General features: G+C 65.2%; 198 protein-coding genes, 1 tRNA gene, 1 pseudogene and 1 riboswitch (2 of these 201 running past the window's edge). Of the genes and pseudogenes, 92 read left to right on the forward strand and 108 right to left on the reverse strand.

Annotated elements, in window-relative coordinates:
* The 7 genes from IC762_RS33060 to IC762_RS33090 form a co-directional block, all read right to left on the reverse strand.
* Positions 1 to 1,134: the 5' portion of an acyl-CoA dehydrogenase gene (locus IC762_RS33060; protein ID WP_195786257.1), read on the reverse strand. The gene continues 111 nt to the left of window position 1, outside the view; the window shows 1,134 of its 1,245 coding nt (coding positions 1-1,134); the start codon lies at positions 1,132 to 1,134; its stop codon lies beyond the left edge, outside the window.
* Positions 1,135 to 1,162: 28 nt separating this feature from the next.
* Positions 1,163 to 2,410 (reverse strand): acyl-CoA dehydrogenase, encoded by a 1,248-nt coding sequence (locus tag IC762_RS33065; RefSeq protein WP_195786258.1) that lies wholly within the window; start codon positions 2,408 to 2,410, stop codon positions 1,163 to 1,165.
* 120 nt (positions 2,411 to 2,530) lie between these two features.
* Positions 2,531 to 3,658, reverse strand: coding sequence for an acyl-CoA dehydrogenase family protein (locus IC762_RS33070; RefSeq protein ID WP_195786259.1), 1,128 nt, complete (start codon positions 3,656 to 3,658; stop codon positions 2,531 to 2,533).
* A gap of 156 nt (positions 3,659 to 3,814) precedes the next feature.
* Positions 3,815 to 5,680, reverse strand: coding sequence for an AMP-binding protein (locus tag IC762_RS33075; RefSeq protein ID WP_195786260.1), 1,866 nt, complete (start codon positions 5,678 to 5,680; stop codon positions 3,815 to 3,817).
* 41 nt (positions 5,681 to 5,721) lie between these two features.
* Positions 5,722 to 6,528: an enoyl-CoA hydratase/isomerase family protein gene (locus IC762_RS33080; RefSeq protein WP_195786261.1), complete on the reverse strand. Its 807-nt coding sequence runs from the start codon at positions 6,526 to 6,528 to the stop codon at positions 5,722 to 5,724.
* A gap of 149 nt (positions 6,529 to 6,677) precedes the next feature.
* A complete protein-coding gene (locus IC762_RS33085) occupies positions 6,678 to 7,436 on the reverse strand; it encodes an SDR family NAD(P)-dependent oxidoreductase (RefSeq protein WP_195786262.1) in 759 nt (252 codons plus the stop codon).
* A 47-nt stretch (positions 7,437 to 7,483) separates the two neighbouring features.
* Complete coding sequence (locus tag IC762_RS33090; protein WP_195786263.1) at positions 7,484 to 8,173, reverse strand: TetR family transcriptional regulator; 690 nt, start codon at positions 8,171 to 8,173, stop codon at positions 7,484 to 7,486.
* 139 nt (positions 8,174 to 8,312) lie between these two features.
* Here IC762_RS33090 and IC762_RS33095 point away from each other — a divergent pair, with 139 nt between their 5' ends.
* Both IC762_RS33095 and IC762_RS33100 read left to right on the forward strand, forming a co-directional pair.
* Complete coding sequence (locus IC762_RS33095) at positions 8,313 to 9,485, forward strand: acetyl-CoA C-acetyltransferase (protein ID WP_195786264.1); 1,173 nt, start codon at positions 8,313 to 8,315, stop codon at positions 9,483 to 9,485.
* A gap of 170 nt (positions 9,486 to 9,655) precedes the next feature.
* On the forward strand, positions 9,656 to 11,200 hold the full coding sequence (locus IC762_RS33100; RefSeq protein WP_195786265.1) for an acyl-CoA synthetase: 1,545 nt from the start codon (positions 9,656 to 9,658) through the stop codon (positions 11,198 to 11,200).
* Between the two features lie 102 nt (positions 11,201 to 11,302).
* On the opposite strand, the gene IC762_RS33105 is transcribed toward IC762_RS33100, so the two are convergent.
* Together IC762_RS33105 and IC762_RS33110 are read right to left on the reverse strand one after the other, a co-directional pair.
* A complete protein-coding gene (locus tag IC762_RS33105) occupies positions 11,303 to 11,602 on the reverse strand; it encodes a hypothetical protein (protein ID WP_195786266.1) in 300 nt (99 codons plus the stop codon).
* 131 nt (positions 11,603 to 11,733) lie between these two features.
* A complete protein-coding gene (locus tag IC762_RS33110; RefSeq protein ID WP_246801351.1) occupies positions 11,734 to 12,243 on the reverse strand; it encodes a hypothetical protein in 510 nt (169 codons plus the stop codon).
* Between the two features lie 107 nt (positions 12,244 to 12,350).
* Between IC762_RS33110 and IC762_RS33115 the strand changes: the two genes are divergently transcribed.
* Positions 12,351 to 13,499 (forward strand): alpha/beta hydrolase, encoded by a 1,149-nt coding sequence (locus IC762_RS33115; protein ID WP_195786267.1) that lies wholly within the window; start codon positions 12,351 to 12,353, stop codon positions 13,497 to 13,499.
* Between the two features lie 94 nt (positions 13,500 to 13,593).
* A complete protein-coding gene (locus IC762_RS33120) occupies positions 13,594 to 13,956 on the forward strand; it encodes a hypothetical protein (RefSeq protein WP_195786268.1) in 363 nt (120 codons plus the stop codon).
* Positions 13,957 to 14,029: 73 nt separating this feature from the next.
* Here the strand turns inward: IC762_RS33120 and IC762_RS33125 are convergent, their stop codons facing one another.
* A complete protein-coding gene (locus tag IC762_RS33125) occupies positions 14,030 to 14,752 on the reverse strand; it encodes a hypothetical protein (protein WP_195786269.1) in 723 nt (240 codons plus the stop codon).
* Between the two features lie 155 nt (positions 14,753 to 14,907).
* Between IC762_RS33125 and mbfA the strand changes: the two genes are divergently transcribed.
* The 3 genes from mbfA (at position 14,908) to IC762_RS33140 (ending at position 18,005) form a co-directional block, all read left to right on the forward strand.
* On the forward strand, positions 14,908 to 15,879 hold the full coding sequence (gene mbfA / locus IC762_RS33130) for an iron exporter MbfA (RefSeq protein ID WP_195786270.1): 972 nt from the start codon (positions 14,908 to 14,910) through the stop codon (positions 15,877 to 15,879).
* Between the two features lie 173 nt (positions 15,880 to 16,052).
* Positions 16,053 to 17,525 carry an amidase gene (locus tag IC762_RS33135; RefSeq protein ID WP_195786271.1) on the forward strand — a complete coding sequence of 491 codons (1,473 nt, stop codon included), beginning with the start codon at positions 16,053 to 16,055 and terminating at the stop codon, positions 17,523 to 17,525.
* 126 nt (positions 17,526 to 17,651) lie between these two features.
* Positions 17,652 to 18,005, forward strand: a complete 354-nt coding sequence (locus IC762_RS33140; RefSeq protein ID WP_195786272.1) for a nuclear transport factor 2 family protein — start codon at positions 17,652 to 17,654, stop codon at positions 18,003 to 18,005.
* 130 nt (positions 18,006 to 18,135) lie between these two features.
* Here IC762_RS33140 and IC762_RS33145 read toward each other — a convergent pair whose 3' ends face one another.
* Entirely contained in the window at positions 18,136 to 19,224 is a 1,089-nt protein-coding gene (locus IC762_RS33145; RefSeq protein ID WP_195786273.1) for a Zn-dependent alcohol dehydrogenase, read from the reverse strand.
* An 88-nt stretch (positions 19,225 to 19,312) separates the two neighbouring features.
* The gene (locus IC762_RS33150; RefSeq protein WP_195786274.1) at positions 19,313 to 21,094 is read right to left on the reverse strand and encodes an acyl-CoA dehydrogenase family protein; all 1,782 of its coding nucleotides are present in this window, start codon (positions 21,092 to 21,094) and stop codon (positions 19,313 to 19,315) included.
* A 71-nt stretch (positions 21,095 to 21,165) separates the two neighbouring features.
* Here IC762_RS33150 and IC762_RS33155 point away from each other — a divergent pair, with 71 nt between their 5' ends.
* Positions 21,166 to 21,867, forward strand: coding sequence for an SDR family NAD(P)-dependent oxidoreductase (locus IC762_RS33155; protein ID WP_195786275.1), 702 nt, complete (start codon positions 21,166 to 21,168; stop codon positions 21,865 to 21,867).
* A 146-nt stretch (positions 21,868 to 22,013) separates the two neighbouring features.
* On the forward strand, positions 22,014 to 22,844 hold the full coding sequence (locus IC762_RS33160) for an enoyl-CoA hydratase (RefSeq protein ID WP_195786276.1): 831 nt from the start codon (positions 22,014 to 22,016) through the stop codon (positions 22,842 to 22,844).
* 194 nt (positions 22,845 to 23,038) lie between these two features.
* On the opposite strand, the pseudogene IC762_RS33165 reads toward IC762_RS33160, so the two are convergent.
* The 3 genes and pseudogenes from IC762_RS33165 to IC762_RS33175 form a co-directional block, all read right to left on the reverse strand.
* A pseudogene (locus tag IC762_RS33165) lies at positions 23,039 to 23,311 on the reverse strand (LysR substrate-binding domain-containing protein); the annotation flags it as partial.
* 244 nt (positions 23,312 to 23,555) lie between these two features.
* Entirely contained in the window at positions 23,556 to 24,179 is a 624-nt protein-coding gene (locus IC762_RS33170; protein ID WP_195786277.1) for a GNAT family N-acetyltransferase, read from the reverse strand.
* Between the two features lie 69 nt (positions 24,180 to 24,248).
* Complete coding sequence (locus IC762_RS33175) at positions 24,249 to 24,452, reverse strand: DUF1127 domain-containing protein (protein WP_195786278.1); 204 nt, start codon at positions 24,450 to 24,452, stop codon at positions 24,249 to 24,251.
* Positions 24,453 to 24,570: 118 nt separating this feature from the next.
* Here IC762_RS33175 and IC762_RS33180 point away from each other — a divergent pair, with 118 nt between their 5' ends.
* The 5 genes from IC762_RS33180 to tcuB all read left to right on the forward strand — a co-directional run bounded on the left by IC762_RS33180 (position 24,571) and on the right by tcuB (position 30,746).
* Positions 24,571 to 25,470: a transcriptional regulator GcvA gene (locus IC762_RS33180; protein ID WP_195786279.1), complete on the forward strand. Its 900-nt coding sequence runs from the start codon at positions 24,571 to 24,573 to the stop codon at positions 25,468 to 25,470.
* A gap of 177 nt (positions 25,471 to 25,647) precedes the next feature.
* Positions 25,648 to 26,958, forward strand: coding sequence for an MFS transporter (locus IC762_RS33185; RefSeq protein ID WP_195786280.1), 1,311 nt, complete (start codon positions 25,648 to 25,650; stop codon positions 26,956 to 26,958).
* 79 nt (positions 26,959 to 27,037) lie between these two features.
* Positions 27,038 to 28,438, forward strand: coding sequence for an FAD-dependent tricarballylate dehydrogenase TcuA (tcuA, locus tag IC762_RS33190; RefSeq protein WP_195786281.1), 1,401 nt, complete (start codon positions 27,038 to 27,040; stop codon positions 28,436 to 28,438).
* A gap of 201 nt (positions 28,439 to 28,639) precedes the next feature.
* Positions 28,640 to 29,635, forward strand: coding sequence for an esterase (locus IC762_RS33195; RefSeq protein WP_246801352.1), 996 nt, complete (start codon positions 28,640 to 28,642; stop codon positions 29,633 to 29,635).
* Positions 29,636 to 29,648: 13 nt separating this feature from the next.
* On the forward strand, positions 29,649 to 30,746 hold the full coding sequence (gene tcuB, locus IC762_RS33200; RefSeq protein ID WP_195786283.1) for a tricarballylate utilization 4Fe-4S protein TcuB: 1,098 nt from the start codon (positions 29,649 to 29,651) through the stop codon (positions 30,744 to 30,746).
* Positions 30,747 to 30,843: 97 nt separating this feature from the next.
* Here tcuB and IC762_RS33205 read toward each other — a convergent pair whose 3' ends face one another.
* From IC762_RS33205 to IC762_RS33215, 3 genes are read right to left on the reverse strand one after another with little or no spacing between them, the layout of a single operon-like run.
* The gene (locus tag IC762_RS33205) at positions 30,844 to 31,257 is read right to left on the reverse strand and encodes a Rieske (2Fe-2S) protein (protein WP_195786284.1); all 414 of its coding nucleotides are present in this window, start codon (positions 31,255 to 31,257) and stop codon (positions 30,844 to 30,846) included.
* On the reverse strand, positions 31,257 to 32,366 hold the full coding sequence (locus IC762_RS33210; RefSeq protein ID WP_195786285.1) for an amidohydrolase family protein: 1,110 nt from the start codon (positions 32,364 to 32,366) through the stop codon (positions 31,257 to 31,259). Before IC762_RS33210 ends, IC762_RS33205 begins: the two co-directional genes overlap by 1 nt.
* Positions 32,363 to 33,439, reverse strand: a complete 1,077-nt coding sequence (locus tag IC762_RS33215; protein WP_195786286.1) for an amidohydrolase family protein — start codon at positions 33,437 to 33,439, stop codon at positions 32,363 to 32,365. Before IC762_RS33215 ends, IC762_RS33210 begins: the two co-directional genes overlap by 4 nt.
* Before the next feature lie 174 nt (positions 33,440 to 33,613).
* On the opposite strand from IC762_RS33215, the gene IC762_RS33220 reads away from it, so the two are divergent.
* A complete protein-coding gene (locus IC762_RS33220; RefSeq protein WP_195786287.1) occupies positions 33,614 to 34,096 on the forward strand; it encodes a CinA family protein in 483 nt (160 codons plus the stop codon).
* A gap of 56 nt (positions 34,097 to 34,152) precedes the next feature.
* On the opposite strand, the gene IC762_RS33225 is transcribed toward IC762_RS33220, so the two are convergent.
* The 9 genes from IC762_RS33225 to IC762_RS33265 form a co-directional block, all read right to left on the reverse strand.
* Positions 34,153 to 35,463 (reverse strand): HlyD family type I secretion periplasmic adaptor subunit, encoded by a 1,311-nt coding sequence (locus tag IC762_RS33225; protein ID WP_195786288.1) that lies wholly within the window; start codon positions 35,461 to 35,463, stop codon positions 34,153 to 34,155.
* Positions 35,460 to 37,211: a type I secretion system permease/ATPase gene (locus IC762_RS33230; protein WP_195786289.1), complete on the reverse strand. Its 1,752-nt coding sequence runs from the start codon at positions 37,209 to 37,211 to the stop codon at positions 35,460 to 35,462. The genes IC762_RS33225 and IC762_RS33230 overlap by 4 nt, the downstream gene beginning before the upstream one ends.
* Before the next feature lie 320 nt (positions 37,212 to 37,531).
* Positions 37,532 to 38,509: an ABC transporter ATP-binding protein gene (locus IC762_RS33235; protein ID WP_195786290.1), complete on the reverse strand. Its 978-nt coding sequence runs from the start codon at positions 38,507 to 38,509 to the stop codon at positions 37,532 to 37,534.
* Positions 38,506 to 39,918, reverse strand: coding sequence for an amidase (locus IC762_RS33240; RefSeq protein WP_195786291.1), 1,413 nt, complete (start codon positions 39,916 to 39,918; stop codon positions 38,506 to 38,508). The genes IC762_RS33235 and IC762_RS33240 overlap by 4 nt, the downstream gene beginning before the upstream one ends.
* Positions 39,915 to 40,112, reverse strand: a complete 198-nt coding sequence (locus IC762_RS33245) for a hypothetical protein (RefSeq protein WP_195786292.1) — start codon at positions 40,110 to 40,112, stop codon at positions 39,915 to 39,917. Before IC762_RS33245 ends, IC762_RS33240 begins: the two co-directional genes overlap by 4 nt.
* Entirely contained in the window at positions 40,109 to 41,182 is a 1,074-nt protein-coding gene (locus IC762_RS33250) for an ABC transporter ATP-binding protein (protein WP_195786293.1), read from the reverse strand. The genes IC762_RS33245 and IC762_RS33250 overlap by 4 nt, the downstream gene beginning before the upstream one ends.
* A 4-nt stretch (positions 41,183 to 41,186) precedes the next feature.
* The gene (locus tag IC762_RS33255; RefSeq protein ID WP_195786294.1) at positions 41,187 to 42,074 is read right to left on the reverse strand and encodes an ABC transporter permease; all 888 of its coding nucleotides are present in this window, start codon (positions 42,072 to 42,074) and stop codon (positions 41,187 to 41,189) included.
* A gap of 2 nt (positions 42,075 to 42,076) precedes the next feature.
* Positions 42,077 to 43,030 carry an ABC transporter permease gene (locus IC762_RS33260; protein WP_195786295.1) on the reverse strand — a complete coding sequence of 318 codons (954 nt, stop codon included), beginning with the start codon at positions 43,028 to 43,030 and terminating at the stop codon, positions 42,077 to 42,079.
* Positions 43,031 to 43,258: 228 nt separating this feature from the next.
* Positions 43,259 to 44,911, reverse strand: coding sequence for an ABC transporter substrate-binding protein (locus tag IC762_RS33265; protein ID WP_195786296.1), 1,653 nt, complete (start codon positions 44,909 to 44,911; stop codon positions 43,259 to 43,261).
* Positions 44,912 to 45,132: 221 nt separating this feature from the next.
* On the opposite strand from IC762_RS33265, the gene IC762_RS33270 reads away from it, so the two are divergent.
* A complete protein-coding gene (locus IC762_RS33270) occupies positions 45,133 to 46,740 on the forward strand; it encodes an ABC transporter substrate-binding protein (protein ID WP_195786297.1) in 1,608 nt (535 codons plus the stop codon).
* 393 nt (positions 46,741 to 47,133) lie between these two features.
* Here the strand turns inward: IC762_RS33270 and IC762_RS33275 are convergent, their stop codons facing one another.
* Positions 47,134 to 49,368, reverse strand: coding sequence for a CHASE2 domain-containing protein (locus IC762_RS33275; RefSeq protein WP_195786298.1), 2,235 nt, complete (start codon positions 49,366 to 49,368; stop codon positions 47,134 to 47,136).
* A 232-nt stretch (positions 49,369 to 49,600) separates the two neighbouring features.
* On the opposite strand from IC762_RS33275, the gene IC762_RS33280 reads away from it, so the two are divergent.
* Positions 49,601 to 50,719 carry a tetratricopeptide repeat protein gene (locus tag IC762_RS33280; RefSeq protein ID WP_195786299.1) on the forward strand — a complete coding sequence of 373 codons (1,119 nt, stop codon included), beginning with the start codon at positions 49,601 to 49,603 and terminating at the stop codon, positions 50,717 to 50,719.
* Positions 50,720 to 50,827: 108 nt separating this feature from the next.
* On the opposite strand, the gene IC762_RS33285 is transcribed toward IC762_RS33280, so the two are convergent.
* On the reverse strand, positions 50,828 to 56,665 hold the full coding sequence (locus tag IC762_RS33285) for a VCBS domain-containing protein (RefSeq protein ID WP_195786300.1): 5,838 nt from the start codon (positions 56,663 to 56,665) through the stop codon (positions 50,828 to 50,830).
* 593 nt (positions 56,666 to 57,258) lie between these two features.
* On the opposite strand from IC762_RS33285, the gene IC762_RS33290 reads away from it, so the two are divergent.
* Positions 57,259 to 58,011 carry a transglutaminase-like cysteine peptidase gene (locus IC762_RS33290; RefSeq protein WP_195786301.1) on the forward strand — a complete coding sequence of 251 codons (753 nt, stop codon included), beginning with the start codon at positions 57,259 to 57,261 and terminating at the stop codon, positions 58,009 to 58,011.
* Positions 58,012 to 58,153: 142 nt separating this feature from the next.
* Here IC762_RS33290 and IC762_RS33295 read toward each other — a convergent pair whose 3' ends face one another.
* The 6 genes from IC762_RS33295 to IC762_RS33320 all read right to left on the reverse strand — a co-directional run bounded on the left by IC762_RS33295 (position 58,154) and on the right by IC762_RS33320 (position 64,959).
* Complete coding sequence (locus IC762_RS33295; RefSeq protein WP_195786302.1) at positions 58,154 to 59,353, reverse strand: ABC transporter substrate-binding protein; 1,200 nt, start codon at positions 59,351 to 59,353, stop codon at positions 58,154 to 58,156.
* A 92-nt stretch (positions 59,354 to 59,445) separates the two neighbouring features.
* Complete coding sequence (locus tag IC762_RS33300) at positions 59,446 to 61,284, reverse strand: AMP-dependent synthetase/ligase (RefSeq protein WP_195786303.1); 1,839 nt, start codon at positions 61,282 to 61,284, stop codon at positions 59,446 to 59,448.
* A 93-nt stretch (positions 61,285 to 61,377) separates the two neighbouring features.
* Complete coding sequence (locus IC762_RS33305; RefSeq protein WP_195786304.1) at positions 61,378 to 62,157, reverse strand: ABC transporter ATP-binding protein; 780 nt, start codon at positions 62,155 to 62,157, stop codon at positions 61,378 to 61,380.
* Between the two features lie 10 nt (positions 62,158 to 62,167).
* Entirely contained in the window at positions 62,168 to 62,926 is a 759-nt protein-coding gene (locus tag IC762_RS33310) for an ABC transporter ATP-binding protein (RefSeq protein WP_195786305.1), read from the reverse strand.
* Positions 62,923 to 64,074, reverse strand: a complete 1,152-nt coding sequence (locus IC762_RS33315; protein WP_195786306.1) for a branched-chain amino acid ABC transporter permease — start codon at positions 64,072 to 64,074, stop codon at positions 62,923 to 62,925. Before IC762_RS33315 ends, IC762_RS33310 begins: the two co-directional genes overlap by 4 nt.
* 9 nt (positions 64,075 to 64,083) lie before the next feature.
* On the reverse strand, positions 64,084 to 64,959 hold the full coding sequence (locus IC762_RS33320; protein WP_195786307.1) for a branched-chain amino acid ABC transporter permease: 876 nt from the start codon (positions 64,957 to 64,959) through the stop codon (positions 64,084 to 64,086).
* 311 nt (positions 64,960 to 65,270) lie between these two features.
* Here IC762_RS33320 and IC762_RS33325 point away from each other — a divergent pair, with 311 nt between their 5' ends.
* The 7 genes from IC762_RS33325 (at position 65,271) to IC762_RS33355 (ending at position 74,384) form a co-directional block, all read left to right on the forward strand.
* Positions 65,271 to 66,023 carry an ABC transporter ATP-binding protein gene (locus IC762_RS33325; protein ID WP_195786308.1) on the forward strand — a complete coding sequence of 251 codons (753 nt, stop codon included), beginning with the start codon at positions 65,271 to 65,273 and terminating at the stop codon, positions 66,021 to 66,023.
* Positions 66,020 to 67,540 carry a permease gene (locus IC762_RS33330; protein WP_195786309.1) on the forward strand — a complete coding sequence of 507 codons (1,521 nt, stop codon included), beginning with the start codon at positions 66,020 to 66,022 and terminating at the stop codon, positions 67,538 to 67,540. Before IC762_RS33325 ends, IC762_RS33330 begins: the two co-directional genes overlap by 4 nt.
* A gap of 174 nt (positions 67,541 to 67,714) precedes the next feature.
* Positions 67,715 to 68,770, forward strand: a complete 1,056-nt coding sequence (locus tag IC762_RS33335) for a toxic anion resistance protein (protein ID WP_195786310.1) — start codon at positions 67,715 to 67,717, stop codon at positions 68,768 to 68,770.
* Positions 68,767 to 70,356, forward strand: a complete 1,590-nt coding sequence (locus IC762_RS33340; RefSeq protein ID WP_195786311.1) for a vWA domain-containing protein — start codon at positions 68,767 to 68,769, stop codon at positions 70,354 to 70,356. The genes IC762_RS33335 and IC762_RS33340 overlap by 4 nt, the downstream gene beginning before the upstream one ends.
* On the forward strand, positions 70,357 to 71,016 hold the full coding sequence (locus tag IC762_RS33345) for a 5-bromo-4-chloroindolyl phosphate hydrolysis family protein (RefSeq protein ID WP_195786312.1): 660 nt from the start codon (positions 70,357 to 70,359) through the stop codon (positions 71,014 to 71,016).
* On the forward strand, positions 71,016 to 72,128 hold the full coding sequence (locus IC762_RS33350; protein ID WP_195786313.1) for a hypothetical protein: 1,113 nt from the start codon (positions 71,016 to 71,018) through the stop codon (positions 72,126 to 72,128). Before IC762_RS33345 ends, IC762_RS33350 begins: the two co-directional genes overlap by 1 nt.
* 144 nt (positions 72,129 to 72,272) lie before the next feature.
* A complete protein-coding gene (locus IC762_RS33355; RefSeq protein ID WP_195786314.1) occupies positions 72,273 to 74,384 on the forward strand; it encodes a phospholipase D-like domain-containing protein in 2,112 nt (703 codons plus the stop codon).
* A gap of 45 nt (positions 74,385 to 74,429) precedes the next feature.
* Here IC762_RS33355 and IC762_RS33360 read toward each other — a convergent pair whose 3' ends face one another.
* Positions 74,430 to 75,368, reverse strand: a complete 939-nt coding sequence (locus tag IC762_RS33360) for an alpha/beta fold hydrolase (protein WP_246801353.1) — start codon at positions 75,366 to 75,368, stop codon at positions 74,430 to 74,432.
* A 166-nt stretch (positions 75,369 to 75,534) separates the two neighbouring features.
* Here IC762_RS33360 and IC762_RS33365 point away from each other — a divergent pair, with 166 nt between their 5' ends.
* The 4 genes from IC762_RS33365 to IC762_RS33380 all read left to right on the forward strand — a co-directional run bounded on the left by IC762_RS33365 (position 75,535) and on the right by IC762_RS33380 (position 79,699).
* A complete protein-coding gene (locus IC762_RS33365) occupies positions 75,535 to 76,347 on the forward strand; it encodes an MBL fold metallo-hydrolase (protein WP_195786315.1) in 813 nt (270 codons plus the stop codon).
* Between the two features lie 260 nt (positions 76,348 to 76,607).
* Positions 76,608 to 77,600, forward strand: coding sequence for an aldo/keto reductase (locus tag IC762_RS33370; protein WP_195786316.1), 993 nt, complete (start codon positions 76,608 to 76,610; stop codon positions 77,598 to 77,600).
* A 105-nt stretch (positions 77,601 to 77,705) separates the two neighbouring features.
* Positions 77,706 to 78,755 (forward strand): amidohydrolase family protein, encoded by a 1,050-nt coding sequence (locus IC762_RS33375; RefSeq protein WP_195786317.1) that lies wholly within the window; start codon positions 77,706 to 77,708, stop codon positions 78,753 to 78,755.
* Between the two features lie 11 nt (positions 78,756 to 78,766).
* On the forward strand, positions 78,767 to 79,699 hold the full coding sequence (locus IC762_RS33380) for a GNAT family N-acetyltransferase (RefSeq protein WP_195786318.1): 933 nt from the start codon (positions 78,767 to 78,769) through the stop codon (positions 79,697 to 79,699).
* A 3-nt stretch (positions 79,700 to 79,702) separates the two neighbouring features.
* Here the strand turns inward: IC762_RS33380 and IC762_RS33385 are convergent, their stop codons facing one another.
* From IC762_RS33385 to IC762_RS33395, 3 genes are all read right to left on the reverse strand, one after another.
* Positions 79,703 to 80,959: an aminopeptidase gene (locus tag IC762_RS33385; protein WP_195786319.1), complete on the reverse strand. Its 1,257-nt coding sequence runs from the start codon at positions 80,957 to 80,959 to the stop codon at positions 79,703 to 79,705.
* Positions 80,960 to 81,074: 115 nt separating this feature from the next.
* Positions 81,075 to 82,436 (reverse strand): 3-carboxy-cis,cis-muconate cycloisomerase, encoded by a 1,362-nt coding sequence (gene pcaB / locus IC762_RS33390; RefSeq protein ID WP_195786320.1) that lies wholly within the window; start codon positions 82,434 to 82,436, stop codon positions 81,075 to 81,077.
* Between the two features lie 61 nt (positions 82,437 to 82,497).
* On the reverse strand, positions 82,498 to 82,887 hold the full coding sequence (locus tag IC762_RS33395; protein WP_195786321.1) for a carboxymuconolactone decarboxylase family protein: 390 nt from the start codon (positions 82,885 to 82,887) through the stop codon (positions 82,498 to 82,500).
* A gap of 136 nt (positions 82,888 to 83,023) precedes the next feature.
* On the opposite strand from IC762_RS33395, the gene IC762_RS33400 reads away from it, so the two are divergent.
* From IC762_RS33400 to IC762_RS33415, 4 genes are read left to right on the forward strand one after another with little or no spacing between them, the layout of a single operon-like run.
* On the forward strand, positions 83,024 to 83,986 hold the full coding sequence (locus IC762_RS33400; protein WP_195786322.1) for a Bug family tripartite tricarboxylate transporter substrate binding protein: 963 nt from the start codon (positions 83,024 to 83,026) through the stop codon (positions 83,984 to 83,986).
* A gap of 10 nt (positions 83,987 to 83,996) precedes the next feature.
* Positions 83,997 to 84,905 (forward strand): NAD(P)-dependent oxidoreductase, encoded by a 909-nt coding sequence (locus IC762_RS33405; RefSeq protein ID WP_195786323.1) that lies wholly within the window; start codon positions 83,997 to 83,999, stop codon positions 84,903 to 84,905.
* 2 nt (positions 84,906 to 84,907) lie between these two features.
* Entirely contained in the window at positions 84,908 to 85,888 is a 981-nt protein-coding gene (locus IC762_RS33410) for a Gfo/Idh/MocA family protein (RefSeq protein ID WP_195786324.1), read from the forward strand.
* 6 nt (positions 85,889 to 85,894) lie between these two features.
* Complete coding sequence (locus tag IC762_RS33415) at positions 85,895 to 86,650, forward strand: GntR family transcriptional regulator (RefSeq protein WP_195786325.1); 756 nt, start codon at positions 85,895 to 85,897, stop codon at positions 86,648 to 86,650.
* Between the two features lie 44 nt (positions 86,651 to 86,694).
* On the opposite strand, the gene IC762_RS35645 is transcribed toward IC762_RS33415, so the two are convergent.
* Entirely contained in the window at positions 86,695 to 86,823 is a 129-nt protein-coding gene (locus IC762_RS35645) for a hypothetical protein (protein WP_283812819.1), read from the reverse strand.
* Between the two features lie 886 nt (positions 86,824 to 87,709).
* On the opposite strand from IC762_RS35645, the gene IC762_RS33420 reads away from it, so the two are divergent.
* Together IC762_RS33420 and IC762_RS33425 are read left to right on the forward strand one after the other, a co-directional pair.
* Positions 87,710 to 88,684: a magnesium transporter CorA family protein gene (locus tag IC762_RS33420; RefSeq protein WP_195786326.1), complete on the forward strand. Its 975-nt coding sequence runs from the start codon at positions 87,710 to 87,712 to the stop codon at positions 88,682 to 88,684.
* Positions 88,685 to 89,056: 372 nt separating this feature from the next.
* Complete coding sequence (locus IC762_RS33425) at positions 89,057 to 89,773, forward strand: dihydrofolate reductase family protein (RefSeq protein WP_195786327.1); 717 nt, start codon at positions 89,057 to 89,059, stop codon at positions 89,771 to 89,773.
* A gap of 3 nt (positions 89,774 to 89,776) precedes the next feature.
* On the opposite strand, the gene IC762_RS33430 is transcribed toward IC762_RS33425, so the two are convergent.
* The gene (locus tag IC762_RS33430; RefSeq protein WP_195786328.1) at positions 89,777 to 90,496 is read right to left on the reverse strand and encodes a TetR/AcrR family transcriptional regulator; all 720 of its coding nucleotides are present in this window, start codon (positions 90,494 to 90,496) and stop codon (positions 89,777 to 89,779) included.
* A 211-nt stretch (positions 90,497 to 90,707) separates the two neighbouring features.
* Here IC762_RS33430 and IC762_RS33435 point away from each other — a divergent pair, with 211 nt between their 5' ends.
* Both IC762_RS33435 and IC762_RS33440 read left to right on the forward strand, forming a co-directional pair.
* Positions 90,708 to 92,000, forward strand: coding sequence for an HlyD family secretion protein (locus IC762_RS33435; protein WP_246801354.1), 1,293 nt, complete (start codon positions 90,708 to 90,710; stop codon positions 91,998 to 92,000).
* A complete protein-coding gene (locus IC762_RS33440) occupies positions 91,997 to 93,583 on the forward strand; it encodes a DHA2 family efflux MFS transporter permease subunit (protein WP_195786329.1) in 1,587 nt (528 codons plus the stop codon). Before IC762_RS33435 ends, IC762_RS33440 begins: the two co-directional genes overlap by 4 nt.
* Positions 93,584 to 93,644: 61 nt before the next feature.
* Here IC762_RS33440 and IC762_RS33445 read toward each other — a convergent pair whose 3' ends face one another.
* The 8 genes from IC762_RS33445 to coxB form a co-directional block, all read right to left on the reverse strand.
* Complete coding sequence (locus IC762_RS33445) at positions 93,645 to 94,406, reverse strand: SURF1 family protein (RefSeq protein ID WP_195786330.1); 762 nt, start codon at positions 94,404 to 94,406, stop codon at positions 93,645 to 93,647.
* Positions 94,403 to 94,789, reverse strand: a complete 387-nt coding sequence (locus IC762_RS33450) for a DUF983 domain-containing protein (protein WP_195786331.1) — start codon at positions 94,787 to 94,789, stop codon at positions 94,403 to 94,405. Before IC762_RS33450 ends, IC762_RS33445 begins: the two co-directional genes overlap by 4 nt.
* A gap of 65 nt (positions 94,790 to 94,854) precedes the next feature.
* Positions 94,855 to 95,751, reverse strand: coding sequence for a cytochrome c oxidase subunit 3 (locus IC762_RS33455; protein ID WP_195786332.1), 897 nt, complete (start codon positions 95,749 to 95,751; stop codon positions 94,855 to 94,857).
* Between the two features lie 94 nt (positions 95,752 to 95,845).
* Positions 95,846 to 96,505, reverse strand: coding sequence for a cytochrome c oxidase assembly protein (locus tag IC762_RS33460; protein ID WP_195786333.1), 660 nt, complete (start codon positions 96,503 to 96,505; stop codon positions 95,846 to 95,848).
* A gap of 5 nt (positions 96,506 to 96,510) precedes the next feature.
* Positions 96,511 to 96,675 (reverse strand): CoxF protein, encoded by a 165-nt coding sequence (locus IC762_RS33465; RefSeq protein WP_195786334.1) that lies wholly within the window; start codon positions 96,673 to 96,675, stop codon positions 96,511 to 96,513.
* A 29-nt stretch (positions 96,676 to 96,704) separates the two neighbouring features.
* Positions 96,705 to 97,643 carry a heme o synthase gene (locus IC762_RS33470; RefSeq protein ID WP_195786335.1) on the reverse strand — a complete coding sequence of 313 codons (939 nt, stop codon included), beginning with the start codon at positions 97,641 to 97,643 and terminating at the stop codon, positions 96,705 to 96,707.
* A gap of 66 nt (positions 97,644 to 97,709) precedes the next feature.
* Positions 97,710 to 99,329, reverse strand: a complete 1,620-nt coding sequence (ctaD, locus tag IC762_RS33475; protein ID WP_195786336.1) for a cytochrome c oxidase subunit I — start codon at positions 99,327 to 99,329, stop codon at positions 97,710 to 97,712.
* Between the two features lie 97 nt (positions 99,330 to 99,426).
* Complete coding sequence (gene coxB / locus IC762_RS33480; RefSeq protein WP_195786337.1) at positions 99,427 to 100,266, reverse strand: cytochrome c oxidase subunit II; 840 nt, start codon at positions 100,264 to 100,266, stop codon at positions 99,427 to 99,429.
* Positions 100,267 to 100,760: 494 nt separating this feature from the next.
* Between coxB and IC762_RS33485 the strand changes: the two genes are divergently transcribed.
* On the forward strand, positions 100,761 to 101,306 hold the full coding sequence (locus IC762_RS33485) for an invasion associated locus B family protein (protein ID WP_195786338.1): 546 nt from the start codon (positions 100,761 to 100,763) through the stop codon (positions 101,304 to 101,306).
* A gap of 27 nt (positions 101,307 to 101,333) precedes the next feature.
* Here the strand turns inward: IC762_RS33485 and IC762_RS33490 are convergent, their stop codons facing one another.
* Together IC762_RS33490 and IC762_RS33495 are read right to left on the reverse strand one after the other, a co-directional pair.
* Positions 101,334 to 101,597: a hypothetical protein gene (locus IC762_RS33490; protein ID WP_349629743.1), complete on the reverse strand. Its 264-nt coding sequence runs from the start codon at positions 101,595 to 101,597 to the stop codon at positions 101,334 to 101,336.
* 45 nt (positions 101,598 to 101,642) lie between these two features.
* Positions 101,643 to 102,158 (reverse strand): GNAT family N-acetyltransferase, encoded by a 516-nt coding sequence (locus tag IC762_RS33495; RefSeq protein WP_195786339.1) that lies wholly within the window; start codon positions 102,156 to 102,158, stop codon positions 101,643 to 101,645.
* Between the two features lie 87 nt (positions 102,159 to 102,245).
* Here IC762_RS33495 and tldD point away from each other — a divergent pair, with 87 nt between their 5' ends.
* Complete coding sequence (gene tldD / locus IC762_RS33500) at positions 102,246 to 103,670, forward strand: metalloprotease TldD (RefSeq protein ID WP_195786340.1); 1,425 nt, start codon at positions 102,246 to 102,248, stop codon at positions 103,668 to 103,670.
* Entirely contained in the window at positions 103,670 to 104,446 is a 777-nt protein-coding gene (lepB, locus tag IC762_RS33505) for a signal peptidase I (RefSeq protein ID WP_195786341.1), read from the forward strand. Before tldD ends, lepB begins: the two co-directional genes overlap by 1 nt.
* 20 nt (positions 104,447 to 104,466) lie before the next feature.
* On the opposite strand, the gene IC762_RS33510 is transcribed toward lepB, so the two are convergent.
* The gene (locus IC762_RS33510) at positions 104,467 to 105,237 is read right to left on the reverse strand and encodes a DUF6683 family protein (RefSeq protein ID WP_195786342.1); all 771 of its coding nucleotides are present in this window, start codon (positions 105,235 to 105,237) and stop codon (positions 104,467 to 104,469) included.
* A gap of 66 nt (positions 105,238 to 105,303) precedes the next feature.
* Here IC762_RS33510 and IC762_RS33515 point away from each other — a divergent pair, with 66 nt between their 5' ends.
* On the forward strand, positions 105,304 to 105,645 hold the full coding sequence (locus IC762_RS33515; protein ID WP_195786343.1) for an MmcQ/YjbR family DNA-binding protein: 342 nt from the start codon (positions 105,304 to 105,306) through the stop codon (positions 105,643 to 105,645).
* Between the two features lie 128 nt (positions 105,646 to 105,773).
* On the opposite strand, the gene IC762_RS33520 is transcribed toward IC762_RS33515, so the two are convergent.
* The 3 genes from IC762_RS33520 to IC762_RS33530 form a co-directional block, all read right to left on the reverse strand.
* The gene (locus tag IC762_RS33520) at positions 105,774 to 106,298 is read right to left on the reverse strand and encodes a PAN domain-containing protein (protein ID WP_433995930.1); all 525 of its coding nucleotides are present in this window, start codon (positions 106,296 to 106,298) and stop codon (positions 105,774 to 105,776) included.
* Positions 106,299 to 106,595: 297 nt separating this feature from the next.
* Positions 106,596 to 107,966: a glutamate--cysteine ligase gene (locus IC762_RS33525; protein WP_195786345.1), complete on the reverse strand. Its 1,371-nt coding sequence runs from the start codon at positions 107,964 to 107,966 to the stop codon at positions 106,596 to 106,598.
* A 93-nt stretch (positions 107,967 to 108,059) separates the two neighbouring features.
* Positions 108,060 to 108,584 (reverse strand): MarR family winged helix-turn-helix transcriptional regulator, encoded by a 525-nt coding sequence (locus IC762_RS33530; RefSeq protein ID WP_195786346.1) that lies wholly within the window; start codon positions 108,582 to 108,584, stop codon positions 108,060 to 108,062.
* 130 nt (positions 108,585 to 108,714) lie between these two features.
* Between IC762_RS33530 and gstA the strand changes: the two genes are divergently transcribed.
* The gene (gene gstA, locus IC762_RS33535; RefSeq protein ID WP_195786347.1) at positions 108,715 to 109,332 is read left to right on the forward strand and encodes a glutathione transferase GstA; all 618 of its coding nucleotides are present in this window, start codon (positions 108,715 to 108,717) and stop codon (positions 109,330 to 109,332) included.
* 203 nt (positions 109,333 to 109,535) lie between these two features.
* On the opposite strand, the gene IC762_RS33540 is transcribed toward gstA, so the two are convergent.
* The 4 genes from IC762_RS33540 to IC762_RS33555 all read right to left on the reverse strand — a co-directional run bounded on the left by IC762_RS33540 (position 109,536) and on the right by IC762_RS33555 (position 115,570).
* Entirely contained in the window at positions 109,536 to 111,758 is a 2,223-nt protein-coding gene (locus tag IC762_RS33540; protein ID WP_195790401.1) for a 3-hydroxyacyl-CoA dehydrogenase NAD-binding domain-containing protein, read from the reverse strand.
* 136 nt (positions 111,759 to 111,894) lie between these two features.
* Entirely contained in the window at positions 111,895 to 113,103 is a 1,209-nt protein-coding gene (locus IC762_RS33545; RefSeq protein ID WP_195786348.1) for an acetyl-CoA C-acetyltransferase, read from the reverse strand.
* Between the two features lie 156 nt (positions 113,104 to 113,259).
* Complete coding sequence (locus IC762_RS33550) at positions 113,260 to 115,050, reverse strand: acyl-CoA dehydrogenase C-terminal domain-containing protein (protein ID WP_195786349.1); 1,791 nt, start codon at positions 115,048 to 115,050, stop codon at positions 113,260 to 113,262.
* Between the two features lie 103 nt (positions 115,051 to 115,153).
* A complete protein-coding gene (locus IC762_RS33555) occupies positions 115,154 to 115,570 on the reverse strand; it encodes a nuclear transport factor 2 family protein (RefSeq protein WP_195786350.1) in 417 nt (138 codons plus the stop codon).
* 161 nt (positions 115,571 to 115,731) lie between these two features.
* On the opposite strand from IC762_RS33555, the gene IC762_RS33560 reads away from it, so the two are divergent.
* The 5 genes from IC762_RS33560 to IC762_RS33580 all read left to right on the forward strand — a co-directional run bounded on the left by IC762_RS33560 (position 115,732) and on the right by IC762_RS33580 (position 123,252).
* The gene (locus tag IC762_RS33560; protein WP_195786351.1) at positions 115,732 to 116,319 is read left to right on the forward strand and encodes a PadR family transcriptional regulator; all 588 of its coding nucleotides are present in this window, start codon (positions 115,732 to 115,734) and stop codon (positions 116,317 to 116,319) included.
* A 395-nt stretch (positions 116,320 to 116,714) separates the two neighbouring features.
* Complete coding sequence (locus tag IC762_RS33565; RefSeq protein ID WP_195786352.1) at positions 116,715 to 120,296, forward strand: tetratricopeptide repeat protein; 3,582 nt, start codon at positions 116,715 to 116,717, stop codon at positions 120,294 to 120,296.
* A gap of 144 nt (positions 120,297 to 120,440) precedes the next feature.
* Entirely contained in the window at positions 120,441 to 121,292 is an 852-nt protein-coding gene (locus IC762_RS33570; RefSeq protein ID WP_195786353.1) for a hypothetical protein, read from the forward strand.
* 251 nt (positions 121,293 to 121,543) lie between these two features.
* Entirely contained in the window at positions 121,544 to 122,473 is a 930-nt protein-coding gene (locus IC762_RS33575) for a sulfite exporter TauE/SafE family protein (protein WP_195786354.1), read from the forward strand.
* A gap of 41 nt (positions 122,474 to 122,514) precedes the next feature.
* Positions 122,515 to 123,252, forward strand: a complete 738-nt coding sequence (locus tag IC762_RS33580) for a TIGR02186 family protein (RefSeq protein ID WP_246801732.1) — start codon at positions 122,515 to 122,517, stop codon at positions 123,250 to 123,252.
* 96 nt (positions 123,253 to 123,348) lie between these two features.
* Here IC762_RS33580 and IC762_RS33585 read toward each other — a convergent pair whose 3' ends face one another.
* Entirely contained in the window at positions 123,349 to 124,650 is a 1,302-nt protein-coding gene (locus IC762_RS33585; protein ID WP_195786356.1) for an aspartate aminotransferase family protein, read from the reverse strand.
* A gap of 151 nt (positions 124,651 to 124,801) precedes the next feature.
* Here IC762_RS33585 and IC762_RS33590 point away from each other — a divergent pair, with 151 nt between their 5' ends.
* Positions 124,802 to 125,269 carry an Lrp/AsnC family transcriptional regulator gene (locus IC762_RS33590; protein WP_246801355.1) on the forward strand — a complete coding sequence of 156 codons (468 nt, stop codon included), beginning with the start codon at positions 124,802 to 124,804 and terminating at the stop codon, positions 125,267 to 125,269.
* Between the two features lie 101 nt (positions 125,270 to 125,370).
* Here IC762_RS33590 and IC762_RS33595 read toward each other — a convergent pair whose 3' ends face one another.
* From IC762_RS33595 to IC762_RS33605, 3 genes are all read right to left on the reverse strand, one after another.
* Entirely contained in the window at positions 125,371 to 126,708 is a 1,338-nt protein-coding gene (locus IC762_RS33595; RefSeq protein ID WP_433995867.1) for an NRAMP family divalent metal transporter, read from the reverse strand.
* Between the two features lie 79 nt (positions 126,709 to 126,787).
* Positions 126,788 to 127,549: an MBL fold metallo-hydrolase gene (locus tag IC762_RS33600; protein WP_195786358.1), complete on the reverse strand. Its 762-nt coding sequence runs from the start codon at positions 127,547 to 127,549 to the stop codon at positions 126,788 to 126,790.
* Positions 127,546 to 128,472, reverse strand: a complete 927-nt coding sequence (locus tag IC762_RS33605) for a DMT family transporter (RefSeq protein WP_195786359.1) — start codon at positions 128,470 to 128,472, stop codon at positions 127,546 to 127,548. The genes IC762_RS33600 and IC762_RS33605 overlap by 4 nt, the downstream gene beginning before the upstream one ends.
* Before the next feature lie 96 nt (positions 128,473 to 128,568).
* Between IC762_RS33605 and IC762_RS33610 the strand changes: the two genes are divergently transcribed.
* Positions 128,569 to 129,432, forward strand: a complete 864-nt coding sequence (locus IC762_RS33610) for a LysR family transcriptional regulator (protein WP_195786360.1) — start codon at positions 128,569 to 128,571, stop codon at positions 129,430 to 129,432.
* Between the two features lie 180 nt (positions 129,433 to 129,612).
* On the opposite strand, the gene pdeM is transcribed toward IC762_RS33610, so the two are convergent.
* The 4 genes from pdeM to IC762_RS33630 all read right to left on the reverse strand — a co-directional run bounded on the left by pdeM (position 129,613) and on the right by IC762_RS33630 (position 135,495).
* Positions 129,613 to 130,284: a ligase-associated DNA damage response endonuclease PdeM gene (gene pdeM / locus IC762_RS33615; protein ID WP_195786361.1), complete on the reverse strand. Its 672-nt coding sequence runs from the start codon at positions 130,282 to 130,284 to the stop codon at positions 129,613 to 129,615.
* A 51-nt stretch (positions 130,285 to 130,335) separates the two neighbouring features.
* Complete coding sequence (locus IC762_RS33620) at positions 130,336 to 132,945, reverse strand: ligase-associated DNA damage response DEXH box helicase (protein ID WP_195790402.1); 2,610 nt, start codon at positions 132,943 to 132,945, stop codon at positions 130,336 to 130,338.
* A gap of 244 nt (positions 132,946 to 133,189) precedes the next feature.
* Positions 133,190 to 134,416, reverse strand: coding sequence for an ABC transporter substrate-binding protein (locus tag IC762_RS33625; protein WP_195786362.1), 1,227 nt, complete (start codon positions 134,414 to 134,416; stop codon positions 133,190 to 133,192).
* A gap of 152 nt (positions 134,417 to 134,568) precedes the next feature.
* Positions 134,569 to 135,495 carry a class I SAM-dependent DNA methyltransferase gene (locus IC762_RS33630; protein ID WP_195786363.1) on the reverse strand — a complete coding sequence of 309 codons (927 nt, stop codon included), beginning with the start codon at positions 135,493 to 135,495 and terminating at the stop codon, positions 134,569 to 134,571.
* A 155-nt stretch (positions 135,496 to 135,650) separates the two neighbouring features.
* Between IC762_RS33630 and IC762_RS33635 the strand changes: the two genes are divergently transcribed.
* From IC762_RS33635 to IC762_RS33650, 4 genes are all read left to right on the forward strand, one after another.
* The gene (locus IC762_RS33635) at positions 135,651 to 136,706 is read left to right on the forward strand and encodes a ligase-associated DNA damage response exonuclease (RefSeq protein ID WP_195786364.1); all 1,056 of its coding nucleotides are present in this window, start codon (positions 135,651 to 135,653) and stop codon (positions 136,704 to 136,706) included.
* Positions 136,703 to 138,562: a cisplatin damage response ATP-dependent DNA ligase gene (locus IC762_RS33640; protein ID WP_195786365.1), complete on the forward strand. Its 1,860-nt coding sequence runs from the start codon at positions 136,703 to 136,705 to the stop codon at positions 138,560 to 138,562. The genes IC762_RS33635 and IC762_RS33640 overlap by 4 nt, the downstream gene beginning before the upstream one ends.
* Before the next feature lie 194 nt (positions 138,563 to 138,756).
* Positions 138,757 to 139,062: a DUF6460 domain-containing protein gene (locus IC762_RS33645; RefSeq protein ID WP_195786366.1), complete on the forward strand. Its 306-nt coding sequence runs from the start codon at positions 138,757 to 138,759 to the stop codon at positions 139,060 to 139,062.
* 109 nt (positions 139,063 to 139,171) lie between these two features.
* The gene (locus tag IC762_RS33650) at positions 139,172 to 140,494 is read left to right on the forward strand and encodes an MATE family efflux transporter (protein ID WP_195786367.1); all 1,323 of its coding nucleotides are present in this window, start codon (positions 139,172 to 139,174) and stop codon (positions 140,492 to 140,494) included.
* Positions 140,495 to 140,652: 158 nt separating this feature from the next.
* On the opposite strand, the gene IC762_RS33655 is transcribed toward IC762_RS33650, so the two are convergent.
* Together IC762_RS33655 and IC762_RS33660 are read right to left on the reverse strand one after the other, a co-directional pair.
* On the reverse strand, positions 140,653 to 141,750 hold the full coding sequence (locus IC762_RS33655; protein ID WP_195786368.1) for a quinone-dependent dihydroorotate dehydrogenase: 1,098 nt from the start codon (positions 141,748 to 141,750) through the stop codon (positions 140,653 to 140,655).
* Complete coding sequence (locus tag IC762_RS33660) at positions 141,747 to 142,091, reverse strand: DUF952 domain-containing protein (RefSeq protein ID WP_195786369.1); 345 nt, start codon at positions 142,089 to 142,091, stop codon at positions 141,747 to 141,749. The genes IC762_RS33655 and IC762_RS33660 overlap by 4 nt, the downstream gene beginning before the upstream one ends.
* A 209-nt stretch (positions 142,092 to 142,300) precedes the next feature.
* Between IC762_RS33660 and IC762_RS33665 the strand changes: the two genes are divergently transcribed.
* Positions 142,301 to 142,954 carry a S24 family peptidase gene (locus IC762_RS33665; protein ID WP_195786370.1) on the forward strand — a complete coding sequence of 218 codons (654 nt, stop codon included), beginning with the start codon at positions 142,301 to 142,303 and terminating at the stop codon, positions 142,952 to 142,954.
* Positions 142,955 to 143,118: 164 nt separating this feature from the next.
* On the opposite strand, the gene IC762_RS33670 is transcribed toward IC762_RS33665, so the two are convergent.
* From IC762_RS33670 to IC762_RS33695, 6 genes are all read right to left on the reverse strand, one after another.
* Positions 143,119 to 143,904, reverse strand: coding sequence for a class II aldolase/adducin family protein (locus IC762_RS33670; RefSeq protein ID WP_195786371.1), 786 nt, complete (start codon positions 143,902 to 143,904; stop codon positions 143,119 to 143,121).
* 201 nt (positions 143,905 to 144,105) lie between these two features.
* Entirely contained in the window at positions 144,106 to 145,749 is a 1,644-nt protein-coding gene (locus tag IC762_RS33675; RefSeq protein WP_195786372.1) for a lysine--tRNA ligase, read from the reverse strand.
* Positions 145,750 to 145,957: 208 nt separating this feature from the next.
* Positions 145,958 to 146,968: a transporter substrate-binding domain-containing protein gene (locus tag IC762_RS33680; protein ID WP_195786373.1), complete on the reverse strand. Its 1,011-nt coding sequence runs from the start codon at positions 146,966 to 146,968 to the stop codon at positions 145,958 to 145,960.
* A 150-nt stretch (positions 146,969 to 147,118) separates the two neighbouring features.
* Positions 147,119 to 147,709, reverse strand: a complete 591-nt coding sequence (locus tag IC762_RS33685; RefSeq protein WP_195786374.1) for an SCO family protein — start codon at positions 147,707 to 147,709, stop codon at positions 147,119 to 147,121.
* 18 nt (positions 147,710 to 147,727) lie between these two features.
* Positions 147,728 to 148,012 carry a hypothetical protein gene (locus tag IC762_RS33690; RefSeq protein ID WP_433995868.1) on the reverse strand — a complete coding sequence of 95 codons (285 nt, stop codon included), beginning with the start codon at positions 148,010 to 148,012 and terminating at the stop codon, positions 147,728 to 147,730.
* Between the two features lie 96 nt (positions 148,013 to 148,108).
* Positions 148,109 to 148,564 (reverse strand): hypothetical protein, encoded by a 456-nt coding sequence (locus tag IC762_RS33695; RefSeq protein ID WP_195790404.1) that lies wholly within the window; start codon positions 148,562 to 148,564, stop codon positions 148,109 to 148,111.
* Positions 148,565 to 148,850: 286 nt separating this feature from the next.
* Here IC762_RS33695 and IC762_RS33700 point away from each other — a divergent pair, with 286 nt between their 5' ends.
* Positions 148,851 to 150,509 carry an FAD-binding dehydrogenase gene (locus IC762_RS33700; protein WP_195786375.1) on the forward strand — a complete coding sequence of 553 codons (1,659 nt, stop codon included), beginning with the start codon at positions 148,851 to 148,853 and terminating at the stop codon, positions 150,507 to 150,509.
* A gap of 622 nt (positions 150,510 to 151,131) precedes the next feature.
* Complete coding sequence (locus IC762_RS33705; RefSeq protein ID WP_195786376.1) at positions 151,132 to 151,791, forward strand: hypothetical protein; 660 nt, start codon at positions 151,132 to 151,134, stop codon at positions 151,789 to 151,791.
* A gap of 237 nt (positions 151,792 to 152,028) precedes the next feature.
* On the opposite strand, the gene IC762_RS33710 is transcribed toward IC762_RS33705, so the two are convergent.
* Together IC762_RS33710 and IC762_RS33715 are read right to left on the reverse strand one after the other, a co-directional pair.
* A complete protein-coding gene (locus IC762_RS33710) occupies positions 152,029 to 152,640 on the reverse strand; it encodes a hypothetical protein (protein WP_195786377.1) in 612 nt (203 codons plus the stop codon).
* A 17-nt stretch (positions 152,641 to 152,657) separates the two neighbouring features.
* Complete coding sequence (locus IC762_RS33715) at positions 152,658 to 152,951, reverse strand: hypothetical protein (RefSeq protein ID WP_195786378.1); 294 nt, start codon at positions 152,949 to 152,951, stop codon at positions 152,658 to 152,660.
* Positions 152,952 to 153,686: 735 nt separating this feature from the next.
* On the opposite strand from IC762_RS33715, the gene IC762_RS33720 reads away from it, so the two are divergent.
* The gene (locus tag IC762_RS33720) at positions 153,687 to 153,932 is read left to right on the forward strand and encodes a hypothetical protein (RefSeq protein ID WP_195786379.1); all 246 of its coding nucleotides are present in this window, start codon (positions 153,687 to 153,689) and stop codon (positions 153,930 to 153,932) included.
* A gap of 284 nt (positions 153,933 to 154,216) precedes the next feature.
* Here the strand turns inward: IC762_RS33720 and dapD are convergent, their stop codons facing one another.
* Positions 154,217 to 155,203 (reverse strand): 2,3,4,5-tetrahydropyridine-2,6-dicarboxylate N-succinyltransferase, encoded by a 987-nt coding sequence (dapD, locus tag IC762_RS33725; protein WP_246801357.1) that lies wholly within the window; start codon positions 155,201 to 155,203, stop codon positions 154,217 to 154,219.
* 328 nt (positions 155,204 to 155,531) lie between these two features.
* Between dapD and IC762_RS33730 the strand changes: the two genes are divergently transcribed.
* The gene (locus tag IC762_RS33730; protein WP_195786381.1) at positions 155,532 to 156,449 is read left to right on the forward strand and encodes an NADP-dependent oxidoreductase; all 918 of its coding nucleotides are present in this window, start codon (positions 155,532 to 155,534) and stop codon (positions 156,447 to 156,449) included.
* 273 nt (positions 156,450 to 156,722) lie between these two features.
* Here the strand turns inward: IC762_RS33730 and IC762_RS33735 are convergent, their stop codons facing one another.
* On the reverse strand, positions 156,723 to 157,070 hold the full coding sequence (locus IC762_RS33735) for a winged helix-turn-helix transcriptional regulator (protein WP_195786382.1): 348 nt from the start codon (positions 157,068 to 157,070) through the stop codon (positions 156,723 to 156,725).
* Between the two features lie 104 nt (positions 157,071 to 157,174).
* Here IC762_RS33735 and IC762_RS33740 point away from each other — a divergent pair, with 104 nt between their 5' ends.
* On the forward strand, positions 157,175 to 158,599 hold the full coding sequence (locus tag IC762_RS33740) for a CDGSH iron-sulfur domain-containing protein (RefSeq protein ID WP_195786383.1): 1,425 nt from the start codon (positions 157,175 to 157,177) through the stop codon (positions 158,597 to 158,599).
* 129 nt (positions 158,600 to 158,728) lie between these two features.
* Positions 158,729 to 159,079 carry a RidA family protein gene (locus tag IC762_RS33745; RefSeq protein ID WP_195786384.1) on the forward strand — a complete coding sequence of 117 codons (351 nt, stop codon included), beginning with the start codon at positions 158,729 to 158,731 and terminating at the stop codon, positions 159,077 to 159,079.
* Between the two features lie 79 nt (positions 159,080 to 159,158).
* Here the strand turns inward: IC762_RS33745 and IC762_RS33750 are convergent, their stop codons facing one another.
* Complete coding sequence (locus IC762_RS33750; RefSeq protein WP_195786385.1) at positions 159,159 to 160,226, reverse strand: aromatic ring-hydroxylating dioxygenase subunit alpha; 1,068 nt, start codon at positions 160,224 to 160,226, stop codon at positions 159,159 to 159,161.
* 106 nt (positions 160,227 to 160,332) lie between these two features.
* Between IC762_RS33750 and IC762_RS33755 the strand changes: the two genes are divergently transcribed.
* The 9 genes from IC762_RS33755 (at position 160,333) to IC762_RS33795 (ending at position 169,406) form a co-directional block, all read left to right on the forward strand.
* On the forward strand, positions 160,333 to 161,241 hold the full coding sequence (locus IC762_RS33755; protein ID WP_195786386.1) for a LysR family transcriptional regulator: 909 nt from the start codon (positions 160,333 to 160,335) through the stop codon (positions 161,239 to 161,241).
* A 100-nt stretch (positions 161,242 to 161,341) separates the two neighbouring features.
* Positions 161,342 to 161,704, forward strand: coding sequence for a nuclear transport factor 2 family protein (locus tag IC762_RS33760; protein ID WP_195786387.1), 363 nt, complete (start codon positions 161,342 to 161,344; stop codon positions 161,702 to 161,704).
* A 63-nt stretch (positions 161,705 to 161,767) separates the two neighbouring features.
* Positions 161,768 to 162,565: a helix-turn-helix transcriptional regulator gene (locus tag IC762_RS33765; RefSeq protein ID WP_195786388.1), complete on the forward strand. Its 798-nt coding sequence runs from the start codon at positions 161,768 to 161,770 to the stop codon at positions 162,563 to 162,565.
* A gap of 82 nt (positions 162,566 to 162,647) precedes the next feature.
* Positions 162,648 to 163,823, forward strand: a complete 1,176-nt coding sequence (locus IC762_RS33770; protein WP_195786389.1) for a cytochrome P450 — start codon at positions 162,648 to 162,650, stop codon at positions 163,821 to 163,823.
* A 257-nt stretch (positions 163,824 to 164,080) separates the two neighbouring features.
* Positions 164,081 to 164,467: a DUF5132 domain-containing protein gene (locus IC762_RS33775; RefSeq protein ID WP_195786390.1), complete on the forward strand. Its 387-nt coding sequence runs from the start codon at positions 164,081 to 164,083 to the stop codon at positions 164,465 to 164,467.
* A gap of 148 nt (positions 164,468 to 164,615) precedes the next feature.
* Positions 164,616 to 165,176: an HMA2 domain-containing protein gene (locus IC762_RS33780; protein WP_195786391.1), complete on the forward strand. Its 561-nt coding sequence runs from the start codon at positions 164,616 to 164,618 to the stop codon at positions 165,174 to 165,176.
* 49 nt (positions 165,177 to 165,225) lie between these two features.
* Positions 165,226 to 167,313: a heavy metal translocating P-type ATPase gene (locus IC762_RS33785; RefSeq protein ID WP_246801358.1), complete on the forward strand. Its 2,088-nt coding sequence runs from the start codon at positions 165,226 to 165,228 to the stop codon at positions 167,311 to 167,313.
* Complete coding sequence (locus IC762_RS33790) at positions 167,310 to 168,158, forward strand: EcsC family protein (RefSeq protein ID WP_195786393.1); 849 nt, start codon at positions 167,310 to 167,312, stop codon at positions 168,156 to 168,158. Before IC762_RS33785 ends, IC762_RS33790 begins: the two co-directional genes overlap by 4 nt.
* Positions 168,159 to 168,215: 57 nt before the next feature.
* Positions 168,216 to 169,406: a DUF445 domain-containing protein gene (locus tag IC762_RS33795; RefSeq protein WP_195786394.1), complete on the forward strand. Its 1,191-nt coding sequence runs from the start codon at positions 168,216 to 168,218 to the stop codon at positions 169,404 to 169,406.
* A gap of 15 nt (positions 169,407 to 169,421) precedes the next feature.
* On the opposite strand, the gene IC762_RS33800 is transcribed toward IC762_RS33795, so the two are convergent.
* The 4 genes from IC762_RS33800 to IC762_RS33815 all read right to left on the reverse strand — a co-directional run bounded on the left by IC762_RS33800 (position 169,422) and on the right by IC762_RS33815 (position 172,613).
* Positions 169,422 to 169,616, reverse strand: coding sequence for a hypothetical protein (locus IC762_RS33800; RefSeq protein ID WP_195786395.1), 195 nt, complete (start codon positions 169,614 to 169,616; stop codon positions 169,422 to 169,424).
* Between the two features lie 6 nt (positions 169,617 to 169,622).
* Positions 169,623 to 170,720: a hypothetical protein gene (locus tag IC762_RS33805; RefSeq protein WP_195786396.1), complete on the reverse strand. Its 1,098-nt coding sequence runs from the start codon at positions 170,718 to 170,720 to the stop codon at positions 169,623 to 169,625.
* 112 nt (positions 170,721 to 170,832) lie between these two features.
* A tRNA-Gly gene (locus IC762_RS33810) sits at positions 170,833 to 170,906 on the reverse strand.
* Positions 170,907 to 171,050: 144 nt separating this feature from the next.
* Entirely contained in the window at positions 171,051 to 172,613 is a 1,563-nt protein-coding gene (locus tag IC762_RS33815; protein ID WP_246801359.1) for a 4-amino-4-deoxy-L-arabinose transferase, read from the reverse strand.
* Between the two features lie 143 nt (positions 172,614 to 172,756).
* Here IC762_RS33815 and IC762_RS33820 point away from each other — a divergent pair, with 143 nt between their 5' ends.
* The 5 genes from IC762_RS33820 to IC762_RS33840 all read left to right on the forward strand — a co-directional run bounded on the left by IC762_RS33820 (position 172,757) and on the right by IC762_RS33840 (position 175,823).
* Positions 172,757 to 173,332 (forward strand): methylated-DNA--[protein]-cysteine S-methyltransferase, encoded by a 576-nt coding sequence (locus IC762_RS33820; protein ID WP_195786397.1) that lies wholly within the window; start codon positions 172,757 to 172,759, stop codon positions 173,330 to 173,332.
* 9 nt (positions 173,333 to 173,341) lie between these two features.
* Positions 173,342 to 174,181 (forward strand): helix-turn-helix transcriptional regulator, encoded by an 840-nt coding sequence (locus IC762_RS33825; RefSeq protein WP_195786398.1) that lies wholly within the window; start codon positions 173,342 to 173,344, stop codon positions 174,179 to 174,181.
* A 57-nt stretch (positions 174,182 to 174,238) separates the two neighbouring features.
* Positions 174,239 to 174,598: a VOC family protein gene (locus IC762_RS33830; RefSeq protein ID WP_195786399.1), complete on the forward strand. Its 360-nt coding sequence runs from the start codon at positions 174,239 to 174,241 to the stop codon at positions 174,596 to 174,598.
* 147 nt (positions 174,599 to 174,745) lie between these two features.
* A complete protein-coding gene (locus IC762_RS33835; protein WP_195786400.1) occupies positions 174,746 to 175,162 on the forward strand; it encodes an SRPBCC family protein in 417 nt (138 codons plus the stop codon).
* Positions 175,163 to 175,280: 118 nt separating this feature from the next.
* Positions 175,281 to 175,823, forward strand: coding sequence for a hypothetical protein (locus tag IC762_RS33840; RefSeq protein WP_195786401.1), 543 nt, complete (start codon positions 175,281 to 175,283; stop codon positions 175,821 to 175,823).
* Between the two features lie 372 nt (positions 175,824 to 176,195).
* Here the strand turns inward: IC762_RS33840 and IC762_RS33845 are convergent, their stop codons facing one another.
* The 3 genes from IC762_RS33845 to IC762_RS33855 all read right to left on the reverse strand — a co-directional run bounded on the left by IC762_RS33845 (position 176,196) and on the right by IC762_RS33855 (position 180,059).
* A complete protein-coding gene (locus IC762_RS33845; RefSeq protein WP_195786402.1) occupies positions 176,196 to 177,638 on the reverse strand; it encodes an MATE family efflux transporter in 1,443 nt (480 codons plus the stop codon).
* A 121-nt stretch (positions 177,639 to 177,759) separates the two neighbouring features.
* Entirely contained in the window at positions 177,760 to 178,809 is a 1,050-nt protein-coding gene (locus IC762_RS33850; protein ID WP_195786403.1) for a hypothetical protein, read from the reverse strand.
* Positions 178,810 to 179,000: 191 nt separating this feature from the next.
* The gene (locus IC762_RS33855) at positions 179,001 to 180,059 is read right to left on the reverse strand and encodes a 2'-deoxycytidine 5'-triphosphate deaminase (protein WP_433995931.1); all 1,059 of its coding nucleotides are present in this window, start codon (positions 180,057 to 180,059) and stop codon (positions 179,001 to 179,003) included.
* Positions 180,060 to 180,228: 169 nt separating this feature from the next.
* Positions 180,229 to 180,308: riboswitch (SAM riboswitch) on the forward strand.
* A gap of 78 nt (positions 180,309 to 180,386) precedes the next feature.
* Between IC762_RS33855 and IC762_RS33860 the strand changes: the two genes are divergently transcribed.
* The gene (locus IC762_RS33860) at positions 180,387 to 181,577 is read left to right on the forward strand and encodes an O-succinylhomoserine sulfhydrylase (RefSeq protein ID WP_195786405.1); all 1,191 of its coding nucleotides are present in this window, start codon (positions 180,387 to 180,389) and stop codon (positions 181,575 to 181,577) included.
* A gap of 117 nt (positions 181,578 to 181,694) precedes the next feature.
* On the opposite strand, the gene IC762_RS33865 is transcribed toward IC762_RS33860, so the two are convergent.
* From IC762_RS33865 to IC762_RS33885, 5 genes are all read right to left on the reverse strand, one after another.
* Positions 181,695 to 182,468 carry an SDR family NAD(P)-dependent oxidoreductase gene (locus IC762_RS33865; protein ID WP_195786406.1) on the reverse strand — a complete coding sequence of 258 codons (774 nt, stop codon included), beginning with the start codon at positions 182,466 to 182,468 and terminating at the stop codon, positions 181,695 to 181,697.
* Between the two features lie 131 nt (positions 182,469 to 182,599).
* The gene (gene pimD, locus IC762_RS33870) at positions 182,600 to 183,745 is read right to left on the reverse strand and encodes a pimeloyl-CoA dehydrogenase small subunit (RefSeq protein ID WP_195786407.1); all 1,146 of its coding nucleotides are present in this window, start codon (positions 183,743 to 183,745) and stop codon (positions 182,600 to 182,602) included.
* Positions 183,746 to 183,905: 160 nt separating this feature from the next.
* Complete coding sequence (gene pimC, locus IC762_RS33875; protein WP_195786408.1) at positions 183,906 to 185,096, reverse strand: pimeloyl-CoA dehydrogenase large subunit; 1,191 nt, start codon at positions 185,094 to 185,096, stop codon at positions 183,906 to 183,908.
* A gap of 182 nt (positions 185,097 to 185,278) precedes the next feature.
* Positions 185,279 to 186,955, reverse strand: coding sequence for a dicarboxylate--CoA ligase PimA (pimA, locus tag IC762_RS33880; RefSeq protein ID WP_195786409.1), 1,677 nt, complete (start codon positions 186,953 to 186,955; stop codon positions 185,279 to 185,281).
* A gap of 175 nt (positions 186,956 to 187,130) precedes the next feature.
* On the reverse strand, positions 187,131 to 189,227 hold the full coding sequence (locus IC762_RS33885; protein ID WP_195786410.1) for a 3-hydroxyacyl-CoA dehydrogenase NAD-binding domain-containing protein: 2,097 nt from the start codon (positions 189,225 to 189,227) through the stop codon (positions 187,131 to 187,133).
* A 183-nt stretch (positions 189,228 to 189,410) separates the two neighbouring features.
* On the opposite strand from IC762_RS33885, the gene IC762_RS33890 reads away from it, so the two are divergent.
* From IC762_RS33890 to IC762_RS33935, 10 genes are all read left to right on the forward strand, one after another.
* Positions 189,411 to 190,277 carry an IclR family transcriptional regulator gene (locus IC762_RS33890; RefSeq protein WP_195786411.1) on the forward strand — a complete coding sequence of 289 codons (867 nt, stop codon included), beginning with the start codon at positions 189,411 to 189,413 and terminating at the stop codon, positions 190,275 to 190,277.
* A gap of 69 nt (positions 190,278 to 190,346) precedes the next feature.
* Positions 190,347 to 191,144, forward strand: a complete 798-nt coding sequence (locus tag IC762_RS33895; RefSeq protein WP_195786412.1) for an ABC transporter ATP-binding protein — start codon at positions 190,347 to 190,349, stop codon at positions 191,142 to 191,144.
* Complete coding sequence (locus IC762_RS33900) at positions 191,141 to 191,854, forward strand: ABC transporter ATP-binding protein (protein WP_195786413.1); 714 nt, start codon at positions 191,141 to 191,143, stop codon at positions 191,852 to 191,854. The genes IC762_RS33895 and IC762_RS33900 overlap by 4 nt, the downstream gene beginning before the upstream one ends.
* Before the next feature lie 11 nt (positions 191,855 to 191,865).
* Entirely contained in the window at positions 191,866 to 192,744 is an 879-nt protein-coding gene (locus IC762_RS33905; RefSeq protein ID WP_195786414.1) for a branched-chain amino acid ABC transporter permease, read from the forward strand.
* 2 nt (positions 192,745 to 192,746) lie between these two features.
* Positions 192,747 to 193,790, forward strand: coding sequence for a branched-chain amino acid ABC transporter permease (locus tag IC762_RS33910; RefSeq protein ID WP_195786415.1), 1,044 nt, complete (start codon positions 192,747 to 192,749; stop codon positions 193,788 to 193,790).
* A 32-nt stretch (positions 193,791 to 193,822) separates the two neighbouring features.
* Positions 193,823 to 195,052 (forward strand): ABC transporter substrate-binding protein, encoded by a 1,230-nt coding sequence (locus IC762_RS33915; RefSeq protein WP_195786416.1) that lies wholly within the window; start codon positions 193,823 to 193,825, stop codon positions 195,050 to 195,052.
* Positions 195,053 to 195,170: 118 nt separating this feature from the next.
* Positions 195,171 to 196,391 carry an ABC transporter substrate-binding protein gene (locus IC762_RS33920; RefSeq protein ID WP_195786417.1) on the forward strand — a complete coding sequence of 407 codons (1,221 nt, stop codon included), beginning with the start codon at positions 195,171 to 195,173 and terminating at the stop codon, positions 196,389 to 196,391.
* Positions 196,392 to 196,556: 165 nt separating this feature from the next.
* Complete coding sequence (locus tag IC762_RS33925) at positions 196,557 to 197,783, forward strand: ABC transporter substrate-binding protein (protein ID WP_195786418.1); 1,227 nt, start codon at positions 196,557 to 196,559, stop codon at positions 197,781 to 197,783.
* A gap of 167 nt (positions 197,784 to 197,950) precedes the next feature.
* Positions 197,951 to 199,177, forward strand: coding sequence for an ABC transporter substrate-binding protein (locus IC762_RS33930; protein WP_195790406.1), 1,227 nt, complete (start codon positions 197,951 to 197,953; stop codon positions 199,175 to 199,177).
* A gap of 238 nt (positions 199,178 to 199,415) precedes the next feature.
* Positions 199,416 to 200,699 carry a glycerate kinase type-2 family protein gene (locus IC762_RS33935; protein WP_195786419.1) on the forward strand — a complete coding sequence of 428 codons (1,284 nt, stop codon included), beginning with the start codon at positions 199,416 to 199,418 and terminating at the stop codon, positions 200,697 to 200,699.
* 111 nt (positions 200,700 to 200,810) lie between these two features.
* On the opposite strand, the gene IC762_RS33940 is transcribed toward IC762_RS33935, so the two are convergent.
* Positions 200,811 to 201,329, reverse strand: a complete 519-nt coding sequence (locus IC762_RS33940; protein ID WP_195786420.1) for a MarR family winged helix-turn-helix transcriptional regulator — start codon at positions 201,327 to 201,329, stop codon at positions 200,811 to 200,813.
* A gap of 180 nt (positions 201,330 to 201,509) precedes the next feature.
* Between IC762_RS33940 and IC762_RS33945 the strand changes: the two genes are divergently transcribed.
* From IC762_RS33945 to IC762_RS33955, 3 genes are read left to right on the forward strand one after another with little or no spacing between them, the layout of a single operon-like run.
* Positions 201,510 to 202,550, forward strand: a complete 1,041-nt coding sequence (locus IC762_RS33945; RefSeq protein WP_195786421.1) for a branched-chain amino acid ABC transporter permease — start codon at positions 201,510 to 201,512, stop codon at positions 202,548 to 202,550.
* A 3-nt stretch (positions 202,551 to 202,553) separates the two neighbouring features.
* Entirely contained in the window at positions 202,554 to 204,323 is a 1,770-nt protein-coding gene (locus IC762_RS33950) for a branched-chain amino acid ABC transporter ATP-binding protein/permease (RefSeq protein WP_195786422.1), read from the forward strand.
* Positions 204,320 to 205,051, forward strand: a complete 732-nt coding sequence (locus tag IC762_RS33955; protein ID WP_195786423.1) for an ABC transporter ATP-binding protein — start codon at positions 204,320 to 204,322, stop codon at positions 205,049 to 205,051. The genes IC762_RS33950 and IC762_RS33955 overlap by 4 nt, the downstream gene beginning before the upstream one ends.
* A 133-nt stretch (positions 205,052 to 205,184) precedes the next feature.
* On the opposite strand, the gene IC762_RS33960 is transcribed toward IC762_RS33955, so the two are convergent.
* The 5 genes from IC762_RS33960 to IC762_RS33980 all read right to left on the reverse strand — a co-directional run bounded on the left by IC762_RS33960 (position 205,185) and on the right by IC762_RS33980 (position 210,310).
* Complete coding sequence (locus IC762_RS33960) at positions 205,185 to 206,336, reverse strand: ABC transporter substrate-binding protein (protein WP_195786424.1); 1,152 nt, start codon at positions 206,334 to 206,336, stop codon at positions 205,185 to 205,187.
* Between the two features lie 87 nt (positions 206,337 to 206,423).
* Positions 206,424 to 206,840, reverse strand: coding sequence for an acyl-CoA thioesterase (locus tag IC762_RS33965; protein ID WP_195786425.1), 417 nt, complete (start codon positions 206,838 to 206,840; stop codon positions 206,424 to 206,426).
* Between the two features lie 31 nt (positions 206,841 to 206,871).
* Positions 206,872 to 207,633, reverse strand: coding sequence for an SDR family NAD(P)-dependent oxidoreductase (locus IC762_RS33970; protein ID WP_195786426.1), 762 nt, complete (start codon positions 207,631 to 207,633; stop codon positions 206,872 to 206,874).
* Between the two features lie 20 nt (positions 207,634 to 207,653).
* Positions 207,654 to 209,519 carry a feruloyl-CoA synthase gene (locus IC762_RS33975; RefSeq protein ID WP_195786427.1) on the reverse strand — a complete coding sequence of 622 codons (1,866 nt, stop codon included), beginning with the start codon at positions 209,517 to 209,519 and terminating at the stop codon, positions 207,654 to 207,656.
* Complete coding sequence (locus IC762_RS33980; protein ID WP_195786428.1) at positions 209,516 to 210,310, reverse strand: crotonase/enoyl-CoA hydratase family protein; 795 nt, start codon at positions 210,308 to 210,310, stop codon at positions 209,516 to 209,518. The genes IC762_RS33975 and IC762_RS33980 overlap by 4 nt, the downstream gene beginning before the upstream one ends.
* A gap of 332 nt (positions 210,311 to 210,642) precedes the next feature.
* Between IC762_RS33980 and glgX the strand changes: the two genes are divergently transcribed.
* Positions 210,643 to 212,757, forward strand: a complete 2,115-nt coding sequence (glgX, locus tag IC762_RS33985; RefSeq protein WP_195786429.1) for a glycogen debranching protein GlgX — start codon at positions 210,643 to 210,645, stop codon at positions 212,755 to 212,757.
* Between the two features lie 49 nt (positions 212,758 to 212,806).
* On the opposite strand, the gene IC762_RS33990 is transcribed toward glgX, so the two are convergent.
* A complete protein-coding gene (locus IC762_RS33990; protein ID WP_195786430.1) occupies positions 212,807 to 213,694 on the reverse strand; it encodes a LysR family transcriptional regulator in 888 nt (295 codons plus the stop codon).
* Between the two features lie 106 nt (positions 213,695 to 213,800).
* Between IC762_RS33990 and IC762_RS33995 the strand changes: the two genes are divergently transcribed.
* Both IC762_RS33995 and IC762_RS34000 read left to right on the forward strand, forming a co-directional pair.
* Positions 213,801 to 214,829 (forward strand): DUF1254 domain-containing protein, encoded by a 1,029-nt coding sequence (locus IC762_RS33995; RefSeq protein WP_195786431.1) that lies wholly within the window; start codon positions 213,801 to 213,803, stop codon positions 214,827 to 214,829.
* Between the two features lie 177 nt (positions 214,830 to 215,006).
* The gene (locus tag IC762_RS34000) at positions 215,007 to 216,869 is read left to right on the forward strand and encodes a sigma-54-dependent Fis family transcriptional regulator (protein WP_195786432.1); all 1,863 of its coding nucleotides are present in this window, start codon (positions 215,007 to 215,009) and stop codon (positions 216,867 to 216,869) included.
* 249 nt (positions 216,870 to 217,118) lie between these two features.
* On the opposite strand, the gene IC762_RS34005 is transcribed toward IC762_RS34000, so the two are convergent.
* The 8 genes from IC762_RS34005 to IC762_RS34040 form a co-directional block, all read right to left on the reverse strand.
* Positions 217,119 to 219,068, reverse strand: a complete 1,950-nt coding sequence (locus IC762_RS34005; protein WP_195786433.1) for a DEAD/DEAH box helicase — start codon at positions 219,066 to 219,068, stop codon at positions 217,119 to 217,121.
* A 359-nt stretch (positions 219,069 to 219,427) separates the two neighbouring features.
* Positions 219,428 to 219,982, reverse strand: coding sequence for a flavin reductase family protein (locus IC762_RS34010; RefSeq protein WP_195786434.1), 555 nt, complete (start codon positions 219,980 to 219,982; stop codon positions 219,428 to 219,430).
* 81 nt (positions 219,983 to 220,063) lie between these two features.
* On the reverse strand, positions 220,064 to 221,164 hold the full coding sequence (locus IC762_RS34015; RefSeq protein ID WP_195786435.1) for an LLM class flavin-dependent oxidoreductase: 1,101 nt from the start codon (positions 221,162 to 221,164) through the stop codon (positions 220,064 to 220,066).
* Between the two features lie 169 nt (positions 221,165 to 221,333).
* Positions 221,334 to 221,585: a hypothetical protein gene (locus IC762_RS34020; RefSeq protein WP_195786436.1), complete on the reverse strand. Its 252-nt coding sequence runs from the start codon at positions 221,583 to 221,585 to the stop codon at positions 221,334 to 221,336.
* Positions 221,586 to 221,697: 112 nt separating this feature from the next.
* The gene (locus IC762_RS34025; RefSeq protein ID WP_195786437.1) at positions 221,698 to 222,837 is read right to left on the reverse strand and encodes a helix-turn-helix transcriptional regulator; all 1,140 of its coding nucleotides are present in this window, start codon (positions 222,835 to 222,837) and stop codon (positions 221,698 to 221,700) included.
* Positions 222,838 to 223,041: 204 nt separating this feature from the next.
* Complete coding sequence (locus IC762_RS34030; RefSeq protein ID WP_195786438.1) at positions 223,042 to 223,299, reverse strand: hypothetical protein; 258 nt, start codon at positions 223,297 to 223,299, stop codon at positions 223,042 to 223,044.
* Positions 223,300 to 223,717: 418 nt separating this feature from the next.
* Positions 223,718 to 224,893: a helix-turn-helix transcriptional regulator gene (locus tag IC762_RS34035; RefSeq protein WP_195786439.1), complete on the reverse strand. Its 1,176-nt coding sequence runs from the start codon at positions 224,891 to 224,893 to the stop codon at positions 223,718 to 223,720.
* A 203-nt stretch (positions 224,894 to 225,096) separates the two neighbouring features.
* The gene (locus IC762_RS34040; protein WP_195786440.1) at positions 225,097 to 227,433 is read right to left on the reverse strand and encodes a mechanosensitive ion channel family protein; all 2,337 of its coding nucleotides are present in this window, start codon (positions 227,431 to 227,433) and stop codon (positions 225,097 to 225,099) included.
* Positions 227,434 to 227,764: 331 nt separating this feature from the next.
* Here IC762_RS34040 and IC762_RS34045 point away from each other — a divergent pair, with 331 nt between their 5' ends.
* On the forward strand, positions 227,765 to 229,498 hold the full coding sequence (locus IC762_RS34045) for an ATP-binding protein (protein WP_195786441.1): 1,734 nt from the start codon (positions 227,765 to 227,767) through the stop codon (positions 229,496 to 229,498).
* Positions 229,499 to 229,552: 54 nt separating this feature from the next.
* Here the strand turns inward: IC762_RS34045 and IC762_RS34050 are convergent, their stop codons facing one another.
* Positions 229,553 to 230,686, reverse strand: partial view of a tetratricopeptide repeat protein gene (locus IC762_RS34050; RefSeq protein ID WP_195790407.1) — the 3' portion only. The gene runs 960 nt beyond the window's last position; 1,134 of the gene's 2,094 nt are visible here — the last part of the coding sequence; its start codon lies beyond the right edge, outside the window; its stop codon occupies positions 229,553 to 229,555.

Consider the following 230,686-nt stretch of genomic DNA (forward strand, 5'->3'; position numbering starts at 1 on the left):
GCCGCCAGCGATGCGCATCGAGGGTGACGACAGCAGCATCTGCTGGAACTGGCCATGCACCAGTTCCTCGCTGTCGCCGGTGAGCGCACCTGCGGCGCCTTCCAGGTCCATCGCGTAGGTCGCGATGTCCTGCAGCATCATGCCGGAAACGAGCTTGCCGATCGAGTTCTCCGGCCCCGGCCGCTCGCCCTTCGACAGCGCCGAGATGGCGCGGTAGCTGGTGTATTTCAGCCCACTCGCCTTCACCGCCCAGCTCGCAAGCCTGGAGCGCACGGCCGGATCGTCGATCGCAAGGCCATCCTCCAGCATCAAATTCGAGCAGAACTCGAACATCTCGGGCACGCCGGTCGCAAGCCGCGACCCGATCGACATCCGCTCGTTCATCAGCGTGGTCAGCGACACGCTCCAGCCCTCACCGACCGCGCCGAGCCGCTGGCTGTCCGGGATCACGACGTCGGTGAAATAGACCTCGTTGAACTCCTGCATGCCGTTGGCCTGCTTGATCGGCCTCACCTCCACACCCGGGCTCTTCATGTCCAGGAAGAACATGGTGAGGCCCTTGTGCTTGGGCACACCAGGATCGGTGCGCGCGATCAATAGGCCGTAGTCGGAATAATGCGCGCCCGAGGTCCAGATCTTCTGGCCGTTGACGACCCAATTGTCGCCCTTCTTCTCCGCACGCGTGCGTAAGCCCGCGACGTCGGAGCCGGCCGACGGTTCGGAGAACAGCTGACACCAGATCTCTTCGCCGGAGGCAAGCTTCGGCAGATAGCGGCGCTTGGCGTCTTCGCTGCCCCAGGCCATCACGGTCGGGCCGCACATGCCCTCGCCGATCTGGAACGGCTGGGTGAGCTTGCCGTAGACGCCCTCCTCCTGCTGCCAGATCACGCGCTCGATCGGCGTCGCGCCGCGGCCGCCATATTCCTTCGGCCAGTGCAGGCAGGCCCAGCCCCCCTCGGCCTTCTTCTTCTGCCAGGCCTTTCCGACTTCGACCATGTCGTGTTTCGCAAGCCTGATGCGGCCGAGCGAGGATTTTGACAGCTCCTCCTCGAACTGCTTCGGCGCATTGGCCGCGACCCACTTGCGGGCGGTGGCGCGGAATTCGGCTTCCTGCGGCGTGTCGTCGAAATTCATGGCGAACCTCTCTGTTATTCTTCCGCGCTCACGCGCGGCCCCTGGTCGGGATCTTGTTGAACGGCACGTCCTTATCGACCCTGATGTCACCCGGCAGGCCCAGCACGCGCTCGGCGATGATGTTGCGCATGATCTCGTCGGTGCCGCCCTCGACGCGGGTGCCCGGCGCGCGCAGCAGCATCGCCTGGAATTTGCCGGCGACTTCGGCATCCTGAACCCCGTTCAGCGCGCCCGCGGCGCCCTGCAGATCGAGCGCATAGGCCGCGACGTCCTGGATCATCGATCCCGCCACCAGTTTGCCGATCGAGTTCTCCGGCCCCGGACGCTCGCCCTTCGACAGCGCCGAGATCGCGCGCATGCTGGTGTATTTCAGCCCGCTCGCCTTCACCGCCCAGTTCGCCAGCTTCGAACGCACCGCGCGGTTCTCGATCGCCGGGCCGTCCTCCAGCATCAGGCTGCTGCAATAATCGAACAGCTCGGGGAAGCCTGTCGAAACGCCGGCGCCGATCGACATCCGCTCGTTCATCAGCGTCGTCAGCGACACGTTCCAGCCGTCGTCGACGTTGCCGAGCCGCTGCGAATCCGGAATGCGCACATCGGTGAAATAGACTTCGTTGAAGTCGGACGCGCCGCTCGCCTGCTTGATCGGCCGCACCTCCACGCCAGGGCTCTTCATGTCCAGGAAGAACATGGTGAGGCCCTTGTGCTTCGGCACGGTCGGATCGGTGCGGGTCAAGAGGATGCCGTAGTCCGAATAATGCGCGCCCGAGGTCCAGATCTTCTGGCCGTTGATCACCCATTCGTCGCCATGCTTCTCGGCGCGGGTGCGCAAGCCCGCAACGTCGGAGCCGCCGGCCGGCTCGGAGAACAGCTGGCACCAGACCTTCTCGCCGGAAGCGAGTGGCGGCAGATAGTTGCGCTTCTGCTCCTCGCCGGCGAACGCCATCATGGTCGGGCCGCACATGCCGTGGCCGATGATGAAGACAGCACTGAGACGGCCGAACGGCCCCTCTTCCTGCTGCCAGATCACGCGCTCGATCGGCGAGGCGCCACGGCCGCCATACTCCTTCGGCCAGTGCAGGCAGGCCCAGCCGGCCTCGGCCTTCTTCTTCTGCCAAGCTTTTGCCACTTCGAGGATGTTGGCGCCCGTGAGCTGCACGCGGCCGAGCGAGGCCTTGCGCAGCTCGTCCTCATATTGCTTCGGCGCGTTGGCGGCGATCCAGGCTTTTGCCTCGGCGCGAAACGCGGCCTCTTGCGGGGTGTCGTCGAAATTCATGGTCTTTCTCTTCTGTCATTCCGGGGCGATGCGGAGCATCGAACCCGGAATCTAGAGGTTACTGACTGAGCTCGAGATTCCGGGTTCGCGCTGCGCGCGCCCCGGAATGACGACAGGAATTTACGCCGCGTTCTTCTTGCGCATGCGGTCGATCAGCGCGTCTTCCCAATAGGACAGGCTGCCGAGGCCGAGCGCCGTCGCATTGGCGCGGCGGTAGTACATGTGGCAGTCGAACTCCCAGGTAAAACCCATGCCGCCATGGACCTGGATGTTGTTCTTGGCGCAGTGCTGGAATGCCTGCGTGGCGCTGATGCGCGCGGCAGCCGCCGCTTCCGGCAGCTCGCCGGCGTTGGTCGAGAGCGCCCAGGCGCCGTAATAGCAGTTGGAGCGCGCCAGGGTCGCCGAGACGTACATGTCGGCGAGCATGTGCTTGATTGCCTGGAACGAGCCGATCGGACGGCCGAAGGCGATACGATCCAGCGCGTAGTCGCGCCCCATCTCCAGCGCGCGGTCGGCGCCGCCGACTTGCTCGAAGGCCATCAACACCGCAGCGCGATCCAGCACCTGCGTAATGACGCCCCAGCCCTCGCCCGCTGCGCCGAGCGGCTCGGCCTTGGCGTCCTTGAAGGCGATCTCGGCCTGGCCGCGGGTCAGGTCGATATTGGTCAGCGGCTTGAGCTCGACGCCTGAGGCCTTGAGATCGACGATGAACAGCGAGATGTCGGACTCGCGTCCGCCAGAACCGGTGCGTGCCGCGACGACGGCGAAATCGGCGATCGCCCCGTCGGCGACCGGCTTCTTCACACCGTTGAGCACGCCGCCGTTCGCGGTGAACTTGATCGCCTTCGGCGACGGATTGCCGTGGCCTTCGAACAGCGCCAGCGTGCCAATCGCATCGCCCGATGCGATCTTCGGCAACCACTTCTGCTTCTGCGCATCAGAGCCCGCGATCAGGATCGCCTCGGCGGCAAGATAGACGGTGGAGGAGAACGGCACCGGCGCCAGCGCGCGGCCCATTTCCTCGGCGATCACGCAGAGCTCGAGATGGCCCGCGCCGGCGCCGCCGAATTGCTCCGGGATCGCGACGCCGAGGAAGCCCATCGCGGCGAGGGCCTTCCACAGCGCCTTGTCGTAGGGCGCCTTGCCGTCGAGCACCTCGCGCACGGCCTTCGGCGGGCACTGCTCGCTGAGGAATTTCCGCGCCTCGTCGCGCATCTGCTTCTGCTCGTCGGAGAAATCGAAGTTCATGGCGCTACCTTTTTGGTTCTTGTCGTTTCAATTGGCCGTCATTCCGGGGCGCCGCGGAGCGGCGAGCCCGGAATCCATAACCACGATCGAGAGTATGGATTCCGGGCTCGCGCTTCGCGCGCCCCGGAATGACGAGTGGAGAAAGTCGTTGCCTCATCACAGCACGATCACCTCGTCGCAGGGCGTCGCGGCGTAGAGCTTCTCCACCAGCTCCGCCCGGCGCTCCAAGCCGGCGCGCTGGTTGATGTGGCCCTTGTCGGTGAGCTCGTTGCCGTCGATCGAGGGCGGCTCGAGCATCAGGATGGCGCGCGCGACGCGCATGCTGCTGCCGGTGGTCGAGGCGTTGTGGGCTTGCAGGCCCTTTTTCAGGCAATCGATCACGTCGGGGTGCCGGATCACGTCCTGATAGGTTGCGTCGGCCTTGCCGACGAGCTGGCGGCAGGCGTGCAGGTTCGGCCAGCACAGCAATCCGATGAACTCGCGGTCCTGTCCCGCGACCAGCGCGTCGTGCACCACCGGCGTTGCCGCCGATATCGCATCGGTGCGCAGCGACCCAACATGAACGAAGGTGCCAGTGGTGAGCTTGAAGTCCTCGACCACGCGCCCGGCGAAAATGATGCCTTGCAGCGGATCCGAGGGGTCGACGAACCGGCCGGCGTCGCCGATGCAGTAGAAGCCCTCCTCGTCGAACATCTTCCGGGTGAGGTCCGGCTGGCCGAAATAACCCGGGGTCACGTTGACGCCGCGCAAGCGCAATTCGTATTTCGCGCCGCACGGCACCATCTTCAGCTCGACGCCGGGGAACGGCAGGCCGATCAGGCCGACGCGCTCGGTGTCCCAATAGGTGCCGGTCGAGGTCGGCGCGGTCTCGGTCGAGCCCCAGCCGGTGTAGAACACGATGCGTTCGCCAGTCGTCTTCACCGCTAGCGCCTGCATCCGGTCATAGAGATCGTCGGGCAGCCGCGCGCCGCCATAAGCCATGATCGAGAGGTTCTTGAAGAAGCTTTCGCAGAGCGCGTCGTCCTTCTCCATCGCCGCGGCGAGCGCGGCGTAGCCGGCCGGCACGTTGGCGTAATAGGTCGGCGACACCTCGCGCAAATTCCTGATCGTCTCTTCGAGTTGGCCCGGCATCGGCCGGCCGTCGTCGATATAGAGCGTGCCGCCGTCGACCAGCACCGGATTGAACGCGGCGTTGCCGCCCATGGTGTGATTCCACGGCATCCAGTCCAGCACGGTTGCGACCGGGCCGCCCGCTTCGCGCGGCCGCACCTGCATCATCATCGCCGCATTGGCGCACATCATCTCCTGGGTGTTGATGACGGCCTTGGGCATGCCGGTCGAGCCCGAAGTGAACAGCAGCTTGCCGGTGGTGTGAGGCGTGATCTTCGCGATCGACTCGTCGACCGCCTTGGTCACCGGCGTCGCCGCGAGATCGGCATAGGCTACGCTTGCGATGCCTTCGCAGGGCCGCAGCACATGCACGACAGTGATGCCGGTGAGATCGAGTGCCTTCAGCGCCTTCTCGAAGAGCGGGCCGTCCTGCACCATCACGACGGCGGGCTTGATCAGGTTGAACAAATATTTGAGCTTGAGATGATCCTGGCTCATCAGCGAATAGGCCGGCGACACCGGTGCGGCAGCGAGACGCGCCTGCATCGCGGCCTGCGTCATCAGCGCGTGCTCGATCGAATTGCCGGAGAGGATCGCGACCGGACGGCCTGCAGCGATCTGGAGATCAAGCAGGCCCTGCGTCAGCGCATCGACGGTGCGCTTGGCTTCGCCATAGGAGACCTTGCGCCATTGCCGGTCGGGACCGCCGCGCTGCGCCAGCCAGGTTCGCTCCGGCGCCTCCTTGGCCCATTTGGCGAGATAGGACGGAATATGCGTCGCATAGGCCTGCAACGGAATCCGCGACTTCAGCACCACCGTGCCGTCATCGCGCCTGCTAACCGCGATGTCGCGCGCCAGCCAATCCACCTTGCGGAAGGGCGGCTTCATCAGAACAGCTGCGTCCCCATCCATTTTGCGTCTCCCGGAATTCTTGTCCTTTGCAGGATCTGTTCTCAGCGCCTGATATAGACAGGCTTTCGCTTCTCGAGAAAGGCCTTGATGCCTTCCTGGAAATCTTCCGAGCGGCTGCACAGCACCTGATTGCGATCCTCCATCGCAATCACGGCCTCGATCGAGCCGGCATCGACGCTCATGTTGATGCACTCCTTCGACAAGCGGAGGCCAACCGGCGAGGCCGTCATCATCGCCTCGACATAAGGATTGGCCGCGGCATCGAGATCAGCGGCCTCCACCACCTCGGACACCAGACCGACGGCAAGCGCGCGGTCCGCGTTGATGAAGCGCCCGGTGAGGATCAGCTCGGACGCGACGGAGACGCCGACCAGACGCGGCAGGAAATAGCTGGTGCCGATGTCGCAGCCGCCGAGGCCGAGCTTGATGAAGGCGCAATTCATCCGCGCGCCCTTTGCCGCGATGCGGATGTCGGCGGCCAGCGCCAGCGCAAACCCGCCGCCCGCGGCCGCGCCCTGCACCAGCGCGATGATCGGCTGCGGACAGCGCCGCATCAGCATCACGATGTCGGCGATGCGACGTTGCGAGTCGAGGGACTCGGTGACGCCCGGCGGCTCGGCCTGCCCGCCGCGCCGCGCCATCGCGTGCTTGAGATCGAGCCCGGCGCAGAAATTCGCACCGGCGCCTTTCAGCACCACGACGCGAGTGTCGCGATTGCGCTGCAGGCCCTGGAAGTAGGCATTGAGCGCGTCGATCAGGGAAGGATCGAGTGCGTTGAGGTGTTCGGGACGATTGAGCGTAACCCAATCGACCCCGTCGTGATGTTCGATCAGCAGCGGTTGAGACACGCGCAACCTCCCACATCGTCGTCCCGGCGAAGGCCGGGACCCATAACCACAGGCTTTTGTTGTTTTGCGCGGCGTCTGCCAGCTTGCCTGTTACAAACGCCGCGGAGTATGGGTCCCGGCTTTCGCCGGGACGACAGCGGAATTTGCTGCTACCGCGGCGCCATGCGGATGGCGCCGTCGAGGCGGATGGTTTCGCCGTTGAGCATCGGGTTCTCGACGATGTGGACCGCTAGGTTGCCGTACTCGGAGGCATCGCCGAGGCGGGCCGGATGCGGCACCTGGGCCCCTAAGCTCTTGCGGGCTTCCTCGTTGAGGCCCATCAGCAGCGGCGTCAGGAACAGGCCGGGCGCGATGGTGTTGACGCGGATTTTCAGGCTGGCGAGATCGCGCGCGGCCGGCAGCGTGAGACCGACGACGCCGCCCTTCGAGGCAGAATAGGCGATCTGGCCGATCTGGCCTTCATAGGCGGCGACCGACGCGGTGTTGATCGCAACGCCGCGCTCCTCGCCGATCGGCGCCTCGGTCGCCAGGCGCTCGGCGAACAGGCGCAGCACGTTGAAGGTGCCGATCAGATTGACGTTGATGATACGGACGAACTTTTCCAGCGGATAGACGCCATCCTTGCCGACGATGCGCTGCGAGCCGCCGATGCCGGCGCAGTTCATCAGCACGCGCGCGATGCCGTGCGCCGCTTCAGCCTTGGCGATCGCCGCCTTGATCTGCTCCTCGCTGGTGACGTCGGCATGAAGGGCCACGCCCTTCACTTCGGCGGCGACCTTCTCGGCGTTTTCCTTGTTCTGATCGATCACGCCGATCCTGGCACCTTTGGCGGCCATGGCGCGGGCGGTCGCGGCGCCGAGGCCGGAGCCACCGCCGGTGATGAGAACGGCAACGTCTTTCAACTGCATGAGAGATACCTTTCCTTGGGCGTTTCTTCTCTGGACTTCGAAGTTTGTTATCCGGCGGCTGCGGCCGCCGTTTGCGTCTTGGGATTGAGCACGCCGCCGAAAATAAGCGCCTCCATGTGCTTGATGTAATCGCGGCAGACCTCGTCGGTGACCGGACCGACGCCGACCGCACGCGACATCGCGTGACGGCCGAAGAACAGGTGATCGCAGGCGCCGATCAGGCTGGTGTAGAACAACACCGGATCGATCTTGCGGAACTCGCCGGCCTTGATGCCTTCAGCCAAGAGGCGGCGATGAAACTCCAGCAGCGGCGCGACGAAGAATTTCGACACCTCGTCGGCGGCCTCCGGCGTGCTCTCATGCAGCAGGTAGTGGATTAACCGGTTCATGTAGGGGAACTGGTGATAGGCGCGGATGATGCCGCCGATATGCAGCCGCAGCTTCGCGCTCGGCGTGATCGGCTGCGCCAGCAGATACTCGAGCTGCGACATCTCGGTGGCGGCATCGCGCGCCAGCAGCGCCAGCAGCAGGCCGTCCTTGTTGCCGAAATGATATTTCACCAGCGCGGCGTTGACGCCGGACTTCTGCGCGATGTCGGACAGCGAGACCTCGATCGAGGCCCGTTCGATCATCAGCTCGCTGGCGGCCACCAGAAGCTTGTCGGCGGTGGCGTTCCTGCTCGCGGCAAGTCTGGTCGGTACGCTGGTATTCAACGGCGCTCTGATCCCTGAACTCATCGGAAAAGCGAGGCCGCACATAAGCCCATGGCGGGGCTGCACTCAAGAGTTAATTGATTGATTGACTAAATGCCGGACCGTCCCTTAAATCCGGCCCAATCTTTCAAAGCCCCATCCAGAAACATCAGGGAGATCAGACATGGCCGAGGCATACATCGTCGCCGCCGCTCGCACCGCCGGCGGCCGTAAGGGAGGACGTCTTGCCGGCTGGCATCCGGCCGATCTGGCCGCGACCGTGCTCGATGCGCTGGTCGAACGCTCCGGCGCCGATCCGGCGCAGATCGAGGACGTGATCATGGGCTGCGTGATGCAGGCCGGCGAGCAGTCCAACAACGTCGCGCGCAACGCGGTGATGGCCTCGAAGCTGCCGGAGAGCGTGCCGGCGACCTCGATCGACCGCCAGTGCGGCTCCTCGCAGCAGGCGCTGCATTTCGCCGCGCAGGCGGTGATGAGCGGCACCATGGACTGCGTGATCGCCGCCGGCGTGGAATCGATGACGCGCGTGCCGATGGGCCTCGCCTCGCAGCTCCCCGCCAAGAACGGCTTCGGCCACTACAAGAGCCCGGGCATCGAGGCGAAATATCCCAACATCATGTTCAGCCAGTTCACCGGCGCGGAGATGATGGCGGAGAAGTACGGCCTGTCGAAGGATGAGCTCGACGAATACTCCTACAACAGCCACCAGCGCGCGATCGCGGCGACGCAGGCCGGTTACTTCAAGGACGAGATCGTGCCTGTCGCGATCACCCGCGCCGACGGCTCGACCGACACCCATCACATCGACGAGGGCATCCGCTTCGATGTCAGCCTCGACGGCATCAAGGGCGTCAAGTTGATCGCCGAGAACGGCAAGCTCACGGCCGCGAGCGCCAGCCAGATCTGCGACGGCGCCTCCGGCGTGATGGTGGTCAACGAGAAGGGTCTGAAGGCGCTTGGCGTCAAGCCGATGGCGCGCATCCACCATCTCACCATGCTCGGGCATGACCCCGTGATCATGCTGGAAGCGCCGCTGCCCGCCACCGAGCGCGCGCTGAAGAAGGCCGGCATGTCGATCGACGACATCGACCTGTTCGAGGTCAACGAGGCCTTTGCCTCGGTACCGACCGCCTGGCTGAAGACGACTGGCGCCGATCCGGCGAAACTCAACGTCAATGGCGGCGCAATCGCGCTCGGCCATCCACTCGGCGGCAGCGGCACCAAGCTGATGACGACGCTGCTCAACGCGCTCAAGCAGCGCAACAAGCGCTGGGGCCTGCAGACCATGTGCGAAGGCGGCGGCATGGCGAACGTGACGATCGTCGAGCGGCTGTGAGAGGCAGCAGACCTCTGCATAAATCGTGTCGTCCCGGCGAAGGCCGGGACCCATAACCACAGCTCTCCGTGGTTAGGCCTGGCTGGGGCCACAACCCAGTCCAACAACAAAAATTGGCGGTTATGGGTCCCGGCCTTCGCCGGGACGACCGCTGTGTTGAGGAAACGCTTGTGACCCATCCCTCCATCCACGCGCGCAATCATCCCGACAAGATCGCCTACCGGATGGCGGGTACCGGCAAATCCATCACCTATCGCGAGCTCGACGAGCTCTCGAACCAGGGCGCGCATCTGTTTCGTTCGCTCGGCCTCAAAGCCGGCGACCACATCGCGCTGCTGATGGAAAACCGGCTCGCCTTCATGGAACTCTGCTGGGCGGCGCAGCGTTCGGGGCTCTATTACACCGCGATCAGCCGCTACCTGACCGCAGAGGAGATCGCCTACATCATCAAAGACTGCGGCGCCAAGGTGTTCATCACCACGCCGCACTGCGCCGAGAAGGTGAAGGGCCTGATCAAGGGTGAGCCGGGCGAGCCGTTGTTCTTCATGATGGACGAGCCTGAACCGGGCTTCCGCTCCTATGACAGGGAAGCTGCTGCGCAACCGGTGACACCTGTCGCCGACGAGGTCGCGGGCTACGACATGCTCTATTCATCCGGCACCACCGGCCGTCCGAAGGGCATCAAGAAGCAATTCGAGGGCAACGGGATTGACGTGCCGAACCCGTTCCTGCGCATCCTCACCGCCGACATGTGCGGCATGAACGCGGACAGCATCTATCTGTCGCCGGCGCCGCTCTATCATGCGGCGCCGTTGCGCTTCAACATGATGGCGATCGTGCTCGGCGGCACCTCCGTCATCATGGAGCATTTCGACGCCGAGGAGTTTCTGAAGCAGGTCGAAAAGCACAAGGTCACGCAGTCGCAGCTGGTGCCGACGATGTTCGTGCGCATGCTGAAGCTGCCCGACGCGGTGCGCAGCCGCTACGACGTCTCGTCGCTGAAGGGCGCGATCCATGCCGCGGCGCCCTGCCCGGTCGACGTCAAGGCGAAGATGATCGAATGGTGGGGACCGATCCTGATCGAATATTACGCCGGCTCGGAAGGCAACGGCGTCGCGGTCTCGACCTCGCAGCAGTGGCTCACCCATCGCGGCACCGTCGGCCGCGCCGTGGTCGGCAAGGTCAAGATTTTGAACGAGAACGACGAGGAGGCGCCGACCGGCCAGATCGGCCAGGTCTATTTCGCCGACGCGCCGGCATTCACCTATCACAACGATCCCGAGAAGACGAAGAAGGCCTACAACGCGAGGGGATGGTCGACGCTCGGCGACGTCGGCTATCTCGATGACGAAGGCTTTCTCTATCTCACCGACCGCAAGAGCTACATGATCATCTCAGGCGGCGTGAACATCTATCCGCAGGAGACCGAGGACGTGCTGATCACCCATCCCGCGGTCTCCGATGTCGCGGTGTTCGGCGTGCCGAACGAGGAGATGGGCGAAGAAGTCAAGGCCGTGGTGCAGCCGCATGACATGGCGAAGGCAGGCCAAGCGCTCGAGGCCGAGCTGATCGCGTTTTGCCGGAAACATCTGTCGCCGATCAAATGCCCGAAGAGCATCGACTTCGAGACAGAGCTGCCGCGCACGCCGACCGGCAAGCTGGTAAAGCGGCACCTGCGCGACCGGTATTGGCCGAAGGCGGAAGTGAAGGCGTAGCTTTTGTAGGGTGGGCAAAGCGCAGCGTGCCCCCCCCTTTCCGCCGTGCTCGCGATGGTGGGCACGCTTGCGCTTTGCCCACCCTACGAATTGCGGCGCGACTTAGTAGTACCGGTCCGGCCACAAGGCCCAGCCCGGGCTCCAATGCGTGCGCGCCGGTGAGGCCTGCGCCTTGAGCGCGGCGACTTCCTCGACCGGCTTGGGATAGGCGCCGTAGAGCGCCGGCGGATAGACGCTGTCCCAGAACACGTAGCCGGGCTGGTAGGCATACCGCGCATGATGCGCGTGGTGGTACGCATGGTGCCGGTAGGGCACGGCGAGCTCCGCAGCGGAGGCCATGTCGGCCGCGACCAGGCCGGACGTGACGAGGGCGACGCTCAGGGCAAGGGCTCGGAGGCGCATGAGGAAAATCCTTCTCGAATCGGGGGTGGCTGAGTCGTAACTTGGATTAGTCGCGCTCGGTTCCCTTTGGTTCGTAGCTTTCGTATGCAAAGGGCACATGACACCGTTCGGCGGGCGACCGGCGACCGTCGCTAGAGCGAGGCCGCCGGCTCGCAGGCGGCGGACGCGGCCGCGCGCAGATGCAATTGCCCGTGCTGCCCGGAGGCGGTCGTGGTCCATTGCGCATCGATGCGCTGGAGATCGTGAGACAGCGTGCCGCGGTGGCTGCCCTCGGTCTCGAACGAGCCATTCCCGTCCGGTGACAGCTCAAAGATCTCGACCTGCAGATCGGACAATTTGATGAACATCCGCACGCCGATCTTCGTCACCTGGCGGCCTGCCTCGTATGAGCCGCAGCCGAGCGCCTCGGCATTCTCGTCGTTCAGGGCATGCACCTTGTCGAAGGTGATGACGACATTCTGCACCGTGCTGTCATGATCCCACAGGAATTCACCGATATAGGCGCGCGGCAGCTTTTCGGTCAGTTCCTTGACGTCCGTCGCGCGCACGGATGACACAAACATCAGGCTCGCAGCCGCAATCGCCAGAGCGAGGCGAATCCGGCCGGACAGCTTTGCGATCCCGGCACAACGCATGCGCATGCATCCCTCGAGCAAAGTTGCTATCGTTCCACGGTCTCAGCTAGCACCCGATCGCCGCCAGCGTACAATCACATGCGCTGCAATGTCGATCCAGCCGGTTCCGCAACATGACAACACTTCCCGACGTTCCGCTCCCCTCCACCATCCGCTCGCGTTATGTCGATGGCATCAACGGGCTCACCATGCATGTGCTGGAGGCCGGCTTTGAGACACAGGGCCGGCCTCGCCTGTTGCTGCTGCACGGATTTCCGGAGCTCGCCTTTTCCTGGCGCAAGGTGATGCCTGACCTCGCCGCGGCCGGCTATCACGTGATCGCGCCGGACCAGCGCGGCTATGGCCGCACGACGGGATGGAATGCCGATTATGACGGCGATCTCACGCCGTTCCGCCTGCCGAACATGGTGCGCGACGCGCTCGGGCTGGTGGCCGCGTTCGGCTATGGGCATGTCGATGCGGTGATTGGGCATGATGCCGGGTCGTCGGTCGCGGCATGGTGCGCGCTGATCCGGCCCGACGTCTTTCGCGCGGTGGCGATGATGAGCGCGCCGTTTGCCGGACCGCCGGCGCTGCCGTTCAACACGGCCGGCGCGCCGGCGAAGCCCGCGGTGAAGGATCCGGTGCACCAGGACCTGGCGGCGCTGCCGCGGCCGCGCAAGCATTACCAATGGTACTATTCGACGCGCGAAGCCAATGGCGACATGCACCGCGCGCCGCAGGGCGTGCACGATTTCCTGCGCGGTTATTACCACCACAAGAGCGCGGATTGGGCCGACAACAAGCCGTATCGGCTGGAATCATGGTCGGCAGGCGAGCTCGCGAAAATGCCGACCTACTACATCATGGACCTCGCCGACGACATGGCGGCGACCGTCGCCAAGGAGATGCCGTCGCCTGCGGCAATCGCCGCCAACACATGGTTGCCGGACCGCGATCTCGGCTATTACAGCGCGGAATATCGGCGCACCGGATTCCAGGGCGGGCTGCAATGGTATCGCTGCGGCACGTCGGGCGCGTTCACGGGCGAGATGCAGACCTGGGGCGGACGCACAATCGACCAGCCCTCGGTCTTTATCTCCGGGAAGCAGGATTGGGGCACCTATCAACGGCCCGGCGTGTTCGAGGCAATGCAGACCAAGGCCTGCACCAGGATGCTCGGCTGCCATCTGGTCGATGGCGCCGGCCATTGGGTGCAGCAGGAGCAGCCCGCCGAGGTCAGCCGTCTGCTGCTCCAGTTCCTCGCACGCGCGGTGCAATAGGAGATTGTCCCGGATTTTTCGGGAACAACTACCCTGACCTCGCGTTGCGGTCTGCCGATGATTTGTCCGGCGACCCCAACGAGGAGGAATAACCATGGAAAGGAAGATTGCCGGACTGCTTGGCGCCGTCGTGTCGCTTGGCGCGCTCGGTAGTGCCCAAGCCGCATCGGCGCCCGCACCGACCGAGGTGCTACAGGCGAATTCTTACGCTGAATTGCTGGAGCCGATCTCCAACGCCTCCGCGAAGCTCCAAGCGCTCGACGAAGCCGCGCCGCCGGCGGCCCGTGAGAACCTGCAGATGGCCCAGTTCTACCATCACCATCATCACCACCATCATCATCACCACCACGGCTACCATCGCCGCTACGCCCCCCCTGTGATCGTGGTGCCGCGCTATCGGCGCCATCATCACCATCATCACCACCACCATCACAGCTTCTATCGGCGCGACTACTGAGCGCGACCGACGCACGATATGACAACGGGGCCTGCGGGCCCCGTTGCCACGCCGGCCATAATGTGGCGCGCAGTCAGTCGCCGCGCGCTTTCTCCTTGGCCGTGCGGTGCAGGTGGCGATAGGTGCCGTCGAACACGGTGTCGGTCGACGATGTCCATTCGGTGCCGGCGGCCAGTTTGGGCCGATTGCTGTAGATACGGCGCGCCTGCAATTCGCGCTCGGCTGCCTCTTCCTCGTCCATCGGCGCGAGCTGAAAATTCGCCTCTTCCGGGATCACGATGATCTGCGCGAACGGCTCGTTCGGCCGGAAGATATGGGTACGCCCTTCGGCCGGGGCCTTGAAGACGCAAAAGAACAGCATCGGCCACCAGTTGCGTATCAGCGCAGGCACGGCGATCGGCACCGTGTCGGTGCGGTCGGTGTAGAAGCGCGGATGCGGCTCGGTGCGGATCGCCATCCCCTTCTCGACCTTGAGATCGAGCAGTATCTGATAGGTATAGAACGTGTCGCCGAAATTCCGGAATGGCGGCCATTGCACCCCGCTATCCGGCGGAGCGCCCCAGTCGGCATCGAACCGCAAGCGGCCGCCCTGCGTGGTGACGTGCAGTTCGAAGTCGTAGGGGTAGAACAGCTCGATCCCGTACTGCGCGCCTTCCGAGAATGGCACACAATGCCAGACCTGTTCGCGAGAACCGTCGGTGCGTGGTTCGCGGTTGCCTGCCCAGCCGGGGATGTCGAGCTTGGTCCGTCGGGGCGCCAGCCGCGCGTCGTTCAGCCGGTATTTGACCGTGTCCATGGCATAGCCCCCGCTTACGAGCATCTGGAACTCGAACGAACCCGAACAGGCATGGTTCCATCGGCGTGATCGTTCGAAATCGCAATTGACCGTTCGCGCGCCGGATCATATTAGAATTATTCTAATTCTAAACTACGTGATGAACTGGTGTTCCCGTGAAGAAGTTTGCCGATCTGTCCGAGCGCGAGGTGCTCGCGGTTGCGATCGCCTCCGAGGAGGAGGATAGCCGCATCTATATGAGCTTCGCGGAGGACCTGGCCGAACGCTATCCTGATACCGCAAAGATCTACGAGGAAATGGCCGAGGAGGAGCGCGGCCACCGCCACCGGCTGCTCGAGCTCTATGAGCAGCGCTTCGGCCCGCATCTGCCGCCGATCCGGCGCGAGGACGTCAAGGGCTTCCTGCGCCGCCGTCCGGTCTGGCTCACCAAGAACCTGTCGCTCGACACCATCCGCAAGGAAGTCGAGACCATGGAGCTCGAGGCCGAGCGCTTCTACGCCCGCGCCGCCGAGAAGGCCGAGGATGTCGGCGTCCGCCGCCTGCTCGGCGATCTCGCCGACGAGGAGAAGCACCACGAGAAGCGCGCGGTGCAACTGACCGGCGAGATCCTCAAGCCCGATGTGCGTGCCGAGGAAGACCGCACGCGGCGGCGGATGTTCGTGCTGCAATATGTGCAGCCGGGGCTGGCCGGATTGATGGACGGCTCGGTCTCGACATTGGCGCCGCTGTTCGCGGCCGCCTTCGCTACGCATCACAACTGGCAGACCTTCCTGGTCGGGCTTGCCGCCTCGATCGGCGCCGGCATCAGCATGGGATTTGCGGAGGCTTTGTCCGACGACGGCTCGCTGACCGGCCGCGGCTCGCCCTGGCTGCGCGGGCTGACCTGCGGATTGATGACGACGCTCGGTGGATTGGGCCACACCATTCCCTATCTCGTGCCGGATGCGTGGCCGAACGCATTCTGGATCGCGACCGCGATCGCCGGTGTCGTCGTGTTCTTCGAACTGTGGGCGATCGCCTTCATCCGCGCACGCTACATGGACACGCCGTTCCTGCAGGCGGTATTCCAGATCGTGCTCGGCGGCGTCATCGTGCTCGGTGTGGGAATTCTGATCGGCGCGGCGTAGAGCTGCTTCTTCCCGCACGCGGAGCACGGTGAGGGCAACTCCGATCAAGCGCAGCAATTGCCGTGGCACTACAAGCCACGCGAGGCCGGCTTGCACGATACGTGATCGCGCAACGCTTGCGGGCTGTGTCCAAACCGCCCATCATCGACGCCAACCAGAACCGGGAGCAAACCGTGGCCAAATCGCAATGGAGTTTCAAGACCGCCGTCGAATTGTCGGAGGCGCTGCGCAGCAAGCAGGTCTCGGCCGTCGAACTCGCGGAGGATGCGATCGGCCGCATCGAGCGGCATGACGACAAGGTCAACGCGATCTGCGTGCGCGACTTCGAGCGCGGCCTGGCTGCCGCCCGCGCCGCCGACGCGGCGATCGCGCGCGGCGAGCACAAGCCGCTCACCGGCATCCCGATCACGGTGAAGGAATCCTACAACATCGCGGGACTGCCGACGACCTGGGGCTTTCCGCCGCAAAAGGATTTCGTCCCGCCGGAGGATTCGCTTCCCGTCACCCGTGTCAAGGACGCCGGCGCCGTCATCCTCGGCAAGACCAATGTGCCGGTCGCGCTCGCCGACTGGCAGAGCTACAACGAGATCTACGGCACCACCAACAATCCCTATGACCTCCGCCGCACGCCGGGCGGCTCCTCCGGCGGCTCGTCGGCGGCGCTGGCCGCAGGCTACGGCGCACTGTCGCTCGGCTCCGACATCGGGGGCTCCCTGCGCGTGCCGGCGTTCCATTGCGGCGTCTATGCGCACAAGCCGACCTTCGACCTGCTGGCCTCGCGCGGCCATGTCGCACCGCCGGCGCCGCCGCTGGCCTATGAACGCGACCTTGCGGTGATCGGTCCGATGGCCCGCGGCACGGCCGACCTCACGCTGCTGCTCGACGTGATGGCCGGCCCCGATCCGCTCGATGCCGGCAAGGCCTATAAACTCGAACTGCCGGCGGCGCGCCACGCGAACCTGAAGGATTTCCGTATCCTCGTGATCGACACCGATCCGGTGCTGCCGACCGACAAGGCCGTCCGCGGCACCATCGACAAGCTCGCCAGCAACCTCGACAAGGCCGGCGCCAAGGTGTCGCGGTCGAGCCCGTTGCTGCCGGACTTCGCAGCCTCATCGCGGCTCTATATGCGGATGCTGCTGTCGTTCCTCGCTGCGACCTTCCCGCCCGATGTCTATGCCGGCGCCTGCGCGATGGCGGCCGCACTGCCGGCCGACAACACCAGCCTGCAGGCCGAGCGGCTGCGCGGCATCGCGATGAGCCATCGCGACTGGGTGCATGCGAGCGTCGGCCGAAGCCGGCTGCGCGCGCAATGGCGGGAGCTCTTCAAGTCGTTCGACGCGGTGATCTGTCCGATCATGCCGACGCCGGCCTATCCGCACGATCATTCTCCCGACCAGGAGCAGCGCAAGATCCTGATCGACGGTGAGCCGCACGTCTATCCCGACCAGCTCGCCTGGCCCGGCATTGCGACGCTGCCCGGCCTTCCCTCCACCGCGATCCCGACCGGCTTTGCGCCGGACGGACTGCCGGTCGGTGTGCAGATCGTCGGCCCATGGCTGGAAGACCGCACGCCGCTCAAGCTCGCCGAGCTGATCGAGCGTGAGTTCGGTGGTTTCGTGCCGCCGAAGATGTTCGATGATTGAGTGAGGCTAACGCCCGTCATTGCGAGCGAAGCGAAGCAATCCATATATCCCCTTGCGCGGAGAGATGGATTGCTTCGTCGCTGTCGCTCCTCGCAATGACTGGGGAGAGGTCTGGGAGAACCATCAATGAACAACGACCTGGAAGAACTCACAAAACTCAACAAGGACTACGTCGATTCCGTTCAGAACTGCGATGTCAAACGCTTCGACGAGATCCTGGCGCAGGACTTCTACGCCACCAATCCCGACAAGAGCCTGGTCGATCGCGCCGGCTTCCTGAAGCAGACCGCGATCCCGGTGAAGATCAAGGGACTGACGGCCGAGGACGTCAAGATCCGCATCCTTGGTGATTTCGCGATCATCCACGCCCGTACCAGCTATCTTGATGCCGAGGGCAAGCAGGCCTATGGCCGATACACCGATTGCTGGGCGAAGCAGAACGGGACGTGGCTCGCGGTGTCAGCCCACGTGGCGCGGTAGCACAGCCGTCGTCCCGGCGAAGGCCGGGACCCATAACCACGGCTATCCGTGGTGAATAAAGAAAGCCGTCCACCTTGGTGCCCAAAGCGAGGCTGCGGCGTATGGGTCCCGGCCTTCGCCGGGACGACGACTAGCTATCGAACATGATCACGCTGCGCAGCGTCTTGCCGGCTTTCATATTGGCAAAACCTTCGTTGATCTCGCTCAGCTTCAGCTTGGCCGAGATCCAGTCCTCCAGGTGCAGCCGGCCGCGCATGTAGAAATCGACCAAACGCGGCATGTCGACGCGGAAATGGTTGGAGCCCATCGAGGAGCCCTGGATCCTGCGCTCGCGCAGGAAATCGAAGCCGTGCAGCTCGATCTTCTGGCCGAACGGAATCATGCCGACGATGGTCGCGGTGCCCCCCGCCGCCAGCATGCCGAACGCCTGCTCGGCGGTGTCCTTGCGGCCGAGCACTTCGAAGGAGTGCTGCACGCCGCCGCCGGTGAGCTCGCGCACCTGCTGCACGACGTCGCCCCGGGCGGGATCGACGATGTCGGTGGCACCTAATTTGGTCGCAAGCTGCAATTTGGCCGGGTTGGTGTCTACAGCGATGATGCGGCCAGCGCCGGCGATCTGCGCGCCGTTGATCGCGGCCATGCCGACCCCGCCGCAGCCGATCACCGCGACCGTCTCGCCGGCGGTGACCTTCGCGGTGTTGACGACGGCGCCATAGCCGGTGATGACGCCGCAGCCGATCAGTGCGGCGAGATCGAGCGGCATCTCCTTCTTGATCTTCACGATGGCGTTCTCATGCACCAGCATCTGCTCGGCGAACGAGGACAGATTGAGGAACTGGTTCAACTTCTCCTTCCTGCCCCAGGACAGCCGGTTGGAGGCGCCCGGCAGCATCTTCACCGTGGTGTCGGTGCACAGCACGGTGCGGCCGGTGGTGCAATTGTCGCAGGTGCCGCAGAACACCGACAGGCAGGTGACGACGTGATCGCCGGGCTTCACATAATTGACGTCGGAGCCGACCTTCTCGACCACGCCGGCCGATTCATGGCCGAGCACGGCCGGCAGCGGATGCGGATAAAGCCCTTCCATGAAGTGGAGGTCGGAATGGCAGAGGCCCGCGACCGCGGTGCGGATCAGGACTTCGCGTGGCCCCGGATTGGGCACGCTGACATCCTCGATCACCAGCGGCTTGTTGACTTCATGCAGGACGGCGGCCTTCATCGGGATTTCCTCTCGCGTTTATTGTTGAGCACGCGCTCCACCTCTCCCAAAGGGAGAGGTAAGATTGCGCAAGCGGCTAGAGATGACCCTACGCTGCGACGAGCAATTCGCCAACCTCGGCCATGCCGACGGCGCGATCGCCGAGCAGATGATCCGTCATCGTGCGCTGGGTGGTATTTTCCGCAAGCCGGAACGGATCGCCCGGCATCACGCGGTGGTCGATCACCATCCGCGACAGCAGCAGCCGGCGCGCATCGCCGCGCATCTCGTGGATGCGTTCGCCCTCCCAGGCCAGCGCCACCGCGCTCGCGACATGATAGAGCAGGCTGGTGGCGCGCCGCGCATCGCCCTCATTGTCGATGCGGCTTGCGACCTCGCGCGCGAATCCAATCGCGCGGTCGCCGAGGTCGCGCAGGCGGTTGCGCCAAGCTTGCGGCACATTCGGGCTGTCGTCGAGCCGCGCATGCAGATCGGCGGCGAGCGCATTATCCGCGCCGTGGCGGCCGACTGCGCGCTTCAGCGCGTCGATCGCGACGATGTTGCCGGTGCCCTCCCAGATCGAGCCGAGATGCGCGTCGCGCAGCAGCCGCGGCGTGACGAATTCCTCGATGTAGCCGATGCCGCCGCGCATCTCCATCGCATCGCCGCAGACTTTTCGGGCGTCGCGGGTGGCGCGGAATTTCAGGGTCGGCGTCAGGATACGCAGCAGCGCCGCGGCGTCCTGGCTGCCGGCTTCGGCGCGGTCGAGCGCGTCCGCGGTCAGAAAACTCATCGACAGCGCCTGCTCGGTCGGCAGCATGATCTTCATCAATTGCCGCCGCGCCAGCGGCAGATCGATGATGCGGCTTCCGAACACCACGCGGCCCCGTGCCACCGTGATCGCATCGTGCCAGGCGCGCCGCATCAGTGCGGTCGACTTCACGCCGTTGGAGAGCCGCGACGAGTTCACCATCTCGGCCATCTGGACAAAGCCGCGATCGAGCTTGCCGACGGCATAGGCGATCGCGCCGTCGAGCTTGATCTCGCCGGAGGCCATCGAGCGGGTGCCGAGCTTGTCCTTCAGCCGCACGATCCGATAGTGGTTCTGCGCGCCGTCCTCGAGGAACCGCGGCATCAGGAACAGGCCGACGCCGCGCGTGCCGGGTCCCGCACCTTCGGGGCGCGCCAACAGCATCACCACTTTGGCATCGGCGTTCGAGCAGAACCATTTTTCGCCATAGAGCCGCCAGTGGTCACCCTCCTGCACGGCGCGCGTGGTCAGCGTGCCGACGTCGGAGCCGCCTTCCTTCTCGGTCATGAACTGGCCGCCCTGGGTCAGTCTGCTCATGTCGGTCTGCGTCAGGCCGTCGAGATATTTCGCCTTTAGCGCTTCGCTGCCGAAATTTGCCAGCAGTTTGGCGCAGCCGTCGGTGACGTTGATCGGGCAGCCCATGCCGAATTCGGTCTGGTTGAACAGGAACGTGAAGGCGTGCTTGGCGACGACGGGGTATTTGTCGGGCCAGCCCATGATGCCTTTGCGGATCGACAGCGCGTGAATGCCGAACTCGCCGAAGGCGACCTTTTCGATCTCGCGATAGGCCGGATGGTATTCGATGTGCTGCACGTCGCGGCCGAACTTGTCGCGCTGGTGCAGCACCGGCGTATGCTGGTCGGCGAGGCGGGCGCATTCGTCGAGAAAGCCGCCGGCGAGGCCGCCGAGCCGGTCGAGATGCGGTTCGATGTGGCGGAATAAGGTGTCGGGGAGATGCAGTTTCAGAAGATCCGTCAGCGCCGGATCGGCCCGGTAGAAATTCATTCCGGTCGTGTCGGGGGCCAGCAGTCCGGGCTGGCTGGCGGATGACGGCGTCACATTCTGCTTGAGCGGCTGCATTGAAATCCCGGCTGCGTTCCTCATTTCTTTAAACAAGACTATCCTCCTCCGGCCGAGCAAAGGAAAGCCCAATGGATATTCCAAAATACAAGACCGCCCTGATCGTCGGCGCCGGCGAAGGCCTCAGCGCCTCGCTGGCCCGGATATTTTCGCAGGAGGGAATTCGCGTCGCGCTTGCCGCGCGCAGCATCGAAAAGCTCGGGGCGCTCTGCACCGAAACCAAGGCGCGCGCCTATGCCTGCGACGCCACCAAGCACGAGGACGTCGAGCGGCTGTTCGGCCTGGTCGAGCGCGAGATCGGGACGCCCGACGTCGTGGTCTATAATGCGAGCGGCCGCTCGCGCGGACCGTTCGTCGAGCTGGTTCCCTCGGAGGTCGAGCAGGCGATCGCGGTCAGTGCGTTCGGCGGTTTCCTGGTCGCGCAGGAAGCCACCAAGCGCATGCTGCCCAACAAGAAGGGCGCGATCCTGTTCACCGGCGCCTCCGCCAGCGTCAAGGGCTACGCGCAGTCGGCGCCGTTCGCGATGGGCAAATTCGCGCTGCGCGGGCTGGCGCAGAGCATGGCCCGCGAATTGTCGCCGCAGGGTATCCATGTCGCGCATTTCGTGATCGATGGCGGCATCCGCAGCGCCGCCCGCACCGAGCCGACCGACCGGCCGGATTCGATGCTCGATCCGGACGCGATCGCGCTGAGCTACTGGAACGTGCTGCAGCAGCCGCGCAGCGCCTGGAGCTGGGAGCTCGAACTGCGGCCCTGGGTCGAGAAGTTTTGAGATGACGTTTGTCATGCAAATACGTAAGGTGGGCAAAGCGTAAGCGTGCCCACCATCACGAGCACGCAAGACATGGTGGGCACGGCGCTTCGCGCCTTTGCCCACCCTACGAAGCAACAATGAAGCAACAAGATCAGGGGAGCGATATGACCAGCGACATCAAGATCGAGACCGGCACCGACGAACTGCTCTGCGTGATCCGCGACCGCGTCGCCATCATCACGCTGAACCGCCCCGACGCGCGTAATTCACTGTCGGATACTCTAACCCCGGCACTGCGCACCATGATCCGGACCTGCGGCGAGAATCCGGAGGTCGGCGTGCTCTTGATCACCGGCGCCGGCAAGGCGTTCTGCGCCGGCGGCAACGTCAAGGGCATGGGCGCCCATCGCGATCCGAAGAAGCTCGAAATGTCCTATGAGGACAAGGTCGCCGATTTGCAGGAGCGCCAGCGCCTGCTCACCGGCGCGCTGGCCTCGGTGCGCAAGCCGACCATCGCCGCCCTGCCCGGCCCCGCCGTCGGCGCCGGGCTGTCGATTGCGCTCGCCTGCGACATCCGCATCGCCGCGCAATCGGCGTTCATTTCGACCGGATATCTGCGCGTGGCACTGAGCGGCGACTACGGTATCGCCTGGCTCTTGACCCGCCTGGTCGGCACCTCGCGGGCCCGCGAATTGATGTTCACCGCGGAGAAGGTCGATGCCACGAGGTGCGAGCAGATCGGCCTCGTCAACCGCGTGGTGCCGGACGAGACGCTGCAGGACGAGGCGTTTGCGCTGGCGAAGTCGATGGCCGAAGGCCCGACCTTGGCGCTGCGCTACATGAAGGACAATCTCGACGAAGCCATGTTGTTCGACTTCGCCACCGCGCGCGATCACGAGGCCGAACGATTGATCCGGCTCACCACGACGGCCGATCACAAGGAAGCCGTGCAGGCGTTCATCGACAAGCGGAAACCGGTGTTCAAAGGCAACTGAGCGCGGAGCGCCTCAGAAGTCACCTCTCCCCCTGTGGGAGAGGTCGGATTGCATCGGAAGATGCAATCCGGGTGAGGGGTTCAGGTCTATCCTCAAGAGCGAGTTTGCCGAGAGGCTTCACCCCTCACCCGCACCGCATTCCGCTTCGCTGCATGCGCTGCGGCCTCTCCCACAGGGGGAGAGGCGAAGAAAGAGGAGCGCGCGAAATCGACGAACGCCCGCAGCGCCGCCGGCAATTGGCGGCGGCTTGGGTAATAGAGGAAGAATCCGGGATAGGCCGGGCACCAGTCGGCGAGCACGCGGATCAGCTTGCGCCTGGCAATCAAGTCGTCGACCTGTGCCTCGAACACGTAAGCGAGCCCAGCCCCGTCGAGCGCGGCATCGACCATCAGATCCTGGTCGTTCAGCGTCAGCGGCCCCGTGACGTCGATATCGACCTCGATGCCGCCGCGCTCGAACTCCCAGCGAAGCACGCATTCGTCGAAAAGGAGCTGGCGGAGTGGCGGAGCGTGGCGACGTCGACGGATTTTGCCGAAGATAAGTGAGTTATCGCCGCTCGTCATGCCGGGCTTGACCCGGCAATCCATCACATCAAAAGAACTTTCACTCGATGGATGCGCGAGTCAAGCCCGCGCACGACGAGTTGGGATTGCGGCACTGAAAAAGAAAATGGCCCGGTTCTGGAGGGGCCCAGAACCGGGCCAAGTTGCGTCAAGCCGCAAGCGAGGACATCGCGGCCAAGCGGGAAGTGGCGGCAAGCCGCCAGCTGGCACAGGGAATGTCTTGCGGTTCGACGTGGATCTGTTTCTCGAAGCGCACCAGCTTCCAGTCGCCGGGGCTCGCGGTGAAGGCGTATTCGGACTTGCGGGCCAGCGCGATCATGCTCGTATTGGAACGCAGCGTGTCGGCGAAAATGCTGGCGGCCCCGAAGGACGCCGCGCGGCATTCGAGATTCTTCAACAGCGCCTTGCCAATGCCGTGGCCCTGCCACCGGTCATCGATCGACAGGCCGAACTCGACGCTCGACGTATCGGCATGGAAGGCATAGCGGGCTTCGCCGACGATGGTCTCGAAACCATCGACCAGCATCGTCGCGACCACCGTGAACCGGTCAGCCTCGCCGACATGAATGAAGCGCTCGAGCTCCGTCTTCGGCAGCTCGCTCAGCGCGCCCAGGAAGCGGTTGTAGCGGGATTGCGTCGAGAGGGCGCGGATGAAGCTCTGCAGCTCCTCGCGGTCGCGCGGCTCGACGAAGCGCACCTTGATCTCCCGCCCATCCTTGGCACGCAGCACGTCGGAATATCGCTTGAGATCGTCGAGATGCAGCGCAGTCATGACACGCTCCTCGGGCGGATAGATTGGCTGGCGCCCCTCTATCGAGGCGGCGCCAGCGGAGGCGGCCTTTCAGGCCCGCCAGAACGGCTTCTCGGTCTCGAGCACGATATCGCTGCGGGACATTCCGATGTCGTGGAGGTCGCGCTCCGACCATTGCGACAGCTCACGCCGGCGCTCGTAGCGGTCCCACCACACGTGAAGCGTTTCGCCGACCTGACCCAGCAGGCCGGGCGTATGATGATTTGTCATCGATTCATGGGTGAAAATGGACATTTGCGGCTCCTCTCGGTAACCTGTTGGATAGAATATCGGAGCTATTCGGCCGGTTCACAAACGACACTTTGTACCGCTTCGCATGAATTAAAGTCATGTATTGGGAGATCATCCGGAGATGACGAATCGGCTGCCTTCGCTGAATGGCCTGCGCGCCTTCGAGGCGGCCGCGCGGCACATGAGCTTCACGCTCGCGGCGTCCGAGCTGAACGTGACGCAGACCGCGATCAGCCATCAGATCCGACGGCTCGAGGAAGAGCTCGGCGTGCGCCTGTTCGTCCGCCAGAATCGCTCGCTGAGCCTGACGCCGGAGGCTGCCGAATACCTTCCCGGCGTCCGCGCCGCCTTCAACGACCTGCGGCTGGCGACCGACCGCCTGCTGCGGCGCGACGATGACCACGTGCTGACCGTCTCGACCCTCGCATCGCTCGCCGCCAAATGGCTGCTGCCGCGGCTCTCCGCATTCCAGGAGGCGCATCCCGGCATCGACGTCCGCATCACCACCTCGACCAGCCTGGTCGACTTCCAGCGCGACAAGGTCGACGCGGCGATCCGCTACGGCCGCGGCCAATGGTCCGGCCTGCGCGCCGACTGGCTGATGGCGGACGAATTGTTCCCGGTGTGCAGCCCGTCGCTGCTGCAGGGAGGCAAGCCGCTCGCGTGCCCGGAGGATCTCAGGGATCGCACGCTGTTGCATACCAGCGGCGCCAACAGCGACGATTGGCGGCTGTGGCTGACCGCGGCGGGACTGCCGACCGATCTCTCCAAGCAGCCGGGCGTCACCTTCGATCTGCTGTTCGTGACCATCCAGGCTGCGATCGACGGCATCGGCGTCGCGATGGGCCGCACCTCCTATGTGAAGGACGACGTGGCCAAGGGCCGCCTCGTGGCTCCCTTCAAGATCGCACTCCCGGCCGACGCCGGCTTTTATCTGGTGTCGCCGCAGGGCCGCGCCGACACGCCAAAGCTCGCCGCGTTCCGGAGCTGGATCGGCGCCGCCGCACACGCGACCTCTTGATGCAGCGCACGCTGCGTCAAGACTTGTCCACCTACGGCTTTTTTCCCATGTGGCGCGGGCGATTTCGGGTTGGTGGCGTCGGACTGACGTGCCAAATTGCCGCGCATGGCAGGTTAACTGCCTTGGCTGGCGAGACAATTTTCGCCAGCCGTTATGCCACGGGGAGGAAAGGGCGTTATGTCGCAGTCGAGTTCATCGCAAGTCCCGCAAATCAAGTCGCGCCTCGGCGCCATTCTGCGCGCGACCAGCGGCAATTTCCTCGAGCAGTTCGATTTCTTCCTGTTCGGCTTCTATGCATCGGCGATCGCCAAGGCCTTCTTCCCTGCCTCCAATGAAACCGCGGCGCTGCTCAACGCGTTCGGCGTGTTCTGGCTCGGCGCGCTGATGCGCCCGGTCGGCGCGATCGTGCTCGGCGCCTATATCGACCGGATCGGCCGCCGCCAGGGCCTGATCGTGACGCTGGCGATCATGGCCGTCGGCACTGTCGTGATCGCAATCTGTCCGAGCTATGAGACGATCGGCATCGCCGCGCCGATCATCGTGCTGCTCGCCCGCCTGCTGCAGGGCTTCTCGGCCGGCGTCGAGCTCGGCGGTGTCTCGGTCTATCTCGCGGAGATCGCAACCCCCGGCAATCGCGGCTTCTACACCTCGTTCCAGTCGGCGAGCCAGCAGGTCGCGATCTTCGTCGCCTCGATCCTCGGCTTCATCCTGAGCGAGAGCATGCCGGCCGCGACCGTCGCGTCGTGGGGCTGGCGCATCCCGTTCTTCGTCGGCTGCATGATCATTCCGGTGATCTTCTTCCTGCGGCGGACGCTGGAGGAGACCCCGGCATTCCTGGCGATGAAGAAGCACCCGACCGCGAGCGAGGTGTTCGCCTCGGCGCTCGCCAACTGGCGCATCGTCATCCTCGGCATGATGATCGCGGTGCTGACCACCACGACCTTCTACTTCGTCACCGTCTATACACCGACCTTCGGCAAGACCGTGCTGAAGCTGTCGACGCAGGACGCGCTGCTGGTCACGCTGCTGGTCGCCGTGACCAATTTCATCTGGAATCCGGTCGGCGGCGCGGTGTCCGACCGGCTCGGCCGCAAGCCGGTGCTGCTTGCGATCGCAGGCCTCTCGCTGCTGACCGCCTATCCGGCGCTGCACTGGCTGGTGAGCGATCCAAGCTTCGGCAAGATGCTGGCCGTGGAAATGATGTTCTCGTTCTACTTCGGCGTCTACAGCGGCACCATGCTGGGCTGCCTGGTCGAGATCGTGCCGGCGCATGTCCGCACCACCTGCTTCTCGCTGGCCTTTGCGCTGGCGGCCGGGCTGTTCGGCACCTTCACGCCGTTTGCCTCGACCTGGCTGATCCAGCACACCGGCGACAAGGCCTCGCCCGGCTACTGGCTGATGTGCGCCGCCGCGCTCGGCATCGTCGCCGCGCTGATCGTCTATCGCGGCGGCCAGACCATCGAGCAGCGCGAGACCGTTGCGGCCTGATCGTCCGCATGCAATCGGGGCAGGCCGACCGCCTGCCCCGACATGTTGCTTTCCATGCCAACAACGATAACAAGAGCGCATGGTTGATCTGACGCGCAGGTTCGACGTGCTGGTGATCGGCGGCGGCAACGCCGCCCTCTGCGCCGCGATCAGCGCACGCCGCGCCGGCGCTTCGGTGCTGGTGCTCGAAGGCGCGCCAAAATTCTACCGCGGCGGCAATACCCGGCACACGCGCAACATGCGCTGCGCCCATGATGCGGCGACCGAGATCCTCACCGGTCCCTATACCGAGGAGGAATTCTGGGAAGACCTGCTGCGCGTGACCGGCGGCCAGACCGACGAAGAGCTGGCGCGCTTCATGATCCATGAATCCAAGGACATCCTGAACTGGATCGTCGAGCAGGGCGTGCGGTGGCAACCTTCGCTCGGCGGCACCTTGAGCCTTGGCCGCACCAACTCGTTCTTCCTCGGCGGTGGCCGTGCGATGCTGAACGCGCTGTACCGCACCGCCGAGGCGCTCGGCGTCGACGTCCTCTACGATGCCGAGGTGATCGATCTCAAGATCGAGGACGGCATGTTCCTGTCGGCCGCGCTGAAGCAGCCGGTCGGCGGCCGGACCGAAGTGCCTGCCTCGGCGCTGGTCGCAGCCGCCGGCGGCTTCGAGGCCAACATCGAGTGGCTGAAGCAATATTGGGGCGAGGCCGCCGACAATTTCCTGATCCGCGGCACGCCGTTCAATCGCGGCGCGATCCTGAAGATGCTGCTGGCCAAGGGCGTGCAGGAGATCGGCGATCCCACGCAATGCCATGCAGTCGCGATCGACGCCCGCGCGCCGAAATTCGACGGTGGCATCATCACGCGTCATGATTCGGTGGTGTTCGGCATCGTCGTCAACAAGCACGCCGCGCGGTTCTACGACGAGGGCGAGGACATCTGGCCGAAGCGCTACGCGATCTGGGGCCGCCTGGTCGCCGCCCAGCCCGACCAGATCGCCTACATCATCTTCGACTCGACCGTGGTGACGAGCTTCATGCCGACGCTGTTTCCGCCGATCGCGGGGCAGACGATCGCCGAACTTGCCGGCAAGCTCGAGCTCGATCCGGGCGCGCTGGAAAAGACCATCACCGAATTCAACGCCGCGGTGCAACCAGGCACATTCGACCACACCATCCTCGACGATTGCCGCACCGAAGGCATCACGCCGGCGAAGACGCATTGGGCGCGCAGGATCGAGACGCCGCCCTACCTCGCCTATCCGGTGCGACCGGGCATCACCTTCACCTATCTCGGCACCCGCGTGAACAGAGAGGCGCGGATGATGATGCAGGACGGCAGGCCCTCCGCCAACATGTTCGCCGCCGGCGAGATCATGGCCGGCAACGTGCTCGGCAAGGGCTATGCCGCCGGCATGGGCATGACCATCGGCAGCGTGTTCGGCCGCGTCGCCGGGCGGGAAGCGGCCAGAAATGCACGGAACTGATGCCGCGCTTTTCTCACCTCGCCCCGCTTGCGGGGAGAGGTCGTATCGCATCGAAGATGCGATACGGGTGAGGGGGAGTCTCCCCGAGCACGGTGCGTGGAGAGCCCCCCTCATCCCGACCTTCTCCCCGCACGCGGGGAGAAGGGGAAGATCGGAGGAAGCATGTCGCGTACTAAATTTGCTGCCGCAGCGGCGGCATTGATGGCTTCAACAGCCGCCTACGCCGCCGAGCCGATCGCGTTGCGCGACATGGGCTCGTTCCATGTCGGCGGCCGGCTGGTCGAGATCACGGGCAAGCCGGTGAAGGAAGTGACCTTCACCGCGGGCGGCGTGCCGGCGAAGGTCGATCCGAACGGCACCTACCAGGTCGAGCAAATGTACGTGCAGTACTTCCTGCCGCAGAACGAGAAGGGCGCCTATCCGCTGCTGCTCTGGCACGGCGGCGGATTGACCGGCGTCACCTATGAGACGACGCCCGATGGCCGCGAAGGCTGGCTGAACTATTTCCTGCGCAAGGGCTGGAGCGTCTACAATTCGGATGCGGTCGAGCGCGGGCGTGCCGGCTGGGCGCAATATCCCGATATCTTCAAGGGCGAGCCGGTGTTCCTGACCACTTCGAATCCGTTCGAGCGGTTTCGCATCGGCGATGGTCCGGGCTCGTATGATCCCGATCCGGCCAAGCGGAAGCTGATGCCGGGCAGCCAGTTCCCGAACGAAGGTTATGAGAACTTCGTCAAGCAGAACGTGCCGCGCTGGACCACGACCGATGACGCGACGATCGCGGCCTATATCGCCGAGATCGACAAGGTCGGCCCCTGCATCATCCTGTTCCACAGCCAGGCCGGCACTTTCGGCTTCAAGGTTGCGCAGGCGCGGCCCGACAAGGTGAAGGCGCTGATCGCAATCGAGCCCGCCGGCGTCGGCGATCCCGCCAAGGTCGACGCGCTGAAGAACATCCCGACCCTGATGGTGTACGGCGACTACATCGAGCGCGATTCGCGCTGGCCGAAGATCCGCGCCACCGGCACGGCCTTCGCCGATGCCATCAGGGCCGCCGGCGGCAGCGTCGATGTGGTCGACCTGCCCAAGGTCGGCATCAAGGGCAACTCGCACATGATGATGATGGACAAGAACAACGCCGAGGTCGCCGGCCTGATCCAGACATGGCTGGAAGGCAAAGGGCTGACCAAACAATAGGAAGCAGAACGCGATGCACGGGACCAGGACATTGCAGGAGGCCGACCGTCTGATGACGGTGTGCAATTCCTGCCGCTATTGCGAGGGCCTGTGCGCGGTGTTTCCCGCCATGGAGATGCGCCGCGCCTTCTCCGACGGCGACCTCAACTATCTCGCCAATCTCTGCCACGCCTGCGGTGCGTGCTACACCGACTGCCAGTTCTCGCCGCCGCATGAGTTCAACGTCAATGTGCCGAAGACGCTTGCGATCGCACGCGCCGAATCCTATGCCGCCTATGCCTGGCCACGCGCCTTTGCCGGCGCATTTGCACGCAACGGCCTCGTCATCAGCGTGATCGCGGCGCTCAGCATCGCGGCCTTCATCTTCGGCTTCGCCGCGGTGAGCGATCCCGGCGTGTTGACCGGCATCCACACCGGCCCCGGCGCATTCTACAGATTGATGCCGCACAACGCGATGGCGCTGTTGTTCGGCGCCGCCCTGCTTTACGCGATGCTGGCGCTGGTGATGGGCGTGCGCAGCTTCTGGCGCGCGATCGGCGAGCCCATCGGCATGAAAACGGATGCCAAGGCGCTGTTGCAGGCGCTCCGCGACGCCGGCGAGCTGCGCTATCTCGATGGCGGCGGGGTCGGCTGCTTCAACGAGGACGACCAGCCGACCGACCGCCGCAAGCTGTATCACCACTTCACGTTCTACGGCTTTGTGCTGTGCTTCGCCGCGACCTGCACCGGCACGCTGTACCACTATCTGCTGGCGCGCGAGGCGCCTTACGCGTGGTGGGACCTGCCGGTCGTGCTTGGTACGCTCGGCGGCATCGGGCTGGTGATCGGACCGATCGGCTTGCTCACGGAAAAATGGAAGCGCGACCGCGTGCTGGTCGACGAACAGCAAATGGGCATGGATGCCGCGTTCATCCTGATGCTGTTCCTGACCAGCATCACTGGGCTGGCATTGTTGCTGTGGCGCGAGACCGGTGCGATGGGCCCGCTGCTGGCGTTGCATCTCGGCGTCGTGTTCGCGCTGTTCATCACCATGCCATATGGCAAGTTCGTGCACGGCATCTATCGGTTTGTGGCGCTGGTGCGCTACGCGCGGGAACGGCAGCAGATGTAGGATGGGTGGAGCGCAGCGATACCCATCATCTCACCACACGACACGAAACTGATGGGCATCGCTGCGCTCGACCCATCCTACGGCATCCGTCCCGTAGCTATAGCTCCACCACCACGTAGTCGCTCTCCACCGCGACCTTGAGCGTCTCCGCGACATACGGACCCTTCACCACATTGCTGCCCGGCTCGACATTGACCGGATAGGCGCGAGCCCGAAAGCGACGGGGGTCGCAATAGGACTGGCCGGTACGGATATCGAACTCCCAGCCGTGCCACGGACAGCGCAGGATCTCTCCGAGCTTGGTGTATTCGATCTCGCCGGGGTCCGACGACGAGGCAAGCCCGATCAGCGGACCCTCGCACAAGGCCGCGCCCTGATGCGGGCAGCGATTCAGCAGACCGAAAAACTCGCCCTTGACGTTGAAGACCGCGATCGGCCGGCCGTCGATCTCGAGGAACTTTCGCGACCCCGGCGGCAATTCATCCACCGGGGCGATCACATGCCTCGCCATCAAGAAACGCCGTACAGCTGCTTCGCATTGCCGAGATAGAACGCCTGCCTGTTGGCATCGCTGACGCCGGCCGGCAGCACGCGCGACGGCTCGTCGTAATCCCAATGCGGATAGTCGGTGGCGAACAGCAGCTTGTCCCAGCCGATCCATTCGATCAACTGAAACAGATGATCGCGGCTCTCCGGGTCTTCCATCGGCTGCGTCGTCCACCAGATGTGGTCGCGGATATATTCCGACGGCTTGCGCTTGAGATGCGGCACCTCGGCATGCAACCGTGAAAATACCTTGTCGAGCCGCCAGGCCAGCGACGGCGCCCAGCCGAAGCCGGCCTCGACCATCACCATCTTCAGCTTCGGAAAGCGCGCGAACACGCCTTCGAGCACCAGGCTCGCGAGCGCCGTTTGCTGGCACTGCGAATGCCCAACCATCTCCTCGATGTAATAGCTCGGCCAGCCCGACGCGGTGATCGGGTTGCCGCCGAAGCCGAAAGCGTGCACGCCGATCGGAAGGCCCGCTTCCTGTGCGGCCTCGTAGATCGGCCAATAGCGGCGCTGGCCGAGCGGCTCGACATTGCGGCTGAGCAGCAGCACCTGGACGAAATTCTTGTCCCCTGCACGCTTGCGAATCTCGGCGGCAGCCGAGACGCCGTCTTCATTGGCGACGACGACCGAGCCCTTCAGCCGGGAATCCTTGCTGGTCCATTTCTCGATCTGCCAGTCGTTGATCGCGGCGCAGATCGCGGCGGCCAGATCCTGGTTGCGCAGGCCCTGCCCGGTGGCGAGCGGATTGAGGACGCCAAGCGCGACGTTGTTCGGATCGAGATGCTGCTGCTGCATGAAGGACAGCGACGAGCCCTGCGGCCCGCCTTCCGGCGGATAGGCATCGCGCCGCGAGGCATTGGGCTGCGCCTTCGGATAGGGTGGGCCTTCCATCATGCCCTGATAGGCGTGGACGCCGAAGGTCTCGAGATGGCTGTGCCAGCGCTTTGCGAGGAAGGGATAGAGCTCATCCTTGGTCGCCCGCGCCGGATGGATGTCGCAATCCGCAATCGCGGTCTTGATGCTGCTCGATGCGGCGACCTCGGGACGTTCACGAAGCTGGATGTTCATGGCGCCGTCTCCTTCACTCTCAGACGCATGTAAGTCGCATGCGGATTGTCGATCATGATCTTGCGGACCAGATCAGGCGACAGACCTTCCGGCAGCACCGCGTCGCCGTCGAACTGCCAATGCGGGTAGTCGGTCGAGAATAGGATCAATTCGTCCGACTGCATATGGTCGAACAACCGGTTCAGCGTGTCCGGTTCCGGCGGTGCGTCGACCGGTTGCAGCGAGAAGCGGATGTTGCTGCGCACAATCTCCAACGGGGCGCGGTCGACCCACGGCGTTTCCATGCGGATACCGCGCCAGAACTTGTGCAGCCGCCACAGGAACGGCGGCAGCCAGGTGAAACCCGACTCCAGCATCACCATTTTCAGCTTCGGATGGCGCGCGAACACGCCCTCGACGATCAGGCTGGTGAGCTGGGTCTGGAACGCCTGCGCCTGCGCGACATAGTCCTCGATGTGGTAGGAACCCCAACCGACCGAAGACGGCGGATTGTGATAGGCGCTGCCGGCATGGATGCCGATCGGCAGGCCGAGCCGCTCGGCCGCCGCATAGATCGGCCAATAGTGCCGCTTGCCGAGCGGCATGTCGCCCATCACCAGCATCAGCACCTGCACGAAGCGCCTGTCCTGCGCGCAGCGCTCGATCTCGGCGACCGCCTTCTCGATGCTCTGCACCGGGATCACGATCGAGCCGCGCAAGCGGTCGTCCTTGTCGAGCCACTCCTTGGCCAGCCAGTCGTTCAGCGCACGGCAGAAGGCGTTGGCCATGTCCTCGGAAAACACCATCTGCACGCCGTAGAGCGGATTGCAGATGCCATACGCCGTGCCGAATGGATCGAGCGCCTGGCGCTGCAGGTCGGCAAGGTTTGCGCCCGGCTTGCCCTGTGCGGGGCGCCAGTCGGGCCGCGACGCGATCGGCGAGTTGGCCGGATAGGACTGCGAGATCAAATCCGTCATGCCGCGCGTCGTGACCTGGTCGCGCCAGTAGTCGTTCATATAGGGCAGCAGGCTGGTGAGGTGAGGCACCGCGGGATGCAGATCGCAATCCACACCGCCGGCAATCGGCGACATCATGACGTTTCCTCCGCGGGACGGCGCTTCGTCGAGGCACTCCCCGCGTCGCTTGGCTCTTTCGCACATTCAAGCAGGCCCGCCGCCGGCTCGCAACTCGGCAGGGGTCGCTGTGCTGTGCTAGGAAGGCAGAACGCCCCACGGGAAATTCATGGCAAACAACAAGAAAGGCCGCCGATGAACGCGCTCACCTCCATTGCCGGACAGGTCGCGGCGAAACTGATCGCAAACAAGCAAACCATTGCGGTCGCGGAATCCTCCACCGGCGGATTGATCTCGGCCTCGCTGCTCGCGGTGCCCGGAGCCTCGGCCTATTTCCTCGGCGGCGGTGTGATCTACACCCGCGACGCGCGGCGCGCGCTGATGGATATTCCGGATGACGCAATGAGGGGAATCCGCTCGGCGTCGGAGCCCTATGCGCAACTGCTGGCGCGCCAGATCCGCGAACGCCTCTCGACCGACTGGGGGTTGTCGGAGACCGGCGCAACAGGACCGACCGGCAATCGCTACGGCGACGCCGCCGGTCACAGCTGCATGGCGGTGGCCGGCCCGCGAGCCGCGGTGATCACCCTCGAGACCGGCAGTGGTGATCGGGCCGCGAACATGCAGGCGTTTGCCGCGGCGGCGCTGGAACTGCTGCTGAAGAATTTGTCGCGGTAGTTAAGCCGCCGTCGTCCCGGCTAAGGTCGGGACGACGCGGTGAGAGGCCGAAGCCCTCACCTCTCGCGGAAAGAGCGCATGAACTGGTCGTGCAGCGGCTTCATCAGATAGGACATCATGGTGCGGTCGCCGGTCTGGACGAAGGCTTCCACCGGCATGCCCGGGATGATCTTGACCTCGCTGCCGAGCCGCGCAACCTCTTCCGGCGGCATCGAGACGCGGATGGTGTAGTAGGACTGCCCGGTGCGCTGGTCCTGGGTGGTGTCGGCGGACACACGGGTGACGACGCCGTTCAGCTCGGGCGTGGTGCGCTGGTTGAAGGCGGACAGCCGCAATAGCGTCTTCTGGCCGATCTGCAGCTTGTCGATGTCCTGCGGATTGACCTTGGCTTCGACCGACAGCGCGTCGGCTTTCGGCACGATCATCATGATGGCGTCGCCGGCGGTGATGACGCCGCCGACCGTGTGCACGGTCGATTGCAGCACCACGCCGTCCTGCGGCGCGCGGATATCGATGCGGCGGAGCTGGTCTTCCGCGGAGACCTTGCGCTCGACGAATTCGCCGATCTTGTCGTTGGCCTCGCGCAGATCCTTGGAGACGTCGGCAAGCATGTCCTTGTCGACCTGGATGATCTGCAGCTCGGTCTCGGTGATCTTGCCCTTGGCCTGGGCGCGCTGGGCGATGTATTGCGCGCGCTCGCCGGCGAGCCGCGCAGCGTCACGCTCCAGCGTGGTCAACCGGGTGAGCTGCACCAGATGCTGCTCATAGAGCTGCTTGACGCCGACCAGCTCCTGCTGCACCAGCGCGATCTCCTTGTCCTTGGAGGCCTCCTGTGCCTCGAGCCCGGAGATCTCCTCCTTGAGCTGGACGATGCGCTCGCGCAGCTGCGCCTTCTGGCCGGTACGGCCGTTGACGCGAACCTCGAACAGCTTGCTTTCACTCGCCATGATGTCGCGGACGTCAGGGTCGTTGGCCTGTTCGGTCAAAGCCTTCGGGAACGCGATCTTGTCGAGGCCCTGCTGCTCGGCCTCCAGCCGCGCCGAGCGCGCATAGAGACCGTTCAGGGTCTTGACCACGATGGCAAGGCTCGCCTTGACGACCGTCTCGTCGAGACGCACCACGACGTCGCCAGCCTTCACGAAGTCGCCGTCACGCGCCAGGATCTCGCCGACCACGCCACCGGTCGGATGCTGCACCTTCTTGACGTTGGAATCGACCACCACCGAGCCCGGCGCGATCAGCGCGCCCGAGAGCGGCACCGTGGAGGCCCAGCCCCCGACGCCGCCGCCCAGCACCAGCACCACGGCGAGGCCGACAACGAGATGTTTGCGGATCGAGCGATGTGCGTCGCGCGGCTTGTCGGTCATGACTTGGCTGCTCCCGCATCGGCGACGATCTTGATCGGCGGTGGCGACGGCGGCGCGACGCGCTGCAGCACCTGCGACAGCACGGCCTCCTTCGGGCCGAAGGTCTGCATGCGGCCGTCCTTCACCACCAGCAGCTGGTCGACACCCTCGATGCCGATCGGCCGGTGCGCGACCACGATGACGACCGCGCCGCGCTCGCGGGCGCCGCGCACCGCGCGGGTCAGCGCCTCGTCGCCCTCGCTGTCGAGATTGGAGTTCGGCTCGTCCAGCACGATCAGGAACGGATTGCCGTAGAGCGCCCGCGCCAGCGCCACGCGCTGCGCCTGGCCGGCGGAGAGTGCGGTGCCCTGCTCACCCACCTGGGTGTCGTAGCCCTCGCGCATCTTGATGATCATCTCGTGCACGCCGGCTTCCTTGGCGGCGGCGATGATGCCGTCGGATTTGGCCTCGGGATCGAAGCGGCAGATGTTTTGCGCGACCGAGCCGGCAAACAGCTCGACATCCTGCGGCAGGTAACCGATATGGCGGCCGATCACGTCCGGCGCCCACTGATCGAGTGCGGCGCCGTCGAGCCGCACCTTGCCGCGCGCTGGGGTCCAGACGCCGACCAGCGCCCGGATCAGCGATGACTTTCCGGAGCCGCTCGGGCCGATCACGCCAACGCCGGAGCCGGCCTCGACCGCAAAGGTGACGTCCTGCACGATGACGCGCTGATCGCCGGGCGCCACCATGGCGATGCCTTCGACCGACAGTTTCTTGATCGGCGCCTGCAAAAGGGTCTGCTCGGCCCGTGCAGGAATCTGCTGCAGCAGGCGATTCAGCCGCGCCCAGCTCTGCCGCGCGGCGACAAAGCCCTTCCAATGCGCGATCGCGAGATCGACCGGCGCCAGCGCCCGGGCGCTCAGGATCGAACCGGCGATGATGATGCCGCCGGTGGCCTCCTGGTTGATCACGAGATAGGCGCCGGTCGCGAGCACCGCCGACTGCAGCATCATGCGCAGCACCTTGGCGACGGCGCCGAGCCCGCCGGTGACGTCGCTGGCGCGCTGGTTGCCGGCGAGATATTCCTCGTTCGCAGCATTCCAGCGCTTGTTCATCCGCCCCGCCATGCCCATCGCCACCAGCACCTCGGCGTTGCGCCGGCTGGAGGCAGCGAGATCGTTGCGCCGCGCCGCCAGCGACATCGCCTCCTTGGCCGGCGAGCGCGACATGTATTCGGTGACCAGGGTCAGCGTCACCAGGATGACGGCGCCGATCAGCGCGGTGACGCCGAGCAGCCAATGGAACGCGAAGCAGATCGCCATGTAGAACGGCAGCCAGGGCAGGTCGAAGAACGCGCTCGGGCCCTGGCTTCCGAGGAACGAGCGGACGTTGTCGAGGTCGCGCAGCGGCTGCAAGCCCTCGCTGCGGTTGCCGGCCAGCAGCGGCAGCCGCACCACGGTGTCGAACACCCGCGCATTGAGGGCTTCGTCGAGCGAGGTTCCGATCCGGCCCAGGATGCGTCCACGCAGCAAATCGAGCACACCCTGCGCCATGTAAAGGCCGGCGGCGATCACCGCGAGACCGACCAGGGTCGGAATGCTGCGGCTTGGCAGCACCCGGTCATAGACCTGCAGCATGAACATCGAACCTGTCAGGTACAGCAGGTTGACCATGCAACTGATGAGACCGACGCCGATGAAGGCACTGCGGCATGCGCGCAACGCGTCACTCAGTTCGGAACGCCGGACGGCGGGTGCGGCTGCCATGAAATTCGATCTCTGCAAAAGGGCTAGGTGATGCCCAAGGTTGTACCGGGGTTTGTGACCACCGTCCATTTAAGTCGCGTTAACCGGAAGATGGTTCGCGTCCTCCTTTCGAGATGGCACAAAGAGTTGACGGAATAATAATGGCCCCTTTGCCGCCAAAGCGGGCCGCGAAGCGGGCTTGTTCGCGAAAAACCCGCGCAGGGCGGACCTGCAACGCGACGAAGCCCCCCGGAATCATGCGGGGTTTCGAGCGTTGTTCCATTTGCTGGCGGCCTAAGCACGCCACGATGCAGCTGGAACCGACGACGGATCGTGCCGGGCTAGGTGGTGGCCACCATTGGCTCCACCAGGACACAGCGGGCCTGGTGACCGGGGCCGACCTCGACATTGGGCGGCAGAGCCTCCTTGCAGCGCGGCTGGGCAAGGCCGCAGCGCGGCGCAAACGAGCAGGCGGCGGGCGCCTGGTCGAGCGAAGGCGGCGTGCCCGGAATGGTTTCCAGCCGCTGGCCGCGCTTGGCACCGTGAATGGTCGAGGCCAGCAAGCCCCTGGCGTAGGGATGGGCCGGACTGCGCACGATCTGGCGCAAGGCGCCCTGCTCCACGATCTGGCCGGCATACATCACCGCGACCCGGTCGCAGATCTCGATGGCGACGCCGATGTCGTGGGTCACGAAGATCACGGACATGCCGAATTCGCGCTGCAGCTCGCGCAGCAGCAGCAGGATCTGGATCTGCACAGTGGCGTCCAGCGCCGTGGTCGGCTCGTCCGCGAGCAGGATCTTCGGCTTGCAGGCCAGCGCCAACGCAATCATCGCGCGCTGGCGCATGCCGCCGGACATCTCGTGCGGATGGGACTCCAGCCTGCGCTTGGCGGAGGGGATCCGCACCACTTCGAGCATCTCGAGCGCGCGCGCCATCGCGTCCCGCTCGCTCTTGCCCTCGTGGCGCATCACCGTCTCGGCGATCTGCCGGCCGATGGTGTAGACCGGATCGAGCGCCAGCGCCGGTTCCTGGAAGATCATCGAGACGGTCTGGCCGCGGAACGCGGACAGCGCCTCGTCGTCCATCGCCAGCACGTCCCGGCCCAGCACCTTCACCTGGCCCGAGATCTGCGTCCGCTTCTTCGGCAACAGCCGCATCAACGCCCGCAGTGTCACGCTCTTGCCGGAGCCGGACTCGCCGAGCAACCCCAGCACCTCGCCCTCGCCGAGCGACAGGCTGAGATCGTTCACGGCATGGACCGTGCGGTCGCCGGTGAAGCGGATGTTGAGATTGTTGATCTCGACGAGGTCGGTCATGCGAGCTTGGGCACGTGTGCGTGGAAGTCGGTCGCGCGCTGGAACGCAGCGCCGATCCGCAACAGCGTGGCCTCCTCGAACGAGCGGCCGATCAGCTGCATGCCGACCGGCAGGCCTGCCTTGGTGAAGCCCGACGGGATCGAGAGCGACGGCAGGCCGAGATAGTTGACCGGGCGGGTGAACCGGGTCAGCCGCTGGATCACCGCCTCCGCACCGGGGCCGTTGCCGACGTCGCTTTCGGCGATCGTCGGTGCCGGCACTGGCGCCGACGGCGCGATCACGGCATCGACGCCGCTCACCGCCGCATTGTGGGCGGCGAGCGCCGGGCCACGCCAGCGCATCGCCTCGAGATAGGTCACCGCCGGGATCGCGAGGCCATTCTGCAATCGCATCAGGACCTGTGCGCCGTAATCCTGCGGCCGCTCGATCATCCAGCGCTTGTGGAATGCAGCCGACTCGACCGCGAGGATCAATTGCGAGGCGCCGCTGAGCTGACGCTGGTCGGGCAATTCGACCCTGACGATCTCCGCGCCCTCCTGCTTCAGGGTGGCAACGGTCTCATCGAGGATGCGTGCCACCTCGGGATCGAGATCGTCGACATAGAACGTCGTGGGGACGCCGATCCTGAGCCCTTTCAGCGACTGTTTGGTCGCGGCCACATAATCCGGCACCGGCAGGTGCGACGCCGTCGGATCCTCCGGGTCGGCGCCGGCCATCAGGCCGAGCAGCAGCGCGCAATCTTCCGCCGTCTGCGCCAACGGGCCGACGGTATCGAGCGATTGCGACAGCGGCATCGCGCCGGCGCGGCTGACGCGGCCGACCGTGGTCTTCAATCCGGTGACGCCGCAGAAATGCGCGGGCATGCGCACCGAGCCGCCGGTATCGGAACCGAGCGCGGCGAACGTCAGTCGCGCGGCGACCGCCGAGCCCGAGCCCGACGACGAGCCGCCGGTGATGTGCTCGGTGTTCCAGGGATTGCGCACTGCGCCGTAATGCACGTTGTGGCCGGTCGGCCCGAACGCGAATTCGACCATCTGCAGCGAGCCGAGCCGGACCTGCCCGGCATCCTTCAACCGCTGCAGCGCGGTTGCGGTCGTCTTCGGCACGAAATCGCGGCGGATCAGCGAGCCGCAGGTCACGACCTTGCCGGCGTCGTAATACATGTCCTTGTGCGCCAGCGGCACGCCGTGCAGCGCGCCGCTTCCGTTGCCCCTGGCAAGCGCGGCATCGGCCTCAGTCGCGGCGGCCAGGGCCTGCTCGGATTCGACCGCCATATAGGCGTTGAGCCGCGGCTGCCACTCGGCGATCCGATGCAGCACGGCGCGCGTCACCTCGTGCGAGGAGATCTTCTTCTCGGCAATCGCCCTGGCGACCGCGGTCAGCGTCATCAATGCAGGCTCGGTGCTCATTTCGACACCTTCGCCGTCTGCGCCAGCACGAAGCTCGCCGGTTCGAGATCGAACGGCAGCGTGCCGGAGATCGGAGCGAAACCGTCGAAGGCGGGGCCGATCGACGTGGCGATGCGGTTGGCGGTCTCGTCATCGGCGGGGACGTCGGCGACATCAGCGATCACCTTGACGTCCTTGGGAGTTGGTCTTGTCATGCCGCGTTGTCTCCTCTTGCTTTTGCCGGCGCGCGGCTGTGCGCTGAGCCCGCTATGGCCATGTAGCACGCCGCCTGATGGCCCATTGTATCGAGATCGCTGAGCTTTGGCGTGTCGTTTGCGCAGAGCGGCTCCGCAAACGGGCAACGGGTGTGAAACCGGCAGCCCGACGGCGGATCGATCGGATTGGGCGGATCGCCCGAGATCGGCGGCACCTCGGTACGCCGGTCCGGATCGGACGACGGCATCGCCGCCAGCAGCGCGCGCGTGTAGGGATGCGCCGGCGCGTCCCACACCGCATCGACCGGGCCGAGCTCGACGACCTCGCCGAGATACATCACCAGCACGCGGTCGGAGATGTAGCGGACCACGTTGAGGTCGTGGCTGATGAAGAGATAGGTCAGCCCGAACTCGCGCTTCAGGTCGGCCAGCAGATTGAGCACCTGCGCCTCGACCGATTTGTCGAGCGCGGAAACCGCTTCATCGAGTATCACCAGCCGCGGCGACAGCGCCAGCGCGCGGGCGATGTTGACGCGCTGGCGCTGGCCGCCGGAGATCTCGTGTGGATAGCGGTTGGCGAAGGTTTCGGGCCGCAAGCCCACCTTGCCGAGCAGCTCGCGCGCCAGCGCCCGCGCCGCGCGGTCGGCCATGCCATGCACCTTCGGCCCGAAGGCGATGGATTCCTCGATCGTGAGCCGCGGATTGAGCGAGGCATAGCTGTCCTGGAACACCATCTGCATGCCGCGGCGCAGCTCGCGCAAGGAGAGCGACGGACCGACCTGCATGCCGTCATAGACGATGTCGCCGGCATCGCGGCTCATCAGATGCATCAAGAGCCGCGCCGTGGTCGATTTTCCGCAACCGGACTCGCCGACGATGCCGACGGTCTCGCCCTTCATCACGGCGAAGGTGACGTCGTCGACGGCGCGCACCGTCTTGCGCGGGCTGAACAGCCCGCCGCGCACCGGGAAATGCTTGGTCAGCCCTGTGACCTGGAGCAGCGGCTGCGCGGCGCCGCCGACATCGGCGACCGGCTCCAGCATGTCGGCGGCGAGATTGGCGTCGCTCATCGGCCTAGTTCCTGATGTCCATGGCGCTGCGCATGCCGTCGCTGAACAGGTTGAAGCAGATCGAGACCGCAAAGATCATCGCACCCGGCAGCGCCGCGACCCCTGGATTGACATAGATCGCGGTGCGCAGCGTGTTCAGCATCAGCCCCCATTCCGGCTCCGGCGGCTTGGTCCCGAGCCCGAGGAAGGAGAGACCGGCGGCAAGGATCATCGACACCGAGATCAGCCCGGTGGCGTAGACGAAGATCGGGCCCAGCACGTTGCCCAGCATGTGCACGCGCATGATGGTGAAGGGTCCGGCGCCGGAGGCGCGCGCCGCCTCGACGAAATCCATGTTGCGCACGCCCGTGGTGACGCTCTCGGCAACGCGGGTGATCTGCGGCACGAATACCACGGTCAGCGACACGATCGAATTGAGGATGCCGGCGCCGAGCGCGCCCGAGATCGCGATCGCCAGCAGCACCGAGGGGAAGGCGTAGAACACGTCGACGGTGCGCATGATCGCGGTGTTGAGCCTGCCGCCGACATAGCCGGCGATCAGCCCGAGCGAGGTGCCGATCACGAAGGCGAGGATCACGGGCAAGATGCCGACCACCAGGGACAGCCGTCCGCCATAGACCAGCCGCGCCAGCATGTCGCGGCCGAGCTCGTCGGTGCCGAGCGGATAGCCCGGCGTGCCGATATGGCGGAGGCGGCGGATCATCGAGCCCTGATAGGGATCGGCGAGGCCAAGCCACGGCGCCAGCAGCGCGGAGGCGAAGATCAGCACCAGGATGATGGCGCAGGCCATGCTGACCTTGTCCCTGACGATGCGGCGCCCGACCGTCGCCCAATAGCCGCGCGCCTTCGTCGGGGGGGCGACCTGCAACGTAGTGTCTGTCATCGCGCTCATGGTCAGCTCCGCTTGATGCGCGGATCGATCGCGGCCTGCGCGATGTCGACCAGGAGGTTGAGCAGCACGAAGAACAGCGCCAGCACCAGGATCGTGCCCTGCAACAGCGGCAGGTCGCGCTGGAAGATCGCCGAATTGAGCAGGAATCCCGAGCCCGGCCACGAGAACACCGTCTCGATCAGGATCGAGCCGCCGAGCATGTAGCCGAGCTGAAGCCCCATCACGGCGAGCGCGGTCGGCGCGGCATTCTTGACGACGTGGCGGAACACCCCGGTCTCGCGCAGGCCCTTGGCGCGCAGCGCCTCGACGAAATCCTGGCTCAATATGTCGCCGGTCAGCGCGCGCACGGTGCGGGTGACGATACCCATCGGGACCACCGAGGCCGTGATCGCCGGCAGCACCAGATAGCGCAGATGCTCCCAGTCCCACGCCCAGGCGCCGGAGCCGCCGGGACCTGCACCGACGGCGGGCAGCCAGTTGAGCTGCACCGAGAAGATGATGACCAGCACCATGCCGAGCCAGTAATACGGCACCGAGACGCCGGCGATGGCGAGCGAGGTCGTGACCTTGTCGATCCAGGTATCGCGGAAATAGCCCGCGATCAGGCCGAACAGCAGCCCGAGCGTGAAGCCGATCAGCGCAGCCGCGATCGCCAGCGTCACCGTGTTGCCGACCGCGCGCATCACCTCCGAGAGCACCGGACGGCCGGTCGCGATCGAATTGCCGAGATCGCCGTGGAGCGCGCGCCACAGCCACAGCCCGAACTGCACCGGCAGCGGCCGATCGAAGCCGTAAGCGCTACGCAGCTGCGCGGCGAGCTCCTGCGAGGCATCCGCCGGCAGCACGGCAACCAGCGGATCGCCCGGCGTGATGTGCACCAGCAGAAAGCACACCAGCGCCACGCTGAGCACGATCGGAATGACGTAGACGATCCGTCTGGCGGTATAGGCTAACACGTTGCGTTCTTTCTTCCGTCCCCCGTTGTCAGGACAGGGCTATCGCAGGGGGCACCGCCAAAACATCGAAAACAACCCCATGCAAAGGAGCCTCGGCTGCCCGCGTTCGACACGGCCACTTGACACGTCGGGCAACTCAGTGGCATTCTTCCAATATTCCGAAATCGCATGCAAGCGCCCCTCGCCCCGTCGTAAAGGGGCGGCACCACTCATGACGCGGCGACGTCCTCACGGCACGATCGAGACCGGCGAGAAGTCGACGAACCAGCTCTTCGGCTGCACGAAACCCTTGATCTTCGGGCTCATCGCGCGCGGTGCGACGTCGTGGGCGACGTAGAGGAAGTCCGCGTCGTCGACCGAGGCGGCATGCAACTCGGCGAGCGCCGCATCGCGCGCGGCAGGATCGAAGGTCTGGCGCGCCTTCTTCACGAGTTCGTCGAACTTCGGATTGTTGACGAACCCCCAATTGTTCGAGACCGGCGGCGCCATGCCCGACTGCAGGAAGCGCACCAGCGCGAAGAACGGATCCATCGCCGCGTAGGTCACGTTGATCGCATTCGAGCCGTTGGCCGTCGGATCCTTGACGCCGCGCCGCCAGTTGGTGAACAGCGTATTCCATTCGATGACGTCGAGCTGCACATCGAAGTAGCACTCGGCCAATGCCTGCTGCAGGTATTCGTTCATCGGCAGCGGCAGCATCTGGCCGGAGCCGGACGCCGAGGTCTGGATCTTGACCGTCAGTTTCTTGTTCGGGCCGTAACCGGCCTCCTGCATCAGCTTCTGCGCGGCCGGCTTGTCGTACTTGATCTGAAACGTGGGATTGCCGCGCCAGGGATGGCCGGGCTCGAACGTGCCGGTGGCGGGCACCATCAGGCCTGCGAGCAGCCCTTCGCGCAGCCCTTCGCGATCGATGCAGAGATTGGCGGCCTTGCGCACCCGGATGTCGTTCCACGGCGAGCCTTCGACGCGGGAGAACTGCCACGGCCAGACATGCGGCTCCTCGTTGGAATAGAGCACGAAGCCGCGCTGCTTGATCTCGGGCAGCGCATCCGGCGCCGGCGCCTCGATCCAGTTGACCTGCCCGGACAGCAGCGCCGCGGTGCGGGCGTTGGCCTCCGGCATCGGCAAGAGCACCATCTTGTCGACCTTCGGCACCCGCGCCTTGTCCCAGTAATTGTCGTTCTTGACCAGCTCAAGCCGCTCGCGCGGGGTGAAGCCCGACATCTTCCACGGGCCGGTGCCCGAAGCGTCCTTGGCGAACGCCGCCCAGGCGGCCTGCGACTTGGCCTTGGCGTCGGCGCCTTCGGCCTTGCCGTAGAACTGCTGCCACTTCGCCGGGCTCGCCATGAACAGGTTGGTCAGGTTGATCGGCAGGAAACTGTCCGGCTCCTTGGTGGTCAGCTCGACCGTCATGTCGTCGATCTTGCGCGCCGAAACCAGGGTCGGCATGCGCGAGGCGGTGACGCCGACCTGGCTCGGATCGAATTGCGGCGCGTCCTGCTTCAGCACCTTGTCGACGTTCCAGACCACGGCGTCGGCATTGAACGGCGAACCGTCATGGAAGCTGACGCCGGGGCGCAGCCTGAAGGTCCACTTGGTGTGATCGGCGTCGTCGACCTTCCACTCGGTGGCGAGGCCCGGGATCACCACGCTCGCCTTGTCCGCCGACGACAGGTCCCACATCGTCAGCGCGTCGTACATCGTCAGCCCGGTGAAGCGGTTGCCCTCAAAACCCTGATCGGGCTGGCCGAGCGTGCGCGGAATGTCGGCAGCCGTCATGCCGATGCGCAGCACGGTCTCGGCGCGGACCGCCGCCGGCACGGCAGCGGTCATCACAAGCGCCAGCATGATCGCTGTCGCGCCGGTCTTCCTGTTACGCATTTGAGCTACCCCTTCGAATTCTTGTGACGTGTTGGTGATTATTGAGTGATTATTTCTTGGGCAAGCGTATGCAATGCCTGTGCCAAGGGGAATAGTTCTTCAGCAAATTACCGCTGGCCGCGTCATATCTTCTCACACGGCGGCGTAACGGCGCGATGATGCCTATTCTGGCATCATGCTTGCAGCGGTTGGCTCCAGATTTCAGTCGACGGAGCCCTTTGATGCGTGCGCGCAATTCGATCCTGATGGCCGCCCTGGCGTTGGCCATCACTGCCGGCTGGCCGGCGCTCTCGGCCCGGGCCGAGTCCGTCGTCCGCTACGGCATCTCGATGGCCGATATCCCGCTGACGACCGGTCAGCCCGACCGCGGCGCCGGCGCCTATCAGTTCACCGCCTACACGATCTACGATCCGCTGGTCGCCTGGGAGATGGACGTCGCCGACCGGCCGGGCAAACTGGTGCCGGGGCTGGCCACCGAATGGAAGGTCGACGATGCCGACAAGACCAAATGGCGCTTCACCCTGCGCAGGAACGTGAAATTCCACGACGGCAGCGACTTCAACGCCGACGCCGTGATCTGGAATCTCGACAAGGTGCTGAACGACAAGGCGCCGCAATTCGACAAGCGGCAGAGCGCGCAGGTCAAGACCCGCCTGCCCTCGGTCGCGAGCTACGCCAAGATCGACGATTTCACCGTCGAGATCACCACCAAGACGGTCGATTCCTTCTTCCCCTACCAGATGCTCTGGTTTCTGGTTTCGAGCCCGGCGCAATATGAAAAGCTCGGCCGCGACTGGGACAAGTTCGCCAGCCAGCCCTCCGGCACCGGTCCGTTCAAGCTGACCAAGCTGGTGCCGCGCGAACTGGCGGAGCTCACCAAGAACCCGGACTATTGGGACAGGAAGCGGATTGCGAAGGTCGACAGACTGATCCTGATCCCGATGCCGGAGGCGCTGACCCGCACCAACGCGCTGCTCGCCGGACAGGTCGACCTGATCGAGACGCCGGCGCCCGATGCCGTACCGCAGCTCAAGGCGGCCGGCATGAAGATCGTCGACAACATCACGCCGCATGTCTGGAATTATCATCTGAGCGTGCTGCCCGGCTCGCCCTGGACCGACATCCGCCTGCGCAAGGCGCTCAATCTCGCGATCGACCGCGACGCAGTGGTCGGCCTGATGAACGGGCTGGCCAAACCCGCCAAGGGCCAGGTCGATCCGTCGAGCCCGTGGTTCGGCAAGCCGAGCTTCGAGCTGAAATACGACCTCGCCGCCGCCAAGAAGCTGGTCGAGGAAGCCGGCTACTCGAAGGAGAAGCCGCTCAAGACCACCTTCATCATCGCCCAGGGCGGCACCGGACAGATGCTGTCGCTGCCGATGAACGAATTCCTGCAGCAGAGCTTCAAGGAGATCGGCATCGACATCGACTTCAAGGTGGTCGAGCTCGAGACGCTCTATACGCATTGGCGCAAGGGCGCCGCCGACGAGATGAACGCCGGCATCACTGCCAACAACATCGCCTATGTCACCTCGGACCCGCTCTACGCCATCGTGCGCTTCTTCCATTCCGGCCAGGTCGCGCCGGTCGGCGTCAACTGGGGCGGCTACAAGAACCCGAAGGTCGACGCGCTAATCGATGAGGCGAAGCAGACCTTCGACACCGCCAGGCAGGACGAGCTCTTGGCCCAGGCGCACGCGCTGATCGTCGACGACGCCGCGCTGGTATGGGTGGTGCACGACACCAATCCGCACGCGCTGTCGCCGAAGATCAAGACCTTCGTGCAGGCGCAGCACTGGTTCCAGGATCTGACGCAGATCGGGCTGGAGTAGATATCTCCATCGTCGTCCCGGCGAAGGCCGGGACCCATAGCCACAAGTGCATGCTGTTAGAAAGCCGTCTGGCCGCTTGCCCACTGCGCCGGCCGCAGCGTATGGGTCCCGGCCTTCGCCGGGACGACAGCGAGGTTGTAGGGCGGGCGAAGCGACTTGTCCGCCGTAGCTCGCAGAGCGAAGGCGGAAGCGTGCCCACCACATCTTGCTCTGCTCGTGATGGTGGGCACGCCGCTTGCGCTCCTTTGCCCACCCTACGACCTCTCCACCGTCGTCCCGGCGAAGGCCGGGACCCATAGCCACGAATGGGTTTTGTTAGAAAGCCGTCTGGCCGCTCGCCCATTACGCTGGCCGCGGCGTATGGGTCCCGGCTTTCGCCGGGACGACGGAAAGCTATTTCGTCGTCAACGCAAACGCGCCGTCCCAATCGTCCGGCGGCGGCTGCTTCTGGAAGCCGCGGATGCGCGCCTCGTAGAGATCGTAGAGATATTGCAGCGTATGCGCCTCGTCGGTCCTGCGGCCGCGCTCGATCGCGGCGAGCGCGCCGTCCCAGTCGCGGCTGCGGTAGCAGGCGAGCATCTCGATCGTGAGGTTGCGCAGCCGCTGGAAGCGGCCGGAATGCGCGACGTCCTCGCGGCCGGCGATCGCGTAGACCACCTCGGGCTCCTTCTTGCCCTTGACCATGATGAAGTCGAGCTCGAGGATCGCGAACTTGTCCTTCACCGCAAGCGCGGTCTTCGATCCCACGATGATCGGAAAGCCGTATTCCTTGGACTGCCCCTCCAGCCGCGAGGCCAGGTTGACGCTGTCGCCGAACACCGAATAGTCGAAGCGCACGTCGGAGCCCATGTTGCCGACCACGCAGGTGCCGGTGTTGAGGCCGACGCCGATGTTGAGCGGCACGTAGACATGGCCGCCCTCCTGCGCTTCCTCCTCGCGCTCCCGGTTGAGCGCGTCGACCCGTTCCAGCATGTCGAGCGCGGCTTCACAGGCATTGAGCTGGTGCCGCTTGTCGTCGAGCGGCGCGTTCCAGAACGCCATGATGGCGTCGCCCATGTATTTGTCGATGGTGCCCTTGCGGGCGAGGATCGCGTTGGAGAGCGGCGTCAGGAAGCGGTTCATCAGCGCGGTGAGGCCCTGCGGATCGCTCTTGTAGGTCTCCGAGATCGCGGTGAAGCCGCGCATGTCCGAGAACATGATGGTCATCTCGCGCTCCTCGCCGCCGAGCACGAGCTTCTCCGGCGAATGCGCCAGCTGCTCGACCAGCGCCGGCGACATGTATTGCACGAATTGCGTGCGGATCTGCCGGCGCTGCTGCTGTTCGCGCACGAAGGAGGAGAAGATCAGCGTGAGGTAGATCGCGGTGGTCGACATCAGCGGATAGGTGAAATCGATCAGCAGCCGGTGCTGGGTGTAGAAATACCAGGAGGTGCCGATCAGCACCGACGCGAACAGCCCGCCGACCGCGACCAGCGTCACGGGGCCGAACTTCGGGGCAAAGGCGATGACCAGGAGCCCCATGATCATCGCGGCAAAGAACTCGACGCCGAAGCCGTAGTTCGGTTGCGACACCACCTCGCCGGTGAGCGCGCTCTCCAGCACCTGGGCATGAACCTCGACGCCGGCCATCACCGGCGACACCGGCGTCGTCTTGATGTCGTTCAGCCCGATCGACGACGTACCGATCAGGACCAGCTTGCCCGCGATCTTGTCCGGCGTCACGTTGCCTTGCAGCACGTCGATCGCCGAGACATAGATCGAGGGATCGCGGCGGGCGTAGTGAATCCAGAGCTGGCCGTTGCGATCGGTCGGGATCGAAAAACCCTTGACGCCGATGCTCTGGACGCCGGCCTTGTCGGCCTTGATCAGGATGGTGCTCGAGCCGCTCGCCAGGCGCAGCATCTCGAAGCTCAGCGACGGCATCATCACGCCCTGCGCCAGCATGATCATCGGCACGCGCCGCACGATGCCGTCACGCTCCGGCCGGATCGTGAACAGGCCGCGTCCGGCCGCCGCCTCCTCCAGCACCGGCACGTTGCGCAACAATCCCGGGAATTGGAAGATGAACGGCTGCGGCTCCTCGCCGAGCGTGGCAAGGCCGGTGACCGGCAGCTTCTCGTTCAGGTCGGCGCGAACGTTGGGGCCGCCGGATTCGCCGAGCACCACGCGCGAGTTCCTGATCGCGTCGGCCAGGATGCTGTCGTTGCTCGGCAGCTGCCGCAGCCGGGCCCGCATCTCCTCGTCGAGACTGCCGAAGGTGTCCGCCGCGATCTCGGGGTTGAGGCGATCCGGCTCGGGAAACACCGCATCGAATGCGATCACGACGGCGCCGAGCCGCGTCAGGTTGGTGACGATCTCGGCGATCCGGGTGCGCGGCCACGGCCACTGGCCGAGCCGTGGATCGGCGAGGCTCTTCTCGTCGATATCCACGATGGTCACCGGGCGCACGGTCTTGTTGCGGGGCGACAGCAGCTGGAAGGTATCGAAGGTTCTGACCCGAATCTCCTGGACCGGGGGCGGATCGGCAATCCGCAGCGCGGCGACGCCGATCAGCAGCCCCACGCAGGCCAACCGCGCGTAGCCGAAGCGCCGCGCAAAGAATCGTCGTATCGCCCTCAGCCGTCTCATGCGGTCTGGATATCACGCCGGGCCGGATTGCGGCACCGGATTCCCGCAGGACGCATCGTTAACGATCCGAGCCGAAGCGGCGCGGCAGATCGATCATCCGATCGGTCCACGCCCTTCACCCGCGATGCCGCTTCGTCTATGGGTAGACCGCAAACCCGGACCATGGTCACCGATGTCCAACCTCTCGAGCGGGACGCCTCCACAGCCTGCGGGACACCATGAAGGGATCCGTGTGCTGCTGCGGGCCGGCCGGAACGACGAGGCCATCGTCCGGCTCTGCGCCATCACCGTCAGCGATCCCGACGACCTCGTCGCCAGGGAATTGCTGTTCGATGCGTTCTTCCAGAAGCGCTGCTGGGAGCCGGCGCTGGCGCTTGCCGAGGAGCTGAGCCGGCGCCAGCCGGACAATGCGCGGCTGGAGAAATCGCGGATCGCGACGTTGACCAACATGCGGCGCTACGACGAGACCATCGCGGAAGCGACGCGATATCTCGCGCGTCACGGCGACGACCTCACCATCCTCGATACGCTGAAGGTCGCAAGCTTCTACACCGGAAAGATCGACGACGCGATCCGTCATGGGCAGCGCGCGCTCGACCTGCGCGACGCCGAAGCCTGCCGCAATCCGCCACCGTTCCCCCTGCGCGAGCCGGCTTCCCCGCCGGCCGGCGCGAACGTCATTTCGTTTTCGCTGTGGGGCACCGCGCCCTTCTATTGCTATGGCGCCATGATCAACCTCGTGCTCAGCCGCACCGTGTATCCCGGCTGGAGCTGCCGGTTCTATGTCGACGGCAGCGTGCCGCCGGCCTGCGTCGCCTTCCTGCGCGACAATGGCGCCGACGTCAGGAAAATCGAGGACGAATATCCGCGCGTCGGCCTGTTCCAGCGCTTCCTGGTGATGAACGATCGCACGGTCGGGCGCTTCCTGGTACGCGACTGCGATTCGCGGCTGTCCACCGCCGAGGCCGAGCTGGTCCAGCAATGGATCGAGAGCGGCTATCCGTTTCACGTCGTGCGCGATCACGTCCTGCACAACGAATTGATGATCGGGTGCACCTGGGCCGGCCGCACCGATTGCGGGCTCGACATGGTCGAACTGATGCGGCGCTATTTCACGCAGGGCCCGACCGCGAAATACGGCCACGACCAGCGCATGCTCGGCCTGATGCTGTGGCCGTTGATCCGGAACCGGTGCCTGGTTCATGACCGGCATTACCGGCTGCCCGGGGTGCACAGCCGCCCGCTCGCCGCACGCAAGGGACATTTCGGCGCCGGCCACCAGAACCTTGCCGCCGTGCTCGCGGAGGTCGACCGGCTGGGCATTCCGCGATTGAGCCCCGACCATTCCTAGAGCTCCGTTGCGATGCAATCGGAGCGGAGCTCCAGGTTTTCGTTTTGACGCGTTCTCTTCACGCGAACCGGTATCCACTTCGCTCGACAACGCTCTCGAGCGCGCCGATCAGCCGCCGGGATGCAGGATGAAATCGCTCATCTTGAGGTTCGAGCGATTGACCCCCGAAAGCAGGATCGAGTCATCCGCATCGAGATGGATCAGCGCGCCGCTGGCGGTCTGCTGGACATCGCTGTTGAGCCATGCGTCGAACGAATCGGTGTTGCCCTGCTCGAACGGCTGGCTGTCGAACAGATTGATCTTGTCGAGGCCGGGCGCGAAATCGGTGATGGTGTCGTTGCCCGTGCCGGCGCGGAACACGAACTGATCGGCGCCCCCGCCGCCGGTGAGCGTGTCGGTATAGCCGGTCGCGAAGATCACGTCCTTGCCGTCCGTGCCCTGAAGCGTGACGCTCGGCCCCTCGCCCGCCACGTTGAAGATAAAGTTCACGGTGTCGGTGGCGCCGCTGCCGTCGCTGACGGTCACCGAGACCTTGTCGGTCGGCGGCAAGCTGTCGCCAGCATGGTAGGTCAGGCCGTTGTCCAGCGTGCAGTTGATGTCGCGGAGGGACCCGGAGTCGGTCGATGGCGTCACGAAGCTGCCGTCGGAGTCGGTCGTGACGTTGAGGCTGAACGACTCTCCGCGCCGCGCGTCGGCGTCCGACACGGATAGTCCGCCGATCGTCATGCCGCCGCCTTCGTCGCTGAAGACCTGCAGGTCGCAGACCGAGATCACCGGTGCCTGGTCGACATTCACCGTCGTAGACAGGTAGCCAGTGTCGCTGCCGTGATGGTCGGTACCGTCGCCGTCGTTGAGGGCGAACTCCACCGTGCGCTGCCCGCTTTCCGGACTCTCGCTGGTGTTCTGGAACTGGACCGCCTGGATCAGATGCGCGACCGCGTCGCTCGTCGCGGACGCATTCAGGTCGATCGACAGATTGCCGACGCTGTCGCTCAGCGTGCCGATCGAGACGGCGTGCGTCGGATTGCCGTCCCCGTCGGCATCGTACATGACGGTGGTGCCGGACACCGAGATGTACTGATCGCCGGTGATCGAGAGCAGGTCGCCGTCGTGCGCTCCCTCTACGATCGACGCGGTCAGCGATCCGCCATTGAAGTCTGTGCTGTCGACATCGCTGACCGAGACAGCGGTCACGAGAGGCACCGCCGTCCCGTGCCCTAGATAGGTCGCATCGAGGTCCTTGGCGGCCAGCACGGGCGCGTCGTTGGTGCCGTGGACATCGATCGTGATGTTCTGGGTCGTGCCGTCGGCGCTCGTCACCGTCAACGTATCGTGCTCGACCTCACCGGCAGCGAGTTGGTCCACCCGGTCGTGCACCAGCGCATAGGTCCATTGGCCGGTGTCGGCGTCGAAGGTAAAGTCGCCATAGGTGCCGGTCAGGGCCGCCTGGTCGACCGGCAGGAAGTAGCTCTGGCCGGGATCGACGTCCTGGACCGTCGCCGTGCCGCTGTCGACGTCGTTGGCGATAGTCGCGCCGCTGGGGATGACGATATGTTCATCCTCATACACGACGCCGGTGAGGTCGCCGCCGAACGTCGCCAGATGGTTGGTGATATCCACCGTCGTGGTGAAGAACGCGGAGTCGACGCCGCCATCGGCGGTGCCACCGCCGTCGTGGAGCGTGAAGGTCACGGTGCGCGTGCCGGTATCCGGCCGGGCGCTCGTGTTCTCGAACGCGATCGCCTGCGCCAGGGCAGCGATCGCCGCATTATCGGCATTACCGTTGAGGTCGACGGTCAGGCTGTTGAGGCTATCGATCAGCGTTCCGATCGTCACAGCGGCGCCGCTGCCGGCTCCGTCCGCATCGAACATGACGTTGCCGTTGACATCCACCGAGATTTGATCGTTGCCGACGATCTCCAGCGTATCGCCCTCGTGGCCGCCATCGGTCACCGTCGCCGTCAGCGAACCGCCGTCATAGTTGACGTTGTCGATGTCGCTGGCCGCGAAGTTGCCGGCCAGCGGGACGGCACCGCCGCCCGGTGCATAGGTGGACGCCAGGTCGTCGCCCGTGAACACCGGCGCGTCGTTGACGCCGTCGACATGCACCGTCAGCGTCGTCGTCGCGTGCGCGCCATGCGCGTCCGTGGTCTCGACCGTGAACGTATCGGCGAAGGTGCCATCCGGCAGCGCGTTGATCGCGGCGGCGTCGGGAATGTAGGTGTAGCTGCCGTCGGGATTCACGGTGAGCGAGCCGTAGTGACCCGCGACCGCGGTGTTGACCGGGGTGCCGTCCGCATTGGGCACGCCATAGCTCAGCGTGTCGCCGGTATCGCGATCGGCGCCGGCCAGTTGTCCGGTCAGGTTGTCAAAACTGTCATTCGCCGCGGTGTCGACCAGGGTGCCGGCATCGGCGTCGGCCAGTGTCGGGGTGTCGTTGGCGCCGGTGACGTCGACCGTCAGCGTCGCGACGCCGGTTGCGCCATGCGCATCGATGGTCTCGACCTGGAACGTGTCGGTATAGTTGCCGGCGGACAGCGCGTTGATCGCGGCGGCCTCCGGAACGTAGGTGTAGGTCCCGTCGGCATTCACCGTGAGCGAGCCGTAATGCCCGGCGACCGCACCGTCGGCCTGAGTGCCATCCGCGTTGAGCCCGGAATAGCTCAGCGTCGCGGTTTCGCCGTCGTCGACATCGTGGCCATGGAGCGTGCCGCTCAGCGGATCGAAGCTGTCATTCGCCGCGGTATCGGTCAGCGTGCCGGCATTGACGTCGGCCAGCGTCGGCGCGTCATTGGCGCCGTGGATCGTGATCGTGATCGCCTGATCGACCACGCCGCCATGGTGGTCGTTCAGCTCGATCGTGTAGGTCAGGGTCAGCGTCTCGCCGAGGGCGAGATAGTCGAAACTGCTGTCGGCGGCCGAGAACGTCCAGCCGTTCGATCCCGTGGCCCCGCCGGTCGAGTCGCTCAAGCTGCCCAGCGTGAGCCAGCTCAGCACGTCCTGATCGGCAAGGCCGCTCGTCGCGCCCTGTTCGGTCACGCCGGTGAGGGTGATGGTGTGGCTGTCGCTGAGATCGGCGTCGGTGAACGTCACGGCGCCGAATGCGCCGTCAGGCTTCGCCGAGCCGGTCGCGTCCGCAGCCTCGTAGACGTCCGCCGCCTGCGCCGCCGATGTGACGATCGGCGTGTCGTTGGTGCCGGTGACCGTGATCGTGACCGGCTGGCTGACAACGCCGCCGTGATGATCGTCGACCTGGATCATGTAGGTCAGCGTCAGCGTCTCGCCTTCGGCGAGATAGTCGAAATTCTTGTCCGCCGCCGAGAACGTCCAGGGCTGCGAACCGGTGACGCCATTGGTCGAGTCACCCAGCGTTCCGAGCGTGAGCCAGCTCAGCACCGTCGCCTGATCGGCAATGCCGCTGGTCACGCCCTGTTCGGTGACGCCGGCGATGCTGACGCTGTGGTGGTCGCTGAGATCGACGTCGGTGAAAGTCACCGCGCCCGACGCCGCATCCGGCTTGTCCGAACCGGTCACACCGTCCATCTCGGGGATCGTGGCTGCCTGCGTCTGCGAGGTGATCACGGGCGTGTCGTTGGTGCCGGTGATCGTGATCGTCACCGGCTGCGTCGCCATCCCGCCGTGAAGATCATCGACCTGGAGCAGGTAGGTTAGCGTCAGCGTCTCGCCCGCGGCGAGATAATCGAAGCTCTTGTCCGCGGCCGAGAATATCCAGTCGCGCGATCCGGTCACGCCGCCTGTCGAATCGGCAAAGGCGTGCAGCGTGAGCCAGCTCAGCACCGTGGCCTGGTCGGCAAGCCCGGTCGTCACGCCGTGCTCGGTCACGCCGGCCACGGTGACGCTGTGGCTGTCGCTGAGATCGACGTCGGTGAAGGTGACGGTGCCGGCAGCGTCGTCGGGCCGCTCCGAGCCGGTCAAGTCGCGCCCCTCGATGATCGCGGCCGCCTGCGTCTGCGATGTGATCTCCGGCGTGTCGTTGGTACCGGTGATCGTGATCGTGACGGGCAGCGTCACGACGCCGCCATGGCCGTCGTCGATCTCGATCGTGTAGGTCAGCGTCAGCGTCTCGCCGACCGCGAGATAGTCGAAATTCTTGTCCGGGGCCGAGAACGTCCAGCCGCGCGATCCCGTCGCGCCATCGGTGGCGTCGGTCAGTGCTCCCAGCGACAGCCAGTCCAGCACGGTCGCCTGGTCGACCAGCCCGGTCGCAACGCCGGAAACGCTGACGCCGGTGATGCTGACGGTGTGGGCGTCGGTCAGGTCCGCGTCGGTGAAGGTGAGCGTGCCGGTCACCTGATCCGGTGCCGCGGAACGCGTCGTGTCCGGAAGTTCGGTGATCGCGCCGGTCTGCGCCGCCGACGTCACGACCGGCGTGTCGTTGGTGCCGGTGATCGTGATGGTGATGGTCTGAAACCCGGTTTCGTTCAACAGCGCGTAATTGTTGTCGACGCGCGCCGTATAGGTCAGCGTCAGCGTTTCGCCGGCGGCCAGGAAGTCGAAGGCACTGTCGGCGAGCTTATAGCTCCAGGTCGCGGATCCGATATTGGCGTTGCCGGGATTTTGCAGGACGCCCAGCGGAACCTCGACTGCCTTGATCGCCGCTTTCTGCGCCTCCGTCAGCGACGAGGTGACGTCGTGGCTAGCCGCGTCGTGGTAAACGAACGAAGTGAAGCTCGCAGTCGCGGTCGGGACGTCGCCGAGATTGATGTCGACCCACCTGATCTGGCCCGACACCGCGTCGGGCGATCCGCTGTGCAGCTGCCCGGTCTGCTCGCTGAACGCCGAACTTGACGTGAAGACCTGCGGCGCCCCGGCAACGTGGTCACTCTTGGCGATCGCGGCGGCCTGCACCGCCGAGCCGCTGACGAGCCCGAGCAGATAAGACGTCACCACCACGTCATCGCCGTTCGCAAGCTTTAGGCCGGTCGAGAACGGGACGATGCTGTCGGTGAAATTCGTCGTCAGCTTGGTGTTGGGATTGTTGTTGTTGTCGGTGAACTTCATCGCGAAGACATCGGAGATGATCTTCTGCGCCTCGGACGACAGCTGCGCCGACGAGAGGAAGCTGACGGTGCCCTGGCCGTTGACGAGGGTCTGGGTGCCGGCCTGATCGACCGTCGCGATCGGGTTGAGCGTCGTCTTGTCGAACAGGATGTAGGAGCCGGTCGAGCCGTCCGGTTCGACCAGCACCTGGAATTTGGCCGGCGGCACGCCGCCGGTGCCCTGCACGTCGAAATCGATCTCGACCAGCACCGCGGTGCCGCGAATGCCCATGGTGGCGACCGGCGTGTCGACCTTCATGTCGCCGTGCTTGGCGGTCTGGCCGGCGACGAAGGAGATCGTGCCCTGCACCAGGCTCATCAGCGACGAATTGCTCGACCCGTTCGGGTCGTAGATCATCTCGTTCAGCACCATCTTGGCGTTCGAGCCGAGGCCGAACACAGTGCCGTCGATGAAGGTGAGGCCGAGCGAGGAATCGCTGCCGGCCTGCACCACGTCGCCCTTGTAGACATTGTCGCCCTGGTTCAGCACGATGGCCACGCCGTTGCGGATCGCGGTGGCGTTGCCGGTCAGCTTGGTGACATGGCCGATGACCTTGGGCGGCTCGGGCGTGCCGGCCTGGGCATATTGGGTGTAGCCGGTGAGTGCGTTGACGAGGTCGCCGGTCAGGTGGGCGCCGTCGGGCGAGGCCAGCGCTGCGCGCTTCTCGCCCTTGAAGTAGTCGTGCAGGACGAGTTCGTGGTCGTCCTTGGACAGCACGAGATCGACGCCGGAGCGCTTGAAGTCGGCGGTAAACAGGAATTGCCCGTCCTCGACGATGATCGAGTCGGCCGGGGCATGGGTGGAAACGGTGTCGACATGGACAGACCCACGCGCGTGGGCCTCCAGGCTCGGTAGGGAGCCGTCAAATTTATCGACAAAGTTCACCGCGGATCACCGCACGTAAGGTTAATAATCATAGAATATGCAAATAATTATGCTTGCATATCATCTGAGAGAGCGCGGCGAAACCACTCTCTGCTTGTGTGATCTTGCTGTGTGACGTCCGGTTTGGCAGAACAGCATCGGCTGCTTCCTGCGTATTCTATATAATTCGATCCCTTCTTTAGGTATCCAGGGATGGAATTGGCGCTCGAACAGGTATTGATCCACGTATTCGTGGTATTGTTCAGCATATTTTGACTTGCCTCTATTTCCCCTCAGCCTCGCGGCGGCATTTGACCCCAAATTTCCGGCTAATGCTGTGACTTAGCTTACAAATCACGCAGTTCCCGTGCCGACCGGGTTGTTAACCAGAAAGCAAGCATGAGGCAGCGGGAGGCGGTGAAAGGTTCGCCGGATGCGTTCACAAAACCGGTAAAGTTTTCGGGACCCCGCCGACGCGGCCTTTAGCGTCTTGCCTGCTTTCCCCACATCTTAAGCGGATTCAAAGCGCCGTCTGCCACGCTCACGGCATGAAACGATCCGGTCACGTGCGTGGGCTACAGCATTGCCCGCCGATGCCCGGACAGGGGTGTCACATGGGATTTTCGCTTCACCGGCGCGCGCTGCGCGCGGTCATGCTGGCTTGCGCCTTCGGCTGGCTCGTGCCGGTTGCCGAGCTCAACGCCGCATCGCTGCTCTCGCCCGGCCCGGCCGAATTGCTGCGGAAGTCGGCCGAGCCGTTCGGGCTGCCGACCGCGCTGCTCGTCGACGGCGGCCTGCGCGACAAATGGCTCGGCGTGCAGCGCCGGCTCGCCGACGAACTGGTGCAGCTCGCGATCTGCGACGGCGACCGCGCCGGCTGCGTCTCGCCGGAGGCGCTGCGTTTCCTCGGCATCATCGACGCCGGACGCGCGCACGACGGCCGTGCCCGGCTCGGCCAGATCAACCGCGCCGTCAATCTGGCGATCCGCCCGGGCAGCGACCTCGCGCTGTACGGCGAGGCCGACGTCTGGTCCTCGCCGCTCGCGACGCTGGCCAGGGGCGCCGGCGACTGCGAGGACTACGCGATCGCAAAATTCGTAGCCCTGCGCCAGGCCGGCGTCGCCGCAGACGACCTGCGGATCGTCGTCATGCATGATCAGCTCGGCGGCGAGGACCATGCCGTCGTCGCCGCCAGGCTCGACGGCCACTGGCTGACGCTCGACAACCGCCGCATGGCGATGATCGAGGATACCGACGTCAGGAGCTTCCGGCCGACCTTCGTGATCGACCAGAACGGCGTCAGCAAATATGTTGATACAGCACCCGTGATCGAGGCGGCGCTGCGGCCGGTGACGCGGGCAAATTGAACGGACGAGATCTATTCCGTCATCGCCAGGTGCATAGGGTGGGCAAGGGCGCACTTGCGCCATGCCCACCATCAATCGCACTGCTCGTGATGGTGGGCACGCTTCGCTTTACCCACCCTACGGATTTCGCCGAACGGATCGCTCAGAACATCAGATTGTCCTTCACCAGGACCCAGCGGCCGCCCTTGATCTGCTGCACCTGGGTGATGGTGTTGGCGAGATGGTCGGTCTTGGAGAATTTGGTCGGCGGCGAGTTGAAGATGTCGAGGAACTTGTCACCCGACTCCAGCGCATCCAGCATCTTCTGCCCGGTGAGGTCCTTGCCGGCCTTCTGGGCATAGAACGCGAAGGTCATCACCGCGTTGTAGCCGATGATCGCCTGGGTGTTGGCGTCGGTGTTGAACATCTTCTTGTAGTTGGCGAGCCAGTCCTTCACCTTGCCCTTGGCGGTGTCCTCATAGGGGATTTCGAAGCCCGAGGCCGCGTAGAGTCCTTCGACCGCCTCCTTGCCGAGTGTCGGCACTTCCAGCACGTTGGTCGGCGTGGCGCCGAGGAAGGTGACGTCCCAGCCGAGCTTCCTCGCCTCGCTCATCGCGCCGATGGTCTCGCGGATCACGGTGCCGAGCACGACGAGATCGCAGCCGTCGGATTTCATCTTGGCGACCTGCGCCGAGAAGTCGGAGGCGCCGCGTTTGTAGCTCGTGATTGAGGCCGGTTGCACCTTCATCGCCTCGAGCTGCTGGGTGAAGCCGTCGAGCACGTTCTTGCCGTACTCGTCGTCCTGGTGCATGACGCAGGGCTTCTTGAAGTTCTTCCACTCCATCATGTATTTGAGCGCGGCGCGGGTGCTCTCGACATAGGGCAGCAGGTTGTTGAACTTGAGCCGCTCCTGCGGCTTGGTCGGATCGAACTTGAAGGTGAATTCGGCGGCGGTGAGCGGAAACAGTTGCAGCACGCCGGCGTCGAACAGGATGTCCTGGGCGGCCAAGGTCGGCGCCGAGCCCATCGAGCCGATCATGACGAAGATCTTGTCGCGCTCGACCATCTTCTGCGAGGCCAGCACGCCCTTCTTCGGATCATAGCCGTTGTCCTCGAGGATCATCCTGAGCTTGCGGCCGTTGATGCCGCCGGAGGCGTTGATCTCCTCCACCGCCATCTTCATGCCGTTCGACACCGGCACGCCCCAGACCTTGATCGGGCCCGAGAGGTCCTGATGCGTCCCGATCACGATCTCGGTCGGCGAGATGCCCTGGTTGGTGACCTTGGTCTGGGCGATGGCCGGCAGGCAGGTCAGCGCCAGGGCGCTCACCGCAAGGCCCAGCGCTTTCAGCGATTTCGACATTGCAGTCTCCTCCTTCAGTGGCCCCCTTGTTGTGCGAAGGGTCGGGCCTGCGTCAGCCCTCCGCCGTTTCCGCCTGGTCTTGAACGATCGCGTCATGCGACCGCGCGCTCGCGATACATCGCGTCGATCTCGGCCGCGTAGCGCTTGTTCACGAAGTTGCGCTTCAGCTTCATGGTCGGCGTCAGCTCCTCGTCCTCCGGCGTGAGCTGGCGCTCGATCAAATAGAACCGCTTGATGGTCTCGACGCGCGCGAACTTGGTATTCACGGCCTCGACCTCGCGCTGGATCAGGTCCTGGATTTCACGGGCGCGGCACAGGCTCGCGTAATTGGTGAAGGGGATGTCGTGATCCTGGGCGAACTTCTCGACGTTCTCCTGGTCGATCATGATCAGACAGGTGAGATAAGGCCGCTGGTCGCCGATCACGACCGCGTCCGAGACGTAGGGCGAGAATTTCAGCTGGTTCTCGATCTCCGACGGCGTGATGTTCTTGCCGCCCGCGGTGATGATGATGTCCTTCATCCGGTCGGTGATCTTGACATAGCCTTCATTGTCGATCGCACCGACATCGCCGGTGTGCAGCCAGCCCTTGGCATCGATGGTCTCGGCGGTCTTCTCGGGCTGGTTGAGGTAGCCCATGAACAGGAAGTCACCCTTGATCAGGATCTCGCCCTTCGGGCAGATCATCACCTCGCCCCAGGGCGCGGCCTTGCCGACCGAGCCGAGCTTGACGCGGTCGGCCGGCATCATGGTGGCGACGCCGCAATTCTCGGTCTGGCCGTAGACCTCGCGCATGTCGAGGCCGAGCGCGAGATACCAGCGGATCAGATCCGGCGAGATCGGCGCCGCACCGGTCAGCGCGATCCGGCAGCGGTCGAGCCCGAGCATGCGGCGGATGTTGCGGAACACCAGCCAGTAGGCGGCGCGGTTCGCAAGCCGCAGTGACAACGGCGGCGTCTCGCCCTCGAGCCGGCACTCGGTCATGCGGTTGCCGATCGCGAGCGCGCGGGCGTACACAAATTGCTGGAACGGGGTTGCATCCTTCAGCGCGATGGTGATGCCCGAATAGAACTTCTCCCAGATCCGCGGCACCGCGAGGAATGCGGTCGGCTGCACCTCGCGCAGATTGTCCGGCACCGTCTCGGGGCTTTCGGCGAAATTCATCACCGAGCCGAGCGCGATCGAGAGGTAGTAGCCGCCGATCCGCTCGGCGACATGGCAGAGCGGCAGGAACACCAGCCGCTCCTCGGCATCGGTCGACGGGAAGAGATCGTTGGCGTGGCGCATCTGGTGCGTCACGCTGCGATTGGAATGCATCGCGCCCTTCGGCGGGCCCGTGGTGCCCGAGGTGTAGACCAGGATTGCGAGATCGGAGGCGGTGCGGCTGCCGGTCATCTCGTCCCACAAGGCATCGTTGCCTTGCGCATGGTTGCGGCCGAGCGCGGTGAATTCGGCGAGCGACAGCACCATCGGATCGGAGAAGCCGCTGAGCCCCTCCATGTCGAACACGATGATCTTCTGCAACGTCGGACATCGCGCGCGGCAGGCCAGCACCTTGTCGAGCTGCTCCTCGTCCTCGACGAAGACGATCTTCGTGCCGGAATCATTGACGAGATATTCGACCTGCATCGCCGAATCGGTCGGATAAATCCCGGAGGACACGCCGCCGGAGCACAGGATTCCCATGTCGGCATAGACCCATTCGGGCACCGCATTGGCGATGATCGAGGCGACGTCGCCGGCGCGGAAGCCCGTCGCATGCAGGCCGTAGGCGATGTCCCTGGAGATCTCGAGCCATTGCCGCCAGCTGGTCGGCTGCCAGATGCCGAACTTCTTCTCGCGGATCGCGGCCCTTTCGCCACGCGTCTGCACCGCGAGCAGAAAGCTCCTCGCGATCGTGTCTGCGACTGTCAGCACTGCCGGCTTGGCCATGCGCGCTTCCTCCTCTGTCGCCTGCCCGCGTGCCGGTTCTCGGTGCCGGTCTTGTTCGCGAATGCAGGAATGAACTCTAGCTGCCAATCCCTCTTACCGCCACGTCTTCTTCTTTTTCCAGCGTCGCTCGCCCCGCGCGCCGGCTTCCTTGGCGCCGAGATAGAACTCCTGGATGTCGGGTGAATTCATCAGCCGCTCGCAAGTGTCGTTCATGACGACGCGGCCGATCTCCAGCACATAGCCGTAATGCGCCGTCTCCAGCGCGATCTTGGCATTCTGTTCGACCAGCAGGATCGACATGCCCTGCTCCTCGTTGACGCGGCGGATGATGGTGAAGATCTCCTTCACCAGAATCGGCGACAGGCCAAGCGACGGCTCGTCGAGCAGCAGCAGCGTCGGCCGGTTCATCAGCGCGCGTCCGATCGCGAGCATCTGCTGCTCGCCGCCAGAGAGCTGCCCGGCCGGCTGGCCGAGCCGCTCCTTCAGCCGCGGAAAATAGCCGTAGACGCGTTCGAGGTCATCAGCCACGGCGTCGCGGTCGCGGCGCGGATACGCCCCCATCATCAGGTTCTCGCGCACCGACAGGAACGGAAACACCTCGCGCCCCTCCGGCACATGGCTCAGGCCGAGCCGCACGATCTTGTCGGCCTCCATGCGCTGGATCGGTCGCCCCAAGAATTCGATGCTGCCCTTCTGCGGGTCGAGGATGCCCGAGATCGTCTTCAGCACCGTGGTCTTGCCGGCGCCATTGGCCCCTAACAGCGTCACGATCTTTCCGCGCGGCACGTCGAGGCTGATGCCACGGATGGCCATGATCGGCCCATAATAGCTCTCGATGTTGCTGAGCTTGAGGATAATGTCCGATACGCTCATGGCATCATCCTCATGCGCCGAGATAGGCTGCGACGACGTCGGGATGGTGCTGCACCTCCGACGGCGAGCCCATCGCCAGCACGCGGCCATAGTTCAGCGCGATGACGCGGTCGGAGACGCGGTTGACCAGGGTCATGTCGTGCTCAACCATCAGCACGGTGATGCCGAGCTCGCTCTTCATGTCGCGTATCCAGAACGACATGTCGTCGGTCTCCTCGACATTCAGCCCCGAGGACGGCTCGTCGAGCAGGATCAGCTTCGGCTCCGAGCACAGCGCCCGCGCCAGCTCGATCACCTTGCGCACGCCATAGGGCAGGCCCGAGATCAGCTTGTCGCGGTAGGGTTCGAGATCGAGGAACTCGATCACCTGCTCGACCCTGCGGCGATGCAGCTTCTCGCCGTCGCGCACGCTCGGCAGGAACAGCAATTCCTGCCAGAGTTGCGTGGTGGAATGGCGATGGCGGCCGACCAGCAAATTGCTCAGCACGGTCGCGTTCTCGAACAGCTCGATGTTCTGGAAGGTGCGGGCAATACCGAGCCTGGCGATGTCATAGGCCGGCTCGCGGGTGATATCCTGGTCCTCGAAGAAGATCTTGCCGGAGGTCGGCGGATAGATCCGCGAGATCAGATTGAAGATCGAGCTTTTCCCCGCGCCGTTGGGCCCGATGATCGACAGGATCTCGCCCTTCTCGACCGCGAAGCTGACCGCATCGACCGCCTTCAGGCCGCCGAAATGCAAAGACAGGTTTTCGGCGCGGAAATAGCTCATCGGTTCCGCTCCGATTTCACATAGATCTTCTGCCGCTTGAAGGTGGCGCGCTTGTAGAGCGGGAACAGCTGGAAGAACAGCTTGATCTTCAACCACCGGCCGTAGAGCCCGAGCGGCTCGAACAGCACGAAGGCGACGATGATGATGCCGTAGATCGCGCCCTTCAAGCCGTTGAGCGAGGCGAACGCCGCAGCGGTGTCCTGGATGTGACCCGCACGCTCCGGGCTCGCACCGAGCGTCGCGGCGATGCCTGCGATCACGCCGGGCAAATCGTCCTTCAGATAGCTCAGGAACGGGTCGATCATCACCAGGAAGATCGCACCCAGCACCGCGCCATGCAGGCTGAAGATGCCGCCGATCAGGATCACGATGATGAACTCGATCGAGAGCTGCAGCGTGAACATCTCCGGCGAGATGAACGACATCTTGTGCGCAAACAGCACGCCGGCAAGGCCGGTGATGCCAGCCGAGATCGCGAACGACTTCACCTTGTAGAGCGAGACATTGATGCCCATGCTGCGCGCCGCGGTCTCGCTGTCGCGGATCGCGACGAAGGCGCGGCCGGTCGGCGCGCGCAGCAGGTTGAGCGTACCGACGATGGTCAGCACCAGCACCGCGAGGCAGAGGTAATAGAAGGTCGGGCTGTCGCGCGACACATTGGTGCCGAGCATCTGGATGGTCTTGACCCGCATGCCTTCATTGCCGTTGGTCACGCTCTCCCACCGCGCCATGATCTCCTCGACGATGAAGGCAAAGGAGATCGTCGCGATCACGAGATAGATGCCTTGCAGCCGCAACGCCGGAAAGCCGACCAGCGCGCCGACCACGCCGGTGAGCAGCCCCGCGGCGAGGAAATAGACCGGGAACGGCACGTTGAATTGTTGCAGATAGGCCGCGGTGTAGGCGCCGATCGCAAGGAAGGCGGCATGGCCGAGCGAGGCCTGCCCGGTGAAGCCGGTCAGGATCATCAGCCCGACGCCGACGGTGGCGTAGATGCAGACGAAGACGAGCTGGCTCACCAGATAGCTCGAGAGCAGGTAGGGCGCGATCAGCAGCACCGCGAGCAACAAGCCATAGGAGATGATGTAGCCCGAATGCGGCAGCAGCCTGATGTCGTCTTCGTAATCGGTCTTGAAGAGAAAGCGCATGGGTTCCCCTCAAACCTTCTTGCGGATGTGAGCGCCGAACAGGCCTTCCGGCTTGAGCAGCAGCACTGCGAGCAGCACCAGATAGGGCGCGACGTCCTTCCAGCCCTGCGGCAAATAGAAGCCGGCCATGCTCTCGATCACGCCGATCAGGACGCCGCCGACCACGGCGCCCGGGATCGAGCCGAAGCCGCCGAGCACGGCGGCCGGAAACGCCTTCAGCCCGAGCACCAGGCCGACATTGGAATGGATGAAGGTGATCGGCGCCAGCAGCACGCCGGCGCAGGTCGCGACCGCCGCCGAGATCGCCCAGACGATCGACACCACGCGTTTGACCGGAATGCCCATGTAGTAGGCCGCCAGCATGTTCTCGGAACTGGCCCGCATCGCGGTGCCGAGCGTGGTGCGGTTGAAGAACAGATAGAGCAGCGCGCACAGGATGATGGTCGCCGCGATCACCGACAGCTTGTCATAGGCGAGCACCAGAGAGCCGATCCGCAGCACGCCCTGGCTGAACGGCGTCTCGATCTTGAAGTCGTCGGTGCCCCAGATCATGCCGGCGACCGAGCGCAGGAAATAGCCCAGCCCGATGGTCGCCATGATGATGGAGAATTGCGGATAGCCGAGGATCGGCCGCACCACCAGCCGCTCCGCCAGCATGCCGAACAACGCCATGCAGATCACGGCACCGGCGAAGCCGACCCAGTAGTTCAATCCGAGCATGCCGATGAAGGTGAACGCGAAGAAGCCGCCCAGCATCATCAGATCGCCTTGCGCGAAATTGACGACCTCGGTGGCCTTGTAGACCAGCACGAAGCCGAGCGCGATCAGGCCGTAAACGCAGCCGAGCGCGATGCCGCTGACGAGCTGCTGAACAAAGTCCAGCATCGTTCCCTCCCCGATGCGCGGCGATTCTCTTCCGATCGCCTGCCGCATCCCGCCTCCGCGCCCTTGTGTCGAAAGCGCTGGAAGCCGCTATGTCCGTCCCGGATTGAGCCAAAAGGCCCGATCCCTGTCAACAAACCGCCGACCGGCCGCCATCATCACATTTGCGGAGAAATGCCGCAGCACGGACTATTACGGATAACGCCTTCGATTTGTGTGGGGCGATTCACCGCACCGAAACGGTTCTTGGCCCACAATGCACGCAACCGACGGGCGAAATCGGGGATCGCGACGACATCATGACAGCAGGCCTCATGACAACAGGACTCGCCGCACTCTCCGTGCGAGGGTTAACCAAGCGTTTTGACCGCCCGGCGGTCGACGCGCTCGATCTCACCGTACGCGTCGGCGAGTTCTATGCGCTGCTCGGCCCGAACGGCGCCGGCAAGACCACGACGCTGCGCATGGTGGCGGGGCTGCTCAAGCCCGATGCCGGCTCAGTGTCGATCCTCGGCATCGACGCGCTCACCGATCCGGTCGCCGCCAAGCAGATCATGGCCTGGGTGTCCGACGAGCCGATGATCTACGACAAGCTGACGCCGCTGGAATATCTCGAATTCGTCGCCGGCCTGTGGGGCGTCGATCCCCGAAAGTCCGAGGCATCGGCGCGCGACCTGCTGGTCTCGCTCGGGCTCGAGCAGCACCTCGACGAACGCTGCGAGGGATTTTCAAAGGGCATGCGCCAGAAGGTGGCGCTGGCCGGCGCGCTGGTGCACGATCCGCGGCTGATCATCCTCGACGAGCCCTTGACCGGCCTCGACGCGCTGTCGGCGCGTCATGTCAAGGGATTGCTGCAGGAGCGCGTCCGCGCCGGCTGCACCGTGATCATGACCACGCATATCCTCGAGGTCGCCGAGCGGATGGCCGACCGCATCGGCGTCATCGCCGCCGGCACCTTGATCGCCGAAGGCACGCTCACCGAGCTGCGTCAGCAGAGCGGCCGCAACGACACCAGCCTGGAAGATATGTTCATCGCGCTGGTCGATACCGAAGCGGCGGCCGCGTGAGCAGCGCCGCACCTCTCTCCTGGTTCGCCCGCCACGAATTCCGCCTCGCCTGGCGCGAGTGGCTGGCGATGATGACCGGCGGCCGGCGCCGCCGCAACCGCGCCGTGATCGGGCTCCTGATCTTCGCCGCGGTGCTGCATCTGCCGGCCTATGCCGTGGTCGGCCGCTTTGCCGACCTGCAATTCCCGCTCGATCCGTCCTCGCTGATCGTGCTGACCTCGACGATCTTCCTGTCCTGGGCGTTGATCCTGTCACAGGCGATCGAATCAGTGACGCGGGTGTTCTATGCGCGCGCCGATCTCGACCTGATCATGTCGTCGCCGGCCAAGCTCACCAACATCTTCTCGATCCGGATCGCTGCGATCGCGCTGACGGTGAGCAGCATGGCGCTGTTGCTGTCGGCGCCGTTCATCGACGTGCTGGCCTATCTCGGCGGCGCGCGCTGGCTCACCGGCTTCGGCGTCGTCATCGCGATCGGCCTGTCGGCAGCAGCCACCGCGATCGCGCTGACCGTGTGGCTGTTCCGCGTGATCGGGCCGGCACGGACGCGGCTGGTGGCGCAGATCGTCTCCGCCATCATCGGCGCAGGCTTCGTCATCGCGCTGCAGGTCGTCGCCGTGCTGTCCTACGGCACGCTGTCGCGCTTCGCCTTCCTGACCTCCGACACCGCGGCACGGATCGCGCCCGGTCCTGACAGCCTGGTCTGGTGGCCGGCGCGCGCCGCGCTCGGCCAGCTCGACGTCATGCTGCTGCTGGTCGCCATCGGCCTGCTGATGCTCGGCCTGGTCATGGCGGTGTTCGCGCCGCGCTTCGCCGACACGGTCGCAAGCGTGGCGGCCAATCCGGCCACAACCACGCGCGGACGAACCCGCGCCTTCCATGTCGGCTCGCGCTCGCAGGCGTTGCGCCGGAAGGAGTTTCTGCTGCTGCGCCGCGATCCCTGGCTGCTGTCGCAGAGCCTGATGCAGATGCTCTATCTGGTGCCGCCGGCGCTGATGCTCTGGAAGAGCTTCTCCGATTCCTCGACCGCGATCGTGCTGATCACGCCCGTGATCGTGATGGCCGCGGGCCAGCTCGCCGGCGGGCTGGCCTGGCTGACGATCTCGGGCGAGGACGCCGCCGATCTGGTGGCGACCGCGCCGCTGCCGCCGGCGCGCGTGATCCGCGCCAAGATCGAGGTGGTGCTGATGGCGATCGCGCTGGTCTTTGCGCCGCTGGTGATCGCGCTGGCCTTCGCTTCGCTCGGGCAGGCTGCCGTCACCGCGATCTCCGTGATCATCGCGACCGCATCCGCTGCCGCGATCCAGCTCTGGTTCCGCGCGCAGGCGAAGCGCAGCCAGTTCCGCCGGCGCCAGACCTCGTCGCGCGTTGCCACCATCGCGGAGGCCTTCTGCTCGATCGGCTGGGCCGCGACAGCGGCATTGGCCCTGACGATCCCGGTCGCCGCCGTCGTCAGCGGCATTCTGACGCTGCTGACGCTGGCCGCCGCCTGGAAGATCAGCCCGCGACGCGGCTAGCGCGGCCGCGCCATAACGCCTCGCTATCCCATTGAACCAGAAACGGATTTCCAGCGGTTCGCGCGGCAGGGGCGCCATCGTGCGCTGTCATCGAATCGTTCGCGTGCGATCGTTATCTTGCCGGTATCTCGGCCGGGTACCATTTCAAGGCCGAAAGCACAGGAGAGGAAGCGGATGAGCGAAACCATCAATGTCCCGGCGGTGGTGGATTCGTCGGCGGTGGCGCGCATCAGGTCCGAGATCGACATCGCCGACCGTTCGCGCATCGTCACCTTCGGCGACCGCGCCCAGCGTTCGGTGGTCGAGTTCGCCGACCGCATCCTGGCCCAGACCCAGAACCGCGAGATCGGCGCCACCGGCAAGCTGCTGTCGGATATCCTGGCCAAAGCCCGCGGCCTCGATCCCGCCACGCTCAAGGACGGCGGCTTTCTCACCCGGCTGTTCTCCTCGGTGGAAGCGCGGTTGCGGCGGTTCACCGAGCAGTTCGGCGACGTCTCCTCCCAAATCGATCGCGTCTGCGTCGAGCTCGACCGCAACAAGGAGACGCTGCGCCGCGACATCGCGGTGCTCGACGAGCTGCATGAGCAGACCAAGGCATCGCTGGGCGACCTCGATTCGCACATCGCGGCCGGCAAGGCCTTCGTCGAGGACTTTCGCCGCGGCAAGCTTGTGGAACTGGAGCGGAGCGCCAAGGCAGCCGGCGAAGGCAGCGATGCGCTGCTTGCGGCGCAGACCTATCAGGACGCCAACCAGGCGCTCGACCGGCTCGAGAAGCGCATCTTCTATCTGCAGCAGGCGCGCCAGGTCGGCATCCAGCAATTGCCGCAGATCCGCATCGTGCAGTCGGGCGACGAGACCCTGATCGAGAACCTGCAGGCCACCACCGAGCTGACCATTCCGGTGTGGAAGCAGAAGATGATCCTGCTGCTCGGCCTCAGCAGGCAGAAGAATGCGCTCGAGCTGCAGAAGACCGTGACAGATGCGACCAACGAGATGATGCGGCAGGCGTCCGAGATGATGAAGACGCAGGCGATCGAGATCGAGAAGCAGTCGCAGCGCGGCATCGTCGACATCGCGACACTTGAGAAGACCAATGGCGATTTGCTCGACACGATTTCGGGCGTCCTCAAAGTGCAGGAAGAGGGCCGCAGGAAGCGCGCCGAGATCGAACAGCGCATGGCGCAACTGACCGATCAGCTGAAATCCGAGTTGTCCAAGTCCCCCACATGACCCTCGCTGTCCCACGGCTCGCCGCGAAGCTCGCGGCCGGCCTGCTGCTCGCGTTCGGCATCAGCGCCTGCTCGGCGCCGTCAGGGCCGCAATTCACCATCGTCTCCGGTTCCGAGAACGAGGTTCTGGAGCCGATGGTGCAGGAGTTCTGCCAATCGCGCCACGCGGCGTGCACGATGAAATACCAGGGTTCGCTGGATATCGCGCTGGCGCTGAAGCCGGGCAACGATCCCGGCACCGACGCGGTGTGGCCGGCAGCGTCGATCTGGATCGACATGTTCGACACCGCCCGGCGCGTGAAATCGGTCAAGTCGATCGCGCAGATGCCGGTGATCCTCGGCGTACGGCGCTCCAAGGCGCAGGCGCTGGGCTGGATCGGCGCCAAGGTGACGACCAGAGACATCCTCGCGGCCGTCGAAGGCGGCAAACTGAAATTCCTGATGACCTCGGCGACGCAATCGAATTCCGGCGCCGCCGCCTATCTCGCGATGCTGGCGGCCGGCATCGGCAAGCCCGATCTGATCGAGGCGGGCGATCTCGACAAGAGCGAGGTGCTCGCGACCGTGCGCGGCCTGCTGCGCGGCGTCGAACGCTCGTCCGGCTCCAGCGGCTGGCTCGCCGATCTCTACCGCGAGGGCGAACGCACCGGCGCCAAATACGACGCGATGTGGAACTACGAGGCGGTCATCAAGGAGACCAACGACAAACTGATCGGCGACAGCAAGGAGCCGCTCTACGCGGTTTATCCCGAGGACGGCGTGTCGGTCGGCGATTCCCCGCTCGGCTTCGTCGATCGCGGCCGCGGCAAGGACGTCGAGGACTTCTTTGGCGATCTGCAGGCCTTCCTGCTCAAGAACGAGACCCAGGCGCGGATCGCCGCCACCGGACGCCGCGTCGAATTGGGGCGCGCCACCCCGATCAAGGCTGACGCCAACACCAATCTCGATCCGGGCCGGCCACTCACCGTGGTGCGGCCGCCGGAGCCCGCCGTGATCCAGAAGGCGCTCGCGCTCTACCAGGAGGCGCTGCGTAAGCCGTCATTGACCGCACTTTGCCTCGACGTCTCCGGCAGCATGCAGGGTCCCGGCGAAGCGCAGCTGCTCGACGCAATGCGCTTCCTGTTCACGCCGGCGCGGACCCGTGAAGTGCTGGTGCAGTGGTCGAAGCAGGACCACATCATCGTGCTGCCGTTCAACGAGCGCGTGCTCTGGATGGCCGGCGCCGGCGGCGACGACACGGCGCAGGCCGATCTGCTGGACAAGTCGCTGCAACTGCGCGCCAATGGCGGGACCGACTTCTACACCTGCGCTGCGCAGGCGCTGGCCGCGATGAAGCCGTTGCTCGACGATGGACAACATCTGCCCGCCATCGTCATCATGACCGACGGCAAAAGCCAGGGCACCATGTCGACCTTCGAGCTGCCGTGGCGCGCGGACGGACATCGGGTCCCGGTTTTCGGCGTTACCTTCGGTAGCGACGCCGACCGCAGCCAGCTCGATAATCTGGCGACGCTCACCGGAGGCCGGGTGTTCGACGGCACCAAGAGCCTGACCCAGGCGTTTCGTGCCGTGCGGGGATACAACTGAATGCCATCACCGGCATGGTCAGGACTGAACTGGATCGCCGGCGGCGCCGGCGCCGCCGTCCTGTTGCCCGCGCTCGCGATCGGCGTCGGCATGCCGTTCTGGGCCGCCGGTCTGATCAGCGTTGCGGCAGGCGGCGGCGTGGTGGCGCTGCTCGCACCGCGCAAGCCGTTCGAAGGCCTCGATGCCAGCGGCGCGGCGCGCGGCAAGATCGAGTTCGCACGCGAGCTGTTGACCGATGCCGAACCGCTCGCGATCCGACTCGAGGTCGCGGTCAGCACCATTCGCACCAAGCCCGTCGCCGAGCGCGTCCGTCACCTGGCGCGGACGTCGCGCGAGATCTTCGCCGGTGTCGAGGACGACCCGCTGCGCGTCGACCGCGTGCGCCGCTTCCTGACCTATTACCTGCCGCGCGCCGCCGAGCTCGCCGAGGCCTATGCCGTGCTGGAGAAGAGCAGCAACCGCGACACCAAGCGGCTCGCCGCGACCGGCGACCTGATCGACCGACTCGACACCGCCTTCGCCTACTACGCGACCAATCTGCAGGAAGCCGATCTCGACAATCTCGACGTCGAGCTCAAGCTGTTGAAGAGCTCGCTCGACGAGGATCTCGGGCCGTCGGCGCTGCCTGCCCCATCCGATCCGGGCAAAAGGAGAGCCTGATGGCCATTTCCCGTCGGGCCTTTGGTGTCGGACTGCTGGCCGCCAGCGCTGCCGGCACCGGCGGCTATGTCTATCTGCGGCAGCATCCGGAGATCGCCGGCACGTTCGGCGAGGCCAGGAAGCTGTTCGGCTTTGCCGGCGGCGAGAAGGAAGGCTTCATCGCCAATGCCCGGGTCCGCAGCCTGCTGGAGCGCCGCTTCGGCCTGATCCTCGATGCGCGGCGCGCCGGATCGGTGGAGATGGTGCGCGAACGCGCGCTGCTCGACCAGAAGCCGCAATTCCTGTGGCCGTCCTCGTCCGTGCTGGTCGAGGTGGCGCGCAGCTCGGGCGTCAAGATCTCACGCGACCAGGTGATCTTCAACTCGCCGATCGTGCTGTATTCCTGGGACCGCATCGCCGACGGCCTGGTCAAGGGTGGCTTTGCCCAGCCGGCCGGCGGGCCGCGCTACACGGTCGACCTGCTCAAGGTGCTGAAGGCGATCATTGCTGGCGAGACCTGGGAAGCGATGGGCGTCAGCGGCCTGTTCGGCCGCGCCCGCGTGGTCTCGACCGATCCGAACAAATCCAATTCCGGTTTCATGTTCGCCGGCCTGACCGCGAGCCTGCTCAGCGGCGACGTCATCGCGCTGGATTCGCTCGGCAAGATCGACGGCGATGTCGCGACCGTGTTCCGCCGCATGGGCTACAAGCCGCCGTCGTCGGGCAAGCTATTCGACGACTACATCGCCGGGGGCGCCGGCGCCCAGCCGCTGATCGTCGGCTACGAGAATCAGTTGATCGAATGGGTGCTGCAGGACGCCGACCGCTGGAAGCGGGTCGAGGCCAATGCGCCGTCCAAGCCGGTGATCCTCTATCCGACGCCGACCGCTTTCTCCGCCCATCCGCTGATCAGCATCGATCGCGCCGCCGACGATCTGATCGACGCGCTGGTCAGCGAAAGCCTGCTCGAGCTCGCCTGGGAAGAGCATGGGTTTCGCGGGCCGCTCGGCACCATCGGCAAGGCACGCAACGAACTGCTGCAGTCACGCCTGATCGAGCGCATCGATGCGGTGCTGCCGATCCCCGACGCGCCGGTCATGCTGGCGCTGCTCGATCGTCTCTCGAGCGCGTAAGCCGCGGCGCCCGTCACGCCGTCATCATGGCCCGCGCCTAGCTTGCCAGCAGCCGATTCGGCGCCCTGCCGGGTAGGCAGACCCGTACTTCTCGTGTAGTTTATCTTTATTGCAACTACAAAGATATTGGCAGGGGAGAGAGGCATGCGCATTTCGCAATCGAGCGGGGCCCTTCGCGTCAAGGCGATCGCCGGCACCCACGTCGTCCTGATGGCGCTGGACATGGACGCCAGCGCGCGGCCCGGCCTGCGCGGCTTCGCGATCAAGCGCGGCCATGACGGCCAGCCCCAGCAGTGGCTGGAAGGTATCAAGTATTTCAAGGACTTGGTGCCGAACGCGAAGCCCGGCGACAGCTTTCCATCGCGCCAGCAGCCGTTCCAGTCGTTCCTATGGTCCGACTACACCGCGAGCCCCGGCATCGCCTACGACTTCACGATCATCGCGCTCTACGGCGACCTCCACAACATGGAGGAGCGCTACACGCTGAACTTCTCGATCAAGACCGAACCTGAGTACGACAGCAAGGGCCAGGGCGTCTGGTTCAATCGCGGCATCATCGCGAGCCATGCGATGGCCGTCGAGTTTCACAACGCCACGCTGACCGACGCGATGGTCAACAATGTCAGCGACGACGGCAAGCTGCTCGACCGCGAGACGCAATGGCTGTCGCGCGGCCTGGCCGAGGCCTGCCTCAAATACATCAACGACGCCAAATCGGGCGAAGGCCTGCGGGTTTGCGCCTACGAGTTCACCTATCTGCCGGTGCTCGCCGCATTGAAGCGCGCGCACGACCGCGGCGTCGACGTAGAGATCGTCTATCACGACACCAAGAAGCCCAACGATCCGAACCGCGAGGCGATCGCCACGGCGAAACTGCCGGCGGCGATCGTGCATCCGCGCACCCGGACCGCGATCCCGCACAACAAGTTCATCGTCAAGCTCGTCGCGGGCAAGCCGCAGCTGGTGTGGACCGGGTCGACCAACTTCACCGATTCCGGCTTCTACGGGCAGACCAATGTCGGGCACGTGACCGCCGACGCCGCCACCGTGAAGACCTATCTGGACTACTGGACCGAGTTGAAGGACGACCCCGTCCACAGCGTCGCGCTGCAGAACGCGATCAAGCTGACGCCCAATCCGCCCAATGCGATCGCCAAATCGTCCACCGCTCCGTTCTTCTCGCCGCGCATCGCCGACAACATGCTCGACTGGTACGGGCAGCGGATCGATGATGCCGGCTCGCTTGCGATGATGACGATCCCGTTCAACGTTGCCGACACCATCCTCACCGCGCTCTCCAAGACCGGCAACGCAATGCGGCTGGTGATCCTGGAGGATCCGCCGAGCAAGGCAGTGGACGACGCGGAGCAGCGCAACCGCGGCAAGCTCGCCTTCTCGAACGGCGCGATCCTCGGCAAGTCGTTCATCAAGTACAAATCCAGCTTCGGCGGCGCGAAGGTGACCCCGATCCCGAACTCCAACCTCGACAAATGGTTCATCGACGAGGAACTCGATCGCCCCACCAACAAGGGCCACGTCTTCTTCGTCCATGCCAAGGTGCTGATCGTCGACCCCCTGTCGGACGATCCGCTGGTCTGCTCGGGTTCGGCGAATTTCTCAGCCAATTCATTGACCGCGAACGATGAGAACATGCTGCTGATCCGCGGCGACACCAGGGTCGCGGACATCTACATGACCGAGCTCGACCGCATCTTCCGGCACTTCCGCTCGCGCGACATCATCAACAAGGAAGCCAACGCCGGCCAGCGCGAAGAATGGCTGTTGCTCGATACGACCGACGGCTGGATCGGGCCGAACTTCAAGGACGGCGCCTACAAGAACAATCGCCGCCTGCTGTTCTTCCCGGCCGCGGCCACCAAGCCCTGGAGCACGCCGGCCGCCGCGGATCCCAATCCGTTCACGAATGAGAATCAGCGCGCGCAGGACAAACGCGACAAGAAGAATGCGAAACGGAAGGAGGGGGCCGACGCGACCGGAACGGACAAGAAGGCGCCCAAGAAGACCGGTGCGAAGAAGGCGACAAAGAAGGCGGCCAAGAAGACGCCGGCCAAGGCTGCAAAAAAGTCCGCGAAGAAAGCGACCAAGAAGTCGAAGAAGGCAGTCAAGAAGACGCCGAAGAAGGCGGCCAAGAAGTCGGCAAGGAAGTCGACAAGGAAGGCGCCAAAGAAGGCCGCGAAGAAGACCGCAAAGGCTGCGAAGAAGAAAACCGCGAAGCGCCCAGCCCCGAAGAAATAGCCTCTTGCTGCCGCTTCACAATCAGGCCGGCGCGCCCGCGCCGACCTATTCTTTCATCACCTCCGTCACCGCCGCGGCGAACGCTTCAGGCGCTTCCTGCGGCAGATTGTGGCCGGCGCCCGGGATCACCCGATGCGCCCGGCGGGCGGTGTACTTCGCAGCACTGGCGCTGCCGTCCGCGGCGGCGGTAACGCCGTCGTCGGCCCCATCGAGCGTGATGGTGGGAACCGTAATCACCGGCAACGCGGCCAGCCTTCGCTGCAATTCGGTATAGTGCGGATCGCCGTCGGCGAGGCCGAAGCGATGGCGATAGCTGTGGATCACCACATCGACATAATCAGGATTGTCGAACGCGACCGCGCTGCGCGCGAAGCAGGTGTCGTCGAACTGCCAGCTCGGCGACCATTGCGACCACAATAGCCTGGCGATGCCATGCCGGTTGGCGGCGAGCCCGGCGCGTCCGCGCTCGAGCTGGAAGTAATACTGATACCACAGCGGCACTTCGCGCTCCGGCCGCGCCGGCACCATCGCATGCGCGATGTCCTGGATCATGTAGCCGTTGGTGCAGACCAGCCCGACACAGCGCTCCGGCCAGAGCGCCGCGCCGATCGAAGCCGCCCGGCCGCCCCAGTCATAGCCGGCGAACACCGCGCGCACGATGCCGAGTGCATCCATCAGCGCCATCATGTCGGCGCCAACCGCGGCCTGCTCGCCCGAGCGCGGCGTCGCCTTGTCGCGGAATGTGGTCGGTCCGTACCCGCGCAGATAGGGCACGATGACGCGGCAGCCCTGCGCCGCCAGCACGGGCGCGACATCCACGTAAGAATGGATGTCGTAGGGGAAGCCATGCATCAGCATCACGGCCGGCCCATCGGCGGGGCCGACTTCATGATAGGCGATGTTGAGCACGCCGGCGTCGACATGGCGCAGCGGCTCGAGCCGCTTGGTCGAAGGCGCGCGCGGCGCGGATGGTGTGTCGGTCACGGCGGTCTACCTTGTTCGCGCAGGATGATAGCGCGTCCCGCGGAATTCATCGCCCCAATCGTCCTGCAGTTCCCGCCCCTGAGCGATGCGCCGGCGGCGTCATGACGGGCGCCCCGTTCGGCGCTAGTCTGCTGCCGGTGGATTTTCGCCCGTGACGGAATATGCCATGCTGAGATTGCTCGCCGCGCTTGTCCTGCTCGGAACGTTCGGCAGCCTCGCCTCGGCGCAAGACGCGCCGCGCAGCGAGTGCATGGCGATGGCGAGCGCACCACCGCGTGCGATTCCGGCGGGCTATCGTGGCGTCGCGGCGAAGGCCGACGAGGTCGCGATCACCTATGCCGGCCATTCCACCTATTTCATCGACACGCCGGGCGGCGTCCGCATCGCGACCGATTACAGCGGCGCCTACCAGATCGGACGGCTGCCCGACGTCGTCACGATGAACCGGGCGCACTCCACTCATTACACGCTGTTCCCCGATCCCAGGATTCCCCACGTGCTGCATGGCTGGGGCGAGAACGGCCAGGCGGCACATGTCGCGATGCGGATCGGCGACGTCTACATCCGCAACGTCACGACCGACATCCGCCGCTACTGGGGCGAGGATGCCGGCGGCGAGATGATCAAGGACGGCAACTCGATCTTCATCTTCGAGGTCGCCGGCCTCTGCATCGGCCATCTCGGCCACCTCCACGTCAGGCTCGACGACAGCCAGTTCGCCGCGATCGGGAGGCTCGACATCGTGATGGTGCCGATCGACGGCACCTACACGATGTCGCTCGACGGCATCTCCGAGATCACCAAGCGGCTGCGCGCGGCCGTCGTGCTGCCGATGCACCGCTTCGCCACCCCGCTCGATGAATTCATGCGCCTGATCGGCCAGCAGTTCGAGATCGACCGCCGCAGCGAGCGCACCTTGCGGATCTCGCGCGACGCGCTGCCGTCGGCGCCGACCGTGATCATCCTCGATGGGGTGTGAGGTGCGCAACGCATCGAACCCCGTCATCCTGAGGTGCGAGCCTCTTCGGCGAGCCTCGAAGGATGAATCGGCCCCGCTGGTGGCCGTGCATCCTTCGAGGCTCGCAAGGGCTCGCACCTCAGGATGACGGGACTGCCAGACGAGCCAGCCAACGGGCGACACGATTTCGTCAGCCGGTGATTTTCCCGCTTGGCCTAGAGTATGCTCTAGCCTGTTCACTCAAAACCGGCCCGCAACCACCCGCAAAGAGGACGATCGGCATGACCTCCAGCAAGCTCCCGCACCGCAAGCTCGGCAATGACGGCCCGCAAGTGTCCGCGATCGGGCTCGGCTGCATGTCGCTGTCCGGCGTCTATGGCGCCAGCGACGACATGGCGACGCCGGACTTCATCCGCACCGCCATCGACCAGGGCATCGATTTCCTCGACAGCGCCGATCTCTATGGCTGGGGTCATAATGAGGAGGTGCTGGGTCGCTCGTTGAAGGGCCTGCGCGACCAGGTCGTGATCGCCACCAAGTTCGGCCAGGTCAAGACCGCGACCGGACAGGGCGTCGACGGCCGGCCCGCCTATGTCCAGCAGGCCTGCGAAGCCAGCCTGAAGCGGCTCGGCCTCGAGACCATCGATCTTTATTACCAGCACCGCATCGATCCGAACGTGCCGATCGAGGACACCGTCGGCGCGATGGCCCGCCTGGTCGAGCAGGGCAAGGTCCGTCACCTCGGCCTGTGCGAGGCGCGGCCCGAGACCATCCGTCGCGCCCACAAGGTCCATCCGCTGGCCGCGGTGCAGACCGAATATTCCCTGCTCTACCGCAGCGAGGCCGAGGAGACGCTGGAAGCGACGCGCGCGCTCGGCATCGCCTTCGTCGCCTATTCGCCACTCGGCCGCGGCTTCCTGACCGGGCAGATCCAGTCGCAGGCCGACATCGCCGGCGATCGCCGCGGCGACCATCCGCGCTTTGCCGGCGACAATTTTGCCCACAACCGCGATCTGGTCGGCCACATCGTCGCGATCGCGCGCGCGAAGAATTGCACGCCGGCACAGCTCGTGCTGGCCTGGCTGCTGGCGCGAGGCGACGACATCGTGCCTATTCCCGGCACCAAGCAACGCGCACGGCTGAACGAGAATATCGGCGCGCTCGAGGTCGTGCTCTCTCCGACCGAGCTGGCCCAGATTTCAGCGGCGATCCCGCCCGGCGCCGCGGCGGGCGAGCGTTATCCGGCTGGCGCGATGAAGGCGGTCTATCTGTAGAGACTGCAGGCGCACATTTGACGCGTTGATGCGCGCCTCGTTATCCTCGGTAACAGCCGACATCGGATCGGCGGCCGACAAGAGCAAGAACAGGGAGCATCGTCCATGGCCAGCACTCTGCCCGCCTCCGCGAGCGGGCTCTATGCCAATCCGCGCGAAGACTGGCTCGCCCAAACCACCGAAGAGATCATCGACCCCGCGCGGCCGATCGTCGATCCGCATCACCATCTCTGGGACCGCGGCGGGTTGCGCTATCTGATCGAGGAGATGCGCGACGACATCGGCTCCGGCCACAACATCGTCGCGACCGTCTATGTCGATTGCCGCTCGATGTATCGCGCCGATGGCCCGGAAGCGTTTCGGCCAGTCGGCGAGGTCGAGTTCGCCAACGGCGTCGCCGCGATGTCGGCGAGCGGCGGCTACGGCAAGGCTGCGATCTGCGCCGGCATCGTCAGCCACGTCAATCTTCTGATCGGCGACCAGGCCAAGGCGGTGCTGGAGGCGGAAATCACGGCCGGCAACGGCCGGTTCCGCGGCATCCGCCACTCCTCGGCCTGGGACGAGGATCCCAACGTGGCGCATATGTATGCGAACCGGCCGAAGGGAATTTTGCTCGATCCCGCCTTCCGCAAGGGCTTTGCCTGCCTGGCGCCGCTCGGCCTCAGCTTCGATGCCTGGCTGTTCCATCCGCAGATCGGCGAGCTCACCGAGCTCGCCCGCGCCTTCCCCGACACCAAAATCATTCTCGACCATTGCGGCGGCCCGGTCGGCACCGGCCGTTTCGCCGGCAAACGCGAGGAGACTTTTCCGATCTGGAAAGCGTCGATCCAGGAGATCGCCAAGTGCCAGAACGTCGTCGTCAAGCTCGGCGGCCTTGCGATGTGCCTGCTCGGCTACGACTTCCATCTCCGCCCGAAGCCTCCATCCTCCGAGGAACTTGCTACGGTCTGGCGGCCCTATGTCGAGACCTGCATCGAGGCATTCGGCCCGAGCCGTTGCATGTTCGAGAGCAACTTCCCACCTGATAAGGGCCAATGCAGCTACCAGGTGATCTTCAACACTTTTAAACGTCTGGCTTCACAATATAGCGAAGTCGAGAAGACGGCCCTGTTCTCGCAGACGGCAAAGGATGTTTATCGGCTCGATATCGGGTAAACTCGCTCACTATGGATGACGGCATCACCATCCGGCCGCTCCGGGAGACCGACGCGGAAGCGGTTGTTGCACTTTATACCAGGGCGGCCGCGGTCGAACCGCGGCTCGGCCCGGTTACGCTGCCGCAATGGGACCAGTTCCTAAAGCTGCCGCAGAACCGCGGCGGGCGCGACTTTCGTATTGCCGAACAGCGCGACCGGCTGGTCGGACTCGCGGAATCCTCGTTGCGCGATCAGGGCGCGCACCATTCCCGGTTCCTCAAGATCGTCGTGGCGCCCGAGGCGCGGCGGCGCCACGTTGGGCTCGCGCTGTTCGATGAGGTGCTCGCAATCGACAGCGAGGCCGATCTCCCCGTGCAAACATTGGTCAGTCGCGACTGGCCGGCCGGCATGGCCTTCGTGGCGGTGTTCGGCTTCGTCCACATAGAATCTGAGATCGGCATGAAGTGCGTCGAGCCGCTACAGCCGGCGCGCACGCTCGCGGCGGCGCGCGCCAGCATCGAGCGGGTCAGCGACGTCACCGTCTGCGCCGCCGAGGTCGCACGCATTCATAATGCCGCCTATGCCTCCGACGCCGCGTTCCGGCTGTATTCGCCCGAGGAGATGGCGCAGCTCGCCTGCGACAGCGAGGTCTGGATCGCCTCCGAGGACGGACACCCGTCGGGCTTCTGCCTGACCGAGCCGGAGCAGAACTCGATGTGGATCGAGTCGGTCGCGGTCGATCCGGCGCGGCAGGGGCGCGGCCTCGGCCAGCTCCTGGTCTATCAGACGCTCACCGCGCACGAGGTTTCGCTCGAGCATCCCTGCTGGCTCAATGTCTCGAGCCGCAACGCCGCCGCGCTGAAGATCTACCGCCGGCTCGGCTTCCGGCCGCAGCACGAAACCTGCCGCTTCAGCGCCACCCGCGGCGACCTGCTCGCCACGCGTGACCGGCGTTTCCATTAACGCTTAAGCCCACTCACCCTTCCGGAACACCGGCACGCTACGACCGTCGGCATGGATGCCGTCGATGTCGGTATGTTCGGAGCCGATCATCCAGTCGATATGGATCAGGCTCTTGTTGCCGCCCTGCTCGGCGATCTGCTGCGGCGTCAGTTTATCGCCGTTGACGAAGCATTTCGAGTAGCACTGGCCGAGCGCGATGTGCGAGGCGGCGTTCTCGTCGAACAGGGTGTTGAAGAACAACAGCCCGCTCTTGGAGATCGGCGAGGAATGCGGCACCAGCGCGACTTCGCCGAGCCGGCGCGCGCCCTCGTCGGTGTCGAGCACCTTGTTCAGCACCTCCTCGCCGCGCGAGGCTTTGGCCTCGACGATGCGGCCTTCCTCGAACTTCACCGAAATATTGTCGATCAGCGTGCCCTGATAGGACAGCGGCTTGGAGCTGACCACGTGACCGGTGACGCGCCGGCAATGCGGCGTGGTGAAGACCTCCTCGGTCGGAATGTTGGCATTGCAGACGATGCCGTTCTTGGCCGTCGAGGCGCCGCCCTCCCATTCATGGCCGTCGGCGAGCCCGATCACGAGATCCATGCCGGGGCCGGAATATTTCAGCGCATGGAAGCGCTGGCCGTTCAGCCAGTCGGTGCGCTCGCGCAGTTTTGCGTTGTGCTTCTGCCAGGCCGCGACGGCGCCGTCCTGATCGACCCGCGACGCCGAGAAGATCGCATCCGCGAGCCTGGCCACCGCTACGTCCTCGGCATCATCGGGGAACATCTGCTTCGCCCAGGATGCGCTCGGATAGGCGATGATGTTCCAGTTGGTGTCGAAATTGACGATCTTCTCCAGCGCCGGCTGGTAGGCGATCGAATTGGCCTTGCTGGCGCGCGCAACCTTGCTGGGGTCTTCTCCCGACAGAAGCATCGGATTGTCGCCGACGATCGCAAGCCGCGCCGTGTTGGCGCCGAACGCCTTCGCCATGCCCTCATAGAGCCAGCCCGCGGCACGATCGAAGCTTGCGTCGTTGCCGTAACGATAACGCGCCAGCGTCAATTCCTCGTCGGAGAAGAACGAATTCACCAGCCCCGCGCCGGCCTTGTAGGCATGCTCGGCGATCCGCCGTACCAGCGGCAGCGCCACCACGGGCGCGGTCAGCAGCAGATCCTGTCCCGGCTGCAGCTGCAATCCGACCTTCACCGCGACTTCGGCGAGCCGATCGAGTTTCACGGGATCGATCGAGGCGGAAAGGTTGCGCTGATGAGCAGTCATGAAATGTCCGGCCATGTCGGTTGAGGGTCGAGGATTCGTAGTCCAATTCGCCCCGCATTCGCAAGGTTCCCGCCGTCACCGGCGATCACGCCCAAGCGAGCAAACGGCGCTGATGTCACCGCTTCACAGATGCCAGCACCCGATCGACCATGTCGGGCGCGAGCCCCAGATAGTTCTTCGGTGCGGTGAGGCGGTCGATCGTCGCGCGATCGATCCGGCCCGTCACCCGCGCATCCGCCGCCAGGGCGTCGGCCAGCGAAAGCCCTTTCTCGTTGGCGAGCCGGCAGGCGTCGTAGACGACGTCATGCGCCTCCTGGCGGCCGATCGCCGGCGCCAGCCCCATCATCACGGCCTCGGCGACGATCAGCCCGCGGCTGATGTCGAGATTGTCGGCCATCCGCTTCTCATCGACGATCAGGCCGCCAAGCGCGAATTTTGCCTGATGCAGCGCGCCCGCGGTGAGGACAAAACTTTCCGGGATCGCCATCCACTCGGCGTGCCACGGGCCGGTGGCGCGCTCGAAATCCTGCACCATCGCGTCCAGCATCAGGCCGGCGTACTGCCGCACCGCCTTGGCCGCCGCGAGCATCAGCTCCGACGAGATCGGGTTGCGCTTCTGCGGCATGGTCGAGGACGCGCCGCGGCCCTTCACGAACGGCTCATAGACCTCGGCAAACTCGGTCGACGCCATGATCATGATGTCGAGCGCGATCTTGCCGAGCGAGCCCGTCACGAGCGCGAGGAAATTCACGGCCTCCGCGAGTCCGTCGCGCGCGACATGCCAGGTGGCGACGGGTACGCCGAGGCCGAGCTCCTCGCACAGCGCCTGCTGCACCTCAAAACCCTTGTCGCCGAGCGAGGCCAGCGTGCCGGCGGCGCCGGCGAACTGGCCGACCAGCACGCGTGGCTTCAGCTGCGCCAGCCGTTCGGCATGGCGGTCGAAGGCCGCGAGCCAGATCGCGGTCTTGTAGCCGAAGGTCACCGGCAGCGCCTGCTGCAGGTGGGTGCGTCCCGCCATCGGCGTGTCGCGGTAGCGCTTCGAGAGATCGGCGAGGATGTCGCGCAGCGTCGCGATATCGTCCTCGATAATCTTCAAGCCGTCGCGCAGTTGCAGCACGACGGCGGTGTCCATGATGTCCTGCGTGGTGGCGCCCCAGTGCACGTAGCGGCCGGCCTCGCCACATTGCTTCGTCATCTGGTGCACCAGCGGCAGGATCGGGTAGCCGACGATGTCGGTCTCCTGACGCAGCAGATCGAAGTCGAGCGCAGCGACATCGGTACGACTTGCGATCTCCGCGGCCGCCTCCGCCGGGATCACGCCGCAGCGTGCCTCGGCCTTCGCCAGTGCGACCTCGACCTCGGCATAGCGCGAGACCAGCCGCAGGTCGGAAAACACCTCGCGCATCTCGCGGGTGCCGAAGGCATCGCGGAACAGCACGGAATCGAGCACGGTGGTCGAGGACGGGAAGGCGGGCATGGGCGGGTCCTGTTGCCGACAGCAGGCTGGCAACGTCCCTATCACGCCCGGCGCGGCCGCCCTACCCCTCCGGGGTGACTTCGCCGAACACCTCGGCTGCGATCTTGCTGGTCTCGATCGCGGCCGGCACGCCGCAATACATTGCGACCAGCAGCAGCACGTCCTGCACCTGGGCGGCGGTGCAGCCATTGGCGAGCGCGCCCTTGGCATGGACCCGGAACTCGGTGGTCTTGCCGCTCGCCGCGGTGATGCCCAGCATGACCAGGCTGCGCATCTGGTCGGAGAGACCATCGCGCTCCCAGACATCGCCATAGACATAGGCATTGATGATGTTCTGCAGCGGCGCGCCGAAATCGCCCGCAGCCGCCATCCGCTTTGCCACGTCCGCATCGCCGAACATCTTGCGGCGGCGACGCAGGCCCCGCGCGTGGAGATCGCTGGTGTCCACCATGTGGTGTCGGACTCCCTGTTTCGATTATTTATACGGACAAATTTTGCCAATCTCAATCGCGATGTGGTCCTTGCTCTTGCACCCTCCATCCATTTGTCCGTATAAATTGTCGCAACAGACTTGCGGGAGGATCGGGATGAAGTTGCGCCTGGGCTGGCTTGTGGTCCTGTTGCTGTCCGCCTTTGCAGCGTCTGCCGCCCTCGCCGCGGACGACTTCCCGCAACGGCCGCTCAAGATCATCGTGCCGTTCCCGCCCGGCGCCGGCCCTGACAACGTCGCCCGGCTGATCGGCCAGCATCTGCAGGATGCCTTCGGCCAGACCGTGGTGATCGAGAATCGCGCCGGCGCGCTCGGCAGCATCGGCGCCCAGGAGGTCGCGCGCAGCGCACCCGACGGCTACACGCTGCTGATGGGCACCAACACGACGCAAGCCAGCAACGTCGCCACGCTGAAGAACCTGCCCTACGATCCGGTGAAGGATTTTGCACCGATCATTCGCACCACCACCACCGCGATGGTGCTGCTGGTCAATCCGAAGATCGCGCCAAAGGACCTGCCGCAGTTCCTGGATTATGCCAAGGCGCATCCCAACCTGACCGCGGGCTACGGCTCGGGCGCGTCGCAGATCTCGATCGCGCAGCTGCAGTCGCGCGGCGGCATCCAGGTCGTCGCGGCCTCCTATCGCGGCGTCCCGCAGGCGATGACCGACGTGATGGCTGGTGTGATCGACCTGACCTTCGGCGATTTCTCGGTCGCGATCCCGCAGATGCAGGGCGGTACGCTGCGCGGCATCGGCGTGACGTCGGCGGCCCGCAACGAGCTGACCCCTGGCCTGCCCGCATTATCGGAAGTCATGCCCGGCTTCGAGGCCACGATCTGGTACGGGCTGTTCGCACCGGCCGGCACGCCCGAACCCATCGTCAACAGGCTTTACGCCGAATGCGCAAAATACCTGTCAATGCCCGAAACCAGGAAGAAGCTCGCCGATGTCGGCGTGATCGTGGCGCCATTGACGCCGGCCGAATTCGGCACCTTCGTGAAAAGCGAGGTGGTGCGCTGGTCGGCGGAGGTCAAAGCTGCCGGCATCGAACCGCAATAGACCGGCCGAGGTGACCGACCCCGGCACACCGGTTGGCGTGATCGGCCTCGGGCTGATGGGATCGGCGCTGGCCGCGCGGCTGATCGACGCCGGCGTCGGCGTGCTCGGGTTCGACGTCGATGCGGCCAGGACGGATGGCCTGAAGGCCAGCGGCGCCGAATTCGCGGCCTTCGCCGCCGATGTCGCGGCGCGCTGCCGCACCGTCGTCATCGCCGTGTATGACGCGGCCCAGCTCAAGGGCCTGCTGCCCGACCTTGCGAATGTGAAGGTCCCGCCGCTGGTGATCTGCACCACCACGTGCGCGCCCGGAGACATCGCCGTCATCGCCGAGTTCGCGGAACGATCGCACCTCCCTCTCATCGAGGCTCCGATCTCGGGCACCAGCGCGGACGTGCGCGCCGGCACCGCCACCGCCCTGGTCGCAGGCCTCACCGAGACGATCGAAGCCGCCGCCGCGACGCTGGAGATCCTCTGCCCGCGACGAATCAACGTCGGCGCAATCGGCAATGCCAGCCGCACCAAGCTCGCCATCAACCTGATCCTGCAGAGCAACCGCGCAGCGCTCGCCGAGGGCATCGTGTTTGCCGAAAGCCTCGGTCTCGACGGCCTGACCTTCCTTGCGAGCGCGCGGCACTCGGCGGCATATTCCGCCGTGATGGACAGCAAGGGACCGAAGATGCTGGCGCAGGACTTTTCGCCGCAGTCGCGCATCGCGCAGACCCTGAAGGACGCCGAACTGATCCTGCATGAGGCCAGCCGGCGCGGCCTATCCTTGCCGGTGACATCGGCGCAGGCCGAGCTGCTGCGCGCGACGATCGGGCTCGTTGGGCCGGACAGCGACAGCGCGGCCGTGATCGAGGCGATCAGGGCCCGGCGCGACCCAGGTAAAGGCTTCGGCGAAGACCCAGGCGAGGGATGAACATGATCAATTGTGCAATCGCGGGGCTCGGCCGATGGGGCCGCGCGTTGGTCGAGGCTGCCGGCAACGAGCCGCGACTCAAGATCGTCAGCGCGGTGGAACCCGACACCGTCGGCGCCGCGAGCTTCTGCGCGGCGCATGGCCTCAAGCCCGTTGCCAGTCTGGACACCGTGCTCGCCGACCCCACCATCGACGCCGTGCTGCTGGCCACCCCGCATTCGCTGCACAAGGCCCAGGTGATCGCGGCTGCCGCGGCCGGCAAGCAGGTGTTTTGCGAGAAACCGCTCGCGCTCAGGCGCGACGATGCGGCGGAGATGTTTTCGGCCTGCCGCAAGGCGGGCGTGGTGCTCGCGGTCGGGCATAACCGCCGGTTCTGGCCGTCGATGCGGGCGCTGCGCGCGATCGTCGCCGGCGGCGAGCTCGGCACGATCCTGCATGTCGAGGGCCACAACAGCAACGAGAACTCGCAAGGCATTACGCAAGGCTGGCGGCTGTCGCCGGAGGAATCGCCGGGCGGCGGGCTGACCGGCGCCGGGCTGCATGTGCTCGACGGCTTTGTCAGCCTGCTCGGCCCGGCGCGGCAGGTCTATGCCCGATTGAATGCACGCGAGCCAGGTCCGCCGCCGCTCGACACTGCAACTTTGGCGATTGAATTTGTGAATGGCGTGAGCGGCACCCTTGCGACGATCCGCGCGACACCGTTCTATTGGCGAGTCCATGTGTTCGGAACGAAGGGATCGGCCGAGGTGCTCGACGAGGTGACGATGGTCAAGCGAACGTCCGGCGCGGCGCCCGCAACCATGCGCTATCCGGCGCGCGACACGCTCGCTGCGGAACTGTCAGCCTTTGCCGACGCGGTCGAAGGCAAGCAGCCGTTCCCGGTGCCCGAAGCCGACGTGCTGGCGACGCTTTCTGCGTTCGAAGCCGCGCTGCAGTCGATGCAGGCAGGCCATCCCGTCAACTGCCATTTGGCATGCCAGTAAGGTCTCATGTCTGACAAATCCGGCAAGGCGAGATCGACCCGCTACCGCGATATCGCCACCGGGCTCACGAAGGACATCCGGCTCGGCACCTATGCGGTCGGCAATCTGCTGCCGACCGAGACCGAGCTGATGGCGAGCTTCAAGGCGAGCCGCCAGACCGTGCGCGAGGCGCTGCGCATCCTGATCGAGCAGGGCCTGATCGTGCGCCGCGCCGGCCTCGGCTCGGTGGTGATTGCCTCCGAGCCGCCGGTGCTGTTCACCCACAGCGTCAAATCGCTCGGCGAATGGCTGCGCTATTCCAACGAGACCTACCGCGAGGTGGTCAACAGCGGCGACATCGTCGCCGACCGCAAGCTCGCCGCGCTTTTGAAATGCGAGCCGGGCCGGAGCTGGTTCCTGATCGAGGCGGTGCGCCGTGCCGACCAGTTCACCGACCCGCTCGGCTGGACTGAGATCTATGTGCTGCGCAAATTCGCCGACGTGGTGAAGCGTAGCGACCACGGCCGCACCCCGGTGCATGAGCAGATCGCCAGGACCTACGGCCAGATCACCGAACATGCCCAGATGGAAATCTTCGTGCGCGGCATGCCGGCGGCGATCGCGAAGGCGCTCGGCGTCAAGACCGGTTCGCCGGCGCTCACCGTGGTGCGCCGCTACTACACGCAGCGCGAGGAGCTGCTCGAGGTCACCATCACCACGCACCCCGAAGGGCGCTACACCTACACGATGGACATGCAGCGCTCGCCGCGGCCGAAGCTGTGAAGCGATCGCAGCCGAGCGCCGCCGCCGCGGTTGGACAGGCCGGGCTAGCGGGTACCGGCGTAATGCTGCCTGGCTGAGGTATGGGCCATCTGCGGTGATCCGACCGCGCCCCAGATCGCAACCGCGATCAAGGCGGCAGCCCACATATACGGCATGGCATTCGGCTGCTTCATCGGCGACGTCACCCCAGAGGACACTCGGGCGTTCCACACGGTCGGCCCGGTCACGAACGTACGTAAGTATAGAGCGTGTCCGTTTCAGGACGTTTTCATCGGAATCCAGGAATGATGTCTCCACACTTCGATCTAATCCGGATGGGTGACGCCGGCGGCATTTTCGGCAAATGCAAAGCGTTTGACCTGCGCGACGTGCCCATTGGAGAATCTTCTGCTCATTTTCGAGTCAGCCATGGCTGAGAATTTCCAAAGATTTCTCCCTGAATTCTTTTTGATTGTCGGGCTGAATCGAACCGTGCCAAGACTCGCTGTGACAATACGATGACAAAGGCTCCCCAGTGACCTCCCCAAAAAAAGCCAGCGGCGCCCAGCGCCTCCGCTCCCAGGAATCGCAGGAGGAGGTCGCGCGCTCGCTGGAACGGGAACTGAGGCTGCTGACGGAGGAGCGCCACGATCGGGCACGCATGCTTGGCCTCGATATCGGGTCGACGGTGCCAAAGGCGGCCGAATAGCTCGCGCCGCCGGCACGCGCCTACGACACGATGTCATCACCCGCGTATGCGGGTGGCACGCACCCTCGATCGGGTGAGACGAGTGCACCATAGACCAAGCTCATATTCTGATAAAGCGAAGTATTTCACCACGATCGGTTGACCGGTTTTGCTGAGTTGCCCGTCGGGCAATCACGCACGCCTCTTGGCGCGAGCCTGTCATCGGGCGCGCATTCGCGCGACCCGTCGGCATGCCCCGGAATGACGAGGATAGGCCGGAGCAAGGCAACCCTCAGCTTTGCACCGGACGAGCCTCGGCCGGCGCATGGAACAGCCTTGCCAACATCGCTATTGTCGTCGGCCGAAAGGACCCCACGCATGGAGCTCGCCAGGTGCTGAAGCTGTACAGGTCGGCGACCGATGATTGGCAGACCATCGGAGAAAAATTGCCGTCCGGGATCATCTGGATCGATCTCCTCAATCCCTCCGCGGATGAAAAGCAGTTCGTCGAGCGCGCACTCGACATTCGCGTGCCGTCCGAGGAATCGCTTGGCGAGATCGAGGCATCGAGCCGCCTGGTCAAGGACCATGACCGGCTCTATCTGACCTCGCCGGCGGTGCGGCTCGACGAGAACAACGAGGCCGAGATTACCAATATCGGCTTCGTGATCGGCCCGCGGGTGCTGGTCACGGTGCGGTTTGCGGAATTGAAGAACGTCGACGACGTCATGAAGCGGATCGCCACCGACAAGAACCTGGAAAACGGCATGTGCGTGTTCACAGCCCTGCTCGAAGCCATGGTCGATCGCGGCGCCGACGTGCTGGAGCACCTCGGTGCCAAGACCGACAAGCTCTCGCGGGCCGTCTTCAAGGGCGGCCTGGTGCGCAGCCGGCGTCCGGTCCGCTCCAGCCGGCGTTTGCGCGAGGCGCTGGAGAGCATCGGCGAATTGGCCGATCGCCACGCCAAGGCGCGCGACGTGCTGCTCGGCGTCGGCCGGCTCGCCACGTTCGCCGGCGACGTCGGCAATGAATGGATCACGGCGGCGTCGAAGCGGCGGCTCGAATCCGTCTCCAAGGACGTCATCTCGCTGGGCGACTACGAGACCCGGCTGTCGGACAAGATCCAGCTGCTGCTCGACGCCGTGCTCGGCTTCATCAACATCCAGCAGAACGACCTGTTCAAGATCCTGACCATCGTGTCGGTCGTCGGCGTGCCGCCGACCATCCTGGTCGGGGTCTGGGGCATGAACTTCAAGGCGATGCCGGAGCTGAGCTGGACGCTCGGCTATCCGATGGCCTGGGCCGCGATCATCGCCAGCGGCGCGCTGCCACTGTTGTGGTTCAAGCGGCGGGGATGGTTCGATTGAGGGAGTGCTGAGTACGCTGTTTAGCCCCCTTCAAAGGCAATTACGTGATGGGGCCACCAGCGGACGGGTTCCCTCCCCCCTTGCGGGGGAGGGCTAGGGAGAGGGGTATCACGCGGGTGGTCTCCCAATTTGTGTTCGCGCGCGCGAGATTGCTCATGCGGTTTTCTCATCGATGATCCCGCCCGGGGCTTACCCCTCTCCCCGCCCCTCCCCCGCAAGGGGGGAGGGAGCCTGACGAGCGTGCTCACCTTGCTTGAACCGTGCTCCTCAATGGACGTTGAGCGTTCCGACGCAACGACCTAAATGAAGAGTTCTCCGATCTTGCCGCTCCGGCGGCTCGCATCCTCACCACCTCCAAACAAGAGCAGTGCCATGCGCCCTCACATCATCTGCCACATGGGCACGTCGATCGACGGCCGCCTGCATCCGAGCCGCTTCACGGCCGCGGCCGAGGGCATCTCGCGCGAGGTGTTGCGGTCGCATTATGAGCGGATCCACGACAATTTCGGCGCCGATGGTTGGATCATCGGCCGCGTCACCATGAACGAGATGGCGAAGGGGACGGCACGTCCCGTCGCCAATGCGCCGAAGCTGCCGCGCGCGGCGCATCTCGGCAATCGCAACGGCCGCAAGCTTGCGATCGGGATCGATCCGTCGGGCCGCGTGCATTTCGGCAAGGACAATGTCGGCGGCGATCACGCGGTGGCTGTGCTGGGCGAGCGGGTCTCCGACGCCCATCTCGCCGAGCTGCGCGAGGATGGCGCGTCCTACGTCTTTGCCGGCGCCAAAGGCGATGACCTTCCGCACGCGATGGAGCAGCTCGCCGCGCTGTTCGGCGCGAAGACGCTGCTGCTCGAGGGCGGTGGCGGGATCAACGGCGCCTTCCTCAAGCACAGGCTGATCGACGAGTTCTCGACGCTGATCCAGCCGGCGGTCGACGGCGTCGCCGGTTCACAATGCATCGTCGACTATCACGGCCCTGAGGGCGATCGCCCCGGCGCCGGCCAGGCACTGCGGCTCACCCACTGCGAGACGCTGGAAGGTGGCATGGTCTGGCTGCGTCATAAGGTGGAGCGCGCGCCGGGCTAAAGCTTAGGCCGGTGCCGCAACCCCATCATTCCGGCAGGCCGCGACGAAGAACCTGACGCCGCGCGCCACATGCGCGTCGATCTCGGGCTCGATCGTCCCGAGATCGAGCTCGAACATCGCGCGGAACAGGATCGGAATGGCGACGATATCGAGGAACAGCCGCGCCGTGGTCGGCAGGCGCTCGGGTGCGAAGGCCGGCAGTGATCCGAGTTCGTCGGAACTGGTCAGCTCGCGCAAGAGGTCAGCACCGAGTTCGGTGCTGAGCGCGCGCGCCCTGCGGTTGACGGTAGCCGCGAGTTCGGGGAAGCGATGCACTTCCGCGATCGCGAGCCGCATCAGCCTGACCTTGTCGCTGTCCAGGCCCCAATGCAGCAGCGTGCTCGCCACGCAGGTGAGCCGCTCCTCGATCGTGCCACCGGTCGGCATCGGCGCCTCGGCCTTGTAGGCGGCGATGCGCGACAGGATGTCCCGCGTCACCACGTCGATGAACAGCGCCCGCTTGTCCTGGAAGCGCGCATAGATCGTGCGCTTGCCGGAGCGCGCCTGCTCGGCGATCTCGTCGATGCTGGCACCTTCGAAGCCGCGCTCCAGGAAGACGTGACGTGCCGCATCCAGGATGCGAGCATCCACCTCCCCCGCGAGTTCCTTCGGCGGGCGGCCGGCGCGCACCGCGGCGCGCCTCATGCGCGGCATCGGCCTGTCCTTCACATCGCTGGCGTTCATGGCGGTGACACCCGGGTCTCGAGCTGCCGGCAGGGCCGGCTGATCCCGCCCAATCTAGTCTCTTCACATCTAGTTGTAAATAGAACGGTACAGTTCCGTTTCTATTGACGCTGCGGTGCAGCAGGACTATTTGTCGCACAGAACGGAACGGTACCGTTCCCTTTAAGCGAGGCCTGTGTGCGATCTCGCCGACAGCCTGGGAGTAGCGATCATGTTCGACGACAATGTTCTGGAGCGCGATGAACTGAGACTCGAGGGTGCTGAAAGCCCGCCGCCCGCGCCGACCTCCGAACAGCCCATCATCAAGTTCCCGAAGGACCCCGCGAAGCTGGAGGACGCGCGGGCCCCGCAACAGAAGCCCGCCGACAAGGCACCCGCCGCGCCCGCACCGCAACCGGCGCAGCCGGAGGCTCCGGCCAAGGGTCCCGACGCGGATCGCCGCAGCCTGCTGCGCCGTCGCCCGGTCGTTTCAGCGATCGGCGCGGTGCTGCTCGCCGCCACGCTCGGCGGCGGCTATCTCTACATGGACTATACCGGCCATTTCGAATCCACCGACGACGCCTTCATCGCGGCGCGGCAGTCCGCGCTGGCGCCGAAGGTCTCCGGCTACATCACCGCCGTTCCGGTCACCGACAACCAGCATGTCGCGGCCGGCGACGTGATCGCCAAGCTCGACGAGCGCGACTATCGCGTCGCGCTCGCGCAGGCCGAGGCCCAGGTCGAGGCCGCAGAGGCCAGCATCAGGAATGTCGGTGCCCAGCTCGAGGTGCAGCAGGCGCAGATCGCCGCCAACCAGGCCCAGGTCGACCAGGCGCAGGCCTCGCTGGTGTTCGCGCAGCAGCAGGCCGAGCGCTACCAGCATCTCGAGCAGACCGGCTACGGCTCGGTGCAGAACTCCCAGCAGTACACCTCGCAACTGCATCAGCAGCAGTCGGCGCTCTCGAGCGCGAAGGCGACGCTGAACCTGGCGCAGCGGCAGGTCTCGTCGCTCGACGCGCAGAAGAAGAGCGCCGAGGCCAACCTCGCCCAGGCCGAGGCGCAGCGCGACCAGGCCAAACTCAATCTGTCCTACACCACGGTGACCGCGGCGCAGCCGGGCCGCGTCGTCAGCCTCTCGGCCGCGGTCGGCCAGCTCGCGCAGGCCGGCACCAACCTCACGATGTTCGTGCCCGACCAGATCTGGGTCACCGCGAACTTCAAGGAGATCCAGCTCGACAAGATGCGGCCGGGCGAGAAGGTGACGCTGAAGATCGACGCCTATCCGGGCCGCGCGATCCAGGGCCATGTCGAGAGCGTGCAGCCGGGCTCCGGCACGGCGTTCTCGCTGCTGCCGGCGCAGAACGCCACCGGCAATTACGTCAAGATCGTGCAGCGCGTGCCGGTCAAGATCGTGCTGGACAATGCGCCGACCGATGTCGCGCTCGGGCCGGGCATGTCGGTGGTGCCGACCGTGCGGATCGACGCGACCCCGTCGCTGATCGAGCGGCTCGGGAGGATGCTATGAGTGCCGCCGCGATCGACGCCAAAAGCTTCGACGTGCCGCGCGCGGCGGCCAATCCCTGGCTGATCGCCATCGTGGTCGCGCTCGCGAGCTTCATGGAGGTGCTCGACACCACCATCGCCAACGTCGCGCTGCCTTACATCGCGGGTGGCATGGGCGTCAGCGAGGACGAGGCCTCCTGGGTGGTCACGACCTATCTCGTCTCCAACGCCATCATCCTCACCGCCTCGAGCTTTCTCGCCAAGATGCTCGGGCGCAAGACCTTCTTCCTGATCTGCCTCGGCATCTTCACCGTGTCTTCGATCCTGTGCGGCTTCGCGCCGAACCTGAACGCGCTGCTGCTGTTTCGCATCCTGCAGGGCCTCGGCGGCGGCGGCATGGTGCCGGTGGCGCAGTCGATCCTCGCCGACGCGTTCCCGCCGGCCAAGCGCGGGCAGGCGTTCGCGGTATTCGGCATCGCCGTCGTGGTCGCGCCGGTGGTCGGACCGACGCTCGGCGGTTGGCTGTCGGACAATCTCTCCTGGCACTGGTGCTTCCTGATCAACGCGCCGGTCGGCGCCTTCGCGCTCGCGGCGATCTCCGCCGTGCTCCCCGCGAAGAAGGAAGAGGCGGAGCAACAGCGGGCGGGCTTCGACCTCGTCGGCTTCCTCTTGGTCGCGACCTTCCTCGGCGCGCTCGAAGTGATGCTCGACCGCGGCCTGGAGGACGACTGGTTCGCCTCGCCCTTCATCGTCACCTTTGCAGTGATCTGCGGTTTGGCGTTCGTGCTGATGATCCCGTGGGAGATGACGCGCCGCAATCCGATGATCGACCTGCGCATGGTCGCAACCCGGCAGTTCGGCGCCTGCTTCCTGGTGATGCTGGCGACCGGCGCGATCCTGCTCGCGACCACCCAGTTCCTGCCGCAGCTGGTGCAGCAGGATTTCGGCTACACCGCGACCTGGGCCGGCCTCGTGCTGTCGCCCGGCGGCGTCGTGACGATGGTGATGATGATCGCGGTCGGCCGGCTCGCCGCCAAGGTGCAGCCGAAATACCTGATCATCGCCGGCGCACTGGTGATTGCGCTCTCGATGTACAGCATGACCAGCGTCTATGGCGATCTCGGCTTCTGGTACATGGCGCGCTCGCGCATGCTGATCGGCGTCGGCCTGCCCTTGATCTTCATCCCGATCATGACCGCCTCCTATGACGGCATTCCGCCCACCAAGACCGACCAGGCCTCGGCGCTGATCAACGCGGCGCGCAACACGGGCGGCTCGATCGGCGTGTCACTGGTCTCCAACGTGCTGACGCATCGCCAGCAGTTCCACCAGAGCCGGCTGGTCGAGCAGCTGACGCCGTCGAGCCCGCAATATCAGGACACGCTGCACCAGGTCACCGACTTCTTCGTCGCCCAGGGCAGCTCGCTGGCGCAGGCGCAGAGCCAGGCGATCGCGTGGATCGGCCAGCAGTTGCAGACCCAGGTGTCGTTCCTGTCCTACATGGATGCGTTCTGGGTCTTGATGCTGATCGCGCTGTCGGCAATCCCGCTGGCGTTGACCTTGCGCAACGTCAAGCTCGGCGGAAAGGTGCAGATGGGGCATTGAGCGGGGCACACGATTTGAAAGCGCGTCGTCATTCCCGGGCGGCGCGCTTTGTCTTGACCGGTCAGCCCTCCCTGCGCCGCTGGCCGCGCCACCACAGGCCGAAGGCGATCACGACGCAGGCAGCCAGCGAGAACCAGGTGATGGCGTATTGCATGTGGTCGTCGCGCAGATGCACCGTGAGCGGACCCGGCTTCGGCGTGCCGCTCTCCGGCACCGGCGCGGCGAGGTCGATGTAGAACGGGGCGACCTCACCCCAGCCGAGCGCTTGCGCCATCGCGCGATGATCGCGGACGAACCACAGCCGCTTCACGGTGTCTTCCTTCGGCGTCAGCCGGCCCGGCTGCTCGGGGAAGCGGATATAACCTGACAGCTCGACCGGCGTGCCGGTGACGAGACGTCCGGTGACACGGTCCTCGGAGGCGCGGTCTTGCATCGTGTTCTGCACGAAGCCGGTGTTGATCACGACGGTCTCGCCGCTGGCGAGCTTTGCCGGCAGGAACGCCCAGGTGCCGGGGCCCGAGATGTCGTCACGCACCGCGGAGCCGGAGCTGTAGACCATCGCATCGGGCAGCTTGGCGTAGGTCGCGGTGAAGGTGACGCGGCGGAATTCGTCGCGCGCCGAGGTCAGCGTCGGCCACGCCGACGGCTGCGGCAGCGCCTCGGGCGCGGCGGCGAGCTTGGAGTCGAGGGCTGCGATCAGCGCGTGCTTCTCGACGCGGCGCTGCAATTGCCAGGCGCCGAGGCCGACAAAGACCGCGATCAGGATCAGCGTGAAGATGCCGAAGCCGGCGGCGCTCGACCGGCGCGTGTCCGTAGAATTCATGTCGGGTCGCGCCGGGTCAATTGGCCTTCGGCCGCCTTGTGGTGGAACTGGAGCGCGATCAAGAGCGACTTCATTGAGCGAAGTGGAAATATCGTGGTGACGATGATCAGCGGCAGCCACAGCGCCGCGTGCACCCAGAACGGCGGCTGGTACTTCACCTCGACGATCAGCGCGGACGCGACCACGATCGCGCCGGCCAGCATGATGATGAAGACCGCAGGGCCATCGCCGGCGTCGATGAAGGCATAGTCGAGATCGCAGGCCTGGCAGCGCGGCGCCAGCGTCAGGAAGCCGGAATAGAGCTTACCCTTGCCGCAGCGCGGGCAGCGGCAGGCGATGCCGCGCAGCGCGCTCTCGGTCACGGTGGGCGGTGTGTCGGTCATCTGGTCTCTTCAAAAAAGAAAGGGCGGCCTGGCTGGCCGCCCATCTTAGCACGTGAAAGCGGCCGTCAGTGCGCGCCGTGGGCCAGGGTCTCGGCGCCGTGGCCCCAGACATAGATGCAGACGAACAGGAACAGCCAGACCACGTCGACGAAGTGCCAGTACCAGGCGGCGAACTCGAAGCCGAGGTGCTGCGTCTGCGTGAAGTGGCCGGCATAGGCGCGGAACAGGCAGACCAGCAGGAAGATGGTGCCGACCAGAACGTGGAAACCGTGGAACCCGGTCGCCATGAAGAAGGTCGCGCCGTAGACGTTGCCGGCGAAAGAGAATTCGGCATGCGAGTACTCGAAGGCCTGCACGCAGGTGAAGCAGGCGCCGAGGATCACGGTCAGGATCAAGCCCTGCTTGAGGCCCTGGCGGTCGCCCTCGAGCAGCGCGTGGTGCGCCCAGGTCACGGTGGTGCCTGACGTCAGCAGCAGCAGGGTGTTGAGCAGCGGCAGATGCCAGGGGTCGAAGGTCTCGATGCCGTGGGGCGGCCAGGTGCCGGGGACGCTGCAGGCGCCCATCGCGGTGCCGGCGCCGCAGCCGAACACTGCGTCGCGGGTGGCGTGCACGGCGTCGGCCGGAAACAGCGCCGAGTTGAAGAAGGCCCAGAACCAGGCCACGAAGAACATCACCTCGGAGGCGATGAACAGGATCATGCCGTAACGGTGGCTGATCTGCACCACGCGGGTGTGGTCGCCCTTGTACTGGGCTTCCTTGATCACGTCGCCCCACCAGCTCGCCATGGTGTAGAGCACGCCGATGGTGCCGACGCCGAACACGATCGGAGCCGCCGAATACATGTGATGCATCCAGCCGATCGCGCCGACCGCCATGATGAAGGCCGAGATCGAACCGACCACCGGCCATGGGCTCGGGTCGACGAGATGATAGTCGTGATGCTTGACTTGCGCCTCAGCCATTGCCGTCTCTCCATTCGCGTGCCGCAAGGCACGTCTTATATCTCATCGTTCCATCTCTCGCGCATGACCGCCCCGGGCCGATGCGCGTACATCACTAACCGCCCTTGCGCTGCTCCTGCTCGCCGGCTGCGACCGGCTTCGGCACGGGATCGCGCACGGGGAAGAAGGTGTAGGACAAAGTGATGTTCTTCAGCGTGTCGTTCTCGCTGTCCTTGGCCAGCGCCGGATCGACATAGAACACCACGGCCATCTCGCGCTTCTCACCCGGCGCCATGGTCTGCTCGGTGAAGCAGAAGCAGTTGATCTTCTGGAAATAGGCCCCGACCGTCAGCGGCGCGACATTGTAGGCCGCCTGCCCGGTGGTGGTGCGCGCCGACTGGTTGGTCACGGTGTAGTAGATGGTGACAACCTGGCCGATCTTGACGTCGATATTGTTCTGCTCGGGCTCGAACTTCCAGGGCAGGCCCGGCGCCACGTTGGAATCGAAGCTCACGGTGATGGTGCGCTCGAGCGGCGCGCCTACCGGTGCCGCGGTCGCCACCTGGGTGGTGCCGTTGAAGCCGGTGGTCCGGCAGAACCAGTTGTAGAACGGCACGGCCGCATAGGATGCGCCGACCATCAGCACCACCACGAAACCGCAGATCGAAGCCACCACGGCGTCGCGCGACAGCGTGCGGCGCGTCACTTCAGAACGTCGGCGCGCAGCCGGCGCGCCTTCGCCTTGATTGGCTTGGGTGGTGGGCTGGTTGTCCATCTCGCTCACAGCGGTCGCACCAGCACGGCCGGCCCCTTCACCAGGGTGACCGCAAAGAACAGCAGGACGAGCACGCCGAGCGCCAGCGCCGTCGCGATCGAGCGCTGGCGGCGGCTCTTGAGCTGCGCCTCGGTGAGGACGATTCCGTCTGGTTCCTGCTTGTCGTCCATTGCTATCCCATGCGCCCCCATCTTGGCCCCTACCCGGTGATGACAGGCACGATGGCGCGGACCACGACCTCGGCGAGGAGGACCGCGAACAGCGCAAACAGATAAAGGATCGAGAAGGCGAACAGCCGGCGGGTGGCACGGTTGGCGTCCGTGCCCTCGCGGCGGCGATAGACCTCGATGGCGAGCCACAGCATGCCGCCGCCCAGCACCAGCGATGTGACGCCATAGATCGCATCGAAATAGCCGAGCGGCCACGGCGCAAGCGCGATCGCGACCAGCACGATGGTATAGAGCAGGATCTGCAGCCGGGTCGCATCGGGACCGGCGACCACAGGCAGCATCGGGATCCCGGCGCGGGCATAGTCGTCGCTGCGGAACAGCGCCAGCGCCCAGAAATGCGGCGGGGTCCAGAAGAAGATGATCAGGAACAGCAGGATCGGCTCGGTCGACAGCGAGCCGGTCGCCGCGGCCCAGGCCACCACCGGCGGCAAGGCGCCGGCGGCGCCGCCGATCACGATGTTCTGCGCGGTCCAGCGCTTCAGCCACATCGTGTAGACCACGGCATAGAAGAAGATGGTGAAGGCGAGCAGCGCGCCCGCCACCCAGTTGACGAGGATGCCGAGCGTCACCACCGAGAAGAAGGCCAGCGTGATGCCGAACGCGGCGGCTTCCGACGGCGTGATGCGGCCGCGCGGAATCGGCCGGTTGGCGGTGCGCGTCATCAGCGCGTCGACGTCGCCCTCATAAGCCATGTTGAGCGCGCCGGACGCGCCGGCGCCGACCGCGATGCAGAGGATCGAGGTGAAGGCCAGCACCGGATGCACGTGGACCGGCGCGATCATCAGCCCGACCAGGGCGGTGAAGATCACCAGCGACATCACGCGCGGCTTCAGCAGCGCGATGTAATCGCCCACTTCGGCCTCGGAGATCCGGGGCAACTCGATGGCGTTGTGATCGACAACCGACAAGATCAGGTCTCACTTCTCTTAAATAGAGCACGGCGCACCCCGGGGGTGCGCCGCACCGTCTCGAACTTACTGGATGCGCGGCAGCACTTCGAACTGGTGGAACGGCGGCGGCGACGGCAACGTCCACTCCAGCGTGGTCGCACCCACACCCCACGGATTGTTCGCGGCCTGCTCCTTGCGGACGAAGGCATCGATCACGCCCCAGATGAAAATCAGCACGCCGATGCCGGAGATGTAGGAGCCGTAGGACGAGATCAGGTTCCAGCCGGCGAAGGCGTCCGGATAGTCGACATAGCGGCGCGGCATGCCCGACAGGCCGAGGAAATGCTGCGGGAAGAACACCAGGTTGACGCCGACGAAGGTGAACCAGAAGTGCAGCTTCGCGATGGTCTCCGAATACATGTAGCCGAACATCTTCGGGAACCAGTAGTACCAGCCGGCGAAGATGCCGAACACGGCGCCGAGCGACAGCACGTAGTGGAAGTGCGCGACGACGTAATAGGTGTCCTGCAGCACGCGGTCGACGCCGGCATTGGCCAGCACGACGCCGGTGACGCCGCCGACCGTGAACAGGAAGATGAAGCCGATCGCCCACAGCATCGGCGCCTTGAACTCGATCGAGCCGCCCCACATCGTGGCGATCCAGGAGAAGATCTTCACGCCGGTCGGCACCGCGATCACCATCGTGGCCGCGACGAAATAGGCCTGCGTCGCCGACGACATGCCGACGGTGTACATGTGGTGCGCCCACACCACGAAGCCGATGCCGCCGATCGCGACCATGGCGTAGGCCATGCCGAGATAGCCGAACACCGGCTTCTTCGAGAAGGTCGAAACGATCTGGCTGACCATGCCGAAGGCCGGCAGGATCAGGATGTACACTTCGGGGTGGCCGAAGAACCAGAACAGATGCTGGAACAGCACCGGATCGCCGCCGCCGTCGGCGGCAAAGAAGGTGGTGCCGAAATTACGGTCGGTCAGCAGCATGGTGATCGCACCGGCAAGCACCGGCAGCGACAGCAGCAGCAAGAACACCGTGACCAGGATCGACCACACGAACAGCGGCATCTTGTGCAGGGTCATGCCCGGCGCGCGCATGTTGAAGATCGTGGTGATGAAGTTGATGGCGCCAAGGATCGACGACGCGCCGGCGAGATGCAGCGACAGGATCGCGAAATCGACCGCCGGTCCCGGATGGCCCGAGGTCGACAGCGGCGCATACATGGTCCAGCCCGCGCCGACGCCGTTGGCGCCGGGCTCACCCTCGACGAAGGTGGAGGTCAGGAGCAGCGCGAAGGAGGCCGGCAGCAGCCAGAACGAGATGTTGTTCATGCGCGGGAACGCCATGTCGGGCGCGCCGATCATCAGCGGCACCATCCAGTTGCCGAACCCACCGATCATCGCCGGCATCACCATGAAGAAGATCATGATCAGGCCATGCGAGGTCACGAACACGTTATAGGTGTGCGTCTCGTGGAAGATCTGGACGCCCGGATACATCAGCTCGGCGCGGATCGCGATCGACATCGCGGCCCCGATGATGCCCGCGATCACCGCAAAGACCAGGTACATCGTACCGATGTCCTTGTGGTTGGTGGAGTACAGATAACGCCGCCATCCGGTCGGATGATGATGGGCGTGATCATCATGGGCATGATCGTCGTGTGTCGCAGCGCCAGTAGCCATGTTCAAAATCCTGCCTTGTAGTCCCCTTGCAGTCCCTCTCGGGCCCTGCGGTCCCGTCGCCCTTAATTTCTTCCAGTCACGCAGTCAGCTCCCGAGCTTACTGCGCCGCCTCGCCCGCCGACGCAAAGGTATTGGCCGGGTTGGCCGCAAACTTCTTCTTCGCGCCGTCAACCCAGGTCGCGAAGTCCTGGTCGCTGACGACCCGGACCACGATCGGCATGAAGGCATGGTCCTTGCCGCACAGTTCGGAGCACTGGCCGTAGAACACGCCGGTCTTGGTGGCCTTGAACCAGCTCTCGTTGAGGCGGCCGGGGATCGAGTCGATCTTGACGCCGAACGCCGGCACCGCGAAGGAGTGGATCACGTCCGCGCCGGTGGTCTGGATCCGCACCACCTTGTTGACCGGGACCACCATTTCATTGTCGACGCCGAGCAGGCGGGGCTTCTTGTCCTTGTCGAGCAGCGAGTCGAACTCGAACTTGCCGTTATCCGGGTAGGCGTAGGACCAGTACCACTGCTTGCCGGTGACCTTCACCGTGAGATCCGGCTTCGGCACGTCGAGCTCGAGGAACAGCAGGCGGAACGACGGCACCGCGATGCCGACCAGGATCAGGACCGGGATCAGCGTCCAGGCCACCTCGATCAGGGTATTATGGGTGGTCCGCGACGGGACCGGGTTGGCCCTGGCGTTGAACTTCACCGCCACGATGACGAGCAGCGCCAGCACGAACAGCGTGATGACGGTGATCAGCACCAGCAGGAAGTTGTGAAACCAGATGATGTTTTCCATCACCGGGGTCGCGCCTTCCTGCAGCGTGTGCTCCCACGGCGCCGGCTGCCCCAATTCGGCAGAGGCCGGTCCAGCGGCGACAAACGCCACGCCCGCCACCGCCAACCCCAGCAATTGTCGGCCAATCCGGCCAATCGACATGTTCATGCCGCTCGCGCTCCCTCGATTATTCCCCAAAGCACCTCCGGCATTTGGCCGGAAATGCAGCACGATCCGCCCTGACAAATGGCCTACCGGACGTACCCGTCGTCGAGTCAAGGTGGGTACGGGAGCCAGATCGCTAGAACGCGTCGAAATCCAGCCTCTCAAACCATAATTCGCAGGCGCTCGCAATGCAGTAGTGGGGCCGAAAGCCATGCGCGGGCAACCAATCTGCCGTCCGCAAATTTTCCCGCAGAATCAAGCGAAAGTCGCCGGACAAATTGTCCACCAGCTTGACAGGGGGATTGCCCGATGGTCCCACAGGCTGGGCGCCCTGCAGGAACCTGATTCGGCAGGCCGGTGCCCCAATCCGGCGCGGGAACGGCTTGAAGATCGCCTTCAAGGCGCCGTCATTGGGTATCAGTCGACTGCTTGCGTGCTGCCGGCGGCCGAGCGGAGGCCGGATCCGACCGAACATCATCTCTAAAGGACCGACCCGGATGGGCGCTTCGAATAGTCAGGCAAGGCTTCAGCCAAGGCGAAAGTTGCAGGCAGCCGTCGTTGCCGGCCTGCTGGCGGTAGCTTGTTGCCTTGGGTCGAGCCAGGCGGCGCACGCGCAAGGTGCGGTCCGCTCGGTCCATGGCGACTGGCAGATCCGCTGCGACACGCCGCCGGGCGCGCAGAGCGAGCAATGCGCGCTGATCCAGAGCGTGGTGGCGGAAGACCGCTCCAACGCCGGCCTGACCGTGATCGTGCTGAAAACCGCCGACCAGAAGAGCCGCCTGATGCGCGTGGTCGCCCCGCTCGGCGTGCTGCTGCCCTCCGGCCTCGGCCTGAAACTCGACAACCAGGACGTCGGCCGCGCCGGTTTCGTCCGCTGCCTGCCCAATGGCTGCGTCGCCGAAGTCGTGATGGACGACAAGCTGCTCGGGCAGCTGAAGAACGCCAAGACCGCAACGTTCATCATCTTCGAGACGCCGGAAGAGGGTATCGGGTTCCCGCTGAGCCTGAATGGGCTGGCGGAGGGGTATGACAAGCTGCCGTAGGGAATCAGCACGCGCCGTCCGGTGATCTTAAAGGTCGAACCTCGACCATACGGCCTCAACTTCCTCATCGGTTGCAAATTCGCCGCGCGACGCTTCGGCAATGGAGGCGTCAAGCTCGGCTTCTTCTTCGGGTGAAAGGATGTAGGGCGGCTGCTCATGCCCGATGAGTTGCAACAGCACGCGTGCGAGTTCGTCTTGCCGCTCGTTGGCTAGACGGGCGACAGTCGCCACGGCTTCGTCAAGTAATCGGGTCACGTCTGCTACATTGCGCGGAAAGAGTGTAGCGACCAACCGCGATGTCCTGCGTCACACGCGCCCGCAGGTCGTGGCCCCTTCTCAACTCGAACGACCGGGCGACGACAGCAGGATGCCCATTACCAACAGGTCGCAGTACACGCCATCGACGCAACCATCGTCGCGCAACCGGCCTTCGATCTCAAAGCCGACTTTCCGGTACAGCGCGATCGCATTGGCGTTCTCGGCCCGCACCGTCAGTTCGACGCGGTGAAATCCGAACTGCCTTGCCGCCGTGAGGGCCTCCCGGATCAGCCTCAATCCGAGCCCCTGGCCGCGATAAGGAGGCAGCAGGCCCATCCCGAGAATGCCGACATGGGCGTGGATTGGCCTCGCCTTGCGTCTGACGTCGCACCAGCCGACCACCTCGCCGTCCGCCAGCGCGACGAATTGCGGAAAGCCTTGCGCGATGGTGTCTCGAATGAAGGCCAACGTGACTTCAGCCGGCGGGGCCTCCAGAAACGAGAGATAACGCCGCTCCCGCGCGACAGCATCGAGGGTTCGGTGGAAGGTTGCGGAATGTTCATCTCGGATCGGAACTATTTCGACCTTATCCATGGTCTCGCCAACGTGTTGCTTAGCCCCTCGCGGAACGCGCGCTAAACCACTATCTTGGATCGATTATCCCGACAACGGACACCCCTGATGACCGACCTCGCCACGACTTCCCTGCTCGACCGCGCCAATCTCGACCGCGATGCCGTCCGCCGCGAGGTGGTGCGCGGGCTTGCCGGGGCCGACGACGGCGAATTGTTCCTGGAGTACGGGCAGACCGAAGCGCTGGTGTTCGACAACGGTCGGCTGAAGCAGGCGACCTACGACACCTCGCAGGGTTTCGGCCTGCGCGCCGTGAAGGATGATGCAGTCGGTTATGCGCATTCCTCCGATGTCTCGATTCCCGCGCTGATCCGCGCGGCGGATGCGGTGGCGGCGGTGCGCGGCGGCTATGCCGGGACGTTTGCCGCGGCGCCGGCGCATACCAATGCAAAACTCTATGGCGACGAGAATCCGCTCGACGGTCCCGCCTTCGAGGCCAAGGTCAAGCTGCTCGGCGAGATCGACGCCTATGTCCGCGACAAGGATCCGCGGGTGCGGCAGGTCTCGGCGAGCCTGACCGCGACCTGGCAGGTGGTCGAGATCCTCAGGCCCGACGGCGAGAGCTATCGCGACATCCGTCCGCTGGTGCGGGTCAATATCTCCGTCGTCGCCGGCCAGGGCGACCGCCAGGAGAGCGGCAGCAAGGGCTATGGCGGCCGCGAAGGCTATGCGCGTTTCATCGAGACCAAGGCCTGGCGCGATGCCGCCGACGGCGCGCTGCGCGAGGCATTGGTCAATCTGGAATCGGTCCCCGCCCCCGCCGGCGAGATGGACGTGGTGCTGGGCGCCGGCTGGCCTGGCGTAATGCTGCACGAGGCGGTCGGTCACGGGCTCGAGGGCGATTTCAACCGCAAGCAGACCTCGGCTTTCGCGGGCCTGATGGGCAAGCAGGTCGCGGCCAAGGGCGTCACTGTCGTGGACGACGGCACCATCGCCTCCCGCCGTGGTTCGCTGTCCATCGACGACGAGGGCACGCCGACCAACCGCACCGTGCTGATCGAGGACGGCATTCTGGTCGGCTACATGCAGGACCGCCAGAACGCACGGCTGATGGGCATGAAGCCGACCGGCAACGGCCGGCGGCAGAGCCACGCCCATGTGCCGATGCCGCGGATGACCAACACCTACATGCTGTCCGGCGACCGCGACCCGGCCGAGATCATCGCTTCGGTGAAGAACGGCATGTATGCCGCCAATTTCGGCGGCGGCCAGGTCGACATCACCTCGGGCAAATACGTGTTCCAGTGCACCGAGGCCTATAAGATCGAGAACGGCAAGCTCGGCGCGCCGCTGAAGGGCGCCATGCTGATCGGCAACGGGCCGACCGATCTCCACAGGATCACCATGATCGGCAACGATCTTGCGCTCGACAGTGGTATAGGCACCTGCGGCAAGAACGGCCAGGGCGTGCCGGTCGGCGTCGGGCAGCCGACGCTTCGGATGGAACGGATTACGGTCGGAGGAACAGGCTAGTGAGCAGCGGAGACGAGGTGGCGGCGGCGAAATCGAAACCGTCGACCTGGCGCGGGCAGGCCGCACAACTGGTCGCGATCGTGGCCGTCGTGTTCCTGGCCAAGGGCGCGATCGCCGAGCCGTTCTATGTGCCGTCGGGTTCGATGGAACCGACGCTATTGATCGGCGACGCGCTGGTGGCCTCGAAATATCCGTATGGCTACGGCGCGGCCTCGCTGCCGATCCAGATCACGCTGCCGGAGACCGGCCGCGTGTTCGGCGAGACGCCGAAGCGCGGCGATGTCGTCGTGTTCCGCTGGCCGGGCGACCGCTCGCAGGCCTGGGTCAAGCGCGTGGTAGGTCTCCCCGGCGACCGCATCCAGATGCGGCAGGGCCAGCTCTTCATCAACGATCATCCGGCTCAGCTGAAGCCCGACGGCACCGGCTTCGCCGAAGACGACCGCGGCGGCGGTGAGGATGCCAACCGCTACATCGAGACGCTGCCGAACGGCGTCAGCCATCTGATCTTCAAGATCCGCGACAACGGCCGGCTCGACAACACCACCGAAGTCACGGTGCCGGAAGGCAAGCTGTTCGTGCTCGGCGACAACCGCGACAATTCCGCCGACAGCCGCGTGCCGGTGCGCGACGGCGGCGTCGGGCTGCTGCCGATCGACAATCTGATCGGCCGTGCCGATGCGGTGGTCGGCTCCTGGGACCTCGGCATGCGCAGCCAGCCGGTCTGGACCTGGCTCTCCGGCTTCCGTCTCGCGCGGTTCTTTACGTCCGTGCAGTGACGCAGGTCGCGCAGCCCGGATTACCGCAGCAGCTGCGCGAACCCCCGTTCCTGGGTCAGCGCCAGCTTGCGCAGGTCCAATCCGTACTGCGTCTCGAACGCAGTTCTGACGCCGTTCATGGCGCCCGACACGGCGGGAAGGTCTTGTTTGCCGTTCTTCTTCTTGGCCACGATCATCATCATGACATAGGCGGTCGCCTGGGCGCGGATCATCGATTCCGCAGCGACTTGCCGTTGCGCCTCTGAAAGCGCCGAGAACGCCGGGTCGGCGGCCAGTATCTCACGCGCCTGGGCGCGCACGCCGGCACTCGCTTTTTCCGTGACGGCGTTCGGATCGATGCCTCCGCAGATCCAGGAAAAGATCCAGAGCTTGGCAAAGACATCGGCAAGATCGTTCGGGTTGTAGTTTCCGTTCGGGAAGGACAGCTTCCAGGCGTCGATAGCCTCCTCGCGGGTCAAAACTGTATCGCGCGTCGTCTTCTTCCGGTCCCGCTGGACCAGCCGGTCGTGCAGGGCCTTGGTTTCCGTGGGCGAGGTGCGGTAGAGCGGCCACGGCGGCGACGGGCCGAGCTTGTCCCGCTCCCCGGCGGCCGCCTGCGCACAAGTCCCGTCGCAAGCGTCTTGCGGGTGAACGGCAATGGGCAGCGCCTTCACTAGCGCATAGTCCGACGGAGATTTCTTGACCTCCTCCGCGCGGACTGAAACGCCGAACAGGACGGTGGCACAAAATGCAATCGCAGCCCGCCGCATGGTCTGATTCCCGTCTTGAACGATGACGAAACCGGAGGCCATGATTATCGGGCTGACCACGCCCTCGCATCACCCGACGGGGTGACGCGCCGTCCGCACGGAGCGCACATGACCTTCGACGACATCAGACGGATCGCGCTTGCCTGGGCCGAGGTCGAGAATGGCTCATCCTACGGCACGCCGGCGTTGAAGGTGCGCAAGAAGATGCTGGTGCGGCTGAAGGAAGACGGCGACAGCCTGGTGATGCCCGGCGTGCCGGGCGATGAGCGGGAGATGCTGGTCGCGCGCCAGCCGAAGCTGTTCTACTTCACCGACCACTACCGCGATTACCCGATCGTGCTGATCCGCCTGTCGAAGGCGAAGCGCGGAGACGTCGAGCCGCTGCTGCGGCGGCACAGGCGCACGCTGGCCTCGAAGAAGGCGGTGAAGGATTACGACGCGAATGCGTAGGGTGGGCAAAGGCGCGCAGCGCCGTGCCCACCTTCACGAGCAGCGCAAGAGAGGTGGGCACGCTGCGCTTTGCCCACTCTGCGGCACTCGTAACCCGGATGGAGCGAAGCGAGATCCGGGCTACGGATTCAGCGCACCACGCCCGAGGTGTATCCTGCTTTGCGGCGCGGCGGCTTGATCTCCTTTTTCAGGAAGCAGTGCGCGTCGCGGCCGGCATAGCCGGGCCTTGCATAGGTCCAGGCGCGGCATTTGTTGTCGGCGGTGCAGGCGGCCTGGCAGGCCTCGTCGCCGTCGCTGGCCTTCAGTTCGAAGTTCTTGTAGTCGCCGCCGAGGCGGTCGATCGAGGTTTCGATCGCGCCGTTGCGCGGCTCGACCACGCCGGCGCCGCGCACGCCGGAGACGCAGCAGACGTCCTGCACCCGCGCCGGCACGGTGTTCTTGAGCCAGCACACCGCACCATTGTTGCTGTCGGTCGGATAGTTGAAGCTCCAGGCGCGGCAGCGGCGGTCGCGCTCGCAGGTCAGCGCGCAATCGGCCGGATCGCCCGACGTCACCGGCGCGTTCAGATAGTCTCCGCCGGGACGGTCGAAATTGGTCTGGGCCAATGCCGGACGTGCGACGACGGCGGCGGCCAACACCGCGAACGTCACCACACACGCCCACAACAGGCGGCATATCCCCATGAGATTGCTTTCAAATCCGCGCAGTCCGCGCCATCCGCGGGCCGTCATTTGAACGCCATGAACCTGTACGGCGGATGAACGGCGTGGAACCAGCCAGGTCGATGTTCATCACCCGCGCATGCGCATGCGGGTGATCCAGTATTCCAGAGACGTCAGTGATAGAACCGCGGGGCCGCGGCGTACTGGGTCGCCCGGTCCATGTGCGCAATTGCGCACAGGCGGGCGATGACAGCGGTCGATGAGGCCAACGCGCCGCAGCCTCGCAAGCTAAAACGCGTACTCCTGATAGGCCGGTTCCACCGAGCCGTTCCAGGGGCCGTTGAACTTCTCGAGCATCTCCTCCGCCGGCGAACGGCCGGTCTCGATGATGCGCTCGAGCGGTTCGAGGAAGCGGCTTTCGTCGCGGCCGAGATGATCGATGCGGCCGCGGCGCCGCAGGCCGGCATGCGACAGGATCAGGCACTCCTTGGCGATCTCGAACAGATAGCGGTTCTTGATCCGCGACTTGAAGCCGAAGCGCGGCACGTCGTCGCGCAGCGCCTGCCGCTCCGGCGCGGTCCAGTGCCGGACGATGTCCCAGGCCGCTTCGAGGCTGTCATTGTCATAGAGCAGCCCGACCCAGAACGCCGGCAGCGCCGGCAGCCGCCCCCACGGCACGCCGTCGGCGCCGCGCATCTCGAGGTAACGCTTTAGCCGCACCTCGGGGAAGATCGTCGAGAGATGATTGGCCCAGTCCGACAGCGTCGGGCGCTGGCCGGGCATGACGTCGTTCTTGCCGGCGAAGAAGGCGCGGAACGAGGAGCCTGCAACGTCGATATATTCGTCGCCGCGCTTGACGAAATACATCGGAACGTCGAGCGCGTAGTCGACATAGCGCTCGTAGGACATGCCGTCCTCGAACGCGAACGGCAGCATGCCCGAACGCGCATTGTCGGTGTCGCGCCAGATCTCGGAGCGGAACGAGAGGAAGCCGTTCGGCTTGCCCTCGGTGAACGGCGAGTTGGCGAACAGCGCGGTCGCGACCGGCTGCAACGCAAGCGAGACCCGCAGCTTCTTCACCATGTCGGCTTCCGAGGAGAAGTCGAGATTGGTCTGCACCGTGCAGGTGCGGAACATCATGTCGAGGCCGTATTGGCCGACCTTCGGCATGTAGTTGCGCATGATCTTGTAGCGGCCTTTCGGCATCACCGGAATCTGCGCGCGCGACCAGGACGGCGTCATGCCGAGGCCGAGGAAGCCGATGCCGAGCGGGGTTGCGACCTCGCGCACCTGCGCCAGATGCGCCATCAGCTCGCTTTGGGTCTGGTGCACGGTCTCGACCGGCGCGCCCGACAGTTCGAACTGGCCGCCCGGCTCCAGCGAGATCGCGCCGCCGCCGGTGACGTCGTAGAGGCCGATGATGTTGCCGCGCTCCATGATCGGCTCCCAGCCGAGCAGGAGCTTCATGCCCTCGAGCAGCGCGCCGATGCCCTTGGCGCCCTCATACGGCACCGGGTGGTGACCCTCGAGCGTGAACGGCGTCTTCTCGTGCTCGGTGCCGATCCGGAATTCGGATTCGGGTTTCACGCCGGCTTCGATCCACGCCACGAGTTCGTCGCGCGATTGCAGCGGCGTCATATCGATCTGGTCACGCGCCATACGAAATCCAACTCAAGGGCGCTTCGATCGAAGGCGCGCGGTGGCAGGGAAATCCGCAAGCCCGGACGGCCGCGGATGATGGGATCAAAGGGATCATCGGACGGTCGCGCCGTCTCGCGCCGGCGCCGCCTTGCCTTCGGTCTTCGCTTCGGTCTTGCCGTCGGCTTTGACGTCGTCGCAGGAGCAGCCGAGCCGGTCGAGCAGGCCGCAGAGCCTGGTCGCCTCGGCATCCGACAGTTTGGAGCCGACATGCTTGTCGATCGCGGCCGAATAGGCGCTCCACATCTTCTTCTGCAGCTCGCGGCCGGCTTCGGTGATCTCGACGAACTGGCCGCGCTTGTCGATCTTGCATTCGCGGCGCGCGGCGAGCCCCTCGTCGACCAGCCGGTCGATCAGCCGCGAGGTCGAATATTGCGGGATCAGCATCTGGCGTTCGAGCTCGACCGGGCGCAGCTCGCCGGACGGGGCGCGCGACAGCTCCAGCAGTGCGTCATACCAGGCGAGCGGCGGAAAGCCGGCCTTCTTCAGATCCTGCTCGACGCAGTCGAGCACGCGGCTCGGCACCCGCATCAGGCGGATCCAGGCAGCGGTCGCCTCGCTCGATAGCTTGCGTTTCATGCTCTAGCCCATAAGGTCCCGGCACCGAGTGTACCGCACTCGATGCATCTGCATCAATCTTGACTATTTCATGCGCCTGCATGTAGGCAATCCCTCTCCGGACGCCAAGAACAAGGGAAGGAATACCCCTATGAAGCTTTACTACTCCCCCGGTGCCTGCTCCCTCTCCCCCCACATCGCGCTGCTCGAGGCAGGCCTGCCCTACGACCTGGTCAAGGTCGATTTGCGGGCCAAGAAGCTCGAAAACGGCGACGATTTCCTCAAAGTGAACCCGAAGGGCCAGGTGCCCGCGCTGGGCCTGGATTCCGGCGAAATGGTCACCGAGGGGCCGATCATCATCCAGATGATCGCCGACAAGGTGTCGGACAAGAAGCTGGCGCCGGCTCGCGATTCCAACGAGCGCTACAAGCTGCTCGAATGGCTGAACTACATCACGACCGAGCTGCACAAGAATCTCGGCCCGATGTTCTCGCCTGTTCTCGCCGATGACGCCAAGGCCTTCTTCAAGGACCGCGCGATGGGCAAGTTCAAATATGTCGAGAGCCAGCTCGCCGGTCACGATTACCTGATGGGCAACCAGTTCACCGTCGCCGACGGCTACCTCTTCACCATGATCATGTGGGCCACCGACCGGCTCGGCTTCGATCTCTCCGGCCTGCCCAATGTCACCGCCTACAAGGCCCGCGTCGCCGCGCGCCCGATGGTGCAGGAGGCGCTGAAGAAGGAAGGCCTGCTCAAGGCGGCGTGAAGTTGCACAGCTACGAATAGCGAAAGGGCAGGATCGCCGATCCGGCCCTTTTGGTTTGTTTTCCTTCCCCTGAAAGGGGAAGGTCGGGATGGGGGTCAGCCGCGGGCGACGCTGCGTGTGGAGAGACTGATCCCCACCCGCCTTGCTCTGACGAGCAAAGCGACCTCCCTTTTTCAAGGGGAGGTGCCACACCCGCCCGCCGCCTACCCCGCGGCTTGCGCCGCCTTCTTTGGCGGGAAGCGGCCGTAGAAGGTTTCGCCCTTCGCCGCCATCTCTTCCAGCAGTTTCGGCGGGGTGAAGCGGGAGCCGTATTTGGCTTCGAACTTGTGGCAGAGCTCGACGAAGTTCTTGGTCCCCATGAAGTCGATATAGGACAGCGTGCCGCCGGTGAACGGTGCGAAGCCGAAGCCCAGGATCGAGCCGACATCCGCCTCGCGCACGTCGGTGATGACGTGATCCTCGACGGTGCGCGCGGCTTCTACCGCCTGCACCACCAGGAAACGCTGCTTCAATTCATCGACATGAAGCGTATCCGGATCGAGCTGCTTCGGCTGAAGGTTGGCGAGCCCCGGCCACAGGCTCTTCTGGCCCTTGCCCTTCTCGGGATAGTCGTAAAAGCCCTTGCCGTTCTTGCGGCCAAAGCGGCCCTGCTTCTCGACCATCTCGACCATCAGCTGCTTCTGCGCCTGGTCGATCGCATTGGGGCCGAGATCGGCTTCGGTCGCCTTGGTGATCTTTAAGCCCAGATCGAGCGCGACCTCGTCCTGCAGCGACAGCGGGCCGACCGGCATGCCGGCCATCTTGGCGGTGTTCTCGATCATCGCCGGCGGCACGCCTTCGAGCAGCATCTCGTTGCCCTCGGCGATGTAGCGCATCACGCAGCGGTTGGCGAAGAAGCCGCGTGAGTCGTTGACCACGATGGGCGTCTTGCCGATCGCGCGCACGTAATCGAGCGCAGTCGCCAGCGCGACGTCGCCGGTGTTCTTGCCCATGATGATCTCGACCAGCATCATCTTCTCGACCGGCGAGAAGAAATGGATGCCGAGGAACTTGCCCTGGTCCTTGAACTCCTCGGCCAGCGAGTTGATCGGCAATGTCGAGGTATTCGAGGCGAAGATCGCGCCCGCCTTCAGCAGCGGCTGCGCCTTGGCATAGGTGTCGGCCTTGATCTTGCGATCCTCGAACACGGCTTCGATCACGAGATCGCAGTCGGAGATCGCGTTGTAGTCCGCGGTCGCCGAGATACGCGACAGGATGGCGTCGCCTGCCTCAGCCTTCATGCGGCCCTTCGCGATCAGCCCGTCGATCACGCTCTTCGCATGACCCTTGCCCTTGTCGGCGCTCTCCTGGTCGCGATCGACCAGCACAACGTCGATCCCGGCCTGCGCCGAGACGAAGCCGACGCTGGCGCCCATGAAGCCGGCGCCGATCACGGCGAGCTTCTTCACCTTGGTCGGCGGCACGCCGGCCGGGCGGCGCGCGCCCTTGTTCAGTTCCTGCATCGACAGGAACAGCGAGCGGATCATCGCCTGCGCTTCCTTCGAGCGCAGGATCTGGGTGAAGTAGCGCGACTCGACCCGAAGCCCCGCGTCGATCGGCAGCTGCAGGCCTTCATAGACGCAGCTCATGATGGCGCGCGCGGCCGGATAATTGTCGTAGGTCTCGCGGCGATAGATCGCGTTGCCGGCCGGGAACATCTGCATGCCCATCTTGGAGAAGACGGGTCCGCCCGGTAGCTTGAAACCCTTCTCGTCCCACGGCGCGACGGCCTTGCCGCCGCCCTTGATCCAGTCCTTCGCCGTCTTGATCATGTCGGCGGCGGGGACGACGGCATGAACGAGGTTGAGCGCCTTGGCGCGCGTAAGGTTGAGCGCCTCGCCCTTCAGCAGCATCGTCATCGCGTCCTGCGGCGGCACGATGCGCGGCACGCGCTGGGTGCCCCCGGCGCCGGGGAACAGGCCGACCTTGATCTCGGGCAGGCCGAGCCGGGTCTTCGGGTTGTCGGCGGCGACGCGGTAGTGGCAGGACAGCGTGATCTCGAAACCGCCGCCGAGCGCGAGGCCGTTGATCGCGGCAACCCACGGCTTGCCCGACGTTTCGATCGCGCGGAACGCCTGCGAGAAGCGGCGGCTCTGCTCGAACAGCGCCTGGTTAGCCGCTTCCTCGCCCTTCCCTTTCAGGAGATCGGCATAGGTGCGGCTCATGCCCTCGAGCATCGAGAGATCGGCGCCGGCGCAGAACGCATCCTTGGCCGAGGTGATGACGACGCCCTTGATCGCGGGGTCGCTGGTCGTCTGCTTGGTGATCTCCTCGATTTCGAGGATCGAGGTCTCGTCCAGCACGTTCATCGAGCGGCCGGGGATGTCCCAGGTGACCAGCGCGATGCCGTCGGCGTCGGTCTCGAACTTGAAATTCTTGTAGGCCATGTCGTTCTCCAGTCTCTCCGTCATCCTGAGGTAGCCTCGCTCTTGCGAGGCCCTCGAAGGATGACCCGGTGAATTTCTCCATCCTTCGAGGCTCGGGCTTTCGCCCTCGCACCTCAGGATGACGCCGCCTTCTCGGTTACACCCGCTCGATGATCGTCGCGGTGCCCATGCCGCCGCCGATGCACAGGGTCACCAGCGCGGTCTCTTTGTTGGTGCGCTCGAGCTCGTCGAGCACGGTGCCGAGGATCATCGCCCCCGTCGCGCCGAGCGGATGGCCGAGCGCAATCGCGCCGCCATTGACGTTGATCTTGGCGTTGTCGATGTCGAAGGCCTGGATGTAGCGCAGCACCACCGAGGCGAAGGCCTCGTTGAGCTCGAACAGGTCGATATCCGACTTCTTCATGCCGGAGCGCTCGAACAGCTTTTCGGTGACGTCGACCGGGCCGGTCAGCATCATGGCGGGCTCCGAGCCGATATTGGCGAACGCGCGGATCTTCGCGCGTGGCTTCAGGCCGTGCTTCGCGCCCGCCTCCTTGCTGCCGAGCAGCACCGCACCGGCGCCGTCGACGATGCCGGAGGAGTTGCCGGCATGGTGCACGTAATTGACCTTCTCGACCTCGGGATGCGACTGCACCGCGACCGCATCGAAGCCGGCCATCGCCGCCATCGCCGCGAATGACGGCTGCAGCTGCGCCAGCGACTGCATCGTCGTGGTCGGGCGCATGTGCTCGTCCTTGGCCAGGATCGTCAGGCCGTTGACGTCCTTGACCGGCACCACCGAGTTCTTGAAGCGGCCTTCTTCCCAGGACTTCGCCGCGCGCTGCTGGCTCTGCACCGCATAGGCGTCGACGTCGTCGCGCGAGAAGCCGTATTTGGTGGCGATCAAATCGGCCGAGATGCCCTGCGGCATGAAATAGGCCGGCACTGCCATCGAGGGGTCCATCGGCCAGGCGCCACCGGAGGCGCCGATGCCGACCCGGCTCATCGATTCGGCACCGCCGCCGATCACGAGCTCATGCTGGCCGGCCATGATCTGGGCCGCGGCGAAATTTACGGCATCGAGGCCGGAGGCGCAGAACCGGCTGATCTGCACGCCCGGCACCTTCTCGCCGAGACCCGCCTTCAGCGCGGCGAAGCGCGCGATGTCGCTGCCGGCTTCGCCGACCGGATCGACCACGCCGAGCACGACGTCGTCGACGCTGTCCTCAGGCAGGTTGTTGCGGTCCTTCAGCGCCTTGAGCGGCACCGTGGCGAGCGCCAGCGCGGTGACCTCGTGCAGCGCGCCATCTTGCTTGCCGCGGCCGCGCGGGGTGCGAACGTGATCGTAGATATAGGCCTCAGGCATGACGCCCTCCCTTAGATGAGGATCATAATATATAACCGAAGGAAGCCCCGCCGCGAGTGCCGCGGCGGCAATTTTCAGAGCCGACGGACTGGCTCTGACTTCTTGTTTGACGCGTTTTCTTCACGCGAACCGGTATCCACTTCGCTGGAAAACGCTTTAGAACGCCTCCGCGGCCAGTTCCATCGTGGTGGCGCTGCCGCTCTGGACCCGAGCCAGGTGCACGGCGGTTTCCGGCAGCAGCTTTTCCATGAAGAAGCGGCCGGTGACGAGCTTGGTGTTCAGGTATTGCGTGGCGCCGGAGGCCGCGATCTTGTCCTGCGTCACCTTGGCCATCTTGGCCCACATGTAACCGAGCGCGACAAGGCCGAACAGCTTCATGTAGTCGGTCGCAGCGGCGCCGGCATTGTCGGGCTTGGCCAGCGCGTTCTGCATCAGCCAGCCGGTCGCCTGCTGCAAATGGCCGAGCGCGGTCGACAGCGGCGTGATGAACGGCTTCATCGCCTCGTCGCCGCCATGCTCCTTGGCGAAGGCGCCGACCTCGCCGAAGAACGCCATCGCGGCACGGCCGCCGTCGCGCGGCAGCTTGCGGCCGACCAGATCCAGCGCCTGGATGCCGTTGGCGCCCTCATAGATCATCGCGATGCGGGCATCGCGGACGAACTGCTCCATGCCCTGCTCAGCAATGTAGCCATGGCCGCCATACATCTGCTGCGCCGAGACGGTGTTGGCGAAGCCGGTATCGGTCAGCACGCCCTTCAGCACCGGCGTCATCAGGCCCATATGGTCGTCGGCGGCCTGGCGATCCTTGGGATCGTCGGAGCGATGCGCGACGTCGCTCTTCAGCGCGGTCCACACCACCATCGCGCGCGCCGCCTCGTTGAAGGCGCGGATCGTCAGCAGCGTGCGGCGCACGTCGGGATGCACGATGATCGGATCGGCCGGCTTGTCCGGGGCCTGCACGCCGGTCAGCGCGCGGCCCTGCAGGCGTTCGCGCGCGTAGGCCACCGCGTTCTGATAGGCGACCTCGGACTGCGCGAGGCCCTGCACGGCGACCCCGAGCCGGGCCTCGTTCATCATCACGAACATGCCCTGCATGCCCTTGTTCTCTTCGCCGATCACCCAGCCGGTGGCGTTGTCGTAGTTCATCACGCAGGTGGAATTGCCGTGGATGCCCATCTTGTGCTCGATCGAGCCGCAGGACACGCCGTTGCGCTGCCCCAGCGAGCCGTCGGCATTGACCATCACCTTGGGCACGACGAACAGCGAGACGCCCTTGATGCCGGCGGGCGCGCCTTCGATCCGTGCCAGCACCAGATGGATGATGTTGGAGGTCAGATCATGCTCGCCGGCCGAGATGAAGATCTTGGTGCCCGTGATCTTGAAGCTGCCGTCTTGCTGGCGCACCGCCTTGGTGCGGAGCAGACCGAGATCGGTGCCGCAATGCGGCTCGGTCAGGTTCATGGTGCCGGTCCATTCGCCGGCAATCATCTTCGGCACATAGGTCTGCTTCTGCTCGGGGGTGCCGTGCACCAGCAGCGCCGCGGTCGCGCCCATGGTGAGGCCGCCATACATCGAGAACGCCATGTTGGCGGAGATCTGGAATTCGGCGACCACCTGCGAAAGCGTCACCGGCAGGCCCTGCCCGCCATACTCCGTCGGCGCGGAAAGCCCGAGCCAGCCGCCCTCGGTGACCTGCTTGAACGCCTCCTTGAAACCTTTCGGCGTGGTGACGCTGGCATCGTCGTTGCGCTTGCAGCCTTCGAGATCGCCGGTGCGATTGAGCGGCTGCAGCACCTCTTCGCTGAGCTTGGCGGCCTCGCCGATGATCGCCTCGCGCACATCGGCTGAGGCGTCGGTGAAGCCCGGCAGATTGTCGTAGCGATCGATCTGGAAGACGTCGTTGAGCAGGAAGCTGACGTCCTCGACAGGGGCTTTGTAGATCGGCATCTTGGTCTCCCGGCTGGCTGCGATCGCTTTGCGGCCGATGCAGCGCAGCTCGTGCTTGGTTGTTGGAACGAACCTTATCCGGTTCCAGAGGTCCGCGCAGTGACTATCGGGGCTGTGATTGCGACGCAGCGCCGCCTTGCTTCATCAGCTCGGCGCCCATCATCTGATGCAGCAGATTGATCGCCTTCAGCGGGCGCACCATCACCTTGAAATGCGTGATGCGGCCGTCAGCGTCGAAGCTGATGATGTCGACGCCGTTGAGCTTGATGCCGTCGATCTCGTTCTCGAATTCGAGCACCGCGCCGGTGTCGTTCTGCCATTCGCCGAGATACTTGAAGGTGGGACCGCCGAGCACTTTCGCCGCGCTAATGAGATATTTGAAGGTGATGTCGCGGCCGCGCTGCGGGGTGTGCACCACCGGGCTTTCAAACACCGCATCCGGGTGCAGCAGGTCCCACAAGACAGCGGTGTCGTGGGAATTCATGTAGGCGTACCACTTGTCGAGGCCCGGACTGCGCATCGGACGTCTCCTGCGGTGGGGTTGGGAAGCCAGAACACCAGGCGCGCGCGACAAAAGCGGCGGCGCGCCAATCACCATATGCATATTGACGCATATGCACAGCAACGCATAAAGTCAAGCGAACTTCACAATGACGTCTGGAACTCAGATGGAGGTGGGTGGTGGCGCTCGGAGACGCAATCCTCGCATGCCTCACGGAACGTCCGATGACGGGCTATGAGCTCGCCAAGACCTTCGATGCCTCGATCGGCTTCTTCTGGAAGGCCGACCATCAGCAGATCTACCGCGAGCTGTCGCGGCTGCGCGACAAGGGCCATGTCCAGGGTCGCGAGGTGGTGCAGTCCGGCAAGCCCAACAAGCTGGTCTACACGCTGACGGCCGAGGGCCGTGCGGCGCTGAAGCATTGGGCGGGGCGGCCAAGCGTGCCGCCGTCGATCAAGGACGATCTGCTGGTCCGCCTCTATGCGCTCGATGTCGTCGACATCGAGCCGCTGCGCACCGACCTGATGGCGCGGCTGGAGCACCACCGCGACCGCTATGAGCGCTATGAGCGCCTGCTCAACAAGCGCTTCCCCGACGGCACGGCGCCGCCGGCCGATCTCGGCAAGATGCTGGGGCTTCGAATCGGGATGCGCCACGAGCGCGTGGTGGTGGAGTGGTGCGAGGAGGCGCTCGACGCGCTCTCCGCGATCTCCCAGCGCGGCAACGTGCTGCCGCTCGACGACGGCAAGCGCGAGAGCGGCAGCTAAGACCGCTGCTCGGTGTCATCACCCGCGCATGCGGGTCATCCAGTATTCCAGAGGCCGTCGTGCTTGAGCCGATGGGCTGCGGCGTACTGGGTCGCCCGGTCCATGTGCGCAATTGCGCACAGGCCGGGCGATGACAGCTATAGATGAGGATAAAGCGTCACATCCTCACGCAGGAAGCGTCACCTTCCCCGTGTCCCGCTCCGGCGCAACAGGTTCCACGATTCCCTAACTTTAAGGCCCGCCAGCCGCATTCCTTAACCCGTTATTTACCGTGACGGGAAAAAGTCGACAGCTGAGGCAGACGACCCGCGCAGAATTCGATTGTCTCTTAACGGGAATGCGCGGGGAGACTGCAGGCGCAGGGTGTAGCGCCGGAGTCGGGACCGGACGGAATCATGAATTCGCGCGTATCGTGGAGTGTTGACGGCATCGATCCCTCCGTCCGCGAAAGGGCCGAGGCGGCGGCGCGCCGCGCCGGCATGTCGTTGAACGACTGGCTCAATTCGACCGTCGGCGAGCCCAGCCCGCCGGACTATCGGACCGGTTACGAGCAGCGGCCGGCGATGCCGAGCCGGGAGAGCCGCGAGGTCGCCGACATCCATCAGCGGCTCGACGCCATCACCCAGCAGATCGAGCAGATTGCAAAGCCGATGTCGCGCGCCGAAGCGGTGCGCGCCGAAGTGCCGCGCGGCCAGCCGGCCATCGCCCGCCAGCTCAATGACGCGATCTCGCGCCTCGATGCGCGGCTGTCGCAGATTTCCAAGCCGCAGGCTGCGCGCGCGCCGCAGCAGGCCCAGCCGCAGCCTTTGCCAATGCGCGAGCCGCCGATGCCGGATCGTCAGCAGCAGATGCAAGACCGCTTGCAACAAGAAAGTCTGCAACAGGAACGCCCGCAGCAGGACCGCCAGCAGCAGGAGCGGCAACGCCAGGCCGATGCGGTCGAACGCGCCGCAGCCCAGGTCTATCGCGCTTCGCCGCCGCTGAGCCCGGCATCGTTCGATTCCGCGATCGCCGAGATTGCCGCGCGCCAGAACGAGCTCGACGGTCCCGCGCCGCGGCAGATGCCACCGCGCAATGCGCCGCCGATGGCGCCTGCGGCAGCGCCGATGCCCGCCTATGCGCCGCCGCCTCCGCAACCGGTTGCGCCGTCCGCGCCAGCAGGACCCGACTTCTCCTCGCTGGAGAAGCACCTGCTCAAGATCACCAGCCAGATCGAGGCGCTGCAGCGGCCCGACCATATCGAGCAATCGATCGCCGCGTTCCGCAGCGAGCTGTCGGACATCCGCCAGGCCATCACCGAGGCGATGCCGCGCCGGGCGATCGAATCGATCGAGAACGAGGTCCGCGCGCTGCATCGCCGGATCGACGAGATCCGGCAGGAAGGCAGCAACAGCAACGGCCAGGTCATCACCGGCATCGAACGGGCGCTGTCCGAGATCCGCGAGGCGCTGCGCACGCTGACCCCGGCCGAGCAGCTCACCGGCTACGACGAGGCGATCCGCAATCTCGGCGCCAAGCTCGACATGATCCTGCGCGCCAATGACGATCCGTCGACGGTGCATCAGCTTGAGGGCGCGATTTCGGCGCTGCGCGCCATCGTCTCCAACGTCGCCTCCAACGACGCGCTGCTGCGGTTGTCCGAGGACGTGCACGCGCTCGCGTCGAAGGTCGACCAGCTCTCGCAAATGTCGCAGATGCCGCGCTCCGACATCCACGGCGAAGCCTTCGCCTCGATCGAGCAACGCATCGCCGCGCTGACCTCGACCCTGGAGCGCGAGCGGCCGGCCGGCGTCGACAATTCCGACGCGATCGACAATGCGGTCCGCGCCTTGTCGGAGCGGATCGACCGTCTGCAGGTCGGCAACGACAGCGCATCCGCCTTCACCCATCTCGAGCAGCGCGTGTCGTATCTGCTCGAGCGCCTGGAGGCCACCGATCAGCGCTCCGGCAATCTCGGCCGGGTCGAGGAAGGCCTGCATGACATCATGCGGCACCTCGAGGCGCAGCACGCCCACATCGCCTCGCTCGCCGACGCCACCCGCAACATCAATGTCGGCTCGCCGCAGCCGATGATGGACAGCGGCATCGTCGACATGGTGAAGCGCGAGCTGTCTGACATCCGCTTCAGCCAGTCGGAGACTGATCGCCGCACCCAGGATTCGCTGGAGACGGTGCACAACACGCTCGGCCATGTGGTCGATCGCCTTGCGATGATCGAGACCGATCTGCGCACGGTGCGCACCGCGCCGCCCGCGCCCGCGCCGGTCGAGGCGCGGATGGAGATGCCGCGCGCGGCGATGCCGCAGCCGATCGCGCAGCCCCGCGCCGATACCTACAGGCCTGACTCCTACCGGCCCGAGCTGCCCAATCCTGCGCAGGCGCAGGAGCACTTCACGGCGGCGCCGCGCGAATTCCATGCTGCGCAGCCGGTCGAGGCTGCTCCGCCGCCGCTGCCGCCGACCCCGCCGCGCGCGATCAGCGAGATCCTCGAGCCGCACGCCGCCAGCGCGCGGCCCGCGCTCGCGCTGGAACTGCCGCCGGATCATCCGCTCGAGCCGGGCACCCGCCCCACGGGGCGGATGTCGTCGCCGTCGGAACGGATCGCCGCGTCCGAGAGCGCGATCAGCGATCTGCCTGCGGCCAAGAAAGAGCCGGTCTCCACTTCGAGCTTCATCGCCGCGGCGCGGCGCGCCGCGCAGGCCGCCGCCGCCCAGCCGGTCAACGAGAAGGCGGCCCGCGCCGCCAGCAAGGCTGCGGCCAAGGCCAAGGAGAAGGCTGCGAAGGCCCCGGCCGTCAAGGCCGGCGCCGCGCCCGACGCACCGTCGTCGACCATCACCTCCAAGATCCGTTCGCTGCTGGTCGGCGCGAGCGTGGTCGTGATCCTGCTCGGCACCGCCAAGATGGCGATGAATTTGCTCGACATCGGCACCGCGCCGCAGATCCCGGCGGCGGAAAGCAGCGAGCCCGCCGCAACGCCGGCGCAGCCGCCCGCAGAAAACTCCGGCGCGCCGGCGCAAGCCGCGCCGTCGTCCGCCCCCGGACCGTCGATGACGTCGCCGACCCCGCTCGGCCGGCAATCGAACAACACCCCGGCACCGAACACGCTCGACGCCGCGCAAGTGGCGATCCCGTCGGCACCCGTACCCGCGGCAGCAGCGACGCCCGTCAGCGCCAATGACGTTACCGGCTCGATCCCGGCGACCGCACCGCCGCTCGCCGGCGCCAAGCTCGCCATGATCCAGATTCCGACCGGCGAAAAGCTGCCCGACGCGATCGGCGGACCGGCGCTGCGCAGCGCCGCCGTCAAGGGCGATCCGACCGCGGCCTATGAGGTCGGCGTGCGCTTTGCCGAGGGCAAGGGCGTGGCTGCCAATCTCGACGAGGCCGCCAAATGGTACAGCCGCGCCGCGCAGGCCGGCGTGGTGCCGGCGATGTTCCGGCTCGGCACCTTCTACGAGAAGGGCCTGAGCGTGAAGCGCGACTTCGATGTCGCGCGGCGCTTCTACGTGCAGGCGGCCGAGCGCGGCAACGCCAAGGCGATGCATAATCTCGCCGTGCTCGACGCCGATGGCGGCGGCAAGGGCGCCGACTACAAGAGCGCGTCGCAATGGTTCCGCAAGGCCGCCGATCGCGGCGTTGCCGACAGCCAGGTCAACCTCGGCATCCTCTATGCCCGCGGCATCGGCGTCGAGCAGAACCTCGCCGAGTCCTTCAAATGGTTCAGCCTCGCGGCCGCGCAGGGCGATGCCGATGCCGGCCACAAGCGCGACGACATCGCCAAGCGGCTCGACCCGCAGTCGCTGGCGGCCGCCAAGCTCGCGATCCAGACCTTCACGGCCGAACCGCAACCGAGCGATGCGGTCAATGTGGCGACCCCGCCGGGCGGCTGGGACGCCGCCCCGACGCAGGCCCAGCCGGCAGCCGTCAAGCCCGCCAAGCCGGCGTCGAAGCGCACCGCGGCATTGGTCGCGCATTGACATCGCGCAGCCGGAGCCGCGCTCCGGTTGCCGTTCTGTACCTCGGCGAACCAACCGTGTAGACAGGCACGCGATTGCGCGAGCAACGCTCGGTGCTTTGTCTGAGCATGATCTTTCCGGATCGTGCCCGCAGGAGGACAGCGTTTGTCTGCCGATGACGAGGAAACGGACCTGCACCGTTCGTCGCCAACCGGTCCCCGGGTCACGCCGCACGGTCCACGCCTCTCGCCGTGGTCCCAGCCGCCGCAGCGCGACCAGCCACCGCGCCAAGCCGCGCCGCCGCGCCCCGCGAACGTGCCTTCGCAGCACGGCATCTTCAGGCCCTCGGCCTGGTCGGTGGTGATCTTCGTCCTGCTGCTGTCGGGCGTCGGAATTCGTGCCTATCAGGACCTGTCGCGGCCGGGGGCCTGGGAGTATTCGCGCGAGACCTTCGGCAAGCCGACCATGAAATCGACGGTCGTTCCCAGCGTCGACATCGACGGCTCGGGACGAGGCCGGCGGGCGCTTGCGATCAGCGGCGACATCGGTGCGGCCAGCGCAAGCTGGTTCTACGACCAACTCAAGCAGGCGCAACTGTCGCCAGGCGATGTGATCCTGCTGTCGTCGGATGGCGGCAAGTTGAGCCAGGGCACCATCATGGGCGAGGTCATCCGCCGACGCGAGCTTGCCACCGCGGTCGGCACGGTGGACGTGACCGGCAAGGTACGTGCGGCATCCTGCGCCAGCGCCTGCGTGCTGGTCTATGCCGGCGGCAAAACCCGTTACGGCGTTTTTGGATCGCTGCTTGGGGTCCACCGCTTCACCGTCAGCGAACCGGTGCAAGATCCCATTGCGGAGGGCCAGCGCACTCAAGGCCAGCTGCTCGGCTACATGACCAAGATGGGCGTCTCGTCCAGGATCGTCGAGCTGATGTCACAGACCTCGGACATCCGCTGGCTGAACCCGAAGGATGCGCTGGCGATGAATCTCATCACCACGCCGCTCGAACGGCCTTGATCTCACGCCGTCATTAATCTGAATCATCAACCACGCCGGCAAGGCGTCGGCCGCGTGCGGCAAAAAAGCCGCGCGAAGCGGATTCTTTAGTCCCTCCGCCCACCGATATCGGTTATGCAGGGACGCGGCAATCGAGCCCGCGTTCGCCAGCGCTCAGGCGCCGACCGGACCGTTCTGCCCGACCAGGACGACACCACGCCGTGATGCGGCCTCGTGCTTCAGCCCGCGGCGAACCGACAGAAGCGACGCGCGTGCAACTCTACCTCCCGATCGCCGACATTCCGGTCAATGTCTTCCTCATCCTGGCGATGGGCGCGGCGGTCGGCTTCGTCTCCGGCATGTTCGGGATCGGCGGCGGCTTCCTGATGACGCCGCTGTTGATCTTCGTCGGCATCGCACCTGCGGTCGCCGTCGCCTCGGTCGCCAGTCACATCGCTGCCTCGTCTTTCTCGGGCGCGATCTCCTATTGGCGCAGGCGGGCGATCGATCCGCTGCTGGCCGCGATCCTGCTGGTCGGCGGCACGCTGGGGACCGCGCTCGGCGTCTTCACCTTCACCTATCTGCGCTCGCTCGGCCAGCTCGACCTGATGATCGCGCTGTCCTACGTCATCCTGCTGACCACGGTCGGCGGGCTGATGTTCTGGGAGGGCCTGCGCGCGATGCTGCGCGCCCGCCGCGGCGGCGCGGTCACGCTGCGCAAGCCCGGCAGCCATGGCTGGATCCACGGCCTGCCGCTGAAGCTGCGCTTCAAGCGCTCCAAGATCTACCTCTCGGTGATTCCCGTCATCGCGATCGGCCTCATCATCGGTTTCATCGGCGCGATCATGGGCATCGGCGGCGGTTTCATCCTGGTGCCGCTGATGATCTATCTGTTGCGGGTGCCGACCTCGACCGTGATCGGCACCTCGATGGTGCTGACCCTGGTGACCATGACGTTCGCCACCCTGCTGCATGCGGCGACCAACCATCTGGTCGACGCCGTGCTGGCGCTGATCCTGATGATCGGCGGCGTCACCGGGGCGCAATTCGGCGCCCGCGCCGGCCAGCGGATCCGCGGCGAGCATCTGCGGCTGCTGCTCGGACTGCTGGTGCTCGCGGTCGGCATCCGCTTCGCGATCGAGCTGGTGATCCGGCCGCAGGACCTGTTCAGCATCCGCGAAAGCGGCGGAGCGCCGCCATGAGACGGCACACGCGCGCTGCGATCATCGGCCTGCTCGCCGCGATGCTGGTGGCCACGACGGGACGTGCCGAGCGGCTGATCGTCTCGGTCTCCAACCACCGCGTCACGGTGACGCCGAATTATTCCGGCGGCGAGCTGGTGCTGTTCGGCTCGGTCGAGAAGGACGACAAGGCGGCGGCGCATCAGGGCAATTACGATCTCGTCGTCACTGTCTCGGGCCCGCGCGCCGACATGGTGACACGGCGCAAGGAGCGCAAATTCGGCATCTGGATCAACACCGACTCGCGACAGTTCCTGCAGGTACCGGGCTATCTCGCTCTGTTCTCCAACCGCCCGTTCGAGCAGATCGCCTCCCCCGATGTGCAGCGGCGCCAGCAGCTCGGGCTCAACAACGTGCTGTTGATGCAGCGCGTCGGCCCCGATTACGCCGACGTGGTGCCGAACGACGCCTTCCGCAGCGCCTTCGTCCGGCTGCGCTCCGAACACGGGCTTTACCGCGAGGCGAGCTCGGCCGTGACGTTCCTGACGCCCACTTTGTTCCGCACCGGCATCCCGCTGCCGGCCGAGGTGCCGATCGGCATCTACAATGTCGAGATCAAACTGTTTTCCGACGGCGCGCTGGTGACCAGGACCGACACCGCCTTCGAGATCGTCAAGGTCGGCTTCGAGCAGTTCGTCGCCACCACGGCGCGGCAGAACGGCCTGGCCTACGGCCTGGTCACCGCGTTCATGGCGCTGATGACCGGCTGGATGGCCTCGATCGTATTCCGCAAGGATTGATGAGCGTCAACGCTCCCATAGGTTGGGTGGCGCGAAGCGATACCCGACATCCGGAGCCACGGCGAGCATGATGGTTATCGCTACGCTCCACCCGTCCTACGCCTGCAACGCGCTTGCGAAGGCGTCGCCCAGGATCGAGAGGCCGAGATCGATCTCGTCATCGCTGATGGTCAGCGGCGGGGCAATGCGGAACACGCTGCCCATGCCCGGCAACTGCACGATGTTGGTGCTCAGTCCGAGCGCCATGCAGCGCTGCGACACACGCGTTCCGAGCGCTTCGTCGGGCTCCTTGCTATGGCGATCGCGCACGATCTCGATACCCTGCATCAGCCCTCGGCCGCGCACGTCGCCGATACATTCGAACCGGTTCTGAAGCGCGAGCAGGCCATCCCTCAGCCGCGCCCCCGCGGTTGCAGCGCGCTCGACCAGTCGGTCGCGCAGGATGATCTCGATGACCTTGAGCCCGACCGCTGATGGCATCGGGTCCGACACATGCGTGGTGTAGAACAGGAAACCGCGTTCGTGACACCGCTCCTCGATCTCGGCCGAGGTGATGACCGCAGCCAAAGGCAGGCCGGCGCCAAGCGTCTTCGACAGGGTCAGGATATCGGGCACGACGCGGTCGCGCTCGAAGGCGAACATCGCGCCGGTTCGCCCGAGGCCGGTCTGGGCCTCGTCGACGATCAGCAGCATGCCCCGCGCGCTGCACAGCGTCTTCAGCTCGGCGAGATAGCCCTCCGGCAGATCGATCAGCCCGCCCGAGCTCAGGATCGGCTCGGCGATCATGCACGCGAGCGATCCGGTCGACTGGCGGTCGACGAGATCGAAGGCGTAGGCAAGTTCGGCTCGCCAATCGGCCGCATCGCCGAAGCGCGGCCGATAAGGATTCGGCGTCGGGATCGCGAGCGAGCCGACCGGCGCCGGACCATATCCTCGACGGCCCGCGGAATAGGTCGTCGCGGCGGCGCCCGACGTCATGCCATGCCAGGACTGCGCGAACGCGACGGTCTCGAAGCCGCCGGTAAAGAGCTTGGCCATCTTGATCGCAGCCTCGTTCGACTCGCCGCCCGTGCTCAGCAGCATGACGCGATCGAGCCCGGGCGGCAGCAGCTCGGCGAGCTGTTCGGCCAGCGAAACCACCGGGCGCGTGAGCATGCCGCTGAACAGATGGTCGAGCCGCTCGGCATGCGCGCTGATGGTCTGGACGATCTCGGGGTGACCGTGGCCCAGCACGGCGCTCATCTGCCCGGATGTGAAATCCAGGATGGCGCGGCCGTCGGCGTCGTAGACGAAGGATCCCGACGCGCGCTCGATGATGACGGGAGCAAATGTCCCGCCATAGCGAATGAGGTGACGCCGCGCGCGGTCCCAGAAGGATTTGTCGTCATTTCCGGCCATGCCCGCTCCCATGCTGCTGGTCACCGCGATTGCAGACCATCCTATGCGCGCAGGATGGCAATGACATTGCGTTTTGAGATACGTTTGATCCCATATTCTGCAATTAATTGCGCTGAATGCCGAGAATGAGCAAAAGATGGGAGCCACGATCGTGCTTGACGAGCTGGACCGAAAAATCCTCGACGTGCTGCAGGTCGAGGGCCGCATCACCAATCTCGAGCTGGCCGAACGGATTGGCCTCTCCTCCGCCCCCTGCATGAGACGCGTCCGGACGCTGGAGGATGCCGGCGTCATCCGCTCCTACGTGGCGTTGATGGACCCTGCGCGGGTAGGGCTGGGGTTCGACGCGATCGTCGAGGTCCGCCTCAAGCAGCAGAACCGGGAGTCCTTCGCGCGCTTCGAGAAGAAGGTGACGGGTCTTCCCGAGGTGGTCGAGTGCTGCATGATCGCCGGCGATTGGGATTATTCGCTCCGGGTGGTGTCCTCCGACCTCGCGAGCTATCAATCGTTCATCCTCGACCGCCTGATGCATCGCGACACCGACATTGCGAGCTATCGCACGACCATTGTCCTGCGAAAGGTCAAATCCACGACCAAGATCGACAGCTCGCTGTTCTGAGCGCGGTCCGCAAGGATTAACGGTGCGTAGGATGGGTAGAGCGAAGCGAAACCCATCATCTATCCCCGTGCATCGATGGGTATCGCTGCGCTCCACCCATCCTACAAGAGCAATCCTGCACCCATCGCGATCACGCTCAGCGCCATCGCTGCTGTCGAGAGCCAGCCGAGCCAATAGAGCCAGCCGCCGATCACGAAGCGGCCCATCACATCTCGGCGGCGCGCCATGAACATCAACAGCACCATCACCGGCACGGCGAGCACGCCGTTGACGACTGCGCTCCAGTACAGCGCCGAGATCGGATTGATCGGGGTGAAGTTGAGCGCGATGCCGATTCCGGCCGACAGCGCCAGCACCGAATAGAACGCGATTGCGCGCTTCGGCGCGCGTGACAACCCGACCGGCCAGCGCCGCCCCTCGCCGACCGCATAGGCGGTCGCGCCTGCGAGCACCGGGATCGCCAGCAGTCCCGTGCCGACGATTCCGAGTGCGAAGATCACCTCGGCCAGCGGCCCGGCGATCGGACGCAGCGCCTCGGCGGCTTGCGCCGACGTCTGGATGTCGGTCTTGCCGGCCGCGTGCAGCGATGCGGCGGCCGTGATGATGATCGACAGCGCGATCAGGTTGGAGAACGCCATGCCGGTGATAGTGTCGGCGCGAATCCGGTGGAATTCCTGCTGCGCACCGTATTGCCGCTCGATCAGCGGGTGCTTCGTCGCATCGATGCGCTGCTCCTCGGCCTCCTGCGAGGCCTGCCAGAAGAACAGATAGGGCGAGATCGTGGTGCCGAAGATCGCAACGATGGTGGTGAAATAGTCCGCGCTCCAGCTGATCCGCGGCACCAGCACGCCGGCCAGGGCCTGCGTCCACGACACCTTGGCAAAAGCGAGCGCCGCGACATAGGCGAACAGGCTGAGCGTCAGCCATTTCAGGACGGCGACATAACGCTTGTAGTTCATCAGGATTTGCGCGGCCACCGAGGCGGCGCCGAACAGCACCACATAGAGGATGGCTGGACCGCCGATCAAGAGCTTGGTCGCATCCGCCATCGCCGACAGGTCGGCGGCGATGTTGATGGTATTGGCGATGAACAGCAGCGCGACCACGATCACCAGCAGCCATCCCGGATAGTGCCGGCAGACATTGCCCGAAATGCCGTGCCCGGTGACGCGGCCGACACGCGCGGAAATTTCCTGGATCGCGGTCATCAGCGGAAAGGTCAGCAGCATGGTCCAGCCGATGCCGTAACCGAGCTGCGCGCCGGCCTGGCTGTAGGTGCCGATCCCCGAGGGGTCGTCGTCGGACGCGCCGGTGATCAGACCCGGACCCAGCATCTTCGCGACGCTGCCAAGGCGCGATCGCTCGCCCCGCGCCTTGGTCGGCGACGCAGATTCGTACTGTTGAGGGTGCTGTCGCGAGATCTTCCTGTGCCGCGTCATGTCCGGTTCCAGCCATCGCGACAACGAACTGGATTCGGTCAGGTTCCTCCGACGAAACCCGCCCGAGGCATCCGATCGCTCACGCGATCACGGTGGCGACACCCGGTTCGAGAATCCGCAGGCGCCGGCCGAAGCCGAGCGTGTCGAACGACATCCTGAGATCGGCGGCGCTCTGGCGGAAATGCGCCCAGCCATCGGTATGAACGGGCACGATCACGGCGTCCGCGAAGGCGCGCGCGGTCTCGATCGTGTCGTTGGTGTCCATGGTGAGATGGAACGGGCCGCGGGTCTGTGCGGCGCCGGCGAACGGCAGCACCACGCCGCAATCGAAGCGCCGCGCCACCTCGGCAACGCCGTCGAACCAGGTGGTGTCACCGCTGACATAGACCGGGCGGCCGGGCTTGGCCGGCTCCACGACAAAGCCGATGACGTCGCCGGAGAGCGGCTCGATGCCCGCCGGCCCGTGCCGTGCCGGCGTCGCGGTGACGGTGAGCGTGCGGCCGCCCTTCTTCAGTTCGGTCGAGGCCCACGGCGCAAAACCCTCGGCACTACCGCCGAGCCGTTTGGCGCCGGCCACCGTCGTCAGCACGCGCTTCGCTCGTTTGAGGAAATCGCGGCCGGAATGGTCGAGATTGTCCGAATGCTGGTCGTGGCTCAGCAGCACCGCATCGATCTCGCCGACGTCGCCGGCACTCAGCGCCGGACCGGTCAGCTTCTCCAGTTTCACATGCGGCAATTGATAGTCGCCGGGCGCATCGAAGGTCGGATCGGTGAGCAGGCGGAACCCGTCGATCTCGATCAGCGCGGTGGGGCCGCCGATCAGCGTGATGGTGATGCTCATGTCACACTCCTCTTCGACACCGCGGCTGCGGGACGCGTCACCAGGTAAATGCCGAGCGCGACCGGAACGATCCCGAGCAGGTCACGAAATTCGACATGCTCGCCGAGCACCAGGAACGCGAACAACATGCCGAGCGGCGGCATCAGGAAGTGATAGGCGCTCGCGGCGGTCGCGCCACACACTTTCAGGAGATGAAACCAGAGCAGATAGGCGATGATCGAGCCGCCCAGCACCAGGAAGGCGAAAGCGCCGGCGAGCCGCGCGCTCGGCACGATGTCACCGACGCTGGACAGCGTGACGGCGAACGGCATCACCGCAAGGCCGCCGGCGATGTTCTGGATGCCGTTGCCGATCCACAGGCTGCCCTTCGGCGCCAGCAGCTTGAACAGGATGGTGCCGGCGACGATGGAGGCGAGCGACGCCAGCGTGAACAAGATGCCGTGCGGATCGTCGGTGCCGACCTTCATGCGATGCCAGACGATGAAGGCGACGCCGGCGATGCCGAGCAACAGGCCGAACACCTTGCGCCAGGTCAGCGTCTCGCCGAGCACCAGCGCGGCCAGCATGGCCGTGAACACCGGATTGGCCGAGACGATCAACCCGCCGAGGCCGGCGGAGACGGTCTTCAGCCCGGTGTAGCCGAGCCCGAGATAGAGCGCGTTGTTGGCGACGCCGAGCACGGCAAACACCAGAGCGTCGCGCCAGGTCAGATCCCATTGGTCCCGGCGCAGCCAGGAGACGCCGAGCATCAGGATGCCGGCGAGCGAAAACCGCGCGGTGAGCAGGATCAGCGGCGGGCAGTCGGTGACGCCGATCTTGCCAGCGACGAAGGCGAAGCTCCAGAGCAGGCAGAACACGGCGATCAGCAGCGGCAGGGTGTTGAAGCGGGCGCGCGGGGCGGCCATTGAGGATGCGACGGACATTGGAGTTCTCCTTCGCCCATGATCTAGGTCCGCGCCTTGTTATTTGGAAATTAAATGATAAAATGACATCCAGTTGATTTTCGAATGGAGACAGTGATGCTCGACCTGGAGCTGCTGCGCAGTTTCGTCTCGGTGGTCGATGCCGGCGGCTTCACCCGCGCGGGCGAGCGCGTCCACCGCACCCAGTCGACGGTGAGCCAGCAGATCAAGCGGCTGGAGGAGGACGTCGGCCAGCCGCTTCTGATCCGCAACGGCAAGGACGTGACGCCGACCGAAGCCGGCGAGCGGCTGTTGTCCTATGCGCGGCGACTGCTGGCGCTCGCGGAAGAGGCGCGCGATGTGGTGTCGCAGCCGGGCAATCAAGGCGCAATCCGGCTTGGGGTGAACGAGGATTTCGCCGCGTTCCGGCTGGCCCGGCTGCTGGCCGCCTTCTCGCGCGCGCATCCCGAACTGCGGCTCGACGTCCGCACCGATCAGAGCACGCAGCTGCGCCGCGACCTCGAGCGCGGCGAGCTCGATCTCGCGCTGTTCAAGCGCGCCGCCGGCGAGAAGGGCGGCATCGCCGCATGGCCGGAGCGCGTGCACTGGGTCACCAGCAAGCACCATCCGCGCGACATTACGAGCGGATCGGTGCCGCTGATCGGCTTCCCGCTCGGCTGCCTCTACCGCGCCGGCGCCATCCATGCGCTGGAGAGCGCAGGGCGCAGCTGGCATATGGCCTACACCTCATCGAACCTCTCCGGCATCCAGGCCGCGATCGCGGCCGGCATGGGACTGAGCATTCTCTCGGAAATGGCGATCCAGGCCGATCACCGCGTGCTCACCGCGAAAGAAGGCTTTGCGCCGATCGACAAGACCGAGGTCGCGCTGGTCGCCGCCCCCCAGGCCAGCCCCGCGACGCTGCGGCTGGCGGAACGGCTCGCGGAGTTCTGCGAAACCGTGCAGGTGAAGGCGGCGTGAGAGATGACGCCGCACTTTCGATGTCGTCCCGGCGAAGGCCGGGACCCATAACCACAGGGTTGCGTTGCTGAAGCGAGCTGTGGCCCCAGCGCAGTGTCGCAATAGTCATCGGTGGTTATGGGTCCCGGGTCGCGCTTCGCTTGCCCGGGACGACAGCGAGTGTGTCGCGCGACGCCGTTATCAATAACACCGCGACGCTGCGAACGCGTGTACGCGGTTGTCGCCGAGCACGTGCGCCATGAAGCCCGGCGATCCGAAGATTTTTGCGAACGCCGCGTCGCGGATGCTGAGGCCTCCGGCGTAGGCACCGAACGCCGGCATCACCGCGCGTTCCCCGTCGCTGGCAAAGCAGCGGCGCTCGATCGCGCGGCCGCGGGTCGGCACGCGGGCCTTGGGGTGCAGATGGCCGGCGATCTCGCCGCTCGCACCCGTCGGCTCATGGCGGAACACGATCGGGCCGATCGCGACCTCGGTTGCGACCACGCCGCCGAGATCGGGCGGCAGCGCCGGATCGTGATTGCCCGAGATCCAGATCCAGTTGCGCCGCGCCTGCAGCGCCGCCAGCGCCTCCCGATCCGGCTCCGACAGCCGCTGATGCGCGTTGCGATCGTGAAAGCTGTCACCGAGCGCCATCACCTGCCGCGGATCGTGCCGCGCGATCACGGACGCCAGCCGACTCAGCGTGGCGACGGTGTCGTAGGGCGGCAGCAGCACGCCGCGGGCGGCAAAGCTCGAGCCCTTCTCGAGATGCAGGTCGGAGACGACCAGCAGGCGCTGCTCTTCCCAGAACAGCGCGCCGGAGAAATCGGCGACGAAGCCGACATCGGCCACCGTGACCTTCGCAACGCGCATCTCATCACCATCCAGAACCTGCGCGCTTGCCGTCACGTCCCGTTCCCAGGTTTAAGTCGTCGCCTCCCGCACGAGTTCCTCGGCCGCCTCGGCCAGGAGCTCGTCGGATGCTTCGCCATAAACTGACTCGCGGCCGATTTCCAGCAGCGCGGGCACGGCAAGCGGCGAAACCCGGTCGAGCGCCTTGTGGGTGATTCGCCCCTGGATGCGCGACAGCATGTCGCCCAGACGGCGCAGATCGAGCAGGCCGGTGGCGGCATCGCCGCGGGCGGCGCGCAGCAGCACGTGGTCGGCCTGGTGCTTGCGCAGCACGTCGTAGATCAGGTCGGTCGAGAACAGCACCTGGCGGCGTGACTTCTCCTCGTCGGTGAAGCGGCGGGCGATCAGGCCGGAGATGATGGCGCAGTAACGGAAGGTCCGCTTCATCAGCGCGGATTCCTCGAGCCACGCCTCGAGGTCGTCGCCGAGCATGTCGGGCGCGAACAGCGCGTCGAGATCGAGCTTGCCCTGCCGGATCATCAAGGAGAGATCGCCGACGCCCCAGACCGCGAGCGCATATTCGTTGGCGACGAAGCCGAGCGGACGGGCGCGGGCGCGTTCCAGCCGCCGCGTCAGCAGCATGCCGAGCGTCTGGTGCGCGAGCCGGCCCTCGAAGGGATAGCAGACCAGATAATGGCTGCCGCCGCGCGGAAAGGTTTCGACCAAGAGCTCACGCACCGCAGGCACGCGGGAGAATTTCTTTTGCAGCGACAGCCAGTCGTGCACCTGGTCCGGCAATGCGTTCCAGGCGCTGATATCGTCGAGCAGCTTGCGGACCCGCTCGGCGAGATAGGTCGAGAGCGGAAACTTGCCGCCCATGTAGGACGGCACTTTGGCATCCTTGTCGTTGGCGCGGGAGACATAGACCTGGTCCTCGACCAGCGCCTCGTAGCGCACGACTTCGCCGCCAAAGACAAAGGTGTCGCCGACCACGAGGCCCTCGATGAAGACCTCCTCGATCTCGCCCAGCATGCGGCCGCCGCGCGCGATCGCGCCGGTCGAACCGGATCCGCCGGCGCGCGAGCGCACCAGCCGCACCTTCAGCATGGTCTCCTCGACGATGGTGCCGACGTTGAGGCGGTAGCTCTGCCGCACCTTGGGATTGGCGACCCGCCAGCGGCCCTGCTTGTCCTGCCTGATGCGGGCGAACCGCTCATAGGTCTTCAGCGCGTAGCCGCCGGTGGCGACGAATTCGACGACGTCGTCGAAATCGGTACGCGACAGCGCGGCATAGGGCGCCGCAGTCCTGACCTCGGCGTAGAGCTCGTCGGAGAAGAACGGCTCGCCGCAGGCGCAGCCGAGCACATGCTGCGCCAGCACGTCGAGCGCGCCTGATCGTAGCGGCGGCGTGTCCTGCGCATTCTCGGCGATGGCGTCGATCGCGACGCGGCACTCCAGCACTTCGAAGCGGTTGGCCGGCACCAGCACGGCGCGTGAGGCTTCGTCGAAGCGGTGGTTGGCGCGGCCGATTCTTTGCATCAGCCGCGACGATCCCTTGGGCGCGCCGATATTGATGACGAGGTCGACGTCGCCCCAGTCGACGCCGAGATCGAGCGAGGAGGTGCAGACCACGCCGCGCAGTTTTCCGGCGGCCATCGCCTCCTCGACCTTGCGGCGCTGCGCGACGTCGAGCGAACCGTGATGCAGCGCGATCGCAAGGACGTCGTCGTTCATGCGCCAGAGATCCTGGAACAGCATCTCGGCCTGGCTGCGGGTGTTGACGAACACCAGCGTGGTCTTGTTGCGCTTGATCAGCTCGTAGACCTCGGGCAGCGCATGCCGCGCGCCATGGCCGGACCATGGCAACCGCTCCCTTGTGTCGAGCATCTCGACGACAGGCGGCGCGGCGCCGCCGGCGGTGACGACGTCGGCGGATGCGCGCTCGCCGCCCGGCTGCGGCACCAGGAAACGCGCGAGCTGCTCGGGCTCGGCGACCGTCGCCGAGAGGCCGATGGCGCGCATCTGCGGCGCAATCGTCCACAGCCGGGCCAACCCAAGCGACAGCAGATCGCCGCGCTTGGAGGTGACCAGCGCGTGCAATTCGTCGAGCACGATGCGCTTCAGCGAGGAAAACAGATAGGGCGCGTCGTCGGAGGCGAGCAGCAGCGCGAGCTGCTCCGGCGTGGTGAGCAGAATATCAGGCGGATAGCGCCGCTGGCGCTGCCGCCGCGACCCCGGCGTGTCGCCGGTGCGGGTCTCGATCTTGATCGGCAGCCCCATCTCAGCGACCGGCGTCTCCAGATTGCGCGCGATATCGACCGCGAGCGCCTTCAGCGGCGAGATGTAGAGCGTGTGAAGACCACCGCTGCGGCGGACCGAGCGGCCGGTGGAGACAACACGTGAGGAGGTTCCCGCTGGTAGGGCTCCCTCCCCCCTTGCGAGGGCTCTCTGATCATTTTCCCCGCTCAACTCCACCAGCGTCGGCAGAAACCCCGCCAGCGTCTTGCCGGCGCCGGTCGGTGCGATCAGCAGTGCCGACCGTTGTTCGTGTGCCTTCGCCAGCAGCGCGAGCTGATGCGCGCGCGGTGACCAGCCACGCGAAGCGAACCAGTCGCGAAACCGGCGCGGCAGCAGGTCGGCCGCCTCCGGCGGCGGAGCGGAAAAGAGATCGAGCGTCGACACGCCCAAGAGGTAAGTGGTTGCGGCGGTTTCGTCGAGGGTCGGGCAGAAATGGCGGCAGGTGGCAGAGGGAGCGCCAATCCCTCCACGTCGTCCCGGCGAAGGCCGGGACCCATACGCCGCGGCCCGTGGAACGGGCACAAGCGGCGTCGGCTTTCTGCAACAACTCGACCCTGTGGTAATGGGTCCCGGCCCCCGTGCGCAATTGCGCACTCGGCCGGGACGACGACACCGATTTACCCGCCCCCTACTCCACCACGGGCTTGTCCGAGATATCCCAGTCCTTGCCGTTGAAGATCGAGATGTAGAGCGTCTTCATCGGCGTGTAGTCGTCGGGCGTATAGCTGTAATTGACGCCGTCGAGGAAGAACGGCGAGTGGAAGCCGGCGAGCGTCGAGGCGTGCTTCAGCACGTTGGCGCGGGTCATCTCGTCGCCGCAGCGGCGCAGGATTTCCGCCATGGTCACGACCTGGCCATAGCCGGCATAGGCGATGGTGTTGTCAGGGTCGATATTGGGCAGGTAGGTCTTGCGCAGCGCCTCGAACGCCATCGAGTCCGGATCCTTCTCCCAGCGCCCCGGCCCCGCTTCCTTGGCGTAGCGGATCGCGACGATGTCCTTGGCGTTCTCGAAGCCGGCGGCACTGAGGATCGAGCGGCCGGTCGAGCCTGCCGACAACAGCTGCAGCGGCTTCCAGCCGAGCTCGGCGACCTTGCGGATCGACTGCGACGTCGCCTTGCCGGTGGTGATGTTGTAGAAAACGTCCGCGCCGGACTTCGAGAGATTGATGAGCTGGGAATCGACCGTCGGATCGGTGAGATCGTAGGTCTGCTCCATGATCACCTGCGCGCTGCCGCCGGCATCGGCCAGCACCTTCTTGAACGGGCCGAGGAAGTCGCGGCCGAAATCGTCGTTCTGGTAGAGGATGCCGACCTTGGCGTTCGGCTTCACGGCAACGACGTGCTTGGCCAGGATCCGCCCTTCGGTCGGATAGAGCGGCAGGCCCGCCATGGTCCATTTGTTGTTCTTCGGATCGTTCCACTTCGAGGCGCCGGTGTTGAGCAAGAGCTGCGGCACGCCCTTGGAATTGAGATATTTGTGCACGGCGGTCTGCGGCGCGGTGCCGAGCGAGCCGTACAGCGCCAGCACCTCTTCCTGCTCCACGAGACGGCGCGTCGCCTCGACGCATTTCGGCGCGCTGTAGGCGTCGTCCATGGTGAGGAATTTCACCTTGCGGCCGTTGATGCCGCCCTTCTCGTTGATCATCTGGAAATAGGCTTCGCCGACGCGGCCGAGCACGCCATAGAGCGAGCCGGGACCCGAATGCGGCACGGTCTGGCCGAGCTTGATCTCGGTGTCGCTGGCGCCCGGATCGTATTTCTTTTCAGCCGCCCACACGAACGGTGCGGGCAAAACCGACGCTGCAACGGCCGACAATGCAATGGCGCCGAATTCGCGCCGGGTCTGCTTTTTCATTGTTTCTCTCCCTGGAGAGCAAGCTGTCGCATTCCGTTTTGCGGCGGGCAAGCACGGAGTCAAAGGTTCGCGGCGTCATGCCACGCCACGGCAAATGCGTAGCGTGTAGACTCAAGTTTCTTACCTTCTCCCTTGCGGGAGAAGGTGAAGGATCACGGCTTCACGGCGACAGCGACCAGTCCGGGCGCGGGGATATTATCTTCATTACGTGCGGACAGATTGTCGAGATGGGCCAAAGTGAGCCCCGCGGTGGCAACGGACGCGCGCACATAAGCCGCACTGTGCGCGTAGCGCAGGCCATCGCCGACGATGACACCCTCCCCGTCATGCGTCTCGGCCGTGAACGCCAGCACGCCACCCGGGACCAGCACGCGCCGTGCTTCGGCAAGCACCGGCGCGAGATCGGCGACATAGACCATCGCATCCGCGGCGAGGATCAATTCGGCGCTGGCATCGGGCTTGCTCGAAATGCCCTTCAGCATGTCGTCGACCTCGAGCTCGGCATAGAGGCCGGTTGCGCGCGATTTCTCGATCATGCGCGGTGACAGGTCGATACCGATGAAATGGTCGACGTGCTTCGCGAAGGCGTCGGCCGCAAGGCCGGTGCCGCAGCCGAGATCGATCGCGCGCTTGAAGAAGGCCGGCTTCTTGACGGAAGCGCGCACCGACAGTACCGCCTTGAACAGCAGCGCCGGCCCGCGATAGTCGAGACCGCCGACGAGGGCAGCTTCGAAGCGCGGCGCATATTGGTCGAACAGCGCCTGCACATAGGCCGGCGGCATTCCGGCAACCGCCTCGGCGCCGAGCTGCATCAGGCGCAGGCTGGCACCGTGATGGTCGTCGGGATCGGCCTCGCGCGCGGCGCGGAAGGCCGCGAGCGCCGCCTCACGCTGCCCGAGCTGCTTGCGGATCTCGCCCAGCGTGAACCAGGCCGAGGCGAATTTCGGCGCAAGCTCGATCGCCTGTTCGAGCACCTCGGCCGCGGCAGGCAAATCGCCCTTCAGTTGCAGGTCGCGGGCGAATTCGTAGCGGCGGTCGGCGACGAGATCGCCGGAGGACAGGAACAGGCGGAGGGGCATTCTAGAACCGGTTGTCATGGCCGGGGTCCTGTCCCCGACCCGATCGGGGATGACCGGTCATCCATCAAAGGGAGAACTTTTTCCGGAGATGGATGCGCGGGTCAAGCCCGCGCTTGACGGCTAAACATCGCGGATCGCGTGCCTATATTGAGGCCATGCGCCCGCAAGACATCCTGATGCCCGTTCCCGCCGGCCTGTGCTGCAAGGCGGGCGGCTTCCACATCGATCCTGTGCGGCCGGTCGAGCGTGCGCTGATTACCCACGGCCATTCCGACCATGCCCGCCCCGGCCACGGCGCGGTGCTCGCGACGCAGGAGACGCTCGACATGATGCGGCTGCGCTATGGCGAGAATTTTGCGGGTTCGACCCAGGCGGTCAGCTACGGCGAGGCGATCCAGCTCGGCGACGTCACGGTCAGCTTCCATCCCGCCGGCCATGTGCTGGGCTCGGCCCAGATCGCGGTGACCTGCAAGGGCACCCGCATCGTCGCCTCCGGCGATTACAAGGACGCGCGCGACCCGACCTGCGCGCCGTTCGAGCTGGTGCCTTGCGACGTCTTCATCACCGAGGCAACGTTCGGCCTGCCGGTGTTCCGCCATGGCGACGCCGCCGCCGAGGTGAACAAGCTGCTGGCATCCGTCAAACTGTTTCCGGAGCGCGCGCATCTGGTCGGCGCCTACTCGCTCGGCAAGGCGCAACGCGTGATCGCACTGCTGCGCGAGGCCGGCTACGACGCGCCGATCTACCTGCACGGCGCGATGGAGAAGATCACCTACTATTATCAGGAGCGCGGGATTGCGCTCGGCGAGCTCAGGCCGGCACGCGGCATGAAGAAGGCCGAGCTCGCCGGCACCATCACGCTGGCGCCGCCGAGCGCGACATCCGACGTCTGGACGCGGCGCTTCCCCGATCCGGTCACCGCCTTTGCCTCGGGCTGGATGCGGGTGCGCGCCCGCGCTCGCCAAGGCGGCATCGAATTGCCGCTGGTGATCTCTGATCATGCCGACTGGGATGGGCTGACGGCGACGATTGACGCCACCGGCGCCGGCGAGATCTGGGTGACGCACGGCCAGGAAGACGCGCTGGTGCATTGGTGCAAGACCAGGGGTCTTGCGGCGCGGCCGCTCGATCTGGTCGGCTATGGCGACGAGGACGAAGGCGAGACGGCGGCGGTCAGCGAGGCCGAGCCGGCCGGCGAGGCAGACGCATGAACCGCTTCGCCCAATTGCTCGACCGCCTCGCCTACGAGCCCGGCCGCAACAACAAGATCAAGCTGCTGGTTGCCTATTTCCGCGAGACCGAGGACCCCGACCGCGGCTACGCGCTGGCGGCGCTGACCGGCGCGCTGTCGTTCAAGCACGCCAAGCCCGGCCTGATCCGCGACCTGATCACGGAGCGGGCCGATCCGGTGCTGTTCGGCTATTCGTACGATTACGTCGGCGATCTCTCCGAGACGGTTGCACTGATGTGGCCGAAGGCGGTCGGTGCATCTCACAACGAATCCTTGCTGGGCCACCCCTCTCCCCAACCCTCCCCCGCAAGGGGGGAGGGAGCCCAACCGTCGTGCTCACCTCACAGCGCTCTTGAGGTGATTGACGGAAGTAAGGGACGCGACGGCGGACAGGCTCCCTCCCCCCTTGCGGGGGAGGGAGGGGGAGAGGGGTACCGCGGGCGAGATGCCAGCGAGATCACTCGCACCCACAACAACCCGCCACCCCCGACCCTCACCGACGTCGTCACCACGCTGCGCACGCTCGGCAAGGCCGAGCTGCCGGCGCAGCTCGCGCGCTGGCTGGACGAGCTCGACGAGACCGGGCGCTGGGCGCTGCTGAAGCTCGTCACCGGCGCGATGCGGATCGGCATTTCGGCGCGGCTGGCGAAGACCGCGGCCGCCGCGCTCGGCGACAAGGACCCGCACGAGATCGAGCTGATGTGGCCGGGGCTGGCGCCGCCCTATCTCGACCTGTTCGCCTGGCTGGAGGGCCGCGGCGACAAGCCGGTCAACCGCGATCCGACCCCGTTCCGTCCGGTGATGCTGGCGCATGCGATCGAGGACACGGATTTCGCCAACCTCGACGCTGCCGATTTCAGCGCGGAGTGGAAATGGGACGGCATCCGCGTGCAGGCGGTGTCCGGGCGCGACGAGCGCGGTCACGTCCAGGCCCGGCTCTATTCGCGCACTGGTGAAGACATCACCGGCAGCTTTCCGGACCTGGTGCCGTCGCTGCATCTGCCCGGCGCTGTTGACGGCGAGCTGTTGGTGCTGCGCGACGGTCGCGTGCAGACCTTCAACGTGCTGCAGCAGCGGCTCAACCGCAAAGTGGTCTCGCCAAAGCTGATCAAGGAATTTCCGATCCATCTGCGCGCCTACGACCTGCTCGGCGACGACGAGAACGATCTGCGCGAGCTGCCCTTCGTCGAACGCCGCGCCCATCTCGAGCGCTTTGTCGCCAAGCTGAGCGACCCGCGCATCGACCTGTCGCCGACGATTCGGTTCGCGAGCTGGGACGAATTGGCCGCGGCGCGTGCCGATCCGAAAAGCGCCGGTGCGGGTGACGATGCCGACGCGGTCGAGGGCGTCATGCTGAAGCGGCGCGACGCACCCTATCTTCCCGGACGACCGAAGGGGCCGTGGTGGAAATGGAAGCGCGACCCGCACATCATCGACGCCGTGCTGATGTATGCCCAGCGCGGCCACGGCAAGCGCTCGTCCTATTACTCCGACTACACGTTCGGCGTCTGGACCCGCGGTGAGAACGGCGAAGAACTGGTGCCGGTCGGAAAAGCCTATTTCGGCTTCACCGACGAGGAGCTGTTGCAGATCGACCGCTTCGTTCGCCGCAACACTACGGAAAAATTCGGCCCCGTCCGCCATGTCGTGCACGAGCCGGACCAGGGGCTGGTGCTGGAGGTCGCCTTCGAGGGCTTGCAGCGCTCGCCGCGCCACAAATCCGGCGTCGCGATGCGCTTTCCGCGCATCAGCCGGCTGCGTTGGGACAAACCGCCGCGCGAGGCCGATCGGCTGGAGACGCTTGAACGGATGTTAATCAGTATGACAGGAAGTTAAACCCGAAATGGGCATGGCGGATATTGATCGCGGCCCGCGGGTTTCCCATGTGCTTGGCCGTGATTTATAATTGCCAGGCGATTCCGCCAGACCTTGGTTCTGATGATATCAGAACCAAGGTCTGGGTTTGATCTTGACGCGTTCTCTTCACGCGAACCGGTCCGCTTCGCTTGAAAACGCTATTGGAGACAGTGATGCCGAACGACATCAGGGACTTGCCGGCCAGCCAGAATGACGGCCTGTACCGCTTCCTCGGCGGATCGCCGCTCGCGGTGGCATTTCGGCTGATCCTGCTCTCGATCCTGGTCGGCGTCGTGCTCGCCACCGTTGGATTCGATCCCTGGAACATCCTCTACAGCATCCGCAAGCTATTCCAGAACATCTGGGATTTCGGCTTCGACGCGATCAACTGGGCCTGGCGCTACTTCCTGCTCGGCGCCGTGGTCGTGCTCCCGATCTGGTTGCTGTCGCGGCTGTTCGGCGCACCGCGGGGCCGCTGATTGCAGCTTGTCGGCTGTCCCTTCGCCAGCGCATTGCTCTGAGGACAATTCGGGCATGGCCGAGGCACGGATCGGGCGATAGAAGCGTGCATTGTTCACAACCATAGCCATGCACGCGCCCATTCATCCCCGGATCACCTCGCGCCAGGTGTTCGCCATCGCCGGTCCCGCGATGGTCGCGAACCTGACCACGCCATTGATCGGCATCGTCTCGACCACGGCGATCGGCCGCCTCGACGATGCCGCGCTGCTCGGCGGCGTGGCGATGGCCTCCGTCATCTTCGACTGCCTGTTCTGGCTGTTCGCGTTCCTGCGCATGAGCACGCTGGCCTTCACCGCGCAGGCGCTGGGCGCCGGCGAGACGCAGGAATTCGCCGCGATCCTGGTGCGCGGCTTCATCGTCGCCGGCCTGATCGGCACAGCCTTGATCGTTTTGCAGGTGCCGCTCGCCGCGGTCACGTTCCAGCTGATGGGCGGCAGCGAAGGCGTGACGCGCGCCGCAAAAACCTACTTCATGATCCGGATCTGGTCGGCGCCACTGGCGCTCGCCAATTACGTCATCCTCGGCTGGCTGGTCGGACAGGCGCGCGCCAACACCGCGCTGCTGCTGCAGATCGTGATCAACCTGATCAATGTGGCAGCGACCGTGCTGCTGGTCTCGGTCTACCGCACCGGCATCGCGGGTGCTGCGATTGCCGCCGTGGCGGCGGAGGCGACCGGTTTCGCGCTCGGCGCCCTGGTGGCGTGGCGGCTCGCACGGACGGACCTCGTGCTGTCGCGCGCCATGCTGTTCGACCGCACCAAGCTGATGCGGATGCTGGCGGTCAACCGCGACATCATGATCCGCACCGCGGCGCTGATCATCGTGTTCCTGTTCTTCACCGCCAAGGGCGCGCGCGACGGCGACGTGACCCTGGCGGCGAATTCGGTGCTGAACAATTTCCTGCTGGTCTCGGCGTTCTTCCTCGATGGTCTCGCCAACGCCGCCCAGCAACTCTGCGGCCGCGCCTTCGGTGCGCGCGACGCCAGGGGCTTTGCCGATTCGACCCGGCTGGTGCTGACATGGGGCACAGGCTTCGCGCTTGCCGTCTCGGTCATCTTCGCGCTGTTCGGGCCCGACCTGATCGACCTCATGACGACGAACGCCGAGGTGCGCCGCTATGCCCGCGATTTCCTGCTGTTCGTGATCCTGGCGCCGTTGCCCGGCGTGTTCGCCTTCGGCTTCGACGGCATCTATGTCGGCGCCACCTGGGCGCGCGAGATGCGCAACCTGATGCTGCTGTCGCTGTTGGCGTTCCTGGCGGTCTGGTGGGCGCTCAGTTCATTCGGCAACAGCGGCCTGTGGGCCGCGCTGCTCTGCTTCTACATCGCCCGCGGCAGCTTTCAGGGGCTGCGCTATCCGGCGCTGCTGCGAAGATCGTTCAAATCGTAGTTCATATGCGGCTGTCTTAGCCCGAATGAAGCTGTCATCGTCCGCGAAAGCGGGCGATCCAGTATTCCGGGGACGTCAGGATCAAAATCCAGAAGCCGCGGCGTACTGGATCCCCCGCCTGCGCGGGGGATGACAGTGGCGTGGGTGGCGCTCCGCACCTACCTTACCGGCCACTCCTCGGCGGTGATGGTCGCAGCATCGGCGCCGACGATCTCGGACAGCGAATCGCGCCCCGTCCGCAGCAATGTCGACGACAGGTCGCGCTTGATGTCCTCGACCAGGCCGATGCCCTTGTAGACCAGCGAGGAATAGAGCTGGATCAGGCTGGCGCCGGCGCGGATCTTGGTCAGCGCGGCACCACCGGAATCGATGCCGCCGACACCGATCAACGGGAAGGCGCCTTCGACGCGCACATAGGTCTCAGCCACCATCCGCGTCGAGAGCCGGTAGAGCGGCCGGCCGGACAGGCCGCCCTGCTCCTGCGCCCGGGTCTCCTCGCGCAAGGTCGTGGGGCGTGCCAGCGTGGTGTTGGCGACGATCATGCCGTCGACCCGCCGCGAGCGGGCGATGTGCACGACGTCGTCGAGCTCGGCGAGGCTGAGGTCAGGCGCGATCTTCAGCAGCACCGGCGAATCGCCGGCGTTCCTGCGCACCCGCTCGCGGGTATCGATCACGCGCGACAGGAGATCGTCGAGCGCGGCCGATTGCTGCAGGTTGCGCAGGCCCGGCGTGTTCGGCGAGGAGACGTTGACGGTGAAATAGCTCGCCACCGGCGCAAAGGTCTCGATCAGCTTGACATAGTCGGCGACACGGTCGGATGAATCCTTGTTGGCGCCGACATTGACGCCGATGATGCCGCCGCCGCTGGCGCGGGTGGCGAGCCGGCGCAGCACGGCGTCCGCGCCATCATTGTTGAAGCCCATCCGGTTGATCACGCCCTCGTCGCGCTCGAGCCTAAACAGCCGCGGCCTCGGGTTGCCGGCCTGCGGCTTCGGCGTCACCGAGCCGATCTCGACAAAGCCGAAGCCGAGCCGCAGCAGTGCATCGGGCACCTCGGCGCTCTTGTCGAAGCCTGCCGCCATGCCGACCGGGTTCGGGAAGTTCAGGCCGAAGGCGCGCACCGCGAGCTTGGGATCGTCCACCCGCTGCCGGATCGGCGGCAGCAATTTCAAGCCCTGGATCGCCATGCGGTGGGCATCCTCGGGATCGAACCAGCGCAGCAGCGGCAGCGAGAAGGCGTCGAAGGCGCGGATCACGGCTTCAACTCCGGAACATCGTGGCCGCCGTCGGAGCGTGCGCGCAAATCGAGGATCTCGGTGACCGCGCCGAGGTCGAGCTCGCCATAGAGATGCGGAAACAATTCGTCGTTGCGCGACGGCTCCCAGCGCAGCGCGTCACCGAGCGCATCGGCATCGACCGCGACCAGGAATAGACCGGTCTGCCCGGAATAATGCTTACGGGCAGTCTCGGCGACCTGGGAGGCGGTGGAGAAATGGATGTAGCCGTCGCGCAGGTCGTCCGCACTGCCCCGGTACACGCCCTGCCGCTCGGCCTCGCGCCAGGCCGAGGCGGGGGTGATTTTGTAGATCATAGGCACGTGCCGACGTTCCCTTTTGTCCTTGAGTCTCTTGTTTGTCCTTGAGTCTCTTGGGCTTTTATCCGGATTGACCGATGGTCCCCAGACGCGGGCGACCGTATCGGCGGCGGCGCCGCAACTCAAGCGGCGCTGCGCAATACCTCTCGACAGAATTGCAGAGACGGCCGGTTTGAGGTAATAATTCCTAGAGCTTTCCCGGGATGCCCTCGATGGCCAAACAACCCAAAGCCGCTCGCCCCCTCACCCACGCCCAGGTCTGGGCGGCGCTCGACCGGCTCGCCGAGCGCGCCGGACTGTCGCCGTCCGGCCTCGCCAAGCGGGCCGGCCTCGACCCCACCACGTTCAACAAATCCAAGCGCATCACCGGCGACGGGCGCGAGCGCTGGCCGTCGACCGAGTCGGTCTCGAAGGCGCTGGCCGCGACCAATGCCAGCATGGAGACCTTCGTGCAGCTGTTGGGCGATGGCGGCCGCGGCGGCCAGTCGGTGCCGCTGCTCGGCTTCGCCCAGGCCGGCGCCGGCGGCTATTTCGACGACAGCGGCTTTCCCGCCGGCAAGGGTTGGGACGAGATCGCGCTGCCCGGGACCAGCGACGAGCACGCCTATGCGCTGGAGATCGAGGGCGATTCGATGAAGCCGGCCTATCGCGAGGGCGACATCATCGTGGTCTCGCCCGCCACCGCGATCCGCCGCGGCGATCGCGTCGTGGTGCGCACCTCAGGCGGCGAGGTGATGGTGAAGGAGCTGAAGCGGCGCAGCGCCAAGCTCCTGGAGCTCGCATCGCTGAACCCCGAGCATCCCGACCGCATGCTGGATGCCGAGGAGGTCGAATGGATCGCGCGGATCGTGTGGGTGAGCCAGTAGCGACGCGACTCATTCGCCACAAAACCGATGTCCTCCCGGCGCAGGCCGGGACCCATACGCGGCGGCCGGCGCAATGGGCAAGCGGCGAGACGGCTTTCTAACAACAACCATTCGTGGTCATGGGTCCCGGCCTTCGCCGGGACGACGGCGGTGTTTGAGGCGAACTACGTCGCGTAGTCCGGCTCCTTGCGGTCCAGCATCCGCTTCAGCGCATCGAAATGCCGCTGCGACGGGCTCGGGCCGTTGTAGAGGTGATCGTCGCGGAAATCGCGCTTGGTCTTCTCGACCACCTGCGCCGGCAATTGCTTCAGCGGCTGCTGGGTCCACATCGCGTAGATCTGCACCTGCGCGGCGCGCTCGGTGTAATAGAGCCGGTCGTAAGCATCCGCGACGGTCGCGCCGACCGTCGAGATGCCGTGATTGGCCATGAACAGGATCGACTTGTTGCCGATCACCTGCGCCAGCCGCGCGCCCTCGGCCGGATCGAGCGCCGGTCCGGTGTAGAGATCGTCATAGGCGATCGCCTCCGACAGCCCGACTTCGGTCTGGCCGATCTCCTTGATGCGGGGATCCTCCAGCCGCGTCAGCGCGCTCGCGAACGGCATATGGGTGTGGAACACGGCTTTCGCCTGCGGCAGCGCCTTGTGGATCGGCGCATGGATGCAATAGCAGGAGCGCTCGACCTCGCCCTCGCCGCGCTTCACCTTTCCATCATCGATGCCGACCTCCATGAACGAGGACGCCGTGACCTCCGACCAGTGCATGCCGAACGGGATCTGATAGTAGCGATCGCTGCGGCCCGGCACCACCAAGGTGAGATGATTGAAGATGCCTTCGGAAAAGCCGTGGTTGAAGGCGAGCCGATGCGCCGCCGCGAGATCGACCCGCGCCTGCCATTCCTCGGCGCTGCTGTCGTTTTGTAACGATGCCGGCGAAACCCTGAACTGCATGCGCGTGCTCCCATGTTGATTTTATGGAACGAGTGTAGCGCAATCCGGCGCAAAGCTCCGGTGTAATTGCCGATGAGCTGCCATCCGGATTTTACGGGCTTGGACCGCACCCGTAGGGTGGGCAAAGCGTCAGCGTGCCCACCACATCTTGCGCGGCTTGTGAGGGTGGGCACGCTTCGCTTTGCCCACCCTACGCAATCGCTACGCCGACCGCGCCAGCGCGCCGTCGATCATGTTGACTGCGTTCTGCACGCCGTAGACCGCGACAAACGACCCGAAGCGCGGGCCCTTCTCCTGGCCGAGCAGCACCTGGTAGAGCATATTGAACCAGTCGAGCGAGACGCCGGGGCGGCCGTCCTTGCCCTTCTTGACGGTGTCGAGGAACGGCTCGCGGCGGCCGATCTCGTAGACCACGTTCTGGATGTCTTCCGCGGTCGCGCCGAGCGGCAGGCTGGCGAGCGCATCGCGCAGGTCCTGCAATGCGACGCGTTCGCCTTCGGTCGGCTCGCGGAACTGCTTGGTCGGCGCCACGAAGTCGCGATAATAGTTGATGGCGTAACCGACCATCGCATCCAGCTTCGGATGGCTCTCGGGCGTCACGCCGGGACGGTAGCGGCCGATAAAGCCCCACAGCGTCGCGGCATTCTCCGCATTCGACGACGACACCAAGGTCAGCAGCAGCTGGAAGGTGACGGGCATGTCGGCGTGCGGCGGCTTGCCGGCATGGATGTGCCAGACCGGATTTTGCAACTGCTGCCGCGGCTCCTGTCTGGCAAAGCCGTCGACGAACTGCTGATAGTCGTCAACTGCGCGCGGGATGACGTCGAAGAACAGCCGCTTCGCCGCCTTCGGCTCGCGATACATGAACAGCGACAGCGATTCCGGCGAGGCGTAGCGCAGCCACTCGTCGATGGTGAGCCCGTTGCCCTTCGACTTCGATATCTTCTGGCCCTGCTCGTCGAGGAACAGCTCATAGTTGAAGCCTTCCGGCGGCGTGCCGCCGAGCGCGCGGGCGATCTGGCCGGAGAGCTTCACTGAATCGATCAGGTCCTTGCCCGCCATCTCGTAGTCGACGCCGAGCGCGACCCAGCGCATCGCCCAGTCGGCCTTCCACTGGCACTTCACGTTGCCGCCGGTGACCGTGGTCTCGACCTCCTGGCCGGTGTCGGGATCGACATAGGTGACCGTGCCGGCCGCGACATCGCGGCGGATCATCGGCACTTGCAGCACGACGCCCGTGGTCTTGCTGATCGGCAGGAACGGCGAATAGGTGGCGCGGCGATCCGGTCCCAATGTCGGCAGGATGATCGCCATCACCTTGTCGTAGGCGGCAAGCATCTTGAGCAGCGTCGCGTCGAAGCGGCCCGACGTGTAGTAGTCGGTTGCGCTCGCGAACTCGTAGTCGAAGCCGAAATGATCGAGGAATGCGCGCAGCCGCGCATTGTTTGCGGCGCCGAACGAGGGATGCTCGTTCGAAAACGGATCCGGCACGCGGGTCAGCGGCTTGCCGAGATGGGTCGCCATCATCTCGCGATTGGGCACGTTGTCCGGCACCTTGCGCAGGCCGTCCATGTCGTCGGAGAAGGCGAGCAGGCGCGTCTTGATCTTGTCCTCGGTGAGCACGCGGAAGGCGTGGCGCACCATGGTGGTGCGCGCGACCTCGCCGAAGGTGCCGATATGCGGCAGGCCGGACGGGCCGTAGCCGGTCTCGAACAGCACCTCGTCCTTCGGGGATTTCTTCAGCCGCGCCACAATCGCTTTCGCCTGCTCGAACGGCCAGGCGTTGGACTGTTCGGCGAGCGCGCGCAGGTCGCTCGGGCTAAAGGCTGGATCAATCACGGACATCGCTTCAGCTTCTCTCCAAAAAGGGCCGCGAAACTAACGCTTTCGCGGCAAAATGCAAAACGACGGCGCAACATTCGTAGGGTGGGCAAAGCGCAGCGTGCCCACCATCACCGGCCGTGCAAGACGAGGTGGGCACGCTGAGCCTGTCATCGGGCGCGCTTTCGCGCGACCCGTTGGCTTTGCCCACCCTACGGATTCACGCCAGCCGTCAGAACGGGCTGATCGAGAAATAGCGCAGCCAGAGGTCGGTGAAGCGGCCTTTTTCCCAGATCCGGAACAGCGCCCAGTTCAGCGACTGCCGCAGCAGATCGTTGCCCTTGCGCACGGCGATGCCGACGCCCTCGCCGAAATAGCGGCTCTCGATGAAGGGGCCGCCGGAGAAGGCGCAGCATTCGGCGGAGTCGGTGCCGTTGACCCAGAACGCCAGCGAGATCGCGTCGCCGAAGATCAGATCGACCTCGCCGCGGCGAAGCGCCGCGCGCAGCGCGTCGTTATCGGGATAGGAATGGATCTCGGCGTCGGTGAACATCGCCTTGAGATAGGCCTCGTGCGAGGAGCCGGCGATCACGCCGACCTTCTTGCCCTCGAGATATTCGGGACGGATTTCCGCCATCACATTGTCGCGGCGCGACACGAAGCGCGCCGGCGCGCGGTAATAGGGATCGGTGAAATCGACCTTGGCGCGCAGCTGCGGCGTCACCGCCATCGAGGCGATGATCGCGTCGCCCCGGTTGGTGGCGAGCGCATCGACCAGGGTCTCGAAGCGGCGCATCTGGATGGTGCAGGTGACCTTGATCTCGTCGCACAGCGAGCGCGCCAGGTCGACATTGAAGCCGGCCGGATTGCCGTCGGGTCCGGTGAAGTTGAACGGCGGATAGTCTGTCTCGGTCAGGAAGCGGATCACGGTGAGGCGCGACAGATCGGGCCGGTCTGGCCGGCGCCGCGGGTCCCAGAAGCCCGGCACCGCCTGCGGCGCAGCCGCGGCCTTTGGCGGGGCCGCCGGCACCGCGGCCGCCGGAGGTGCGGCAGGAGCGGCCGGCGCCGGGGCCGGCCTTGCACTCGGGGCCGGAGCGGGAGCGGTCTTTGCCGCCGGCGGCTGCGCAGGCGGTGTCTGCCCCGTTGCGGGGCCGGCCAGCAGCGCAGCCGAGATCATCGCTGCGGCCAGCACGGTGGCTTGGCGCGAACGGATGGCAAAAGGCTGGGTCGGCTGATCTGGCATCAAATAACGATTTCAAGGGAATTGGGCGGCCTTATAGACCATCCGGCGCGTGATGCGAGCGCCGATTGGGTTAATTCTGCCGCATGATCCGGAAAACTGTGAAGCGGTTTTCCGAAATGATCATGCTCAAACAAAAAGCCGAAGTCGGGCTCAGAGGTACCGTTTCAGGTCGGTGGCCGCCTCTTCGGGCGATCGCTTCAGGTTGAACGGCGAGACGAAATGGCCGTCGCGGTCCATCAGATAGATCAGCGCGGTGTGATCCATCGTGTAGTCGCCATCCTTGAGCGGGACTTTCTTGGCGTAGACCCGGTATTCCGACAGCACCTTGGCGATCGAGGCGGGATCGCCGGTCAGGCCCTTGAGGTGCGGATCGAAGCTCGAAAGGTAGTCCTTCATCGCAGCCTGGGTGTCGCGCTCGGGATCGACCGAGACGAAATAGGTGTTCACCCGGTCGGCGTCCTTGCCCATCGCGCGGAGCACCTCCGACATCTCGAACAGCGACGTCGGGCACACATCGGGGCAATGGGTGAAGCCGAAGAAGATCAAGGTCGGCTTGCCCTTGAGGTCCTTGTCGGTGACGGCCTGGCCAGACTGGTCGGTGAGTTGGAACGGGCCGCCGATCGCGGCCGGCGCGGCCACGGTGCGCAGGCCGCCGACCAGCCACAGCGTGAGGAACAGGCCGACCGCCAGGCTGGCGGCGAAGGCGGTGAAGATTACCAGCGGGCGGGCGGTCCGGGGCATGATGTCAGGACATCCTTGTCAGAAGCAGGCGGAGATGCCGGCCGTGATCATTTCGAAGAACACCGCGGTCCCGTAGTGGAACCAGAGCGCCGCGGCGGCGACCAGCGCAAGCCCACCGAGGCCGGCAGCGCCCCAAAGGATCGCGGACGCCAGCCGGCCCTGTGCCGGAACGGCCACGTCGTGGGGCTGGACGGAGATCGGCTGGGCCATGCGGTTGAAATAAGCCCGGTTCAGGCAGCGGGCAAGCGTGATGGTGAGACCCCCGATCACGTGATGCTGAGGGGTTCGTTCTCGATTCGTCATGTCCGGGCTCGTCCCGGGCATCCACGTCTTGCTTTGCCGGGCGCAAAGACGTGGATGGCCGGGACAAACCCGGCCATGACGGAGAGTTCAAGCAGCTCAGTGCGCGCTGGCCTGTGCGTTGAGGTAGCAGGGCTTGTACATCGCCTCGAGCTGCTTGCCGTGCAGGAAGATCATGCGCCGGGTCAGGCCGCCGCGCGCATTGATCCATTTCCGCACTGCCGGCGGGTACATCAGATAGAGCATGTGGGTGGCTTCGGGATTGGTCACCGCGCGCCCGTCGTCGCCGTAGTCCCAGGCCGCATGGAAGCCGAGGCTGGCATGCGAAGTAACGCAGATCCGGTCGTGAGGAATCTTGCCGAGCAGGATGGTGCAGGCCGAGGCGCAGAGCCCGTCGATGATCACGGTATCGCCCGAGGCGCGCATGTCCTGAAAACGATCGACGTAGGTTCCGATCCGCCCGCCGCGATCGTCGGCGATCCTGACCACCGCCTGCGACGCCCCCACTCCCGCCAGCAGCAGAACCGCAGCGAGCAACCCCGTCATCAACCTCATTGGCCAGCCCCAGTCGAAACCGAATCTGTTGGTCTTGTGATGCAAGTTATAGCGAGCGTGTTGCGGAAGCGGATTTTTGTCCAGACGAGGGTAGCCCATCAAAACAAATTCAAATTGGGTGTTGCGCGCGCGCTGCAGTTGCGAACCCAAAGGTCCCAAACTGGAACATGTCGGCGCATCTGCTTGATGCCCCACCGCCACAGGCAAGGGCCATTTGGCGTTGACCACATGCAATGACGCGGTCTTCAATCCCTTGGGGCATCACTTGGGGCTGGGGGAATCAAAAATGGCTGACGATGCAGATGTGATCGTGGTTGGCGCCGGCCTGGCCGGCCTGGTCGCCGCAACCGAGATCGCCGACGCCGGCAAGCGCGTCATCGTGCTCGACCAGGAAGGCGAACAGAGCATTGGCGGCCAGGCGTTCTGGTCGTTCGGCGGCCTGTTCCTGGTCGATTCGCCGGAACAGCGGCGGCTCGGCATCAAGGATTCGCCCGAGCTTGCGCTGCAGGACTGGATGGGCACCGCGGGCTTCGATCGCGAGGAAGACCATTGGCCGCGCCAATGGGCCGAAGCCTATGTCGCCTTCGCCGCGGGCGAGAAGCGTGACTGGCTGCGCGCGATGGGCCATCGCCTGTTCCCGATCGTCGGCTGGGCCGAGCGCGGCGGCTATGACGCGATGGGCCATGGCAATTCGGTGCCGCGCTTTCACGTCACCTGGGGCACCGGCCCCGGAATCGTCGAGCCGTTCGAACGCCGCGCGCGCGAGGCCGCGAAGACCGGACGCCTCGTCTTCAAGTTCCGCCATCGCGTCGATGCGCTCAGCGTGACCAACGGCGCGGTCGATGGCGTCAGCGGTGCGATCCTGGAACCGACCGGTGTCGCGCGCGGCGAGAGTTCCTCGCGCAATGTGGTCGGCGACTTCTCACTGCGTGCGCCAGCGGTGATCGTCGCGTCCGGCGGCATCGGCGGCAATCATGACCTGGTGCGGCAGAACTGGCCGACGCGGCTCGGCACGCCGCCGAAGTTCATGATCTCAGGCGTGCCCGAGCATGTCGACGGCCGCATGATCGGCATCACCGAGGGCGCCGGCGGCCGGCTGATCAACCGCGACCGCATGTGGCATTACGTCGAGGGCATCCAGAACTGGAATCCGATCTGGCCGCGCCATGGCATCCGTATTTTGCCGGGGCCGTCGTCGATGTGGTTCGACGCGACAGGCAAGCGGCTGCCGGCGCCGCTGTTCCCGGGCTCCGACACGCTCGGGCAGCTGCACTACATCATGAGCACCGGCTACGATTACTCGTGGTTCATCCTGACCCAGAGCATCATCAAGAAGGAGTTCGCGCTCTCGGGCTCGGAGCAGAACCCGGACCTGACCGGCAAGAGCTGGCGCATGACCATCAAGCGCGCCACCAACAAGGGCGCGCCGGCGCCGGTGGAAGCGTTCAAGCAGCACGGCGCCGACTTCATCGTGCGCGACAATCTCGCCGATCTCGTCACTGCCATGAACAAGCTCGCCGGCAGCAATCTCCTAACGCTCGATGCCATCAAGACGCAGATCGAGGCGCGCGACCGCGAGATATCAAATCCCTTCGTCAAGGACGCGCAGGTGATGAACCTGCACAATGCGCGCCGCTATCTCGGCGACAAACTGATCCGCACCGCCAAGCCGCATCGGATTCTCGATCCCGCGCACGGCCCGCTGATCGCGGTGAAGCTCAACATCCTGACCCGCAAGACGCTCGGCGGCTTCGAGACCGATCTCGACTCACGGGTGTTCGGCAACGACCACCGGATCATCAGCGGCCTCTACGCGGCCGGCGAAGCCGCCGGCTTCGGCGGCGGCGGCGTGCACGGCTATCGTTCGCTGGAGGGAACGTTCCTCGGCGGCTGCCTGTTCTCGGGCCGCAATGCGGGACGCGCGGCGGCGAAGGCGGTGGGGTAGGCTTTGCACCTATAAGCCCAGCGGCGTCATGTGACTGGCAACTACGTCCGCTCTAGTGACGAGGTTCGTGCGGCGTCGCAGTATGTCGTGATGGGTCAAAGGCGACGATGGGGGCCTTACACCCAGGTTCAAGGTTTGCATCTATTGCAAGGCTGAACATCAACCCCTTCGTCAGCTATTTGCTTCACGACGGCGAAAGCCTGATTACGGTCATATGGGCCTAGCCAAATGCCTGGCTGACTGTTGATATCGGTCGGTTGCCAACGACCGTGATCGCATATCGTGCATTCAGCAAGATGCGTTCGTGCGCGCTTACGGTGCGTATTGCGATAGATGAAATACTCGACCATCCTGAAGTCTCAAGGTGCGCATCGCGTAGGCCAATAGCTGACCTTTACCTAAGGTAGCAGCGTAGAGTTATGCTGCGTTGGGTCAACAACGAACTAGCTCACACAGCGCTAGGTCCGTTCCGGGTTCAAAAGGCGAAGTTAACTTGGATGAGTTATTTCGCAGAGCAGTTCTAAGCTCGCTATAATCGGAACCATTGAAGTTGCTGTAAACCAGCCGTGATTCAAAATAAGCCAACCCTTGGTTCTTAGAGAGCGTTTCGCAGAGGAAGTATATGGGCTACCTGTTCGGTCTCATCCCCCTCTTCGTTCTGATCGTGTGGTTGGTTGGCGCAGTCCGATTGGCCTCTCGCGGTCATGTGCTATGCGGAGTGCTAGTGGGCATTGGGATCTTGGGCTTTGTCGCTCCTCTTTTCCTGCCGCTAACCGGGGCATGGCTGCAGCAAATCGAACTGCCGGCGTCTTTTGAAACGACCAGCATTTTGGGTCCAGGAGACCGAACGTTTACAGCCACGATCCCAACAGCGCGGGTCCAGAGGTACATCGATGGTCGCTTCGAAACCGGCTGGTTTGTTCACAGTGCTGGCGGAATGTTCTCGATTGGACTGACCGCAGACGGACGAATCGCCATCGCCGCGGCCCGTACCAAGCAAATCGAATTCTTTAACCCGGACGGATCATCGGCCGGAGCACCGCAATCGTGCATTTGGTCCGGCAGCCACAATGACGGAGTGCTGCGGCCCTCCGACTGTTGGGTTAACGGCGTGGTATTCTTGGACCCCGTTCAGACGGGTCATCCGGGGATGCATTGGGCGACTCTCGTGCTGTTTCCACTCTGGCATCCGTTCGTCGCTTGGCTTCTCGCCGGAGCGGGTTTGCTAGGAGCAAAGATAACCAGCGAACCAAGAGTTCGCGTGCAAACAGATCGTCTCTAAGTCTAACGCGACTTGATGTCGTCTTCGGGTCAGCAGGCGACATGATCTAACACCGCTAAGATGTCCGCGAGGGCGCCAACAACCGCTATTCACCAACTCGCCACCGCTTCGTCCTACGAGCGGGCAAATGCTACCGTAAGGCACGCCGCTGATGGTTCTACAATAGCGAGAGCACCAATGCGGGGATCAGCTCCCGCAGCGGCCCCGGGGTCGCTCCGCTCGCCCGGGCTACGGGATTTAGGTTTGTAAAATGGTCGAGTAAGCGATCTTCCTCGGAGCAGCCCAGTATTGATCGACAAGCTCGGCAGCCTTGGCAGGCTCGATGCGCTCGCAACATATTTGCACCAGCGTCAGTTCTACAGACTCAACTGTCAGCCGCTTTACCCAGGGAGCGACGGAACGATTGGCTGAAATGTCGCGTGACGCCGGAAATGCAAACTGCTCGCTGCGAAAACCCATGCACCAATTGAGCCGTATGTCCCAATCAGGCGTGTAGCGCGCAACCGCAGTCCGCATCTCGTTCAATTGCCTTTGTGGAAGGATCAAGGCCGCAGAGATGTCGGTGCGACCGCTACCGGCCCGCGTTCTCCAATCTTCGGCTTCGAATTCGCGGAAGCACAAATCAATTCGACCTTCTGAACGCTCAAGAGACGGAAACCGCCATCTCCATTCCAGTTCGTCTTTTATGAATACCAGTTTGACCCAACGTATAGGCTCCTCCCGATGGGAATGCGCTTCGATTGCGCTTGAGGCCCATCGAACGATAGCCCCATGACATCGTAAGAATGGATCGAGCGTATGCCTGTGAAAGGAAAACGAAAGAAACAAATTCCTATGTCCGTCGCCCATGCTCCAATCTCCCTAGCTCATCTCTTTCTCTCCCTGCCAAAAAGGACAGCCAGGAGCTGAAGGCCGACGGCGATCGGCCCCACAATACCGAAGAGCCCGTTCTGCCATCCTCGAAAGCCCTCGTACTCGGACAGGGTATGCTCTTTGCCCTGTTTGCCGCAGTAGGTCTCGATCCCAACACTACATTTGCGAAGCGGTGCATCAGGATACATCCATGCCCCGTAGGCCAGCGTCGCTACCACCGCCACGTAAACCGCGATCATAAGCTTCCGCCAGCCGGGACGAAGTCCTGTTGGTTTGATGATGCTCATCCTGTGAATACGGCCGCGAACACTGCCGATTTCTATCCCAGAATCAACCCAAGGTCGGCTTCGGGTCAAAAGCGGACTTGCTAGCCGTTCTGTCCTAGTATGCGTTTGCGCTGTCGCCATCAAGTAGCGGTATCGATCGATGGGCGCACCAATTCAACGCAGTGCCGCCGTTTACGCCTATCTCAAAGCTTTCGGCCACTCCGAGCACGAAATAGCTGGCTGGAGTGTGGACACGAGATTATACCATGACCTTGGCGTTTGAGGCGACAACGCCATCGATGACTTAGAATTCCTGGCGAGGCGATTTAGCGTCGATTTGTCGGGCTTTGCGTTTGACGCGTATTTCCCTCCTGAGTTCGAGGGACGGACACGCTTCGAAAGAATATCCTCTACTTCAATCCTCGAGGCTGTCTGCGCACCCGAAGACCAAGGTCGCATCGTCCGCTAACGCTTCGCGAGAAGCGGACTTCGACCGACGCCGCTGTCATGTCCGCCAACACGATGCATAGGTGGCCGGTAGCGGCAATTTTACTCCCGCATTTGATATGGATGCCTCATGGCGTCGGCGCTGCAACATGATCGACCTCTTCAAATCCCGAACATGTGTCCCCAAATCTTGGTAAGGGACACTACAATCGAGCCTCGGAATTTTCCGGTGGCAAGCTGCCTGCTAACTGCGCAGCGTCCGAGGCAACAAACGTCGGCTCTTTGAGGACCGGCGACAGGAGAGCGTCGATGACCAAGCTCAAAATATTAGGCGCAGTGCTGGTTCTTGCCACGGTCAAGCTGATGCCCGCGTCGGCGCAGGTCTCGGAGCCGGCTGCGGCATCGGCTCAGGATCCAAACTTCTCGATCTATTCAGATCGCAGGCCCGGCTTCAGCGCCAACGCGGCGATGGCTGAGACACCGCCCCAAGATGTGTTAGGGCCGCGAATATCCGTGCGGCGACATCACTCACGTCATGCGACGAGGCGTCACTGACTGAGGATACCTAAGCTCTCCTCCAACCGGACCATTCCCTCCGAATGACTCGCGAGTTGGTCGGGGGCACAGCCTCAGTGAATATCCGCGGGCGAAAGACAAGCAGAGGCGCACTGCTGGCGCAACGGTCAGAGCGATCCTCCACCGGCTTCAAGATCAGGCAGTTGCTCGATCGACTGACGCTTGCGGATGACCGAGAGCGCTCGGCGCGAGGCAAAGTGCGCCCGCGACAATTTGGTCTCAGCAAACGAAGCATAATAAGTCTCGATATCTCTTCTGGAGTCTTATTTGACGGCGTGAAGGGCCGGATTGAGACTGCCCCATGATTTGTTGCGCGGAATTGCTTCGACCGCCCCGGTCTGTGAGTGGCGTCGGAAGAGAATATTGGATTTACCGGATAGCTCGACGGCCTTTACAACCTCTCCCGAAACCTGTCGGACGAGCGTGCCCGCTGTCACGTAACAACCGGCCTCCACGATGCAATCATCGCCAAGTGCGATACCCGTACCGGAATTGGCGCCCAGCAAACAGCGCTCGCCTATGGATACGACTTGTTTGCCGCCACCGGAAAGGGTGCCCATGATCGATGCACCACCGCCGACATCCGTACCATCGCCAACCACGACGCCTGCACTGATCCGTCCCTCAACCATTGAAGTTCCCAGGGTTCCGGCATTGTAGTTGCAGAAACCTTCATGGAGCACGGTCGTTCCGCGTCCCAAATGGGCGCCCAATCGGACGCGGTTGGCGTCAGCGATACGGATGCCTTCCGGCACGACATAGTCGGTCATGCGCGGCAGCTTATCGATACTTCGTACTTCCAAAACCACAGAAGATGCGCGAGCTGCCCAGCGCAGCTCTTCGACCTGATCGGGCAGGCATGGCCCCAGGGAAGTCCAGGCGACATTTGCAAGGATGCCAAATATTCCGTCCAGACTGGCCCGGTGTGGCTGGATGAGACGATGACTTAGAAGGTGAAGGCGCAAATAGACGTCGTGAGCATCTCGCGGAGATTGAGCCAAGTCCTCGATGACGGTCCTGACTGGAATCGTGGAGACCGCACGGCGGCGATCAGTCGGCAAACACGCCGCGATTCTCGATCCCAAGGCGGCACTGGCTTGCTCGGCTGTCAGAACCGCCGACCCGGATGGACCAAAAGAACTGCCAAGTATGGGATTCGGGAACCAGGTATCGAGGACAGTCCCATTATTCGCAACAGTGGCCAGACCATATCCTTCTGCACCTGATGTTTCGTGGCTTTCGATTCTCACGACAGACTGTCCTTCCATTCGTGCACAGGCGCGTATCTACAACTTTAGCGCGGTCGCGCTGGTCGGTACAGCTTGCTGCGTCGCCCGCTCGGCGAAAAGACGATTGGGCGGCCTACTTCCGGCATGGGTCAGACGCTGCCGTAACGCATCGAGATCGCGCTTGGTACAGCCGCAATTCGCAATCTTGGTACTGTTTTATGCGCCGGCGCAGCGCATCTATTCGCTTGTAGCAGGCGACCGAACTGCCACCGAACTGCCTTGGCAGTTTCCCGGATAGCCGGCGCCCCCACGGTTCCACCAAAGCGACAAAGACGAAGGAGCAATTCCCATGAAGGCGATCGTTGTAACGGACCAGGCCACGGGAACGGCCGGGATGAAGCTGGTGGACCGGCCCGCGCCGCAGGCCGCGATCAACGACGTCGTCGTTCAGGTTCATGCGTCGGGATTTGTCCCGACCGAGCTGGCGTGGCCCTCGACCTGGACCGATCGGCTCGATCGCGACCGAACACCGTCGATCCCCGGGCACGAGCTGGCCGGCGTGGTCACCGCTCTCGGATATGGCACGACGGGACTGTCGGTGGGACAGCGGGTGTTCGGTCTGGCGGACTGGTATCGCGACGGCACGCTGGCCGAGTACGTGGCGATCGAGGCACGCAACCTCGCGCCGCTTCCGGGCGACGTTGACTTCACAACGGGCGCAAGCCTCCCGGTCTCGGGCCTGACGGCTTGGCAAGGGCTATTCCAGCACGGGCGCCTTCAGGCCGGGCAGCGCGTCCTCGCACACGGCGCAGCCGGCGCCGTCGGGTCGATGGTGACGCAACTCGCACGAGAGGCCGGCGCCTACGTCATCGGCTCCGGGCGGTCCGCCGACCGTCAGACCGTGCTCGACTTCGGCGCCAAGGAGTTCGTCGACCTCGACAACGACGCCCTGGAGGACGTCGGCAAAGTCGATCTGGTGTTCGACGTGATCGGCGGTGAAATCCAGAAGCGGTCCGTAAAACTGATTCAAGGCGGAGGAACACTGGTGACGATCGTTGGGCCGGCCGAGGCGCGCCCTTCCAACGGCCTGGCAGTCGATTTCGTCGTCGAGTCCGATCGTTCCCAACTGAGTGAGATCGTGCAGCGGGTGCGGGACGGACGGCTGCGGACGAACATCGGCAACGTCTCGCCCCTCGACGAGGCCGTCGCTGCGTTAAATCCGACCAGGCGACGCAAAGGAAATACGATCATCCGCGTTCGCCCCTGAGCGACACGTGGCCATCGATACGCGGCTGGCCGGCGGCTGTCCTGTCCAGGCCAGCCGGACGTTGAGAGAATGCGTTGCGCCGAACCAAGCGCTACGAACTCGCCGATGATGAATGAGGGCGCGCCTCCACGATTTCGGAATATTGGAATAATATCCCTGAGTTGCCCGACGTGTCAAGTTGCCTGGCTGAACACTGCCTGGTCGAACACCGGCCGCGGCCGCTGGCTCCTTTGCATGGGGTTGTTTTCGATATTTTGGCAACGCGCTCCAGCTCTAATCCACCTCCGCGCCGAGGAAGCGGACGCCGAACGTGTCGGCATTCGCCTGTCCCCAATCGTAGAGCGCCTGCAGCATCGGCTTCAGCATCTCGCCGCGCTTGGTCAGGCAGTAGCGTGAGGAGCCGCCGGCGCGCTCGTGTTTCACGAAGCCGGAATTGCAGAGATCGCGCAGCCGCTCGGTCAAGACCTTGTCGCTGAGCTGCGGGATGTCGTGGCGCAGTTCGCCATAGCGCATCGGACGGACTTTCAGCCGGCTCAGGATCACCGTCTTCCATTTGCCGGAGAGCTGGTCGATCGAGAACTCGACCGGGCAACCATATTTGCGCTTGGTCTTGCGTATCATCCCGTTCTCCCACGGCACTTTCCATCTGGTTCGTTGAGAGCCGCCATCGATCCATCTAAGCACGCTTTGCACGGGTTGGGCGAACCCAGGGACCAATGCAAGGCATGACAGAGGATAGCTCTCCCCCGCGGGCGATGCGCAAGCGCATCGTCATTGAACACAACGGGCCCTACGCGCCCGATCCCGGTATCCCGATCGTCGATCATCTCGGCGTGCCGATCGCAGCCGAAGCACCGGCGCGGCTCTGCCGCTGCGGCCAATCGCAGACCAAGCCGTTCTGCGACGACAGCCATGTCGCACGCGGCTTCACCGACGCCAAGGATCCGCGGCGAGTGCCCGACAAGCTCGATGTCTACGAAGGACAGCAGGCTTTCGTGTTCGACAATCGCGGTACCTGCGCGCATTCCGGCTTCTGCACCGACCGGCTCAGATCGGCATTTCATCTCGGGGCGGAACCGTTCGTCACCCCGAGCGGCGCGCGGTTCGACGATCTCGTCAATGCCGTGCGCAAGTGCCCGTCCGGTGCGCTCGGTATCGGCATCGGACCTGCGCGTGACGCCAATTTGTCCGATGTCAGCCGATCGCCGCAGATCGAGGTCTCGAAGGACGGCCCGTACCGCATCACCGGCGATGTCGAGTTGGTCGACGAGCAAGGCGCCGCCATCGCGCAGAATGCCGGTGCCTCGCGCGAGCATGTCAGCCTGTGCCGCTGCGGCTCGTCATTGAACAAGCCGTTCTGCGGCGGCATGCATTGGAGCGTCGCGTTCCGCGATCCCATTCCCGATCCGCTGCGCGAGCCGACGCTGTTCGAATGGGCCGGCGGCTATCCGGCGCTGCTCGACATGACGCGCATCTTCTACAGCCGTTACGTGCCGGAAGATCCGCTGCTCGGGCCGTTGTTTGCAGAGATGTCGCCGGACCATCCGGAACGGGTCGCGGCGTGGCTCAGCGAAGTGTTCGGCGGCCCGCGCTTCTACACCGAGCGCTATGGCGGCTATCGGCGGATGGTCTCGCAGCACATCGGCAAGCAGATCAGGCCGGAGCAGCGCGCGCTGTGGGCGATCTACATGATGCAGAGCGCCGACGATGCCGGGCTGCCGTCGGATCCGGAATTCCGCGCCGCCTTCGTCGCCTATATCGAATGGGGCTCGCGGATCGCGGTGGAGAACTCAGGCGCCGACGCCAAACCGCCGCCGAACATGCCCGTGCCGCGCTGGTGGTGGGTCTGCAACGCGACGCCGGGCGCGCGGCCGTCGGCGAATACCAGCGACGCGCCGGCCGCAGCGGACGTTATCCCGGCACTACCCGGCACTGATGAGCCCGTGCAGTTCGAACAGCACATCCGGCCATTGTTTCGACCGATGGATCGCAACTCGATGCTGTTCGCCTTCGACCTCTGGAAGGAGGAAGATGTCGCGAAACACCGTCAGCAGATCCTCGCGCGCCTCGAGGCCGGCACCATGCCGTGCGACGGCGCCTGGCCGGCCGAGCGGGTGGCGCTGTTCGCGCGCTGGGCCAATGCATTTTGACAGCAGGATTGCGCCGAGGTGATCTCGGTGCAATTTCGGACGATTTCACTGAGCGGTGCTGCAATTTGTGCAGTAGCCGCGGGCGGGCTGCTGCGCTAGAGAGGGCCCGCCATTCAAGTGGAGACCCAAATGAGCATTCAGCGTTTTGAGACCGGCCCGCGCATGAGCCAGGTCGTCGTGCACGGCAACACCGTCTATCTCGCCGGCGTCGTCGCCGGCAAGGCGGCGGGCGGCAGCGTCACCGACCAGACCAAGGACATCCTGTCGATCATCGACGGCCATCTGGCGAAAGCCGGCACCGACAAGTCGAAGCTCCTCAGCGCGACCATCTACATCACCGACATGAAGACGTTCCCCGAGATGAACGCGGCGTGGGACGCCTGGGTCTCGCCGGGCAACACGCCGGCGCGCGCCACCGTCGAGGCCAAGCTCGCGGCCCCGCAATACAATGTCGAGATCATGGTGATCGCGGCGAAGTGACCGCGATATCGACTTGGACCAAACCAATGGCGCGGCGGCCGACGGCTCCCGCGCCATTTCCGTTTCAGGCAGCGCCGTTTCAGGCAGCGCGCGCAGCGCTGCCTTCCGCCTCGATCTTGCGCGCGAACAACCAGCGGAAATAAGTCAACGGCGCGTCCGCGCCGATCGCGAGCAGCTGATAGTTCGGATCGGCGTCGAACACTTTCTGCTGTGCCTCGATGATATCCTTGTCCTCGTTGAAGCCTTCTTCGAGACTATGCCGCAGCGACAGCGCGATATTCGGGTTGTCGATGTCGAAATCGTGCAAATAGTTCCAGAAGAAGTGGGTGGTCGAGCGCGTCTCCGGCGTCATGAACTGCGCGTTGCGATAGGACCGCGTGCCCGGGACCTGAACGCCCTTCTCGACGCCCTGCCCGGCCGGCGCGAACGTGGTGTCCAAGGTGAAGATGCCGGGAATGATCATGCGGCCGATGTTGCGGCGATCGATCGCATCGGTTTTGTTCGGGATCACCTTCTTGTGGTACGGCGGCGGCTCGGCGCCCATGTGCCAGCGCTCGACGCGGAAACCGTCGTCCAGCTTCTCGATCGCGACCGGCTTGGTCTTGTAGGCGTATTCCTCGGAGCCGCCGAGCGTGTTGGTGTGCACGAAAGCGAGATGAGCGAAGTCGCTGAGATTGTCGACGATCAGCAGCCAGTTGGCCTTGTAGTGCATGTAGCCGGGCAGCCCGCGCCATTTCGGGTCCTCGAGCGGCGGATAGTCGAGGATCAGTTTCGGATCGGCCTTTTCGGGGTCGCCGGTCCAGATGAAGATCAGATTGTAGCGCTCGACCACGGGATAGCTGCGCACGCCGAGCTTGGCGGGAATGCTGTCCTGGCCGGGGATCTGGATGCACTTGCCGTCGGCTGCGAACTTCATGCCGTGATACATGCACCTGATATCGTCGCCCTCGACGCGCCCCATCGAGAGCGGCGCGGCGCGATGGCAGCAGCGGTCGTCGAGCGCGACGACCTTGCCGCTCGATCCGCGATAGAGCACGATCGGGCGTTCCAGAATCGTGCGCGCCAGCTTCTTGCCGTCGATCAGCTCGTGATTCCACGCCGCCACATACCAGCTGTTGCGCAGGAAAATTCCGTCGTCGTCAGCCATGCCACCCTCCCGATGCGATGTTCGTTACGACAAGGTTAGGTGATTGCGGCGGTCTGGATAATCCGATTTGGCTGGACACACTGTACCGCTGGATGGACAATCGGCCATGGAATGGCGCGATTGGGAGCTGTTTTGCGAGGTTGTCGAGCATGGCGGCTTCACCGCGGCCGCACGCGTGCTCGGCCATCCCAAATCGAGCCTCAGTGCTGCGGTGCAGCGGCTGGAAACCAATCTGGGCTTGCGGCTGATCGAGCGCACCACGCGGCATTTGCGGCTGACCGACGTCGGCGAGACCATCTATCGCAAGGTCCGCCCGCTGTTCGCAGCCCTGCACGACACCCACAGCGAAGCGCTGGCGATGAGCAGCACGGTCGCCGGCACCCTGCGCATCAAGGCGCCCTACGAATTCGGCGCGCATCACGCGGGTCCGGTCGCCTGCGCGTTGATGAGCCGCTATCCGGAGCTCTCGATCCGGATCGATGTCGAGCATGACATCGTCAATCCTGTCGCCGAGAATTACGACATCGTGTTCGCGATGCTGGAGGCGCCGCTGCCGTCCGCCGGCATCGTGATCCGCCGCGTCTTCAGCCTCGAGCGCGGCCTGTTCGCGGCACCCGCCTTGCTCAAGAGGTTCGGTGAACCGCGCACGCTGGAGGATTTGCGAAAGCTGCCGCTGTTGACCGGCCCCAACGACACGCCATGGGCCGTCACCGCGCCTGATGGCGCCGTCGCCCATATCGAGGTCGAGAAGGCGCGCCTCACCTCATCGAACGCGCATGTCCGCCTGCAGGCGGCACTCGCCGGCCATGGCGTGTTGCGGGTGACCGCGAGCTATACCCGCGCTGCGGTCGCCGCCGGCGAGCTGCGGCGGCTATTGCCGGATCATGCCTGCGAGCCGCTCAACGTGCATGCACTGCTGCCGGCGCGGCAATTCGTCCCGGCCAAAGCGCGCTGCTTCCTCGATGCGATGGAGGCGCATGCGCGCGGCGACCCCGAGGCCTATATCAAGCCCTAGCCTGCGCTGGCGCATGACTTCCGAGGTAATCGATCGCACGCAGCAAACCTTCGATAGTCCGGACAGCCGAACCATCCGGCTTCAATCGAAGGAGACCACCATGACCGACCACGCCACCATCGCCCGCCGCTATATCGAGCTCTGGAACGAGCGCACGCCGAGCCGGCGCCGCGAGATGCTGAGCGAGAGCTGGACCGCGGATGCGCGCTATATCGATCCCTTGATGAGCGGCGACGGCCATGCGGGCGTCGATGCGCTGATCGCCGGCGTGCAGCAGAAGTTCCCCGATTTCTCCTTCAAGCTGCTCGGCGAGGCCAACGGCTTCGGCGACCACGTCCGCTTCTCCTGGGGGCTCGGCCCCGACGGCGTCGACTGCCCGATCAAGGGGACAGATTTTGCCGTGCTGAAGGACGGCCGGATCAGGAGCATCACCGGATTCCTCGACCAGGTGCCCGGCGCCTGAGGGGCCGGCTTCCACCGCGGCGATGTCGCTGATAGTCTTCCCGGAACAAATCGGGAGGACACCATGAAGGCAGATTTCGCCTTCACGAATTCTGCGATCAGCGACATCACGCCGGCGCTGCTGGCGATCGGCCGCGACGGCTTTCCGCAGGCGCTGATCGGTGCGCTGCGGCGTGTGGCCGGGGTCGGTCATTGCATGGTGTTCTCATTCGCAGGCCCGCGCTCGGCCGCATGCCTGCTCGATATCGGCAACATCCCGACCGGACGCGATCTCGGCATCGCCTATGCCGGGCATTTCCACCAGGCCGATCCGAACCGCGATGCGGTGTTCGAGGGCCAGGCGCAGGCTGCGCCGATCCTGCTGCCGACCTTCGCCCGCCGCATGTACAGCGATGGCTACCGCAAGCTGTTCTTCGACGATTCCGACATCGTCGACAAATTCGCCTCCGCGATCTGGATCGACGACACCTGCTTCTATGTCAACTTCTACCAGATCACCGCCCAGGGCCGTTTCAGCCGCGAGCAGATCGCGCGATTGACCACGGTCGCGCCCGCGGTCACAGCTGCCGTGGCGCGGCACTTCCAGCGCGACACCGCATCGGACGGCGATCCCATGGCCCGGCTGAAGAACCTGTTCGCGACGGCCGCGCCGCTCGCCGAGCTGACCGGACGCGAGCAGGAGGTTTGCCTCGGCATCCTCACGGGTCTCAGCTCGGAGGCGATCGCGGCCGAGCTCGGCATCGGCCTGCACTCCGTCCTCACCTATCGCAGGCGCGCCTACGACAAGCTCGGCATCTGCGCGCAGAACGAGCTGTTCGCGATCGCGCTGCGGCTGATCGCCTCCGTGCGCCAGCTGAACTGAGCATCTCGCTGTCCCAAACCATGGGGACAGACCGGCGACACATGACGGCCTACTCTCGGCGCCAAAATCCGAGGTCACGCCCTTGAGCACTGCACCGCATTTCGACGTCGACGTCACAGCCTTCTGGCAGGATCCCTATCCGGCGCTTGCGCGGATGCGGAAAGATGCCCCGATCGCCTTCGTGCCGCAGCTCGGCAGCACGCTGTTGTGCTGCCGCGACGACATCTTCGTCTCGGAGAAGCAGATCGACGTATTCTCGTCGCACCAGCCCGAGGGGCTGATGAACCGGCTGATGGGCCACAACATGATGCGCAAGGATGGCGATGCGCACATGAATGAGCGCAAGGCGATCTTCCCGGCGATCTCGCCGAAGACCGTGAGGTCGCACTGGACCGCGCAGTTCGAGCGCCACGCGCAGCGCATCCTCGATGAGCTCGATCCGGACGGCGTGGTGGATTTCGTGCAGGCCTTTGCGCTGCCGTTCTCGGCCGAATGCCTGAAATCGATCACCGGCCTCACCAATATGCGCTTTCAGGACATGAATGCCTGGTCGCAAGGCATGATCGACGGCATCGCCAACTATACGGGCGACCCCGCCATCGAAGCGCGCTGCCACGCCGCGACCTCCGGCATCGACGCCCATATCGACGACATGGTGCCGCTGCTGCGCAAGACGCCGGATCTCAGCCTGCTCGGCGTGATGCTGCAGACCGACATGCCGATGGAAAGCATCCGCGCCAACATCAAGCTTGCGATCTCGGGCGGGCAGAACGAGCCGCGCGACGCCATCGCCGGCACGGTGTGGGCGCTGTTGACCCATCCCGAGCAGCTCGCGCTCGCCAGCAGCGGTGCCATCCCCTGGCTGCACGTGTTCGAGGAGTATGCCCGCTGGATCTCGCCGATCGGCATGTCGCCGCGGCGGATCGCAAAGCCCTGGACGATCCGGGACGTCGCCTTCGAACCCAATGAACGCGTGTTCCTGATGTTCGGCTCGGCCAATCGCGACGAGAAGCATTTTGACAGGCCGGATGCATTCGACGTCCGTCGCGACGCCAGCAAGAGCATCGCGTTCGGCGCCGGGCCGCATTTCTGCGCCGGCGCCTGGGCGTCGCGCGCCATGGTCGCCGACGTCGCGTTGCCCGCGATCTTCGGCCGACTGAAGAACCTCCGCCTGGTCGAGGACCGGCCGCCGCGGATCGGCGGCTGGGCGTTTCGTGGGCTATTGGACCTGCCGGTGATGTGGGATCAGCAAGACTAGGCCGCGACAGATACAAGTATCGCTTCGGCTACCCGGCTCCGACGCGGAGCAAACGCGCCGCAGCGCCGAAGAATATGTAAGTACAGAAACAAAGAAACACACAAATAAAGACAAGTCATCTGGCGCGCCACATGGCGTCCGGCGGCTGTAATCGAACTGTCATGAATCCATTTCAATCCGCCGGTATTGGTGGAAGTACAACTATTTGTGCCCGTCACAGGGACTTGCTGTTTGAGCCCCGCCATAAGGGATTTGCGATGAATCCGAACACCAATGGTAGCAGTCACGAGACCTCCTTCCACGAAGACGCGGTCGACGACACCGCCGAGGAAGGCAACGGCGTCGCCAAGACGGTGGCCGTGGTCGCGGTGGTCGCCGCGGGCGCTGCCGTGTTCGAGGCCGCCCTGCTCCCGGGACTTGCACTCGGCGTCGCCGCGGTCGCCGCACCCAAATATCTGCCGAAGCTCGGCGCCGCCCTCAATCCGCTGTTCAAGTCGACCGTTCGCGGCACCTACAAGATGGCGCAGAAGTCGCGCGAGATGTTCGCCGAGGCGCAGGAGCAGGTGCACGACATCGTCGCCGAGGTGAAGGCCGAGAAGGACGCGCCGGCGCCCAAGGCCGCCGACGGCCGGTCCCCGGCCTGAGCTGCGCGACACATTTGCATGTGAGACGGCGACGCCGCAGGCCGCCGTCTCCGCAACGTTGATATCTGGCGCGGCGTGCGAGCGCGTTTGACGACGGCGGGATTTTTAAGTCCGGCGCCGGCTTTCGAATTGCTGCGAGAGGAATGCGATGACCAAGATGAAATTGCAGATCGCGCATCAGGTCCCCGGCCGTATCCGCATGAAGATACCGTCGGCCAAGGAAAATCCAGAGCTTCTCGAGCAGATCAAGCAAACCTTCAGCGTTATTCCCGGCGTGCACGAAGTCGCGATCAACCCGACGACGGGAAGCGTGGTGCTGCACTACGACACCGAAAAGCACGACGAGTTTCACGGCAAGCTCGAGCATCACACCGGCGGGCACTACAAGCCGCCGACCAACGAGATCGACTCGCTCGCAAGCAAGATCGAGCAGGAGGCCGAGTACCTCGCCGAACACTCCCACACGGCCAAGGTCATCGTCGACCAATTCAAAAGCATCGACCGGGGTATCAAGGTCGCAACCGGCAATGTGGTCGATCTGAAAACCTTGCTCGCGGCGGGTGTCGCCGGCATCACCATCTTCGAGGTCGGCGCCACCGCGGCGACACCGGTTTGGGCCACGCTTGCGATCTTCGCCCTCAACCACATGATCCAGGCGAACATGCACGGCGAAGACGACGACGCCGAAGCCGAGCCCGCGATGGCCTGATCGCCACGGGCAAGGGTGCGACGCCATGGAGTTCTGCTTCCGCCATTCGATGCCTGGGCGCATTCGCCTCAGCATACCCGCGCTCGGCCACAATCACGGGCTGGGTGAAGCCTGCCTGGCATGGCTGAAGACGCAGGACGGCATCAGGAGCGCGCGGATCAACTACGACTGCGCGAGCCTCGTCCTGGAATACGATCCGGCGCAGGAGCCGAAGCTCCGCCTGCTGCTGGATCATTTCAAGCGCATGGGCCTGCGCGACCTCAAGGGGCTGGCGAGCCACGCGGTGCCGGAGACGTCCGCGCCGCGCGTGCCGGAGGTCTCGAAGCGCTCGCCGCTGGCGCTGCCGACGCTGTCGCTGTTCATGGCGTTCAGCGCCAACCCGGTGATCACGGCGATCAACATGCCGCTGATGCTCTGGAACGCGATCCCGATCGCCAAGCGCGCCTGGAAGGTCTGGGCCAATGAAAGCCGGCTCAACATCGACGTGCTCGACACGCTCGCGATCACCGCGTCGGTGCTGCAAGGCAATCCGCTGGCGGGATGCATCGTCACCTGGCTGATCAAGCTCGGCGACTGGATCCGCGACTTGACTGCGGCGGGCTCGAAGCGGGCGATCGATCAGCTGCTGGAATTCCAGTCGAAGACGGCGTGGATCCTCCGCGACGGCGAGGTGGTGTCGATCCCGGCTGTGGAGCTGAAAGTCGACGACATCGTGGTGGTGTATCCGGGCGAGATGATCCCGGTCGATGGCGAGATCCTCGAGGGCTCGGCGACGATCGACCAGAAGACCATCACCGGCGAGGGCCTGCCGGTGCATCGCGGCAAGGGCGAGGCCGCGTTCGCCGCCACTGTGATCCGCGAAGGCCAGATCACCTTGCGCGCGCTGCGCGTCGGATCGACCACCACCGCCGGCCAGATCGTGCATCTGATCGAATCCGCCCCGACCGGCGACACGAGGATGCAGAACCACGCCGAGCGCTTCGCCGACCGGCTGGTAACCCCGACGCTGGCGCTCGCCACCGGCACCGCGATGGTCTCCGGCGATTTCAACCGCTTCCTGTCGCTGGTGATCGTCGATTACGGCACCGGCATCCGCGTCGCTGCGCCGACCTCGGTGCTGTCGTCGATGACGCTGGCCGCGCGCAACGGCATGATCATCAAGAGCGGCGGCCATATGGAGAAGCTCGCCGGGATCGACACCATGGTGTTCGACAAGACCGGCACGCTGACCCACGGCACGCCGGCCGTCATCGACGTGATCCCGTATCAGAAGAACATCACGCCGAACCATCTGCTCGGGCTCGCTGCCGCGGCCGAGACCAAGCTGCAACATCCGGTCGCCGAGGCGCTGCGCACGAGGGCCCGGCAACTTGCCGTCAACATCCCGCCCTGCAATGAGACGACCTACCGCCTCGGCCTCGGCGTCGAGGGCCAGGTCAACGGCTATTACGTGCATGTCGGCAACCAGCGCTTCATGCGGCAGAGCGAGATCGCGGTCGACGCCGCGGTGCATGATCGCGCGGCGCTCGACGAGCGCGGATACTCCAGCCTTTACATCGCAGTCGACGGCAAGCTCGCCGGCCTCGTGCCCTATTCCGACGAGATCCGCACCGAGAGCCGCGAGGTGATCCAGCGGCTGCACGCGCTCGGCATCAAGAACAGCATCATGCTGACCGGCGACAACGCGGTGGTGGCGCGCGCGGTCTGCAACGATCTCGGGTTGACCGAACATTTCGCCGACATGCTGCCGGCCGACAAGGCCGGGGTGATCCAGGAGCTGCAACGCCGGGGGCGCAGGGTCGCGATGGTGGGCGACGGCATCAACGATTCGCCGGCGTTGAGCTTCGCCGATGTCGGCATCGCGATGAAGCACGGCGCCGAGGTCACCCACGAATCCGCTGACGTCATCCTGATGGAGGACTCGCTGTGGAAGCTCGTCAAGGCGGTCGAGATCTCGCAGGGCGCCGTCAGCCTGATCAAGCAGAACTATGCTATCGTCGCCGCGTTCAATACGCTGGCGCTGGGATTGGCGCTGCCCGGCGGCCTGATCACGCCGGAGGTGACGGCCCTGATCAGCAACGGCTCGGCGATCCTGGCAAGCCTGAACGGCATTCGGCCGATCCTGCGCTACCAATGAGCCAGGACCTCGCCCCGCTCTCTCTGCCACCACGCGATCACGCCGCCCTGCACGCCGCCGTCAAGGCGCTCGAAAGCCCCAACCTCGCGGCGAGGATCGCCGACTATGCCGGCGTTCCCGTCAATCGCGTCCTCAGTTTGCTGCCGAAGGCCGCCAACCGCCAGCTCAGCGGGATGGTGCGCTCGGCGGTCATGAGGGGGCTCGAAGTCGCGGTCGATACGCTCAACGACAAGCCGCCGCCCGCGCCGGCCGTCGGCTTCTCGTCGTTTCTCGCCGGCGTCACCGGCGGGGTGAGCGGCCTGTTCGGTTTCGGCGCGCTCGCAGTCGAGCTGCCGCTGACGACGACCTTGATGCTGCGCGCGATCGCCGAGATCGCCCAGCACGAGGGCGAGGATCTCTCCCGGATCGAGGCGCGGCTGGCCTGCCTCGAGGTGTTCGCCTACGGCACCAAGCGCGCCAACGAGAATGTCGATGTCGGCTATTACGCTGCGCGGGCGCTGATCAGCAAATATACCAACGATGCAGCGGCCTACATCCTGGAGCGCGGCGCGGTGGACGCGTCCGCGCCCGTGATCTCCAATCTGGTCAGCGAGATCGTCTCGCGGTTCGGTCTCGTGGTCTCCGACAAGGTCGCCGCGGGCGCCGTGCCGATCATCGGTGCGGTGTGCGGCGCGACCGTCAACGTCATCTTCATGGATCACTTCCAGAAGATCGCAAAGGGCCATTTCACCCTGCGCCGGCTGGAGCGATTGCACGGCAGCGCCAGCGTGCGGCAGCATTACGCTGACATCGCAAGCCGGCTCGGCACGACGCGCACTGCCACGGCGAAAGTGGCGGTCCGATAACCGGTGGACACCAGCGTTGCAGTTTCCCCAGATACAAGAGTGCGCGACCTGCGCCGCATGCGAACACTTGCCACCTCGCTGCTCGTGGTCATGCTGCTGTTGTTCCTGGCGACCTCGCTCGCCCAGCACCATTGGCCGTGGCTGGCCTATCCGCGCGCGTTCGCGGAAGCCGGGATGATCGGCGCCTGCGCCGACTGGTTCGCCGTCGTCGCCCTGTTCCGCCATCCGCTCGGCATTCCGATCCCGCACACCGCGATCGTGCCGCAGAGCAAGCAACGCATCGCGGTCGCGCTCGGCCGCTTCATCGCCAACAACTTCCTGTCGCCGCGCGTGTTCGGCGACCGCATCCGCGACGTCGACATCGCCGGATGGGCCGCGCAATGGATCGAGCAGCCGTCGCGCGCCCATAGCGCCGCACAACGCACCGTCTCGACGTTGCAGCAGGCGCTCCAGGCAACGCCGAGCGACGACGTCAATGCCTTCCTGACCCGGCGGACGCTGGACGGCATCGCCGCGGTTCAGATCGCCCCGCTCGCCTCGCGCCTGCTGGCGCTGCTGTGGGCCCATGGCGACGCGCAGGCGCTGGTCGAGCGGCTACTGACTTCGGCAAGCACCGCGCTCGCCGGCAACCGGGACACCATCCGCAACAAGATCTCGCAGCGTTCCTACCGGTTCATTCCGAAATGGGTCGACGGCATGATCGCCGACCGGATCATCAATGGCGTCGGCCAGACGCTGGAGGAGATGCGCGAGCCGAACCATCCATGGCGCATCGAGCTCAAGGCCGAGGTCGAGCGCCTGATCGACCGGCTCGCAACCGACCCCGAATTCCTCGCCCGCGGCGAGGAATTGAAGCGGCGGCTGCTCGACAATCCTGCCGTGATCCGGCAGATCGACGCGATGTGGCCCGCGATCGAGACCCGGCTCGCCTCGGCCGCGACATCGGCAATGCTCGCCGGCGCCATCGAGGCGTCGCTGGTCTCGGTCGCCGCCCGGATCCGCGACGACAGCGATCTGCGCGACCGCATCAACCGCTGGCTGCGCATCGCTGCGCTGCGTGCCGTCGCATCGCGACGCCAGGAGATCGCCGCCTTCATCCGCAAGGTGGTCGAGAACTGGGACACCGAGACGCTGATCATGCGGATCGAGTTGCAGGTCGGGCGCGACCTGCAATTCATCCGGATCAACGGCACCGTCGTCGGCGGACTGGTCGGTCTTTTGATCTTCTGCGTGTCGCAGTGGCTCTAGCCACTACTGACGTCATCAGGGAAAGCGGATTCGCAGAAGGGGCAACTGGGCGAGCCTGTCGAACAGGTTGGCCACCTGCCCTGCGGCGAGGCCGAGACAACCGAGGATGAAGCTTCGGCGGGTCAGGCCGACCTCGCGATCGACAAAGCTCAGCCGCTCAAGGCGGGGTTCGGGCAGAGTTTGCACACGCAAGGCAGGAAGCTGGGCCATGGCGTGTCAGTCGATGGAAATGCGGATTTCCGGCGCCGCCGTCATCTGCTCGATGGTGGCGTCGAACGAAAGGCAATCCGGATTTTCACCCGGCATCTGCCGCAGCGTCTCGACGAGTTGTTCCTGCTCCAGCAGGAACGCGCGTCCGTCGCGCAACCGCGCATAGGCCGCCCATGGCACGAATTTGGTGAACGGGAACGGAAACTCCGCGCGCGGCGACACATCGATATTCACGCCGGAAATGAACAGCACGTTCTTGGTCTGAAATGCCGGCTCGCGCAGGATGCTGCGGTAGGTGCGATCGAATTCCGCCTGGGTGACGTAGCGCGCCGCATCCAGCGCCGGATGCGGCGACGTCACCAGTGCCGGCATCACCGGGGCGAGCGCGGCTTCGAGGATGTCGTGACCTTCGGGCCCCTCGGCCGGCGCGCGGCGGAAGTGAAACAGATCGGGCGAGAGCGCGGCGCCGATCGGCGCCAGTGTCTCGGTGGCATCGCCCAGGCGCTCGCGCATCGCGGCGCCCGCGCGAAAGATCTTCGAGGTGCTGAGCACGCCGAGCGGCCGCAGCGGCGCTTCGACCAGGCGGTCGAGCTGCAGGAACAGGCCTTCGTTGCGGCTATCGTCGAGATACTGGTTGTCGATCTGCACGACGAGCTCACCGCCACGCCGGGCATACTGCACCTGCCGGCATGCCAGCGCGTATTCGTCCTGATACCAGTGCATGACGGCGCAGAGCTTGCCGCAGCAATCCCCGAACCCGCAGCCGTCGGTGCGATGGCGCTGATAGACGCCGAAGCGGCCGTCGTCCGCATCATAGCCGACATGGGTCGCCTGGATGATGACGAGGTCCTCGCCATGATGGGCATAGGGCCCGTGGCGATTGATCGCGACCTTGCCGCCGACCCGCCCATGGTCGAATGGAAAGGTTCCGAAATGCTGCACCAGCAGCATCACCGGATAGCCCTGGCTCTCATCCGAGCAGAATGCGCGCGACGGCATCATGCGCTCGCGCGCGAATCCGAGCGAACGGCAATAGTTATAGAGCCGCGGCACGAAATGGCTGTAGCGCATCGCATAGGGACCAACCCGGAAGCTTTCGATCATCCGCTGCCTGCCGTCCGATCCGGATCGTGCGCGCAAGGCGACAGTTCCGCCGCCACTACGCCGGAAACGGTAGATGCCCTTGTTGACGGTTATGTGAATGGGCCGGTCGGACTGGAGCGGGCGAAGGGAATCGAACCCTCGTATGCAGCTTGGGAAGCTGCCGTTCTACCATTGAACTACGCCCGCGATCTCAATCGCTTAGGTCGGTCTTGCCGGTGACCCGGCGCGACCATAGCGCGGGCCGAGGCCGGGGATCAAGCACGCATTGGCGAGGCCATGTTTGAGCATGATCTTTTCGGAAAACCGCTTCACACTTTTCCGGATCATGCACTAATGGCCGATCCGCATCAGCGCGTTGTTGACGGCAAAGGGCAAGGCGGCGGATGCGTCGCAGCTGCCGCTGCGTGCGTAGATGCAGGCATCGACGATGCCGACACGGGCGCAGCTGCGCCGTGAGAACTCCGCCGGCAAGCCGCCTGCCACCTCGGGGCGCGTCAGCACGCGGTTGAAGGCCGGGCTGGTCGCCTGCGCCACGGCCGGAAGCTGCCCCATCACGAAGGGATCGGCGAGACTGAGCACATAGAGCGGCGCTGCGCCGGCCAATCGCTGCTGGCCCGGAAGCAACTGGAAGCGGAGATTGTAGAGCGCGAGGCCGCAGCGCTCCGGATCGTTGCGCAGCTCGGATGCCAGTTGCGCGGCACCGACACCGCGCGTCCAGTAGTCGCGCATCGCTTCGCTGCTGCCCGCAAGCAGCACCGACAGCAACGCCCAGCCCCCGATGACGACAAGCAATGCAAATCGCCGCCAGGCGCGCCTTGCGCGGAGCGCCTGCACCCAATCGGCCGACCCGAGCGCCGCCACGATGATGAGCAGCACTACCGAGAGGAAGATGAAACGATCTTCCTTGTGGGCGATCAGGCTGTGAAAGGCGAGATTGACCAGCGCCACGGCGAGCAGCAGCGGCGCGTGGCGCCAGCCGTGCCAGATCGCGGCCAGCGGCAGCACGATCGCCGCCGACCACACGATCAGGAAATTGACGAGATAGGCGGTCGGCGGCGTCACGCCGAACTCGGCCGCGCGATCCTGCAGCAGGTTCTGCTCGATATTGCCGACCAGCCAGCCGAACGGCACGGCGCCATGCGCGAGATCGATCACCGCGGTGAGCAGCAGCGCGGTGAGCCCGCCGGCCATCAGTGGGACCAGGCCTCGCCAGTTTCTCCAGCACGCCCCGACGGCGAGCACGGCGATCGCCGGCGCATATTGAAAGCGGCAGACGAAGGCGAAGGCAAGCAGGGCGCCACCGAGGGCGAAGCGCCGCTGCGAGGGGCGGTCGGTCAGCAGCAGCGCCGCCGGCACGATCAGCGCCGTCGCGAGCGGCTCGCCCAAAGTATGCGGTGCAAGCAGATTCACCTCGAACCAGATCGCGGCGACGAACGCCGCGACGATGGCGTGGATGCGCGAGACCCGGGCGCCGAAAAACCAGGCGCTGACCACGATCGACAGCGACGCAAGCGCAGCGACCAGACGCGGCGCCACGAAGGCGCCCGCACCGCCGGGCGCGATCCAGTCGCCGAGCGCGACCGGGCCGGCCAGCAAGGTCGGCAGCAGCCAGCCGCGAATGCCCTCACGCCACTCCCACGTGATGATGCCGTCATGGCCGAGCATGCGCCACGCCGGCTCAAGGTACTGGAAGACCTCGTCGGGATAGATGATGTTGGGCCAGAAGGCGAGCGGCAGGCGGATCGCCAGCGCCAGCAGCAGGAGCAGCGCCAGCGGGTGAACGCGGCCAGCCGCAATCCCGACCGCGCCGGCTTTGCGAGGCGACGGACCGGCACTGGTTCGCGTCATTGTTCCGCCGACCGGATCGGCGAGCGCGGGGGCCTGGAGCAGCATGCTGCCGAACAGATAGCGCCCAAGCCTTTAGGATGGGTGACCGGTGCGCGTCCGGAACCGGCCCATCATGCTTAACGATCCGTCAAGATTCCGGATGCGCGCGATGGCGGGGATGTTATGATCCCGGCGGGGTTGGTGGTGTGATGGGGCGTGGCTACACCATTTTCGACACGGCAATCGGCCGATGCGGCATCGCATGGGGCGAGGCTGGCGTGGTCGGCGTTCAGCTCCCCGAAGCGCGCGAAATCGACACCCGCCGCCGGCTGTTCCAGTCCTACCCCGATGCACGCGAGATGCGGCCGCCCGACGAGGTCGAGGCGGCGATCGAGGGTATCGCCGCGACCTTGCGCGGCGGCCACAGCGAGCTTGCCGGTGTCACGCTCGACATCACCGGGATCCCCGCTTTCAACCAGCGCGTCTACCAGTTCGTCCGCAGCATTCCCCGCGGCGAAACCCGCACTTACGACGAAGTGGCGAGCGGCCCGCGCGCCACCGGCGCGGTGCTCTCGGTGGCGCAGGCGATCAGCCGCAATCCGTTCATGATCATCGTGCCCTGCCACCGCGTGCTGGAGGCGGGAGGCTATGCCGACCGGATCTCGCCGAACGGCGGCAGCATCTCGAAGCGGCGGCTATTGTCGATCGAGGGCGCGCGGATGACGGCAAGCAAGACCCTGTTCGACGTGCTGCTGCCCGTTGCGCCGCCCCGGCCGCAGGCCTAAATCTCCGGTATGAACCGCACCACGCTGTTGCAGCGCGATCTCGTCACCGTGAGCGAATTCCGCTGCACGGCGGTATCAGGCGACAAACCGTTTGCCGAGCAATTTGCGCAGCATTCGGTGTCCTATGTGCGCAAGGGCAGCTTTGGCTGCCGGTGCCGCGGACGCATCCACGAGCTGGTGGCGGGGTCGTTCCTGATCGGCCATCCCGGCGATGAATACACGTGCACCCATGACCACGTGGTCGGCGACGAATGCCTGTCATTCTTCCTCGCGCCGGAGCTGGTGGAGACCATCGGCGACCGCGCCGCGCTCTGGCAGGTCGGCTCGGTGCCGCCGCTGCCGGAACTGATGGTGCTCGGCGAGCTCGCGCAAACCGCCGTGGATGGCAACAGCGATGTCGGCCTCGACGAGGTCGGGCATCTCATCGCCAGCCGCTTCGTCGAGGTGGCGTCCGACCGCAAGGCAAAACCGTTGACCGCAAGCCTGCGCGATCGCCGCCGCGCGGTGGAGGCAGCACTGTGGATCGACGCCCATTCGCATAGCGCAATCGATCTCGACGATGCGGCCGAGCATGCCGGTCTCAGCACGTTCCATTTCCTGCGGCTGTTTTCCGCCGTGCTCGGCGTCACGCCGCATCAATATCTGGTGCGCTCGCGGCTGCGCCACGCGGCACGAAGGCTGGCCTGCGACGACAGCCCGGTCACCGAAATCGCCTATGACGTCGGCTTCGGCGACCTCTCCAATTTCGTGCGCAGCTTCCATCGCGCCGCCGGCGTCTCGCCGCTCAAGTTCCGCCAGTCCTCGCGCGGCGACCGCAAGATTTTCCAAGAACGTCTCGCGCTGCAATAGCTAGGGTCGCTCCGGGCTGCGCGTTATCAGACGCGCGCAAACAGCTTGGAGACCCACATGTACGATCATATCGGACTTCGCGTCGCGAACCTCGACGCCAGCGTGCGCTTCTACACCGCGGTGCTTGCACCGCTCGGCTTCGTGCTCTGCTCGCACGACGACAGCGGCGCCGGCTTCGGCCCGAAGGATGCGCCCGCGCTCTGGCTCTATCTGCACAAGGGCAAGGCTGCGGGCGATGCGCACATCGCGTTCAGCGCGCCGAACCACGACGCGATCAAGAAATTCCACGCAGAAGGCTTAAAGGCGGGCGGCAAGGACAATGGCGCCGCTGGCCACCGCAAGGATTACAGCCCGACCTATTACGCGGCGTTCCTGATCGACCCCGACGGCAACAATGTCGAGGCGGTGTGCAGCTAAACCACTGTCATTCGCGAGAAACGTAGGGTGGGCAAAGCGCAGCGTGCCCACCTTCCCGAGCCCTCTGCACCGATGGCGGGCACGTCGCTGCGCTCCTTTGCCTACCCTACGCGGTCGTTACACGCCTCGCCAACAAGGACTCACCTCATGGCTTCCATCACCAAGGACATCCCGATCGACGCGCCGGCCGATCACGTCTGGGACGCGTTGCGCGACTTCGGCGCGGTGCATACGCGGCTGGCGCCGGGTTTCGTCACCGACACGAAACTCGACGGCGATGCACGGATCGTCACCTTCGCCAACGGCACGGTGGCGCGCGAAACGCTGGTCGACTGCGATGACCGGCGACGGCGCCTGGTTTATGCGATCAGAAGCGAGCGGCTGCAGCAGCACTCGGCCTCCGCGCAGGTGTTTCCCGAGACCGACGGAAGCTGCCGCGTGCTGTGGATCACCGACGTGCTGCCGCACGAGGTCGCGCCCTATATCGACACGCAAATGGAGCTCGGCGCCGCGGCCATGCAGGCCGCGCTGGCGCAATCGGCCAGGGACAAGCACGCCGCATGAAACGCCGCCGCGCGGCGTGATCTTCCGCACAGAACACTACGCGGCCCGGCCCTAAGCCTCATCCCGTGCGCCTGAATCGCTGCCGCAATCGCGGCCCGGGCGCATGGGAGGGTTTGCCATGACGGGAGCCGACAAGGTGGTGTGCCAGGCGGCCACGCTGCTTCTGCTGTTTGCGCTGACATCGATGCCCGCAAGGGCGCAGTTCCTCAGCGGCGGAGGCGGCGGTCAGGACATGATGACGCAGATGGCGCCGATGCTGGAGATGATGAAGGCGAAGATGGGCAAGCGCCGCTTCGGCCAGATGATGCAGACCATGGGCCCGATGATGAGCCGCATGATGGAAGGCGGCGGTGGCGGCGGCAGTCTTGGTGGCGGTCTCGGTGGTCTTGGCGGCATGATGGGCGGCGGCGGAATGGGCGGAGGGATTCCCGGCCTCGGCGGCATTCCCGGCGGCCTCGGTGGCGGCAATGCCAGCGCGATCGGCGGTGGCGTACCCATCGGAGCCGATAGCGCATTTGGCGGTTTCGGCGGAGGCAGCGACATCATGGGCATGCTCGGCGGCGGTGGCGGCGGCGAGCTGATGGGCATGATCCCGCAATTGATGCGGATGGCGAATTTCGGCGGCGGCGGACGTCACGGCCGGCGGCACCGGCGGCGGTGATACCGACCGCCGCTCTCGCAAAATTCAAACCCACACCGTCACGCTGAGGAGCGAACGGGCGCCACATACTCCATTGTCGTCCCGGCGAAGGCCGGGACCCATACTCCGCAGCGGAGGTTGTGGGTGGGACTCGTCGTTTCACCGACGCGCAATAATTACCATCGGCGGTTATGGGTCCCGGCCTTCGCCGGGACGACGCTGAATGTTTGGGCGCCGTGGTGAATCGTACATTCACATGCCCTGAGGTGGCTGCTTCTTCAACGGCTCTCAAAAGGTCAACGGCCCCGCTCCGTCCACGAGTGTGTTGAAGCTTCTGGGCCGTGCATCCTTCGAGACGCGCTACGCGCTCCTCAGGATGACGGGCAAGACTATTCAAGACAGCGCCGGCTGCACCTTGGCGAGCGGTGCCGGCTTGCCCCAGCGGGTCAGGATCACGCTGAGGCAGGACAGCGTGCCGAGCACGCCCATCGAGGCGGCGGCGAGCGCGAAGAGGTTTTGCGCGGTCGCGTCGTGCGTCGTGAGCCACCAGCCACCGCCGCCGATGAAGATCAGCCGCGCAGTTTGCGCCAGCACGGGGCCCAGCACCTTGGCGGCACCTTGCGAGGAGAAATACATCGACATCGCCAATCCGATGAAGGCGTACATCGGCGCGGCAGTCGAGAGATATTGATGGCTGGTGCTCCGCACGTGCGGATCGTCGGTGAAGAGGTTGACCCAGAGATCGGGGAAGACGGCGATGAAAGAGCCGACCGCGCCGACCGAGAGGAATGCCACCGTGCCCGCGGTCCAGGCGATGCGCCTTGCGCGCGCGATACGGTCGGCGCCGACGGCCATGCCGATCATCGGCACCGAGGCAATGCCGAAGGCGAATGCGACGGACGTCAGCATGAATTCGAGCCGCGCGCCGATGCCGTAGCCGGCCAGCACCGCGGTGCCGAACTGCGCCAGCATGTGGGTGAAGATCGAGATCGTCAGCACCGATTGCAGCGGCGAGAAGCAGGAGACCGCGCCGACCCTGAGGATATCGATGAACATCGCCCACTGCACCCGCAATCCCCTGAGCTTGGGACGAACGCGGGCGCGGCCGGAGAACAGGTACCAGCCCATCACGCTGATGCTGATCGAATAGGCGATCAGCGAGCCCGCAGCGACGCCGCGCATGCCGAACTGCGGCACCGGGCCGAGGCCGAGCCCGAGCGTACCGCCCAATATGATCTGCCAGACCGCCGATGACAGGATCATGGTCGACGGCAGCTTCATGTTGCCGGTGCCGCGCAAAATGCCGGCCATGGTGTTCATGGTCCAGGGCAGGATCGCGCCGCCGAAGAAGATCTGCGAATAGGCGATCGCCTGCGCCAGCACATTGCCGCGACCGCCGAGCAGCGCCAGCAGGCGCGGCCCGAAGATCAGCATGCCCAGCATGAATGTGAAGCCGAAGGTCAGACCGATCAGCAGCGCGTGCGCGGCAAGCGTCGAGGCGCGCTCCACCTCACCGGCGCCGAGCGCACGCGCGATCGACGATGCGACGCCGCCGCCCATCGCACCGCCGGACATCGTCATGGTGAGGATCACGCAAGGAAACAGCAGCGCCATCGCCGCCAGCGATTCGACGCCGAGCCGGCCGATATAGGAAGTCTCCGCGATCACCACGCAGGTGCCGGCGGAGAGCGCGATCACGTTCGGCCAGGCGAGCCAGAGCAGCGTGCGCAGGATCGGCCCGTCGAGCAGCGCATTGCGCGCCGGCCTTGTCACTGCCGGCGGCAGCGGCCGTTCGTCTTCGTCGACAGGTATTTCGGCCAGGCCGAGATCGGACATTTCAACTCCCGCGCGCAGTCTTGGCGAGCCGCGCCACGGTGTTTCCCTACCATGGCCGCGCGCGATTCCACGTGCGCGGAACGCAAGGGGGTCCTGCGTGATTGCAGGCGAACCAGGAGCGCTAGCCGATCGACCAAACAAACGGCGCGGTGGCCGCTCCGCTCGGCTTCAGATGCACCGGAATATGCCGCCCGCAGCCGGCCGCGAGCCCCTCAAACAGGCCCGTCAGAACGCTGGCGCAGGCCGGATGATAATCGGGCACATCGGCCATCAGCTTCCAGCCCTGCTGGCGGATCTCGAACTGGCCCGAGGACTCGCTGATCTCAACGACGTCATCCTGCGACTCGAAGAGCCCGCGCAGGAACGCGGCAAATTCCGTGGCACGGCCACGACTGCCGCCGAGCGCCTGCGCCACCTCGTCGAAATACTGCATGCCAATCAGCTTGCCGGTGAGATGCAGCAGATAGCTCGCATCCTCGGGGCCGAACACCTGCACCATCACCGGTGCAGCCGTCTTCACATATTCCATCGCGTAGTTGCGATAGGCCTTTTCCAGCCGCGGCTTGGGCCAGCTTTCGACCGGCAGCGCAGGCGCAGTCTTCGGATCGAACAAGGGCGCTTCGAGGTGACGCGCGAACACCATGCGCTGGTCGAGCTCGAGTGGATGATCATATTCGCAGTAATAGCCTTCGAGCCCGTCCTGGCCGTCGACGCTCTGCTTGGTGCAGACGAAGCCGAGCCTGATATCGCCGAGCGCGACACCGTTGTTGGCGTGCCAGCCGCGCAGCATCGCGCGCGAAACCTCGCCCGGCACGCCGCAGATTGCGGTGCCTTTCCAGATCCAGCGCGGCGGCGGATAGCGGATCCAGGCCTTGCGGTCGGTCTCATGCATGTATTCGACATGCACGCCGCCGATCCAGTTGGAGAGATAGTGATACTGCGCGGCCGCGACCGCCGGCGGCAATCCGTCGAGGCCGAGCTTCTTCAAACCCGGCAGGAAGCGCTCCTGCTGCTGGCGGCGAAAGACACGGAAGACGAACTCGGCGGCGTCGGCGGTGCCGCGCCGCGTCACGACTGACAGGATCAGGCCGGTGAAGAAGGCATGGTAGAGATCGGCCACGCTGCGCCAGCGCCGCCATTGTGATTCTTGTGCGCTCTCGCCTGCGGTCATGTTTGCTCCGGGTGCGTTGTTTTGCCCGAATGTGTCATCGCCTGAGAGGCGGCGCAACCAAACACACATTCGGTGTCATCGCCCGACTTGATCGGGCGATCCAGTATTCCAGAGACTGCTGTTATCAATCGAGATGCCGCGGCGTACTGGATTCCCCGCTTTCGCGGGGAATGACAGCGGAGAGAGTATCGCTACACCCGAAAATGCTTCGACAGCTTCAAACCCTGCGCCTGGTAGTTCGAGCCGATGCGCTGGCCGTAGAGCGCGTCGGGTCGCTCCAGCATGCGCTCGTAGACCAGGCGGCCGACGATCTGGCCGTGCTCGAGGATGAACGGCACCTCGCGCGAACGCACTTCCAGCACGGCGCGCGCGCCCTTGCCGCCGGCGCCGGCATAGCCGAAGCCGGGATCGAAGAACCCGGCATAGTGGACGCGGAATTCGCCGACCAGCGGATCGAACGGCACCATCTCGGCGGCGAAATCCGGCGGCACCTGCACCGCTTCCTTCGACGCGAGGATATAGAACTCGCCGGGATCGAGGATCAGACTGCCGTCGGGGCGCGCCTTGATCGGCTCCCAGAAATCGTCGACGGCGTAGCCGCCGCGACGGTCGATATCGACCACGCCGGTGTGCCGCTTGGCGCGGTAGCCGACGAAGCCGCCCGAACTCTCGCCGGAAAGATCGACCGAGAGCGCCACGCCGTGCGCGAGATCGGCATCGTCGATATCGACCAGGCGCTCGGCGGCATGCAGCGCGTCGAGCTCATCGGCGGAGAGCACCGCGTCACCGATCCGGAAGCGCACCTGGCTGAGCCGCGAGCCCTCGCGCAACAACACCGGAAACGTCTTCGGGCTGATCTCGGCATAGAGCGGGCCGTGATAGCCGGCGCCGATCATGTCGAAGCGGCGGGTGCCGTCGGCGATCACGCGCGTGAACACGTCGAGCCGGCCGGTCGAGCTCTTGGGATTGGCCGCCGCGACGATCTCCGGCGGCAGCGCCAGGCTCTCCAGCAGCGGCACGATGTAGACGCAATTGGTTTCCAGCACCGCGCCGTCGGAGAGATCGATCTCGTGCAGCTTCAACTGATCGATCCGCTCGGCGACGGTGGCGTCAGGCCCGGGCAGAAAGCTCGCCCGCACCCGGTAGGCGATGTCGCCGAGCCGCAAATCGAGGCTGGCCGGCTGGATCTGGCTCTCGACGAAATCATAGGCGGGCAGGATGAGGCCGGCCTCCGCCATCTCCGCGATCATGCGGTCGGGCAGGATTCCGTTGGATTCATCTTCCAGCTCAAACGACACGACGGGTCCCTCGGGATGGCCCGGATCAACGTCCGAAACCGCCATCCAGCCCCCAAATATAGGCTTTTACGGGTTATCCGATGACCGCCTTGACGGAAAGGGCGCGAGGGAATATCAGCACCACTTATCCCGTGGTGATTTGAGCCGGCCGGCTTGCAGCCACGTTAAATAAGTCGCTAAACAGGCCGGGGACAGTGTGATCCCGGCCTGTGGAGAATGTCTCCAGGCCGGTTTTTTTGTGGCCGTTTTCCCGAGGAAGACGGTCGCGTTGGAGGTCACATGTCTGAGTCTGAAGTTTCCCGCTACCGTCCCGAAACCCGCCTGGTCCATGGCGGGACGCTGCGCTCGCAATTCGGCGAGACCTCGGAGGGGCTGTTCCTTACCCAGGGCTACGTCTACGACAGCGCCGAGCAGTGCGAGGCGCGCTTCAAGGGCCAGGATCCCGGCTTCATCTATTCGCGCTATTCCAACCCGACCATTGCGATGTTCGAGCGCCGCATGATCGAGCTCGAGGGCGCCGAGGCGGCGCGCTCGACCGCGACCGGCATGGCTGCGGTGACGACCGCGATCCTCGCGCCGCTGAAGGCCGGCGACCACGTGGTGGCGTCGAAGGCGCTGTTCGGTTCGTGCCTTTACGTGGTGCAGGACCTGCTGCCGCGCTACGGCATCGAGACCACGCTGGTCGACGGCCTCGATCTCGACCAGTGGCAGCGCGCGTTGCGGCCGAACACAAAAACCTTCTTCCTGGAGAGCCCGACCAATCCGACGCTCGACGTGCTCGATATATCAGCGATCGCCAAGATCGCGCACTCGGGCGGTGCCCGGCTGATCGTCGACAACGTGTTCGCAACGCCGATCTGGCAGAGCCCGTTGTCGCTCGGCGCCGACGTCGTGGTCTATTCCGCGACCAAGCATATCGACGGCCAGGGCCGCTGCCTCGGCGGCGTCATCCTGTCGTCGGAAGCCTTCATCGCCGAGCACATCCATAATTTCATGCGCCAGACCGGCCCGTCGCTGTCGCCGTTCAATGCCTGGGTGCTGCTGAAGGGGCTCGAGACGCTCGGCGTCCGCGTCCGCGCGCAGACCGAGAGCGCGGCGAAGATCGCCGACGTGCTGGCGAGCCATCCGAAGGTCTCGCGGCTGGTCTATCCGGGCCGCGCCGACCATCCGCAGGCCGCGACGGTGAAGAAGCAGATGGGCGCAGGCTCGACGCTGGTCGGCTTCGAGGTGAAGGACGGCAAGGCCGGCGCCTTCCGCTGCCTCAACGCGCTGAAGATCGCCCGCATCTCCAACAATCTCGGCGACTCCAAGAGCCTGGTGACCCACCCCGCGACCACGACGCATCAGCGCCTGGCGCCGGAGGCCCGCGCCGAGCTCGGCATCAGCGAAGGCTTTATCCGCTTCTCGGCAGGCCTCGAGCATCCCGACGACCTGATCGAGGATCTCGCGCAGGCGCTGGAGAAGGTGTGAGCTTTCTGCGCCGTCATGGCCGGGCCTGGCCCGGACATCCACGTCTTGCTTGCAGAGACGAAGACGTGGATGCCCGGCTCAAGGCCGGGCATGACGAGGTTGTGGAGCGACTGAGCGTTAAGTCGCCGCCGTGGTCACACCACCGTCGATCACGATGGTCTGGCCGGTCATGAAGGTCGAGGCGTCGGAGGCAAGATACGCCACCGCGCCGGCGATCTCGTCGGGTTCGCCGATGCGGCGCAGCGGCGTGGATGCCGTGCGGCGCTTCAGATTGTCCGGATCCTCCCACAGCGCGCGGGCGAAATCGGTCTTCACCAGTCCCGGCGCCACGCAATTGACGCGCACGCCCTTCGGGCCCCATTCGCCGGCGAGGCTGCGGCACAGCGCAAAATCGGCCGCCTTCGAGATGCCGTAGGCGCCGATCACCGTCGAGCCGCGCAAGCCGCCGATCGAGGAGATGATCACCACCGAGCCCTTGCCGCGCTCCGCCATCTGCGGGATCGCGAGCGCGCTGAGCCAGATGTTGCTCTTGACGTTGGAGCCCATGATCTTGTCGAAGGCCTCATCGGTGATGTCGAGCAGCGGGCCGTAATAGGGATTGACCGCCGCGTTGCAGACCAGGGTGTCGATCCTGCCGTAGTGCTTGATCGTGCCCGAGATCAGCGCCTCGACCTCGGCACGGCGCGCGATGTTGCAGGGGATCACGAGCGCATCACCGCCCGCCTTCTTGATGCCGTCTGCGACTTCGTTACAGGCGTCCGCCTTGCGCGAGGAGATCACGACCTTGGCGCCGAGCTTGGCCAGCAGCTCGGCCGAGGCGCGACCGATGCCGCGGCTCGATCCGGTGACGACCGCGACGGTGCCAGTGAGATCGAACGGGGTGTTTTTCATTGTTGTTTCCTCCCTCGCGAACCGTCATTCCGGGGCGCGACGCAGTCGCGAGCCCGGAATCCATCAGGCCGCATTGTTTGTGGTGAAATGGATTCCGGGCTCGCCGCTTCGCGGCGCCCCGGAATGACGAGTTACGCCAACAACCCGCCGCCCTCGCTGACGCGGCGGAGGTGGTAATCGGTGTCGCCGAGCGTGTTCTCGATCATGGTCAGCCGCTTGAAGTAATGGCCGATCTTCGCCTCCATGGTCATGCCGATGCCGCCATGAAGCTGGATCGATTGCTGGCCAACGAATTTCAGCGACTTGCCGACCTGCACCTTGGCCGCCGCCACCGCCGACGAACGCTCCTTGGCATCGTCGAAGTCCGACGCCATGGTCGCGAACATCGACATGCTGCGGGCCTGCTCCAGCGCCACGAACATGTCGGCGGCGCGATGCTGCAGGCTCTGGAACGAACCGATCGCGACGCCGAACTGCTTGCGGGTCTTGATGTACTCGACGGTCTCCTTCAGCGACTCGTCCATCGCGCCGACCGCTTCGGCGCACAGCGCGATGCGAGCTTCATCCGCCACGCGCTCGATCAGCGGCAGCGCGTTCTCGCCATCGCCGATCGCAGCGTCCGCGCCGACCTCGACATTGGTGAAGGTGATGTCGGCCGCGTGCAGGCCGTCCTGGGTCGGATAGCCCTTCCTGGTGACGCCCTTGGCGTCGGCCGGCACGAGGAACACGCCGATGCCGCTCTTGTCGCGCTGGCCGCCTTTGGTGCGCGCGGTCACGATCAGCATGTCGGCATTTTCGCCATTGAGCACGACGAATTTCTCACCGTCGATCACCCAGCCGTCGCCCTTCTTCTTGGCCGTGGTGACGACGTCGAAGAGATCGTAGCGCGAGTTCTTCTCGAGCTGCGCAAAGCCGAAGGTCGCGCTGCCGTCGATGATGCCGGGGATGTATTTTTGCTTCTGCTCGGCCGAGCCGCCGTGACGCAGGAAGCTGCCGGCGATCACGACGGTGGCGAGATAAGGCTCGACCACCAGCGCCTTGCCGAGCGCCTCCATCACGATCATGGTCTCGACCGCGCCGGCGCCGAAGCCGCCGTCGGTTTCCGCAAAGGGCAGACCGAGCAGGCCCTGCTCGGCAAGCTTGCCCCAGACGGCTTTGCTCCAGCCGCCCTTCTCCTTCATGTACTTCTTGCGCGCATCGAAGTCGTAGGCGTCGGTGAGAAGCCCGTCGATGCTTTCCTTGAGAAGCCGCTGCTCCTCGGACAGATCAAAATCCATTGTACCTTCTCTCCAAAATCACGCGGGCGTCTGCCCTGATCTCCACTCGTCATCCCCGCGAATGCGGGGATCCAGTACGCCGCGGCCAACGTCGTCAACTACGAACTTCCCGGCGTACTGGGTCCCCCGCATGCGCGGGGGACGACAGTTGAATGTGCGGTTACAGCCCGAGCACCGCCTTGCTGATGATGTTGCGCTGGATCTCGTTGGAGCCGCCGTAGATCGAGACCTTGCGGTTGTTGAAGTAGCTCGGCGCGATCTGCGCGGTCCAATCCATGCTCTCGTTCGAGCCGGCATCGCCATGCTCGTCATAGGGTGCGGCGAACGGGCCGATGATCTCCATCAGCAGCTCGGTCGTGGTCTGCTGGATCTCCGAGCCCTTGATCTTGAGCACCGAGGATGCCGGATTGGGCTTGCCCTTGCCGTGCTTGCCCTCGTCGGCGACGACACGCAGTTGCGTCAGTTCGAGCGCCTTGAGCTCGATCTCGCATGCGGTGAGCTTCTCGCGGAACGCGGGGTCCTCGATGACAGGACGGCCGCCGGACTCGACCTTGGAGGCCAGCGCACGGATGCGGCGCAGCCGCTCCTTGGAGACGCCGACCCGGGCGATGCCGGTGCGCTCATTGCCGAGCAGGAATTTGGCGTAGTCCCAACCCTTGTTCTCTTCGCCGATCAGGTTCTCGTAGGGCACCTCGACGTCGTCGAAGAACACTTCGTTGACCTCGTGGCCGCCGTCGATGGTCTGGATCGGGCGCACGGTGACGCCCTTCGACTTCATCGAGAACACGATGAAGGAGATGCCCATCTGCTTCTTCGCATTGTTGTCGGTGCGGCACAGGCAGAAGATCATGTCGGCATGCTGGGCGAGCGTGGTCCAGGTCTTCTGGCCGTTGATGATCCACTTGTCGCCGCGGCGCTCGGCCTTGGTCTTCAGCGAGGCGAGGTCCGATCCCGAGCCCGGCTCCGAAAAGCCCTGGCACCACCAGTCGTCGACACTGGCGATGCGCGGCAAATATTCCTTCTTCTGCTTCTCGTTGCCGAAGGTGTAGATGACCGGGCCGACCATGCTGACGCCGAAGGCGAGCGGCTGCGGCGCCGGATAGGACTGCAGTTCCTCGTTGAAGATGTAGTGCTGCACGGTGGTCCAGCCGGTGCCGCCATATTCCTTCGGCCAGTGGGTGACGCCCCAGCCCTTCTTGTTGAGGATGCGCCACCAGGTGACCATCTCGTCCTTCGACAGATGGCGGCCTTCCTGCAGCTTACGCCGCGTCTCCGGCGGAACGTTGTTCTTGAAGAACTCCCGTACTTCCTCGCGAAACGCGATCTCTTCCTTGGTGAAAGCGAGATCCATCGGATCCTCCTTTTACAGTTCAACGCCTCATCATTCTCGATGTCGTCCTGGCGAAAGCCAGGACCCATAACCACCGGCCCCGCGTTCGACAAAGCCGGCTGCCGCTTGTGCCTCTTACCTAGGCCGCGGCGTATGGTCCTGGCTTTCGCCAGGACGACGGATTCATTGCACCATGTCGCCACTCACGAACGCACCTGTTGCAGTTTGGGTTGAGCCGCATTCGGCTGCTGCTGGCGCAGTTCGTGGCGCGACAGTTTGCCGACCGGCGTCCGCGGCAGCTCGGCGACGAACTCGACCGCGGCGGGCAATTCATGCTTGCCGAGCTTGCCGGTCAGGAAGGCGCGCAGCTCGTCGACCGAGAACGGCGCCTGCCCTTCGCGCAGCTTGATGAAGGCTTTCGCCGCCTCGCCGCGGTAATCGTCGGGAATCCCGATCACGATCACCTCCTGCACGGCGGGGTGGGTGTAGATCGCCTGCTCGATCATCTGCGGATAGACGTTGAAGCCGCCGGAGATGATCATGTCCTTCTTGCGATCGACCAGATAGAAATAGCCGTCGGCGTCCATGTAGCCGATGTCGCCGGTCAGGAAGCGGTCGCCGACGAAGGCTTCTGCCGTTTCCTTCGGCCTGTTCCAGTAGCCCTTGGTCACGTTCGGGCCGCGGATGCGGATTTCGCCGACCTCGCCTGTCGGCATCACCTTGGTGGAATCCTCCAGCGACACCACGTCCATCTCGATGCCGGGCAGCATCAGTCCGATCGAGCCAGGCTTCTCCGGCCCCTCTTTCGGATGACCGGTACCGGGAGAGCAGGTCTCGGTCATGCCCCAGCCGCTCTTCAGCTTCATGCCGACGCGGCGCTCGAAGATATTTGCCACCTCGACCGGCAGCGGCGCGCCGCCGGAGCCGGCGACCACCAGCGAGGAAAGATCGCGTTTGTCGAGATCGGGCAATGCGGCGATCGCGATCCACATCGTCGGCACGCCGGGGAAGACGGTGGCGCGCTTGACCTCGATATCGCGCATCACGGCCTCGACGTCGAAGCGCTGGTGCAGCGAGATCAGATGGCCGCGGCGGATCGTCGAGAGCAGCACCACGGTCAGCGCGTAGATGTGGAACAGCGGCAGCACGCAGATCACGCGCTCGACTGCATGGCGCTCGAGCCGCGACGGTTTGCCCCAGACGTCGTAGATCGAGACCGCCGCGGTGAGGTTGCCGTGGCTCAGCATCGCGCCCTTGGGCAGGCCCGTGGTGCCGCCGGTATATTGCAGCAGCGCGACGTCCTCGACGTCGACGGCCGGCCATTGCGTCGGCCTGGTCGCACCAGCGATGAACTGCGGGCGGGTGATGATCCGGGGATCATCGGGTAGCGCCGCCTGTGGCGTACCGACCTTGCCCCAATGATCGTCCTCGCAAACGATCAGGCGATCGAGCAGGCCCTTGGCGAGGAATTTCAGCGCGGTCGGCAGCAGCGCCGACAGGTTGCTGGTGACCAGCACCCGCGCGCCGGAATCCGACAGCTTGTGCGACAGCGCAATCTCGCCGTCGAGCGGCGACAGATGCACGACGCGGGCGCCGGCCTTCAGCGCACCGAAGAAATTGATCGGATGATCCGGCGTGTTGCCGAGGAACAGCGCGATCGAGGTACCCTTGCCGTAGCCCGCGCGCATGAATGCGGCAGCAGCGGTTTCGACCAGGGTCTCGAGCTCGCTATAGCTGATCGGACGGTCACGAAATTCGAGCACCGGCCGCGCGCCGTACTCGGCAGCGGCGGTCGACAGCAGGTCCGGCAGCGTGCCACGGGCAATCGCGTCGCTCCACTGCACGCCATCAGGATAATATTGTTCGCCGGGATAGGTCATGAAGACTCTTGCATCTGTGAGGTGAGCCCGCTGCGTGGGCTCCCCTCCCCCTTGCGGGGAGGGGTTGGGGGAAGGGGTACCACTCGGGCAGTCCCGATGCGGCCACCCCTCTCCCTAACCCTCCCCCGCAAGGGGGGAGGGAACCCTACGATCGAGCCCGTGGCCGGGAAGCCAATCACGCCGCCTTCGACGGCGCGGCGAGCGAGGCGAAGGTCTTGCCTTCGTCGGCGAGCTTCTTCAGCAGCGGCGCCGGCTCCAGCGAGGGATCGTTGGTCTCCTTGGCGTAGAAGGCAAGACGATCGGCGATGTGCTTGAGGCCGACGGTGTCGGCCCAGTACATCGGACCGCCGCGGTAGATCGGCCAGCCATAGCCGTACAGCCAGACCACGTCGATGTCGCTCGGCCGCGCCGCGATGCCCTCGGCGAGGATCTTCGCGCCCTCGTTGATCATCGGGTACATCATGCGCTCGAGGATCTCGTCGTCGCTGACGACGCGCTTCTTGCGGCCGAGCCGCGCCAACGTCTCGTCGATCAGCTTCTCGACCTCCGGATCGGGCAGCGCCGAGCGCGAGCCCGGCTCATACTTGTAGTAGCCCTTGCCGGTCTTCTGGCCGAAGCGGCCCGCTTCGCACAGCGCATCCGCGATTTCCGACTTGATGCCGCGGTCCTTGCGCGAGCGCCAGCCGATGTCGAGGCCGGCGAGATCGCCCATCGCGAACGGGCCCATCGGCATGCCGAACTTGGTCACGACCGCGTCGACCTGCTGCGGCAGCGCGCCTTCGAACAACAGCTTCTCGGACTGCTTGCCGCGCTGCGCCAGCATGCGGTTGCCGACGAAGCCGTCGCAGACGCCGACCACCGCCGGCACCTTGGCGATCTTGCGCGCGATCGACACCGCGGTGACCAGCGCGTCCGGCGCGGTCTTGTCGGCGCGCACGATCTCGCACAGCTTCATGACGTTGGCAGGCGAGAAGAAGTGCATGCCGAGCACGTCTTGCGGACGCTTGGTCGACTGCGCGATCTCGTCGATGTTGAGATAGGAGGTGTTGGAGGCGAGCACCGCGCCGGGCTTGGCGTACTGGTCGAGCTTGCCGAACACTTCCTTCTTGACTGCCATGGTCTCGAACACCGCCTCGATCACGAGATCGGCGTCGCCGACATTCTCGATGCCGACGACACCATTGATCAGCCCCATGCGCTTGGCCGGCGCGTCCGCCGGGATGCCGCCGCGCGCCGCGGTGGCCTCGTAGTTCTTCTGCATGATGCCCATGCCGCGCTTGAGCTGCTCCTCGCCGGTCTCGATCAGCGTAACCGGGATGCCTGCATTGACAAACGACATCGCAATGCCGCCGCCCATGGTGCCGGCGCCGAGAATCGCGACGCGCGCCACGTTGCGCGACTTGGTGCCCTCTGGCACGCCGTCGACCTTGGCGGCCTCGCGCTCTGCGAAGAAGGCGTAGCGCTGTGCCTTGGACTGAGGGCCGTTCATCAGCTTGAGAAAACCCTCGCGCTCCTTCTTCAGGCCCTCGTCGAACGGCAGATCGATCGCGGCGCCGACGGCGTCGGCCGCAGCGAACGGCGCCTCCAGGCCGCGCGACTTCTTGGTCAGCGCGGCGACTGCGTTGGTGAAGATCGAGCGATCGGCCTTGGCGGCTGCGAGCTTGGAATCGTCGTCGCGCAGCTTGCGCAGCGGACGCTTCTCGGCAAGCACCTTGCGCGCAAATGCCTCACCGCCCGACGCCGGGCTTTCGACGATCTCCTCGATCAGGCCGGCCTTCAGCGCCGCGTCAGCGCCGATCGGATCGCCGCCGACGATCATCTTGACCGCGAGTTCGGGACCGACCGCGCGCGGCAGCCGCTGGGTGCCGCCGGCGCCCGGCAGCAGGCCGAGCTTCACCTCGGGCAGGCCGAGCCTGGCGTCCTTGGTGGCGACGCGATAGTGGCAGGCCAGCGCGACCTCGAGGCCGCCGCCGAGCGCGTTGCCGTGGATCGCCGCAACGATCGGCTTCGGCGAATTTTCCATCAGCTCGAGCACTTCCGCGAGGCCGGGCGGCTTCGGCGGCTTGCCGAATTCGGTGATGTCGGCGCCGGCGATGAAGGTGCGGCCCGCGCAGGTCAGCACGATGCCCGCGACCTGCGGATCGTCGATCGCGCGCTTCACGCCGTCGAAAATGCCGCCGCGCACCGCTGCGCTCAGCGCGTTCACAGGGGGACTGTTAACCGTGACGACGGCAATGTTGTCATGACGTTCGAAACTGACGACTTCACTCACCGGGACTCTCCCTGGATGCTTGTTCTTGAACTTGTGTTGAGTAGCTGCGCGACTTGCGTCGAGCCGCTACGCTCGCGACCGCTTCATACTAATTTCGCACTGCGAAATTGAATTCCGCATCTTGACACGGAGGGTTATTTTGAAGCACGAGCCTTGTCAACGAGCATCACAAAGCGGCAGGGAATGAAGCGTTCTGGCAAGAAAGCAGCGACCGATCGCAATTTCGTCGTCGCGCTTTCCCGCGGGCTCGATGTCCTGCGCGCCTTCCAGCCCAATGACGGGCTGCTCGGCAATCAGGAGATCGCCGCCCGCACCAGGCTGCCGAAGCCGACCATTTCCCGGCTGACCTATACGTTGACCAAGCTGGGATACCTTACACCCGTACCGAAATTCGAGAAGTACCAGCTTGCGCCGTCGGCGATGGCGCTCGGTTATGCGGCGCTCGCCAATCTCGGCGTTCGGCATTTGTCCGAGCCCTATCGAGAAGAAGTGATGCGCGCGACCGGTGGTGCGGTCGCCGTCGGCGGCCGCGATCGCCACAGCATGATCTATTTCGGCCAGAGCCGGAACGGCCTGGCGCTCGGCGTGCAACTCGACGTCGGCTCGCGGGTGCCGATCGCAACCACCGCGATGGGCCGTGCCTATATTTGGGCATTGCCGCCGGACGATCGAGCCGCTTTATTACGCGAGTTGCGCGATCACTATGGAAGCCGCTGGACCAAGATGCGCGACGGCATCGAGCGCTCCGGCGAGACGGTGGCGAAGTACGGCTTCACGATGTCCGCCGGCGATTGGCAGGACGACGTCGCCGCCGTCGGCGTTGCATTGACGTTGAATGACGGAACCGGTCCTTACGCCTTCAATTGCGGCGCACCGGCATTCCGCTTCACGGAAGACCGATTGCTGAACGACATTGGACCTCGCCTTGTCGCGATGGTAAGGAACATCGAACAGGCGCTCGGTGGGATGGCGCCGCAATTCAAAAAAGAAGACCGCAAGAAGTCCAGAGTAGGAGGGAAAGTTGCACGTTTGTCCGAGGGGATCAGATAGCCTCCATCGCGACCCGCGAAGCACGTCGCAAGGTCGCTCGCACCGCTCGAAGACGGCGGGCGAGACGAGATGACGCAGGCACAGCTCGCGCAGGGGAGCGATCCTCTGCTCGCGGTTCGCGACGTCAGCGTCGTGTTCGGCGGCATCATCGCGCTGAACGGCGTGTCTTTTGACATGCGCCATGGCCAGATCCTCGGCCTGATCGGACCGAACGGCGCCGGCAAGACCACGCTGTTCAACTGCCTGTCACGGCTCTACCAGCCTTCGTCGGGCGACATCCTGATGGACGGCAAGAGCATCCTGACGCGCCCGCCGCACCGCATCGCCGAGATCGGCATCGGCCGCACCTTCCAGAACGTCGCGCTGTTTCCCAACCTGTCGGTGATCGACAATGTGCGGGTCGGCGCCCATGCCCGCACCTCGAGCGACATCGTCAGCGACTCGCTGCGTCTCGCCTGGGTCCGCCGCGGCGAAGCCGACATGAACAGGAAGGTGCACGAGATCCTCGGCTATCTCGACCTCGAGGACGTCGCCCACACCGTGGTGTCGGGCCTGCCGTTCGGCACCCAGAAGCGCGTCGAGCTGGCGCGCGCTTTGGCCGCAGATCCGAAGATCCTGCTGCTCGACGAGCCGGCCGGCGGCCTCAATCATGAGGAAGTCCACGTGCTCGGCGACCTCATCCGCAAAATCCGCGACGACCGCAGAATCACCGTGCTGCTGGTCGAGCATCACATGGGCCTCGTGATGTCGATCGCCGACCACGTCGTCGCGCTCAATTTCGGCCGCAAGCTCGCCGAGGGCACGCCGGCCCAGATCCAGGCCGACCCGGATGTCATCAAGGCCTATCTGGGGAGCAAGGACCAATGACCGCGATGCTCAACGTCAAGGACCTGCGCGCCTATTACGGTCAGGTCCAGGCCCTGCACGGCCTCAACTTCTCGCTCAACGAGGGATCGCTGACCACGCTGCTCGGCGCCAACGGCGCCGGCAAGACCACGACCTTGCGGGCGATCTGCAACATGGTGCGCTCGACCGGGTCGATCGAGTTCGAGGGCAAGCCGATCGGCACCCGCTCCACCGAGAACGTGGTCCGCCTCGGCATCGCCCACGTGCCGCAGGGCCGCGGCACCTTCACCACCATGACGGTGGAGGAAAACCTGCAGCTCGGCGCCATCACCCGCAGCGACAAGAAGGCCATCGTCGACGACATCGAGCGGATGTATACGCACTTCCCGAAGCTGAAGGAGCGCTATTCGCAGCAGGCCGGCACGTTGTCGGGCGGCGAGCAGCAGATGCTCGCGGTGGCGCGCGCGCTGATGCTGCGGCCGCGGCTGATGCTGCTCGACGAGCCGTCGTTCGGACTGGCGCCGCTGATCGTGCGCGACCTGTTCGGCATCCTCGGCAAGATCAACCGCGAGGAAAAGGTGACCATCCTGGTGGTCGAGCAGAATGCGCAGCTCGCGCTCGAGCTCGCCGACCAGGCCCATGTGATCGAAACCGGACGGATCGTGATGTCGGGCGACGCCAAGGACATCGCGACCAACGAAGACGTCCGCAAATCCTATCTCGGCTATTGAGGGAGCAGGCCATGGAGCTTTTTGCCAACCAGGTCCTGGCCGGCATCGCCACCGGCGCGATCTACGCCTGCATGGCGCTGGCCGTGGTCATGATCTACCAGGCGATCGACCATCTGAATTTCGCCCAGGGCGAAATGGCGATGTTCTCGACCTTCATTTCCTGGCAGCTGATGCAATGGGGCGTGCCGTATTGGGGCGCCTTCGTGCTCACGGTCGCGTTCTCGTTCCTCGCCGGCATCGCGATCGAGCGGCTGCTGTTCAAGCCGCTGGCGAAGGCGCCGATCCTGACCAACGTCGCCGGCTTCATCGCGCTGTACGCGATCATCAACTCGGTCGCCGGCCTGATCTGGGACTTCACCATCAAGCAGTATCCGACGCCGTTCGGCTCCTCGCCGTTCCTCGGCAGCCAGCTGATCTCGACCCACCAGGCCGGCATGATCGGCGTCACCATCCTGCTGCTGATCCTGCTGTTCTTCTTCTTCCGCTTCACGCGGGTCGGTCTCGCGATGCGGGCGGCCGCCGCGCTGCCTGAATCGGCGCGGCTGGTCGGCATCAACACGTCGTGGATGATCGCGCTCGGCTGGGGCATGGCGGCGGCGATCGGCTCGATCGCGGGCATGCTGATCGCGCCGGTCGTGTTCCTGGAGCCCAACATGATGCTGGGCGTCTTGATCTACGGTTTCGCCTCGGCGGTGCTGGGCGGACTGAGCTCGCCGTTCGGCGCCGTGGTCGGCGGCTTCCTGGTCGGCATCTTCGAGAACCTGGTCGGCACCTACATCCCCGGCGTCGGCAATGAGCTGAAACTTCCGATCGCGCTTGCGCTGATCATCGTCGTCCTGGTCGTCAAACCGGCAGGCCTGTTCGGCCGCGCCATCGTCAAGCGAGTTTGATCATGAGCGCCGTTGAAGACGTCGTCACAGAAGCCCCGGCCGTCGAGGCCGTTCCGAAGCGCGCCATGACGCTGGGCCACGGCACCTCGCTGGTGGTGCTGGTCGCGCTCATCGTCATCCCGCTGCTGGTCAAGAACTTCATCGTCTTCCAGCTGACGATGCTCCTGATCTACGCGCTGGCAGTGATGGCGCTGAACATCCTGACCGGCGGAAGCGGCCAGTTCTCGCTCGGCCAGAGCGCGTTCTACGCGGTCGGCGCCTATACCTCGGCGATCCTGATGGAGCATGCGGGCATGAACTATGCCCTGACGCTGCCGATCGCCGGCGTCGTCTGCTTCGCCTTCGGCTTCCTGTTCGGCCAGCCGGCGCTGCGACTGAGCGGCGTCTACCTGGCGCTCGCGACCTTCGCGCTCGCCACCGCGATGCCGCAGCTCCTGAAACTCGGCTATTTCGAATACTGGACCGGCGGCGTGCAGGGCCTGGTCGTGACCAAGCCGGATGCGCCCGAGTTCCTGCAGACCGTGGCGTCATGGTTCGGCAAGACCATCTCGCAGGACATCTGGCTCTATTACTTCACGCTGGTGGTCTCGATCGCGATCTACGCCGCCTCGGTGAACCTGTTGCGCTCGCGTTCGGGCCGCGCCTTCATGGCGATCCGCGACAACGAGATCGCGGCCTCCGCGATGGGTGTCGACGTCGCGCTGTACAAGACGCTGGCGTTCGGCGTCTCGGCCGGCATCACCGGCGTCGCCGGCGGTCTCGGCGCCATCGCCGTGCAGTTCGTGGCACCCGACGGCTACACCATCCAGCTCGCGATCTCGCTGTTCCTCGGCATGGTGGTCGGCGGCGTCGGCTGGCTGCCCGGCTCGATCGTCGGCAGCGCGTTCATCATCTTCGTGCCCAACATCGCCGAGAGCGTTTCCAAGGGCCTGTCCGGCGCGGTGTTCGGCGTGCTGCTGTTCCTCGTCATCTTCCTCGTGCCGCACGGCGCCAGGCAGGTCGCGATCATTGCCCAGCAATTGGTCGCCAAGCTCAAGAAGAGCTAGCAATCTGCAAGTTGAGAAAACCAGGAGACATTATGCGTTCCACCCTTCGGATCGCCGCGATTTCCGCGGCGATCGTCGCTGTTGCTGCGACATCCACGGCCGCGTTCGCCCAGAAGAAATACGACACCGGCGCGTCCGATAGCGAGATCAAGATCGGCAACATCATGCCCTACTCGGGACCGGCATCCGCCTACGGCGTGATCGGCAAGACCGAGGAAGCCTATTTCAAGATGATCAACGATCAGGGCGGCATCAACGGCCGCAAGATCACGTTCGTCACCTACGACGACGCCTATTCGCCGCCGAAGGCCGTGGAGCAGGTGCGCAAGCTGGTCGAGAGCGACGAAGTGCTCGCCGTGTTCAACCCGCTCGGCACGCCGTCGAACACCGCGATCCAGAAATATCTCAACGCCAAGAAGGTGCCGCAGCTGTTCGTCGCCACCGGCGCCACCAAGTGGAACGACGCGAAGAATTTCCCATGGACCATCGGCTGGCAGCCGAGCTACCAGAGCGAGGCGCAGATCTACGCCAAATGGCTGATGAAGGAGAAGCCCGACGCCAAGGTCGCGATCCTCTACCAGAACGACGATTTCGGCAAAGACTACCTCAAGGGCACCAAGGACGGCTTCGGCGCCAAGGCCGCCTCCAGCATCATCATGGAGGAGAGCTACGAAGTGTCCGAGCCGTCGATCGACGGCCATATCGTCAAGATCAAGGCCGCCAACCCCGACGTGTTCCTGATCTACGCGACGCCGAAATTCGCCGCGCAGGCCATCAAGAAGACGGGCGAGCTCGGCTGGAAGCCGTTGCAGATCGTCACCAACGTCTCGATCTCGGTCGGCAGCGTGATGCAGCCGGCCGGCTTCGAGAATGCCCAGGGCCTGCTCTCGGCCGCCTATGCCAAGGACGGCACCGACCCGCAATGGGGCAATGATCCCGGCATGAAGAAGTGGTCCGCGTTCGTCGACAAGTACATGCCGGGCGCCGACAAGACCGACAGCGGCGTCGTCTATGGCTACGGCGCGGCGCAGACGCTGGCCAAGGTGCTCGAGACGTGCGGCGACGACCTTACCCGCGCCAACGTCATGAAGCAGGCGGCGAGCCTGAAGGATTTTGTGCCCGACACATTGCTGCCCGGCGTGAAGATCAACACCTCGGCCACCGACTTCGCCCCGATCGCGCAGCTCCAGATGCAGCGTTTCAAGGGCCAGAAATGGGAGCTGTTCGGCGAGATCATTTCGGGCGACGTCGCCGCCGAATAACGCTGCACCGCGGAAACAAAACGATACGCCCCCGCGATATCAGTCGCGGGGGCTTTTTGTTGACGGCAGGTGCCCGTGGTGTTGAATGCATCGACCAAAAACACGAGGTGGGGAAACCATGACTGCAGGACGCCTGTCGCTGGTGCTCTCGGCGCTCGCGCTGATCGTGACACACTGCAATGTCGCGATGGCGCAGAAGGCCTACGACACCGGAGCCAGCGACGCCGAGATCAAGATCGGCAACATCATGCCCTACAGCGGCCCCGCCTCGGCCTATGGCACGATCGGCAGGACCGAGGCGGCCTATTTCAAGATGATCAACGCCCAGGGCGGCATCAACGGCCGCAAGATCAGCTTCATCTCCTACGACGACGGCTACTCGCCGGCGAAGACGGTGGAGCAGGCGCGCAAGCTGGTCGAGAGCGACGGGGTGCTGCTGATCTTCAATTCGCTGGGCACCGCGACCAACGCCGCGATCCGCAAATACATGAACGAGAAGCAGGTGCCGCAGCTGTTCGTCGCCTCCGGTGCCTCGAAATGGAACGACCCGAAGGACTATCCGTGGACGATGGGCTGGCAGCCGTCCTACCAGGACGAGGCGCGGGTCTACGCAAAATACATCATGAAGCAAAAGCCGGACGCCAAGGTCGCCGTGCTCTACCAGAACGACGATTTCGGCAAGGATTATCTCAAGGGGCTGAAGGACGCCTTCGGCGACAAGGCATCGATGATCATCGCCGAGGAAGCCTATGAAACCTCGGAGCCCACGATCGACAGTCGCATCGTCAAGCTGAAGGCCGCGGGCGCCGACACCCTGATCAGCATCACGACGCCGAAATTCGCGGCACAGGCGATCAAGAAGGCAGCGGAGATCGCCTGGACGCCGCTGCACATCCTTTCCAACGTCTCGGCCTCCCTGGGCGGCGTGATGCAGCCGGCGGGCTTCGAGAATTCGCAGGGCATCGTGTCGGCCTCCTATCTCAAGGACGGCGCCGACCCGCAATGGGACAAGGATGGCGGGATGCAGAAGTTCACCGCCTTCCTCAAGACCTCCTATCCGGACGGCAACAAGCTCGACGGCGCCACCGAGTTCGGCTACGCGGCCGCGCAAACCATGGTGAAGGTGCTTCAGATGTGCGGTGACGATCTCACCCGCGCCAACATCATGAAGCAGGCGGCGAGCCTGAAGGAGTTCGTCCCCGACACGCTGCTGCCCGGCATCAGCATCAACACCTCAGCCACCGATTTCGCGCCGATCAAGCAACTGCAATTGATGCGCTTCAAGGGCGAGAGGTGGGAGCTGTTCGGCGACATCATCTCGGCCAATCTCAGCAACTGATCCGATACGGCCCCAACGGTCGACTAAAGACGCAGCCCCTGCCGCAGTGCGGCGGGGGCTTTTCGTTGGGACGGTTCCGACGAAAAATGCTAGTCTCATCGACCAACAAGAGAGCCCTCGAAACAGGGGGCCGTGACACATCACCGTCAACAGGAGAGAGACGTCATGTCCGCAACGCGACAATTGGCGGCCCTTGCGGCTGCCTGCGTGCTCGTTGCCGTATCAAACGGCAGCGCGCTGGCCCAGAAGAAATACGACACCGGCGCCACCGACACCGAGATCAAGATCGGCAACATCATGCCGTATAGCGGTCCGGCGTCCGCCTACGGCATCATCGGCCGCACCGAGGCCGCCTATTTCAAGAAGATCAACGATGCCGGCGGCATCAACGGCCGCAAGATCAACTTCATCTCCTATGACGACGCCTATTCGCCGCCGAAAACCGTGGAGCAGGCGCGCAAGCTGGTCGAGAGCGACGAAGTGCTCTTGATCTTCAACTCGCTCGGCACGCCGACGAACTCGGCGATCCAGAAATACATGAACCAGAAGAAGGTGCCGCAGCTGTTCGTCGCCACCGGCGCCACCAAGTGGAACGATCCGAAGGACTTTCCATGGACCATGGGCTGGCAGCCCAACTACCAGAGCGAGACCCAGATCTACGCCAAGTACATCCTGAAGAACCTGCCGAACGCCAAGATCGCGGTGCTGTACCAGAACGACGATTACGGCAAGGACTATCTGAAGGGCCTGAAGGATGGCCTCGGCCAGAAGGCCGCGGGCATGATCGTCGCCGAGGAGAGCTACGAGACCTCCGAGCCGTCGATCGACAGCCACATCGTCAGGCTCAAGGCTTCCGGCGCCGACGTCTTCATCAACATCACGACGCCGAAGTTCGCGGCTCAGGCGATCAAGAAGATCCCCGAGATCGGCTGGAAGCCGACCCACTTCCTCAACAACGTGTCGGCGTCGGTCGGCAGCGTGATCCGACCCGCCGGCTACGAGAACGCGCAGGACATTATCTCCGCCTCCTATCTGAAGGACGCCTCCGACAAGCAATGGGACAATGATCCCGGCATGAAGGAGTTTTACGCCTTCATGACGAAGGATTTCCCCGAGGGCGACAAGCTCGACGGCGGCACCGTGACCGGCTTCGGCGTGGCCCAGACCCTGGTGCAGGTGCTCAAGCAGTGCGGCGACAACCTGACGCGCGAGAACATCATGAAGCAGGCCGCGAACTTGCAGGACTTCCGCACCGAGGTGCTGCTGCCCGGCATCAAGATCAACACCGCTCCTAACGATTTCGCCCCGATCAGCCAGTTGCAGCTGATGAAGTTCAAGGGCGAACGGTGGGAACTGTTCGGCGACGTGATCAGCGCCGACGTCGGCGGCTGACCCCTTCCCGCATCGCGACACCCCTGCCCCCTGCGACATTGTTGCAGGGGGTTTTGCTTTGCCGCTGGATGATGATTCGTCCTAGTTTCGCGACCAAGGCGGCGGAGCCGACAAGACGCCGGCGCCTCCCTGCGAGACGCACACGAACAGGAGACATCCAAGTGTCCATGCCGATCCGACATCGCGCCGCAACCATCCTGCTCGGCCTCGCCATCGCGGCGACGAGCAGCGGCGCCGCATTCGCGCAGAAGAAATACGACACCGGCGCCAGCGACACCGAGATCAAGATCGGCAACATCGTCCCCTATAGCGGCCCGGCCTCGGCCTATGGCGTGGTCGGCAAGGCGATGGCCGCGGTGTTCAAGAAGGTGAACGACGACGGCGGCATCAACGGGCGCAAGATCAATTTCATCTCCTATGACGACGCCTATTCGCCGCCCAAGGCGGTCGAGCAGGCGCGCAAGCTGGTCGAGAGCGACGAGGTGCTGTTTCTGTTCGGCACGCTCGGCACTGCCTCCAACACCGCGATCCAGAAATATCTCAACGCCAAGAAGGTGCCGCAGCTGTTCGTCGCGACCGGCGCCACCAAGTGGAACGATCCGAAGACCTTTCCGTGGACCATGGGCTGGCTGCCCAGCTACCAGAGCGAGTCGCGGATCTACGCGAAATACCTGCTCAAGGAGAAGCCGGCCACCAAGGTCGCGGTGCTCTACCAGAACGACGACATGGGCAAGGACTATCTCAAGGGCCTTGAGGACGGCTTTGCCGGCGAGCCGTCGCGTATCGTCGCCAAGGAAAGCTACGAGGTCGCCGAACCCACCATCGATTCGCATGTGGTGCGGCTGAAATCCGCCAACCCCGACGTCATCATCTTCTTCACCACGCCGAAATTCGGTGCGCAGGCGATCAAGAAGGTCGGCGAGATGAACTGGAAGCCGGTGACCATCGTCTCCAACGTCTCGGCCTCGACCGCCACCGTGATGCGGCCAGCCGGGCTCGACAACGCACAGGGCGTGATCTCGGCGGCCTACGCCAAGGACGCCAGCGATCCGCAGTGGAAGGACGATGCCGGCATGAAGGCGTTCGACGAGCTGCTCGCCAAATACATGCCCGACACCAACCGCGTCGATTCCTCGGCGATGACCGGCTACAACATGGCGACCACGATGGTCGAGGTGCTGCGCCGCTGCGGCGACGACCTGACCCGCGCCAACGTGATGAAGCAGGCGGCGAGCCTGAGGCAGTTCCCGCAAGGCGGCCTGCTGCCCGGCGTGACGCTGTCGACCGGACCCGACGACTTCCAACCGATCGAGCAGCTGCAACTGATGCAGTTCAAGGGCGAACGCTGGCAACTGTTCGGCGATGTCATCAGCGGCGAGGCTGGCGGAAATTAGGAGTTCGTGGGCTGACAGCTTGCCGTCGCAGGGGCGCTCCGCCAAAATATCGAAAAACAACCCCATGCAAAGGTGCCGGCGCCCCGTTCGGCACGGGCAACTTGACACGTCGGGCAACTCAGGGGTAGCCTTCCATTATTCCGAAATCGTGCGAGCACGCCTCGCCCTCCCGCAAGCGGGAGAGCAAAAGGAACTCGCAATCCGGCCTCGTCAGGCCCCTGCTTCCGTGAGTATCACCATGACCGACCGACGTCCCCTGCTGCGCTCGATCTTCGATGCCGCGGTCGCTGCCGCGCATCCCGACGTCGTGCTGGCGTCGCGGCTGCCGCCGGTGCCGAAGGGACGGGTGATCTGCCTCTCGGCTGGCAAGGGCGCCGGCGCGATGGCCGCGGCGGCGGAGCGGCACTATCTCGACGCGCTCGGCCTCGACCCGCCGCGTCTGGTCGGCATCGCCACCACCCGCCACGGCCACGGCGTACCGACCCGGCGCATCAAGGTGGTCGAGGCCGGCCACCCCGTGCCCGACGAAGCCGGCCTGCGTGCCGCCGACGACACGCTGCGGCTCGCCGCCGAGGCGACGTCTGACGATCTGCTGCTGGTGCTCTTGACCGGCGGCGGCTCGGCGAACTGGATCGCGCCGGTCGAGGGGGTGAGCTTTGCGCAGAAACAGCAGCTCAACCGCGCTCTGTTGCGCTCGGGCGCACCGATCGGCGAGATGAATGTCGTCCGAAAACATCTCTCCCGCATCAAGGGTGGCCGGCTCGCCCGCGCCGGCCAGCACGCCGCGGAGATCGTCACGCTCGCGATCTCAGACGTGCCCCATGACGATCCCTCCGCGATCGCCTCCGGGCCGACCGTGCCCGACCCCACCACGCTCGCGGACGCCCGCGCGCTGGTCGCCAGATACAATCTCGCGATCGACGACGCCGTCCGCCGCGCGCTCGACGATCCCGGCAACGAGAGCTGCAAGCCCGGCGATCCCGCTTTCGCGCACGCGACGTTCGCACTGCTGGCGAAGCCAGCGGCCTCGATCGACGCCGCGGTGAAGGTCGCACAGGATGCCGGCTACGAGACGATCGCACTCGGCGCGGATCTCGAAGGCGAGGCCCGCGAGGTCGCCGCCGACCATGCGCGGCTGGCGCTGAAGGCCCGCAGCGAGGGCAAGCGCGTGGCGATCATCTCCGGCGGCGAGCTCACCGTGACCGTCCGCGGCAACGGTCGCGGCGGCCCCAACCAGGAATACGCGCTGGCACTCGCGGATATCCTGAAGGACACGCCCGATATCTCGGCGCTCGCTGCCGACACCGACGGCGCTGACGGCGGCGCCGGCAGCGCGACCGATCCGGCCGGGGCCATCATCGATGCGGCGACGTTTGCGAAGATGAAGACGCTGGGGCTGGATCCGAAGGCTTATCTCGCGAACAACGACGCGACCGGGTTCTTCGCACAGATCGGCGATTTGTTGCTGACGGGACCGACGCTGACGAATGTCAACGATGTCAGGGTGATTCTGGCGGATTAGTTGGCCGTCATTCCGGGGCGGCGCAAAGCGACGAGCCCGGAATCCATAACCACGATCGTGAGTATGGATTCCGGGCTCGCGCCAAGCGGCGCGCCCCGGAATGACGAAAAGTTAAAACTCCTGCGCGAGCTTCGCCAGCATCTCGAGCAGCGCGGCGTGATTGGCGGGGCCGAGCACCTCGATCAGCCGTGCTTCGTGCTTGGTCGCGACCAGCTTCTTGGCGCGCGCCAGCACCGCGCGGCCCTTGTCGGTCAGCACCAGGATGTGCGAGCGGCGGTCGTTGGTGGAGCGCATCCGCGCGCACAGATCGCGGCTCTCCAGCGCGTCGAGCATCGCGACGAAGTTCGGCCGGAGGATGCCGAGCGTGTTGGCGATCTCGGTCTGGTTGCGGCCGGGATTCTTGTCGAGCAAGAGCAGCACCGAGAACTGCGCCGGCGTCAGCTGCAACGGCGCGACGCAGCGCAGGAAATCCTCGAACACCTTGAGCTGCGCGCGCTTCAACGAATAGCCGAGCAATCCGGACAGTTCGCCCAGTTGCAGCATGCTGTCGTCCCCGGCAGGATCGATCGGTTCCCGGCGCACGGCGCGCGAGGAGCGGATAGCATCGGAGGCGGTTTTGGAAACAGGCATCGCTCCAGGCTCGCAATCCCGGTAGAAGAATCCCCACACGACTTTTGGGGACCTTGAGATTATATTCGATAATTGTTATCCACTATATCAAATATCGGCAGCTTTCAACAGCCGGTATCGGCCAGCCCGACCATCACAACCGGTGGCGGCGGTCCGACGCTTAAGGGGGAGCGCTCGGCCTTGAACACGACGATCATGCTGTTCCTGCTGCAGGACGGCATCACCAATGGCGCGATCTACGCACTGCTTGGGCTCGCCCTGGTGCTGGTGTTCGCGGTGACGCGGGTGATCCTGATCCCGCAGGGCGAATTCGTCACCTATGGTGCGCTGAGCTACGCCATGCTGGCGACCGGGCAGGTGCCGGGCACGGTGCGGCTCGCCGTCGCGATGGGCCTCGTCGCCTTCGCCCTCGACCTGTTCTTCGCCCGCAAGGCGTTGCGCGCACAGCTTGTCATGCGCTCCGCTGCGCTCAACATCGCCTTCCCCGTCGCGCTGCTCGGCCTCACCTACGCGCTGGTCGGTCCCAAAACGCCGATCGCGGTCAACATCGCGCTGGCGCTGTTGATCGTGGCGGCGATCGGGCTGTTCCTGTATCGCATCGCGTTCCAGCCGATCGCACACACCTCGGTGCTGGTGCTGCTGATCGCCTCGGTCGGCTGTCACCTGGCGCTGCAGGGCCTTGGCCTCGTGTTCTTCGGCGCCGAAGGCCTGCGCGGCCCCGCACTGTCGAATGCCGGTGTGAACGCGGGCCCGCTGCGCTTCACCGGCCAGAGCCTTGCGGTGTACGCGCTCACGGTCGGCTTCATCGCCGGGCTGTGGCTGTTCTTCGGCTACACCAAGACCGGAAAGGCGCTGCGCGCCACCGCCGTCAACCGCCTCGGCGCCCGCCTGGTCGGCATCCGCACCACATTGTCGGGCCAGATCGCGTTCCTGCTCGCTTCCGTGATCGGTGCGATCTCCGGCATCCTGATCGTGCCGATCACGACGCTCTATTACGACACCGGCTTCCTGATCGGCCTGAAGGGATTCATCGCCGCCATCATCGGCGGCCTCGTCAGCTATCCCCTGACCGCGGTCGCGGCCATCCTGGTCGGCATCGTCGAGGCGTTCTCGTCGTTCTATGCCAGCAATTTCAAGGAAGTCATCGTGTTCTTCCTGATCATCCCCGTGCTGGTGCTGCGCTCGCTCGCGGCGCCCCAGGTCGAGGAAGAGAAGGACTGAGCGATGACGCAGCGGCTTCCTCTCATCCTCTTCGCGCTCGTGATGGCGGTGATCCCGCTGGTGCCTGAAGTGCCGCCGTTCTGGATCGTGCTGCTCGACAATATCGGCCTCGCCGCCCTGGTCGCGATGGGGCTGGTGCTGCTCACCGGCGTCGGCGGCCTGACCTCGTTCGGCCAGGCGGCGTTCTGCGGCTTCGGTGCCTACACCACGGCGGTGCTGACCACCGCCTATGGCGTCTCGCCCTGGCTGACATTGCCCGCATCGCTGCTGGTCAGCGGCATCGCCGCCGTGGTGCTCGGCATCGTCACAGTGCGGCTGTCGGGGCACTATCTGCCGCTCGGCACCATCGCCTGGGGCATCGGCCTGTTCTACCTGTTCAGCAAGCTCGAATTCCTCGGCCGCAACGACGGCATTTCCGGCATTCCGCCGCTCGCGATCGGCTCGTTCAAGATGCTGAGCCCGGATGCGATCTATTACGCGATCTGGGTCGGCGTGCTGGTCTCGGCGCTGCTCACCATGAACCTGCTGGACTCCCGCACCGGCCGCGCCATCCGCGCGCTGCGGCGCGGACACATTGCCGCTGAAGCGTTCGGGGTGCAGACGCCGCGCGCCAAGCTGCTGGTGTTCATCTATGCGGCAGTGCTGGCCGGGCTGTCCGGCTGGCTCTATGCGCACTTCCAGCGCGCCGCCAATCCGACGCCGTTCGGCGCGCAGGCCGGCATCGAATATCTGTTCATCGCCGTGGTCGGCGGCGCCGGTTATGTCTGGGGTGCGGTGCTCGGCGCCGGCATCGTCGTGGTGCTGAAGGAGGTGCTGCAGAGCTATCTCCCCTACATCTTCGGCGGCCAGAGCCAGCTCGAGACCATCGTGTTCGGCATCATGCTGGTGCTGCTGCTACAGCTCGCGCCATCGGGCGTCTGGCCCTGGCTGATGTCGCTGCTGCCGCTCAAGCCCGCCCGCAAGACGCCTGACACGACGCTCAAGCTCGAACATCCGGCGCGGGCGGTCGGATCATCCCCGGTGCTGCTGCACATCGAGCGCGCGCGAAAACAGTTCGGCGGCGTGACCGCCGTCAACGACGTCTCGTTCGACGTCAATGCGCGCGAGATCGTGGCGCTGATCGGCCCGAACGGCGCCGGCAAGAGCACGACCTTCAACCTGATCACCGGCGTGCTGGCCGCCACCAGCGGCAAGATCTCGGTGCTCGGCAAGGAGGTCGCGAACGCGCCACCGCAGGAGGTGGTCAAGCTCGGCGTCTCCAGGACCTTCCAGCACGTCAAGCTGGTGCCCGACATGACCGTGCTCGAGAATGTCGCGATCGGGGCCCATCTGCGCGGCTCGTCGGGTCCGATCGCCAGCATGCTCCGGCTCGACCGCGCCGATGAGGCCAGGCTGCTGGCCGAAGCTGCCCGCCAGATCGAACGCGTCGGCCTGTCCGATCAGATCGACCAGCTCGCAGGTTCTCTTTCACTGGGCCAGCAACGCATCGTCGAGATCGCCCGCGCGCTGTGCGTAGACCCGATGCTGCTGCTGCTCGACGAGCCGGCCGCCGGCCTGCGCCACATGGAGAAGCAGCGGCTCGCCGCACTGCTGCGGCAACTCCGCGACGGCGGCATGTCGGTGCTCCTGGTCGAGCACGACATGGGTTTTGTGATGGACCTCGCCGACCGCATCGTGGTGCTCGATTTCGGCACCAAGATCGCCGAGGGTACGCCGGCCGCGATCAAGCGCAACCCCGATGTGATCAAGGCCTATCTCGGAGCCGCGGCATGAGCGCGCTGCTGTCGGTCACCGACGTCCACATCTCCTATGGCAAGGTTGAGGCCGTGCGCGGCGTCTCGCTCGATGTCGGCGCGAACGAGATCGTCACCATCATCGGCGCCAATGGCGCCGGCAAGACCACGCTGCTCAACGCCATCATGGGCGTGCTGCCGCTGAAGGGCCGCACCTCCTTCGCCGGCACCGATTTGGCACCGCTCGACATCGAGGACCGCGTCGCGGCCGGCCTCAGCCTGGTGCCGGAGCATCGCGAATTGTTCGGCACCATGAATGTCGAGGACAATCTCGAGCTTGGTGCCTTCCGCATTGCGAAGGCTGTCGCGGCGACCTCGATGGAGCGGGTCTACACGCTATTTCCGCGGCTGAAGGAGCGGCGCAAGCAGCTCGCCGGCACGCTGTCAGGCGGCGAGCAGCAGATGCTGGCGATGGGCCGCGCGCTGATGGGCGCGCCGAAGCTCTTGATGCTTGACGAGCCGAGCCTCGGCCTTGCGCCGATCATCGTCGCCGACATCTTCCGCATCGTCGGCGAACTCCGCGCGGCCGGCGTCTCGGTGCTCCTCGTCGAGCAGAACGCCCAGGCCGCACTCAAGATCGCCGACCGCGCCTATGTGATGGAGCTCGGTGAGTTCGTGCTGTCGGGCGCGGCCAAGGACATCGCCGCCAACAAGGGCGTGGCGGCGAGCTATCTCGGCTTCCAGCACGAGGGCGAGAGCGCGATTTAGCGCGTGGTGCGTAGGTGCCGTAGGGTGGGCAAAGGCGCCTTTGCGCCGTGCCCACCTTCAACGCTGTGCTCGTGGTGGTGGGCACGCTTCGCTTTGCCCACCCTACGAAGCTTTGCCCACCCTACGCGGGAGCTCACATCGCCGGGACGTACTTGCCGTCCTTCACCGTCAGGAGGATGCGCGAGCGGTCGTCGAGACCGTAGCGGTCCTTTTCGGTCCAATTGTAGACGCCCTGGGTGGCGACGATTTCCTTCTCGGAGATGAAGGCCTGGCGGATCGCCTCGCGGAATTCCGGCGTGCCGGGTTTCGCGGTCTTCAGCGCCACCGGGATGACCCGGCTGAGCACCAGGAAGGCGTCGTAGGAGTGGCCGGCGAACTGGCTGCGGCTGTTGGGGCCGTATTTGGCTTCATAGGCGGTGTTCAGCGCGAGGCCGGGCTTCTTGGTCAGCGCGCTGTCGGCCTGCGTCTCCGGCGACATCACCGGGCCTGCCGACATGATGACGCCCTCGGCGGCCGCGCCGGCGATGCGGATGAAGTCCATGCTGGCGGCGCCGTGGGTCTGATAGATCAGGCCCTTGTAGCCGCGCTCGCGCAGCGCGGTCTGCGGCAGCGCTGCGGCGGTGCCGGAGGCGCCGATCAGGATGGCGTCCGGATTGGCGGCCACGAGCTTCAGCACCTGGCCCGCGACCGAGGTGTCGGGACGCGCAAAACGCTCCTCGTCGGTCATGGTCAGGCCCATCGGCACCGCCTGCGCCTTGAAGTCGTTGACCCAGAGATCGCCGTAGGAATCGGAGTAGCCGATGTAGCCGACGGTCTTGATGTTGTGCGCCTTCATGTGCTCGTACAGCACCTTGCCCATGATCGGGATCGACTGCGGCAGGTCGACCGACCATTTTGCGCGCGCGTCGTTGATCGGGAATGGCGCCAGCCCGAGATGCGGGATGCCGGCCTCGTTGGCGACGGTCGACACCGCGATCGACGGCGGCGTGGTGCAGGAGCCCATGATGATGTCGGCCTTGGACTCCGTGACGAAGCGCCGCGCATTGGTGGTCGCAGCGGTCGGATCGCCGCCGTCGTCGAGCACGATCAGCTTCAGCGGCACGCCGCCGATCTCCTTCGGCACGAAATCGAGCGCGTTGCGTTCGGGAATGCCGAGCGCCGCGGCCGGGCCCGTGGTCGAGATCGAGATGCCGATGGTGATTTCATTGGTCTGCGCCTGCGACGGCGAGCCTGCGAGCGCAAAAATCGCTGCGAGCGCCGTGGCGGCGAGCGTGGCCTTCTTCATTGATTCCTCCCTGCGTATAAGTTTTTGGGGTTTAAACCGATTTTGCGGGCCAATTCAGCCCCTTCTTTAGGTCATGGGTCCCTCTGGTTAACCCATGAAGCGGTCGATCATCTCTTGCGGAAACGGCGCCGATTTCAGCCTGTCGGGGTCGTCGGGGTGGCGGCCGACCAGGACCCTGGTCTCGAACGCCTCGATCGCGAGCCGCTCGGCCTTGAACACGCGGTGCTCCACCTCGAAGCTCGAGCGCTTGATACTGGTGATCCCGGTCTCGATGGCAATCCAGTCGCCATGGGTCGACGGGATATGGAATTTCGCCCGCGTGTCGACCATGGGAATGCCGACCAGGCCATATTTGTGGACGATGTCCTGCTTCGAGAAGCCGGCGGCTTCGAACATGATCGAGGTGGAATCGTCGAACATCGCGAAGTAGCGCGGGTAGTAGACGATGTTGGCGGGGTCGCAATCACCCCACTGGATCTGCACGTCGCGCCGATGAACGAACATGATTCACCTCGATCAGAATTGCCGATCTTGCTTATTTCGGCGCCATCCGGAGCGCGGCATCGAGCCGCACCACTTCGCCGTTCAGATAGGGATTGTCGATCATGTGCAGCGCCAGCGAGGCGAACTCGTCGGCCTGGCCGAGACGGCGCGGGAACGGGATCGCGGCGGCGAGCGAATCCTGCGCCTCCTGCGGCAGGCCGGCGAGCAGCGGCGTCATGAACAGGCCGGGCGCGATGGTCAGCACGCGGATGCCGAACTGCGCGAGCTCGCGCGCGATCGGCAGCGTCATGCCGACGATGCCGCCCTTGGAGGCCGAATAGGCCGCCTGCCCGATCTGGCCGTCATAGGCGGCGACCGACGCTGTGCAGATCACGACGCCGCGTTCGCCGGTCGCCTGCGGCTCGAGCTTCGCCATTTCGGCGGTCGCAAGCCGCAGCATGTTGAACGAGCCGATCAGGTTGATCCGGATCACCTTGTCGAAATCGGCCAGCGCCATCGGCCCTTCGCGGCCGATCACCCGCTTGGCGACACCGATGCCGGCGCAATTCACCAGCACGCGCGCCGGGCCGTGCGCCTTGGCGGCCTGCGCCACCGCGGCCTCGGCCGCCGCCGCATCGGCGACGTCGCAGACCAGCGGGGTGCCGCCGATCTCGGCCGCGACGCTCTCGGCGAGCTTGGCGTTGAGGTCGCAGACCGCGACCTTTGCTCCTTGTGCGGCGAGACGGCGCGCGGTGGCGGCGCCCAATCCCGAAGCGCCTCCGGTGACGATGGCGGCCTGGTCCTTCAAATGCATGGCGTTCCCCTGTGCGACATTCAATCCAGTGTGATCACATGTGCCGGCGGCGCGGCAGCGTAGAGCGTCTCGACCAATGCGGCGCGATGCTCCAGCACGGCGCGCTGGTTGATCGAGCCCTTGTCGGTGACTTCGCCGCGATCGATCGACAGCGCCGTGTCGAGCAGGACCGCACGGCTGATGCGGTTCGACGAGCCGGTGGCGCCGGCATGGATCCGCGCAAAGCGCTCGCGGAAGGCCGCGCGCACGGCCGGATCGGCCGCGGCCGCGGCGATGTCGTTGGCGGCAAGCTTCGGGTTGATCAGGCGGCAGCCGTCGAGATCGAGGATCACGATCGCTGCCAGCGCGTCGCGGTTGAGGCCGGCGATCACGACATCGCGCACCAGCGGCGCACAGCTGCCGACGAAGCGTGCCCGCAACGGGCCGACGCTGACCCAGGTGCCGCTGGCGAGCTTGAAATCCTCGGCGATGCGGCCGTCGAAATCGAACCCGGCGTCGAGATCATCTGCAACGGCCGGCTTCAGTGCATCGCCGAACTTGTAGAAGCCTTCCTCGTCGAACGCCTTGGCGGTCAGCTCCGGCTGGCGCCAATAGCCCGGCGTGACGTTCGGGCCCTTGGCGCGAACCTCGAGCTTGCCGTTGTTCGGCAACAGCTTGGCGTCGTTGCCCGAGACCGGAAGCCCGACATGGCCGGAGCGGCTGGTATCGGGGCGTACCGACATGAAGAACGGCGAGGTCTCGGTGGCGCCGAGACCGGTCAACATCGGGACACGGTAGCCCTTCTCGCGGATCGCGAGCTCATCGAGGCTGTTCCAGATGAACGGCGACAGCGCGGCGCCGGAAAAGAACATCGCATGCAGGCGGTCGAAGAATTTCGCCCGCAGGCCGGAATCGTCGCGCAAGTACGGCAAGAGCGCTTCATAGCCCTTGGGCACGTTGAAATAGACCGTCGGCGAGATATCTCTAAGGTTTCGCACGGTCTCCTCGATGCCGCCGGGCATCGGCTTGCCCTCGTCGAGATACATCGAACCGCCGTTGTAGAGCGTCAGCCCGATATTGTGGTTGCCGCCGAAGGTGTGATTCCAGGGCAGCCAGTCGACGATGACAGGCGGCTCGTCCTTCAGGAAGGCCAGCGTCTCGCGCAGCATCACCTGGTTGGCGCAGATCATGCGCTGGGTGTTGATGACGGCCTTGGGATTGCCGGTCGAGCCCGAGGTCAGCAGGAATTTTGCGATCGTGTCCGGGCCGATGCCGTCATTGATGGTGTCGAGACGCGGATCTTCCGGCGCGACCAGGAGGTCGGCGAGCGGCGTCACGGCGCGGCCCGGCAACGCGCCGCGGCTTGCGGCGATCTCGACGCCTTCAGCGACATTGGCAAGCAGCGCGTCGGCAAATTTGTCGGCGTCGTCGACGAAGACCAGGCCCGGCGTCAGCAGCTTGATCACGAAAGCGAGCTTGCCGTAGTCGCGTGACACCAGCGAATAGGCCGGCGACACCGGGCAGAACGGGATTCCCGCATAGAACGCGCCGAACGCCATCAGCGCATGGTCGATCGAATTGCCCGACAGGATCACGAGCGGCCGCTCCGCCGACAACCCGCGCGCGATCAGCGCCGAGGCGATCCGCCGCGTGGTCTGCAGCAATTGCGCGTAGGTGATTTGCCGCCAGCCGCCGCCTGCGGCGCGCTCGGCCATGAACACGCGATGGGGCGCAGCTTTCGCCCAGTGATGCAGGCGATCGGTGAGGCGGACGGGATAGTCGGCGAGCTTTGCCTTCGGGCGGAGATAGATGGTGCCGTCGTCACGGCGCTCGACCGTGACGTCGGGATTGCCGAATGAGATCGGACGGAGCGGATGCGCTGACGATGTGGACGGCACGGCACTCATGTCGGCTTCACCTTGGCAGTCTTGCGATCGAGGAAGGCGCGAATCCGCTTCTTGGCTTCCTTGTCGCTCTGCGCCACCGTCGCCATCAGCGATTCCATCAACAGGCCGGTTTGCGGATTGGCCTCGGCGATCATCGGCAGCGCCTGCAGCACCGCGAAGTTGGTCAGGGCAGCGTTGGCCGCGACGCGTTCGGCAAGCTCCAGCGCCTTGGCCTGCGCGCCGCCGTCTTCGGTCAGATATTGCGAGAAGCCGTAGGCGGCGCCTTCGGTCGCCGAATAGACCCGGCCGGTCAGCATCATGTCCATCATCCGGGGCACGCCGATCAGGCGCGGCAGCCGCACCGATCCGCCGCCACCGACGAAAATGCCGCGCTGGCCCTCGGGCAGCGCGAAGTAGGCCGACGGCTCGGCGACGCGGATATGCGCGGAACAGGCAAGCTCGAGCCCGCCGCCGATCACGGCGCCCTTCAGCGCGGCGATGACAGGCACCCGGCAATACTGCACGCGGTCGAACACCCGGTGCCACATCTGCGAATGGACGAGGCCCTCGGTGGCGTCGCGCTCGGTCAGTTCGGAGAGGTCGAGGCCGGAGGAAAAATGATCGCCGATGCCGTGCAGCACGACCGCGCCGACCTCGTCGGGAATGGCGGAAAAGCAATCCCGCAGCGCCAGGATGATGCCGTCGTTCAGCGCATTGCGCTTGGCGGGACGGTTGAGCCCCACGGTCAGCACCGCACCTCGCGTCTCGATCGTGAGCAGTGCGGCGTCCCCCGCGGCGGCAGCGTTTCCCATCGTGTTATTGCTTCCTGTTCAGAATAGTTATGTTTTATAACTATTGATGGTGGAGTCAACAAGGATCGCACATGGATTTCTCCCCGCGTCGTCCCGGCGCAGGCCGGGACCCATAACCACAGGGTTGTGTTGTTGAAGTGAGCTGGGGCCCAGCGTTGCGCAACAATGACCTTCGGTGGTTATGGGTCCCGGCCTTCGCCGGGACGACGGCCAGCGTGTGGCGCGGCTGGTTCGTCACACAGACCACGCGTCATTGCCGCTAACATCACCCATGCAACGTTTCCCGCACTGCGGCGTTTGTTGCAGGTTGAATTTACGGCTGGGGGTTTGCGATGTCCGATTTTGTCATCGAGGAAGGGCTGCCCTATCCGCTGGGTGCCCATTGGAGCGGCAACGGCACCAATTTTGCGGTGTTTTCCGCCAACGCCACCAAGGTCGAGGTCTGCCTGTTCGATGGCGAGCGCGAGACGCATCGCTTCGAGCTGCCGGAATATACCGACCAGGTGTTTCACGGCTTCATCAACGGCGTGCAGCCGGGGACATTTTACGGCTATCGGGTTTACGGCCCCTACCAGCCCGAAGGCGGCCACCGCTTCAATCCGAACAAGCTGCTGCTCGATCCCTATGCGAGGGCGCATGCCGGTGCGCTGACGTGGAATCCGGCGGTGTTCGGCTACAAGATGGAGAGCGGCGACGACCTCACCTACGACGAGCGCGACAGCGCGCCGTTCATGCCGAAATGCGTGGTGGTCGATCCGAATTTCGACTGGACCCAGGAGCCGCAGCGGCAGGAAGCCCATTGGGATGAGACGGTCGTCTACGAGACCCACGTCAAGGGCTTCACCAAGCAGCACCCCGGCGTGCCGGAAAATCTGCGCGGCACCTATGCCGGCTTCGGCGCGCCCGCACCGATCGACTATCTGAAGGCACTCGGCATCACCTCGGTCGAGCTGCTGCCGGTGCATTCCTTCATCAACGACAGCAATCTCCTGGACAAGAAGCTGGTGAACTACTGGGGCTACAACACGATCGGCTTCTTCGCGCCGGATCCGCGCTACGCCGCCGACGTCGCCAACAGCCTGCGCGAGTTCAAGGAGATGGTGGCGCGGCTGCATGGCGCAGGCCTCGAAGTGATCCTCGACGTCGTCTACAACCACACCGCCGAAGGCAATGAGCGCGGGCCGACGCTGTCGTTCAAGGGCATCGACAATGCGAGCTATTATCGCCTGCTGCCGGACAAGCGCCGCTACTACATCAACGACACCGGCACCGGCAACACCGTCAACCTGTCGCACCCGCGGGTGATCCAGATGGTGATGGACAGCCTCCGCTACTGGGCCGGGCACATGCATGTCGACGGCTTCCGCTTCGACCTCGGCACGATCCTGGCGCGCGAGGTCTACGGCTTCGACGAGCAGAGCGGCTTTCTCAAAGCCATGAACCAGGACCCGCTGCTCTCGACCGTCAAGCTGATCGCCGAGCCCTGGGATTGCGGCCCCGGCGGCTACCAGGTCGGCGGCTTCCCGCCCGGCTGGGCGGAGTGGAACGACAAGTACCGCAACACGGTGCGCGACTTCTGGCGCGCCGAGGCGACGCCTGCTGCACTCGCGCCGCGGCTGCTCGGTTCGCACGACGTGTTCAACCGCGAGGGAAGGCGCACCTGGGCCAGCGTCAACTTCATCACCGCCCATGACGGCTTCACGCTGAACGACTGGGCGAGCCACGACAACAAGCACAACGAGGCCAACGGCGAGAACAACAATGACGGCTCGTCGGACAACCATTCCTGGAATTGCGGCGCCGAGGGCCCGACTGACAACCCCGAGATCCGCGCGTTGCGCGAACGCCAGAAGCGCAACATGCTGGCGACGCTACTCTCCTCGCAGGGCACGCCGATGCTGCTCGGCGGCGACGAGTTCGGCCGCAGCCAGCTCGGCAACAACAACGCCTATTGCCAGGACAATCCGATCTCCTGGTTCGACTGGAACTTGTCCGCCGATGCCGAGAAGCAGCTCGCGTTCACGAAGCGGATGATCAAGCTGCGGCGCGACTACCCGATCCTGCGCCGCAGCCGCTTCCTCTCCGGCGACCGCGACCCGCAGCTCGACATCCGCGACGTGGTCTGGATCAACGCCTCGGGCGCTGAGATGTCGCAGGCCGACTGGACCACCGGCTGGATCAAATGCTTCGGCATGCTGCTCGACGGCCGCGCCCGCAAGACCGCGATCGCACGGCCCGGCGAGGACGATACGGTGCTGATCGTGCTCAACAGTTTTGGGGGCGAGGTCGATTTCAAGCTGCCGGAGACGACCGCCGGGCCGCACTGGTCGGTGCTGCTGGACACCAACGCGCCGGAGGAGCCAGCCGGCCGGCATTTCGAGTTCGGTAGCGTCTACCAGGTGACCGGGCGGTCGTTCCTGCTCTTCACGGCCGGCGAGGTGAAATAGATTTGTAGGGCGGATTGCGCTTCGCCAATCCGCCCTTGCGAAACTCCGCTCAAACGGCGCAGGCCTGGACGATCTTCGGGAGATAGCTCTGGCAAAAATCCAGATAGGTCCTGACGAGCGTGGATTGGTGACGGTGCGGCGGATAGAGCAAATTGAGCGACCATTCCGGCAGCGGATACTGCGGCAGCAGGCGCACCAGACGCTTCTCACGAATTGCTGCGGCCGCAAGGAAGGGCGGCAGCTCGGTGACTACGTCACCACTGAGCGCGCGGGTGCGCAGGTGATGGTAGTCGTTGGTGGACAACACCGCCTTCGGCTCGACGGCATGTCCGCCCAATTCCCATCGTGCCCGCTCGTCGATGCGCGACGCCCATGTCGCGCAAGGCAGGCGATGCAGCGCCTCCGGATGCTTCGGCGCGCCAAACCGCTTCACCAGTTGCGGGCTCGCGACCAGAATGTTGCGGAACGACAGCACGCGTCGCGCCACCATGGCTTCGTGAACGATCGCGCCGACCCGAAGCGCGACATCGATGCCGTCCTCGATCAGGTCCAGACGACGCTCGGTCGAGTAGAGGTAAATCTCGATATCCGGGTAGCGCCGCTGGAACGCGGCCAGCAGGTCCCACCACGGCTCGAACGTTTGCGGCAATGACAGCCGCAAGCGTCCCTTCAGATGGGCCTGGTCGTTGACGACGACCTGCTCGGCCTCGAGCAGCGTCTCGATACCGCGTCCGGCATGCTCGTAGAGCCGCGCTCCGGCATCAGTGAGCTTGACGCCGCGTACCGAGCGCACGAGCAACTGCACCTTGAGCTGCCGTTCGAGATCGCGGATGCGGCGGCTCAATGTCGGCAGCGGAATTCCGAGACGGACGGCCGCAGCGGAGAGGCTGCCGGCCTGACCGACCGCAACGAACATTCTGACGGCGTTGAGGTCCATCAGCTATCCTACCATATCTGAGAGGTCTGTTGCCAATCCGAGCTATTCATTTCCAGATTTGGCTGGCTTACGTCACGCGCGGGCGGGCACCGCATCTGGAGAGCCTATGAGAACGAGCATCGTCGCAGCCATGTCATGGGCGCTAGCGGGTTCAGTCGCGTCAGCACAGACAGCAACCCGGCCGGCGCAGCCGGTCACCGTCGAAAACTACAATCGCGCACAGACCGACGTCTATTTCGCCGGCGTGGCGAAGGGCGGCGGCTTCGGCAAATTCCGCCATGGCCGCGAGCTTGCCGCTCCGATCCAGCAAGGCATCGTGCGTCCCAACCGCGACACGCTGTACTCGTTCGCGATCTTTGACCTCGATGCCGGACCGGTGACGATTGCGCTTCCGGACGGCGCCAAACGCTTCATGGCCATGCAGATCGTCAACGAGGATCAATACACCACGGGCGTCTATTACGGCGCAGGCAGCCACACCCTGACCCGGGCGACGATTGGCACGCGCTACGCCATTGCGGTGGTCCGCTTCCTCGTCGATTTTTCGAGCAGCGACGAAATCCAGCAGGTCCACGCGCTCCAGGACGCCGTCAAGTCCAGCCAGGAAAGCCCCGGCAGGTTCGAAATCCCGAACTGGGATGAGGCCGGACTGCAGAAGGTGAAAGCGGCATTGTTGCAGCTCGGCGCCACGGTGTCCGATACAAGGCGCATGTTCGGCGCCGATGCGCATCAGGTCGATCCGGTCAAGCACCTGATCGGGACCGCCATGCTGTGGGGCGGCAATCCCGAAAGGGACGCGCTGTATCTGCCGGTCACGCCGGCCCGCAATGACGGCCGCACAGTCCACCGGCTGACGGTCAGGGATATCCCTGTCGATGGCTTCTGGTCGCTCACCGTTTACAACGCCGGCGGGTATCTGCAGCCGAACCCGGCCAACGCCTATGCCGTGAACAGCATCACGGCACGACAAGCTCCAGATGGCGCGGTCACCGTCCAGTTCGGCGGTTGCGATGGCAAGATCCCGAACTGCCTGCCGATCACGCAAGGATGGAATTACACCGTGCGGCTGTTTCAGCCGCGACCGGACATGCTCAGCGGTCACTGGAGATTTCCCGAGGCACAGCCCATGGATTGATGGCCAGTCCCGTAAGGCGGATTAGCGAAGCGTAATCCGCCATTCTGCACCGCATGCCGGGCGGCGGATTACGCTTCGCTAATCCGCCCTACGAATGACGTCCCCTCCCTGCCGGCCAATTGACATTCAGCCGCCGAGTGCCAGACTTCGCCCAAAATACAGGGTGGAGACCTCTGGATGGCCAATCTTTCGGCCTCTAATCATGTCGCCCGCGTGTTGTCGGCGGCCAATCAGATGGCCGGCGTCGAGGCCGAGCCGCGGATTGCGGCGTCGTGGCGGCGCTGCCTGGTCAATCACAAGCTCGATCCCGCCCGGCGCGGCCCGCCGCAGACCCTGACCGAGGCCGAGGTCCGCCACGTCGCCGAGCCGATGGAGGATTTGATTCAGATCGCGGTGCCCGCGCTGGAGGATCTGGCGCGGGTGCTTCGCGACTCCGGCTATTGCGTCAACCTCGCCGATCCCAACGCCACCATGCTGGTGAGCCGGCTGCCCGAGGGCGACTACGCCCGCATGTTCCTGGAATGGAAGATCTACACCGGCTCGAACTTCGCCGAGACCATCGAGGGCACCAACGGGCTCGGCACCGCGCTTGCCGAGCAGCGGCCGATCATCGTGCATCGCGACGAGCATTTTCGCGAGCAGTGGCACATGTTCACCTGCGCGGTGTCGCCGCTGTTCGACCATACCGGCCGCCTCGCCGGCGCCATCAACATCACCTCCTGCCGCAGCGATATCGGCCGCGGCGCCCATGAGCTCGCGCTCGCCGTCACGTCAGAGGCGACGCGGCGGATCGAGCGCGGCGTCTTCCGCCGGCGGTTCCGCTCCTCCTGGATCGCGACGCTGCCCGGCGACGGCCACGGCATGCTGGCCTATGACGACGACCGTCGCGTGGTCGGCGCCTGCCGCACCGCGCGCGGCGTGTTCGGCCTGACCGACGCGATGATCGAGGGCGGCATCGACCTGTCGCACCTGATCCAGCTCGACGACCGCCCGACGCGCGCCCCTGAGGAGAGCATCGCGCTGCGCCGCGCCGACGGCACCCCGCTCGGGCACGGCCGCGTGGCGCCGCCGCTCCGTGCGCGCGCGCCGCGCCCGGCGCCGCCGCCGGCGCGCGACAAGCCCGCCGGGCAATTCGCCGGCCTGCACAAGCTTGCCGGAAGCGATCCCGCGCTGCTCAAGGGCGTGAAGCGGCTGATGACGGTCGGCAATCTCGATCTGCCGATCCTGCTGCATGGCGAGACCGGCGCCGGCAAGGACGTGTTCGCCCGCGCCATCCACGCCGCGAGCAACCGCGCCGCCAACAACTATGTCGCGCTGAACTGCGCGGCGATGCCGGAGAGCCTGATCGATGCCGAGCTGTTCGGCTACGAGGCCGGCGCCTTCACCGGCGCACGGCGCGAGGGATCGAAGGGGCTGATCGTGCAGGCGAGCGGCGGCACGCTGTTCCTGGACGAGATCGGCGATATGCCGCTGGCGCTGCAGACACGACTGTTGCGCGTGCTGGAGAATCGCGAGGTCTGGCCGCTCGGCGCGCTCAAACCCGTCGCGGTCGACATCCGCCTGATCAGCGCCACCCATCGCGACCTCGCCGCGATGGCCGAGACGGGCAGCTTCCGCGCCGACCTCTATTATCGGCTGCGCGGCATGGAGGTGCGGCTGCCGGCCTTGCGCGAGCGCGCCGACCGACGCGAGCTGATCGCAGACATCGCCGACGAGGAAGCCGCGCACTGCCGCATCTCGACCGACGCCTGGGCGGCGCTGATGGCACATCCCTTCCCCGGCAACATGCGCCAGCTTCGCCACGTGCTGCGCCTCGCCGGAGCCACCGCGGAAGCCGGCGTCATCACCGCGGCCGATCTCGATCTGCCGCCGGTCGGACGGCCGGCCGAGACCGGTCACGGCGCAGCCGAGCGCGCGATCATCACCGAAGCGCTGCGCGCAAGCGGCGGACGGGTGACGGAGGCGGCGAAGGCACTCAAGCTCAGCCGCGCGACGCTGTATCGGAAGATCAAGGCGTTGAAGATCGGGTTGGACGGCTGAGGCGCCGAGTTGTGGCTACGCAGTTTTCGCGACACGCCACGGCCACCCGTAGGCATAAGTGGTTGAACAACAGTATATCCAGCGTCGTCCCGGCGAAGGCCGGGACCCATAACCACCGATGGTCATCGTTACACGGTGCTGTGGCCACAGCGTTCTTCAACAACGCAACCCTGTGGTTATGGGTCCCGGCCTTCGCCGGGACGACAATGAATGCTGGGCACCGCTCGTGAAACATCCATTCACATTCTATCAGCCGCGGCGCTTCTTCTTGCCCTTCTTTCCAGACGCGCCTTTCGCCGGCCACGCGGTGACTCCAACCGCTGATCCAGCGTGGTCGGGCTTGTTGCGGTGCTTGTCCTTCTTCCCCGAAGCCGGCTCGCCGCCGAATTTCGCGGCGTTGTCGCGGTGCGGCTTGCCGCGGTGTTTTGGCCCTGCCGCCTCACGTGGCCTGTCATCTCGACGCGCATCGTGATCCGCATCGCGCCGCGGCGCGTGTGGCCGCTTGTCCGAACCTGGATGACCTCGCGGCACATCTGCCAGCGGCTCGATACGGATGCTGTCTTCCTTGTCGGGACGCTGGATCTTGACGGCGAAGGATGCCGCGACGCGCTCCGACACCTCGAACTCGGTGGTGGTATCCATGATCTTGATGGCGCCGAGGTCGCGCTTGTCGATGCCGCCACGGCGGCAGATCATCGGCAGCAGCCAGCGCGCTTCCGCATTCTTGCGTCGTCCGATCGACGCGCGGAACCAGACGCTGGCTTCCGTCATGCCGTGGCGCGCCGATGGCTTTCCGGTCTTGGACCGCGGCCGCTCCGATCGATCGTCGCCGCGTGACGGCCGCGCATCGTCGCGACCGCGATCGTCACGCGACCGGCCGCGGCTCTCGCCGGGATCGATGATGTCCTCGGGCGACGGAAGTCGCGCGCGATAGAGCCGCGCCAGCGCCGCGGCGATCTCTTCCACCGACCGCTCGGCCAGCAAGGCCTGCGCCAGCACCTGATCCTCGGCCGTCGACTCCTCCGCGAACACCGGATCCTTCAGCATGCGGTCGTGATCGAGCTTGCGGATCTCGTCCGCCTGCGGCGCCGTGCCCCAGACGGCATCGATGCCGGACAGATCGAGCAGCGTCTCCGCGCGCCGTCGTCGTGCCGGCGGCACCAGCAGAACGCTGACACCCTTGCGACCGGCGCGGCCGGTGCGGCCTGAGCGATGCTGCATCACTTCCGGGTCGTTCGGCAGATCGGCATGGATGACGAGATCGAGGCTCGGCAGATCGATGCCGCGCGCCGCCACGTCGGTCGCCACGCAGACCCGGGAGCGTCCGTCGCGCAGGGATTGCAGCGCCTGGGTGCGTTCGTTCTGGGTCAATTCGCCTGACAGCGCGACGACGGAGAAGCCGCGCTCCAGCAGCGCCGCCTGCAGATGCCGGACGGCATCGCGGGTGTTGCAGAACACCAGCGCGCTCGGCGCCTCGAAGAAGCGCAGCACGTTGACGACCGCGTGCTCGACATCGGCGGGCGCGATCCGGATGGCGCGGTAGTCGATATCGGCATGACCGCCCTCGTCGCCCGCGACCTCGATCCGGAAGGCGTCCTGCTGATACTGCTTCGCCAACGCGACGATGCCGCGCGGAAAAGTCGCCGAGAACAGCAGGGTGCGGCGGGTGTCGGGCGTCGACTCCAGGATGAATTCCATGTCCTCGCGGAAGCCGAGATTGAGCATCTCGTCGGCTTCGTCGAGCACGACGGCCTTCAGTTCCGAGGTGTCGAGATGGCCGCGGCGCAAATGATCGCACAACCGGCCGGGCGTCCCGACCACGATGTGCGCCCCGGTGGCAAGCTCGCGCTGCTCGCGCCGCGGATCCATGCCGCCGACGCAGGAGACCACGCGTCCATCCGCGTGCTGATAGAGCCAGGCGAGCTCGCGGTGGACCTGCAGCGCCAGCTCTCGCGTCGGTGCGACGATCAGGGCGAGCGGCGCGGCCGCGCGCTCGAACCGCTTGGCCTCGCCCAGAATATCGCGGGCCATGGCGAGCCCGTAAGCGACGGTCTTGCCGGAGCCGGTTTGGGCCGAAACCAGCACATCGCGGCCGACGGCATCGTCGGCAAGGACGGCGGTTTGAACCGGGGTCGGCTGATCATAGTTGCGCTCGGCAAGCGCCCGGGCGAGCGGCGGGCTTGTGGTCGAAAATGACACGGGAAAAACCTTGTTTGGCGAAGGACGTCGAACCGCGCGACGTGAACGCGCGGGGTCCGGCAGAGGGCGCGGCCCCGCGCATGACGATTGATTGCGGCCGCTTTACGCCAAACGCGGCCAAATCACCATGCCCCGCGGGCTGCAAATGCGACGCCGGGGTCAGATTTGCCCCCTCGCCCCGCGCTCTTGTCCGCCGAAGCCTGCCTTCGGGCGAAGGCGGATGCGAAAGAGGGTTGGGGTGCGGGGCGCCTCCGCGGCATTGGTGAGAGATGGACTCGCGGCGAGTCCCCCTCACCCGCATCGCATCTACGATGCGATGCGACCTCTCCCCGCAGGCGGGGCGAGGTGAAGAGTCCAGCCTACGAAAACTCGTTCCAGCTGACGCGGCGGGCGTCGAGGTCGCCGAGGACGACCGGATCATGGATGTTGCGCACGCTCTGAAAGCCGCTGCGCAGGTAGATCAGGGGATCGACCGTGGTGGCGGCGCGGACATGCTGGACCTCGCCGATGAAGATCGAATGGGTCTTGGTCTCGAGCTGCTGGCTCAGCACGCAATCGAACGCGGCGACGGCGTCTTCCAGCACCGGCGCGCCGGTGGCGCCGGCGGTCCAGCGGCCGAAGCCGAAACGGTCGTCGCCATTGACGCCCTTCTGGCCGGAGAAGGTCAGCGCCAGCAGCGCGTGCTCCTCGTTGAGGAAGTTGATGACGAAGGCCCGTTCCTCGAGGATGCGGGCATGGGCGCTGGCGTTACGGTTAACGCAGACCAAAACCGAGGGCGGATTGTCGGACAGCGAGCAGGCCGAGGTCACGGTCAGGCCGGTGCGGTTGCCGGGCTCCTTGCCGACCGTCACCAGCGCGACCGCGCCGGCGCAATGGCGCATCGCCTGCTTGAAACTCTGTGCGTCGACCGTCATTCCGCGAACCTCGGTAGCAAGAAACTCCCCGTAAGATATGGAACAGCGGGTGCGAGGCAAGCCCCGCACCCCGCTGAGCTGTCATGCGGCCTTCTCGAACTCGGCGCCGAGATGCCTGAGCTTCGGCATCACCTCGTTCTTGAGCAGGTCTAAAGAGTGCTTCCAGGCCTCGGGCTTGTGCTTGTAGTCGAAGCCGAACACCAGGAGCACGCCGAAGCCGCCGACCTCCTGGTAGATCTTCTCGATCTTCTCGGTGACCGTCTTGGGCGAGCCGACGATCCAATTCCGGCGCGCGCAATATTCGACGGTGACGTCGCTGTCGGGCACATCCGGCGCATGCTTGAGATAGTCCTTGAAGCCGAAATGGCCGAGCAGCGGCAGGAAGTACTCGCCCATCATCCGGCCCATCATGTCGCCGGTCGAAAGCTTCCAGGCCTCCTCGTCGGTGTCGGCCACGAACACTTCGCGCACCAGCCGCCAGTCCTTGCGGCTCGGCTTGCGGCCGGTCTTGGCGGCTCCGGCCTCGACCGAGTCCCAGTGGCTGCCGACATAGGCCGGGTTGAGGTTGAGGCTCATCGGAATGAAGCCGCGCTCGCCGGCCAATTTCAGCGTGTCGGAATTCTTGGACAGGCCGGCGACGCCGATCGGCGGATGCGGCGCCTGCTGCGGCTTGATGTGCGGTTTGAGGAAATCGAACATCGTGTCCGGCTTGGTCACCGTCCAGAACTTGCCCTTGTGGGTCCAGGGCGCCGGGTCGGTCCACATCTTCAGGATGATCTCGAGCGCCTCGCGGGTCATGTCACGGTTCTGGCCCGACATGCCGTCGACGTTGAACATCGCCCAGTCGCTCGGCAGGCCTGAGGCTGCGACGCCGAAGTTCAGCCGGCCGTTGGAGAGATGGTCGAGCATCGCGACGCGGTTGGCGAGTTCGGCCGGATGGTGATACGGCAGCAGGAAGCCGCCGGGACCGATGCGCAGATTCTTGGTCTGCAGCAGCGCCTGCGCGATCAACAGATCGGGCGAGGGATGCGGCTCCCACGGCGCGGTATGATGCTCGCCGATCCAGGCTTCCTGGTAGCCGAGCTCATCGAGCCAGCGCAGGGTCTGCAGGTCCCAATCGTGGCCCTCCTTCAATCCGCACTCCGGCGGATGCGAGGGCATGGTGAAATATCCAAGCTCCATGGTGTGTTTCCTTCCTTCGCGTTGAAATCATGCAATGCGTCTTGTCGCGCATTCTCCGACAGCCGTGAGCAAGCGCTGTGCCAGCGCAGGAATGCGAGGGAATGAGGGAGAAAGCCGGGTTTTCAGCCGCGCGCCGCCGAGGTATCGGCTCGGCAGCGGCCTCGCCGTCTCACCGTCGCGCGACGGTGTCGCGAGCGATGAGACGGTCCGCCCGCAGCGCGGTGAACAGGCGGATCACGTTCACGGGGATCAGTGCGCTGTGCAGGATCGCGATGGGGGCCAAATGAAGCGTGAAGGCGTAGACCAGGAAGGTGACGTTGCTGCACAGCGCGACAAGCCGCAGCGGCACCATCCCCTTCATGTAGAAGGTCAGGAACACCAAAGAGCAGGCCACGTATCCGGCGACATCGACCCAACGCATCGCAGACCTCACTTCCGGAAGGTCCGCAGCCGTAGGCCCGTGCCGCGAATCTTCATGGCGGACGGTAGGTGGCAGGCCCCTCCGCGACATCATCCATCCGGGTGAGGCCGCTTCACGGTGCTGTGTCGCCACTCGTGATGCGGACGCTGCCGATCGCGGTGATCAGCCCGGCGAGTTCGGCCTGGCGTCCGGTCGCGGTCTTGGCGAACACGCGACGCAGATGCGTCTTGATGGTGTTGGGCGACAGCTTCAGGAGCTGCGCCGTCTCGACGATGGTGTTGCCGGACGACGCCGCCAGCGCCACCCGCGCCTCCGCCGGCGTCAATCCATAGGCGTCCATGATCTGCGCCAACGGAATCGAGCGGCGGTTCAGCGGGTCGACCACGAACAGCAGCACCGCGGCATTCTTCATACCGACGTCCGAGAGCCGTCCGAGATCCTTGCTGCGGATCGAGGTGACGAGGATGGTCAGGAGCCGGCCGTCGACGTGATGCGGCAGGCTCATGGTGCCGCCGGCCGCGCCCTGCTGCGCGGCGCGGACCAGGTCGGACAGCCGCTGCGAATGCGCCGTCGAATAGGTCGCGATCGCCTGCTGCAGCCGCAGCAGGCCATCGGCTGCCATGCCACGGGCCGCGACGTTGGCGAACAGCGCCCGCGCCTTGCGGTCGAGCACGATCACCCCGTCGGCCAGGTGCTCCAGGACATTGAATGCCGCGTGCTGCATCGCCAGGTAGCCATCGATCTGAAATCCGAGCGTCACCGATCGACACAGATGCGGTGACAACCATCTTAGAATCTGCTGTTCGTCAGGCTCCAACGGACCCCTGCGGCCGTTTTGGCAAATATTGAACGCCGCGCGAAAGTCGTGCCGTGCCGCGAGCGCCATCATGCCCGAATGCGCGACGTCCTGCGGCCGCAGCACCTCGTCATAGAATGACGTCGCTTCGAGCTCGGGGAAAGCGATGAGGCTGTCCGACAGCACCAACTGCCCCACCGGCTGATGCTCCATGCCGAGAGCGAACGGATTTCGCATATGCCGTTCCTCATAGGCCCGGCTACATTCCTCGCTGAGGCGGCCATTGAAATCGAAATAAACGCGTTCTGCGGTAAGCGACTTGCCGAACAGGATGCCCCCTTCGCTGTGCACGAGATCGGCGATCGCGGTGAGCGCTTTCGGCCACAGGTCATTCTCCGCCGCCGCGTCATAGATCAGGTCGAGGATCCTATCGATTTTCCCGCCCGAGAGATTCACCTGCTCTCCCCCATCGGCGGCCGCAGCTCCAATCTGAGGAGGTCGATCGGAACAATACCGCACGGTCCCGGCCGATGCCTCACCCGATCGGGTGAGGGCGGCGACCGGTCAAAATGCACTGCCTGCAACCTCCGTTGCTCTACACGTTGCGCCAGGCATTCGCCATGAACCGCTTCACACATCGGCAGCCGATGGCGCGCAAAGCTAGTCAGACCGCGCGACCGCGCCCGCCGGCTGCGGAGCAGGCATCGTCGCCGTGCCGGCCAGGGCCGACTGATCGCGGCTCGCGAGTTGCGAATCCGGCCGGTCGCGCAGCGATACGGTGACGATCATCAAGGCGATGACGATGAAATAGGCAAGCCACGCGCGGCGCGCCCATCGCCGATAGGTCGCGCGGTCTTCCTCGGAGGATTGATGCGCACCCGCCGGCGCGTGCGTTCCGGAAATCGACAGCCTGGTCATGACGGCGCCTCCCGCTTGAGCCGCGCGCCGACAGATGCCGATGCGCGATCGAGATCACCGGCAACCACCGGCTCGGACGACCATTGCTGAATACGGCAGCCCGGCGCGCTCCGTCATCATCCGTTCGGGTGACGGGACTGCGCGATTCCATCGCGGCGCGCCGCATGCAATCAAATCGAAGCAAAAGCCATCGAATTGATGCCCGGATCTTGGTCGTATGACCCATCCCGGATGGCGCTGCTTGCGCGTGTCGCACCGACGCTCACGCGCGGCGCCCGGATGCCGGCCGCGCTCGGCGTATCGTCGGCGACGATCGAGACCCGACTGCGTCACCGCTTCGGGAAGACCGCTGCCGCCTTCGTGGGCGAGTTCGCCAACACGGTGCGGAGCTGTGCCGGCAAGGCGCATCGTGCGTTGTTTATGGCCGGCAGAGGTTGCCCGCATCGCCTCCGCTCGCAGAGCCGGACGGTTCGGCGCCGAACAGCCTGAGCGGCGCGACAAGGCCGGCCAGTTCGACCTGACTGCGCACGCCGGTCTTGGCGAAGACGTGCCGCAGATGGGTCTTGACCGTGTTCGGCGAGATGCCGAGTTGCCTCGCGATCTGGGCAATCCCCAGACCACGCGCCGCCCCCAGCGCGGCCCTCGCCTCCGCCTGCGTCAACTGCCAGATGTCCATCAGCGAGGCCGCCGGCAATTCGGCCGGGCCGGCGGGATCAAGCACGAAGATCATCACCGCCGCCTGCTGCGGGTTGAGCGCCCGCAGACGGTCGATATCGCGGCTGCGCACCGACGAGACGAACAGGGTGATCAGCCGCCCGTCGTCGGGATGGGGCATGCTCATGGTCGCCGTCGGCTGGCCCCGCAGCACAGCCTGTATCAGGTCGTCGAGCCGCCGAGCGGCGCTCACCGCAAACGCCGAAACCATGCCGTTGCGCAGCCGCAGCGGACCGTCCGCCGAGCCGAGCAGCCGCGCGGCCTTGTTCGCCAGAATGATCCTGGCCGAGCGATCCAGCACGATGATGCCGGCCGCCAGGCGGTCCAGCGCCGGCGCATTTTCTCGCTGCAGCGACTTGTATTGCTCCAGACGAAAGCCGAGGTCGATCGCGCGGCGCATGTGCGGCAGGAGGCGGCGCAGCAGCGCCATCTGCTGCTCCTCGAACGGCCCTTGCCGCTCACCGCGACACAGATGGAACACGACGGTGAAGCCGCTTTGCTTGGCAAGCGAGACCATGGCTGCATGGGCGACTTGCTGCGGGCGAAGCACCTCGTGATAGAAGCCGGTCTTCTTCAGCTCGGACAGCGTGGTGACTTCGTCCGACCTGACCATCGCCCCCTTCAGCTGCTGGTCCATGTAAAGCGAGTACGGATTCCGCACGTACCGTTCGCGGTAGGCGCGCAGGCATTCTTCTCGCGACAGCGTGTGATGGTTGAAGTAAACTTTGCTCTCGCCGACGACCTGGCCGAACAATACACCGTTCACGCTCGCCGTGAGTTGTGCGACATGCACGAGCACGTCGGACCACAACGTCTCGTCCGCGGCAGCATCGTAGATCAGGTCGAGCAGCCGTTCCGGCAAATTCTCAGCAAAATTCATTGTTCGAATCGACTGAAAGATCAACGGGTGGCAACATTCGAATTTCGTGCCATCGCAATGGAATAGTCAAGCCGGTCCGACGGGATCCGTGCGCGGTTCCATCACCGCGCGGGATGACATTCACGCGACGAGGTCGAACAAAACCTGCCTCGATTTGATGCAATCCGGATTTTGAGCGGGCCCGCTCGCTACGTCATCCGTGATCATCCCGCCGCGCGACGCGGCGTCGCGCCCGATTCCACCTCCGGCGGCGGCGGAAGCTGCATCAGGATGGTCTGGCCGGTCGAGGCGATCTCGATGCCGTTCTCCTGGAAGCGCCGCTTCATGCGGCGGTTGAACTCGCGCTGCACCGACCAGCGGCCGCCATCGGTGCAACGGATCTGGCCGACGATCGTCACCATCGAGCCGTCGACCTTGTCGACGCCCCACAATTCGAGATCGCCGCGGATCACGGCGCGGAATTCCGGCGCCTGGCGCATCTCGGCGACGATGTCCTTGAGGATCTGGCCGGCGCGGTCGGTGTCCTCCTTGTAGGACACGTTGACGCTGACCGCGGCATTGCCGGCGCCGCGGCTGGCATTGGTGATCGTGGTCACCGCGCTGAACGGCACGACGTGCACCGAGCCGTCGCCGGCGCGCAGCCGCATGGTGCGGATCGAGACGTTCTCGACCACGCCCGACAGCCCCGAGACGGTAACGGCGTCGCCGACCTGCACGGTGTTCTCGATCAGCAGGAACAGCCCGGTGATGAGGTCCTGCACCAGCTTCTGCGAGCCGAAGCCGATCGCGATGCCGACGATGCCGGCACCGGCGAGCAGCGGCGCGACATTGACGCCGATCTCGCTCAGCGCCGTCAGCCCGACGACGGCTGTGATCAGGCAGAACAGGGCGGTGCGCAGCATCGGCTGGAAGGTGCGCAGACGCGCGGCACGGGCGAAATGCCCCTCGCGCGACAGCGCGTTGATCTGGCGGTCCATCAGCGCGTTGGCGACCTCCCAGATCGCGGCCGCAGCGAGCGCGGCGATCCCGATCGTCACCACCGCCGAGATCAGCCGGCTGCCGATCTGGCCGCCATAGAACCAGACGATGGCGTCGACGCCCCAGACCTCGAGCAGCGCGACGAAGCCGATCAGCGCGATCACGGTCGCCACCACCTTGCGCAGCAGCGGCAGGTAGCGGTTGGCGCGCGACTCCAGCCCCGGGAAACGCTGCAACAGGTCGGGCGAGATCCGGAAGCCCCGATCGATCAGGCTCAGCACCACCATGGTGACGAGGCGCGTCACCAGCAGCACCGCGACGGTGCCGACGAAATATTGCAGCAGCAGCGAATAGCCGTTGCGGATGTTGAGCGCCCATACCGCCCACAGCGCAAGGTCGAGCGCGATCGCCAGCACATGCCACAGGCTGGCGACGCGATTGCGGACCCGCGCCGCGAGGCCGGTGCGGTTCTCCGGCGCGCGGATCGCATCCGCGACCTGGCGGCGGCACTGCAGGATGATGACCACGATGAAGAGATGCACCACCAGCATCACCAGGCGAAGCACCGCGGCATAGCCGGCGCGATGCAGCCCGAGCAGCAGCGCGACGTTGGCAAAGCAGATGCCGGAGACACCGACGGCGACGATGCGCCGTGCCCAGATCTCGATATAGGCCGCGGTCTCGGCACGGACACGGATCAGGCCGAACGGGCCGGCCAGCGCCCGCACCACACAAATCAAAACACGCGAGAAGGCATAGGCGTTGACCACCGCGAGGATCACAAGCCGTGTGGTCGACTGGTCGCCGATCTCGGTACCGAGCAACGCGGTGGCGACGCCGACAAATACGACGACCGGCAGGACCTCGAGCACCAGCCGCCCGAGCACGAAAGGCAGCCGGACCACCGACTGCCAGGCCCGCGCCAGGCTGAGACGGCGGCGATGCAGCTCGGGTTCGGGCGTGACGTCGGCGACCGACGACGGCGGATCGACGACCGCCAGCGTCTGCGCCGGCACCTGCGCGGTTTGCGGCAGCCGCGCCTCCAGGAACGCCACCGGGCGCTTGATCAGGCGGAACACCACCCATTCGGCTGATAGCGCGCAGCCGAACACTAGCGCGAGCTTCCATGCGATGTCGATCAGCTGGTTGTAGGCGGCCGGATCGTTGGCGGTGCGCAGGAACCAGTAGTAGAAGGCCGGGAAGTGCGTCAGCGTGCGCGCGACATCGGCGACCTGGCTCGACACCTCGGTGACCTGTTCCGAGACCATCAGCAGGAGCTGCGCGCCGAGGCTGTCGGCAGTGAGCGGGATCGGCGACTGCTCCGGCGCGGGCTGCGGCGCGGCTTGCGGCGACGCATTGGCGATCGCGCGCAGCGTGTTGATGATCTCGCCGCGCTTCTTGTCGTCCTGCAGTGTCTCGAGTGCGCGCTTCGCCTGCTCCGGCGTCAGTGTGTCGCTGGTATTGGGTTGCGGCTGCGCCGGCTTGGCGGCCGGCTGTGCAACGGCGGGAGCAGCGAACAGCGTGACGAGGAGAAGGATCGCAAAGCGAAGTTTGTGCGACACGAGGGCCTCTTAAATAATTTGCGCGACGGAAGATTCGTCAACCCGAATCCGCCCTCGCGCGCTGGTCATGTCGATTGCCCCTTTTCGCCCCGATGATGTGTCGGAAGTTTGCCGTCGTCGCGGCCATCTCTTGGCAATTTGCCGCAGCACAAAATCGTCACAGGCGTTGCGCCTCGCTTAACGGCGCCGACCGCTCCGTGCCTTGGCTGTTCGCTGACGCGACGGCGTCACGACACGTCAGGGCTGCAGCGGGCGAATCTTTCGCTTGACGGTGACACGCCCTTATGATGTTCTCTTTTTGTTCTTTTTCCAGCAGCGTATCGAGGTTTTCATGCACGATGTTTTCGCCGAGACCGCACCGGTCAAGCTTTTCATTCAGGACGAAGGCGAGACGTCGCAGCACTTTATCCAGCATCTGCTGTGCGTGGTGTTCGGCAAATCCGAGCAGGAATCCATCGCAATCATCGCACGGATGGTGAACCAGAGCGGTATAGAATGCGGCCCATTTCCGCCGGCAGTGGCCCGAGCGCTGCTGGAGTCCGCGGAGCAATTGATCCGCGACAAGGAGCAACCGCTGTCGATCACGGCCGAGGCCGTCGATGCCATGCGCCCATGCGACCTCTGTGAATCGCCGAAATCGTCGACCAAGATTTTTCGCGGCGACGGAATGGCGTGCCTGTGCACCGACTGCGTGCTTGCGGTCAGGAGCAGTTCGGAGGACCTGCCGGGCGACGAATTCAGATTTGCCGTCACCGCGCTCGATTGGCATTTTGCCGGATTGCCACGCAACCAGATTCTGACGCGGTCGCGGCAATTTCCCGGCCATATGCGCGCCGACGTTCAGGTCGCAATCGAGAGACTGTTCACCGCGCCGCTACACTTCTTCGGTATCCACGAGGCATCGCGCTATGAGACCATCGACATCGCGGCCCTGATGAGGGGCGGCCGTAACGCACCGGCGATCGCCCCGCCGCAATATCAGGACGTCGATATCGGCGAGACCGAGCCGGTGAAATGCCTCGTCAATGGACTGTGGCTCTGCCGCAGCGGCGAACTGCGTTACACCGTGCTGCTGACATTCCATCGCGAATATGGCCACGAACCGGTATTGCGGATCGAACTCGCAGTCCCCACCGGCGCCGCCGGCAACGGCTTCGTGCAGCGCATCTTTGCCGAGCTGGAAGCCGCTGTCGATGGGGCGCGCTCCTACCGCGGCAAGATCCTCTCGCTGGAAGCTGATTCCAACTATCGCGGCCGCTCGCAGGGCGTCGCCGTGCACCGCTTGCCGACGGTCGGGCGCGACGCCGTGATTCTGCCGGAGCGGACGCTGCGGCTACTCGACCGCAACGTGCTCGACTTCGTCGGCAACCGCGAGCTGCTGCGCAAGCTCGGACAGTCGACCCGCAAGGGCATTCTGCTTTACGGCCCGCCCGGCACCGGCAAGACCCACACCATCCGCTATCTCGCCACCAACCTGCCCGGTCATACCACGCTGATCATCACCGCCGAGCAGGTCGGACTGCTCGGCGCCTATATGAGCCTCGCCCGCCTCTTGCAGCCGGCGATGGTCGTGATCGAGGACGTCGACCTGATCGCCCGTGACCGCGACGAGATGGGCAGCGCATGCGAGGAATCGCTGCTCAACAAACTGCTCAACGAGATGGACGGGCTGAAGGAGGATTGCGACATCCTGTTCGTGCTGACCACCAACCGGCCGGAAGAGCTCGAGAGCGCGCTGGCCGGGCGGCCCGGCCGCATCGACCAGGCGATCGAAGTGCCGCTGCCCGACGAGAGCGGCCGCGGCAAGCTGATCCGGCTCTACGGCCGGGGCCTGCCGCTGGAGGAACCGGTCGTCGACGAAGCGGTCCGCCGCACCGACGGCGTCAGCGCCGCCTTCATCAAGGAGCTGATGCGCCGCCTCGCCCAGTCCAGCATCGTCAGGGATGGCGGCGCGAGCGTCACACTGGACGACATCGACCGCGCGCTCGGCGAGATGCTGTTCGACGGCGGCCGTCTCAACGCGAAACTGCTCGGCGGCGCGCAGGGAATGAGCGCCGCGAGATAAAGCACAACTGATCCGCTCGCATGTGCGAGCCGGCAGAGCTACGCCAGCAGTCCATCAACTCCGCATCGCCGCCGGCAACATCAGTCCGCGTTCGCCCGCCACGACGCGGGCGAGCTCGGCGGAGGTGCGCTCCAGCACGCGCTCCCAGGCCTGCGGCTTGTCCTGGCGGAACAACCGCATGGTCGGATACCAGGGGGTGTCCTCGCGGTGGCGCAGCCAGCGCCAGTCGAGCGCGTAGGGGCAGAGCAGCCAGACCGGACGGCCGAGCGCGCCGGCGAGATGCGCCACCGAGGTATCGACGGCGATGACGAGGTCGAGCGCAGAGACGGCCGCCGCGGTGTCGGCGAAATCGCCGAGCATCGGCGCGAGATCGGTGACATCGGCGCCAAGGCGCTGCAGCACCGGAACATCGTCCGGCCGCGCTTCCTTCTGCAGGCTGAACAGCCTGACCCCGGGCATGATCAGCCGCGGCAGCACCGCCTCGGACGGCAGCGAGCGCTGGCGGTCGCCCTTGTGCTTGGGATTGCCGGCCCAGACCACGCCGACCTTCAGCGCGGTTTCCCCGGCAAGGGCCTCGCGCCAGCGCGCAAGCTTGGCGGCGTCCGCATGCAGATAGGGCACCGCGGCGGGAATGGTCTCGACCGTGGTGCGGAACAGCCGCGGCAGGCTCATCAGCGGCAGTTGCAGATCGAAGGACGGCAGCGGCTCGCCGCGGGCAAACACCGCGACGTCAGGCAGCATGGCGCGCACCAGCGAAGCCAACGCCGGCTGCACCTGCAGGATGATGCGACCGCCGGCCTTCGCCACCACCGTCGGCACATAGCGGACGAAATTGATGACGTCGCCGAGCCCGTATTCGGCGAACAGCAGCAGGGTGCGGCCGGCGAGCGCCTCGCCCTGCCATTCCGGTCCCTCGAACACGGGATCGCCGTCGCTCAGCATCTTGGATTTGCGGCGCCATTTATATTCCTCGAAACCCTTCTCGAACTCGCCGTTCATCAACAGGAAATGCGCATGATTGTAATGCGCGAGTGCCTGCTCGGGATCGAGCTCGATGGCGTGGCGCGAGGCCACCAGCGCCGCGTCGATGTCGCCGGCATTGCGTAGCGCGACCGCGAGATTGGCGTAGCCCTTGGCGTAGTCGGGATCGATCTCGATGGCGCGGCGGTGCGCGGCAACGGCGACCTC

This window comes from Bradyrhizobium genosp. L (assembly GCF_015624485.1).
In the GTDB taxonomy this organism is placed as follows: domain Bacteria; phylum Pseudomonadota; class Alphaproteobacteria; order Rhizobiales; family Xanthobacteraceae; genus Bradyrhizobium.

Excerpts from the sequence above, each read along its gene's own strand:
- IC762_RS33065 (WP_195786258.1), bottom strand. The coding sequence starts at position 2,410 with ATGAATTTCGACGACACCCCGCAAGAGGCCGCGTTTCGCGCCGAGGCA.
- IC762_RS33070 (WP_195786259.1), bottom strand. The coding sequence starts at position 3,658 with ATGAACTTCGATTTCTCCGACGAGCAGAAGCAGATGCGCGACGAGGCG.
- IC762_RS33075 (WP_195786260.1), bottom strand. The coding sequence starts at position 5,680 with ATGGATGGGGACGCAGCTGTTCTGATGAAGCCGCCCTTCCGCAAGGTG.
- IC762_RS33085 (WP_195786262.1), bottom strand. The coding sequence starts at position 7,436 with ATGCAGTTGAAAGACGTTGCCGTTCTCATCACCGGCGGTGGCTCCGGC.
- IC762_RS33090 (WP_195786263.1), bottom strand. The coding sequence starts at position 8,173 with ATGAGTTCAGGGATCAGAGCGCCGTTGAATACCAGCGTACCGACCAGA.
- IC762_RS33095 (WP_195786264.1), top strand. The coding sequence starts at position 8,313 with ATGGCCGAGGCATACATCGTCGCCGCCGCTCGCACCGCCGGCGGCCGT.
- IC762_RS33105 (WP_195786266.1), bottom strand. The coding sequence starts at position 11,602 with ATGCGCCTCCGAGCCCTTGCCCTGAGCGTCGCCCTCGTCACGTCCGGC.
- IC762_RS33110 (WP_246801351.1), bottom strand. The coding sequence starts at position 12,243 with ATGCGCATGCGTTGTGCCGGGATCGCAAAGCTGTCCGGCCGGATTCGC.
- IC762_RS33115 (WP_195786267.1), top strand. The coding sequence starts at position 12,351 with ATGACAACACTTCCCGACGTTCCGCTCCCCTCCACCATCCGCTCGCGT.
- IC762_RS33120 (WP_195786268.1), top strand. The coding sequence starts at position 13,594 with ATGGAAAGGAAGATTGCCGGACTGCTTGGCGCCGTCGTGTCGCTTGGC.
- IC762_RS33125 (WP_195786269.1), bottom strand. The coding sequence starts at position 14,752 with ATGGACACGGTCAAATACCGGCTGAACGACGCGCGGCTGGCGCCCCGA.
- IC762_RS33140 (WP_195786272.1), top strand. The coding sequence starts at position 17,652 with ATGAACAACGACCTGGAAGAACTCACAAAACTCAACAAGGACTACGTC.
- IC762_RS33145 (WP_195786273.1), bottom strand. The coding sequence starts at position 19,224 with ATGAAGGCCGCCGTCCTGCATGAAGTCAACAAGCCGCTGGTGATCGAG.
- IC762_RS33150 (WP_195786274.1), bottom strand. The coding sequence starts at position 21,094 with ATGCAGCCGCTCAAGCAGAATGTGACGCCGTCATCCGCCAGCCAGCCC.
- IC762_RS33155 (WP_195786275.1), top strand. The coding sequence starts at position 21,166 with ATGGATATTCCAAAATACAAGACCGCCCTGATCGTCGGCGCCGGCGAA.
- IC762_RS33160 (WP_195786276.1), top strand. The coding sequence starts at position 22,014 with ATGACCAGCGACATCAAGATCGAGACCGGCACCGACGAACTGCTCTGC.
- IC762_RS33170 (WP_195786277.1), bottom strand. The coding sequence starts at position 24,179 with ATGACTGCGCTGCATCTCGACGATCTCAAGCGATATTCCGACGTGCTG.
- IC762_RS33175 (WP_195786278.1), bottom strand. The coding sequence starts at position 24,452 with ATGTCCATTTTCACCCATGAATCGATGACAAATCATCATACGCCCGGC.
- IC762_RS33180 (WP_195786279.1), top strand. The coding sequence starts at position 24,571 with ATGACGAATCGGCTGCCTTCGCTGAATGGCCTGCGCGCCTTCGAGGCG.
- IC762_RS33185 (WP_195786280.1), top strand. The coding sequence starts at position 25,648 with ATGTCGCAGTCGAGTTCATCGCAAGTCCCGCAAATCAAGTCGCGCCTC.
- tcuA (WP_195786281.1), top strand. The coding sequence starts at position 27,038 with ATGGTTGATCTGACGCGCAGGTTCGACGTGCTGGTGATCGGCGGCGGC.
- IC762_RS33195 (WP_246801352.1), top strand. The coding sequence starts at position 28,640 with ATGGCTTCAACAGCCGCCTACGCCGCCGAGCCGATCGCGTTGCGCGAC.
- tcuB (WP_195786283.1), top strand. The coding sequence starts at position 29,649 with ATGCACGGGACCAGGACATTGCAGGAGGCCGACCGTCTGATGACGGTG.
- IC762_RS33205 (WP_195786284.1), bottom strand. The coding sequence starts at position 31,257 with ATGGCGAGGCATGTGATCGCCCCGGTGGATGAATTGCCGCCGGGGTCG.
- IC762_RS33210 (WP_195786285.1), bottom strand. The coding sequence starts at position 32,366 with ATGAACATCCAGCTTCGTGAACGTCCCGAGGTCGCCGCATCGAGCAGC.
- IC762_RS33215 (WP_195786286.1), bottom strand. The coding sequence starts at position 33,439 with ATGATGTCGCCGATTGCCGGCGGTGTGGATTGCGATCTGCATCCCGCG.
- IC762_RS33220 (WP_195786287.1), top strand. The coding sequence starts at position 33,614 with ATGAACGCGCTCACCTCCATTGCCGGACAGGTCGCGGCGAAACTGATC.
- IC762_RS33225 (WP_195786288.1), bottom strand. The coding sequence starts at position 35,463 with ATGACCGACAAGCCGCGCGACGCACATCGCTCGATCCGCAAACATCTC.
- IC762_RS33230 (WP_195786289.1), bottom strand. The coding sequence starts at position 37,211 with ATGGCAGCCGCACCCGCCGTCCGGCGTTCCGAACTGAGTGACGCGTTG.
- IC762_RS33235 (WP_195786290.1), bottom strand. The coding sequence starts at position 38,509 with ATGACCGACCTCGTCGAGATCAACAATCTCAACATCCGCTTCACCGGC.
- IC762_RS33240 (WP_195786291.1), bottom strand. The coding sequence starts at position 39,918 with ATGAGCACCGAGCCTGCATTGATGACGCTGACCGCGGTCGCCAGGGCG.
- IC762_RS33245 (WP_195786292.1), bottom strand. The coding sequence starts at position 40,112 with ATGACAAGACCAACTCCCAAGGACGTCAAGGTGATCGCTGATGTCGCC.
- IC762_RS33250 (WP_195786293.1), bottom strand. The coding sequence starts at position 41,182 with ATGAGCGACGCCAATCTCGCCGCCGACATGCTGGAGCCGGTCGCCGAT.
- IC762_RS33255 (WP_195786294.1), bottom strand. The coding sequence starts at position 42,074 with ATGAGCGCGATGACAGACACTACGTTGCAGGTCGCCCCCCCGACGAAG.
- IC762_RS33265 (WP_195786296.1), bottom strand. The coding sequence starts at position 44,911 with ATGCGTAACAGGAAGACCGGCGCGACAGCGATCATGCTGGCGCTTGTG.
- IC762_RS33270 (WP_195786297.1), top strand. The coding sequence starts at position 45,133 with ATGCGTGCGCGCAATTCGATCCTGATGGCCGCCCTGGCGTTGGCCATC.
- IC762_RS33275 (WP_195786298.1), bottom strand. The coding sequence starts at position 49,368 with ATGAGACGGCTGAGGGCGATACGACGATTCTTTGCGCGGCGCTTCGGC.
- IC762_RS33290 (WP_195786301.1), top strand. The coding sequence starts at position 57,259 with ATGGGATTTTCGCTTCACCGGCGCGCGCTGCGCGCGGTCATGCTGGCT.
- IC762_RS33295 (WP_195786302.1), bottom strand. The coding sequence starts at position 59,353 with ATGTCGAAATCGCTGAAAGCGCTGGGCCTTGCGGTGAGCGCCCTGGCG.
- IC762_RS33300 (WP_195786303.1), bottom strand. The coding sequence starts at position 61,284 with ATGGCCAAGCCGGCAGTGCTGACAGTCGCAGACACGATCGCGAGGAGC.
- IC762_RS33305 (WP_195786304.1), bottom strand. The coding sequence starts at position 62,157 with ATGAGCGTATCGGACATTATCCTCAAGCTCAGCAACATCGAGAGCTAT.
- IC762_RS33310 (WP_195786305.1), bottom strand. The coding sequence starts at position 62,926 with ATGAGCTATTTCCGCGCCGAAAACCTGTCTTTGCATTTCGGCGGCCTG.
- IC762_RS33315 (WP_195786306.1), bottom strand. The coding sequence starts at position 64,074 with ATGCGCTTTCTCTTCAAGACCGATTACGAAGACGACATCAGGCTGCTG.
- IC762_RS33320 (WP_195786307.1), bottom strand. The coding sequence starts at position 64,959 with ATGCTGGACTTTGTTCAGCAGCTCGTCAGCGGCATCGCGCTCGGCTGC.
- IC762_RS33325 (WP_195786308.1), top strand. The coding sequence starts at position 65,271 with ATGACAACAGGACTCGCCGCACTCTCCGTGCGAGGGTTAACCAAGCGT.
- IC762_RS33335 (WP_195786310.1), top strand. The coding sequence starts at position 67,715 with ATGAGCGAAACCATCAATGTCCCGGCGGTGGTGGATTCGTCGGCGGTG.
- IC762_RS33340 (WP_195786311.1), top strand. The coding sequence starts at position 68,767 with ATGACCCTCGCTGTCCCACGGCTCGCCGCGAAGCTCGCGGCCGGCCTG.
- IC762_RS33345 (WP_195786312.1), top strand. The coding sequence starts at position 70,357 with ATGCCATCACCGGCATGGTCAGGACTGAACTGGATCGCCGGCGGCGCC.
- IC762_RS33350 (WP_195786313.1), top strand. The coding sequence starts at position 71,016 with ATGGCCATTTCCCGTCGGGCCTTTGGTGTCGGACTGCTGGCCGCCAGC.
- IC762_RS33355 (WP_195786314.1), top strand. The coding sequence starts at position 72,273 with ATGCGCATTTCGCAATCGAGCGGGGCCCTTCGCGTCAAGGCGATCGCC.
- IC762_RS33365 (WP_195786315.1), top strand. The coding sequence starts at position 75,535 with ATGCTGAGATTGCTCGCCGCGCTTGTCCTGCTCGGAACGTTCGGCAGC.
- IC762_RS33370 (WP_195786316.1), top strand. The coding sequence starts at position 76,608 with ATGACCTCCAGCAAGCTCCCGCACCGCAAGCTCGGCAATGACGGCCCG.
- IC762_RS33375 (WP_195786317.1), top strand. The coding sequence starts at position 77,706 with ATGGCCAGCACTCTGCCCGCCTCCGCGAGCGGGCTCTATGCCAATCCG.
- IC762_RS33380 (WP_195786318.1), top strand. The coding sequence starts at position 78,767 with ATGGATGACGGCATCACCATCCGGCCGCTCCGGGAGACCGACGCGGAA.
- IC762_RS33385 (WP_195786319.1), bottom strand. The coding sequence starts at position 80,959 with ATGACTGCTCATCAGCGCAACCTTTCCGCCTCGATCGATCCCGTGAAA.
- pcaB (WP_195786320.1), bottom strand. The coding sequence starts at position 82,436 with ATGCCCGCCTTCCCGTCCTCGACCACCGTGCTCGATTCCGTGCTGTTC.
- IC762_RS33395 (WP_195786321.1), bottom strand. The coding sequence starts at position 82,887 with ATGGTGGACACCAGCGATCTCCACGCGCGGGGCCTGCGTCGCCGCCGC.
- IC762_RS33400 (WP_195786322.1), top strand. The coding sequence starts at position 83,024 with ATGAAGTTGCGCCTGGGCTGGCTTGTGGTCCTGTTGCTGTCCGCCTTT.
- IC762_RS33410 (WP_195786324.1), top strand. The coding sequence starts at position 84,908 with ATGATCAATTGTGCAATCGCGGGGCTCGGCCGATGGGGCCGCGCGTTG.
- IC762_RS33415 (WP_195786325.1), top strand. The coding sequence starts at position 85,895 with ATGTCTGACAAATCCGGCAAGGCGAGATCGACCCGCTACCGCGATATC.
- IC762_RS35645 (WP_283812819.1), bottom strand. The coding sequence starts at position 86,823 with ATGAAGCAGCCGAATGCCATGCCGTATATGTGGGCTGCCGCCTTGATC.
- IC762_RS33425 (WP_195786327.1), top strand. The coding sequence starts at position 89,057 with ATGCGCCCTCACATCATCTGCCACATGGGCACGTCGATCGACGGCCGC.
- IC762_RS33430 (WP_195786328.1), bottom strand. The coding sequence starts at position 90,496 with ATGAACGCCAGCGATGTGAAGGACAGGCCGATGCCGCGCATGAGGCGC.
- IC762_RS33435 (WP_246801354.1), top strand. The coding sequence starts at position 90,708 with ATGTTCGACGACAATGTTCTGGAGCGCGATGAACTGAGACTCGAGGGT.
- IC762_RS33440 (WP_195786329.1), top strand. The coding sequence starts at position 91,997 with ATGAGTGCCGCCGCGATCGACGCCAAAAGCTTCGACGTGCCGCGCGCG.
- IC762_RS33445 (WP_195786330.1), bottom strand. The coding sequence starts at position 94,406 with ATGAATTCTACGGACACGCGCCGGTCGAGCGCCGCCGGCTTCGGCATC.
- IC762_RS33450 (WP_195786331.1), bottom strand. The coding sequence starts at position 94,789 with ATGACCGACACACCGCCCACCGTGACCGAGAGCGCGCTGCGCGGCATC.
- IC762_RS33455 (WP_195786332.1), bottom strand. The coding sequence starts at position 95,751 with ATGGCTGAGGCGCAAGTCAAGCATCACGACTATCATCTCGTCGACCCG.
- IC762_RS33460 (WP_195786333.1), bottom strand. The coding sequence starts at position 96,505 with ATGGACAACCAGCCCACCACCCAAGCCAATCAAGGCGAAGGCGCGCCG.
- IC762_RS33465 (WP_195786334.1), bottom strand. The coding sequence starts at position 96,675 with ATGGACGACAAGCAGGAACCAGACGGAATCGTCCTCACCGAGGCGCAG.
- ctaD (WP_195786336.1), bottom strand. The coding sequence starts at position 99,329 with ATGGCTACTGGCGCTGCGACACACGACGATCATGCCCATGATGATCAC.
- coxB (WP_195786337.1), bottom strand. The coding sequence starts at position 100,266 with ATGAACATGTCGATTGGCCGGATTGGCCGACAATTGCTGGGGTTGGCG.
- IC762_RS33485 (WP_195786338.1), top strand. The coding sequence starts at position 100,761 with ATGGGCGCTTCGAATAGTCAGGCAAGGCTTCAGCCAAGGCGAAAGTTG.
- IC762_RS33495 (WP_195786339.1), bottom strand. The coding sequence starts at position 102,158 with ATGGATAAGGTCGAAATAGTTCCGATCCGAGATGAACATTCCGCAACC.
- tldD (WP_195786340.1), top strand. The coding sequence starts at position 102,246 with ATGACCGACCTCGCCACGACTTCCCTGCTCGACCGCGCCAATCTCGAC.
- IC762_RS33510 (WP_195786342.1), bottom strand. The coding sequence starts at position 105,237 with ATGGCCTCCGGTTTCGTCATCGTTCAAGACGGGAATCAGACCATGCGG.
- IC762_RS33515 (WP_195786343.1), top strand. The coding sequence starts at position 105,304 with ATGACCTTCGACGACATCAGACGGATCGCGCTTGCCTGGGCCGAGGTC.
- IC762_RS33525 (WP_195786345.1), bottom strand. The coding sequence starts at position 107,966 with ATGGCGCGTGACCAGATCGATATGACGCCGCTGCAATCGCGCGACGAA.
- IC762_RS33530 (WP_195786346.1), bottom strand. The coding sequence starts at position 108,584 with ATGAAACGCAAGCTATCGAGCGAGGCGACCGCTGCCTGGATCCGCCTG.
- gstA (WP_195786347.1), top strand. The coding sequence starts at position 108,715 with ATGAAGCTTTACTACTCCCCCGGTGCCTGCTCCCTCTCCCCCCACATC.
- IC762_RS33540 (WP_195790401.1), bottom strand. The coding sequence starts at position 111,758 with ATGGCCTACAAGAATTTCAAGTTCGAGACCGACGCCGACGGCATCGCG.
- IC762_RS33545 (WP_195786348.1), bottom strand. The coding sequence starts at position 113,103 with ATGCCTGAGGCCTATATCTACGATCACGTTCGCACCCCGCGCGGCCGC.
- IC762_RS33550 (WP_195786349.1), bottom strand. The coding sequence starts at position 115,050 with ATGCCGATCTACAAAGCCCCTGTCGAGGACGTCAGCTTCCTGCTCAAC.
- IC762_RS33555 (WP_195786350.1), bottom strand. The coding sequence starts at position 115,570 with ATGCGCAGTCCGGGCCTCGACAAGTGGTACGCCTACATGAATTCCCAC.
- IC762_RS33565 (WP_195786352.1), top strand. The coding sequence starts at position 116,715 with ATGAATTCGCGCGTATCGTGGAGTGTTGACGGCATCGATCCCTCCGTC.
- IC762_RS33580 (WP_246801732.1), top strand. The coding sequence starts at position 122,515 with ATGCTGGTGGCCACGACGGGACGTGCCGAGCGGCTGATCGTCTCGGTC.
- IC762_RS33585 (WP_195786356.1), bottom strand. The coding sequence starts at position 124,650 with ATGGCCGGAAATGACGACAAATCCTTCTGGGACCGCGCGCGGCGTCAC.
- IC762_RS33595 (WP_433995867.1), bottom strand. The coding sequence starts at position 126,708 with ATGACGCGGCACAGGAAGATCTCGCGACAGCACCCTCAACAGTACGAA.
- IC762_RS33600 (WP_195786358.1), bottom strand. The coding sequence starts at position 127,549 with ATGAGCATCACCATCACGCTGATCGGCGGCCCCACCGCGCTGATCGAG.
- IC762_RS33605 (WP_195786359.1), bottom strand. The coding sequence starts at position 128,472 with ATGTCCGTCGCATCCTCAATGGCCGCCCCGCGCGCCCGCTTCAACACC.
- IC762_RS33610 (WP_195786360.1), top strand. The coding sequence starts at position 128,569 with ATGCTCGACCTGGAGCTGCTGCGCAGTTTCGTCTCGGTGGTCGATGCC.
- pdeM (WP_195786361.1), bottom strand. The coding sequence starts at position 130,284 with ATGCGCGTTGCGAAGGTCACGGTGGCCGATGTCGGCTTCGTCGCCGAT.
- IC762_RS33625 (WP_195786362.1), bottom strand. The coding sequence starts at position 134,416 with ATGAAAAAGCAGACCCGGCGCGAATTCGGCGCCATTGCATTGTCGGCC.
- IC762_RS33630 (WP_195786363.1), bottom strand. The coding sequence starts at position 135,495 with ATGCCCCTCCGCCTGTTCCTGTCCTCCGGCGATCTCGTCGCCGACCGC.
- IC762_RS33635 (WP_195786364.1), top strand. The coding sequence starts at position 135,651 with ATGCGCCCGCAAGACATCCTGATGCCCGTTCCCGCCGGCCTGTGCTGC.
- IC762_RS33640 (WP_195786365.1), top strand. The coding sequence starts at position 136,703 with ATGAACCGCTTCGCCCAATTGCTCGACCGCCTCGCCTACGAGCCCGGC.
- IC762_RS33645 (WP_195786366.1), top strand. The coding sequence starts at position 138,757 with ATGCCGAACGACATCAGGGACTTGCCGGCCAGCCAGAATGACGGCCTG.
- IC762_RS33650 (WP_195786367.1), top strand. The coding sequence starts at position 139,172 with ATGCACGCGCCCATTCATCCCCGGATCACCTCGCGCCAGGTGTTCGCC.
- IC762_RS33665 (WP_195786370.1), top strand. The coding sequence starts at position 142,301 with ATGGCCAAACAACCCAAAGCCGCTCGCCCCCTCACCCACGCCCAGGTC.
- IC762_RS33670 (WP_195786371.1), bottom strand. The coding sequence starts at position 143,904 with ATGCAGTTCAGGGTTTCGCCGGCATCGTTACAAAACGACAGCAGCGCC.
- IC762_RS33675 (WP_195786372.1), bottom strand. The coding sequence starts at position 145,749 with ATGTCCGTGATTGATCCAGCCTTTAGCCCGAGCGACCTGCGCGCGCTC.
- IC762_RS33680 (WP_195786373.1), bottom strand. The coding sequence starts at position 146,968 with ATGCCAGATCAGCCGACCCAGCCTTTTGCCATCCGTTCGCGCCAAGCC.
- IC762_RS33685 (WP_195786374.1), bottom strand. The coding sequence starts at position 147,709 with ATGCCCCGGACCGCCCGCCCGCTGGTAATCTTCACCGCCTTCGCCGCC.
- IC762_RS33690 (WP_433995868.1), bottom strand. The coding sequence starts at position 148,012 with ATGACGAATCGAGAACGAACCCCTCAGCATCACGTGATCGGGGGTCTC.
- IC762_RS33695 (WP_195790404.1), bottom strand. The coding sequence starts at position 148,564 with ATGAGGTTGATGACGGGGTTGCTCGCTGCGGTTCTGCTGCTGGCGGGA.
- IC762_RS33700 (WP_195786375.1), top strand. The coding sequence starts at position 148,851 with ATGGCTGACGATGCAGATGTGATCGTGGTTGGCGCCGGCCTGGCCGGC.
- IC762_RS33705 (WP_195786376.1), top strand. The coding sequence starts at position 151,132 with ATGGGCTACCTGTTCGGTCTCATCCCCCTCTTCGTTCTGATCGTGTGG.
- IC762_RS33710 (WP_195786377.1), bottom strand. The coding sequence starts at position 152,640 with ATGGGCGACGGACATAGGAATTTGTTTCTTTCGTTTTCCTTTCACAGG.
- IC762_RS33715 (WP_195786378.1), bottom strand. The coding sequence starts at position 152,951 with ATGAGCATCATCAAACCAACAGGACTTCGTCCCGGCTGGCGGAAGCTT.
- IC762_RS33720 (WP_195786379.1), top strand. The coding sequence starts at position 153,687 with ATGACCAAGCTCAAAATATTAGGCGCAGTGCTGGTTCTTGCCACGGTC.
- IC762_RS33730 (WP_195786381.1), top strand. The coding sequence starts at position 155,532 with ATGAAGGCGATCGTTGTAACGGACCAGGCCACGGGAACGGCCGGGATG.
- IC762_RS33735 (WP_195786382.1), bottom strand. The coding sequence starts at position 157,070 with ATGATACGCAAGACCAAGCGCAAATATGGTTGCCCGGTCGAGTTCTCG.
- IC762_RS33740 (WP_195786383.1), top strand. The coding sequence starts at position 157,175 with ATGACAGAGGATAGCTCTCCCCCGCGGGCGATGCGCAAGCGCATCGTC.
- IC762_RS33745 (WP_195786384.1), top strand. The coding sequence starts at position 158,729 with ATGAGCATTCAGCGTTTTGAGACCGGCCCGCGCATGAGCCAGGTCGTC.
- IC762_RS33750 (WP_195786385.1), bottom strand. The coding sequence starts at position 160,226 with ATGGCTGACGACGACGGAATTTTCCTGCGCAACAGCTGGTATGTGGCG.
- IC762_RS33755 (WP_195786386.1), top strand. The coding sequence starts at position 160,333 with ATGGAATGGCGCGATTGGGAGCTGTTTTGCGAGGTTGTCGAGCATGGC.
- IC762_RS33760 (WP_195786387.1), top strand. The coding sequence starts at position 161,342 with ATGACCGACCACGCCACCATCGCCCGCCGCTATATCGAGCTCTGGAAC.
- IC762_RS33765 (WP_195786388.1), top strand. The coding sequence starts at position 161,768 with ATGAAGGCAGATTTCGCCTTCACGAATTCTGCGATCAGCGACATCACG.
- IC762_RS33775 (WP_195786390.1), top strand. The coding sequence starts at position 164,081 with ATGAATCCGAACACCAATGGTAGCAGTCACGAGACCTCCTTCCACGAA.
- IC762_RS33780 (WP_195786391.1), top strand. The coding sequence starts at position 164,616 with ATGACCAAGATGAAATTGCAGATCGCGCATCAGGTCCCCGGCCGTATC.
- IC762_RS33785 (WP_246801358.1), top strand. The coding sequence starts at position 165,226 with ATGCCTGGGCGCATTCGCCTCAGCATACCCGCGCTCGGCCACAATCAC.
- IC762_RS33790 (WP_195786393.1), top strand. The coding sequence starts at position 167,310 with ATGAGCCAGGACCTCGCCCCGCTCTCTCTGCCACCACGCGATCACGCC.
- IC762_RS33795 (WP_195786394.1), top strand. The coding sequence starts at position 168,216 with ATGCGAACACTTGCCACCTCGCTGCTCGTGGTCATGCTGCTGTTGTTC.
- IC762_RS33800 (WP_195786395.1), bottom strand. The coding sequence starts at position 169,616 with ATGGCCCAGCTTCCTGCCTTGCGTGTGCAAACTCTGCCCGAACCCCGC.
- IC762_RS33805 (WP_195786396.1), bottom strand. The coding sequence starts at position 170,720 with ATGATCGAAAGCTTCCGGGTTGGTCCCTATGCGATGCGCTACAGCCAT.
- IC762_RS33815 (WP_246801359.1), bottom strand. The coding sequence starts at position 172,613 with ATGCTGCTCCAGGCCCCCGCGCTCGCCGATCCGGTCGGCGGAACAATG.
- IC762_RS33820 (WP_195786397.1), top strand. The coding sequence starts at position 172,757 with ATGGGGCGTGGCTACACCATTTTCGACACGGCAATCGGCCGATGCGGC.
- IC762_RS33825 (WP_195786398.1), top strand. The coding sequence starts at position 173,342 with ATGAACCGCACCACGCTGTTGCAGCGCGATCTCGTCACCGTGAGCGAA.
- IC762_RS33830 (WP_195786399.1), top strand. The coding sequence starts at position 174,239 with ATGTACGATCATATCGGACTTCGCGTCGCGAACCTCGACGCCAGCGTG.
- IC762_RS33835 (WP_195786400.1), top strand. The coding sequence starts at position 174,746 with ATGGCTTCCATCACCAAGGACATCCCGATCGACGCGCCGGCCGATCAC.
- IC762_RS33840 (WP_195786401.1), top strand. The coding sequence starts at position 175,281 with ATGACGGGAGCCGACAAGGTGGTGTGCCAGGCGGCCACGCTGCTTCTG.
- IC762_RS33845 (WP_195786402.1), bottom strand. The coding sequence starts at position 177,638 with ATGTCCGATCTCGGCCTGGCCGAAATACCTGTCGACGAAGACGAACGG.
- IC762_RS33850 (WP_195786403.1), bottom strand. The coding sequence starts at position 178,809 with ATGACCGCAGGCGAGAGCGCACAAGAATCACAATGGCGGCGCTGGCGC.
- IC762_RS33855 (WP_433995931.1), bottom strand. The coding sequence starts at position 180,059 with ATGATCGCGGAGATGGCGGAGGCCGGCCTCATCCTGCCCGCCTATGAT.
- IC762_RS33860 (WP_195786405.1), top strand. The coding sequence starts at position 180,387 with ATGTCTGAGTCTGAAGTTTCCCGCTACCGTCCCGAAACCCGCCTGGTC.
- IC762_RS33865 (WP_195786406.1), bottom strand. The coding sequence starts at position 182,468 with ATGAAAAACACCCCGTTCGATCTCACTGGCACCGTCGCGGTCGTCACC.
- pimD (WP_195786407.1), bottom strand. The coding sequence starts at position 183,745 with ATGGATTTTGATCTGTCCGAGGAGCAGCGGCTTCTCAAGGAAAGCATC.
- pimC (WP_195786408.1), bottom strand. The coding sequence starts at position 185,096 with ATGGATCTCGCTTTCACCAAGGAAGAGATCGCGTTTCGCGAGGAAGTA.
- pimA (WP_195786409.1), bottom strand. The coding sequence starts at position 186,955 with ATGACCTATCCCGGCGAACAATATTATCCTGATGGCGTGCAGTGGAGC.
- IC762_RS33890 (WP_195786411.1), top strand. The coding sequence starts at position 189,411 with ATGAAGCGTTCTGGCAAGAAAGCAGCGACCGATCGCAATTTCGTCGTC.
- IC762_RS33895 (WP_195786412.1), top strand. The coding sequence starts at position 190,347 with ATGACGCAGGCACAGCTCGCGCAGGGGAGCGATCCTCTGCTCGCGGTT.
- IC762_RS33900 (WP_195786413.1), top strand. The coding sequence starts at position 191,141 with ATGACCGCGATGCTCAACGTCAAGGACCTGCGCGCCTATTACGGTCAG.
- IC762_RS33905 (WP_195786414.1), top strand. The coding sequence starts at position 191,866 with ATGGAGCTTTTTGCCAACCAGGTCCTGGCCGGCATCGCCACCGGCGCG.
- IC762_RS33910 (WP_195786415.1), top strand. The coding sequence starts at position 192,747 with ATGAGCGCCGTTGAAGACGTCGTCACAGAAGCCCCGGCCGTCGAGGCC.
- IC762_RS33915 (WP_195786416.1), top strand. The coding sequence starts at position 193,823 with ATGCGTTCCACCCTTCGGATCGCCGCGATTTCCGCGGCGATCGTCGCT.
- IC762_RS33920 (WP_195786417.1), top strand. The coding sequence starts at position 195,171 with ATGACTGCAGGACGCCTGTCGCTGGTGCTCTCGGCGCTCGCGCTGATC.
- IC762_RS33925 (WP_195786418.1), top strand. The coding sequence starts at position 196,557 with ATGTCCGCAACGCGACAATTGGCGGCCCTTGCGGCTGCCTGCGTGCTC.
- IC762_RS33930 (WP_195790406.1), top strand. The coding sequence starts at position 197,951 with ATGCCGATCCGACATCGCGCCGCAACCATCCTGCTCGGCCTCGCCATC.
- IC762_RS33935 (WP_195786419.1), top strand. The coding sequence starts at position 199,416 with ATGACCGACCGACGTCCCCTGCTGCGCTCGATCTTCGATGCCGCGGTC.
- IC762_RS33940 (WP_195786420.1), bottom strand. The coding sequence starts at position 201,329 with ATGCCTGTTTCCAAAACCGCCTCCGATGCTATCCGCTCCTCGCGCGCC.
- IC762_RS33950 (WP_195786422.1), top strand. The coding sequence starts at position 202,554 with ATGACGCAGCGGCTTCCTCTCATCCTCTTCGCGCTCGTGATGGCGGTG.
- IC762_RS33955 (WP_195786423.1), top strand. The coding sequence starts at position 204,320 with ATGAGCGCGCTGCTGTCGGTCACCGACGTCCACATCTCCTATGGCAAG.
- IC762_RS33960 (WP_195786424.1), bottom strand. The coding sequence starts at position 206,336 with ATGAAGAAGGCCACGCTCGCCGCCACGGCGCTCGCAGCGATTTTTGCG.
- IC762_RS33965 (WP_195786425.1), bottom strand. The coding sequence starts at position 206,840 with ATGTTCGTTCATCGGCGCGACGTGCAGATCCAGTGGGGTGATTGCGAC.
- IC762_RS33970 (WP_195786426.1), bottom strand. The coding sequence starts at position 207,633 with ATGCATTTGAAGGACCAGGCCGCCATCGTCACCGGAGGCGCTTCGGGA.
- IC762_RS33975 (WP_195786427.1), bottom strand. The coding sequence starts at position 209,519 with ATGAGTGCCGTGCCGTCCACATCGTCAGCGCATCCGCTCCGTCCGATC.
- IC762_RS33980 (WP_195786428.1), bottom strand. The coding sequence starts at position 210,310 with ATGGGAAACGCTGCCGCCGCGGGGGACGCCGCACTGCTCACGATCGAG.
- glgX (WP_195786429.1), top strand. The coding sequence starts at position 210,643 with ATGTCCGATTTTGTCATCGAGGAAGGGCTGCCCTATCCGCTGGGTGCC.
- IC762_RS33990 (WP_195786430.1), bottom strand. The coding sequence starts at position 213,694 with ATGGACCTCAACGCCGTCAGAATGTTCGTTGCGGTCGGTCAGGCCGGC.
- IC762_RS33995 (WP_195786431.1), top strand. The coding sequence starts at position 213,801 with ATGAGAACGAGCATCGTCGCAGCCATGTCATGGGCGCTAGCGGGTTCA.
- IC762_RS34000 (WP_195786432.1), top strand. The coding sequence starts at position 215,007 with ATGGCCAATCTTTCGGCCTCTAATCATGTCGCCCGCGTGTTGTCGGCG.
- IC762_RS34010 (WP_195786434.1), bottom strand. The coding sequence starts at position 219,982 with ATGACGGTCGACGCACAGAGTTTCAAGCAGGCGATGCGCCATTGCGCC.
- IC762_RS34015 (WP_195786435.1), bottom strand. The coding sequence starts at position 221,164 with ATGGAGCTTGGATATTTCACCATGCCCTCGCATCCGCCGGAGTGCGGA.
- IC762_RS34020 (WP_195786436.1), bottom strand. The coding sequence starts at position 221,585 with ATGCGTTGGGTCGATGTCGCCGGATACGTGGCCTGCTCTTTGGTGTTC.
- IC762_RS34030 (WP_195786438.1), bottom strand. The coding sequence starts at position 223,299 with ATGACCAGGCTGTCGATTTCCGGAACGCACGCGCCGGCGGGTGCGCAT.
- IC762_RS34035 (WP_195786439.1), bottom strand. The coding sequence starts at position 224,893 with ATGAATTTTGCTGAGAATTTGCCGGAACGGCTGCTCGACCTGATCTAC.
- IC762_RS34045 (WP_195786441.1), top strand. The coding sequence starts at position 227,765 with ATGCACGATGTTTTCGCCGAGACCGCACCGGTCAAGCTTTTCATTCAG.